The organism is Halomonas salsilacus, assembly GCF_051216275.1.
In the GTDB taxonomy this organism is placed as follows: Bacteria; Pseudomonadota; Gammaproteobacteria; order Pseudomonadales; family Halomonadaceae; genus Halomonas.
Map to the genome: position 1 here is coordinate 110851 of NZ_JBPKAQ010000002.1, position 223082 is coordinate 333932.

213 protein-coding genes, 12 tRNA genes and 2 pseudogenes (2 of these 227 only partly in view) are annotated in these 223082 nt (G+C 65.5%); 95 read left to right on the forward strand and 132 right to left on the reverse strand.

Going from position 1 to position 223082, the window contains the following annotated elements; translation table 11 throughout:
* The 3 genes from ACR80S_RS03860 to ACR80S_RS03870 all read right to left on the reverse strand — a co-directional run.
* On the reverse strand, nt 1-604 hold the beginning of the coding sequence (locus tag ACR80S_RS03860; protein WP_435402614.1) for an ABC transporter substrate-binding protein. It extends 617 nt beyond the left edge of the window; only the first 604 of its 1221 coding nucleotides appear in the window; its start codon is at nt 602-604; its stop codon lies off the left edge, out of view.
* 140 nt (nt 605-744) lie between these two features.
* Nucleotides 745-1503, reverse strand: a complete 759-nt coding sequence (locus tag ACR80S_RS03865; protein ID WP_435402615.1) for an ABC transporter ATP-binding protein — start codon at nt 1501-1503, stop codon at nt 745-747.
* On the reverse strand, nt 1500-2270 hold the full coding sequence (locus ACR80S_RS03870; RefSeq protein WP_435402616.1) for an ABC transporter ATP-binding protein: 771 nt from the start codon (nt 2268-2270) through the stop codon (nt 1500-1502). Before ACR80S_RS03870 ends, ACR80S_RS03865 begins: the two co-directional genes overlap by 4 nt.
* Before the next feature lie 769 nt (nt 2271-3039).
* Between ACR80S_RS03870 and ACR80S_RS03875 the strand changes: the two are divergent.
* From ACR80S_RS03875 to ACR80S_RS03885, 3 genes and pseudogenes are all read left to right on the forward strand, one after another.
* Nucleotides 3040-3117, forward strand: a pseudogene (locus ACR80S_RS03875) (helix-turn-helix domain-containing protein); the annotation flags it as partial.
* 10 nt (nt 3118-3127) lie between these two features.
* Entirely contained in the window at nt 3128-3283 is a 156-nt protein-coding gene (locus ACR80S_RS03880; protein ID WP_435402617.1) for a hypothetical protein, read from the forward strand.
* 133 nt (nt 3284-3416) lie between these two features.
* Nucleotides 3417-4073, forward strand: coding sequence for a hypothetical protein (locus ACR80S_RS03885; RefSeq protein WP_435399217.1), 657 nt, complete (start codon nt 3417-3419; stop codon nt 4071-4073).
* 249 nt (nt 4074-4322) lie between these two features.
* Here ACR80S_RS03885 and rpoD read toward each other — a convergent pair whose 3' ends face one another.
* Nucleotides 4323-6158, reverse strand: a complete 1836-nt coding sequence (gene rpoD, locus ACR80S_RS03890; RefSeq protein ID WP_435399218.1) for an RNA polymerase sigma factor RpoD — start codon at nt 6156-6158, stop codon at nt 4323-4325.
* A 25-nt stretch (nt 6159-6183) separates the two neighbouring features.
* On the opposite strand from rpoD, the gene ACR80S_RS03895 reads away from it, so the two are divergent.
* The gene (locus ACR80S_RS03895; RefSeq protein WP_435399219.1) at nt 6184-6402 is read left to right on the forward strand and encodes a hypothetical protein; all 219 of its coding nucleotides are present in this window, start codon (nt 6184-6186) and stop codon (nt 6400-6402) included.
* Nucleotides 6403-6410: 8 nt separating this feature from the next.
* Here ACR80S_RS03895 and dnaG read toward each other — a convergent pair whose 3' ends face one another.
* Together dnaG and rpsU are read right to left on the reverse strand one after the other, a co-directional pair.
* Nucleotides 6411-8267, reverse strand: coding sequence for a DNA primase (gene dnaG / locus ACR80S_RS03900; protein WP_435399220.1), 1857 nt, complete (start codon nt 8265-8267; stop codon nt 6411-6413).
* Between the two features lie 159 nt (nt 8268-8426).
* Nucleotides 8427-8642: a 30S ribosomal protein S21 gene (gene rpsU, locus ACR80S_RS03905; protein ID WP_017430978.1), complete on the reverse strand. Its 216-nt coding sequence runs from the start codon at nt 8640-8642 to the stop codon at nt 8427-8429.
* 261 nt (nt 8643-8903) lie between these two features.
* On the opposite strand from rpsU, the gene tsaD reads away from it, so the two are divergent.
* Nucleotides 8904-9941 (forward strand): tRNA (adenosine(37)-N6)-threonylcarbamoyltransferase complex transferase subunit TsaD, encoded by a 1038-nt coding sequence (tsaD, locus tag ACR80S_RS03910; RefSeq protein WP_435399221.1) that lies wholly within the window; start codon nt 8904-8906, stop codon nt 9939-9941.
* A gap of 57 nt (nt 9942-9998) precedes the next feature.
* Here tsaD and plsY read toward each other — a convergent pair whose 3' ends face one another.
* Nucleotides 9999-10607 carry a glycerol-3-phosphate 1-O-acyltransferase PlsY gene (plsY, locus tag ACR80S_RS03915; protein ID WP_435402618.1) on the reverse strand — a complete coding sequence of 203 codons (609 nt, stop codon included), beginning with the start codon at nt 10605-10607 and terminating at the stop codon, nt 9999-10001.
* Nucleotides 10608-10776: 169 nt separating this feature from the next.
* Between plsY and folB the strand changes: the two genes are divergently transcribed.
* Both folB and folK read left to right on the forward strand, forming a co-directional pair.
* On the forward strand, nt 10777-11142 hold the full coding sequence (folB, locus tag ACR80S_RS03920) for a dihydroneopterin aldolase (RefSeq protein ID WP_435402619.1): 366 nt from the start codon (nt 10777-10779) through the stop codon (nt 11140-11142).
* A complete protein-coding gene (folK, locus tag ACR80S_RS03925; RefSeq protein ID WP_435399224.1) occupies nt 11142-11660 on the forward strand; it encodes a 2-amino-4-hydroxy-6-hydroxymethyldihydropteridine diphosphokinase in 519 nt (172 codons plus the stop codon). Before folB ends, folK begins: the two co-directional genes overlap by 1 nt.
* A gap of 16 nt (nt 11661-11676) precedes the next feature.
* On the opposite strand, the gene ACR80S_RS03930 is transcribed toward folK, so the two are convergent.
* From ACR80S_RS03930 to ACR80S_RS03965, 8 genes are read right to left on the reverse strand one after another with little or no spacing between them, the layout of a single operon-like run.
* Nucleotides 11677-12831, reverse strand: a complete 1155-nt coding sequence (locus ACR80S_RS03930; RefSeq protein WP_435402620.1) for a polynucleotide adenylyltransferase — start codon at nt 12829-12831, stop codon at nt 11677-11679.
* Nucleotides 12832-12834: 3 nt separating this feature from the next.
* A complete protein-coding gene (gene glpE / locus ACR80S_RS03935) occupies nt 12835-13155 on the reverse strand; it encodes a thiosulfate sulfurtransferase GlpE (protein WP_435402621.1) in 321 nt (106 codons plus the stop codon).
* A 46-nt stretch (nt 13156-13201) separates the two neighbouring features.
* Nucleotides 13202-14020, reverse strand: a complete 819-nt coding sequence (locus ACR80S_RS03940; RefSeq protein ID WP_435402622.1) for a symmetrical bis(5'-nucleosyl)-tetraphosphatase — start codon at nt 14018-14020, stop codon at nt 13202-13204.
* Nucleotides 14021-14062: 42 nt separating this feature from the next.
* Nucleotides 14063-14461: a Co2+/Mg2+ efflux protein ApaG gene (gene apaG / locus ACR80S_RS03945; protein ID WP_435399228.1), complete on the reverse strand. Its 399-nt coding sequence runs from the start codon at nt 14459-14461 to the stop codon at nt 14063-14065.
* A complete protein-coding gene (rsmA, locus tag ACR80S_RS03950; RefSeq protein WP_435399229.1) occupies nt 14458-15288 on the reverse strand; it encodes a 16S rRNA (adenine(1518)-N(6)/adenine(1519)-N(6))-dimethyltransferase RsmA in 831 nt (276 codons plus the stop codon). The genes apaG and rsmA overlap by 4 nt, the downstream gene beginning before the upstream one ends.
* Nucleotides 15289-15308: 20 nt before the next feature.
* Complete coding sequence (gene pdxA / locus ACR80S_RS03955; RefSeq protein WP_435402623.1) at nt 15309-16358, reverse strand: 4-hydroxythreonine-4-phosphate dehydrogenase PdxA; 1050 nt, start codon at nt 16356-16358, stop codon at nt 15309-15311.
* Nucleotides 16358-17032 (reverse strand): SurA N-terminal domain-containing protein, encoded by a 675-nt coding sequence (locus ACR80S_RS03960; protein WP_435399231.1) that lies wholly within the window; start codon nt 17030-17032, stop codon nt 16358-16360. Before ACR80S_RS03960 ends, pdxA begins: the two co-directional genes overlap by 1 nt.
* 41 nt (nt 17033-17073) lie before the next feature.
* The gene (locus ACR80S_RS03965) at nt 17074-19506 is read right to left on the reverse strand and encodes an LPS-assembly protein LptD (protein ID WP_435402624.1); all 2433 of its coding nucleotides are present in this window, start codon (nt 19504-19506) and stop codon (nt 17074-17076) included.
* A gap of 159 nt (nt 19507-19665) precedes the next feature.
* On the opposite strand from ACR80S_RS03965, the gene ACR80S_RS03970 reads away from it, so the two are divergent.
* The 3 genes from ACR80S_RS03970 (at nt 19666) to ACR80S_RS03980 (ending at nt 21831) form a co-directional block, all read left to right on the forward strand.
* Nucleotides 19666-20688, forward strand: coding sequence for an aminoglycoside phosphotransferase family protein (locus ACR80S_RS03970; protein ID WP_435402625.1), 1023 nt, complete (start codon nt 19666-19668; stop codon nt 20686-20688).
* On the forward strand, nt 20685-21347 hold the full coding sequence (gene murU / locus ACR80S_RS03975) for an N-acetylmuramate alpha-1-phosphate uridylyltransferase MurU (protein ID WP_435399234.1): 663 nt from the start codon (nt 20685-20687) through the stop codon (nt 21345-21347). The genes ACR80S_RS03970 and murU overlap by 4 nt, the downstream gene beginning before the upstream one ends.
* Before the next feature lie 64 nt (nt 21348-21411).
* Nucleotides 21412-21831, forward strand: coding sequence for an OsmC family protein (locus ACR80S_RS03980; RefSeq protein WP_435399235.1), 420 nt, complete (start codon nt 21412-21414; stop codon nt 21829-21831).
* Between the two features lie 7 nt (nt 21832-21838).
* On the opposite strand, the gene coq7 is transcribed toward ACR80S_RS03980, so the two are convergent.
* From coq7 to phaR, 6 genes are all read right to left on the reverse strand, one after another.
* Nucleotides 21839-22483, reverse strand: coding sequence for a 2-polyprenyl-3-methyl-6-methoxy-1,4-benzoquinone monooxygenase (gene coq7 / locus ACR80S_RS03985; RefSeq protein ID WP_435402626.1), 645 nt, complete (start codon nt 22481-22483; stop codon nt 21839-21841).
* Between the two features lie 169 nt (nt 22484-22652).
* Entirely contained in the window at nt 22653-22994 is a 342-nt protein-coding gene (locus ACR80S_RS03990) for a histidine triad nucleotide-binding protein (protein ID WP_435399237.1), read from the reverse strand.
* A 70-nt stretch (nt 22995-23064) separates the two neighbouring features.
* The gene (locus ACR80S_RS03995) at nt 23065-23937 is read right to left on the reverse strand and encodes a phosphoribulokinase (protein ID WP_435399238.1); all 873 of its coding nucleotides are present in this window, start codon (nt 23935-23937) and stop codon (nt 23065-23067) included.
* On the reverse strand, nt 23937-24377 hold the full coding sequence (locus ACR80S_RS04000; protein ID WP_435399239.1) for an acyl-CoA thioesterase: 441 nt from the start codon (nt 24375-24377) through the stop codon (nt 23937-23939). Before ACR80S_RS04000 ends, ACR80S_RS03995 begins: the two co-directional genes overlap by 1 nt.
* Before the next feature lie 10 nt (nt 24378-24387).
* Complete coding sequence (gene purD, locus ACR80S_RS04005; protein ID WP_435399240.1) at nt 24388-25674, reverse strand: phosphoribosylamine--glycine ligase; 1287 nt, start codon at nt 25672-25674, stop codon at nt 24388-24390.
* Between the two features lie 160 nt (nt 25675-25834).
* Nucleotides 25835-26287 carry a polyhydroxyalkanoate synthesis repressor PhaR gene (gene phaR / locus ACR80S_RS04010; RefSeq protein WP_435399241.1) on the reverse strand — a complete coding sequence of 151 codons (453 nt, stop codon included), beginning with the start codon at nt 26285-26287 and terminating at the stop codon, nt 25835-25837.
* A 100-nt stretch (nt 26288-26387) separates the two neighbouring features.
* Here phaR and ACR80S_RS04015 point away from each other — a divergent pair, with 100 nt between their 5' ends.
* Nucleotides 26388-27101: a 16S rRNA (uracil(1498)-N(3))-methyltransferase gene (locus tag ACR80S_RS04015; protein WP_435399242.1), complete on the forward strand. Its 714-nt coding sequence runs from the start codon at nt 26388-26390 to the stop codon at nt 27099-27101.
* Between the two features lie 17 nt (nt 27102-27118).
* Here ACR80S_RS04015 and rloA3 read toward each other — a convergent pair whose 3' ends face one another.
* The 12 genes from rloA3 to ACR80S_RS04075 form a co-directional block, all read right to left on the reverse strand.
* Entirely contained in the window at nt 27119-27679 is a 561-nt protein-coding gene (rloA3, locus tag ACR80S_RS04020; RefSeq protein WP_435399243.1) for a retropepsin-like aspartic peptidase RloA3, read from the reverse strand.
* A 35-nt stretch (nt 27680-27714) separates the two neighbouring features.
* Entirely contained in the window at nt 27715-28998 is a 1284-nt protein-coding gene (locus ACR80S_RS04025; RefSeq protein ID WP_435399244.1) for a lytic murein transglycosylase, read from the reverse strand.
* Between the two features lie 70 nt (nt 28999-29068).
* Entirely contained in the window at nt 29069-29524 is a 456-nt protein-coding gene (locus ACR80S_RS04030; RefSeq protein WP_435402627.1) for a DUF3429 domain-containing protein, read from the reverse strand.
* The gene (locus ACR80S_RS04035) at nt 29521-30867 is read right to left on the reverse strand and encodes a DASH family cryptochrome (protein ID WP_435402628.1); all 1347 of its coding nucleotides are present in this window, start codon (nt 30865-30867) and stop codon (nt 29521-29523) included. The genes ACR80S_RS04030 and ACR80S_RS04035 overlap by 4 nt, the downstream gene beginning before the upstream one ends.
* Nucleotides 30864-31040, reverse strand: coding sequence for a DUF2256 domain-containing protein (locus tag ACR80S_RS04040; protein WP_435399247.1), 177 nt, complete (start codon nt 31038-31040; stop codon nt 30864-30866). The genes ACR80S_RS04035 and ACR80S_RS04040 overlap by 4 nt, the downstream gene beginning before the upstream one ends.
* A 135-nt stretch (nt 31041-31175) precedes the next feature.
* Nucleotides 31176-31580: a monovalent cation/H(+) antiporter subunit G gene (gene mnhG, locus ACR80S_RS04045; protein WP_435399248.1), complete on the reverse strand. Its 405-nt coding sequence runs from the start codon at nt 31578-31580 to the stop codon at nt 31176-31178.
* Nucleotides 31573-31842 (reverse strand): MrpF/PhaF family protein, encoded by a 270-nt coding sequence (locus tag ACR80S_RS04050; protein WP_290906311.1) that lies wholly within the window; start codon nt 31840-31842, stop codon nt 31573-31575. Before ACR80S_RS04050 ends, mnhG begins: the two co-directional genes overlap by 8 nt.
* Before the next feature lie 21 nt (nt 31843-31863).
* Entirely contained in the window at nt 31864-32337 is a 474-nt protein-coding gene (locus ACR80S_RS04055) for a Na+/H+ antiporter subunit E (RefSeq protein WP_435399249.1), read from the reverse strand.
* The gene (locus tag ACR80S_RS04060; protein ID WP_435399250.1) at nt 32334-33911 is read right to left on the reverse strand and encodes a Na+/H+ antiporter subunit D; all 1578 of its coding nucleotides are present in this window, start codon (nt 33909-33911) and stop codon (nt 32334-32336) included. The genes ACR80S_RS04055 and ACR80S_RS04060 overlap by 4 nt, the downstream gene beginning before the upstream one ends.
* A complete protein-coding gene (locus ACR80S_RS04065) occupies nt 33908-34255 on the reverse strand; it encodes a Na+/H+ antiporter subunit C (RefSeq protein WP_435399251.1) in 348 nt (115 codons plus the stop codon). The genes ACR80S_RS04060 and ACR80S_RS04065 overlap by 4 nt, the downstream gene beginning before the upstream one ends.
* Before the next feature lie 30 nt (nt 34256-34285).
* Nucleotides 34286-34717 carry a Na+/H+ antiporter subunit B gene (locus ACR80S_RS04070; RefSeq protein WP_290906325.1) on the reverse strand — a complete coding sequence of 144 codons (432 nt, stop codon included), beginning with the start codon at nt 34715-34717 and terminating at the stop codon, nt 34286-34288.
* Nucleotides 34710-37040, reverse strand: a complete 2331-nt coding sequence (locus tag ACR80S_RS04075; protein ID WP_435402629.1) for a putative monovalent cation/H+ antiporter subunit A — start codon at nt 37038-37040, stop codon at nt 34710-34712. The genes ACR80S_RS04070 and ACR80S_RS04075 overlap by 8 nt, the downstream gene beginning before the upstream one ends.
* A 394-nt stretch (nt 37041-37434) precedes the next feature.
* Here ACR80S_RS04075 and ACR80S_RS04080 point away from each other — a divergent pair, with 394 nt between their 5' ends.
* Genes ACR80S_RS04080 through ACR80S_RS04105 form a run of 6 tightly spaced genes read left to right on the forward strand, consistent with a single transcriptional unit; the run spans nt 37435 to nt 43332 of the window.
* Nucleotides 37435-40245, forward strand: a complete 2811-nt coding sequence (locus ACR80S_RS04080; RefSeq protein WP_435399253.1) for a monovalent cation/H+ antiporter subunit A — start codon at nt 37435-37437, stop codon at nt 40243-40245.
* Entirely contained in the window at nt 40245-40586 is a 342-nt protein-coding gene (locus ACR80S_RS04085) for a Na+/H+ antiporter subunit C (protein WP_435399254.1), read from the forward strand. The genes ACR80S_RS04080 and ACR80S_RS04085 overlap by 1 nt, the downstream gene beginning before the upstream one ends.
* A complete protein-coding gene (locus ACR80S_RS04090; RefSeq protein WP_435402630.1) occupies nt 40583-42124 on the forward strand; it encodes a monovalent cation/H+ antiporter subunit D in 1542 nt (513 codons plus the stop codon). The genes ACR80S_RS04085 and ACR80S_RS04090 overlap by 4 nt, the downstream gene beginning before the upstream one ends.
* Nucleotides 42121-42618 (forward strand): Na+/H+ antiporter subunit E, encoded by a 498-nt coding sequence (locus ACR80S_RS04095; RefSeq protein ID WP_435399256.1) that lies wholly within the window; start codon nt 42121-42123, stop codon nt 42616-42618. Before ACR80S_RS04090 ends, ACR80S_RS04095 begins: the two co-directional genes overlap by 4 nt.
* Nucleotides 42612-42881, forward strand: coding sequence for a K+/H+ antiporter subunit F (locus tag ACR80S_RS04100; protein ID WP_435399257.1), 270 nt, complete (start codon nt 42612-42614; stop codon nt 42879-42881). The genes ACR80S_RS04095 and ACR80S_RS04100 overlap by 7 nt, the downstream gene beginning before the upstream one ends.
* Before the next feature lie 10 nt (nt 42882-42891).
* Nucleotides 42892-43332: a Na+/H+ antiporter subunit G gene (locus ACR80S_RS04105; RefSeq protein WP_435399258.1), complete on the forward strand. Its 441-nt coding sequence runs from the start codon at nt 42892-42894 to the stop codon at nt 43330-43332.
* 29 nt (nt 43333-43361) lie between these two features.
* Here the strand turns inward: ACR80S_RS04105 and hemH are convergent, their stop codons facing one another.
* A complete protein-coding gene (hemH, locus tag ACR80S_RS04110; protein WP_435399259.1) occupies nt 43362-44462 on the reverse strand; it encodes a ferrochelatase in 1101 nt (366 codons plus the stop codon).
* 136 nt (nt 44463-44598) lie between these two features.
* Between hemH and ACR80S_RS04115 the strand changes: the two genes are divergently transcribed.
* Both ACR80S_RS04115 and ACR80S_RS04120 read left to right on the forward strand, forming a co-directional pair.
* Nucleotides 44599-46194: a cryptochrome/photolyase family protein gene (locus ACR80S_RS04115; RefSeq protein WP_435399260.1), complete on the forward strand. Its 1596-nt coding sequence runs from the start codon at nt 44599-44601 to the stop codon at nt 46192-46194.
* Entirely contained in the window at nt 46191-46601 is a 411-nt protein-coding gene (locus ACR80S_RS04120; RefSeq protein WP_435402631.1) for a thiol-disulfide oxidoreductase DCC family protein, read from the forward strand. The genes ACR80S_RS04115 and ACR80S_RS04120 overlap by 4 nt, the downstream gene beginning before the upstream one ends.
* 76 nt (nt 46602-46677) lie before the next feature.
* Here ACR80S_RS04120 and ACR80S_RS04125 read toward each other — a convergent pair whose 3' ends face one another.
* From ACR80S_RS04125 to rnr, 9 genes are all read right to left on the reverse strand, one after another.
* Complete coding sequence (locus ACR80S_RS04125; RefSeq protein WP_435399262.1) at nt 46678-46980, reverse strand: DUF6482 family protein; 303 nt, start codon at nt 46978-46980, stop codon at nt 46678-46680.
* Nucleotides 46981-47113: 133 nt separating this feature from the next.
* Nucleotides 47114-47407 carry a hypothetical protein gene (locus ACR80S_RS04130; RefSeq protein ID WP_435399263.1) on the reverse strand — a complete coding sequence of 98 codons (294 nt, stop codon included), beginning with the start codon at nt 47405-47407 and terminating at the stop codon, nt 47114-47116.
* 102 nt (nt 47408-47509) lie between these two features.
* Nucleotides 47510-48898, reverse strand: a complete 1389-nt coding sequence (gene dnaB / locus ACR80S_RS04135) for a replicative DNA helicase (protein ID WP_435399264.1) — start codon at nt 48896-48898, stop codon at nt 47510-47512.
* Between the two features lie 143 nt (nt 48899-49041).
* Complete coding sequence (rplI, locus tag ACR80S_RS04140; RefSeq protein WP_435399265.1) at nt 49042-49488, reverse strand: 50S ribosomal protein L9; 447 nt, start codon at nt 49486-49488, stop codon at nt 49042-49044.
* A 15-nt stretch (nt 49489-49503) separates the two neighbouring features.
* Nucleotides 49504-50355 (reverse strand): YybS family protein, encoded by an 852-nt coding sequence (locus ACR80S_RS04145; protein WP_435402632.1) that lies wholly within the window; start codon nt 50353-50355, stop codon nt 49504-49506.
* Nucleotides 50356-50367: 12 nt separating this feature from the next.
* The gene (gene rpsR / locus ACR80S_RS04150; RefSeq protein ID WP_290906381.1) at nt 50368-50595 is read right to left on the reverse strand and encodes a 30S ribosomal protein S18; all 228 of its coding nucleotides are present in this window, start codon (nt 50593-50595) and stop codon (nt 50368-50370) included.
* Nucleotides 50596-50628: 33 nt separating this feature from the next.
* Nucleotides 50629-51066, reverse strand: coding sequence for a 30S ribosomal protein S6 (gene rpsF / locus ACR80S_RS04155; RefSeq protein ID WP_435399267.1), 438 nt, complete (start codon nt 51064-51066; stop codon nt 50629-50631).
* Between the two features lie 150 nt (nt 51067-51216).
* On the reverse strand, nt 51217-52011 hold the full coding sequence (gene rlmB / locus ACR80S_RS04160; RefSeq protein ID WP_435402633.1) for a 23S rRNA (guanosine(2251)-2'-O)-methyltransferase RlmB: 795 nt from the start codon (nt 52009-52011) through the stop codon (nt 51217-51219).
* 32 nt (nt 52012-52043) lie between these two features.
* Nucleotides 52044-54458 carry a ribonuclease R gene (gene rnr / locus ACR80S_RS04165; protein ID WP_435402634.1) on the reverse strand — a complete coding sequence of 805 codons (2415 nt, stop codon included), beginning with the start codon at nt 54456-54458 and terminating at the stop codon, nt 52044-52046.
* Nucleotides 54459-54691: 233 nt separating this feature from the next.
* Between rnr and ACR80S_RS04170 the strand changes: the two genes are divergently transcribed.
* From ACR80S_RS04170 to ACR80S_RS04180, 3 genes are all read left to right on the forward strand, one after another.
* Nucleotides 54692-54778, forward strand: a tRNA-Leu gene (locus tag ACR80S_RS04170).
* 68 nt (nt 54779-54846) lie between these two features.
* Nucleotides 54847-54933, forward strand: a tRNA-Leu gene (locus ACR80S_RS04175).
* Between the two features lie 39 nt (nt 54934-54972).
* Nucleotides 54973-55059, forward strand: a tRNA-Leu gene (locus ACR80S_RS04180).
* A 108-nt stretch (nt 55060-55167) separates the two neighbouring features.
* On the opposite strand, the gene ACR80S_RS04185 is transcribed toward ACR80S_RS04180, so the two are convergent.
* The 3 genes from ACR80S_RS04185 to ACR80S_RS04195 all read right to left on the reverse strand — a co-directional run bounded on the left by ACR80S_RS04185 (nt 55168) and on the right by ACR80S_RS04195 (nt 56978).
* Nucleotides 55168-56034 (reverse strand): DNA/RNA non-specific endonuclease, encoded by an 867-nt coding sequence (locus ACR80S_RS04185; protein ID WP_435399270.1) that lies wholly within the window; start codon nt 56032-56034, stop codon nt 55168-55170.
* Between the two features lie 92 nt (nt 56035-56126).
* Complete coding sequence (locus tag ACR80S_RS04190) at nt 56127-56402, reverse strand: Lrp/AsnC family transcriptional regulator (RefSeq protein WP_290788241.1); 276 nt, start codon at nt 56400-56402, stop codon at nt 56127-56129.
* Between the two features lie 108 nt (nt 56403-56510).
* A complete protein-coding gene (locus ACR80S_RS04195) occupies nt 56511-56978 on the reverse strand; it encodes a methylated-DNA--[protein]-cysteine S-methyltransferase (protein WP_435402635.1) in 468 nt (155 codons plus the stop codon).
* Between the two features lie 197 nt (nt 56979-57175).
* On the opposite strand from ACR80S_RS04195, the gene ACR80S_RS04200 reads away from it, so the two are divergent.
* A complete protein-coding gene (locus ACR80S_RS04200) occupies nt 57176-57490 on the forward strand; it encodes a high-potential iron-sulfur protein (protein WP_435399272.1) in 315 nt (104 codons plus the stop codon).
* Between the two features lie 67 nt (nt 57491-57557).
* Here the strand turns inward: ACR80S_RS04200 and ACR80S_RS04205 are convergent, their stop codons facing one another.
* The 10 genes from ACR80S_RS04205 to ACR80S_RS04250 all read right to left on the reverse strand — a co-directional run bounded on the left by ACR80S_RS04205 (nt 57558) and on the right by ACR80S_RS04250 (nt 66289).
* Nucleotides 57558-59108 carry a SpoVR family protein gene (locus ACR80S_RS04205; RefSeq protein WP_435399273.1) on the reverse strand — a complete coding sequence of 517 codons (1551 nt, stop codon included), beginning with the start codon at nt 59106-59108 and terminating at the stop codon, nt 57558-57560.
* A 28-nt stretch (nt 59109-59136) separates the two neighbouring features.
* Nucleotides 59137-60420 (reverse strand): YeaH/YhbH family protein, encoded by a 1284-nt coding sequence (locus tag ACR80S_RS04210; RefSeq protein ID WP_435402636.1) that lies wholly within the window; start codon nt 60418-60420, stop codon nt 59137-59139.
* Nucleotides 60421-60436: 16 nt separating this feature from the next.
* On the reverse strand, nt 60437-62359 hold the full coding sequence (locus tag ACR80S_RS04215; RefSeq protein WP_435399275.1) for a PrkA family serine protein kinase: 1923 nt from the start codon (nt 62357-62359) through the stop codon (nt 60437-60439).
* Nucleotides 62360-62625: 266 nt separating this feature from the next.
* On the reverse strand, nt 62626-64569 hold the full coding sequence (locus ACR80S_RS04220) for an FAD-dependent oxidoreductase (RefSeq protein WP_435402759.1): 1944 nt from the start codon (nt 64567-64569) through the stop codon (nt 62626-62628).
* Between the two features lie 350 nt (nt 64570-64919).
* A tRNA-Asp gene (locus ACR80S_RS04225) sits at nt 64920-64996 on the reverse strand.
* 3 nt (nt 64997-64999) lie between these two features.
* A tRNA-Val gene (locus ACR80S_RS04230) sits at nt 65000-65076 on the reverse strand.
* 65 nt (nt 65077-65141) lie between these two features.
* A tRNA-Asp gene (locus tag ACR80S_RS04235) sits at nt 65142-65218 on the reverse strand.
* A gap of 31 nt (nt 65219-65249) precedes the next feature.
* A tRNA-Asp gene (locus ACR80S_RS04240) sits at nt 65250-65326 on the reverse strand.
* 50 nt (nt 65327-65376) lie between these two features.
* Nucleotides 65377-65452 (reverse strand) — tRNA-Val (locus ACR80S_RS04245).
* 120 nt (nt 65453-65572) lie between these two features.
* Complete coding sequence (locus ACR80S_RS04250) at nt 65573-66289, reverse strand: alpha/beta family hydrolase (protein ID WP_435399276.1); 717 nt, start codon at nt 66287-66289, stop codon at nt 65573-65575.
* 164 nt (nt 66290-66453) lie between these two features.
* On the opposite strand from ACR80S_RS04250, the gene ccoN reads away from it, so the two are divergent.
* The 11 genes from ccoN to fnr all read left to right on the forward strand — a co-directional run bounded on the left by ccoN (nt 66454) and on the right by fnr (nt 77533).
* The gene (gene ccoN, locus ACR80S_RS04255; protein ID WP_435402637.1) at nt 66454-67878 is read left to right on the forward strand and encodes a cytochrome-c oxidase, cbb3-type subunit I; all 1425 of its coding nucleotides are present in this window, start codon (nt 66454-66456) and stop codon (nt 67876-67878) included.
* Between the two features lie 23 nt (nt 67879-67901).
* A complete protein-coding gene (ccoO, locus tag ACR80S_RS04260) occupies nt 67902-68510 on the forward strand; it encodes a cytochrome-c oxidase, cbb3-type subunit II (RefSeq protein WP_435399278.1) in 609 nt (202 codons plus the stop codon).
* A 2-nt stretch (nt 68511-68512) separates the two neighbouring features.
* A complete protein-coding gene (locus ACR80S_RS04265; protein ID WP_416139689.1) occupies nt 68513-68728 on the forward strand; it encodes a cbb3-type cytochrome oxidase subunit 3 in 216 nt (71 codons plus the stop codon).
* Nucleotides 68725-69654: a cytochrome-c oxidase, cbb3-type subunit III gene (ccoP, locus tag ACR80S_RS04270; protein ID WP_435399279.1), complete on the forward strand. Its 930-nt coding sequence runs from the start codon at nt 68725-68727 to the stop codon at nt 69652-69654. Before ACR80S_RS04265 ends, ccoP begins: the two co-directional genes overlap by 4 nt.
* A gap of 132 nt (nt 69655-69786) precedes the next feature.
* On the forward strand, nt 69787-71226 hold the full coding sequence (gene ccoG, locus ACR80S_RS04275; protein WP_435399280.1) for a cytochrome c oxidase accessory protein CcoG: 1440 nt from the start codon (nt 69787-69789) through the stop codon (nt 71224-71226).
* 1 nt (nt 71227) lies between these two features.
* Entirely contained in the window at nt 71228-71752 is a 525-nt protein-coding gene (locus ACR80S_RS04280; RefSeq protein ID WP_435399281.1) for a FixH family protein, read from the forward strand.
* Between the two features lie 30 nt (nt 71753-71782).
* Nucleotides 71783-74266 (forward strand): heavy metal translocating P-type ATPase, encoded by a 2484-nt coding sequence (locus ACR80S_RS04285; protein ID WP_435402638.1) that lies wholly within the window; start codon nt 71783-71785, stop codon nt 74264-74266.
* The gene (ccoS, locus tag ACR80S_RS04290; protein ID WP_435399283.1) at nt 74263-74493 is read left to right on the forward strand and encodes a cbb3-type cytochrome oxidase assembly protein CcoS; all 231 of its coding nucleotides are present in this window, start codon (nt 74263-74265) and stop codon (nt 74491-74493) included. The genes ACR80S_RS04285 and ccoS overlap by 4 nt, the downstream gene beginning before the upstream one ends.
* A complete protein-coding gene (locus ACR80S_RS04295; RefSeq protein ID WP_435399284.1) occupies nt 74493-75191 on the forward strand; it encodes a sulfite exporter TauE/SafE family protein in 699 nt (232 codons plus the stop codon). The genes ccoS and ACR80S_RS04295 overlap by 1 nt, the downstream gene beginning before the upstream one ends.
* A 183-nt stretch (nt 75192-75374) precedes the next feature.
* Nucleotides 75375-76691: an oxygen-independent coproporphyrinogen III oxidase gene (hemN, locus tag ACR80S_RS04300; RefSeq protein ID WP_435402639.1), complete on the forward strand. Its 1317-nt coding sequence runs from the start codon at nt 75375-75377 to the stop codon at nt 76689-76691.
* Nucleotides 76692-76789: 98 nt separating this feature from the next.
* Nucleotides 76790-77533 (forward strand): fumarate/nitrate reduction transcriptional regulator Fnr, encoded by a 744-nt coding sequence (gene fnr / locus ACR80S_RS04305; protein WP_435399286.1) that lies wholly within the window; start codon nt 76790-76792, stop codon nt 77531-77533.
* Nucleotides 77534-77553: 20 nt separating this feature from the next.
* Here the strand turns inward: fnr and ttcA are convergent, their stop codons facing one another.
* From ttcA to ACR80S_RS04320, 3 genes are all read right to left on the reverse strand, one after another.
* Nucleotides 77554-78483, reverse strand: coding sequence for a tRNA 2-thiocytidine(32) synthetase TtcA (ttcA, locus tag ACR80S_RS04310; protein WP_435402640.1), 930 nt, complete (start codon nt 78481-78483; stop codon nt 77554-77556).
* 87 nt (nt 78484-78570) lie between these two features.
* On the reverse strand, nt 78571-79197 hold the full coding sequence (locus tag ACR80S_RS04315) for a 3'-5' exonuclease (protein ID WP_435402641.1): 627 nt from the start codon (nt 79195-79197) through the stop codon (nt 78571-78573).
* A 69-nt stretch (nt 79198-79266) separates the two neighbouring features.
* On the reverse strand, nt 79267-81084 hold the full coding sequence (locus tag ACR80S_RS04320) for a putative nucleotidyltransferase substrate binding domain-containing protein (RefSeq protein ID WP_435402760.1): 1818 nt from the start codon (nt 81082-81084) through the stop codon (nt 79267-79269).
* A gap of 662 nt (nt 81085-81746) precedes the next feature.
* Here ACR80S_RS04320 and ACR80S_RS04325 point away from each other — a divergent pair.
* The 4 genes from ACR80S_RS04325 to ACR80S_RS04340 all read left to right on the forward strand — a co-directional run bounded on the left by ACR80S_RS04325 (nt 81747) and on the right by ACR80S_RS04340 (nt 88448).
* Nucleotides 81747-82007 (forward strand): DUF4212 domain-containing protein, encoded by a 261-nt coding sequence (locus ACR80S_RS04325; protein ID WP_416139677.1) that lies wholly within the window; start codon nt 81747-81749, stop codon nt 82005-82007.
* A gap of 6 nt (nt 82008-82013) precedes the next feature.
* Nucleotides 82014-83810, forward strand: a complete 1797-nt coding sequence (locus ACR80S_RS04330; protein ID WP_435399289.1) for a sodium:solute symporter family protein — start codon at nt 82014-82016, stop codon at nt 83808-83810.
* A 114-nt stretch (nt 83811-83924) separates the two neighbouring features.
* On the forward strand, nt 83925-84440 hold the full coding sequence (locus ACR80S_RS04335; RefSeq protein WP_435399290.1) for a hypothetical protein: 516 nt from the start codon (nt 83925-83927) through the stop codon (nt 84438-84440).
* A gap of 63 nt (nt 84441-84503) precedes the next feature.
* A complete protein-coding gene (locus ACR80S_RS04340; protein ID WP_435402642.1) occupies nt 84504-88448 on the forward strand; it encodes a hybrid sensor histidine kinase/response regulator in 3945 nt (1314 codons plus the stop codon).
* 78 nt (nt 88449-88526) lie between these two features.
* Here the strand turns inward: ACR80S_RS04340 and ACR80S_RS04345 are convergent, their stop codons facing one another.
* The 3 genes from ACR80S_RS04345 to ACR80S_RS04355 form a co-directional block, all read right to left on the reverse strand.
* A complete protein-coding gene (locus ACR80S_RS04345; RefSeq protein ID WP_290907159.1) occupies nt 88527-89189 on the reverse strand; it encodes a LuxR C-terminal-related transcriptional regulator in 663 nt (220 codons plus the stop codon).
* Nucleotides 89190-89379: 190 nt separating this feature from the next.
* Nucleotides 89380-91329 carry an acetate--CoA ligase gene (gene acs / locus ACR80S_RS04350; RefSeq protein ID WP_435402643.1) on the reverse strand — a complete coding sequence of 650 codons (1950 nt, stop codon included), beginning with the start codon at nt 91327-91329 and terminating at the stop codon, nt 89380-89382.
* A 173-nt stretch (nt 91330-91502) separates the two neighbouring features.
* Nucleotides 91503-92063 carry a SprT family zinc-dependent metalloprotease gene (locus tag ACR80S_RS04355; protein WP_435402644.1) on the reverse strand — a complete coding sequence of 187 codons (561 nt, stop codon included), beginning with the start codon at nt 92061-92063 and terminating at the stop codon, nt 91503-91505.
* Nucleotides 92064-92154: 91 nt separating this feature from the next.
* On the opposite strand from ACR80S_RS04355, the gene ACR80S_RS04360 reads away from it, so the two are divergent.
* From ACR80S_RS04360 to ACR80S_RS04380, 5 genes and pseudogenes are all read left to right on the forward strand, one after another.
* Complete coding sequence (locus ACR80S_RS04360) at nt 92155-92805, forward strand: YecA/YgfB family protein (protein ID WP_435399294.1); 651 nt, start codon at nt 92155-92157, stop codon at nt 92803-92805.
* Nucleotides 92806-92930: 125 nt separating this feature from the next.
* A pseudogene (locus tag ACR80S_RS04365) lies at nt 92931-93089 on the forward strand (IS1380 family transposase); the annotation flags it as partial.
* A 357-nt stretch (nt 93090-93446) separates the two neighbouring features.
* Nucleotides 93447-94850, forward strand: a complete 1404-nt coding sequence (locus tag ACR80S_RS04370; protein WP_435399295.1) for an iron-containing redox enzyme family protein — start codon at nt 93447-93449, stop codon at nt 94848-94850.
* On the forward strand, nt 94847-95776 hold the full coding sequence (locus ACR80S_RS04375) for a methyltransferase (protein ID WP_435399296.1): 930 nt from the start codon (nt 94847-94849) through the stop codon (nt 95774-95776). Before ACR80S_RS04370 ends, ACR80S_RS04375 begins: the two co-directional genes overlap by 4 nt.
* Complete coding sequence (locus tag ACR80S_RS04380) at nt 95773-97626, forward strand: Mur ligase family protein (RefSeq protein ID WP_435402645.1); 1854 nt, start codon at nt 95773-95775, stop codon at nt 97624-97626. Before ACR80S_RS04375 ends, ACR80S_RS04380 begins: the two co-directional genes overlap by 4 nt.
* Nucleotides 97627-98578: 952 nt before the next feature.
* Here ACR80S_RS04380 and ACR80S_RS04385 read toward each other — a convergent pair.
* Complete coding sequence (locus ACR80S_RS04385; protein ID WP_435399298.1) at nt 98579-99382, reverse strand: PRC-barrel domain-containing protein; 804 nt, start codon at nt 99380-99382, stop codon at nt 98579-98581.
* A gap of 514 nt (nt 99383-99896) precedes the next feature.
* Entirely contained in the window at nt 99897-101018 is a 1122-nt protein-coding gene (locus ACR80S_RS04390) for a phospholipase D-like domain-containing protein (protein WP_435399299.1), read from the reverse strand.
* Nucleotides 101019-101113: 95 nt separating this feature from the next.
* On the opposite strand from ACR80S_RS04390, the gene plsB reads away from it, so the two are divergent.
* Nucleotides 101114-103573, forward strand: a complete 2460-nt coding sequence (plsB, locus tag ACR80S_RS04395; RefSeq protein ID WP_435402646.1) for a glycerol-3-phosphate 1-O-acyltransferase PlsB — start codon at nt 101114-101116, stop codon at nt 103571-103573.
* Here the strand turns inward: plsB and ACR80S_RS04400 are convergent, their stop codons facing one another.
* The 6 genes from ACR80S_RS04400 to ampD all read right to left on the reverse strand — a co-directional run bounded on the left by ACR80S_RS04400 (nt 103574) and on the right by ampD (nt 111779).
* Complete coding sequence (locus ACR80S_RS04400; protein WP_435399542.1) at nt 103574-104278, reverse strand: class I SAM-dependent methyltransferase; 705 nt, start codon at nt 104276-104278, stop codon at nt 103574-103576. It lies immediately after the preceding gene.
* 56 nt (nt 104279-104334) lie between these two features.
* On the reverse strand, nt 104335-105039 hold the full coding sequence (tsaB, locus tag ACR80S_RS04405) for a tRNA (adenosine(37)-N6)-threonylcarbamoyltransferase complex dimerization subunit type 1 TsaB (protein WP_435402647.1): 705 nt from the start codon (nt 105037-105039) through the stop codon (nt 104335-104337).
* A 144-nt stretch (nt 105040-105183) separates the two neighbouring features.
* Nucleotides 105184-105840 carry an adenylate kinase gene (adk, locus tag ACR80S_RS04410; protein WP_435399302.1) on the reverse strand — a complete coding sequence of 219 codons (657 nt, stop codon included), beginning with the start codon at nt 105838-105840 and terminating at the stop codon, nt 105184-105186.
* Nucleotides 105841-106109: 269 nt separating this feature from the next.
* Entirely contained in the window at nt 106110-108143 is a 2034-nt protein-coding gene (gene aceF / locus ACR80S_RS04415) for a pyruvate dehydrogenase complex dihydrolipoyllysine-residue acetyltransferase (protein ID WP_435402648.1), read from the reverse strand.
* Between the two features lie 56 nt (nt 108144-108199).
* Nucleotides 108200-110872, reverse strand: coding sequence for a pyruvate dehydrogenase (acetyl-transferring), homodimeric type (aceE, locus tag ACR80S_RS04420; RefSeq protein ID WP_435399304.1), 2673 nt, complete (start codon nt 110870-110872; stop codon nt 108200-108202).
* A 325-nt stretch (nt 110873-111197) separates the two neighbouring features.
* Nucleotides 111198-111779: a 1,6-anhydro-N-acetylmuramyl-L-alanine amidase AmpD gene (ampD, locus tag ACR80S_RS04425; protein ID WP_435402649.1), complete on the reverse strand. Its 582-nt coding sequence runs from the start codon at nt 111777-111779 to the stop codon at nt 111198-111200.
* A 97-nt stretch (nt 111780-111876) separates the two neighbouring features.
* On the opposite strand from ampD, the gene nadC reads away from it, so the two are divergent.
* On the forward strand, nt 111877-112737 hold the full coding sequence (gene nadC, locus ACR80S_RS04430) for a carboxylating nicotinate-nucleotide diphosphorylase (RefSeq protein ID WP_435399306.1): 861 nt from the start codon (nt 111877-111879) through the stop codon (nt 112735-112737).
* 22 nt (nt 112738-112759) lie between these two features.
* Here nadC and ACR80S_RS04435 read toward each other — a convergent pair whose 3' ends face one another.
* Nucleotides 112760-113299, reverse strand: coding sequence for a GNAT family N-acetyltransferase (locus ACR80S_RS04435; RefSeq protein WP_435399307.1), 540 nt, complete (start codon nt 113297-113299; stop codon nt 112760-112762).
* Between the two features lie 99 nt (nt 113300-113398).
* On the opposite strand from ACR80S_RS04435, the gene tsaA reads away from it, so the two are divergent.
* The gene (gene tsaA / locus ACR80S_RS04440; protein ID WP_435399308.1) at nt 113399-114139 is read left to right on the forward strand and encodes a tRNA (N6-threonylcarbamoyladenosine(37)-N6)-methyltransferase TrmO; all 741 of its coding nucleotides are present in this window, start codon (nt 113399-113401) and stop codon (nt 114137-114139) included.
* Nucleotides 114140-114209: 70 nt separating this feature from the next.
* Here the strand turns inward: tsaA and purC are convergent, their stop codons facing one another.
* From purC to dapA, 4 genes are all read right to left on the reverse strand, one after another.
* Nucleotides 114210-114923 carry a phosphoribosylaminoimidazolesuccinocarboxamide synthase gene (purC, locus tag ACR80S_RS04445; RefSeq protein ID WP_435402650.1) on the reverse strand — a complete coding sequence of 238 codons (714 nt, stop codon included), beginning with the start codon at nt 114921-114923 and terminating at the stop codon, nt 114210-114212.
* A gap of 68 nt (nt 114924-114991) precedes the next feature.
* A complete protein-coding gene (locus ACR80S_RS04450) occupies nt 114992-115792 on the reverse strand; it encodes an MBL fold metallo-hydrolase (RefSeq protein ID WP_435399310.1) in 801 nt (266 codons plus the stop codon).
* Nucleotides 115792-116757 carry a lipoprotein, NlpB gene (locus tag ACR80S_RS04455; protein WP_435399311.1) on the reverse strand — a complete coding sequence of 322 codons (966 nt, stop codon included), beginning with the start codon at nt 116755-116757 and terminating at the stop codon, nt 115792-115794. Before ACR80S_RS04455 ends, ACR80S_RS04450 begins: the two co-directional genes overlap by 1 nt.
* Nucleotides 116758-116802: 45 nt before the next feature.
* On the reverse strand, nt 116803-117687 hold the full coding sequence (dapA, locus tag ACR80S_RS04460; protein WP_435399312.1) for a 4-hydroxy-tetrahydrodipicolinate synthase: 885 nt from the start codon (nt 117685-117687) through the stop codon (nt 116803-116805).
* Nucleotides 117688-117912: 225 nt separating this feature from the next.
* Here dapA and ACR80S_RS04465 point away from each other — a divergent pair, with 225 nt between their 5' ends.
* Nucleotides 117913-118386 carry a peroxiredoxin gene (locus tag ACR80S_RS04465; protein WP_435399313.1) on the forward strand — a complete coding sequence of 158 codons (474 nt, stop codon included), beginning with the start codon at nt 117913-117915 and terminating at the stop codon, nt 118384-118386.
* Nucleotides 118387-118445: 59 nt separating this feature from the next.
* Here ACR80S_RS04465 and ACR80S_RS04470 read toward each other — a convergent pair whose 3' ends face one another.
* Together ACR80S_RS04470 and ACR80S_RS04475 are read right to left on the reverse strand one after the other, a co-directional pair.
* Complete coding sequence (locus tag ACR80S_RS04470; RefSeq protein WP_435399314.1) at nt 118446-119546, reverse strand: AI-2E family transporter; 1101 nt, start codon at nt 119544-119546, stop codon at nt 118446-118448.
* Nucleotides 119543-119791, reverse strand: coding sequence for a sulfurtransferase TusA family protein (locus ACR80S_RS04475; protein ID WP_435399315.1), 249 nt, complete (start codon nt 119789-119791; stop codon nt 119543-119545). The genes ACR80S_RS04470 and ACR80S_RS04475 overlap by 4 nt, the downstream gene beginning before the upstream one ends.
* Nucleotides 119792-119940: 149 nt before the next feature.
* Between ACR80S_RS04475 and ACR80S_RS04480 the strand changes: the two genes are divergently transcribed.
* On the forward strand, nt 119941-121404 hold the full coding sequence (locus tag ACR80S_RS04480; RefSeq protein ID WP_435399316.1) for a M48 family metalloprotease: 1464 nt from the start codon (nt 119941-119943) through the stop codon (nt 121402-121404).
* A gap of 26 nt (nt 121405-121430) precedes the next feature.
* Here the strand turns inward: ACR80S_RS04480 and nadA are convergent, their stop codons facing one another.
* The 3 genes from nadA to ACR80S_RS04495 all read right to left on the reverse strand — a co-directional run bounded on the left by nadA (nt 121431) and on the right by ACR80S_RS04495 (nt 124530).
* On the reverse strand, nt 121431-122459 hold the full coding sequence (gene nadA / locus ACR80S_RS04485; RefSeq protein WP_435399317.1) for a quinolinate synthase NadA: 1029 nt from the start codon (nt 122457-122459) through the stop codon (nt 121431-121433).
* A 375-nt stretch (nt 122460-122834) separates the two neighbouring features.
* Nucleotides 122835-123017, reverse strand: a complete 183-nt coding sequence (locus ACR80S_RS04490; RefSeq protein WP_435399318.1) for a CsbD family protein — start codon at nt 123015-123017, stop codon at nt 122835-122837.
* Between the two features lie 247 nt (nt 123018-123264).
* Nucleotides 123265-124530, reverse strand: a complete 1266-nt coding sequence (locus ACR80S_RS04495; RefSeq protein WP_435402651.1) for a phospholipase D-like domain-containing protein — start codon at nt 124528-124530, stop codon at nt 123265-123267.
* 558 nt (nt 124531-125088) lie between these two features.
* Here ACR80S_RS04495 and ACR80S_RS04500 point away from each other — a divergent pair.
* Nucleotides 125089-127482 carry a catalase gene (locus tag ACR80S_RS04500; protein WP_435402652.1) on the forward strand — a complete coding sequence of 798 codons (2394 nt, stop codon included), beginning with the start codon at nt 125089-125091 and terminating at the stop codon, nt 127480-127482.
* A gap of 30 nt (nt 127483-127512) precedes the next feature.
* Nucleotides 127513-128055: a DUF421 domain-containing protein gene (locus ACR80S_RS04505; RefSeq protein ID WP_435402653.1), complete on the forward strand. Its 543-nt coding sequence runs from the start codon at nt 127513-127515 to the stop codon at nt 128053-128055.
* A 29-nt stretch (nt 128056-128084) separates the two neighbouring features.
* Here ACR80S_RS04505 and ACR80S_RS04510 read toward each other — a convergent pair whose 3' ends face one another.
* On the reverse strand, nt 128085-128354 hold the full coding sequence (locus ACR80S_RS04510; protein ID WP_435399322.1) for a GlsB/YeaQ/YmgE family stress response membrane protein: 270 nt from the start codon (nt 128352-128354) through the stop codon (nt 128085-128087).
* A 297-nt stretch (nt 128355-128651) separates the two neighbouring features.
* On the opposite strand from ACR80S_RS04510, the gene ACR80S_RS04515 reads away from it, so the two are divergent.
* The 5 genes from ACR80S_RS04515 to ACR80S_RS04535 all read left to right on the forward strand — a co-directional run bounded on the left by ACR80S_RS04515 (nt 128652) and on the right by ACR80S_RS04535 (nt 133488).
* Nucleotides 128652-129272, forward strand: coding sequence for a DUF892 family protein (locus ACR80S_RS04515; protein WP_435399323.1), 621 nt, complete (start codon nt 128652-128654; stop codon nt 129270-129272).
* Between the two features lie 161 nt (nt 129273-129433).
* Nucleotides 129434-129592 carry a YqaE/Pmp3 family membrane protein gene (locus ACR80S_RS04520; protein ID WP_435399324.1) on the forward strand — a complete coding sequence of 53 codons (159 nt, stop codon included), beginning with the start codon at nt 129434-129436 and terminating at the stop codon, nt 129590-129592.
* Nucleotides 129589-129969, forward strand: a complete 381-nt coding sequence (locus tag ACR80S_RS04525) for a DUF4112 domain-containing protein (protein ID WP_435399325.1) — start codon at nt 129589-129591, stop codon at nt 129967-129969. Before ACR80S_RS04520 ends, ACR80S_RS04525 begins: the two co-directional genes overlap by 4 nt.
* A 300-nt stretch (nt 129970-130269) precedes the next feature.
* Nucleotides 130270-130869, forward strand: coding sequence for a PAS domain S-box protein (locus ACR80S_RS04530; RefSeq protein WP_435399543.1), 600 nt, complete (start codon nt 130270-130272; stop codon nt 130867-130869).
* Nucleotides 130870-130881: 12 nt separating this feature from the next.
* Entirely contained in the window at nt 130882-133488 is a 2607-nt protein-coding gene (locus ACR80S_RS04535; protein WP_435402654.1) for a chemotaxis protein CheB, read from the forward strand.
* A gap of 106 nt (nt 133489-133594) precedes the next feature.
* Here the strand turns inward: ACR80S_RS04535 and ACR80S_RS04540 are convergent, their stop codons facing one another.
* From ACR80S_RS04540 to ACR80S_RS04550, 3 genes are all read right to left on the reverse strand, one after another.
* Entirely contained in the window at nt 133595-133810 is a 216-nt protein-coding gene (locus ACR80S_RS04540) for a DUF3185 family protein (RefSeq protein WP_435402655.1), read from the reverse strand.
* A gap of 220 nt (nt 133811-134030) precedes the next feature.
* Nucleotides 134031-134423, reverse strand: a complete 393-nt coding sequence (locus tag ACR80S_RS04545) for a PRC-barrel domain-containing protein (protein ID WP_435402656.1) — start codon at nt 134421-134423, stop codon at nt 134031-134033.
* Entirely contained in the window at nt 134420-134581 is a 162-nt protein-coding gene (locus tag ACR80S_RS04550; RefSeq protein WP_435402657.1) for a hypothetical protein, read from the reverse strand. Before ACR80S_RS04550 ends, ACR80S_RS04545 begins: the two co-directional genes overlap by 4 nt.
* Before the next feature lie 300 nt (nt 134582-134881).
* Here ACR80S_RS04550 and ACR80S_RS04555 point away from each other — a divergent pair, with 300 nt between their 5' ends.
* From ACR80S_RS04555 to ACR80S_RS04570, 4 genes are all read left to right on the forward strand, one after another.
* Nucleotides 134882-135340 (forward strand): PRC-barrel domain-containing protein, encoded by a 459-nt coding sequence (locus ACR80S_RS04555; protein ID WP_435402658.1) that lies wholly within the window; start codon nt 134882-134884, stop codon nt 135338-135340.
* A 167-nt stretch (nt 135341-135507) separates the two neighbouring features.
* Nucleotides 135508-136671 (forward strand): AI-2E family transporter, encoded by a 1164-nt coding sequence (locus ACR80S_RS04560; RefSeq protein ID WP_435399331.1) that lies wholly within the window; start codon nt 135508-135510, stop codon nt 136669-136671.
* A gap of 46 nt (nt 136672-136717) precedes the next feature.
* The gene (locus tag ACR80S_RS04565; protein WP_435402659.1) at nt 136718-136999 is read left to right on the forward strand and encodes an ElaB/YgaM/YqjD family protein; all 282 of its coding nucleotides are present in this window, start codon (nt 136718-136720) and stop codon (nt 136997-136999) included.
* A 551-nt stretch (nt 137000-137550) separates the two neighbouring features.
* Entirely contained in the window at nt 137551-138057 is a 507-nt protein-coding gene (locus tag ACR80S_RS04570) for a PRC-barrel domain-containing protein (protein ID WP_435402660.1), read from the forward strand.
* A gap of 178 nt (nt 138058-138235) precedes the next feature.
* Here the strand turns inward: ACR80S_RS04570 and ACR80S_RS04575 are convergent, their stop codons facing one another.
* Both ACR80S_RS04575 and ACR80S_RS04580 read right to left on the reverse strand, forming a co-directional pair.
* On the reverse strand, nt 138236-138958 hold the full coding sequence (locus ACR80S_RS04575; RefSeq protein WP_435399334.1) for a Crp/Fnr family transcriptional regulator: 723 nt from the start codon (nt 138956-138958) through the stop codon (nt 138236-138238).
* A gap of 179 nt (nt 138959-139137) precedes the next feature.
* A complete protein-coding gene (locus ACR80S_RS04580; protein ID WP_435399335.1) occupies nt 139138-139896 on the reverse strand; it encodes a Crp/Fnr family transcriptional regulator in 759 nt (252 codons plus the stop codon).
* A 551-nt stretch (nt 139897-140447) separates the two neighbouring features.
* Between ACR80S_RS04580 and ACR80S_RS04585 the strand changes: the two genes are divergently transcribed.
* The 3 genes from ACR80S_RS04585 to ACR80S_RS04595 all read left to right on the forward strand — a co-directional run bounded on the left by ACR80S_RS04585 (nt 140448) and on the right by ACR80S_RS04595 (nt 143214).
* Entirely contained in the window at nt 140448-141554 is a 1107-nt protein-coding gene (locus ACR80S_RS04585) for a diguanylate cyclase domain-containing protein (protein ID WP_435399336.1), read from the forward strand.
* 91 nt (nt 141555-141645) lie between these two features.
* Nucleotides 141646-141807 carry a hypothetical protein gene (locus tag ACR80S_RS04590; protein ID WP_435399337.1) on the forward strand — a complete coding sequence of 54 codons (162 nt, stop codon included), beginning with the start codon at nt 141646-141648 and terminating at the stop codon, nt 141805-141807.
* A gap of 93 nt (nt 141808-141900) precedes the next feature.
* Nucleotides 141901-143214 carry a peptidoglycan-binding protein gene (locus ACR80S_RS04595; protein ID WP_435399338.1) on the forward strand — a complete coding sequence of 438 codons (1314 nt, stop codon included), beginning with the start codon at nt 141901-141903 and terminating at the stop codon, nt 143212-143214.
* A gap of 178 nt (nt 143215-143392) precedes the next feature.
* On the opposite strand, the gene ACR80S_RS04600 is transcribed toward ACR80S_RS04595, so the two are convergent.
* The 6 genes from ACR80S_RS04600 to ACR80S_RS04625 all read right to left on the reverse strand — a co-directional run bounded on the left by ACR80S_RS04600 (nt 143393) and on the right by ACR80S_RS04625 (nt 148338).
* Nucleotides 143393-143468 (reverse strand) — tRNA-Lys (locus tag ACR80S_RS04600).
* A 30-nt stretch (nt 143469-143498) separates the two neighbouring features.
* Nucleotides 143499-143574, reverse strand: a tRNA-Lys gene (locus ACR80S_RS04605).
* A 74-nt stretch (nt 143575-143648) separates the two neighbouring features.
* Nucleotides 143649-144506, reverse strand: a complete 858-nt coding sequence (rluB, locus tag ACR80S_RS04610; protein ID WP_435399339.1) for a 23S rRNA pseudouridine(2605) synthase RluB — start codon at nt 144504-144506, stop codon at nt 143649-143651.
* The gene (gene scpB / locus ACR80S_RS04615; RefSeq protein WP_435402661.1) at nt 144503-145417 is read right to left on the reverse strand and encodes an SMC-Scp complex subunit ScpB; all 915 of its coding nucleotides are present in this window, start codon (nt 145415-145417) and stop codon (nt 144503-144505) included. Before scpB ends, rluB begins: the two co-directional genes overlap by 4 nt.
* Entirely contained in the window at nt 145414-146337 is a 924-nt protein-coding gene (locus ACR80S_RS04620; RefSeq protein WP_435399341.1) for a segregation and condensation protein A, read from the reverse strand. Before ACR80S_RS04620 ends, scpB begins: the two co-directional genes overlap by 4 nt.
* A 108-nt stretch (nt 146338-146445) precedes the next feature.
* Nucleotides 146446-148338, reverse strand: a complete 1893-nt coding sequence (locus ACR80S_RS04625; protein WP_435402662.1) for a DEAD/DEAH box helicase family protein — start codon at nt 148336-148338, stop codon at nt 146446-146448.
* Between the two features lie 255 nt (nt 148339-148593).
* Here ACR80S_RS04625 and ACR80S_RS04630 point away from each other — a divergent pair, with 255 nt between their 5' ends.
* Nucleotides 148594-149130, forward strand: a complete 537-nt coding sequence (locus tag ACR80S_RS04630; protein WP_435402663.1) for a hypothetical protein — start codon at nt 148594-148596, stop codon at nt 149128-149130.
* Nucleotides 149131-149189: 59 nt separating this feature from the next.
* On the opposite strand, the gene purL is transcribed toward ACR80S_RS04630, so the two are convergent.
* A complete protein-coding gene (gene purL / locus ACR80S_RS04635; protein WP_435402664.1) occupies nt 149190-153164 on the reverse strand; it encodes a phosphoribosylformylglycinamidine synthase in 3975 nt (1324 codons plus the stop codon).
* A 175-nt stretch (nt 153165-153339) separates the two neighbouring features.
* Between purL and mltF (ACR80S_RS04640) the strand changes: the two genes are divergently transcribed.
* Nucleotides 153340-154812 carry a membrane-bound lytic murein transglycosylase MltF gene (gene mltF, locus ACR80S_RS04640; RefSeq protein ID WP_435402665.1) on the forward strand — a complete coding sequence of 491 codons (1473 nt, stop codon included), beginning with the start codon at nt 153340-153342 and terminating at the stop codon, nt 154810-154812.
* On the forward strand, nt 154778-156766 hold the full coding sequence (locus tag ACR80S_RS04645) for a GGDEF domain-containing protein (RefSeq protein ID WP_435399346.1): 1989 nt from the start codon (nt 154778-154780) through the stop codon (nt 156764-156766). The genes mltF (ACR80S_RS04640) and ACR80S_RS04645 overlap by 35 nt, the downstream gene beginning before the upstream one ends.
* 1 nt (nt 156767) lies before the next feature.
* On the opposite strand, the gene tadA is transcribed toward ACR80S_RS04645, so the two are convergent.
* A complete protein-coding gene (gene tadA / locus ACR80S_RS04650; RefSeq protein ID WP_435402666.1) occupies nt 156768-157226 on the reverse strand; it encodes a tRNA adenosine(34) deaminase TadA in 459 nt (152 codons plus the stop codon).
* Nucleotides 157227-157309: 83 nt separating this feature from the next.
* On the opposite strand from tadA, the gene ACR80S_RS04655 reads away from it, so the two are divergent.
* The 3 genes from ACR80S_RS04655 to ACR80S_RS04665 all read left to right on the forward strand — a co-directional run bounded on the left by ACR80S_RS04655 (nt 157310) and on the right by ACR80S_RS04665 (nt 158824).
* Nucleotides 157310-158134 carry an acyl-CoA thioesterase gene (locus tag ACR80S_RS04655; RefSeq protein WP_435399348.1) on the forward strand — a complete coding sequence of 275 codons (825 nt, stop codon included), beginning with the start codon at nt 157310-157312 and terminating at the stop codon, nt 158132-158134.
* Nucleotides 158135-158170: 36 nt separating this feature from the next.
* Nucleotides 158171-158246: transfer RNA gene (locus ACR80S_RS04660), tRNA-Thr, on the forward strand.
* A 212-nt stretch (nt 158247-158458) separates the two neighbouring features.
* A complete protein-coding gene (locus ACR80S_RS04665; RefSeq protein WP_435399349.1) occupies nt 158459-158824 on the forward strand; it encodes a hypothetical protein in 366 nt (121 codons plus the stop codon).
* Nucleotides 158825-158980: 156 nt separating this feature from the next.
* On the opposite strand, the gene ACR80S_RS04670 is transcribed toward ACR80S_RS04665, so the two are convergent.
* The 6 genes from ACR80S_RS04670 to ACR80S_RS04695 form a co-directional block, all read right to left on the reverse strand.
* Nucleotides 158981-159934 carry a hypothetical protein gene (locus ACR80S_RS04670; RefSeq protein ID WP_435399350.1) on the reverse strand — a complete coding sequence of 318 codons (954 nt, stop codon included), beginning with the start codon at nt 159932-159934 and terminating at the stop codon, nt 158981-158983.
* Nucleotides 159935-160047: 113 nt separating this feature from the next.
* Nucleotides 160048-160533: a hypothetical protein gene (locus tag ACR80S_RS04675; protein WP_435399351.1), complete on the reverse strand. Its 486-nt coding sequence runs from the start codon at nt 160531-160533 to the stop codon at nt 160048-160050.
* Between the two features lie 295 nt (nt 160534-160828).
* The gene (locus ACR80S_RS04680) at nt 160829-161665 is read right to left on the reverse strand and encodes a CsgG/HfaB family protein (RefSeq protein ID WP_435402667.1); all 837 of its coding nucleotides are present in this window, start codon (nt 161663-161665) and stop codon (nt 160829-160831) included.
* A gap of 30 nt (nt 161666-161695) precedes the next feature.
* Nucleotides 161696-162121: a curli assembly protein CsgF gene (locus tag ACR80S_RS04685; protein WP_435399353.1), complete on the reverse strand. Its 426-nt coding sequence runs from the start codon at nt 162119-162121 to the stop codon at nt 161696-161698.
* 27 nt (nt 162122-162148) lie between these two features.
* Nucleotides 162149-162589: a CsgE family curli-type amyloid fiber assembly protein gene (locus ACR80S_RS04690; protein WP_435399354.1), complete on the reverse strand. Its 441-nt coding sequence runs from the start codon at nt 162587-162589 to the stop codon at nt 162149-162151.
* 86 nt (nt 162590-162675) lie between these two features.
* Nucleotides 162676-163377, reverse strand: a complete 702-nt coding sequence (locus ACR80S_RS04695) for a LuxR C-terminal-related transcriptional regulator (protein WP_435402668.1) — start codon at nt 163375-163377, stop codon at nt 162676-162678.
* 1437 nt (nt 163378-164814) lie between these two features.
* Here ACR80S_RS04695 and ACR80S_RS04700 point away from each other — a divergent pair.
* Both ACR80S_RS04700 and ACR80S_RS04705 read left to right on the forward strand, forming a co-directional pair.
* On the forward strand, nt 164815-165606 hold the full coding sequence (locus ACR80S_RS04700) for a Crp/Fnr family transcriptional regulator (RefSeq protein WP_435399356.1): 792 nt from the start codon (nt 164815-164817) through the stop codon (nt 165604-165606).
* Nucleotides 165607-166619: 1013 nt separating this feature from the next.
* Nucleotides 166620-166814, forward strand: coding sequence for a hypothetical protein (locus ACR80S_RS04705; protein ID WP_435402669.1), 195 nt, complete (start codon nt 166620-166622; stop codon nt 166812-166814).
* Here the strand turns inward: ACR80S_RS04705 and ACR80S_RS04710 are convergent.
* The 4 genes from ACR80S_RS04710 to ACR80S_RS04725 all read right to left on the reverse strand — a co-directional run bounded on the left by ACR80S_RS04710 (nt 166783) and on the right by ACR80S_RS04725 (nt 170697).
* Nucleotides 166783-167727, reverse strand: a complete 945-nt coding sequence (locus tag ACR80S_RS04710) for a DUF808 domain-containing protein (RefSeq protein WP_435399544.1) — start codon at nt 167725-167727, stop codon at nt 166783-166785. The genes ACR80S_RS04705 and ACR80S_RS04710 overlap by 32 nt on opposite strands.
* Before the next feature lie 253 nt (nt 167728-167980).
* Entirely contained in the window at nt 167981-168859 is an 879-nt protein-coding gene (locus tag ACR80S_RS04715) for a bifunctional nuclease family protein (RefSeq protein WP_435402670.1), read from the reverse strand.
* Nucleotides 168860-168964: 105 nt separating this feature from the next.
* Entirely contained in the window at nt 168965-170242 is a 1278-nt protein-coding gene (locus ACR80S_RS04720) for a Y-family DNA polymerase (RefSeq protein ID WP_435402671.1), read from the reverse strand.
* Entirely contained in the window at nt 170239-170697 is a 459-nt protein-coding gene (locus ACR80S_RS04725) for a LexA family protein (RefSeq protein WP_435402672.1), read from the reverse strand. Before ACR80S_RS04725 ends, ACR80S_RS04720 begins: the two co-directional genes overlap by 4 nt.
* A 188-nt stretch (nt 170698-170885) precedes the next feature.
* Between ACR80S_RS04725 and ACR80S_RS04730 the strand changes: the two genes are divergently transcribed.
* Nucleotides 170886-172868: an acyl CoA:acetate/3-ketoacid CoA transferase gene (locus ACR80S_RS04730; RefSeq protein WP_435402673.1), complete on the forward strand. Its 1983-nt coding sequence runs from the start codon at nt 170886-170888 to the stop codon at nt 172866-172868.
* A 21-nt stretch (nt 172869-172889) separates the two neighbouring features.
* On the opposite strand, the gene ACR80S_RS04735 is transcribed toward ACR80S_RS04730, so the two are convergent.
* On the reverse strand, nt 172890-175982 hold the full coding sequence (locus ACR80S_RS04735) for an EAL domain-containing protein (RefSeq protein ID WP_435402674.1): 3093 nt from the start codon (nt 175980-175982) through the stop codon (nt 172890-172892).
* Between the two features lie 197 nt (nt 175983-176179).
* Between ACR80S_RS04735 and ACR80S_RS04740 the strand changes: the two genes are divergently transcribed.
* Nucleotides 176180-176479, forward strand: a complete 300-nt coding sequence (locus ACR80S_RS04740) for a hypothetical protein (protein WP_435402675.1) — start codon at nt 176180-176182, stop codon at nt 176477-176479.
* 48 nt (nt 176480-176527) lie between these two features.
* Here the strand turns inward: ACR80S_RS04740 and ACR80S_RS04745 are convergent, their stop codons facing one another.
* From ACR80S_RS04745 to ACR80S_RS04755, 3 genes are all read right to left on the reverse strand, one after another.
* Nucleotides 176528-176749 carry a hypothetical protein gene (locus tag ACR80S_RS04745; protein WP_435399364.1) on the reverse strand — a complete coding sequence of 74 codons (222 nt, stop codon included), beginning with the start codon at nt 176747-176749 and terminating at the stop codon, nt 176528-176530.
* A 104-nt stretch (nt 176750-176853) separates the two neighbouring features.
* Entirely contained in the window at nt 176854-178746 is a 1893-nt protein-coding gene (locus ACR80S_RS04750; protein WP_435399365.1) for an ABC transporter ATP-binding protein, read from the reverse strand.
* A gap of 109 nt (nt 178747-178855) precedes the next feature.
* On the reverse strand, nt 178856-180046 hold the full coding sequence (locus ACR80S_RS04755) for a M24 family metallopeptidase (RefSeq protein WP_435399366.1): 1191 nt from the start codon (nt 180044-180046) through the stop codon (nt 178856-178858).
* A 194-nt stretch (nt 180047-180240) separates the two neighbouring features.
* Between ACR80S_RS04755 and ACR80S_RS04760 the strand changes: the two genes are divergently transcribed.
* Nucleotides 180241-180960, forward strand: a complete 720-nt coding sequence (locus ACR80S_RS04760) for a YebC/PmpR family DNA-binding transcriptional regulator (RefSeq protein ID WP_435399367.1) — start codon at nt 180241-180243, stop codon at nt 180958-180960.
* 83 nt (nt 180961-181043) lie between these two features.
* Here the strand turns inward: ACR80S_RS04760 and ACR80S_RS04765 are convergent, their stop codons facing one another.
* Nucleotides 181044-181517, reverse strand: a complete 474-nt coding sequence (locus tag ACR80S_RS04765; RefSeq protein WP_435399368.1) for a hypothetical protein — start codon at nt 181515-181517, stop codon at nt 181044-181046.
* A gap of 380 nt (nt 181518-181897) precedes the next feature.
* Entirely contained in the window at nt 181898-182797 is a 900-nt protein-coding gene (menA, locus tag ACR80S_RS04770) for a 1,4-dihydroxy-2-naphthoate octaprenyltransferase (protein ID WP_435402676.1), read from the reverse strand.
* Nucleotides 182798-182879: 82 nt separating this feature from the next.
* Between menA and ACR80S_RS04775 the strand changes: the two genes are divergently transcribed.
* Nucleotides 182880-183773 (forward strand): bile acid:sodium symporter family protein, encoded by an 894-nt coding sequence (locus ACR80S_RS04775; RefSeq protein ID WP_435399370.1) that lies wholly within the window; start codon nt 182880-182882, stop codon nt 183771-183773.
* Between the two features lie 23 nt (nt 183774-183796).
* Here the strand turns inward: ACR80S_RS04775 and ACR80S_RS04780 are convergent, their stop codons facing one another.
* The 4 genes from ACR80S_RS04780 to dbpA all read right to left on the reverse strand — a co-directional run bounded on the left by ACR80S_RS04780 (nt 183797) and on the right by dbpA (nt 187566).
* On the reverse strand, nt 183797-184237 hold the full coding sequence (locus ACR80S_RS04780) for a DUF4399 domain-containing protein (RefSeq protein WP_435399371.1): 441 nt from the start codon (nt 184235-184237) through the stop codon (nt 183797-183799).
* A gap of 130 nt (nt 184238-184367) precedes the next feature.
* Nucleotides 184368-185114, reverse strand: coding sequence for a creatininase family protein (locus ACR80S_RS04785; RefSeq protein ID WP_435399372.1), 747 nt, complete (start codon nt 185112-185114; stop codon nt 184368-184370).
* A gap of 117 nt (nt 185115-185231) precedes the next feature.
* The gene (locus ACR80S_RS04790) at nt 185232-186134 is read right to left on the reverse strand and encodes a PA4780 family RIO1-like protein kinase (RefSeq protein WP_435399373.1); all 903 of its coding nucleotides are present in this window, start codon (nt 186132-186134) and stop codon (nt 185232-185234) included.
* Nucleotides 186135-186162: 28 nt separating this feature from the next.
* On the reverse strand, nt 186163-187566 hold the full coding sequence (gene dbpA / locus ACR80S_RS04795) for an ATP-dependent RNA helicase DbpA (protein ID WP_435402677.1): 1404 nt from the start codon (nt 187564-187566) through the stop codon (nt 186163-186165).
* Nucleotides 187567-187878: 312 nt separating this feature from the next.
* Between dbpA and ACR80S_RS04800 the strand changes: the two genes are divergently transcribed.
* The 4 genes from ACR80S_RS04800 (at nt 187879) to mltF (ACR80S_RS04815) (ending at nt 192230) form a co-directional block, all read left to right on the forward strand.
* Nucleotides 187879-189345 (forward strand): dihydrolipoyl dehydrogenase, encoded by a 1467-nt coding sequence (locus ACR80S_RS04800; protein WP_435402678.1) that lies wholly within the window; start codon nt 187879-187881, stop codon nt 189343-189345.
* 16 nt (nt 189346-189361) lie between these two features.
* Nucleotides 189362-190324, forward strand: a complete 963-nt coding sequence (locus ACR80S_RS04805; RefSeq protein WP_435402679.1) for a patatin-like phospholipase family protein — start codon at nt 189362-189364, stop codon at nt 190322-190324.
* 57 nt (nt 190325-190381) lie between these two features.
* Nucleotides 190382-190726 (forward strand): hypothetical protein, encoded by a 345-nt coding sequence (locus tag ACR80S_RS04810; RefSeq protein WP_435399377.1) that lies wholly within the window; start codon nt 190382-190384, stop codon nt 190724-190726.
* Nucleotides 190727-190862: 136 nt separating this feature from the next.
* Complete coding sequence (gene mltF, locus ACR80S_RS04815) at nt 190863-192230, forward strand: membrane-bound lytic murein transglycosylase MltF (protein WP_435402680.1); 1368 nt, start codon at nt 190863-190865, stop codon at nt 192228-192230.
* A gap of 14 nt (nt 192231-192244) precedes the next feature.
* On the opposite strand, the gene ACR80S_RS04820 is transcribed toward mltF (ACR80S_RS04815), so the two are convergent.
* From ACR80S_RS04820 to ACR80S_RS04830, 3 genes are all read right to left on the reverse strand, one after another.
* The gene (locus ACR80S_RS04820; protein ID WP_435399379.1) at nt 192245-193288 is read right to left on the reverse strand and encodes a patatin-like phospholipase family protein; all 1044 of its coding nucleotides are present in this window, start codon (nt 193286-193288) and stop codon (nt 192245-192247) included.
* Nucleotides 193289-193565: 277 nt separating this feature from the next.
* Complete coding sequence (locus ACR80S_RS04825; protein ID WP_435399545.1) at nt 193566-194204, reverse strand: transglycosylase SLT domain-containing protein; 639 nt, start codon at nt 194202-194204, stop codon at nt 193566-193568.
* A 46-nt stretch (nt 194205-194250) separates the two neighbouring features.
* The gene (locus ACR80S_RS04830) at nt 194251-194643 is read right to left on the reverse strand and encodes an HIT family protein (protein ID WP_435399380.1); all 393 of its coding nucleotides are present in this window, start codon (nt 194641-194643) and stop codon (nt 194251-194253) included.
* Nucleotides 194644-194789: 146 nt separating this feature from the next.
* Here ACR80S_RS04830 and ACR80S_RS04835 point away from each other — a divergent pair, with 146 nt between their 5' ends.
* From ACR80S_RS04835 to ACR80S_RS04845, 3 genes are all read left to right on the forward strand, one after another.
* On the forward strand, nt 194790-195107 hold the full coding sequence (locus tag ACR80S_RS04835; RefSeq protein WP_435399381.1) for a hypothetical protein: 318 nt from the start codon (nt 194790-194792) through the stop codon (nt 195105-195107).
* 158 nt (nt 195108-195265) lie between these two features.
* A complete protein-coding gene (locus tag ACR80S_RS04840; RefSeq protein ID WP_435399382.1) occupies nt 195266-196147 on the forward strand; it encodes a S66 peptidase family protein in 882 nt (293 codons plus the stop codon).
* A gap of 274 nt (nt 196148-196421) precedes the next feature.
* The gene (locus tag ACR80S_RS04845) at nt 196422-196727 is read left to right on the forward strand and encodes a septal ring lytic transglycosylase RlpA family protein (RefSeq protein WP_435399546.1); all 306 of its coding nucleotides are present in this window, start codon (nt 196422-196424) and stop codon (nt 196725-196727) included.
* 14 nt (nt 196728-196741) lie between these two features.
* Here ACR80S_RS04845 and ACR80S_RS04850 read toward each other — a convergent pair whose 3' ends face one another.
* The 13 genes from ACR80S_RS04850 to ACR80S_RS04910 form a co-directional block, all read right to left on the reverse strand.
* The gene (locus ACR80S_RS04850; protein ID WP_435399383.1) at nt 196742-197386 is read right to left on the reverse strand and encodes an alternative oxidase; all 645 of its coding nucleotides are present in this window, start codon (nt 197384-197386) and stop codon (nt 196742-196744) included.
* A 126-nt stretch (nt 197387-197512) separates the two neighbouring features.
* Nucleotides 197513-198388: a glutathione-dependent disulfide-bond oxidoreductase gene (yghU, locus tag ACR80S_RS04855; RefSeq protein WP_435402681.1), complete on the reverse strand. Its 876-nt coding sequence runs from the start codon at nt 198386-198388 to the stop codon at nt 197513-197515.
* 1753 nt (nt 198389-200141) lie between these two features.
* Nucleotides 200142-200609 carry a hypothetical protein gene (locus tag ACR80S_RS04860; RefSeq protein ID WP_435402682.1) on the reverse strand — a complete coding sequence of 156 codons (468 nt, stop codon included), beginning with the start codon at nt 200607-200609 and terminating at the stop codon, nt 200142-200144.
* 277 nt (nt 200610-200886) lie between these two features.
* Nucleotides 200887-201081 carry a ribbon-helix-helix domain-containing protein gene (locus tag ACR80S_RS04865; RefSeq protein ID WP_435402683.1) on the reverse strand — a complete coding sequence of 65 codons (195 nt, stop codon included), beginning with the start codon at nt 201079-201081 and terminating at the stop codon, nt 200887-200889.
* The gene (locus ACR80S_RS04870) at nt 201078-201287 is read right to left on the reverse strand and encodes a hypothetical protein (protein ID WP_435402684.1); all 210 of its coding nucleotides are present in this window, start codon (nt 201285-201287) and stop codon (nt 201078-201080) included. The genes ACR80S_RS04865 and ACR80S_RS04870 overlap by 4 nt, the downstream gene beginning before the upstream one ends.
* On the reverse strand, nt 201284-201847 hold the full coding sequence (locus ACR80S_RS04875; protein WP_435402685.1) for a hypothetical protein: 564 nt from the start codon (nt 201845-201847) through the stop codon (nt 201284-201286). The genes ACR80S_RS04870 and ACR80S_RS04875 overlap by 4 nt, the downstream gene beginning before the upstream one ends.
* 110 nt (nt 201848-201957) lie before the next feature.
* Nucleotides 201958-203889: a DUF927 domain-containing protein gene (locus ACR80S_RS04880; RefSeq protein WP_435402686.1), complete on the reverse strand. Its 1932-nt coding sequence runs from the start codon at nt 203887-203889 to the stop codon at nt 201958-201960.
* A complete protein-coding gene (locus ACR80S_RS04885; protein ID WP_435402687.1) occupies nt 203879-204739 on the reverse strand; it encodes a toprim domain-containing protein in 861 nt (286 codons plus the stop codon). Before ACR80S_RS04885 ends, ACR80S_RS04880 begins: the two co-directional genes overlap by 11 nt.
* Nucleotides 204740-204928: 189 nt before the next feature.
* Nucleotides 204929-205330, reverse strand: a complete 402-nt coding sequence (locus ACR80S_RS04890) for a hypothetical protein (protein ID WP_435402688.1) — start codon at nt 205328-205330, stop codon at nt 204929-204931.
* On the reverse strand, nt 205327-205587 hold the full coding sequence (locus ACR80S_RS04895) for a helix-turn-helix transcriptional regulator (protein WP_435402689.1): 261 nt from the start codon (nt 205585-205587) through the stop codon (nt 205327-205329). Before ACR80S_RS04895 ends, ACR80S_RS04890 begins: the two co-directional genes overlap by 4 nt.
* 114 nt (nt 205588-205701) lie before the next feature.
* The gene (locus ACR80S_RS04900) at nt 205702-206358 is read right to left on the reverse strand and encodes a hypothetical protein (RefSeq protein ID WP_435402690.1); all 657 of its coding nucleotides are present in this window, start codon (nt 206356-206358) and stop codon (nt 205702-205704) included.
* Between the two features lie 93 nt (nt 206359-206451).
* On the reverse strand, nt 206452-207729 hold the full coding sequence (locus ACR80S_RS04905) for a tyrosine-type recombinase/integrase (RefSeq protein WP_435402691.1): 1278 nt from the start codon (nt 207727-207729) through the stop codon (nt 206452-206454).
* Between the two features lie 99 nt (nt 207730-207828).
* Nucleotides 207829-207915, reverse strand: a tRNA-Leu gene (locus ACR80S_RS04910).
* Between the two features lie 114 nt (nt 207916-208029).
* Between ACR80S_RS04910 and queA the strand changes: the two genes are divergently transcribed.
* The 5 genes from queA to secF all read left to right on the forward strand — a co-directional run bounded on the left by queA (nt 208030) and on the right by secF (nt 213678).
* On the forward strand, nt 208030-209070 hold the full coding sequence (gene queA / locus ACR80S_RS04915; protein ID WP_435399385.1) for a tRNA preQ1(34) S-adenosylmethionine ribosyltransferase-isomerase QueA: 1041 nt from the start codon (nt 208030-208032) through the stop codon (nt 209068-209070).
* Between the two features lie 30 nt (nt 209071-209100).
* On the forward strand, nt 209101-210306 hold the full coding sequence (gene tgt, locus ACR80S_RS04920) for a tRNA guanosine(34) transglycosylase Tgt (protein ID WP_435402692.1): 1206 nt from the start codon (nt 209101-209103) through the stop codon (nt 210304-210306).
* Between the two features lie 102 nt (nt 210307-210408).
* Nucleotides 210409-210741, forward strand: coding sequence for a preprotein translocase subunit YajC (yajC, locus tag ACR80S_RS04925; RefSeq protein ID WP_435399387.1), 333 nt, complete (start codon nt 210409-210411; stop codon nt 210739-210741).
* A 150-nt stretch (nt 210742-210891) separates the two neighbouring features.
* The gene (gene secD / locus ACR80S_RS04930) at nt 210892-212742 is read left to right on the forward strand and encodes a protein translocase subunit SecD (RefSeq protein WP_435402693.1); all 1851 of its coding nucleotides are present in this window, start codon (nt 210892-210894) and stop codon (nt 212740-212742) included.
* 9 nt (nt 212743-212751) lie between these two features.
* Nucleotides 212752-213678 (forward strand): protein translocase subunit SecF, encoded by a 927-nt coding sequence (gene secF / locus ACR80S_RS04935; protein WP_435399389.1) that lies wholly within the window; start codon nt 212752-212754, stop codon nt 213676-213678.
* 119 nt (nt 213679-213797) lie between these two features.
* Here secF and hmpA read toward each other — a convergent pair whose 3' ends face one another.
* Together hmpA and ACR80S_RS04945 are read right to left on the reverse strand one after the other, a co-directional pair.
* Nucleotides 213798-214997 carry an NO-inducible flavohemoprotein gene (gene hmpA, locus ACR80S_RS04940; RefSeq protein ID WP_435402694.1) on the reverse strand — a complete coding sequence of 400 codons (1200 nt, stop codon included), beginning with the start codon at nt 214995-214997 and terminating at the stop codon, nt 213798-213800.
* 362 nt (nt 214998-215359) lie between these two features.
* Nucleotides 215360-216154, reverse strand: coding sequence for an inositol monophosphatase family protein (locus tag ACR80S_RS04945; protein WP_435399391.1), 795 nt, complete (start codon nt 216152-216154; stop codon nt 215360-215362).
* 167 nt (nt 216155-216321) lie between these two features.
* On the opposite strand from ACR80S_RS04945, the gene trmJ reads away from it, so the two are divergent.
* From trmJ to ACR80S_RS04990, 9 genes are all read left to right on the forward strand, one after another.
* On the forward strand, nt 216322-217071 hold the full coding sequence (gene trmJ, locus ACR80S_RS04950) for a tRNA (cytosine(32)/uridine(32)-2'-O)-methyltransferase TrmJ (protein ID WP_435402695.1): 750 nt from the start codon (nt 216322-216324) through the stop codon (nt 217069-217071).
* A 102-nt stretch (nt 217072-217173) separates the two neighbouring features.
* Nucleotides 217174-218043: a serine O-acetyltransferase gene (gene cysE, locus ACR80S_RS04955; RefSeq protein ID WP_435399393.1), complete on the forward strand. Its 870-nt coding sequence runs from the start codon at nt 217174-217176 to the stop codon at nt 218041-218043.
* Nucleotides 218044-218140: 97 nt separating this feature from the next.
* Nucleotides 218141-218611 (forward strand): Fe-S cluster assembly transcriptional regulator IscR, encoded by a 471-nt coding sequence (iscR, locus tag ACR80S_RS04960; protein ID WP_435399394.1) that lies wholly within the window; start codon nt 218141-218143, stop codon nt 218609-218611.
* Between the two features lie 47 nt (nt 218612-218658).
* Entirely contained in the window at nt 218659-219816 is a 1158-nt protein-coding gene (locus tag ACR80S_RS04965; protein WP_435399395.1) for an aminotransferase class V-fold PLP-dependent enzyme, read from the forward strand.
* Nucleotides 219817-219891: 75 nt separating this feature from the next.
* Nucleotides 219892-220218 (forward strand): HesB/IscA family protein, encoded by a 327-nt coding sequence (locus tag ACR80S_RS04970; protein WP_435399396.1) that lies wholly within the window; start codon nt 219892-219894, stop codon nt 220216-220218.
* Between the two features lie 216 nt (nt 220219-220434).
* Nucleotides 220435-220860 carry a nucleoside-diphosphate kinase gene (gene ndk / locus ACR80S_RS04975; protein WP_435399397.1) on the forward strand — a complete coding sequence of 142 codons (426 nt, stop codon included), beginning with the start codon at nt 220435-220437 and terminating at the stop codon, nt 220858-220860.
* A 72-nt stretch (nt 220861-220932) separates the two neighbouring features.
* The gene (gene rlmN / locus ACR80S_RS04980; protein WP_435402696.1) at nt 220933-222060 is read left to right on the forward strand and encodes a dual-specificity RNA methyltransferase RlmN; all 1128 of its coding nucleotides are present in this window, start codon (nt 220933-220935) and stop codon (nt 222058-222060) included.
* 120 nt (nt 222061-222180) lie between these two features.
* On the forward strand, nt 222181-222933 hold the full coding sequence (gene pilW, locus ACR80S_RS04985; protein ID WP_435399399.1) for a type IV pilus biogenesis/stability protein PilW: 753 nt from the start codon (nt 222181-222183) through the stop codon (nt 222931-222933).
* Between the two features lie 30 nt (nt 222934-222963).
* Nucleotides 222964-223082: the beginning of a RodZ domain-containing protein gene (locus tag ACR80S_RS04990; protein ID WP_435399400.1), read on the forward strand. It continues 847 nt past the right edge of the window; 119 of the gene's 966 nt are visible here — the first part of the coding sequence; it begins with the start codon at nt 222964-222966; the stop codon falls past the right edge of the window.

The following is a 223082-nucleotide window of genomic DNA, read 5'->3' on the forward strand; positions in this document are numbered from 1 at the left end:
CGCCGACGATCTCGCCGCCGCTCTCCTCCACCACCCGGGTCACGTCACCTTCGAGGGCATGGCCAAAGGCGTAGTCGGCGGTGAGCATGAACCAGGTGTCGCCGCCCTGGTCGACGATCGCCTTGGCGGTGCCGTTGGCCAGCGGGTAGGTGTCATAGACCCAGTGGATATGATTGGGGGTGCAGTGCTCGTTAGTGATGCTGGAAGCGGCGGAGCCGGAGATGATGCCCAGGCCGTTGTTCTCCTCGATCACTCGGGTGGCCGCGATGACCACCGAGGAAGCCACCATGCCGGAGACCAGGTCGACGTTGCGGGTGTCGAACCATTCCCGCACGGTGTTGGCGCCCACATCGGCGCTGTTGCGGTCGTCGGCGCTGAAGACCTGGATCGGCGCGCCGTTGATGCTGCCGCCCATGTCCTCCACGGCCATGTTGAGGGCTTCCAGCCCACCGGGGCCGGCCAGGTCGCGGTAGGTACCGGACATGTCGGCCAGGTAGCCGATGCGGATCTCGCCGTCGCTGATCTCGGCCTGGACGGTGGTGGCCATGGCGGCGGTGGCGGCCAGGGCGACGGCGGTGGTAAGGCTCTTCTTGATGAAGGTCATGTGGCTCTCCTCTGCCCCGAAGCGGGGCTCTTGTTGTTGTTGCGACTGATGTTGCGTCTGTTGTGGCAACGATGATTGTGGCTGTTGCTGCGACGTCTGTAGCGTTTATTTGCGTTGTAAAGGCCTGCCGCGGCGCCGGTTCACACGCCCAGCAAGGTATGCAGGTGCTCGCGCTTGCCGGGCAGCTCCGCCGCCGAGATCTCCTCGACGATCAGACCGTGGTCCATCACGAAGTGGCGGTCGGCCAGCGGGGCCGCGAAGCGGAAGTTCTGCTCCACCAGCACGATGGTCATGCCGCGCTCCTTGAGCTTCACCAGCACCTGGCCCAGCGCCTGGACGATGACCGGCGCCAGCCCCTCGGTGATCTCGTCGAGCAGCAACAGCCGCGCCCCGGTGCGCAGGATCCGCGCCATGGCCAGCATCTGCTGCTCGCCCCCGGAGAGCCGCATGCCCGGGCTGCGCCGCCGCTCGTAGAGGTTGGGGAACATCGCGTAGATTTCGTCGATCGACATCCCGCCGGAGCGCACCGTGGGCGGCAACAACAGGTTCTCCTCGACGTCGAGGCTGGCGAAGATGCCGCGCTCCTCGGGGCAGTAGCCGATGCCCAGCCGCGGGATGCGGTGGGGCTTCATGTCGAGGGTCTCGTTGCCGTTGATCATGATCGAGCCGGTGCGACGGCCGACCATGTTCATGATCGCCTTGAGGGTGGTGCTGCGACCGGCGCCATTGCGCCCGAGCAGGGTGACCAGTTCGCCGCGCTTCACGTTGAAGTCGACGCCGTGGAGGATGTGGGACTCGCCGTAGAAGGCGTGCAGGTCACTGACCCGCAGCATCTCGGCGCCATCGTGGTTCGGGGACTCGAGCGCGCGCTCGTCGCGCGCCGCCGTTGCCTGGTTCATGCGCTGGCCTCCTCTTCCGCTTCGCTGCCCATGTAGGCCTCCTTGACCCGCGGGTCGGCGGAGACCGTGGCGTAGTCGCCCTCGGCCAGCACCGCGCCGCGGGCCAGCACGGTGATGCGGTCGCACAGCCGGCTGACCACGCTGAGGTTGTGCTCCACCATCAGCACGGTGCGCCCCTTGGCGACCCGGCGGATCAACTCGACGATGCGGTCGACGTCCTCGGCGCCCATGCCCTGGGTCGGCTCGTCGAGCAGCATCATGGTGGGGTCCATGGCCAGGGTGGTGGCGACCTCCAGGGCGCGCTTGCGGCCGTAGGGCATCTCCACGGTGAGCACGTCGGCGTACTCGCGCAGGCCCACCTCCTCGAGCAGTTCGATGGCGCGGTCGTTGAGGTGATCGAGGCTGCGTTCGGACTTCCAGAAGTGGAAGGAGGTGCCCATCGGGCGCTGCAGCGCCACGCGCACGTTCTCCATGGCGGTCATGTGGGCGAACACCGCCGAGATCTGGAAGGAGCGCACCAGCCCCAGGCGGGCGATCTCGTTGGCCTTCATGCCGGTGATCGGCTTGCCGCGGTAGAGGATCTCGCCGCGGGTGGGCGGCAGGAACTTGGTGAGCAGGTTGAAGACCGTGGTCTTGCCGGCCCCGTTGGGGCCGATCAGGGCGTGGATGTGCCCCTCCTGAACCTGCAGGTTGACATCGTCCACGGCGGTGAAGCCGCGGAATTCCTTGGTCAACCCCCGAGTTTCCAGAATGAAGTTCTGGGTCATGTGACGTCCTCTCAGGATCGCGTGAGCGATCCGCCGTTGGTGCTGTCGTCGTTGTTGTATGCCGTTGTCGTTGTTCTGGCCATCTCGGCATCGGACTGGCCGGGCACCCATGCTTGCGAGGCTAACCGGCACTTTACGTTAACGTAAGGTAGAGGACTCGGCGCGGCTCGGCAATAGCCCGAAGGGCCTGACTCGACCAATGGCGTAGGACTCGACTTTTCAATAGCTTGGTAACAAATAATTTGCCCGGGCAAGGTGCCGTGCCCAGCACGGAACACTGGGTACGACGCACTTCCGATGAGCAGGAAGGGACGCTGCACGTATGAGCGGCTGACGAGGTGTTGACGACTGCGACGCAGGTCACTGTAGTCCAATAAATGAATGGTTATTCATGATTAATGAGCAGGCGTTCACTTTTGGTGCCGAGAGCAGAGGCCTGAACAACATCTGCGGCTCATGCTCACATCCACTGAAAGAGGACTCCACATGCTTCCCAGGCCTTGCAGCACCACGCCGCCGCCATCACCCGGCATCGCCACCCGCATAAGAGGGGCCGTCACGCTGACGGACAGGGCCCTTGAAGGGGGAGAGTGAATCATGCACTCCGTCCTGGTGGCGGCTCCGGTGAGCGCCTCAGTGGCAGTGCTCTTCGCCGGTGCGCCGCTGCTGCCCACCTATACGCTGGTGTTCATGCCTGCCCTGGGCAGATTCATCGTCGCAGCCAATCTCGTGCTGAGCCACTGGGTGCTCCCGGCAATGGACTTCAGCTATCTGGAGACCGACCGAGGCAGGCGTCTCCGTGGGACTGATCTACCGCTACTTCGGCAACAAGCTGGACCTCGTCCAGGCGGTGATCGTTGACGTGCTCGACGACGTCGCGTCGCGTCTTGGCCGTCGCCTTCGAGGCCTACTGCCGGATCATCGACGAGCGCAGGGATGCCACCGCGCTCTCCGGAATCATCGTCCCGGAGCATCGTGCCAAATACGCCGACCTGCTGGATGGGCTCGCCTGAGCGGACGGCAGCCTTGAAAAACAACGAATGTCACAAAATGACGGGCGAGGCCGCCGGCCAGGCTAGAGCTCGGGCAGGCAGACGGGTAGAATGACATGCATAGCTGCATGTTCATCCTGAAATCGAGTCGCCCATGCCCCCACTTCCGCCTCCCGGCCACCCCTGGCCGATCAGCTTCACCGCGACCTGCATACGCGCCACGCTCTATATCCTGTTCATTGCGGGCCTGGCCCAGGGCGCCTTCATCGAGGCGCTGCACTACCCGGAGGTGCGCTTCTCCGAGTACGGCTTCACCGAACTCGCCCAGAGTGCCGTACTGCTCAGCGCTTCGCTGCTGCTGCTCTATACCCGCCAGGTGCTCAAGGTACTGCCCACGGTTACCCTGCTGATGTTCGGATTCGTGTTCGCCTCTCTGATCCGCGAGCAGGACTACTTTCTGGACACCTGGGTGGCGCGCCACACCTGGAAGGTGCTGGTCACTCTGGTGATTGTGCCGGTGCTGTTCTGGGTGATCCGCGAACGCAGGCGCTTCGTCGAAGAGTTCGCGAGCTACGCCAACAGCTTCTCCTTCGGCTTCTTCGCCGCCGGGGTGCTGGTGACCTACGTCTTCTCGCGCCTCTACGGCCGCGGCGACTTCTGGGAAGCCGTGCTTCAGGAGCACTACGTGCGCACCTTCAAGGACGCCGCGGAAGAAGTGGTGGAGCTGCTCGGCTATGCGCTGATCCTGATCGCGGTGATCGAGCTGACCCTGCTGGCCCGCCGCTGGGCCCGGGCGCGACGCGCCGGCTGAGCCAGCCGGGCGTCGCTCACCCGCGTTTATCGCCCAGCAAAAAGCCCCCGCAGGCAGTGCTGAACGTTCGGGGTGCAGTTCAGCAGCCTGCGGGGGCTATTCATTTTCCCGAACCGATGCTCGACTCGGGGCTGCTCGCCGTGACTATTCGTCCAGGGACTACTCGTCGTCCAGGGGCTACTAGACGCCCAGGGGCTACTAGACGTCCAGGGGCTACTAGACGTCCAGGGGCTACTAGACGTCCAGGGGCTACTCGTCCAGGAAGGAGCGCAGCGGCTCGGAGCGGCTAGGATGGCGCAGCTTGCGCAGCGCCTTGGCCTCGATCTGACGGATCCGCTCGCGGGTGACATCGAACTGCTTGCCGACCTCCTCGAGGGTGTGGTCGGTGTTCATGTCGATGCCGAAGCGCATGCGCAGCACCTTGGCTTCACGGGCGGTGAGACCGCCGAGCACGTTGCGTGTCGCCTCGATCAGCCCCTCGCCGGTGGCGGAATCAATGGGCAGGATCATGGTGCCGTCCTCGATGAAGTCACCCAGGTGCGAGTCGTCGTCGTCACCGATGGGGGTCTCCATGGAGATCGGCTCCTTGGCGATCTTGAGCACCTTGCGCACCTTGTCCTCGGGCATCTCGAGACGCTCGCCCAGCTCCTCGGGGGTGGGCTCGCGGCCCATCTCCTGAAGCATCTGCCGGGAAACCCGGTTGAGCTTGTTGATGGTCTCGATCATGTGCACCGGAATACGGATGGTGCGCGCCTGGTCGGCGATGGAGCGGGTGATCGCCTGACGGATCCACCAGGTGGCGTAGGTGGAGAACTTGTAGCCACGGCGATATTCGAACTTGTCCACCGCCTTCATCAGGCCGATGTTGCCCTCCTGGATCAGATCCAGGAACTGCAGGCCACGGTTGGTGTACTTCTTGGCGATGGAGATCACCAGGCGCAGGTTGGCCTCGACCATCTCCTTCTTGGCGCGGCGTGCCTTGGCCTCGCCAATGGAGAGGCGGCGATTGACCTCCTTGATCTCCTGCACCGGCAGGCGAACCATCGCCTCCTCGAAGGCGATCTTGCGCTGGGCACGCTGGATATCCGTGCGCAGCGGTGCCAGGCGGTCGACGTACTTCGGGAACTCCTTGCCGAAGGCGTCGAGCCACTCGGGGTCGGCCTCGCTGCCCGGGAAGGCCTTGATGAAGGTCTTACGGGGAATCCGCGCCTTCTTGACGCACAGCTGCATGACCGCCTTTTCCTGGGCGCGCACCTGCTCGACGCTGATGCGCACCTGGTTCACCAGGCGCTCGAAGTGCTTGGGCACCAGCTTGATCGGCGAGAACAGCTCGGCCAGCCGCGCCAGCTCCTCCTGGGCCTCCTTGGCATGTCGGCCATGAGCCTCGATAGCGGCCTGAACGACGGCGTTCTGCTCACGAATCTGCTCGAAGCGGGCGCGGGCCTCCTCGGGATCTGGGCCGCCGGTGGTCTCCTCCTCGGCCTCGCCATCCTCATCGTCATCATCGCTCTCGTCGTGGGGCTCCTCCTCGGGAACCTCCGCCTCGGCCACGCCGGGAATGCCTTCGTCGGGGTCGATGAAGCCGGAGAAGAGATCGGACAGGCGGCCAGGAGCCTCCTCGTCCTGGGTGGTGTCGTAGGCATCGAGGATCGATTCGACCGCGCCGGGCAGATAGGCCAGCGCGGACATCACCTCGCGGGTCCCCTCCTCGATGCGCTTGGCGATCAGGATCTCACCCTCGCGGGTCAGCAGCTCCACGGTCCCCATCTCGCGCATGTACATGCGCACCGGGTCGGTGGTTCGGCCCACGTCGCTCTCCACCGCCGCCAGCGCCGCCACGGCCTCCTCGGCGGCGGACTCGTCGGTGGAGTGATCCGACATCATCAGGGTATCTTCATCGGGAGCTTCCTCGACGACGCTAATACCCATGTCGTTGATCATGCCGATGATGTCTTCCACCTGATCGGGGTCGGCGATATCCTCGGGTAGATGATCGTTGACCTCGGCATAGGTCAGGTAGCCCTGTTCCTTGCCGCGCGCGATCAACTCCTTCAGACGTGACTGCTGCTGCGCATTTCCAGCCATAGAAACCCTATCTCGACGAAGAAGAATGAAGCACCTGAAGCGCTCGGTGGAGAAAACTCGTGAAGCCGAGCAGTATAGCGCCAAAACGCCACTTTCTGCCAGTTTGCTCTATTTGCGCGGTCAATCAGGTGTGTTAGGTTGTCAGGTTGCGCCATTTTTTGGGCGGTCTCTCCTATGTGGTGATGGTAGGAGAAAAATCAACCCCTGCGCCAACCGGAATGATGGTGTAAATAATGGTAGTTGACCTTGCGGTCAGCCATGCAGTTCAGTGAGCAGGGCCATCAGCCGCTGCTTCTCTTCCCGTGACAATCGCTCGCCGACCCGCTCTCTGGCCAACAACGCATCGATCTCCTCCTGGGGAGACCGCCGCTGCCGGGTACGGCGAAAGTGCGCGACCAGCCCCTCCAGTTCAGCGCCGCGCGCTTCCTTCGGAATCAGCAGCTCGCGGCGGGCCAGACCCGCCAGACGCTCGCCCTCGGCGCTGCCATGGAAGTGGGCCAGCAGCACCTGGGCGCTGCGGTAGCGCCCCGCTCTCAGCAGACGGATCACCTCGCGGCACAGGCGCCCGTCGGGGTCGTCCTCCGGGCACCAACCATCCTCCTCAGGCAGCTGCCCCACCAGCGCCGGCTCATGCACCAGCAGCTGCAGGGCTCGGGCCGCCAGGCTCAGCGCGCCCCCGGAGCGGGCCGCCGGCGCCGCGCGTTCTCCCAGTGGCGGTGCCGTCTGGGGCATGTCGGCGGACTGAGCCGCCCCGTCGCTGCCGGCCATGTCCCGGCCAGGCGCGAATTCGACAGCGGCCGACCGGGCCCGCGCCAGCAGGGCGCTGAAGTCTGCCGTCTCGACGCCGGTGCGTCGCGAGAGCTCACTGAGCATCAGCGACTTCAGCACGCCCTCCGGCAGCCGACCCAGCGCCGCCAGCACCTGGCTGGCGAAGCGCTCGCGATCCTCGATGCGCGCCAAATCGCGCCCCGCGGCCGCCTGATCGAAGAGAAACTCCGACAGCGGATTGGCGCAGGTGATGCGGTCCTGAAAGGCCTCAGCCCCCTCGCGACGCACCAGGGTGTCCGGATCCTCGCCCTCGGGCAGGAACAGGAAACGCACCTGGCGACCGTCGATCATCAGCGGCAGCACCGTCTCCAGGGCGCGTGACGCCGCCTGGCGCCCGGCGCGGTCGCCATCGAAGCAGAACACCACCTCGCTCACCACGCGGAACAGCCGTGTCAGGTGCTCCTCGCTGGTCGAGGTGCCCAGGGTGGCCACCGCATTGCGGATGCCGAACTGGGCCAGGGCCACGACGTCCGTGTAGCCCTCGACGATCACCACCCGCTCCAGGCGATGGTCCGCCTGGCGGGCTTCAAAGAGGCCGTAGAGCTCGCGGCCCTTGTGGAACACCGGGGTCTCGGGCGAGTTGAGGTACTTGGGCTTGGCATCACCCAGCACCCGGCCGCCGAAGGCGATGGTGCGCCCCTTGACGTCGCGAATCGGAAAAATCACCCGGTCGCGGAAGCGATCGTAGGTGCGCCCGCTCTCCTCGCGGTGCACCAGCAGGCCATACTCCACCTGCACTGCCTCGCCGATGCCGCGCTCGGTGAGGTGACACTTGAGCGCCTCCCAGTCATTCGGGGCGTAGCCGATGCCGAAGGTCTGCTGCACCTCCGGGGCGAGGCCGCGACGCTCCAGATACTCCCGGGCACCCTGCCCCTCGGGCATCTTCAGCCGCTCGCGGAAGAAGCTGGCGGCCAGCTCGAGGAGATTGACTCCCTCCTTGCGCTTGCGTTCCCGGGCCTGGGCCCGCGGGTCATCGGCGCCCTCGCGCGGCACCTCAAGACCCAGCCGCCCGGCCAGCTGCTCCACCGCCTCGGGGAAACGCAGCTTGTCGTACTCCATCAGGAAGCCAAGGGCGTTGCCGTGGGCGTTGCAACCGAAGCAGTGGTAGAACTGCTTGTCGGCGCTGACGGTGAACGAGGGCGTCTTCTCCTGATGGAAGGGGCACAGCCCGGAATAGTTGCGACCGGCCTTCTTCAGCTTGACCCGTTCGCCCACCACCTCGACTACGTCGATGCGGGCCAGCAGGTCATCGAGGAAGCGCTGGGGAATCTGTCCTGCCATGGAATCGGATCACCTCGACGAGCCGCGATGCGATCGCTGCAGGGTGCAGGCACCGGTGGGATGCCGACGCCCCGGAAAAACAAGCGGCCACCGGATGGCGGCCGCTTGGCATCCTCCTGAGACGGCCGGGGCCGAAGCCCCGACTATCTCCAGCACGGATCAATAGAGCCGTTCGAAGCGCTTGCGCTCACGCTGAAGCTTCTTGGCGTGACGCTTGACGGCAGCCGCCGCCTTGCGCTTGCGCTCTGCAGTGGGCTTCTCGTAGGACTCGCGACGACGTACTTCGGAGAGAACACCAGCTTTTTCGCAAGAACGCTTGAAGCGACGCAGGGCGACGTCAAACGGCTCGTTATCACGTACTTTGACAGAAGGCATTAAGCACTCACCTACCTTAGGTAACTAGAGTTCGGTTAGTACGCACACCCCTGTGGGTGGCAGCTTTCGCGACGAAAAAGACGCCCGGAACGCAGCAAGGCGAGCCGGAAGGCAGAGACGGTCGCAGGAGTTCGCCACCTGGGTGCACGACCCAGTATTGCAGCGCACAGTAGTCTAGTCGCGCCCCTTATCCTTTGCAAATGCTTTCCCCCCCCAAACCACGTAGAATACCGGCCTGTTCTGCACAACCGAGCCGACACCATGCGCGTACTGGGCATCGAGACCTCCTGCGACGAAACCGGCGTCGCCCTCTTCGACACCGAGCGCGGCCTCGTGGCCGACGCCCTCTACAGCCAGATCGCCATGCACGCCGAATACGGCGGGGTGGTGCCGGAGCTGGCCTCCCGGGACCACACCCGTCGCCTGCTGCCGCTGATCCAGCAGGTGCTCGACGAGGCCGGACTGTCCCGCGCAGCGCTCGACGCCATCGCCTACACCGCGGGGCCCGGCCTGGTGGGTGCCCTCATGGTGGGCGCCGCCACCGCCCACGGCATGGCTCGCGCCCTGGGCATTCCGGTCCTCGGCGTCCACCACATGGAGGGCCACCTGCTGGCCCCCATGCTGGAGGAGGAGCGCCCCGACTTTCCCTTCGTGGCCCTGCTGGTCTCCGGCGGCCACACCCAACTGGTCGAGGTGCGCGGCCTGGGGCACTACACCCTGCTCGGCGAATCCGTGGACGACGCCGCCGGCGAGGCCTTCGACAAGGCTGCCAAGATGCTCGGCCTGGACTACCCGGGAGGCCCCCATGTGGCAAAGCTCGCCGGGAGCGGTGATCCGACGCGCTTCCGCTTTCCGCGGCCGATGACCGACCGTCCGGGGCTCGACTTCAGCTTCTCCGGCCTCAAGACCCACACCCTCACCGCCATCCGAGCCCTGGAGACGCAGGGCGCCCTGGACGATCGGGCCCGCGCCGACGTAGCCCGGGCCTTCGAGGAGGCGGTGGTGGATAGCCTGGTGATCAAATGCCGCCGCGCCCTGGACCAGACCGGCCTCAAGCGCCTGGTGGTGGCCGGCGGAGTCAGCGCCAACGTGCGCCTGCGCGAGCGGCTCGAGCGCGAGTGCGCCAAGCGCGACACCCGGGCCTATTACCCTCGAGGGCGCTTCTGCACCGACAACGGTGCGATGATCGCCTATGTGGGCGCCCAGCGCCTGCTGGCCGGCGAACAGGACGAAATCGGCGTGATGAAGGCGGTGCCACGCTGGCCAATGGATACCCTGGAGGCGCCGAATCAAGGCTGAGCCGGCCCCCTGCTTCGTTGTCCGGCCTCGCCTGCTCTCTTACTGACAGCTCACAAGCTACAGCCCCGGCTCATCGCCGCAGCCAAGGCGCTGGATATTGAACACGTGGCGCACCAGCACCAGCAGCGTGAAGGCGATCACCACGAGGACATAGTCCGGGGCGAGCCACAGGCTGGCCAGGGGCGCGGCGGCGGCGCTGGCCAGCGAGGCCACGGCGGCGGTGCGCACCCGCCAGGCGAGCAGCGCCCAGAGCAGGGCACACACCAGCGCCACCCCGGGGGTCAGCACCAGCATCACCCCGAAGGCGCTGGCCACCGCCTTGCCGCCGCGAAAGCGGTGCCAGGCCGGGTAGCTGTGGCCCAGCAGCACCGCCAGGCCCACAAGCCCCTGGGCCCAGGGCGGCAGCCCCAGCCGGATCGCCAGCACCAGCACGGGCATGCCCTTGGCGGCATCCACCAGCAGGGTGGCCAGCGCCAGGCGACGCCCGTGGAGTCTGAGCACGTTGGAGAAACCGGGATTGAAGGAGCCTGCCAGACGCGGGTCGCCGACGCCGGCCAGCCGACAGACGGTCAGGGCACCCAGCCAACTGCCGCTGAGATAGCCCAGCGCCACCAGCGGTGGCAACAGGGCCACCAGCGGCAGCAACAGGGTAGATGGCGCCTCCATGACCGGCCTCCCGAAAAGCAACAGGCCCCATTCTGCCAGGCGCACCGAAGCGCGCCCAGCGCCGGCGGTGTTCGCCGGACGGTGGCTGGCGTACAATCCCGCCACGCCTGTCCCGGCCGGTTCGACGGCTGCGGCACTCACTCTCTGACTGCGGAAGAACCCTCACACCATGGATCTCGTGCTGATCGAGTCCCTCGGCGTCGACACCGTCATCGGGGTCTACGACTGGGAGCGCACCATCACCCAGCGCCTGGTGCTCGACCTGGCGCTGGCCACCGACGTCCGCCCGGCGGCGGCCGACGACGACATCGCCCTGACGCTGGACTATGCCGACATCAGCGAGCGCATCGAGGCCTTCGCCGCCGCCCACGACTTCGCCCTGGTGGAGACCTTCGCCGAGCGGCTGGCCGACACCCTGCGCGAGGAGTTCGGTATTGCCTGGCTGCGACTGACCGTGCGCAAGCCCGGTGCGGTGCCCGCGGCGGCGGCCGTTGGCGTGCAGATCGAGCGCGGCGCCCGCCCGGGAGCGGCGTGATGGCCCTGGTCACGGTGAGCATCGGCAGCAACATCGAGCGCGACCGCCATGTGCGCGCCTGCCTGGACGGCCTGGCGGACACCTTTGGGACGCTTCTGATCTCGCGGGTGTTCGAGAGCGAGCCGGTGGGCTTCGAGGATGGGCGCAACTTCTACAACCTGGTGACCGCCTTCGAGAGCGACTGGTCGGTAGGCGAGCTGCAGGCCTGGTGCAAGGCACTGGAGTTCGCCAACGGCCGACGCAAGGACAGCCCCAAGTTCAGCCCGCGCACCCTGGACATCGACCTGCTGACCGTGGGCGAGCGCACCGGGGAGCACGACGGCGTCGCCCTGCCCCGGGACGAGATTCATCATCACGCCTTCGTGCTCCAGCCCATGGCCGAACTGCTGCCCGATGGCCGCCACCCCGAGAGCGGCGAGACCTATGCGGCGCTGTGGGCCGACTTCGACTCCGGTGGCCAGCGCCTCTGGGCGGTGGACTTCACCTGGGCCGGGCGGGTGATCTCCCGGGCCGACTGAATCGACTCGACACGCCTCAGGGTGCCGGGGGCGCCAGCGCCGCCTCGATGACCTCGCACCGTCGCCGAGCCAGCTCCTCGCCCAGTTCGCGCCCCTGGAACCCCTCCCCCACCAGCGTCTTCGGCAGCACCTGGGCGGCGAGCCGCCAGGCCAGCGCCAGGTCGTCGGCCAGGGCCGGCGCCTCCAGGCTCACCAGGCTCACCAGCGGCGCCACCCGCTCGCTGCGGCGCCAGGCATCGATGCCGTCCAGCCAGGCCAGGAGCCGCTCGGCCGTCAGCTTCCCTGCCCCGGCTTCCCGGCACAGCTGGCGGGTCAGGGCCGCCTGCCGGGCCAGGGCGGCATGGGCCCTGGGCAGCCGCAGCCGCTCCGCCAGGGCGGCCCGCGGCGCCTCGTCCAGATGCTCCACCAGCCGCGCCCAGCGCCAGCGCACCCGCGCCTCGCCGTCGAGCTCTTCCGGCAGGCAGTGCAGCCGGCCCAGGGCCTCGTCCAGGGCCTCGGGATCGGCGGCCAGCTCCGGCATCAATACCGCCAGGGCGCCGCAGTCGGCCAGGGTCTGGAAGTAGACCTCCGGCCAGGGCTCGCCGAGCGCCTTCTCGGTTTCGGTCCAGACGCGCTCGGCCACCAGGTGGCCGATCTCGCCGCTCACCACCAGTTCGTGCATCAGCGCCCGGGTCTCCACGGCGATAGTGAAGCCGAGACCGGCGTAGCGGGCCAGGAAGCGCGCGGCGCGCAACACCCGCAGCGGGTCCTCGACGAAGGCCGACGAGACATGGCGCAGCACCCGCACCTCCAGGTCGGCCAGGCCGCCATAGGGGTCGATCAGTTCGCCCTCGGGGGTCTCGGCCATGGCGTTGAGGGTCAGGTCGCGGCGCGCCAGGTCCTCCTCCAGGGTCACCTCGGGGCTGGCGTGCACCACGAAACCGGTGTAGCCATGGCCTGCCTTGCGCTCGGTGCGGGCCAGGGCGTACTCCTCGTGGCTCTCGGGATGCAGAAAGACCGGGAAGTCGCGCCCCACCGGCTTGAAGCCGCGACGGCGCATTTCTTCGGGCGTGGCCCCCACGACCACCCAGTCGTGGTCGTAGACCGGCCAGCCCAGCCGCGCATCGCGTACCGCCCCACCCACGCAGTAGACCTTCAGGCCCTCCACGGCGGGATCCCGTGTCGCGCTCACGGGTCAGGCCTCCACGCGATCGGGGTGGCGTCGCTGCCACTCGGTGAAGCCGCCGTCGAGGCTGTAGACCTCGACCAGACCCTGCCCCGCCAGCCAGGCAGCGGCCTGCTGGCTGGAGTGGCCGTGATAGCAGACCACCACCACCGGCCGCTCGACCGGCGTCTCGTCGAGGAAGGTACCGACGCTGTCGTTGTCGAGACGCCGGCTGCCGGGGATCCGGCCCTGGGCATAGCTCATGGGGTCGCGGATATCGACCAGGGCCGCCTCGCGGCCCTCATCGAGCCAGGCCTGAAGGGTCGGGATGTCGAGGTGCTGAAAACTCATGGTGGCCTCTCGCGTCAGGGAATTCGTGGCCGGGAAGTGGTCGCCGTCAGCGCCGGTGGCTGGGAACGCTTGTGCGCTGGCCGCTCTCGAGGGCCAGCGCGGTGAGCGTGCCGCCCCACACGCAGCCGGTATCCAGGGCCTGGGCGTTGACGCGACTGTCCGGGGTCGCCCCCTGCAGGGCCGCCCAGTGGCCGAACAGCAGCCGGGCGTCGTCGGCGCGAGGGTACTGGAACCAGGGAGCGAAACCCGGCGGCGCGCTGTCGAGCCCCTCCTTGGCGGCGAAGTCGAGGCGACCCTCCGCGTCGATGAAGCGCATCCGGGTAAAGACGTTGACGATGGCACGCAGCCGGTCGATGCCGTCGAGATCGTCGCTCCACAACATGGGCGCGTTCCCGTACATCCGCTCCAGGAAGGTGCCGGCACGCTCGCTGCCGAGCACCGCCTCGACCTCGCCGGCAAGCCGGGCGGCCTGGTCCAGCGACCACCGGGGCAGCAGGCCGGCATGGGTCATCAGGGTGTCGTGGCCCAGCGTCTCGCGCACCAGCAGCGGCTGCGACTGCAGCCAGTCCAGCAGCGCCTCGCGATCCGGGGCGACGAGAATGGTGCCCAGGGTGTCCTTGCGGTTCAGCGCCGCACCGCCACGGGCCACCGCCAGCAGGTGCAGGTCGTGGTTGCCAAGCACCGTCACCGCGGCAGCGCCCAGCGCCTTGACCTCGCGCAGGCACTCCAGCGACCCCGGGCCGCGATTGACCAGGTCGCCGGCCAGCCACAGCCGGTCCCGGCGAGGGTCGAAGTCGAGGGCCTCGAGCAGCTCGACGAACTCGGCGTGGCAGCCCTGGAGGTCGCCGATGGCGTAGGTGGTCATGGGCTCTCCTGGTTTCTGTGTCTGACTTCGAGCAAAGGGAATTCAGTGCACCTGGTTGGGGCCGGCCAGGCGGAAGGGGGCGATGGCCACCTCGAAGGGACGCTGGGAGGCGGTGTCCACGCAGGTGTAGTCGCCCTCCATCACCCCCACCGGGCCATCAAGAATCGCCCGGCTGGTGTAGCGGAACTGCTGCCCCGGCCCGATCATCGGCTGCTGCCCCACCACCCCCTTGCCACGCACCTCCTGCACCTTGCCGCTGCCCTGGGTGATCTTCCAGTGGCGGGCCATCAGCTGGATGCTGTGGCGGGAGGCGTTGTGCACCGTCACCGTGTAGCTGAACACGTAGCGGTCCTCGGTCGGCGCGGACTCCTCCTCGCGGAATTCGGGTTCGACCTCGACCCTGACCTGGCCCTGCAGGGCCTCCGGCAGCATGGGGCTCATTGCGACATCTCCTCACCATCTCGGTCGCCGCTGGCGGCCAGGTGGTTGGCGATATGCACGAACTCCTCCACCGTGAGGGTCTGGGGGCGGCGGGCGGGATCGATGCCCAGCGTCTCGAGCTCGTCTGCCGCGATGCGCCCCTTGAGGTTGTTGCGCAGGGTCTTGCGGCGCTGGCCGAAGGCCTCGCGCACAAGGGTGAAGAGCAGCGTCTCATCGACTGCCGGGTGCGGCAGCACGGCGTGGGGCGTCAAGCGCACGATGGCGGAATCCACCTTGGGCTGTGGCACGAAGGCCTCCGGCGGCACCATGAACAGCGACTCCACTTGGCAGCGGTACTGGGCCATCACCGACAGCCGCCCCCAGTCGGGGCCGCCCGGCGCAGCGGCCAGGCGCTCCACCACCTCCTTCTGCAGCATGAAGTGCATGTCGGCGATGGCGTCGCCCGCCTGGAGCAGGTGGGCAATCAGCGGGGTGGAGATGTTGTAGGGCAGGTTGCCCACCACCCGCAGCGGCTCGCCCTCGCCGCGCAGGGCGCGAAAGTCGAACTTGAGGGCGTCGCCCTCGTGGATCACGAAGTTGGGAAAGTTGAAGAACTGCACCCGTAGCCCTGGGATGAGATCCCGGTCGAGCTCGATCACCTCGAGATGCCCGTCGGAGGCCTCCAGCAACGGCTCGGTGAGTGCGCCCTGGCCGGGGCCGATCTCGACCAGGCGCTCGCCGGGACGCGGCCCGATGGCGCGCACGATACGCGAGATGATGCCGCGGTCACGCAGGAAGTTCTGGCCGAAGCGCTTGCGAGCCCGGTGAGCCGGGGGTCGAGATGACATTCAGGGGTGTCCTTCTATCGCTATTTGATGATGCTGCGGCTGGCCATCTGGGCGGCCAGGGCCACGGCGACCCGCAGGCTACCGGGGTCGGCGCGGCCGCTGCCGGCCAGGTCCAGGGCGGTGCCGTGGTCCACCGAGGTGCGCACGAAGGGCAACCCCAGGGTGATATTGGCCGCGCTGCCGAAGCCGGCGTACTTGAGCACCGGCAGGCCCTGGTCATGATACATGGCCAGCACGGCATCGACCCCCTCGAGGTGACGCGGCGTGAACAGGGTATCGGCGGGCAGTGGGCCATCAAGCCGCAGGCCCTCGGCGCGCAGCGCCGCCAGCGCCGGCTCGATCACCTCGAGTTCCTCGCGGCCCAGGTGGCCGCCCTCCCCGGCGTGGGGGTTGAGCCCGCACACGGCGATGCGCGGCGCGGCCAGGCCATACCATCGTTTCAGGTCGCCCGCAAGGATGCGCAGCACCCGCGTCAGGCGCTCGCCGGTGATGGCGTCGGCCACCTCGCGCAGCGGCAGGTGGGTGGTGGCCAACGCCACCCGCAGCGCCGGCGAACCCCGCCAGCCGGGGCGGGAGGCGTGCAGGGCGCAATCGGTGGCGAGCATCATCACCACCTCCTCCACGCCGCAGGCGTCGCGCAGGTACTCCGTGTGCCCCGTGAAGCCCGCGTGCCCCGCGTCGAGGATCACCCCCTTGTGCAGCGGCGCGGTGACCATGCCGGCGGCGTAGCCGGCACGGCTGGCGGCGATCGCCACGTCGAGGGTCTCGAGCACGTAGTCGGCGTTGGCCGCGGCAAGCACGCCGGTGCGAGACGGCGCACGCAGCGCCACCGGCCACACTGGCAGGCGCCCGGGGGTGGCGTCGGGCACCACCTGGCCGGGCGAGCGCTCGACCAGTTCGAGGTCGATGCCCAGGTCGGCGGCTCGCTGGGCCAGCAGCCCGGGATCGCCCACCGCGACGATCCGCACGCCCGCCACCGGTGCCATCGCCAGCATGGCGACGAGCTCCGGCCCGATGCCGGCGGGCTCACCGGTGGTGAGCGCCAGCAGCGGGGGCTCGGCGTCAGACATCAGCGGCCGTCGAGCCGGTTGTCGACGAAGGCCTCGGAGCGGATCTCCTGCAGCCAGACCTCCAGCTCCTCGTTGGCCCGCCGCTGGAACAGCGTCTGCTGGGCCTGCTGGCGGCTGGCACCCTCCTGCTCCATGAAGCGCTCCACCTCCCGCTCAGGGAGGTTCACCCGGCTGCCCACGCGGTTCTGCTGCAACTGACGCAGCACCAGCTCGCGGCGGATCTCCTCGCGCACGGTGGACAGCGCCAGACCGTCGGCCTCCAGGGCATCGGCGAACTGCTCCAGACTCATGCCGTTGCTCTCGGCGATGGCTCGCACCTGGCGGTTGAGCTCGGTGTCATCGATGGAGAGCCCGGCCTCCCGGGCCATCTGCAACTGGATCTCCTCCAGGATCATCTGCTCGAGAAGCTGCTCGCGCAGTACCCGATCCGTTGGGAGGTCGATCTGCTGGGCGGTGAGCTGGCTGCGGGTCTGGATCACCCGCTCCTCCAGTTCGCTCGCCATGATGGCGTCCTGATTGACCACGGCCACGATGCGATCCAGCGCCTGGCGCTGCACGGACTGGAACTGCTGGGCCTGGACGCTCAGCGGCACGGCGGCGAGGCCCAGCGCCAGGGCCAGGCCGGCGGCCATCAGGTGAGTGCGCCGGCGGCTGACTGTCTGCTTGTGTTTCATCTTTCCTCTCTGGAAGTTGGCAACGGCGGGAAGACGCCGGCTCAGAAGGCGGTGGAGCGATAGCCCGGGATGGCCTCCTCGAAATAGCTGTCTGCCTCGCGGCCCACGCCGCCGAGGCCCTTGAACACGAAGCGCAGGAAGATACCGCGATCGGTGAAGTCGTCCTCCACCCGGGCCGTGTCGTTGTCGTCGATCCACTCCCGCCAGACCAGCTGCAGACCATAGCAGCAGTCGTTCCACTGCACACCCGCCAGCTGCTCCAGGGAGCGGTCGTTGGTGTTGTCGTAGAGGAACCGGCCGATCAGGTCGACGCGGCGGTTGGCCTTCCAGGCCAACGACAGGTCGAACTCCTCGCGGTTGAAGTCCCGGAACTCATCGTCTCCCGGCTCCACCGAGGGATCGAAGCCTTGGAGCTCCCAGCGGTAGCCGAGGTTCAACGCGTGACCCGCCGGGGAACGGTACTGCAGGTCCAGGGAGGTGCGCTCGGTCTGCTCGAGGTTGTCGTCGTAGAGCCACTGCCAGCGGGTGCGCCAGCGGTCCGTGACCTGCCAGTCGGCGCGGGCCACCAGGGGAGAGCGGTTGCGGGTGGCCCGATACCAGCCCGGGAAGTCGCGGTCGCGATCGGGTATCACATCGGGATCGCCCGCCATGTCGATGGAGCGATCCTCGAAGTAGTAGGCCTGGCCAAGGCCCACGGCGAGGCGCTGGCGGCCCCGCGCGTCCTCCAGCAGCCGCGAATCGACGCCCAGGGAGAGGCGGTTGAGGTCGCCGACCCGGTCGCTGCCCGAGAAGCGGTACGGCGACCACAGCTGGCCCCAGGAGAAGGCGCGCTCGCTGGTATCGAAGTCGGGGAAGTCGCTCTGATCCCGTGCCGGCACGTAGGCATAGTTGGCACGGGGCTCCAGGGTCTGGCGGTAGCCGCGCCCGCCGAGTGCCAGCTCGCGCTCGAAGACCAGGCCGCCGTCGAGGGAGGCCACCGGCACCTCGCGGGTCAGGGAGGTGTCGCGGTCGGTGTCACGGTCGCCGTAGTCGAGCTCGTAGGCGGTGGCCTGCCACTCAAGGCGCGGCTCCAGGTGGCCCCAGCTCTCGTCGAAGCGCCAGCCCACCGCCGGGGAGAGATGCAGCCGCGAGCCCACTGCAGACTCGCGCAGCGGCACCCGGTTCTCGTCCACGTCGCGCCAGAAGTAGCTGTAGTTGGAGCCCCACTGCTGGTAGAGGCCGCCCTGGTTCCAGCGCGCAGTGGCGGAGAGACTCGGCAACCGGTAGAAGGGCTTGTCGCGGTCGGCCAGGGGGTCGTCGAGCCTCTGGAAGCCCTGGGCCCGGGCATCGAGGCGCCAGACATCGCCTCGGTAGTCGATCTGGGCCAGGCGCGGCATGGCGGCGGTGTTCTGCTCGGCGAAGTCGCTGCCGAAGTCGTCGAAGTAGCGCCCGTCGCTGGCCGCCCCGTAGCGCAGCTGGTAGCGGCTGCGCGGGTTGAGGGTGCCGGCGTGGCGGTAGTCGACATACCAGCGATCCTCCCCCTCGAAGCGCCGGGCGACATCGTTGGGGTTGTCGCTGGAACCGCCGTCGTCGCTCTCCAGGAAGGCCCCCTCGATCTGGCCGGCGTCGCTGGGCAGCAGATAGCGATACTCGCCGCCCAGCAGCAGGCCGCGGTCGGTGATCCAGCGCGGGGTGAGGGTGGCGTCCTGGTCGGGGGCAATGTTCCAGTAGAAGGGCTGGGCGTAGTCCAGGGCGTCGCTGGAGAGCCCCACGGCCGGCCACAGGAAGCCGGTGTGGCGGCGGTCGTCGATGGGAAAGCGCACCCAGGGCCAGTAGAAGACGGGCACCGGGCCCACCTCGAGCCGCGCATGGCGGGCAGTGCCGAACCCGCTCTCGCGGTCGAGCACCACGTCGCCCCCCACCAGCCGCCAGAGATTGTCGCCCGGATCGCAGGTGGTGAAGCTCGCCGAGGTGAGCCGGTAACGACCGTCCTCCAGGCGCTCGAGCTGCACGGCATCGCCGCGCAGGTGGCGGTCGTGGACCACGTAGTGGGCGTTGTCGATGCGCGCGGCATCGCTGACCAGCGAGAGCTCGGCGGCGTCGCCGCGCACCAGCAGGTTCTGGTCGCGCAGCGCCAGGGGACCCTCGGCGAAGGCACGCTCGCGTGAGCCGGGCACCCGCACCTTGGGGGTCTCGAGTTGGGCGGTGTCGCGGCGCAGGACCACCTCGCCGAGCAGGATCGTCTCGCCATCCTCGCCGTAGCGGGCGCTGTCCGACTCGCTGGCCACCCGCCCCGGAGACGGCTCGGCAAGGCGATAGTCGGGCATCACGTAGATGCCGCGGCACAGGGCGCCGGCGGGACGGTCGTCGCCCCAGGGGCGGAAGTCCAGCGACACGGCGGGCAGGGAAGCGGGCGAGGCCGCCGCATAGTGAGCGCTGGCCAGGCTCAGGGTCGCCAGGCCGGCCAGGGCCGTCCATGAGAATCGCTTGCCCATGTTCCTCGATGTCCTTGGCGGGGTGAATCGGTATTATACAGGCCGCACCGCGCCTGTGCTGCCGGCGGGCCACGAAGCGCTCAGCATGCGGCGCGCCCCGGCGGCCGTCAACCGAGGTGCCGCCGGAACCTTTCACACCACTCAGGGAGCCAGCCCACCATGTCCGACGCCGCCCCTTCGCGCCTCGACCTGCTCCGCCAGTGGGTCGCCGAGCGCCACGGCCTACCCTGCCAGGCGGTCGACCTGCGCCTGGCCGCCGGCGACGCCAGCTTTCGGCGCTACTACCGCCTGCGGCTGCCAAGCGGCGACACCCGTATGCTGATGGACGCACCGCCGGCGCAGGAGGACAGCTGTCCCTTCGTGACCATCGCCCGGCGCTGGGCCGCCGCCGGCCTGCCGGTGCCGGCTCTCCACGGGGTGGACCTGGCCCAGGGGTTCCTGGAGCTCGACGACCTGGGCGATATCCCCCTGCAGAGCTGCTTCGGCCGCGAGGGCGACGGCACCACCCTGGACTGGCACGAGCGCGCCATCGCCCTGATCCATGAGCTTCAGAATCGCGCCGGCCCCGTCGAGCTCCCCCCCTTCGATGCCGACCTGCTGGGCCGCGAGCTCGACCTCTTCCCCGAGTGGTGTCTGGGCGAGTGGCTGGAGATGGACACACCACCGGGCTGGGAAGCCCTGCGCGAGGCGCTGATCGTCTCGGCCCTGGAGCAGCCGGTGGTCACCGTGCACCGCGACTTTGACGCCATGAACTTGATGGTGCAGGAGGGCACCCTGCACCTGATCGACTTTCAGGACGCCGTGGCCGGCCCGATCAGCTACGACCTGATCTCGCTGCTGCGCGGGCGCTACTGCCGCTTCGACGCCACCCGCTTCGCGGCCTGGGTGGAGGCCTTCCGAGCGCGCGCCCAGGCCGAGGGGCGCCTGCCCGCCAGGGTGGACGCGGCCGGCTTCCTGGCCCAGGCCCAGGCCATGGCCGCCCAACGCTCGCTGAAGGTGCTGGGGATCTTCTGCCGGCTGACCCTGCGCGACGCCAAATCAGGCTACTTGGCGCGCTTGCCCCACTTCCTCGCCCACCTGGAGGAGAGCCTGGCGGGACTTCCCGGCCACGAGGCCTTCGAAGCGTGGCTGACCGGGACCCTGCGCCCGGCCCTGCTGGCACGGCTGGGAGAGACGCCATGAGGGCGATGATCCTTGCCGCGGGACTCGGCACCCGCATGCGCCCACTGACCGATCGCTGTCCCAAACCGCTGCTGCCGGTGGCCGGCCAGCCGCTGATCGTCCACCACCTGGCGCGGCTGCACCAGGCCGGCATCACGGAGGTGGTGATAAACGTCAGCTACCGGGCCGAACAGATCATCGCCGCCCTGGGTGACGGGGCCGACTACGGGGTACGCATCGCCTGGAGCCGTGAAGAGACGCCGCTGGAGACCGGCGGCGGCATGCGCCAGGCGTTGGGGCTCCTGGGCGGGGCGCCCTTCCTGCTGATCAACGGCGATGTCTGGTGCGACCTGGACCCGACCCGTCTGGCGCTTGGCGACGGCGACCTGGCGCAGCTCGCGCTGGTAGACAACCCCGACCACCACCCGGTCGGCGACTTCCACCTGGCCCATGACGGCCGGGTCCATGCCGAGGGCGAGCCCCGTCTCACCTTTGCCGGCATCAGCCTGGTCGACCCGGCGCTGGTGGCCGCTGAACCCCAAGGCGCCTTCGCCCTGGCGCCGCTGCTGCGCCGTGCCATGAAGGATGGCCGCGTGGGCGGCCACCACCACCGCGGCCAGTGGGTCGATGTGGGCACCCCCGAGCGGCTGGCCGAGCTCGACCGACGCCTGCGGGACTGAGGCCCCTCAACGGGAGTGCTATGCTGCCCGCCATTGACCCCCATCAGAGAAGGAACCCCGCATCATGAAAGCCACTGTGAAATGGACCGACGGTCGTCAGTTCGTCACCGAGAGCGGCAGCGGCCACAGCGTGGTGATCGACGGCCCGCCCGACCACGGCGGGCGCAACACCGGCCCGCGTCCCATGGAGATGATGCTGATGGGCCTGGGCGCCTGCACTTCCTTCGACGTATTGGAGATTCTCGAGAAGTCCCGGGCCCCGATAACCGACTGCGTGGCCAGCCTCGAGGCGGAGCGCGCAGACAGCACCCCCAGCGTGTTCACAAAGATCCACGTGCACTTCACCGTGACCGGCAAGGGGCTGAAGGAGAAGCAAGTGGCGCGGGCCGTGGAGCTCTCCGCGGAGAAGTACTGCAGCGCCTCGATCATGCTGGTGAAGGGCGGCGTCGACATCACCCACTCCTTCACCATCGTCGAGGAATAAGGGGGGCTCAGACCCGGTAGACGCTACTGGTCATCACCTTGGACATCAGCCTCATGCCGAACTTGACCGGGGCGGGGAAACGGGCCCCGCCGGCCTCCAGCGCCAGCTGGGCGTGGTGGGCCTCGTCGATGGCCATCTGGCGCAGCACCGCCCGGGAGCGCCGATCCCCGGCCGGCAGCTTGGCCAGATGATCCTCCAGGTGGCGACCCACCTGCTCCTCCGTGGCGGCCACGAAGCCGAGGCTCATGCGGTCGCCCACGGCACCGGCCACGGCACCGATGCCGAAGGAGGCGGCGTAGAAAAGCGGGTTGAGCAGGCTTGGCCGGTCGTGCAACTCCTCGAGGCGCTCGTCACACCAGGCCAGGTGATCGATCTCCTCCTGGGCCGCCTCCTCCATCTGGCCGCGCACATCGGGCAGCTTCGCGGTCAGCCCCTGGCCCTGGTAGAGCGCCTGGGCACACACCTCACCGGTGTGGTTGATGCGCATCAGCCCGGCCGAATGGCGGCGCTCCTCCGCCTCCATGGGTTCATCGTGAACCTCGGGCGTGGCCGGGGACGGTCGCGACGCCTGGGCGGCATGGGGCACCAGGGTGCGCAGCACGGTATCGAACTGGTGGATCAAGTTGTCGCTTCGGGAGAGATTGCGGCTCATGTCGACCTCGTCGCGCCTCGGTCCAAAATGGATGGCCCATTGTAGACGAGGGCCCTTATTACCAGAAGCGTCACCCGAAACGAGCGACGCCACCTTGCGGTGGCGTCGGAAGAAACTGCACCCGATGCGTCGAGCGCTTGAGCTCGCGCGGTTGCCCGCAAGGAGACGGCTAGCCAGCCGGCCAAGTGAAGCGTCGACCGCCCATCAGGTGCATATGGATATGGTAGACCGTCTGGCCGCCATCGTCATTGCAGTTCATCACCACCCGGTAGCCCTCCTCGGCGAAGCCGCGCTCACGGGCTAGCCTGGCGGCCAGGATGGGCAGTCGACCGACCAGGGCCCGATCGCTCTCCTCGAGGTCGTTGAGGGTCGCGACATGGCGCTTGGGGATGACCAGCAGATGGATCGGCGCCTGGGGAGCGATGTCCTCGAAGGCCAGCACCTCGTCGTCCTCATAGACGATCTCGGCCGGGATCTCGTGGTTGATGATCTGGCAGAACAGGCAAGCCATGGGGTCTCTCCTTGGTCGGGGCTCGACGTTTTCGGGGCTCGACGTTTTCCGTGCTTATGGTCTTCGAGGCCTAGCGGAAGCGCCGCTGGGCCAGCAAATGGCGCACCAGCGGTGCGAGGATCAGTTCCATGGCCAGCGACACCCGCGACCCTGGCACCACCAGGGTATGAGGCCGGCTCATGAAGGCATCCGGGATCATCGCCAGCAGGTAGGGAAAGTCCACGGTGGCCGGTTCCCGGAAGCGGATCACCGCGAAGGATTCGGCGTCAGAGGGGATGTCCTGCACCTCGAAGGGGTTGGAGGTATCTACCGTGGGCACCCGCTGGAAGTTGATGTGGGTGCGCGAGAACTGCGGCTGTATGTAACGCACATAGTCGTCCATGCGCCCGAGGATGGTGTCGATCACCGCCTCCTGGGAGTGGCCGCGCAGCTTGGTGTCGCGCACGATCTTCTGGATCCACTCCAGATTGATGGTGGGCGCCACCCCCACCAACAGGTCCACGTGGCGGGCGATGTCGTGCTCGGGTGTTACCAGGCCACCGTGCAGACCCTCGTAGAAGAGCAGGTCGGTGCCGTAGGGCAGCGGCTGCCACTCGGTGAAGGTGCCGACTCGATAGCCGGCCTCGATCATCTGCTTGTCCTCGGCGTGGATGTAGTGACGATAGGTGCCACTGCCCTGCTCGCCGTACTCCAGGAACAGCGCCTCGAGTTCATCGAGCAGGTTGGCCTCCACGGCGAAGTGGGAGAGCTCATCCTTGCGCTCCGGCTCCTCGCGGAAGATCCGCGCCAGCTCCTCCCGGGTGTAGCGGTGAAAGGCGTCGCCGTCGACGAGGGCGGCGTGTACGTCCTCGCGGGCGAACATGCGCTCGAAGCTACGCTTGACCGTGGTGGTGCCGGCGCCGGAGGAGCCGGTCACGGCGATGATCGGATACTCGCGGGACATCAGGCGCCCCCTGCTCCGGCAAGCGCCGCCGCCACGGCCTCGGGTACCGCCACCGTGCGCCCGGCCGCCGGGTCGATCAGCACCACGTTCAGCCGGGCGGTGGCCACGGGCCGACCGCCCTCGGCGTGGCAGACGCGGTGGTAGACGGTGATCGAGCGCCCCCCGGGAGCCGGAATCGCCGTCTCCACCACCAGGGCATCGGGCCAGCGTGCCTCAGACTGGTACTGCACGGCGAGATCCGCCACCACGCTGGGGTAGCCGCCCAGGTCCCACTCGGTGAGCCCCAGGGCACCGAAGGCCTGGATGCGCGCCTCATGAAGCAGCGACACCAGGGTGTCATGGCCCAGGTGGCGGCCGTAGTTCATATCGGTGACGCGCACCGTCAACGGATGGCGGTGCACGATATCCGCCTCGGGAAACTCGAGCCTGACACGTTCCATGCTTGACTCCTTAAACACGCTCCCGGGCGATGGCCCGGTAGGCGATATCGCGACGACACAGCACGCCTTCCCAGTGGATGGCGTCGACGCCCCGATAGGCCTGCTCGGCGGCGGCCGCGACGCCCTCGCCCAGGGCGGTGACGCAGAGCACGCGCCCACCGGCGGTGACCAGCTGACGGCCTTGATCGACTGTGCCGGCATGGAACACCTTGCACCCGGTGGCCTCGGCGGCCTCGATGCCCTCGATGGGGTCATGCTTGCGGTAGCTGCCGGGATAGCCGCCGGCAGCCAGCACCACGCCCACCGCGGCGCGCGGATCCCAGTCGCAGGTCTTGTCCGCGAGCTTGCCGGTGGCGCCGGCCAGGCAGAGCTCGGCCAGGTCGGAGGTGAGGCGCAGCATGATCGGCTGGGTCTCGGGGTCGCCGAAGCGGCAGTTGTACTCGATTACCCTGGGGTTGCCCTCGGCGTCGATCATCAGGCCGGCGTAGAGGAAGCCGGTGTAGGGGTGGCCCTCCTCGGCCATGCCACGCACCGTGGGCAGGATGACCCGCTCCATGATCCGGGCGTGCACCTCGTCGGTGACCACCGGCGCCGGGGAGTAGGCGCCCATGCCGCCGGTGTTGGGACCGGTATCGCCCTCGCCCACCCGCTTGTGGTCCTGGCTGGTGGCCATGGGCAGTACGGTCTCGCCATCCACCATGACGATGAAGCTGGCCTCCTCGCCGTCGAGGAACTCCTCGATGACCACCCGGGCGCCGGCGTCGCCGAAGGCGTTGGCCTCGAGCATGTCGCGCACCCCCGCCTCGGCCTGGTCGAGGGTCATGGCCACGATCACACCCTTGCCGGCGGCCAGGCCGTCGGCCTTGATCACGATGGGGGGGCCCTGCTCAGCGAGATACTCGAGGGCCGGGGCCACCTCGGTGAAGGTACGATAATCGCCGGTGGGAATGGCGTGGCGGGCGAGGAAGTCCTTGGTGAAGGACTTGGAGCCCTCCAGCTGGGCGGCGCCGGCGGAGGGGCCGAAGATCGCCAGGCCCGCCGCGCGAAAGCGGTCCACCACGCCGGCCACCAGCGGCGCCTCCGGGCCGACGATGGTCAGGTCGATGCCCTCGTCGTGGGCGAAGGCCACCAGGCCGTCGAGGTCATCCACCGCGATATCGACGTTGGCCAGGCCCGGCTCCCGGGCGGTGCCGGCATTGCCGGGTGCCACGAAGACCTGCGCCACCAGGGGCGACTGGGCGACCTTCCAGGCCAGGGCATGTTCGCGGCCACCGCCGCCGATGATCAACACCTTCATCCATTACACCTTGTTCAACAAACCGGAAGCGGGCGATTCGGGACGATGGCCGACGGCGGCCCCGCCCGATACCCGACGGCGATCTCCCGTCGGGCCACGCGAAAATGTCGCGGGATTATGTCAGAAAGCGGTGAGCCCCGCCCTCCCCCTGCCGGTCGCTTCACGACTTATCGTCGTCGTCCGGGCTGCCGGCCTGGCCGATGGTCTTCTGCCAGAACTTCATGTTCTCTTCGGCCAGCTCGCGCATCAGCTCTATCGGGGTGTGGCGCATGGCCTGCTGCCACTGATCCTTCACGCGCTTCTGCTGCTCCAGCATCAGCTGGGTACCCTGCTCCAGATAGCGCGCCAGGGGCAGCGGCTGGGTCATGTCGTAGACGCGGATGAACTGTGCCAGCAGGTCGTTGGAAAACACCTCCGCATCGCCGTCGGCCTGCTCCTGCTCGATGATGATCGACAGCAGGATGGTGCGCGTCAGGTCCTCACCGCTCTTGGCGTCCTCGACCCGGAACGGCACCTCGTCGAGGATCAGCTTGCGCAGATCCTCGAGGGTCACATAGCGACTCTGTTCGGTATCATAGAGCCTGCGGTTGGCATACTTGCGAATCACGCGCACGGCGCTGCTCCTCGGTCGATGTGGGGGCATCTGCCCCTGTACGGCTATTGTGCACCGCGACACCATCCATGCAAGGCATAGTCGCCAACGCGAGGCCCCGATGAACCTGATCCTGCTTGCTCCGGAGGATATCGAGCACCACCGCCTGGCCCGAGTGACCGACTCGCGCCGGCTGCGTCACCTGCGCGAGGTGCACCGCGCCGCACCCGGTGACCGCCTCACCCTTGGTGTCATGGGCAGCGGCATCGGCCAGGGGACCCTGCTCACCCTGGACGACCGGGAGGCCACCTTCGCGCTGGAAGCGCTCGACCAGCCGCCGCCCCCGGCTCTGCCGGTCCACCTGGTGCTGGCCCTGCCACGACCGCGCATGCTGGCGAGAAGCCTGGAGCATGTCACCGCCCAGGGCGTGAAGTCGATCACCCTGCTGCACACCCGCCGAGTTGAGAAGAGCTACTGGCAGTCGCCGGAGCTTGATGCGGAGAAGATCCATCAGCACCTGGTGCTGGGCCTGGAGCAGGCCCGCGACACCCTGCTGCCGACGGTCACCCTGGAGAAGGGCTTCCGGCCCTTCGTGGAGGACCGCCTGTCCGACCTGCTCGCGGGCCGGCGAGGCCTGCTGGCCCATCCGGGCATGACCAACGCCTGTCCGCGGGGGATTGATGACCCCACCCTGTTGCTGGTGGGGCCGGAGGGGGGCTTCATTCCCTGGGAAGTGGAGAAGCTGCTCGAGGCGGGCTGCGAGGGGATACACCTGGGGCCGCGAATCCTGCGGGTGGAGACCGCGGTCACCGCCCTGCTGGCGCGGCTGTTCTGAGACGGGGCGCCTACGACTCAGCCGTCGTGGCCCTCGCTCAACTCGTCTGGCTCATGTTCACGAAGCCGTGACGCCTCGTTGCACTCCGGTTGCTGCAGGAAGGTCTCGCGCACGTCCAGCAGCCCAAGGTGGGAGAGAGTGCGCCGGCCCAGCAGCAGCGGATAGTTCATCTCCTCGCGATCACGCAGGCTGAACTGCTCCTCATAGACGGTATCGCCCAGGCAGACCTTCATCAGTACCACCGGGCGCTCATCGCGGCCTCCCGCCCCGCGCACGCGCAGATCGCGATAGAGCGGCAGCTCGAGCTTCTCGGAGAAGGACTCGCCGCTGGCGGTGTCCTCCAGCTTGAGACGGAAGCGCACCCACTCCTCACCCTCATGCTCGAAGGACTCGATATCCCGGGCATCCAGCGACGAGGTGAGCGCCCCGCTGTCCAGCTTGGCCTTGACCGCCACGCCCCAGGGCTCGATGGTGGCGCGCTCCACCCAGCCGAACACCTTGTCGGCGAGCGCGGTGGGGGCGGCGCCGACCAGCAGGAACCCCGCCAACAGCATCAATGGACCAGCAGCTCGTTTCATCTTCTTTCTCCCTTGGGTAAGCCCTTGAAGGAACCTCACCGGGTCAGGCGCTCCAGCAGGCTCAGCGTCGCGAAGCCATCAGGCGCCGTACCGATGGAGCGCTGGTAGTCACGCAGGCCACGGCGGGTGTTGGGACCCATGATGCCGTCCGGGGTTCCCACCTCAAAGCCGCGGGCGTTGAGCGAGCGCTGCATCTCGCGCACCTGGGCCCGGCTGAGCGGCTGCTCGTCCCGGGGCCAGTCGCCGCGAATGCCCCCGCGGCCGGCGATCTCGTTGGCCAGGGTGCCCACCGCCAGGGCATAGCTGGTGGCATTGTTGTAGCGCAGGATCGACCGATAGTTGGGGCCCACCAGAAAGGCCGGCCCGCGGGCACCCGCCGGAACGATTACCGAGGCGGCGTCGAAGTCGGGCAACGGGCCGCCGCCGAGGGGACGCACACCCAACTCGCCCCACTCCCGCGCACTGCGCCGGGTGGCGAGCTCCGCCTGGGCGTAGTCGAAGCCGTCGGGAATCACGACCTCCACGCCCCAGGGCTCGCCGGCGCGCCAGTTGGCCTTGGCCAGGTAGTTGGCGGTGGACGCCATGACGTCCGGAATGCTGCCCCATATGTCGCGGCGCCCGTCGCCGTCACCGTCAACGGCGTAGGCCTCGAAGCTCGAGGGGATGAACTGGGTATGGCCCATGGCGCCGGCCCAGGAGCCGATCATGCGATCCGGGGCGATGTCACCCGCCTCGATGATGCGCAGGGCGGCGAGCAGTTCGCCGCGGGCGAAATCGCTACGGCGGCCCTCGAAGGCCAGGGTCGCCAGCGCCTCCAGGGTGGAGAAGCTGCCGAAATTGCCGCCGTAGTTGCTCTCGATGCCCCAGATCGCTACCACCACCTCGGCGGGTACCCCGTAGCGCTGCTCCATGCGGCGCGCGGTGTCGCGGTGCTCGGCCAGCTTGGCGCGCCCCTGGGTGACTCGCTGGGCGGAGACGGCGCTATCCAGGTACTGCCAGATGGGGCGCACGAACTCCGGCTGGGAGCGGTCGAGCTCGATCACCCGCGGGCGATAGCGAACGTCGTCCAGTGCGCGGGCCAGGGTCGCCTCGGAGATTCCCTCGCGGCGCGCATCCCGGCGGAACTGGGCCAGCCAGGCGTCGAAATTGGCGGGGGGGGCCGGTTCGGCCGCGGCGGCGCTGGTACCGGCCGGGGAGGTCGCCGCCGTCTGGCTCGGCTCCGTGGCGGGTTCATCCGCCGCCCTGGCGTCTTGGGACGGGCCGCTCTGGCAGCCGGCCAGCAGGCCCAGCAGCAGGCCGAGGGTTAGGGTCCGTTTCATCACTCTTGCGCGCTCCTTGGCGGGTGTCAGAGGGGATCATCGCGCAGAATCGGCGGCACCACCAGCCCCGCTACCCGCCGGCGAGGCGCCAGATCACCAGGGCATGGCAGGCCACCACCACCACCGTCAACAGGGTACGCAGCGACTGATACCAGCCCGGCAGCAGCTCACGGCTCGCCTTGCCGCACTCGTACAGCCGCACCAGCAGGAAGCCGGCGATCAATACCCAGGCCCCGATGACAGGATGCAACAACAGCGCCGGCCAGGCGAACAGGCTGGGCACCATGCTGAGGGCCAGCCGGGCCCGGAAGCCGGGGCTGTCGTCCGACTCCAGAGACATCGCCACGCCCCACTGCACCCCGCCCAGGAAGGAGAGGATCACCGCGCTGTAATAGAGGAAGGCCGGGATGGCGATGACCTGCCAGGCCACCGGTGCCAGCCAGGCCGCCCCCGCCAGCGCCAGGAACGGAGTCAGGCCGGCGAGACCGAGGCCCCAGGGCAGTCGAGCAAGGGAAGCGGCCGTCATGGCGTCTCCTGGTGGTGTTCTTTAACCACCGACCAGGGTCGGTGGCGAGCGCTCCCGGGGGGCAGCTTGGCGAGGTGGGGGAGCCAGTGCGACACGTAGCTCCCCTCGGGGTCGTAGCGCTCGGCCTGCCACAGCACATCGAAGCGGTGCCCTCGGGGGTCACGACCGACGCCGGCCACATAGCGCCAGTTGCCCCAGTTGCTGGCCACATCAAAATCGAGCAGCGCGTGCTCGAACCAGGCCGCCCCCAGCCGCCAGTCACCCCCCAGTTCATGCACCAGGTAGCTCGCCACGTTCTGGCGAGCCCGGTTGGAGAGCCAGCCGGTGGCGGCGAGCTCCCGCATCGCCGCGTCGATGAAGGGCAGGCCGGTGCGTCCCTCGCACCAGGCCCGGAAGGGCTCGTCGGCTGGCACAAGCCGTCGCGCGCCGAACAGCGCCGCCCCCTCCTGGCGCGCCGCCCAGTGGAAGTAGTCACGCCACAGCAGTTCGAAGATGACCCAGTCGCTAGACTCACTGGCACCGTGCTCGGCCTCCCAGGCGCGCACCGCATCGTGCACCTGGCGTGCCGACAGGCAGCCATGGGCCAGCCAGGGCGAGAACCGGGTGGAGAAGTCGGCGCCTAGCAGGCCGTTGCGGGTCTGCTTGTAGCGCGCAACGGCGCCGGTCTGCCACAGGTAGTGCTCGAGACGGGCAAGCCCCTGGGCCTCGCCGCCGGCAAAGCGGAAACTGGCGCGATCATCGCACGCCCAGCGGGCCGCCAGGCTGCAAACCTTGCCCAGGGCCGGAAACCCGCGGGGGGCGGCCTCGGGCCAGGGCGGCAGGGTCACTGGCGCCGGCGTGGCCCCAGGCACCACGGCGTCACGCTCCACCCTGCGACGAAAGGCCGAGAAGCTTCTCGGCAAGGCGGCCACCGACATCGGCAGGCGGGCCTCGTCGTACAGCAGTCCGCCATCGGATTGCCACAGCTCCACCCCCTCCCCCAGCCGTTCGGCCAGCCGCGCCGAGGCCTGGGCCTCGTCCCAGCCGGCCTCGCGACGCACCCGCACCTGGCTCGCCCCATGGCGGGCGGCGAGGTCGGCGACCACCGTTACCGGGTCACCGACCCGCACCAGCAGATCGCTGCCGCGCCGGAGCAGCTCACCGCGCAGGGTGATCAGACTCTCCCACAGGAAACGAAGCCGGGCGGGGCCGATGCGCGGGACGTCGAGCCCGGGCAGTGGCGACAGCCAGGCGCGATCGAGCACATGAACGCAGAGCAGATGCTCGGGCGGGGACTCGAACTGGAACATCGGGTTATCGGCCAGGCGCAGGTCGTGGCGCAGCCAGAGGAGCGTCAGGCTCATGGGGCGCTCTCCCGGCACTGGGTATCGCAACGGGCTTCGCGACGGGCCTCGCGTCGGCAGCGCTCGCTGCAGTAGCGCACCTCATCCCAGCAGCGCGCCCACTTGCGCCGCCAGGCAAAGGGTCGTTGGCAGTGGCCGCAGGGCTTGCTGGGCAGGTGAGGTTTGAGATGCACGGTGTCGCCCCGATATCATGGACAGATCATGATTATCGTACAATAAATGTATAACTTAAAGCTCCGATGCTTACCGCCCCATCACGGCAGAAGGCCGCCCGGAGGCGGCCTTCAACGGACAGATGACACGAGGGGTCAGGAGGGGTCGGTCTCCTTCGGCTCGCGCCGGGCGTTGGCCTCGGTCTCGTGACCGCTCTTGAGCTCATGGGTGAGTGGATCATAGTTGGGTCGCAGCTCATCCTTGACCGTTCCGCTCCACAGCTTGGAGCCCACGAAGTAGCCGGCCCGACCGATCACATGGGCCGCCACCGGAGCCGTCATCAGGATGAACACGATGATGGCGAAGGCACGCGCCGCTACCCCCACCTCGGCGAAGTGCATCGCCACCGCCAGCATGATCAGGATCACCCCGAGGGCCGCGGCCTTGGTGGTCGCATGCATGCGGGTCAGCAGGTCCGGCAGGCGCAGGATACCCAGCGACGCCAGCAGCATCAGCAGCGCACCAAAAATGACCAGGGTGCCCTTGATGAACTCAATCATCGCGCGGTCCTCCACGTTCCAGGAAGCGGGCGAAACCGATGGCGGCCAGGAACCCCATCAGGGCGATGACGATGGCGGCATCGATGAAGCTCGAGACGTCGGACTTGATGGCATAGACCCCCACCAGGCCCACCACGATGCTGGCGAAGAGCTCCAGGGCCACCACCCGGTCGGGCAGGCTCGGCCCGCGCACCACGCGCACGAAGCACAGGATCAGCGCCAGGCTCATGATGACCTGGCTGATCAGGATCACGGTATCCATGTCGGCACCTCACGGCCAGGCTCAGCGAAACAGTTCCAGGGCACGGTGTTCCATTTCCTTGAGGTTGCGGCGCAGTTCCTCCTCATCGTCGAGGAACATGGCGTGAATGTAGAGCACCTTGCGGTCATCGGAGACGTCCAGGCTCAGGGTGCCGGGGGTCAGGGAGATCAGGTTGGCGACCATGGTGATTTCCAGCTCGGTTCGCGCCTCCAGAGGCATGGCGATCACTCCGGGCTTCATGTGCCAGGGCGGTGTGAGGATGTCGAAGCCCACCTTGAGGTTGGCCATCAGCAGCTCCTTGATGAAGAAGCCGATGAAACCCAGGATCCGCGGAATACGCCCCGGATAGCCCTTGAGGGACTCCACCTGGGGCTCAATCAGCAGCAGGGCGATGTAGCCGAACACCAGCCCCACCACCAGGTTGAGCCCGGTGAAGTCGCCGCTGAGCACGACCCAGGCCAGGGCCAGCAGCAGGTTCCAGATGGCTCCGGTCATGGGCTTGTCTCCTCGCTTGCCGGCGCCTCGATGAGGGCCTCGATGACATCCACGTTGCCGCCGAGCACGGCGTCGATGTAGCCCTGCGGGTTCATCAGCTGATCGCCGATGGTGTTCATCACCACCATCAGCGGCTCGGCGAAGACGCCGATCAACAGCGACAGCGCCGCCAGCACCCCCACCGGCAGGGTCATCAACCACATGGTGGGCTTGACCATGCGGCCATCATCGCCCACCACGGTCTCCCGCTCGGGCACCAGGTTACCTTCGGGCAGCGCCTTCCAGAACACCTCATTCCAGATCTTGACCATGGAGTAGAGCGTCATGAAGCCCACCGCCAGAGCGATGCCGGTGACCACGTAGGCCTCGGCCTCGATGCCGGCGCGCACGATCACGAACTTGGCGAAGAAGCCCGACAGCGGCGGGATGCCGGCCAGGGAGAAGGCGGAGAGGAAGAAGGCCACGGCGAGCCAGGGGCGCTCCTTGTAGAGCCCGCCCATTTTCTTGAGCTGGTAGGTGCCCTGCAGGTGCCGGGTGATGCCGCTGATCAGGAACAGGTTGGTCTTGACCACAATGTTGTGCATCACCGCAAAGACGCCGCCGGCGATCGCCAGGGGCGTGTAGAGCGCCAGCCCCAGGATCATGTAGCCGATCTGGCTGACGATATGAAACGACAGGATGCGGCGAAACTCGTACTGGGCCGCCGCGCCCAGCACCCCGGTGACCATGGTCAGGGCCGCCCCCCAGATCAGCAGGTCCTGGGTGTAGTCCATCGTCTGGTCGAACATCAGGGTGAAGACCCGGAACAGCGAGTAGACCCCCACCTTGGTGAGCAGGCCGGCGAACAGTGCCGACACCGCCACCGGCGGCGTGTGGTAGGAGGCCGGCAGCCAGAAGAACAGCGGGAAGGCCGCTGCCTTGATGCCGAAGGCCACCATGAACATCACGGCCAGCACCTCCACCATGCCCTGGTGTTCCGCCGCGTGGAGGCGCAGGGCGATGTCGGCCATGTTGAGGGTGCCCACCATGCCGTAGAGCAGGCCGATAGCGGTGAGGAAGATCACCGAGGCCAGCAGGTTGAGGGTCACGTACTTGATGGCCCCCTCCATCTGCGCCTTCTCGCCACCGAGGATCAACAGCGCGAAGCTGGCCACCAGCATCACCTCGAACCAGACGTAGAGGTTGAAGATGTCGCCGGTAAGGAAGGCGCCTGCCACCCCGGCCAGCAGCAGGTGCATGAGCGGGTAGTAGCCGAACTTCTCGTGGTCCGGCCCGGTGGAGGCCAGCGAGTAGATGGCAAGCGCCAGGCCGATCAGCGCGGTGAGCACGATCATCACCGCGCTGAGCATGTCGGCCACCAGGGTGATGCCGTAGGGGGCCTCCCAGCCGCCCATCTGGATGGTCACGTAGCCATCCTGATGCACCGAGGTGAACAGCCACAGCGCCACCACCAGCAGCGCCAGGTTGCCGGCCACAGCGGTGAAGCGCTGCATGAGCCGCGAACGCCAGAAGAGCAGCGAGATGGCGCCGGACAGCAGCGGCAGGAGGACGGGGAGTGCGACTTCAGGCCTCACGTGTCGGTATCCTTCATCTTGTCCAGGTCATCGGCCTTGACGATCTCGTAGGCCCGGCGAATCAGCACCACGGCGAAGGCCAGCACGCCGAAGGCGATCACGATGGCGGTCAGCACCACCGCCTGGGGCAAGGGGTCTGCCACCACCCCCTCCGGGGCCAGCATGCCCTCGGGTATCAGCGGCGGCGCCCCGCGAGTCATCCCCGCCGAGGTAAAGATCAGCAGGTTGGCGGCGTTGGTCAGCAGCATCAAGCCGATCACCAGCTTGACGATGGAGCGGCGCAGCATCAGGAAGATCGCCCCGGCATACAGCATGCCGATGGCGATGGCCATCAAGGGTTCCATGGGGCATCTCCTGTCCGGTGGGCGACGTTCTCAGGGCTCATCCTTGTCCACCTCCATCAGGGTCATCACCATGGTCAGCACCGAGCCCAGCACCGCCAGGTAGACGCCGATATCGAAGATCAGCGGCGTCGAGGCCTTGAAATCGATGCCGGGAATCTCCCACCACTGGGCGGTGAGAAAGGCCTCGCCGACGAACCAGGCCGGCACCACCGAGATCATGCCCAGCAGCAGCCCCATGCCGATCAGGTCCCGGGGGTCGAGCATGCGAAGCACCTCCTTGGTGGCGCTGACCCCGAAGGCGAACAGGTAGAGGGTGAAGGCGCCGGCGGCCACGAGGCCGGCGATGAAGCCGCCACCGGGCTCGTCGTGGCCGCGCAGCAGCAGGAAGATCGAGAACAACAGCTGCAGCGGCATCAGCAGCCGCGCCGCCGTGTTGAGGATGATGGTGCCGGACTTAACCATCGGCGTTCTCCTTGGCCGGGGCGCTCTTCTTGGGCTTCTCCGGGGCGCGCAGCTTGAGCATGGCGAAGACCCCGATGGCGGCCAGGGCCAGCACGAAGATCTCGCCCAGGGTATCCAGGGCGCGGTAGTCCACCAGGATCACGTTGACGATGTTGCGACCGTGGGCCAGCGTCGCGCTGTTGGCGATCATGTAGTCGGAGATCGGCACGAACTGATCGATGCTCCAGGAGGTGAGCACCAGCAGGGTAATCAGCCCGCCCAGGCTGCCGGCCACCGCCACGTCGCGCACCCGCTCCAGGGGAGTGGAGAGGCTCGAGAAGCGCGGCAGGCGGAACAGCACGAGCACCAGCAGGATCACCGTCAGGGTCTCCACCAGCAACTGGGTGATGCCCAGGTCGGGGGCGCTGAACAGGATGAAGATCAGCGCGATAGAGAACCCCATGATGCCCACCGAGACCACGGCCCCGAGCCGTGAGCGGGAGATGGTGGCGAAGAGAGCCCCCATCACCATGGTGCCGACCACGACGGCCTCATGGAACTGGACGTCCAGGGCGATATGGAACTGGGGCGCGTGGCGCAGCAGCAGCGAGTTGCCGACCAGGGCGATCAGGGTAACGATCATCACCAGGATGTAGTTGCGCATGTAGCCGTTCTGCAGCACTCGAGTCTGCCACTCGGAGACCACCACCACGCCGTCCATCAAGCTGTCATAGCCGGCTTCCGGGCCGCGTGAGAGCAGCGGGTCGAGGCGCGCCAGCCTCGCTCGGACGCGATCCCAGCGCTTAAACAACAGGTAGCCCAGCGCCAGGCTGACCAGCGACATCAGCAGCGGCAGATTGATGCCGTGCCACAGCGAGAGCCGGACCTCTACCGGCGTACCGGCCACCGCCGTGGCCGCCGCGGTGAGCAGCCCGGTGCCGGCCAGCCACGGCAGCAGGCCCAGCAGCAACGAGAGCGTGGCCAGCACCGCCGGCCCCAGCAGCATGGAGGCCGACGCTTCGTGGGCCACCCGCGGGGTCTGGCGGCGCTGCCCGAAGAAGGGTCGCAGGGCGATGATGGCCGCCACGGCGATGGTCAGGATCGCGGCGCTAAAGGCCAAGAGCACAACCAGCCACCCCCAGGCGCTGGCCTCGAGCACCGATTCGAACATCAGCTCCTTGCCGATGAAACCGAACAGCGGCGGCACCCCGGCCAGGGAGAGGGCCGCCACCATGGCCACCGCGGCGGTGATCGGCATCAGCGGGCGCAACCCGCCCATGGCGGTGACGTCCTTGGTGCCGGTCTCGTGGTCGATGATGCCGGCCACCATGAACAGCGAGCCCTTGTAGAGCGAGTGGGCCAGCAGGAAGGTGACGAAGGCGATCATCGCCCCCTCGGTGCCGATGCCCAGCAGCATGGTCAGGGTGCCCAGGGCCATGATCGTGGAATAGGCCAGCAGTTTCTTGATGTTGGTGTGGCGAATGGCCAGGAAGGCGCCGGTGAACATGGTCAGCGCCCCCACCACCGAGAGCGTCACCGTCCACATCTCCGTACCACCCAGGCTGGGCTGCAGGCGCGCCAGCAGGTAGATGCCGGCCTTCACCATGGTGGCCGAGTGCAGGTAGGCGGAGACCGGGGTCGGCGCCGCCATGGCGTTGGGTAGCCAGAAGTGGAAGGGGAACTGGGCCGACTTGGTGAAGGCGCCGAGCAGCAGGCAGATCAAAAGCGGGGTATAAAGGTCATGGTCGCGCAGCACGTCGCCCATGGCATTGAGCTCGGAGAGCGACCAGCTCTCTCCAGCCACCCCCAGCATCGTCAGCCCCGCCATCAGCGCAAGCCCCCCGGCCACGGTGACGAATAGCCCCTGACGGGCCGACTTGCGGGCCTCGAGGTCGGTGTGATTGAAGCCGATCAGCAGGTAGGAAGTGATGCTGGTCAGCTCCCAGAATACGAACAGGGTGAAGAGGCCATCGGCCAGCACCAGCCCCAGCATGGAGACCATGAAGGCCAGGATCGCCAGATGAAAGCGCATCAGGTCCGGGTGCCCCTTCAGGTAGCCCCCGGCGTAGATCAGCACGAAGGTGCCGATGCCGGTGACCAGCAGCGCGAACAGCATCGACAGACCGTCGACCACGAAGGTCAGGCTCATGCCCAGCGAGGGCACCCATTCCATGGCGAACACCAAGGTCTCGCCGGCCATCACCGCCGGCAACTGACTCAGGAACCACAGCGCCAGGAGGCCGGGAAAGGCGGCCAGAAAATAACTGGCGCGATCGCCGAACCAGCGATGGAAGAGCGGCGCCAGCGCGGCCAGCAGGAATCCCGATAGCACGGCGAATTGCATCAAGGTAGCTCTCCTGGTCGGGTTCGTCCGAGTGTCCAAGGGCGCAGGGTGAGGGACCCAGACCCGGGTCAGGCATTCGCCTAATAGATGATGCAGTGCAACACCCAAGCCCTGTTATTCGATAGTGAAAGCCTATAGACTCTCGCCGGCAAGTGGCAAGGAATGGCGTTTCCGCACCTTAAACGAAAGCCGGAAATTTATCATTAGTAAATGATTATCCTGCCGTTTCCGAGGCGTCCTTCCTTTCTGCACGCTAGCGACTCGACGGTCCACTTCCCCGTCGAGCAACGACGAGCCAGGCGGTGACGTAACTGCCTGGGCCACAGCGCACCCTGTCGCCCCGGTGCCCGGCCTGGCCAATTGCGCATCCGCCATTGCGTGGACGAGCAGATCGATGGCCCTGATGTGGATCCCCCTCCTCACCCTGTTCGGCGCCCTGGTGCCGGTTTTCACTTCTCGCCACGGTCGACGCGCCTGTACCCTCGCCACCCTGATCGCCCCGCTGCTCGCGCTGACCCTGGTGCTGTTCCAGGCCCCGGCGGTACTGAGCGGCGAGGTGATCCGCTTCTCGCTGACCTGGATGCCCCAGCTGGGGCTCGACCTCGCGCTACGCATCGACGGCCTGACACTGCTCTTCGCCCTGCTCATCCTGGGCATCGGCAGCCTGATCCTTTACTACGCCGGCCATTATCTGAGTGCCGACGAGGACGACGGCCGCTTTCTCTCCTACATGATGCTGTTCATGACCGCCATGATCGGTATCGCCATGGCCGACAACCTGCTGCTGCTGTGGCTATTCTGGGAGCTGACCAGCATCACCTCCTTCCTGCTGATCGGCTTCTGGGGCCATCGCAGCGACGCCCGCCGCGGGGCGCGCATGGCGCTGACGGTGACCGGGGCCGGCGGCCTGGCGCTGCTGGCTGGACTGCTGCTGATCGGTCAGACGGTGGGCAGCTTCGACATGAGCGAGGTGCTGGCCGCCGGCGACCTGATCCGCGCCTCGGATCACTACCCCCTGATCCTGGCCCTGGTGCTGTTCGGCGCCTTCACCAAGTCGGCCCAGTTCCCCTTCCACTTCTGGCTGCCCCATGCCATGGCCGCCCCCACCCCGGTATCGGCCTTCCTGCACTCGGCCACCATGGTCAAGGCCGGCGTTTTCCTGATGGCCCGCTTCACCCCGGCGCTGGGCGATAGCCAGCTATGGGCAGTATCACTCTCCCTGGTCGGCCTCGCCACCATGCTCTATGCCGCCTGGTTTGCCCTGCTGGAGCGCGACCTCAAGGGCATCCTGGCCTTCTCCACGGTGAGTCACCTGGGCCTGATCACCCTGCTGCTGGGCCTGGGCAGCCCGCTGGCCATCGTCGCCGCGGTGTTCCACATCCTCAACCATGCCACCTTCAAGGCGGCGCTGTTCATGAGCGTGGGCATCATCGACCACGAGACCGGCACCCGTGACATCGATCGCCTGGGGGCCCTGTGGTCGACGATGCCGCTCACCGGCACCATGGTCATCCTGGCGGGCTCCGCCATGGCGGGCTTTCCGCCCTTCAACGGCTTTCTCTCCAAAGAGATGCTGTTCGAGCAGAGCCTGCTCAACAACGTGCTGGGGGCACTGAGCGCGCTGATCCCGCTGCTGGTGCTGGTGGCCGCCACCCTCTCGGTGGCCTACTCGCTGCGCCTGATCTGGAGCCTGTTCTTCGCCGCCCCCAAACTGACCCGCGAGCAGAAGGCCCAGCCGCCCCTCAAGGTCCATGACCCGGCCCGCGGCATGCTGGCACCGGGGCTCTTCCTGGCGGCGACGAGCCTCGCGTTAGGCCTGTTCCCCATGGCCCTGGCCGGGCCCCTGGTCAATGCCGCCAGCCTCGCCGTGCAAGGCGACACCACCCCGCTGTTCACCCTCGCCCTGTGGCACGGCCTCAACCTGCCGCTGGCCATGAGCCTGGTGGCGGTGGCCGCCGGGGTGCTGGTGCTGCGCCAGCACCGGCGCCTGACTGGCATCGCGGCCCTGTTCCACCCCCGTGACGCCGAACGACTCTTCGAGGCCGCCATGCTGCGGGTGATCAAGGCGGCGCTGTGGCTCACCCAGCGCCTGGAAAACGGCTCCCTGCAGCGCTACCAGGCGCTGCTCCTGCTCTGCGCCCTGGCCATGGTCGCGGTGGGCCTGGCCAACCTCGATGCCCTGACCGGCCCGCTGGGCCTGCAGCCGGTGGACGGCATGTTGGTACTGGGGGCGGCATTGATGGTGTTCGGCGCCATCGGCAGCGCCCTGAGCCACCGCTGGCGGCTGGTCTCACTGCTGATGCTGTCGGTGGTTGGCCTGACGGTATCGCTGACCTTCGTGCGCTTCTCCGCCCCGGACCTCGCGCTGACCCAGCTCTCGGTGGAGGTGGTGTCGATGATCCTGTTCATCCTGGCGCTGTTCTTCCTGCCCCAGCGCCCACCGCTGCTGGTCTCCAGCCGACGTATCCTGCGCGACCTGCTGCTCGCCGCCTCGCTGGGCCTGGTGGTAGCGATGCTCAACTATGCGCTGCTGACCCGGGAGACGATCTCGATTGCCGACTACTTCCTGCGCGAGGCAGTGCCCGGCGGGGGCGGCACCAACGTGGTCAACGTCATCCTGGTGGACTTCCGAGGCTTCGATACCCTGGGCGAGATCACCGTGCTGACCCTGGCGGGCCTGGCGACCTTCAAACTGCTCAACCGCATGAAGCTGTTCATGCCGGCGGGCAACGTGGAGGGCATCCGCTGGTCACGGCATCGCCACCCGATGATCCTCGCGGTGGCGGCGCAGATCTTGCTGCCGCTCGCGCTGCTGGTGTCGGTATACATCTTCCTGCGCGGCCACAACCAGCCCGGCGGCGGCTTCATCGCCGGCCTGATCACCGCGGTGGCGCTGATCCTGCAGTACATGGCTCGCGGCTACGACTGGACCCGCGAACGGCTGCCGCTCTCCTACCCGGTGGTAGCGGTCTCCGGCCTGGCCATCGCCGTGGCCACCGGGATGGCCAGTTGGCTGTTCGGCTACCCCTTCCTGACCTCGACCTTCGGCTATGTGACCCTGCCGATCATCGGCACCTTCGAATTGGCATCGGCCATGCTCTTCGATGTGGGCGTCTATTTGGCCGTGGTCGGTGCCACCCTGATGATCCTGATCAACCTGGGCCGGGTCACCACGATCCATCGCCCTCGCCTGGAGGAACGCTGATGGAAGCCCTCTTCTCGCTGGTGGTCGGCGTGCTTACCGCCAGTGGCATCTACCTGCTGCTACGCGGGCGCACCTTTCCAGTCATCGTCGGCCTCGCCCTGCTGGGCTATGCGGTGAACCTCTTCTTGTTTTCCAGCGGCGGCCTGCACACCCACGCCGCGGCAGTGATCGGCGAGTCCATCAGCCCGGCCGATCCGCTACCCCAGGCGCTGGTGCTCACCGCCATCGTCATCGGCTTCGCCATGACCGCCTTCGTGGTGATCCTGGCGATTCGCGCGCGCAGCGAACTGGGCAGCGACCACGTGGACGGCCAGCAAGGTGAAGCGGGAGACGCGAAATGATCCAGCACCTGATCACCTTGCCGGTGCTGGTTCCGATGATCGGCGCCCTGGTCCTGGTGCTGGGCAGCCAGGCCAGCGACACTCGCCGGCGCCAGCTGAGCGTCGCACTGTGCGTGGCCCAGGTGCTGATCAGTGCCTGGCTGCTGTCTCGTGCGGCCGGCGGTGAGCTGCTCTTCTATGCTCTGGGCAACTGGCAGGCGCCCTTCGGCATCGTGCTGATGCTCGACCGCCTGTCGGCACTGATGCTCACCCTTACCGCGGTGCTGGCGCTGGGCTGCGTGCTGTTCGCCAGCGCCGGCGAGGACGCCCGGGGCAGCCACTTCCACGGCCTCTTCCAGCTGCAGCTGATGGGCCTCAACGGCGCCTTCCTCACCGGCGACCTGTTCAACCTCTTCGTGTTCTTCGAGATCCTGCTGCTGGCCTCCTACTCCCTGCTGATGCACGGCGGCGGCAAGGAGCGCATCGGCGCCGGGCTGCACTACGTGATCCTCAACCTGGCAGGCTCGGCGCTCTTCCTGGTGGCACTGGGCGTGCTCTACGGCGCCACTGGCACCCTCAACATGGCCGACATGGCGCGTCGGGTCGCGGAGATGTCCGGCGACCAGGCGGCACTGGTGACCGCCGGCGCCCTACTGCTGATCGTCGTCTTCAGCCTCAAGGCCGCCCTGCTGCCGCTCTATTTCTGGCTGCCGCGCACCTACGCCGCCGCTCCGGCACCGGTGGCCGCGCTGTTCGCCATCATGACCAAGGTGGGGCTCTACGCCATCCTGCGCGTGCAGTCGCTGATCTTCGTCGATACCCCCGCCGCGGAGGCGATCACCGCCTGGCTTTGGTGGGCGGGTCTGGCGACCATCACCCTGGCGGGCATCGGCGTGCTGGCGTCCCGCGACCTGCGGACCCTGGTGGCCTACCTGGTACTGGTTTCGGTGGGCACCCTGCTGGCCGGCCAGGCGTTGGGCACCATCGATGCCATCGGCGCCCTGCTCTACTACCTGCCCCACACCACCCTGGCGTGCGGCGCCCTCTACCTGATCGCCGAGCTGATCAGCCAACAGCGCGGCAAGGCGGGCACGCGTCTGGTGCGCGGCCGCCGCCTCCAGCAGCGTCACCTGCTGGGCGGCATGTTCCTGGTCGCCGCGGTGGCCGTGGCCGGCCTGCCACCGCTGGCCGGGGCCCTGGGCAAGCTGCTGCTGATGCAAGCCGCCGAGGGAACCGCTCGGCTGTGGCTGTGGCCGCTGTTGCTGCTGGCCGGGCTCTGCGCGCTGATCGCCATGTCCCGGGCCGGTTCGGTGTTCTTCTGGGCCAGCTACAAGGGCCAGATGGAGAGCGGACGGGTCACGCGGCCGCAGCTGGCCGGAGTGCTCTGGCTGCTGGCCAGCGTGCCGCTTCTCGTGGGCTTCGCCGGCCCGGTCAGCGACTACGCCCGCGACACCGCCGAACAGCTGGCCGAGCCACAGGTCGTGGTCTCCAGGCTGCTCGGCGAATCGCCGGCCCTGCAGTTCGGCCGGCTCACCATTGACGAGGGAGAGTCACCATGAAAAGCCAGGGGCGCCTGCTGCCCACCCCCACCCTGTCGCTGGTGCTGCTGGTGGTCTGGCTGCTGCTGGTACGCAGTATCGCCCCCGGCCAGCTGATCCTCGGCGCCTTCCTGGCGGTGGGCATCCCACTGCTGACCAAGGGCTTCTGGGAACCACTGCCCCAAGTCAAGCATCCTCTCAAGCTGGCCTGGTTCGTGCTAAAGGTGCTGGGTGACATCGTCACGGCCAACATCCAGGTGAGCCTGCTGATCCTGTCGCCGAAGCGCGAGCCTCACCCTGGGTTCATCGAGTACCCCCTGCAGGTGAAGGATCCACTGACCATCACCCTGCTGGCCAACACCATCACCATGACGCCTGGGACCGTCTCATCCAACATTCGCCTGGACCGCTCATCGCTGCTGATCCATGTGCTCAACATGGAGGATGAGCAGACGCTGGTGCGCGAGATACATGAACGCTATGAGCGCCCGCTCAAGGAGATCTTCGAATGCTAGCTATCGCGTTGATGATCAGCCTTGGTCTGATCGTGGCGGCCATGGCCATGAACATCCTGCGTCTGGCCAAGGGACCCGACGTTCCCGACCGCCTGCTGGCCCTGGACACCCTCTACGTCAACTCCATCGCGCTGATCGTGCTGCTGGGGCTATGGCTCAACACCAAGACCTACTTCGAGGCGGCGATCCTGATCGCCATGCTGGGCTTCGTGGGTACCATGGCCATCTGCCGCTACCTGCTGCGCGGCGACATCATCGAGTGAGGAGGCACACATGACCTTCACCCTGTTGGCCGAAGGCATCGTCGCCTTCCTGCTGGTGGCTGGCGGCATGTTCGCCTTCACCGGCTCGCTGGGCATGCTGCAGTTCAAGGACTTCTTCATGCGCCTGCACGGCCCCACCAAGGGGACCACCCTGGGGATCGGCTGCATGCTGATGGCCTCGATGCTCTACTTCACGGTGACCCAGCGGGAGTTCCACGTGCAGGAGCTGCTGATCACCCTGTTCCTGTTCCTCACCGCCCCGGTGACCGGCCACATGCTGGCCAAGACCGGCCTGCACATGCACCTGCGCTTCATCACCGGCACCCGCGGCTCGCTGCCGGAGCTGCGCGACGAGGATGTGGGACAGAGCCGGGTGGCGCGTCCCGCCAAGGCTCGCCATCCCTGGCGCACACGCCGCCGGTTAAGCCAGAAGCCCCGCCTGCCCCGCTGACGCCGGGGTCAGGAGTGGCAGCGTAGCCGTCAGGCCCCGGGAGCCACCCAGCCTGCTAATTCGTTCTCGATGATGGCCAGCAGTGCGGCGATATGGTCGTCGCGCTCATTGAGGCAGGGCACGTAGGTGAAGGTCTCGCCACCGGCCTCGAGGAAGGCATCGCGTATCTCCTCTTCGATCTCCTCCAGGGTCTCGACACAGTCGGAGGAGAAGGCCGGCGAGATCACCGCGATATGCTTCCTGCCCTGGCGGGCCAGTTCGGCCACGTGCTCCACGGTGGCAGGCCCCACCCACTCCTCGGGACCAAACTTGGACTGGAAGGCGGTCTGGATCTCTTTCTTCTCCCAGCCCAGCGCCTCGCGCAGCAGCCGCGTGGTCTTCTGGCACTGGCAGTGGTAGGGGTCGCCCTCCATCAGGTAACGCTTCGGCACGCCATGGTAGGACGCCACCAGCACCTCGGGCGGCGTCGCAGCGGCGGTGTAGGCCTCGCGCACCGTGTTGGCCAGCGCCTCGATGTACCGAAAATGCTCGAAGTAGGCGGGCACGGTGCGAAAGGCCGGCTGCCACTTGAGGGTCATCAGGGTGCGGAACGCCTGGTCGTTGGCGGTGGCGGTGGTCGGCGAGGCGTACTGGGGGTAGAGCGGGAAGAACAGGATCTTCTCGCAGCCCGCCGCTTGCATCCGCTTGAGCACGCTGTCGGTGGAGGGGTTGCCGTAACGCATGCAGAAGTCGACCATCACCTGGTCGCCGAACATCGCCTCCAGTCCCTCGGCTACCTTGCGGGTCTGTTCCCGGGTGGTGGTCAGCAGCGGACTCTCGTCCTTCTCGGTGTTCCAGATGCTCCGATAGGCCTCGCCGGACTTGAAGGGCCGCCGCGACAGGATGATCAGTTGCAGCAGCGGCTGCCATTTCCAGTCCGGGTAGTCGACCACCCGCTTGTCGGAGAGGAACTCGCTCAGGTAGCGGCGCATCGACCGGTAGTCGGTGGCATCCGGTGTGCCCAGATTGGCCAGCAGCACGCCCACCCTGGCCCGCGGTACCGGCGGGTGGTCGCCCGGCGCATGGGCCAGGCGGCCGCCGCCGGGGCGATCCATGTCGGGATTGGCCGAATCCTGGGACGTGTGGGTCATGGGGGGGCTCCTTGGTCGATGCGCCGGGTGGTAAAGGCTGGCTGCCGATGAGAATGGCGCTAGTGTATCAGGCCCCTCGCGGCGACGGCGATCAGGTTGTACTATGAGTCAGTCTTGTACAACCCGAGGTCAATTCATGTCCCGCCCCCTGGTGCTGGTACTCGGCGACCAGCTCAGTCTCGAGCTGGCCAGCCTGCGCGACCTGCCCGATGATGCCGTGGTGGCACTCTGCGAGGTGGCCGCTGAGGGTACCTATGTGCCCCACCATCCCCAGAAGATCGCCCTGATCCTTGCCGCCATGCGCCACTTTGCGGCCGAGCTGCGCAGCCACGGCCTTCGGGTTCACTACAGCGCCCTGGACGACCCCGACAATGCCCAGGCGCTGGTCGCCGAAGCACAGCGCCTGGCGGCCCTGTATGGCTGCGACGAGATCCGCGCCGTGCGGCCCGGCGAATGGCGACTGTGGCATGACATCCAGGCTCGCGCCGAGGCCGCCCTGCCCTGGCGTCTGCTCGAAGACGACCGCTTCTTCACCACGCCCGACGACTTCGCCGCCTGGGCGCGCGACCGCAAGTCGCTACGCCTGGAATACTTCTATCGCGAGCAGCGTCGCCGCACGGGGCTGCTGATGGAGGATGACGCGCCCGCCGGCGGCAAGTGGAACTATGATCACGACAACCGCGAGCCACTGCCCGCCAACCTGGCGGTTCCCGAGCCCCCACGCCATGGCCGCGACACCGTCACCGAGGCGGTGCTGGCGCTGGTGGCCGAGCACTTCGGCGACCACTTCGGCACCCTGGAGGGCTTCCACTGGCCAGTAACGCGGCGCCAGGCGCTGGTCGACCTTCGCCACTTTCTCGACCAGCTGCTGCCGGACTTTGGCCGCTACCAGGACGCCATCAGCGACGACGAGCCCTTCCTGTTCCACTCGCGGCTCGCCGCGACGCTCAACCTGGGGCTGCTCTCGCCCCGGGAGCTTTGCGAGGGCGCCGAGCGCGAGTATCTCGAAGGGCGCGCCCCGCTCAATGCGGTGGAGGGCTTTATCCGCCAGATCCTGGGCTGGCGGGAGTATGTGCGCGGCCTCTACTGGACGCGGATGCCGGACTACAAGCGCGGCAACACCCTGGGCGCCAGTCAAGCGCTGCCCGCCTGCTACTGGAACGGCGACACCGAGCTGCGCTGCCTGCGACGCGCCATCGAGATGACCCGCGACAACGCCTACGCCCATCATATCCAGCGACTGATGGTCACCGGCAACTTCGCCCTGCTCTGCGACGTGGCCCCGGAGGCGCTGGGGGACTGGTACCTGGCCGTCTACGCCGACGCCTGCGAATGGGTGGAACTGCCCAACGTGCTGGGAATGGTGCTGCACGCCGACGGGGGGCTGATGGGCTCAAAGCCTTACTGTGCCTCGGGCAAATACATCGACCGCATGTCAGACCACTGCCGCCACTGCCGCTTCGACCCTAAGCAGGTCACCGGCGAGCGCGCCTGCCCGCTCAACAGCCTCTACTGGCATTTCCTGGAGCGACACGCCGAAACGCTCTCGGCCAACCCGCGCATGAAGCTGATCTACGGCTCCCTCGCCAGGATGAGCGAGGAGAAACGCGCCGCCATCCGCGACCAGGCCGACCGCTTCCTGGCCAACCTGCCGCGCACGACGGCCTGGCACGATGAGGCCAAAGGAGCGCGCGGCGTCCACCTGGCCGGCTACCGTGCGGAGACCCCATGAGCCGACTTAACGCCTTCGACACCCGCCCCCCGGTGACCCTCTACCACGATGGCCACTGTCCGCTGTGCCAGCGGGAAGTGGCCTGGCTTTCGCGCCATCGGCGACGTGAGCAGGTACGGCTGGTGGATATCCAGGCGGCAGGCTTCGACGCCGAGGCGCTGGGCACCAGCTTTCCAGAGATGATGGGCAGGCTCCACCTGCAGGACGCCGAGGGGCAATGGTTCATCGGCATGGACGCCAGCCGTGCGCTTTATGCCGTGCTCGGCTATCGCCGACTGGTTTGGCTGAGCTGCCTGCCGGGGATCGCCCCGCTGATGGATGCGGGGTATCGCTGGTTTGCCCGCCGCCGGGTACGCCTGGGACATTGGCTTTCGGGGCGGCGGGAGTCGTCGCGGGAGCGAGAATGATGACGTTGCGGAGTCAAGGGATACCGCGTTGGTGAGCCAGGAGGGCGGCGCCGGAGCGGCGCGAGCCGAGGCCGTTTCAGAAGACCAGCGGCATACGCGAGGTCAGCGGATCGTGGTAGTGGGCCTCGCGGCCGATCATCTCGTCGTGGGGCACCTGCTGCACCAGATAGGCCCGGTGGATACCGGCACGCTTGAGTTCCAGGTAGACATCATCCAGCGAGCGGAACAGCACCGGCTTGCCCTGTCGGCTCAGCATATGACGCTGCCCCTCGATGTCTTCAAGTTCGACCTGATAGAAGCGGCTACCGGCATGGCCGATGACGCGAATCTCGTAGTTGTCGTGATGGGCCGCAAAGGCCTTGAGATCCTTGAATTCCATGGTTCCCTCCAGGGTTTCTTGTGGTGGCAATGCGCCACAGTCTGGCGACGCCAGATGACGCCGCGGTGACGACTGGGTGTCGAGAGTGTGACCCTCGACACCCCGGAGGGTTCAGCAAGTGACTGATTAATGGCTATTGGTAGCTGGAGGGATCGATGGCCTTGCCCAGGGAATTGCGGTCGATCCACTTGCCCGCCCTGGTCTCCTTGTAGCGAAACACTACCTGGTCGCCCACTTGCACCGGCAGCTCGGCCTCCTCGGTCTGGTAGCTATAGCTCTCGCCTTCCACCATCATCTGGTAGCGATAGAGGTCGGGCATGCCCAGCCACTCCTTGAAGGGGCCTTCCCGCTCCAGGGACTGGAGCTCACCGCGCGCCTGAAGCTTGGGGGTGCGCTGCCGATTGCCGCGCCGAAATCCGCCTGCCATGCTGCCTCCTCTGATCTGTTCTCTCTGCCCTGCTCCCGGGGGTGGGCATTATACGGCCCTGCCCGCCGAGCTCAAGCCGGGCGGTTCGCCGAAGGCTGCGCCCTACTCGCCGAAGGTGTCGCCGTAGCTGTCCGGCGCCAGGTCCTCGAAGCGGGTGTACTTGCCGATGAAGGCCATGTGGACCGTGCCGATGGGGCCGTTACGCTGCTTGCCGATGATCAGCTCCGCCAGCCCCTGGTTGTCGGGGTTGTCCGGATTGTAGACCTCGTCGCGGTAAACGAAGGCGATCACATCGGCATCCTGCTCGATGGCGCCCGATTCGCGCAGGTCCGACATCACCGGGCGCTTGTTGGGACGCTGCTCCAGGGAGCGGTTGAGCTGGGAGAGACAGACCACCGGACAGCCGAACTCCTTGGCCAGCCCCTTCATCGAACGAGAGATCTCCGAGATCTCGCCGGTGCGGTTCTCGGAGAAGCCGGGGATCTGCATCAGCTGCAGGTAATCGATCATGATCAGGCCGACGTTGCCGTGCTCGCGCACCAGCCGCCGAATCCGCGAACGCATCTCGTTGGGCGACAGCGCCGCGGTATCGTCGATGAAGAGCTGCTTGTCCTTTAGCAGGTTGACCGCCGAGGTAAGCCGCGGCCAGTCCTCATCCTCCAGCTGACCGGTGCGCACCCGGGTCTGGTCGATGCGCCCCAGCGACGAGAGCATTCGCAGCATCAAAGCATCGGCGGGCATCTCCATCGAGAAGACGATTACCGGCTTTTCACTGGAGATCACCGCATGTTCCACGACGTTCATAGCGAAGGTGGTCTTGCCCATCGATGGACGTCCCGCGATGATCACCAGGTCCGACGGCTGCAGGCCGGTGGTCATCTCGTCCAGGTCGCGGAATCCGGTGGAGAGGCCGGTCATCTGGCCCTGCATGTTGAACAACTCGTCGATGCGGTCCACCGCCTTGGCCAGCAGTTCGCTCATGCCGATGGGCCCGCCCGACTTGGGGCGCTCCTCGCTGATCTGGAACACCAGGCGCTCGGCCTCATCCACCAGTTCGTCGGCTGGCCGCCCCTGGGGACTGAAGGCACCGTCGGCGATCTGGCTGGCGGCACGGATCAGCTTGCGCAGGGTAGCCCGCTCGCGAACGATGTCGGCGTAGGCGCGAATATTACTGGCGGAAGGCGTATTGCGAGCCAGCTCGGCCAGATAGGCCAGGCCGCCCACGGTATCGAGCTGGTCGCGGCCCTCCAGCGCCTCGGAGAGGGTCACCACGTCCAGCGGGCGGGACGCCTCGGCCAGCCCCGCCATGACGTTGAAGATCAGCCGATGCTCGTAGCGGTAGAAGTCGTCGGCCACCAGGCGGTCGGCGACGTGGTCCCACGCCTGGTTGTCGAGCATCAGGCCGCCCAGCACCGACTGCTCCGCCTCCAGCGAGTGTGGCGGCACCTTGAGGGCGGCGGTTTCCTTGTCGTGCACGAGCATGTCTGGCATCGCGATGGTTCACCCAGGTCTTGGCGGGGTGGCCATTCTACCCCAGACGAGCGGCGGGCCCCATGCCTGGCTCACCGTCGTCCAAACGCGACGAGGGGCGCGGGGATCTCTCCCCGCGCCCCTCGTCGGGCGGTGACCAGGACTTACTCGGCCACTACCACCACGCGGACGGTGGCGTCGACTTCCGGGTGCAGCTGCAGATGGATGTCGTATTCGCCGGTGGCACGGATCGGGCCTTCCGGCATCTTCACCTCGCTCTTGGCCACATCGAAGCCCGCGGAGGCGATGGCCTCGGCCAGGTCGCGGGGACCGATGGAGCCGAACAGCTTGCCCTCGTCGCCGGCCTTGGAGACCAGGGAGAGTTCGATCTCGTTGAGCTGGACGGCACGAGCCTCGGCCTCGGCCTTGCGCTCGGCGGCCTGGGCCTCGAGCTCGGCGCGCTGGGCCTGGAAGGCCTCGATGTTTTCCTTGGATGCCGGTACGGCAAGGCCGTAGGGCATCAGGTAGTTACGGCCGTAGCCGGGCTTGACGGTCACCTGGTCACCCAGGCCGCCGAGCTTGCCGATATTGTCGAGCAGAATGACTTCCATCTCGTTAACCTCTAGTCAGTTGCGACTGGCCACACGTCCGCGGATGTCCGCGAAGACGTCGATAAAGGCCAGCAGCAGCACAATCAGAATCATGGGCCAGGTGGTGATCAGCAGCACGTAGAAGACGACCAGCCACAGCCCGTTCATCCCTTTCAATCCAACATAACCATGCACCAGCGCGATGCCGGCGACCAGCAGCGGGATCCACAGCAGCATGCCGAGAGACACGAGGCCGAGCACCGCGCCGATCACCCCAATGACCAACAGCACGGCGAGCTCGCGGGGCGTCAGGCGCAGGGCGTGAAACTCCTCGCGGAAGCCGCCGGGGTTGTAGAGCCCCGCCTGCCAGCTGCGCGCAAGCGCGAGGCAGGCGACCGCGGCGATCAGCACGACCAGCCCGGTAATGCCTCCGATCAGCACACCGGCCAGCTGCTCGGTATCGAGCCCCTGGCTGGTCAGCTCGCTGAGCAGCCGCTCCACCTCGGGCGAGCCCTGGCGCAGCTGTTCCAGCATGGGGCCAGCCCCACCCGGCGGCAGGAAGACACCCAGCTGGATCATGCCGGCGCCGACCAGGGCGCCGATGATCAGCGCTTCGGTCCAGCGCATGCGGGAGCGCAGCACGATCGCCATCAGGGTGACCAGCAATACGCTGGTCAACGGGATGACATCGCCCTGAGCCCACCACCAGCCGGCCGGGACCCCAGCCGCCACGATCACCGGCAGCGCCGAGGCGAGGCCATGGCGCAGGGTGACCAGTGCCGCGATGGCGGCCCCCAGCCAGAACAGCCAGGGAATGAGCGTTGCGAGGGCGGCCCCGCCGACGGCGTAGGGTGTGCCCCGCATCATCCAGCGGGCAATCGCGAGCATCACGCCAGGCGCTTACTGGTGGCTATCGGTGAAGGGCAGCAGGGCCAGGTAGCGGGCGCGCTTGACGGCGGTCGCCAGCTGGCGCTGATAGCGAGCCTTGGTGCCGGTGATGCGGCTGGGAACGATCTTGCCGGTCTCGGTGATATAGGCCTTGAGGGTGTCCAGATCCTTGTAATCGATCTGCTTCACGCCCTCGGCGGTGAAACGGCAAAACTTGCGGCGACGGAAAAAGCGTGCCATGTGAAGACTCCTTCAGCGGTGCGATGGGTGAGATCAGGCGGTTGCGGCGCGGGGCTTCTCGTCGCGGGACCTATCGTCGCGGGACCTATCGTCGCGGGACCTATCGTCGCGGGGCTTCTCGTCACGATCGTCGCGACGCGCGCGCTTCTCTTCCACCGGCTTCATCATCGGGGACGCCTCGGTAATCGCTTCCTTGCAGCGCACCACCAGGCTACGAATGATGGCGTCGTTGAAGCGGAAGATGTTCTCGATCTCGTCGAGAGTCTCGCCTTCGCACTCGACGTTCATAAGCACGTAGTGAGCCTTGTGGATCTTGTTGATCGGGTAGGCCAGGTGACGACGGCCCCAATCCTCGAGACGATGCACGGTACCGCCGTTTTCGGTGACGAGGCTGGTGTAGCGCTCGACCATGGCCGGGACCTGCTCGCTCTGGTCCGGGTGGACCATGAACACGATTTCGTAATGACGCATGGAATCTCCTTGCGGTTTGGCAGCTTCCGCGGGGGCCTGGGCTCCGGGGAAGCAAGGAGTGATATCGGAAAAACACGAGTGCCCGCTCGACGAACGAACGGGCGCACGAATTGTAAAGAGTGGCAATGGTGATGGCAAGCGCCGGTCGCTTCAGCCTCGTCGCTGACGCACCGCCTCGAACAGGCAAATACCCGTGGCCACGGAGACATTGAGGCTCGGCACGTTGCCGGCCATGGGCAGCTTGACCAGCAGATCACAGGCCTCACGGGTCAGGCGGCGCATCCCCTTGCCCTCGGCCCCCATCACCAGGGCGGTGGGGCCGGTGAGGGCCGCCGCGTAGACGAGCGCCTCGGCTTCCCCGGCGGTGCCGGTGATCCACACCCCCAGCTCCTTGAGCCTGGCCAGGGCACGGGCCAGGTTGGTCACCTGGTAGACCGGCACGCTCTCGGCGGCCCCGCAGGCCACCTTGCGTACCGTGGCATTGAGCGGCGCCGACTTGTCCTTGGGCACGATCACGCCGTGGACGCCGGCGGCATCGGCGCTGCGCAGGCAAGCGCCGAAGTTGTGCACGTCAGTGACGCCGTCGAGCACCAGCAGCAGCGGCGGCGATTCGTGGGGCCAGGCCTCCAGCTTGAACCACAGGGACGCCTCGCTCTCGAAGGCCAGCGGCGCGGCAAAGGCTACCACTCCCTGGTGGGCGGCCCCCTGGGCGATCCGGTCGAGCTCGTCGCGGGAGCGGGTCTGGAGGCGAGCACCGCGACTGCCTGCCGACTCCACCAGTTCGGCGAGGCGACTGCCTGCGCTGCCCTCCTGCACCCAGAGCTCCCGCGGCGTCTCGCCGCGCTCGAGCAGGGCGCGCACCGCATGCACACCGAACACCGCCTCCAGGCCGCCGGGTACCGCCGGCTGGCCACCGGCTGGCCGACGGGGTCGCTTCTGCTTCATGGCCATCCTTACGTCTGTGGCGGAGACAGCACTCAGCGCCGCGAGCGGCGGCGACGGCCGCCACCGCGCTTCTTGCCGTCGCCCTCATCGGCCTTGGTCGCCGGGGTGGCCTCGGCTTTGGGCGGCTTGCCACCGGCACGCGCACGTCCCTTGTCGGGGGCGTCATCCCCCCCGCGGCGGCGGCGCGGCGCCCGCTTGGGGCGCGGCTTGTCATCGGCCAGGGCGAAGTCGATCTTGCGGTCGTTGAGGTCGACCCGGGCCACCTGCACGGTGACGCCATCGCCCAGCCGGTAGCTCATGCCGCTGCGCTCGCCCTTGAGGCGGTGCTTCTCCGGTTCGTAGTGGTAGTAGTCGGAGGGCAGCGAGGTGACGTGCACGAGGCCTTCGACATAGACCGCGTCGAGGCGAACGAAGATGCCGAACTGGGTGACCGAGGCGATGGTACCGTCGAACACATCGCCGAGCTTGTCGGACATGAACTCGCACTTGAGCCAGTCCTCGACGTCACGGGTGGCGTCGTCGGCGCGGCGCTCGGTCATGGAGCAGTGCTCGCCGAGTTCGAGCATCTGTTCGAAGGTATAGGGCGCCCACTTGCTCGGCGGCTCCACCTTGGCGCCGTCGGCACGCAGTACCGTGGCGGTCTGACGCGGGCCACGGACCACAGAACGGATGGCGCGGTGCACCAGCAGGTCCGGGTAGCGGCGGATCGGCGAGGTGAAGTGGGCGTAGGCCGGGTAGGCCAGGCCGAAGTGGCCGTCGTTCTGGGGCGAGTAGACCGCACGGCTCATGGAACGCAGCATCACCGTCTGGATGACGTCGGTGTCGGGGCGATCCTTGATGACCTCGGCCAATTCCCGATAGTCCTGCGGACTGGGATCGTCGCCGCCCCCCAGCGACAGCCCCAACTCGTTGAGAAACAGGCGCAGCTTGTCGAGGCGCTCCGGCGAGGGCTTCTCGTGGATACGATAGAGCGCCGGCAGGTCATGCTTGTCGAGGAAGCGCGCCGTGGCCACGTTGGCCGCCAGCATGCACTCTTCGATGATCTTGTGGGCATCGTTGCGGCTGCGCGGGACAATCTTCTCGATCTTGCGCTCGTCGTTGAAGACGATGGCCGTCTCGGTGGTCTCGAAGTCGATGGCGCCGCGGGCCACGCGGGCCTCGCGCAGCACTCGGTAGAGGCCGTGCAGGTTCTTCAGCGACGGCACCAGCTCGCGGTGCTCCTCGCGCAGGGCATCGCCCGCCGAGTCCTCCTCGTCGAGGATCGCCGCCACCTTGTTGTAGGTGAGGCGCGCGTGGGACTGGAACACCGCCTCGTAGAAGCGATAGCGGCTGATGGCGCCGCTCTGGGAGATGTTCATCTCGCAGACCAGGGCCAGCCGATCGACGGCCGGGTTGAGCGAGCAGAGCCCGTTGGAGAGCAGCTCGGGCAGCATGGGCACCACCTGCCCGGGGAAGTAGACCGAGTTGCCGCGGCGAATCGCCTCCTGGTCCAGGGCACTGCCCGGACGCACGTAGTGGGAGACGTCGGCGATGGCTACCAGCAACTTCCAGCTGCCGGACTTGGTCTTCCAGGCACAGACGGCGTCGTCGAAATCCTTGGCGGTTTCGTCGTCGATGGTCACCAGTGGCACGTCGCGCAGGTCGATGCGGTGCTGCTTGTCCCCATCGGCCACCTCGGCGGACATGCTGGCGATCTGGTCGTGGACCTCCGGAGGGAACTCGGCGGGGATCTCGTAACTGCGGATGGCGATGTCGATCTCCATCCCCGGATCCATCCGCTCACCGAGCACCTCGATCACCTCGCCCACTGGCTGCACCCGGGTCTCGGGCTGCTGGACGATCTTCGCCGAGACCACCTGGCCATCCTTCGCCCCGCCACACGCGCTGTGCGGGATGATCACCTCCTGAGTGATGCGCGGGTTCTCGGGAATCAGCACCCCGAACTCGGAGGTGTTCTGGCGGTAGACCCCGACGATGGTCTGGGTATTGTGGGAGAGCACCTCGGCGATTGTCGCCTCGTCGCGGCCGCGGCGATCGCGCCCGCTGACGCGGGCCAGCACGTAGTCCCCGTGGAAGGAGCGACGCATCTGCCGGGGCGGCAGCACCAGATCAGGCTTCTTGCCGTCCTCGCGGAGCAGGAAACCGAAGCCGTCGCGGTGGCCCAGCACCTTGCCGCGGATCAGGTCGAGCTTGTCGATCAGCGCATAGGCACCGGCGCGGTTGCGCAGCACCTGGCCATCACGCTCCATGGCGGCCAGGCGTCGACGCACCGCCTCCTGCAGGTCTTCATCATCGAGGCCCAACAGGCGGCTCATCGTCTCGTGGGTGATCGGCTTGCCCACCTCCTCGAGCCGGGCGAGCAGGTACTCGCGGCTGGGGGCAGGATTGTCGTACTTGTGGGCCTCGCGGCTGGCGTGCGGGTCGTCGCTGAGCGTCCAGTGGGTCATGCGTTGAGCATCCTTGGCAGGGTCGATGACGGCATGAGTGAGAGGGCGCGCAGGCGCCGCGGGCATGAGGTCTGGGATATCGTTTGGATTGTCATGGGCGCAGTATAGCGCCGCGTCGTCCACCACCCAACCATGGTGACCCTCGCCGCCACGGCGAAAAGCGAGAAAAGTGCGCCCCGAGGCCCTTCCGACGCTTGCATTGGCGAGGGAATGGGGTATCATGCGCCTCGCCTGCCCAGATGGCGGAATTGGTAGACGCGCTAGCTTCAGGTGCTAGTGTCCGTAAGGACGTGGAGGTTCAAGTCCTCTTCTGGGCACCATCGCTCCCTCGGGAACGGTGATCGGGAGTTCGCTCCCCGCTCTTTGTCAGCTCGAATCGATCGTGTTCGCCCAGGTGGCGGAATTGGTAGACGCGCTAGCTTCAGGTGCTAGTGTCCGTAAGGACGTGGAGGTTCAAGTCCTCTCCTGGGCACCATCCTTCGGGATACCGCGAACACGACGAGATGCATGATGCGCCCAGGTGGCGGAATTGGTAGACGCGCTAGCTTCAGGTGCTAGTGTCCGTAAGGACGTGGAGGTTCAAGTCCTCTCCTGGGCACCACTCTTACCATCGCATCGTGCCGCATGAACCCGACAAGAGCGCTACAGCAATAGCATCACAGCAGGAACAGCACACAAGGCCGCGACGTGGATCGCGGTTTTTTTGTGCTTATTGAAAGCGCCCGGGGCGGCGAGCCACCTCCTCCAGCGCCCAGCCCCGCGTCTGCACCTCCCCCTCCAGCACCTCGGCCACCTCCTCTGGCAGGCGCGGGAAGAAGTTGAGCCCTGTGCGCGCCTCGATCTCGTCGACGCTGACCAGGTAGTCGTCCAGGGGCTCATCGCCGCGCACCTCCTGGGGCATGATGAAGGCCAGCACGCGCGCCTCCCCTTCCGGTACCGCAATGATCTTGTAGAAGGCCTCGGGAATCTCCACCAGCCCCACCCGGTTGAAGACATTGTCGCGGAAGCGCTCGGGAAATATCGGGCCGGTGATCACCTGCACTTCATTGAAACGCGGCACGAAATGGTCGATCACCACCTCCTCGAGGCGCTGCCACAGCCGTCGATTGAGATCTGGACGTTGGGGCGACATGTTGCTCATGTAGAAGGTGTCGATCTGCGCCTCCCGCCCGTGCACCGCCGCGATGGCATAGTTGGGCGCCATATGGCCGCGGTCAAAGCCGCTGCCGGCGTAGTGGTCGGTACCGATGGGCCAGAGGGTTCGCCAGTCCTGGCGAAAGCCGGGCCGCGGACCGGCGCCGGGGTCCTCCACTGCCTGCAGCCGATAGCTGACCCACAGCGGATTGACCCGCACGTCGGACCAGCCCACCAGGAAACCCTCGTTACGCAGTACTCTATGCAGGCTGGTAGGCGTCAGGCTCTGCCACTCGGGCACGCCCATCCACACCAGCTGGTCGCGAACCTGGCGCTCCTGGCCGTACCAGAGGCCGGAGGTGACCAGCACGAAGAGCAGGGTGATACCGAAGCGACGCGTCTGGCGGCGCCAGCGCGGGACGGGGGAACGACGTCGACTCATCCTTGAAACGGCTTCCAACAGAGGGGAAAGAAAGGGTGGCCATGCCGACCGGGCGCTCGGGGCAACCCGGCCAGTGGTTCTGGCCCGGGGCGCTACCAGCCCAGCGAGAACATGGTCTCGAGGTCGTGGCGAGAGTGCACCTGCATGGCGTTGAGGGTCTCGGTGTCGCGGACCCCCTCCACGGCGTTGAGCCGCTCGGTGACCAGTTCGGCCAGGCTCTCGAAATCGCGGGTGCGGGCGATGGCCACCAGGTCATAGCGTCCGCAGGTGGAATAGACCTCGCTGATTCCCTCCACGTCGGCGAGGCGCTCGGCCACCGCCTTTACCTGGCCCTTCTCGGCATTGATCAGGATCACGGCATTCTGCATCGGGCACTCTCCCTGCTGCGGGCCCCTCTGGGCTCGGTGGCTATCCGGCCGATGGCGGCCGGCGATGGCACGAGTATACCAGCGCCGGTAGCCCGGCAGAATCGCGGCTCAGCCGAGCAGGCTGCCTTCCAGCTCGAGAAGCCGGCGCTTGAGCGCCAACCCGCCGCTGTAGCCGCCCAGGCCGCCGGCGGCCACCACCCGGTGGCAGGGAATCAGCAGCGGCAGCGGGTTGGCACCGTTGGCGGTGCCGATGGCCCGTGCAGCACCCTCGCGACCGAGCCTGCGCGCCAGCTCTCCGTAGGTGCGGGTCTCACCCCAGGGGATGCGCAACAGGGCGGCCCAGACCTGGCGCTGAAAGTCGCTGCCGCCGGGCGTCAGCGCCAGGCTGAAGCTGCGCCGCCGGCCGGCCAGGTAGGCCAGCAGCTGGTCACGGGCCTCGGCCAGGGCGTCGTCGTCCTGGCGGGCCGCCTCGGGGTCGGGCCGTCCCTCGGCGGCCAGGGTCAGCTGCCGCAGGCCCTCGGACTCTGCGCACAGCAGGATCTCGCCAAGGGGGGAGGCAAAGCGGGTGAAGATCATCGGCCCTCCTGGGCTCCGGCATGCCGCGCGACGTATTGCCGCACGGCCAATGGCTGGTTCGCATCGCTACGGTCACTCTACTACCATGGAGCAGCGAACTCCCCGGGGCAGCCCCTGTCGGAGCAAGAGGTGGCTGACCACCCGCAAGAAACGAAGAACAGGAATCTTTCCTGCAACCGTGACGAAAAGGAGATCCCATGGCCAATCATAGCCGTCGTGACTTCATGCGCAACAGCCTGCTGGGCCTCGCCGCCCTGCCGCTGGGCGCGGGCATTCTCTCCAGGACCGCCTTCGCTGACACTCTGCCGCGGCTGGATCCAGCCAGCGACCAGGCCCAGGCCCTGAACTACGTCGAGGTTGCCGAGGACGCCGCCGATCACCCGGCCTACGAGGAGGGTGAAGTCTGCGACAACTGCATGTTCTGGCAGGCCGACAGTGAAGGCTGTCAGCTCTTCCCGCAGAACAGCGTCGAGCCCAAGGGGTGGTGTCAGTCCTGGACCGCCCAGGCCTGATCGCTCTCCACGACACGCTTGAAAAAACCCGCGCCCTGGCGCGGGTTTCGTCGTTTCCGGGCCGGCCTCAGGCCCGAGCCGCCTCCTCGGGCAGGGGCCACTGGTAGCGGCGCACCACCTCGTCGCCCGCCAGTGACTCCAGTCGCACGGGGAATCCCCACAGCTGATGCAGATGACGCAACACCGGATAGACGCTGCGCGCCAGGGGGCGGCGGCTGTCCTCGACGTGGCGCAGGGTCAGCGAGCGATCACCGCGGATATCCGCCGAAAAGACCTGGATGTTGGGCTCGCGCAGCGACAGGGCGTACTGGGTGGCAAGCGCCTCGCGAACTCGCCGGTAACCACGCTCATCGTGGATCGCCGAGACCTCGAGCATCTCCTCCTGGTCATCGTCCACCACCATGAACAGCTTGAGGTCGCGGATGACCTTGGGCGACAGGAACTGCTGGATGAAGGATTCATCCTTGAAGTTCTTCATGGCGAACTCCAGGGTCTCCCGCCAGTCGCCGCCGGCGGCATCGGGGAACCACTGGCGATCCTCCTCCGTCGGGTGCTCGCACAGGCGCCTGAGGTCACTGAAGATGGCAAAGCCCAGCGCATAGGGGTTGATGCCGCTGTACCACTGGCTGTCGAAGGCAGGCTGATGCACCACCGCCGTGTGCGACTGCAGGAACTCCAGCATCAGCCCCTCATCCACCAGACCCTCCTCATAGAGCCGGTTCATCAGGGTGTAGTGCCAGAAGGTCGCCCAACCCTCATTCATCACCTGGGTCTGGCGCTGGGGATAGAAGTACTGGGCCAGCTTGCGCACGATGCGCACCACCTCACGCTGCCAGGGCGCCAGCAGCGGCGCGTTCTTCTCGATGAAATAGAGCAGGTTCTCCTGGGGCTCGGCGGGGTAGCGCCCCCCCGCATGCAGCCCCAGCGGATCCTCCTCGTCGTGTCTGCCGGCCAGCACGTCTGCGGGAGCCCGCTCGGGGATGGTGCTCCACAGGGTATTGACCTGAGACTGCAGATACGCCTCACGTTCCTTCTGGCGGCGCACCTCCTCGGCGGCGGAAATCGGCGAGGGGCGCTTGTAGCGGTCAACGCCGTAGTTCTGCAGGGCATGGCAGGCGTCCAGCAACTGCTCCACCGCCGCCACGCCATGGCGCTCCTCGCACTCGGCCACATATTTCCTGGCGAACATCAGGTAGTCGATGATTGAGCTGGCATCGGTCCAGGCGCGGAACAGATAGTTGCCCTTGAAGAAGGAATTATGGCCATAGCAGGCGTGGGCCATCACCAGCACCTGCATCATCAGGGTGTTCTCCTCCATCAGGTAGGCGATGCAGGGGTCGGAATTGATCACCAGCTCATAGGCCAGGCCCATCTGGCCGCGCCGATAGGCCTGCTCCACCGCCAGGAACTGCTTGCCGAAGGACCAGTGATGGTAACCCACCGGCATGCCGACACTGGCGTAGGCGTCCATCATCTGCTCGGTGGTGATCACCTCGATCTGGTTGGGGTAGGTATCGAGGCGATACTCGTCCGCCAGCCGGGCAATCTCGCGCTCGAACTCGGTCAGGATCTCGAAGTTCCAGTCGGAGCCGGTGGCAATGGGCTTGCGTCGTGTCATGGTTTCTCCTCGGCGCCGCGTCGGGCGCTCAACCGCCGACGGCGCGTCGCTTGAACAGCTCACGGAACACCGAATAGATATCTCCGGCCTCGACGATCTGGCGCATAGCGAAGCGCGCAGGAAACTCGGCGGCCACCGTCTCGTACTCTTCCCACAGTGCCTGGTGGGCGTGGGGAGTGATCTCCACGTAGGTGAAGTACTGCAGGCGAGGCATCAGCTTCTTGATCAGCAGGTCTCGACAGGCGACGGAGTCATCATCCCAGTTGTCGCCGTCCGAGGCCTGGGCCACGTAGAGATTCCACTGCCCCGGCGGATAGCGCTTGGCGATGATCTCGTCGACCAGGGTCAGGGCGCTGGAGACGATGGTGCCGCCGGTCTCCCGGGAGTAGAAGAACTCCTCCTCGTCCACCTCCTTGGCGGCGGTGTGGTGGCGCACGAAGACCAGTTCGACCTTCTCGTAGCTGCGCTCCAGGAACAGGTAAAGCAGCAGGAAGAAGCGCTTGGCGATGTCCTTGTGGGCCTGGGTCATGGAGCCGGAGACGTCCATCACGCAGAACATCACCGCCTTGCTGGAGGGCATCGGCTGGTTGACCAGGTTGTTGTAGCGCAGGTCGTAGGTATCGATGAAGGGCACCGCCTCGAGGCGTTTCTCGAGACGCTCGACCTCCGCCCTGAGCTCGTTGATCCGCGCCGGGTTGCGCAGCACCGGGTCCTTGGCCTCCTCAAGCGCCAGTGCCTCCCGCGCTTCGCGCAGGGCGCGACGAATGGGCCCCCGCATGGCGATGCGTCGCGCATGAGCCTCGCGCATGGAGCGCACGATATTGATCCGCGCCGGCACACCGTGGCGGGACACGCCCGCCCGGACCGGGCGCACCTCGTTGAGGTCCACCAGCGCCTTGCGCTCCAGGTGAGGAAGTTCCAGGCCGTCGAAGACGAAATCGAGGAACTCTTCACGGCTCAGGGTGAAGGCAAACTCGTCCATGCCCTCCCCCTGATCCGAGGCGCTGCCCTCCCCGGCCCCGCCGCCGCCTGCGCCGCCCGGGCGGCGCAGGCGATCCCCCTGGATGAACTCCCGGTTGCCCGGGGCGACAATCGAACGTTTCCCGCCCGGGCCATGCTGAAACACCGGCTCTGAGATATCGCGACCCGGGATCGAGACCTTTTCGCCACGCTCCATGTCGGTGATGGAGCGGCGGTTCACCGCCTCCTCCACCGAGCGCTTGATATGGGTGCGGTAGCGATCGAGGAAGCGCTGTCGGTTGACCGCGCTCTTGTGCTTGGCGTTGGCCCGTCGATCGATGAAATAGGTCATGGATGACCTCCTCGGCCTACTGCGACTTGCGCACCCGCAGGTACCACTCGGAGAGCAGGCGCACCTGCTTCTCGGTGTAACCTCGCTCCACCATCCTGGCCACGAAGTCCTCGTGTTTCTTCTGGTCCGCCTGGGAGGCCTTGGCGTTGAAGGAGATCACCGGCAGCAGCTCCTCGGTGTTGGCGAACATCTTCTGCTCGATCACCCCTCGCAGCTTCTCGTAGGACTGCCAGCTGGGGTTCATGCCATTGTTATGGGCACGGGCCCGCAGCACGAAGTTAACCACTTCGTGGCGGAAGTCCTTGGGGTTGGAGATGCCGGCCGGCTTCTCGATCTTCTCGAGCTCCTCGTTGAGGGACTGACGGTTGAACAGCTCGCCGGTCTCAGGGTCCCGATACTCCTGATCCTGGATCCAGAAATCGGCGTAGGTGACGTAGCGGTCGAAGATGTTCTGGCCATACTCGGAATAGGACTCGAGATAGGCGGTCTGGATCTCCTTGCCGATGAAGTCCACATAGCGCGGCGCCAGATACTCCTTGATATAGCGCAGGTAGCGCTCGAAGGTCTCCCGGGGCAGCTGTTCCTGCTCGAGGCGCTTCTCCAGCACGTAGAGCAGATGCACCGGGTTGGCCGCCACCTCCTGGCTGTCGAAGTTGAACACCTTGGAGAGGATCTTGAAGGCGAAGCGGGTGGAGAGCCCGTCCATGCCCTCGTCGACCCCGGCGGCATCCCGGTACTCCTGGATCGACTTGGCCTTGGGGTCGGTATCCTTGAGGTTCTCGCCGTCATAGACCCGCATCTTGGAGTAGACGCTGGAGTTTTCCGGCTCCTTGAGTCGCGAGAGCACCGTGAACTGAGCCAGCATGCGCAGGGTATCCGGCGCGCAGGGTGCCTGGTTGAGAGAAGAGTGCTCGAGCAGCTTGCGGTAGATCTTGACCTCCTCGGAGGCCCGCAGGCAGTAGGGCACCTTGACGATATAGACGCGGTCCAGGAAGGCCTCGTTGTTGCGGTTGTTGCGGAAGGCCTGCCACTCGCTCTCGTTGGAGTGGGCCAGCACGACGCCCTCGAAGGGAATCGCCCCCATGCCCTCAGTGGGGTTGTAGTTGCCCTCCTGGGTGGCGGTCAGCAGCGGATGCAGCACCTTGATCGGCGCCTTGAACATCTCCACGAACTCCATCAGCCCCTGGTTGGCGCGACACAGTCCACCAGAGAAGCTGTAGGCGTCGGGGTCATCCTGGGAATACATCTCCAGCTGGCGGATATCCACCTTGCCCACCAGCGAGGAAATGTCCTGGTTGTTCTCGTCACCGGGCTCGGTCTTGGAGATCGCGATCTGGTTGAGCCGCGAGGGGTAAAGGCGCACCACCCGGAACTGCGAGATATCGCCGCCGTACTCCTTGAGACGTTTGGCCGCCCAGGGCGACATCACGCTCTTCAGGTAGCGCTGCGGGATGCCGTACTCCTTCTCGAGCAGCTCACCGTCCTCCTCGGGAGAGAACAGGCCCAGCGGCGACTCGTAGACCGGCGAGCCCTTGATGGCATAGAAGGGGACCTTCTCCATCAGCAGCTTCAGCCGCTCGGCAAGCGACGACTTGCCGCCCCCCACGGGGCCGAGCAGGTAGAGGATCTGCTTGCGCTCCTCGAGGCCCTGGGCGGCGTGGCGGAAGAAGGAGACGATCTGCTCGATCGCCTCCTCCATACCGTAGAATTCGGCAAATGCCGGATAGCGGCGAATGACCTTGTTGGAGAAGATCCGAGACAGCCGTGGATCCTTGGCCGTGTCGATCACCTCGGGCTCGCCGATGGCCTCGAGCATCCGCTCGGCGGCCGACGCAAAGGTCGTCGGCTCCCGATGACAGAGCTCCAGGTACTCCTGCAGGGTCAGCTCCTCCTGCTGGACGCGCTCGTAGCGGTTCTGCACATGGTCGAAGATGCTCATCGATGTCTCCTTAAAGCCCGATGATTCAGCGCCTGGTGCATCAGCGGCGCTCCGGATCGTGGCAGTTTCAGCGTAGGACAGTCCGGCACAGCATTAGCGGACATCGAATCAACGCTGGACCTTAACTCCTGAGAGCCTGATGTCGAGCAAGGGTTCGTTGGCAACCGTGGAGTTTTGCCAACGCAACGCGTCCGGGGCCCGCCGAGAAGACTCGGCGGGCCCCGAAGGAAACCCCGCAGGAGAGCGGCGCCAGGCTCGGCAGAAGATTACAGAGCCGCCGCCACCCGTGTGCCCTGATCGATGGCGCGCTTGGCATCCAGCTCGGCGGCCTCCTCGGCGCCACCAATCAGGTGCACTTCCATGCCCGCGGCGCGCAGCGGCTCGAGCAGCTCGCGCACCGGCTCCTGGCCGGCGCAGACCACCACGGTATCCACCTCGAGCAGGCGTTCTTCTTCCCCCACCCGCAGGTGAAGTCCGGCCTCGTCGATGCCCAGGTACTCGCAGCCGGCCAGCGTCTCGACGCCGCGGCGCTTGAGCGAGGCGCGATGCACCCAGCCGGTGGTCTTGCCGAGGCCGCGACCCGGCTTGGAGGCCTTGCGCTGCAGCAGGAAGACCCGACGAGGCACCTCGGGGCGGCGCGGCGCCTTGAGGCCGCCGGGTGTCGCGACAGACAGGTCCACGCCCCACTCGTCGCACCAGGCGTCCCGGTCCAGGGGCAACTGATCGCCATGGGTAAGCAGCTCCGCCACGTCGAAGCCGATGCCGCCGGCGCCGATGATTGCCACCCGCCGCCCGACCCGTTCCGGATGCAGGATCGCCGCGGGATAGCTCATCACCTTCGGATGCACACTGCCGGGCAGCTCCAGACGGCGCGGGCGCACCCCGCTGGCCAGCACCACCGCATCGAAATCGCGCAGCGCCTGGAGATCCGCCTCGCAGTCGAGGCGCACCCCCACACCGTGCTTGTCCAGCATCACCCGGAAGTAGCGCAGGGTCTCATCGAACTCTTCCTTTCCCGGGATGCGCCGTGCGTAGTTGAACTGACCGCCCAGTTCGGGGCCACGTTCGAACAGGGTCACCGCATGACCCCGCTGGGCCGCGGTGAGCGCCGCCGCCAGACCCGCCGGGCCTCCGCCCACCACGGCGATGCGCCTGGGCGTCTCGGCAGGCGCGATAAGCAGTTCGGTCTCGTGGCCGGCCCGCGGGTTCACTAGACAGGATGTCGCCTTGCCCGCGAAGGTGTGGTCCAGGCAGGCCTGGTTGCAGGCGATGCAGGTGTTGATCTCCTCGACCCGGCCCTCGGCGGCCTTGCTCACCCAGGCCGGGTCGGCCAGGAAGGGGCGCGCCATGGAGACCATGTCCGCGTGGCCCTCGGCGAGCACCCGCTCGGCCACCTCCGGCATATTGATGCGGTTGGTGGTGACCAGCGGCACCGATAGCGCCGCCTTCATGCGTCGAGTCACTTCGGTGAAGGCCGCCCGCGGCACGCTGGTGACGATGGTCGGCACCCGGGCCTCGTGCCAGCCGATACCGGTATTGATCAGGCCGGCGCCGGCGGCCTCGACCGCCCGCCCCAGGGCCACCACCTCGTCATGGGTGCTGCCCTCCTCCACCAGGTCGATCATGGAGAGCCGGAAGATGATCAGGAAGTCGTCGCCCACCGCCTCGCGCATGCGCCGCACGATCTCCACCGGGAAGCGGAGGCGGTTCTCGAAGGCTCCACCCCAGGCGTCGTCACGGTGGTTGGTGCGACGGCAGACGAACTGGTTGATCAGATAACCCTCCGAGCCCATCACCTCCACCCCGTCATAACCGGCCTGCCTGGCGAGCCTCGCGCAGCGCACGTAGTCGGCGATCTGCTGCTCTACCTCGTCACCGCTCAGCGCACGGGGCGTGAAGGGGTTGATCGGCGCCTGGATGGCCGAGGGGGCGACCAGCGCCGGGCCGTAGGCGTAGCGTCCGGCATGCAGGATCTGCAAGCAGATGCGCCCGCCCTCGGCATGCACCGCCTCCACCACGCGGTGATGGTCGGGCAGCTGCGTCTCATGCTCCAGGGTGGCGGCCCCGTCGAAGACGGCACCTTCGGGGTTGGGGGCGATGCCGCCGGTAACGATCAGCGCCACCCCTTCCCGGGCCCGCTCGGCATAGAAGGTCGCCAGGCGCTCGAAGCCGCCGGGCGTCTCCTCCAGGTTGGTGTGCATGGAGCCCATCAGTACCCGATTGGGCAGCGTCAGGTGGCCCACCGACAGGGGGCGAAACAGATGGGGATAGGGGGTCACGGCGCACTCCTGATGATGCTTCCCGAGAATCAAACAACTGTATGATAGTTTTTCCGGCGTTGCAAAACCGATGCGCTCGGTCGAGCCGCCTTCGCCGGAGCATCGCCCGGAGTAGGCGGCACGGGGAAGCGAGAGGGGCGGGGGCAGGCAGGATTGACACTACGAAAGGGAGAGAGGGGTCGTACAGAGTGGCAGCAGGCGCGGGGCCCATCAATGAAAAAACCCCGAGCGGTGGGGCTCGAGGCTTTCGAGATTCGTGTACAGCGAAGCACCTGCAGAATTGGCGGACCGGACGGGACTCGAACCCGCGACCTCCGGCGTGACAGGCCGGCATTCTAACCAACTGAACTACCGGTCCGCGTGGTGGGTGATACCGGATTCGAACCAGTGACCCCCAGCATGTGAGGCTGGTGCTCTAACCAACTGAGCTAATCACCCACGAGAACTGCAAAGCGTGCTGTATCTTTTTACTGCGACCTGCTGGTGCTGTCAGGCCATCATCGTGGCGGACCGGACGGGACTCGAACCCGCGACCTCCGGCGTGACAGGCCGGCATTCTAACCAACTGAACTACCGGTCCGCAAGATGATACCTGGCTGGCGAAGACACGTTGGCGGACCGGACGGGACTCGAACCCGCGACCTCCGGCGTGACAGGCCGGCATTCTAACCAACTGAACTACCGGTCCGCTGCGTGCTTCTCATGTTCAGGCACTGCTCTGGCACTGCTCTGTAGCAGTGGTGGGTGGTACAGGGTTCGAACCTGTGACCCCCAGCTTGTAAGGCTGGTGCTCTCCCAGCTGAGCTAACCACCCCTGGACACGTGGCGCTGAATTCTACAGGGGACGGGATCAATGTCAACGCTTTTTGCCCGACACGACCCGAGACACCAATACCCGACATTTCATCAACTTGCCCACTGCCCCGGGGGGGGCTCAGGCATGCTCGGCCATGAACACGGCGATGACCTCGGCTGCCTCATCGATCAGCGACGCCTGGGTGCGCCCGCTGGCCCGTCGCGGACGCCAGTCATGATCGCCATCCTCGAGCAGGTGAACGCGGGCGGCGCCCAGGTCATAGCTTGCGATCTCGGCGCGGTTGCCGAAGGGGTCGCGGCTGCCCTGAAGCACCAGGGTAGGACAGGCGATCAGCGGCCAGTGGGAGAGACGCAGCGACTCGGGCTTGGCCGACGGGTGGAAGGGATAGCCACACAGGATCAGGCCGGCGGCGCCGTCCCGGGCCGCCAGCAGGCTCGCCACTCGCCCACCCATGGACTTGCCACCGAGCCAAAGCGGTGGCAGCGAAGAATGCGTCAGAGTGTCGCACCAGCGCATCAATTCCTCGACCAGGCGATCGATTCGAGGAGGCGGTCGACGCCGCGCCTCACGGCGCATCTGCTGCAGGAAGGCGAACTCGATGGCCAGGGTCTGGACACCGCGCTCGGCCAGGGCGTCGCGACAGTGCTCCAGAAATGTGGAATCCTGGCCGGAACCCGCGCCATGGGCCATCAGCAGGCGGCCGATGCGGGCCTCGCCGCGCACCTCCAGGGGACCGTCGGGCAGCCACCAGCGACCACGTTCGCCCGCTACCAAACGGTCGCGACACCGGGCTGGGGTAATGGGCTCATAATCCTGAGCGGCAAAATGTGACAAGGGATCTCCTCGTGAGTTCTCCGACTACACCGATTGGCGTGTTCAGGATTGAGACGGGCTGCGATACAATCCTTAACGTCTTGACCTGCATCATCCTCGGGGCGCTGGGTCCGTGGCAAACTGACGCAGCTTCAACCCGCTACCGCGTTCGATGGGAACCTGACATGAGCACAGCACTTGAACACCCGACCTACAACTACAAGGTAGTTCGGCAGTTCGCGATCATGACAGTTGTGTGGGGCATCGTGGGCATGCTCCTCGGTGTCATCCTCGCCGCACAACTGGTATGGCCGCAACTCAACCTCGATCTACCCTGGACAAGCTTCGGCCGCCTGCGGCCGCTGCACACCAACGCCGTGATCTTCGCCTTCGGGGGTTCTGCGCTGTTTGCCACCTCCTACTACGTGGTGCAGCGGACCTGTCAGACCCGGCTCTGGTCTGACAAGCTGGCCGCCTTCACCTTCTGGGGCTGGCAGGCGGTGATCCTGTCGGCGGTGATCACCCTGCCGCTGGGCTACACCACCACCAAGGAGTACGCCGAGCTGGAGTGGCCGATCAACATCCTGATCGCCGTGGTGTGGGTCACCTATGCCCTCGTCTTCCTGATGACGGTCAAGCAGCGCAAGACCTCCCATATCTACGTGGCCAACTGGTTCTTCGCCGCCTTCATCCTGACCGTCGCGGTGCTGCATATCGTCAACAATGCCGCCATCCCGGTCACCGCCATGTACTCCGTCTCCGTCTACGCCGGCGCCATCGACGCCATGGTGCAGTGGTGGTACGGCCACAACGCGGTGGGCTTCTTCCTGACCGCCGGCTTCCTGGGCATGATGTACTATTTCGTGCCCAAGCAGGCCGAACGCCCGGTCTACTCCTATCGCCTCTCCATCGTGCACTTCTGGTCGCTGATCATGGTCTACATGTGGGCCGGCCCGCACCACCTCCACTACACCGCCCTGCCCAACTGGGCCCAGTCGCTGGGCATGGTCATGTCGATCATCCTGCTGGCGCCCTCCTGGGGCGGCATGATCAACGGCATGATGACCCTCTCGGGCGCCTGGCATAAGCTGCGCACCGACCCGACCCTGCGCTTCCTGGTAGTGGCCCTCTCCTTCTACGGCATGTCCACCTTCGAAGGCCCGATGATGGCGGTGAAGACCGTCAACGCCCTGTCCCACTACACCGACTGGACCATCGGTCACGTCCACGCCGGTGCCCTGGGCTGGGTGGCGATGATCACCATCGGCTCCATGTACCACCTGATTCCGCGCCTGTTCGGCCGCACCGAGATGCACTCCGTGGGCCTGATCGGCGTACATTTCTGGCTGGCGACCATCGGCACTGTGCTCTACATCGCCTCCATGTGGGTCAACGGCATCCTGCAGGGCCTGATGTGGCGCGCCATCAACCCCGACGGCACCCTGATGTACACCTTCATCGAGTCCGTCGAAGCCAGTGGTCCCGGCTACATCGTGCGCCTGATCGGCGGCCTGTGCTGGGTCGTGGGCATGCTGATCATGGCCTACAACGTCACCATGACCGTCAAGCGCGGCGAAGGCGCCCGTCAGCCGCTTCCGCAGACTGCCTGAGCCAACCGGGGATACCGACACCAATGAAACACGAGATTGTCGAAAAGAACGTTGGCCTGCTCGCCGTGCTGATCCTGGTGGTCATCAGCTTCGGCGGCCTGGCCGAGGTCGTGCCGCTGTTCTTCCAGAAGCAGACCACGGAGCCGGTGGACGGGCTGCGCCCGCTCTCCGCCCTGGAACTGGAAGGCCGCGACATCTATCGCCGCGAGGGCTGCGTCGGCTGCCATTCGCAGATGATCCGCCCGTTCCGCGCCGAGACCGAGCGCTACGGCCACTACAGCGTGGCCGGCGAGTCGGTCTACGACCACAACTTCCTGTGGGGCTCCAAGCGCACCGGCCCGGACCTGGCCCGCGTGGGCGGCCGCTACAGCGATGACTGGCACCGCGCCCACATGTACAACCCGCGCGACGTGGTGCCCGAGTCGATCATGCCCTCCTACCCGTGGCTCTTCGAGCGCACCCTGGACGGCAGCGACACGCCGAAGAAGATGGAGGCGCTGCGCATGGTGGGCGTGCCCTACACCGACGAGGACATCGCCAACGCCACCCGCGAGGTGCGCGGCCAGCAGGAGATCACCGCGCTGATCGCCTACCTTCAGCAGCTGGGCACGGTGCTCGAGGGAACCCGCTGAGCATGGATACCGGGACTTTCCGCGGCATCATCACCGGCCTGCTGATTCTGGCCTTCATCGGCATCACCGTGTGGGCCTACTCGAAGCGTCGCAAGCCGGACTTCGACGAGGCGGCCCACCTGCCCTTCGCCGATGATGATGAGCAACCGCATCGTGACAGGAGCGCCTCGCCGAACGGGGCCGATTCCCGCAAGAGCAAGGGAGACAGGAACACATGAACAATCTCTGGGGTGACTCCCTTTCCGGGTTCTGGAGCGCCTGGATCATCGTCATCACGCTGGGCTCCATCGGCTTTGCCTTCTGGCTGCTTTACGCCAACCGCAAGACCGACAAGACCCCCGACGCCGATGGCAACATCGAGACCACTGGGCACGCCGCCGATGGCATCGAGGAGTACGACAACCCGCTGCCGCGCTGGTGGTTCCAGCTCTACGTGGCCACCGTGATCTTCTCGCTGGGTTACCTGGTGCTCTACCCTGGCCTTGGCAACTTCGCCGGCGTACTGGGCTGGACCCAGGAAGGCCAGTGGGAGGAGGAGGTGGCCCGCGCCGAGGAGCGTTTCACGCCGATCTTCGCCCAGTACGAGGAGATCCCGATCCCCGACCTGGCCCAGGACAGTGATGCCATGCAGGTGGCCGAGCGCATCTACCTCAACAACTGCGCGGTGTGTCATGGCTCCAACGCCCAGGGCGGCTACGGCTTCCCCAACCTGACCAACGACGACTGGCTCTACGGCGGCGAGCCCGAGCATATCGTCACCAGCCTGGTCCGCGGGCGCAACGGCCTGATGCCGTCCTGGCAGCAACTGGGCGAGCAGAACATCGAGAACGTCACCCAGCACGTCCTGGCGCTGTCCGATCTCGAACATGACGCCGAGCGCGCCGAGCGCGGCGCCGCCACCTACGCATCGGTGTGCGCCGCCTGCCACATGCCCGACGGCACCGGCAACCAGGCCCTGGGGGCCCCCAACCTGACCAACGACATCTGGCTCTACCAGGCCCCCGGCCAGAGCGTGGCAGATTCCGTGCGTCAGACCCTGCGCAACGGCCGCAATGGCCACATGCCGGCCCAGGCCGCTTATATCGGCGAGGAGCGCGTCCACCTGGTCGCCGCCTATGTCTACAGCCTGCGCTTCCGGGACTGACACGGCTCCCAGGCGCTGACCGATGGGTGCGGCCTCAGGTCGCACCCTTTCTCGTTGGCTCGCGGTCTCGATACAATGGCGGCACCTCGCACGCCCGCGTTGATCTCCTCCCCCTCCTGCCGTGAGCCTGCCATGAGCGACAAGATACCCACACGCGATGTCACGCCGTCACCAGTCGAGCAGCATATGCCGGGCTCGACGGTGCAGCAGGAGATGTATGCCAAGCGTCGCCACATCTACGTGCGGGAGATCCAGGGGCTCTTCCAGCGCGTGAGGCGCGGCACCAACTGGCTGCTGATGCTGGCCTTCTTCGCGATACCCTGGGTGCCCTGGGGCGACCGCCCGGCGATCTGGTTCGACCTGCCCGGTCGGGAGTTCCATATCTTCGCCACCACCTTCTATCCTCAGGAATTCGTGCTGCTCTCCTGGCTGCTGATCATCTGCGCCTTCGGACTGTTCTTCATCACGGTGTTCGCCGGGCGGGTATGGTGCGGCTACACCTGCCCACAGAGCGTCTGGACCTTCCTGTTCATCTGGTTCGAGCATCGCCTGGAGGGGAGCCGGAACCGCCGGATCAAGCTGGATCGTCAGGAGATGAACGCCGACAAGCTGTGGCGCAAGTTGACCAAGCACGCCATCTGGCTGGTCATCGCGCTGGCGACCGGAGTGACCTTCGTCGGCTACTTCACCCCGATCCGCCAACTGGTCGTCGAACTGCCGACCCTGCAGGCCCACGGCTGGTCCTACTTTTGGACCGGCTTCTTCCTGGTCTTCACCTACCTCAACGCCGGCTGGCTGCGGGAGCAGGTGTGCATCTACATGTGCCCCTATGCGCGCTTTCAGGGCGTGATGTTCGACCGCGACACCCTGATCGTTTCCTACGACGCGGATCGCGGCGAGCCCCGTGGCGCCCGCAAGAAGACACTCAGCCACGCCGAGGCCAGGGAGGCCGGCTACGGCGACTGCATTGACTGCGACCTCTGCGTGCAGGTTTGCCCCACCGGCATCGATATTCGCGATGGGCTGCAGTATGAATGCATCACCTGCGCGGCCTGCATCGATGCCTGCGACAGCGTCATGGACAAGATGGGCTACCCCCGCGGCCTGGTCCGTTACACCACGGAGAATGCCCTCGAGGGCAAGCCCACCCACATCCTGCGTCCGCGCCTGATGGGCTACCTGGCGGCACTGATCCTGATGATCGGAGTCTTTGCCTGGGCGGTGGCCGACCGCACCCCGCTGGGCTTCGAGGTGGAGCGCGAGCGCACCGAGCTCTACCAGCTCACCCGCGACGGCCGTCTTAGCAACGTCTATGTGCTGATGGTGCGCAACCTTGACGGTCAGGAGCACAGCTATCGCCTCGAGGCCTCCGGCCTGCCGGGGCTGGTCCTGGATACCGACCGCATCACGGTACCCGCCGGCGACAGCCGCCGCGCCGTGGTATCGATCACCGTCGACCCCGAGGTGATCGAACGCCCCAGCCACCCGATCACCCTGCGCATCGAGGCCGATGAGCACCCAAGCATCGCGCTGGAGCGTGAGACCCGCTTCATCGGCGAACTCCGGAGATAACATGCCCCTCCCCGTGACCCCCTGGTACAAGCAGTTCTGGCCCTGGTTCCTCCTCGGCCTGCTGATGCTCTCGATCATCGTCAGCTCGACCTTCGCCTACCTGGCCGTGAAGAGCGCCGACGGTATGGTACAGGAGGACTACTACGAGCACGGCCGCGCCATCAACATGGTGCTGGCCAAACAGGAGCGCGCCGCCGAACTGGGGATCGAGGCCAGCCTGCGCATCGATCCGCTAACCAGCGACGTGATCCTCGATCTGGAGGGCGGCGAAAGCTTCCCCGAGAAGCTCGACTTCGAGCTGATCTTCCCCACCCAGGACGACCGCGACATCGAGCTGACCCTCGAGCACGTGCGCGATGGCCGCTACCTGGGCCAGGCGCCCGACAACCTGCGCTACCGCTGGTACCTGCAGCTCCAGCCCCAGGGCGAAGAGCCCGAGTGGCGCCTGGTCGGTGAGGGTCGCTTCCCGAACGAGGAGGCCGTGCGCCTGACTCCCGGGCGCGCAGCACCCGCCGACGACTCCTGACATGCTTGATCGGCGAGGAGCCCTGAGCCCATGAGTGAGGCCGTCGCTGCCGGCTCGAAGGAGTGCTACCACTGCGGCAGCCGAGTCCCCCCCGGCGCGACCTGGTCGATCACCCTCGACGATCTCCGCCGGCCGCTCTGCTGCCCCGGCTGCGAGGCGGTGGCCCACGCCATCGTAGACGGCGGCCTGGAAAGCTACTACCGCTTTCGCACCGAGCTCCCGGAACGCCCGGACGAGCGAGAATCCGTGCGTGCCGAGACCTGGGCGGTATTCGACGACCCGGGCCTGCAGGACAGGTTCGTGCATGCGGAAGCCGACGACAGCGGTCGAGTTCACGCCACCCTGGCGGTGGACGGCATCACCTGCGCCGCCTGCGCCTGGTTGATCGAGCACCGCCTCAACGCTCTGGCGGGGGTCGGCTCCAGCGCCGTCAACCTCACTCACCATCGCGTGCGGGTGAGCTGGGATCCCGAGACGGTCAAGCTGTCGCGGATCCTCGCCGAAATGGCGGCCATCGGCTACCAGGCCCAGCCCTACGAGCCCGACGAGGCCCAGGTGCGCTTGCAGCACGAGGAGCGCATGAACGTGCGCCGGCTGATCATCGCCGCGGTGGGCATGGCCCAGGTGATGATGTTCTCCATCCCCATCTACGTGGCCGGCCCCGAGGGGATCAGCGAGGATTTCCTTGCCCTCTTCCACTGGCTCTCCTTCGCCCTGACCACCCCGGTGGTGTTCTTCTCGGCGGCGCCCTTCTTCCGCAACGCCCTGCGCGACCTGCGCACCCGGGTGCTGGGCATGGACGTGCCGGTCTCCCTGGCCATCGGCTTCGCCTATACCGCCAGTGGCTACGCGGTGGTCACCGGCAAGGGCGAGGTCTACTTTGACTCGGCGGCGATGTTCACCTTCTTCCTGCTCTTCGGGCGCTACGTGGAGGCCCGTGCCCGACGCCGCAGCGGCCACAGCGGCAACGCCATGGCCGGCGCCCTGCCGCTCTCGGCGATTCGCCTCACCGAGGCGGGGGAGGAGCGCATCCTGCCGGCCGGCGAGCTCACCGCCGGCGACCGGGTGCTGGTCAAGCCAGGCCATGGGGTGCCCGCCGACGGCGTGATCGAGGACGGCGAGTCAAGCCTCGACGAATCCATGCTCACCGGGGAGTACCTGCCGGTTACCCGGCGCCTCGGCGAGACCGTCACCGGCGGCAGCCAGAACATCGAGAGCCCCCTGGTGGTGCGGGTGACCCACGCCGGGCGCGACGCCCGGGTGGCCGGCATCGTCGACCTCACCGACCGGGCCTTCGCCAGCCGTCCGCGTCTGGCCCAGATGGCGGCACGCATGGCGCATCTCTTCGTGCTGCGCCTGCTGGTGGTCACCGCGGTGGTCACCCTCGCCTGGTGGTTCATCGATCCGGCACGGATGCCCTGGATCATGCTCTCCGTGCTGGTGGTCACCTGCCCCTGCGCCCTGGCGCTCGCCACCCCGACGGCGCTTACCGCCGGCCACGGCCAGCTGCGCCGCCGCGGGGTGCTGGTGACCCGCGCCGATGCCATCGAGTCGCTCTCCCAGCTCGACCGAGTGATCCTCGACAAGACCGGCACCCTGACCAGCGGCCAGATGACGCTGGTGGAGAGTCGACCGCTGGGCGGGCTCGACGCCGAGCGCGCCCGCACCCTGGCCGCCGCCCTGGAGGCGCGCTCCGAACACCCCATCGCCAGGGCCTTCCACCCCTACCGGCTGGCCACGGTGCGCGCCTCCGAGGTGGCCAGCCGCACCGGCCAGGGGCTGGAGGGCATCCTGGGAGAGCGCCGCTGGCGGCTCGGCAAGCCCGAATTCGCCGCCCCGGAGCATGCCCTCGAGGCGCCCGGCGAGGGGCAGTGGCTGCTGCTCGCCGAGGAGGGCGAGCCCCGCGCCTGGTTCGCCCTGCAGGACCGGGTGCGCGACGATGCCGCCAACACCGTGGCGGCGCTCAAGGCACTGGGCCTCGAGGTGGAACTGCTCTCCGGCGACACCCCCGCTGCAGCGGGTGATCTGGCCAGGCGGCTGGAGATCCCTACCTGGCGCGGCGGCGCCAGCCCCGAAGATAAGCTCGCGCGCATCCGCGAGTGCCAGGCGGTCGGCGAGACGGTCGCCATGGTCGGCGACGGCATCAACGACATCCCGGTGCTCGCCGGTGCCGACGTGGCCATCGCCATGAACGGTGCCACCGACCTGGCCCGGACCAGCGCCGACGCCATCCTGCTCAGCCCGCGCCTGTCACGCATCGTCGAGGCGATCGAGATCAGCCGAGCCACCCGTCGGGTGATGCGCCAGAACATGATCTGGTCGGTGTGCTACAACTTCACCGCCATGCCCATCGCCGCCATGGGCTTCGTGCCGCCCTGGCTTGCCGCCATGGGCATGTCGGCGAGCTCCCTGGTGGTGGTGGGCAATGCCCTGCGCCTCAACCGCTTTCGCAGCCGGGCCATGCCCGCAGCGACGCCCCTGCCTTCCCCTGAACCGAGCCGGGTGACCTCATGAGCATTCTCTATCTGCTGATCCCCCTGTCGTTGATCCTGCTGGGCCTGGCCGTCTGGGCCTTCTTCTGGGCGGTCAAGAACGACCAGTTCGAGGACCTTGAAGGCCCCGCACACCGCATCCTCTTCGACGAGGACGAGAACGACCTGCCCCCCGATGAGCGTCAGCGCCGCCAGGAGGCTCGAGAGCGTGCCGCTCAGGAGCGCCGCAACACCGACCCGGAGCCCTGATGGATCCCACCGGACTCGGCCTGCCACCGCTACTGGCGGCCTTCGTCTTCGGCCTGCTCGGCGGCGCCCACTGCATCGGCATGTGCGGCGGCATCATGAGCGCACTGACCTTCGCCGTGCCGCCCAGCATGCGCTCGAAGGCGCGCCTCACGGGCCTGCTGCTGGCCTACAACCTGGGACGCATCGCCAGCTACATGCTCGCCGGCGGCCTGGTCGCCCTGCTCGGCACCCTGGTGGCCATCACCCCGACCGCTCGCCTGGTGCTACAGCTCCTGGCGGCGCTGATGCTGATCCTGATGGCGCTTTATATCGCCGACTGGTGGAAGGGACTGCTTCGGGTCGAGGCGGTCGGCAAGCGCCTGTGGCGTCACCTGGAGCCGGTGGGTCGGCGGCTGATGCCGGTCGTGGAAATCCCCCAGGCGGTGGCGCTGGGCGCCGTGTGGGGCTGGTTGCCCTGCGGGCTGGTCTACTCGATGCTGGCCTGGAGCCTGGCCACCGCCGACCCGCTCAGAGGGGCCGCGCTGATGGGCGCCTTCGGCCTCGGCACCCTGCCGGCGCTGCTCGCCACCGGCCTGGCGGCGCGCCAGCTGGGCGGGCTGATCCGCCATTCGGCTACACGCACGCTGGCGGCGCTATCGATCATCGCCTTCGCGCTGTGGCAGCTGTGGTTGATTCTCCCCGCAGTAAGCCACGGGTAGTGCGGGACTGGCTCGTTCGACCTATTCCACGCGGGCTTGACGCAGCTCAACGCCCCCAGCGCCAAACCGCCCTAGCATGAGATCACATCCACATCCACAGCCCGGAGCGCCGTCATGCCCGTTCAGGCGAAACGCTACGATCTTCGCGTCGGGCCATCCTGGGCGGCCGGAGGCAGGCGCTCGATGCCATTCCACGATCACGACGGATCGCACTACCTCACCTATCCCGCTCGCCTCGACGCGGGAGACGGTGCCGCTGCGCTAACCCAGGCCCTGGCCGAGCGCCCCCCCGGGTCACCGTTGGCGCTTCACGTGCACCTGCCCTTCTGCCGGCAGGCGTGCCGCTTCTGTGCCTCCCAGCGGGTGCCGTCCCGGGACAGCCGTCAGGCCGAGCCCTACCTCACCCGTCTCGACCGCGAAATGGTGCTGGTCAGCCGCCTGCTGGATGACCTCCCTGCCGTGCAGCGCCTGCACTGGGGTGGCGGCGCCCCGGCCTTCCTGTCCCTGGACCAGATGGGCGACCTCTTCGATCGCCTCGACGCCCGCTTCGGGCTCTCCAGTGCCCGGGAACGCGACTTCAGCATCGAGATCGACCCCCGCGAGGCCAACGTCTTCACCCTGCGCCACCTCCAGGCACTGGGCTTCAACCGCCTGAGCCTGGGCGTCCAGGAGCTTGACCTGAGAGTGCAGAGGGCGATCAACCGGATCCAACCCCGGGTACTGACCGAGTCCCTGGTGGATGAGGCCGAGCGCCTCGGCTTCCACTCCCTCAACCTGGACCTGATCGTGGGTCTGCCGCTGCAGACCCCCGAGGGCTTCGGGGAGACCCTCGAACAGGTGATCGCCATGGCCCCGGCGCGCATCACCCTGCGCCGCTACGCTCACCTCCCGCAGCGCTACCTGCCCCAGCGCGAGATCCACGCCGCGGATCTGCCCGACGCCCCCACCCGCCTGGCGATCATGGACGAGGCCCGCCACCGTCTGGATGACGCCGGCTATGTGCATATCGGGCTCGGTCAGTTTGCCCGCACCGATGACAGCCTGGCATGGGCCCTCGGGGAGGGCCGCCTGGCGCGCGACCTGCACGGCTACACCCACACCCCACCCGGTGACCAGCTCGGCCTCGGGGTCGCCGCCATCAGCCATGTCGGCGACACCCTTACCCGCAACGCCATGAGCCTGGGCGACTATGAGGCGGCGCTGGACACGAGCCGCCTGCCCGCCACCGCCGGCCACCGGCTGAACGCCGTCGAGCGCCTGCGACGCGACGCCATCGAGGCGCTCGCCTGCCGCCGCGAGCTGAACATGGTCGCCCTGTCGAAGGTCCATGGACACGACGCCACCCTGGTTCTGGCCGATGCCCTCAGGCGCCTGGCCCGGCTCTGCCAGGCGGGACTGCTGGAGCGCCACGGCGAGTCCCTGAGGGTGACGCCCGACGGGGTCTGGGGCCTGACCCACCTGCTCGCCGCCTTCGATCCCGAGGCCACCTCCATGGCCTGAGCCGCCGGCTGCCGGGCCTACCTCCTTGGAGGTGGTTTGCCCTGCTCGCAGAATCCTCCATAATGGTTGGAATGCTCATGATCAAGGAGGACGCGTCCATGCCCGACAGCCTGACAGGACTACGGCGCTCTGTGCTGCACGAAACTCGCTGCCAGACCTGCAGCCTGAGTTCGCTTTGCCTGCCGCTGGCGCTGGAAGTTCAGGACATGGATCAGTTCGACGCCATCATCCGCCGGCGCGCACCTCTCAAGAAGGGCGAGACCCTGTTTCGCCAGGAGAGCCCCTTCACCAGCGTCTACGCGGTGCGCTCGGGCAGCCTCAAGCAGGTGACCACCGAGGGCAGTGGCGACGACCAGCTCACCAACTTCTACCTGCCCAGCGAACTGGTGGGCCTGGATGGCATCGACGAGGAGCAGTATCCGGGGACCGTGGTGGCGCTGGAGACCACCACCGTCTGCGAGATTCCCTTCGACCGCCTGGATCAGCTGTCGGAATCGCTACCCGAACTGCGCGGCCAGCTCTACCGCAGCATGAGCAAGGAGCTGCGCGACGACCGCCGCATGATGCGCCTGCTATCGCGCAAGACCGCCGACCAGCGCCTGGCCAGTTTCTTCACCAGCCTCTCCGACCGCTTCCGCCGCCGCGGTTACTCCCCCTACAGCTTCCGCCTGTCCATGTCGCGGGCCGACATCGGCAACTACCTGGGTCTGGCCGTCGAGACCGTCAGCCGTATCCTCGGTCGCTTCCAGAGCCAGGGTCTGGTGGAAGTATCGGGCCGCGAGGTGCATATCCTCGACCTGGCGTCCCTGACCCTGGTCGCCGAGGAGGAAGGGGCGAAATAGCCCTTTGGAAATAGCCCCCCCTACTCGTTGAGCAGATCGATCCGGCTGGCCAGCCGTCGCGCCTGCTTCTCCTCCAGCCCGGCGAAGTCGAACAGTTCGCGATCGCCCAGTTGTGACGGCGCCACGTTGGTCACTGCCTTGAACATGCTCTCCAGGCGACCGGGATGGGTCTTCTCCCACTCGGCGAGCATCTCCTTGACCACCTGACGTTGCAGGTTGGGCTGGGAACCGCACAGGTTGCAGGGGATGATCGGGAACGCCATCAGTCGCGCATACTCGGCGATATCGGCCTCGCGGCAGTAGGCCAGCGGACGGATGAGGATGTTCTTGCCGTCGTCGGCGAGCAGCTTGGGCGGCATGGCCTTGAGGCTGCCGCCGAAGAAGAGGTTGAGGAACAGCGTCTCGAGGATGTCCTCGCGATGGTGGCCCAAGGCCACCTTGGTGGCGCCGATCTCCTCGGCGAAGCCGTACAGGGAGCCGCGTCGCAGCCGGGAGCATAGCGCACAGGTGGTCTTGCCCTCCGGCGTCTTCTCCTTGACCACCGAGTAGGTGTCCCGCTCGAGGATGTGGTGCTCGACGCCGATGGACGCCAGGTACTCGGGCAGCACCTGCTCGGGAAAACCCGGCTGCTTCTGGTCGAGGTTCACCGCCACCAGCGAGAAGTCGATCGGGGCGTTGCGCTGCAGGTTGCGCAGGATCGACAGCAAGGTGTAGCTGTCCTTCCCGCCGGACAGGCACACCATCACCCGGTCGCCCTCGTGAATCATGCCATAGTCGATGATGGCGTTACCCACCTGGCGTCGCAGGCGCTTCTGCAGCTTGTTGAACTCCCGCCGCCCGCGGGCATCCAGGGCGTCGAGGGTCGGCGAGGGGGCTTCCTGAATAGGGGAGGCCGCCACGGAGGGAGCCTCCTGGCGATCGCGGGGGTCGAAGATCAGGGCGTCTTGCATGGTCGGTAAGCGCTGCCAGTGCGGGCGAAAATGACGGGCGCCCATCCTACCATCGCCGGCGCCATCAGGCGACGCCGCCCCCGATCTTCAGGAGTAGCGCCCAACGGAGCTGACCTGGTGTTCCAGGCGCAGGAAAATCAGCGCCGTGGTCACCGCATTGCCCAGGGCGGTGTGGCGCCCCATCAGCGGCACGTCCAGCAACTCGGCCACCTTCTCGAAGCGCGGCGCGGACTCCACCTCAGGATGGCGGCGGCGCAGACGGCGCAGATAGCTCTGCGCCACGTCGATGGTGGCATTGGGCAGGTCGAAACCGAAGCGGGGTCGCAGTTCGCGATTGAGGATCGCCAGATCGTAGCCCAGGTGCCACCCCAGCAGGGGGCGGTTGCCGACGAAATCGATCAGGCGCTCCAGGGCATCCTGCACGGGCAGGCCGCCCTCCAGATCGATGCCGCGCAGGCCGTGGATGCGGATTGACTCGCCGGAGAGGCTGGCGGGGGGCGCCAGGCGCAGGTCCAGGGATTCGCTGGTCAGCACCCGATCGCCGCGCACCTTGACGGCGGCGATGGAGACCAGCTCGGCGCTGCGGCTATCCAACCCGGTGGTCTCGGTATCAATGACGACCATCTCGTCACCCGTGTAAGGGTGAAACAGCCAGGCATAGTCACCGTTGGCGTTCCGTCGTCGATCGGCAGCGCGCCGCAAGACCTTGATCATGATGGGGCTCCTTGTTGCGTCATTGTTTTCTCTTCGCGCGTCGTCGTTCCCTGGGGCATCAGCCAGACGTCACGAATATTCCAGATGAAACCGGTGCGAGAGGCGCTGCTTGAAGTCCTTGACGATATGCAGCGCCTCTCGCAGCAGATCGCGCTCCAGCGACGATAGCTCCTGAACCACCACGCGGTCGGGCTTGCGCTCGCCGCCGCTGTCCAGGTGTTCGAGCTGCTGCTTGAGGCGAATTTCGGTGAACAGCGACAGGGCCTCGCCCAGGTCCTCCGCGAAGCGCGGCTCCAACCGGCCGTCCGTCGCCAGGGCATCCAGCCGCTCCAGGGTGGAGGTCGGACGGATGCGACGCTCCAGGGCCATCACCCGCACCCCATGGACGATGGGGAAGATGCCACCCTTCTTGATATCGATGCCGTGCTGGGGGCGCTTGAGCGAGCCAAACAGGGTCAGCGGGGTCGAGAAACGCAGGATGGTGCGGGCGAAGTAGGAGAGCAGCAGTTCGTCGCCGGCGCAGCGCTCGAACAGCTCGTCGCGCACGCGGTCGAGCAGCGCCGGGTTGCCGGCCACCGCGTGGGAGTCAAGCATGATGGCCAGCTTCATCAGGCTGTCGCCGTCACGCTTGCTGGCCCAACTGGCGATGCGCTCACGCCACTGGGTCACGGTACCGACCCACTCGGGGTTGGAGACCATGATGTTGCCCGGGCAGGGCGGGTAACCCAGTTCTATCAGGGTCTCGGTGAGGCGCTGCATCTGCTCGCCACAGTCGGGCCACTCGAGGCCGTCCGCCAGGATCAGCCCGTTGTCCTGATCCGTCTTGAGGATCTGCTCGCCGCGCCCTTCGCTGCCCATGACCATCAGGCAGCTGTCGCGGTAGTAGCGCTCGTCGACCAGAAAGCCCCAGGCCTTGCTCATGATCCGCCCGTTGAGCGCCGCCAGCAGGCCCATGGCGAAGCGCAGCTTGACCCCCTGGGCCATCAGCGCCTTGACCAGCTCCGGCGTGCGGCGGCTGGCGGCAGCCAGCGCCTCGAGGCTCTCGGCCTGCTCCACCTGCAGGCTGACCACGTAGCTGCGGCTCGAGAAGAAGCTGAGCACGTCGGTCAGCTCCACCACGCCAATTGCCGCCTCCTTCTCCAGCACCACCACCCGCTCCACCTTGTGGCGGGTCATCACCACCAGCGCCTCGAACAGATACTGCCCCGGGCCCACCGTAATCAGCTCGTAACGACCCAAGCCTTCCAGGGCGCTGTCTCGGTCGCGCCCCTCCACCACCAGGGCGTTGAGCAGGTCGGTCTTGGTGATCATGCCGGGGCCTGGGTCACCCTCCACCAGCAGGCTGTCGGCATGGCGCTCGTTGATGGTGGTCACGGCCTCGGCGATGGTGGTGGTGGCCGGCACCATCAACGGTTCACGCATGCACTCATCGACCCGGGCCAGCATGAAGCCGGCCATGGTGACCCCGCCTTCGGCGCGCTGCTCCGTCAGCAGGCGCGCCTTGTGGGCCAGGGTCTGACGGAAGAACTCGGAGAAGGGCGGGTAGTCGTCGCAGAGCTCGAGGAACAGTGCCCTGGGCAGCAGGTAGCAGAGGCTCTCCTGCTCGGCCCGGAAGCGGTAGCGGCTCTTGCCGTTGAGGATGCTGATGGCGCCGAACAGGTCGCCGCGGGTGTAGTGGCCGATGCGTGAACGGGCGGCCGGCAGGGTCGGGTCGACTTCCGCCACTTCGCCCTTCTGGATGAGGAAAAGGTTCTCGCCGGCCTGCCCCGTCTCGAGGATGATCTCGTCGCGGTCGAAGTAGGCCAGGTCAACGCCCTGGCGAACCCGCTCTCGGCCGGCCTCGTCGAGCAGGCTGAACGGCGGTTGGGAAAGATCGACCTCGACCATGGCGCTGACCTCGCAGGCGGCTTTCCGACCATGGCCCATTGGATCTCCTACACCCCGTGCGGGGCCGATGACTGGAGGCAGGGACGGTGCGGGAACGGCGTTACTGGCCGCCACCTGATTGTAGTTGGATGCGAGCCTGCCGCGGCGGCAGGCCCGGGTGTCCTGCCTGATGGGAGGACTCAAGGAAGGATAGCAGCCACGCCATTGCCCTTATAAGCTAGACGAACGTCGCTCCTCCCGATGCCTTAGACGATCGTCCAAGCCCGTGTTGACAGAGTGAAAGCCGGCCACGCCGCCCCCTATACAATCGTCCTAATCCGGCTTCCCCCTCCTCTGTAATCTGCCGAAAACATGCCCCCAAGCCATTGATAAAAAAGAGAGACGCCATCGCCTATTAAATCGTATTTTTCTCATGATACGAAAGTCTGGGATTCATTTTTCCCCCTCATTGCCCACTATCCACACTGCATCATGCAGGGCAATCACACGACAACGATGTATCCCGATACCGGCGCAGCCTGCCACACGGGCCTCCTCCCTGCCGGGATGAGCCCCCAGGGCTCGCAAGGGTCGGGCAACAGGCATGAGATTGCCCTGGTGACCCGCAAACATCAGACCACCCAATTTCCCAACCCCACCAATAACAAGTGGAGAACGCGACAATGGCGGAAGAGAAAACCGATTCCTCCGGCTACTGGAAGGCGAACGTACGCCTGATCACCGGATGCCTGATCGTCTGGGCCTTCGTTTCCTACGGATGCGCCATCCTGTTTCGGCCGCTGCTCTCCGGCATTCCCGTGGGCGGCACCGACCTGGGCTTCTGGTTCGCCCAGCAGGGCTCCATCCTCACCTTCATCGTGCTGATCTTCTTCTACGCCTGGAAGATGAACAAGCTCGATCAAAAATACGGTCTGGGGGAGTAAGCCAGCATGAGTCAATTTGCTATCAACCTGCTGTTCGTAGGGGCCTCATTTGCCCTCTACATCGGCATCGCCATCTGGGCCCGAGCGGGCTCCACCAAGGACTTCTACGTGGCGGGCGGCGGCGTCCACCCGATCACCAACGGCATGGCCACCGCCGCTGACTGGATGTCCGCAGCGTCCTTCATCTCCATGGCCGGCCTGCTGGCCTCCGGCGGCTACGCCAACTCCACCTTCCTGATGGGCTGGACAGGCGGTTACGTGATCCTGGCCATGCTGCTGGCCCCCTACCTGCGCAAGTTCGGCAAGTTCACCGTGCCGGACTTCATCGGTGACCGCTTCTACAGCAATGCGGCCCGCCTGGTGGCCGTCATCTGCCTGATCGTGGCCTCCGTGACCTACGTCATTGGCCAGATGACCGGCGCCGGGGTGGCCTTCTCGCGCTTCCTCGAGGTCTCCAACACCTGGGGCATCTGGATCGCGGCCTTCATCGTGTTCCTCTATGCGGTATTCGGCGGCATGAAGGGCATCACCTACACCCAGGTGGCCCAGTACGTGGTGTTGATCATCGCCTACACCATCCCGGCGGTCTTCATCGCCATGCAGCTGACCGGTAACCCGATTCCGATGTTCGGCATGTTCAGCACCCACACCGAATCCGGTGTGCCGTTGCTGACCAAGTTGGATGACGTCGTGTCGGCGCTCGGCTTCCGTGACTACACCGCCGACGTGGACAACAAGCTCAACATGGTGCTGTTCACCCTGTCGTTGATGGTCGGTACCGCCGGCCTGCCCCACGTCATCATCCGCTTCTTCACCGTGCCGAAGGTGGCCGATGCACGCTGGTCTGCCGGCTGGGCCCTGGTGTTCATCGCCCTGCTCTACCTGACCGCACCGGCTGTGGGCTCCATGGCGCGCCTCAACCTGATGACCACCGTCTATCCGGAGATGACCGGCCAGGTCGAGGACTACGAGGCCGCCGCTGCCGAGCCGATCCTCTATGAAGACCGTCCGGACTGGGTGCGCACCTGGGAGGAGACCGGCCTGATCACCTTCAACGACCTCAACAACGACGGGCGCATCCAGCTCTACAACGATGCCAACCCCGAGTTTGCCGAGACCGCCGAAGCGCGCGGCTGGGCAGGCAACGAGCTGACCGTCAACAACGACATCCTGGTACTGGCCAACCCCGAGATCGCCAACCTGCCCGGCTGGGTCATCGGCCTGATCGCCGCCGGCGGCATCGCGGCCGCACTCTCCACCGCTGCGGGTCTGTTGCTGGCCATCTCCTCGGCCATCAGTCACGACCTGATCAAGACCATGATCAACCCCAAGATCTCCGAGAAGGGCGAGATGCTGGCGGCGCGGATCTCCATGGGCGGGGCCATCCTGCTGGCCACCTACCTGGGCCTCAACCCTCCGGGCTTCGCCGCCCAGACGGTGGCCCTGGCCTTCGGTATCGCCGGCGCCTCGCTGTTCCCGGCGCTGATGATGGGGATCTTCTCCAAGCGGATTAACGACAAGGGCGCGGTTGCGGGCATGCTGACTGGCCTGCTTCTGACTCTGCTCTATATCTTCACCTACCTGGGCTGGTTCTTCGTGCCGGGCACCAACATGCTGCCCAACACGCCGGACAACTGGATCCTGGGCATCTCCCCGCTCTCCTTCGGCGCAGTGGGTGCGATCTTCAACTTCGCGGTTGCCTTCGCGGTTTCCAGTGCAACAGAGGAGCCTCCGCAGGAGATCCAGGACCTGGTGGAGAGCGTGCGCTATCCCAAGGGTGCTGGCACCGCCATCGACCACTAACTCCTCGGGTCTATCTGGGCCATACTGGCCCCCTGGCCCGGCTCGCCGGGCCAGTCAATCCCCACCGATCGGGCTTCCCTAGGGAAGCCCGATCGCTTTGAGTAAGGACCTTTCATGATTTGGCACTTGATCGCGGCGGTCTTCGCCGGTCTCGGCGCCGCCGGCATCGGCATGCTGCTGCGCATGGCCAGCGGCAAGCGGCTACCAAAATGGATCATCCCGGTATTCGCTGGACTGGGCATGCTCGGCTACCAGATCAACGTCGAGTACTCCTGGTACGAGCACAAGCGGCAACTGCTGCCCGAGTCGGCCCAGGTGGTACAGGTCGAGCACGACGCCATGTTCTGGCGCCCCTGGACCTATCTCTTCCCCATGGCCACCGCCTTCAGCGTGGTCGATGAGCAGAGCATGGCGATTCAGGAGCAGGCGGGTGAACGGCGGGTCGAGTTCCTGCTCTACCACTTCGAAAAGCAGGTCCAGGACCGCGTCACGACCCAGACCTGGCTGATGGACTGCACCACCCGCGAGATGCTGCCTCTGGAAGCGGATACTCGCCGGCCCCTTATCGAGCACAGCCGCCGGCTGACCGATGACGCCCCGCTCTACCTGGCGGTCTGCGAACAACGCTGAGCGGCGCTGCCCAGCATCGGCGCATTGCCCTAGAATAGGCGCAAACCGTGGGGGAGAAAGGGCATGTTCTCAGGCTGGCTGCTGGTTGCCATATCGCTGCTCTACATCGCCATCCTGTTCGGTATCGCCTGGCGAGGCGACCGTCATGCCCGCCGGCATGGCGCCAGCCGGCGACGGCCGATCATCTACAGCCTGGCACTGGCCATCTACTGCACCTCCTGGACCTTCTACGGCGCGGTGGGGCAGGCGGCCACCGGCGGCTGGTCCTTCGCCAGCATCTACATCGGCCCGATCCTGACCTTCCTGCTGTTCTGGCCGGTGCTGGCCAAGATGATCCGCGTGGCAAAGCACCAGAACGTCACCTCCATCGCCGACTTCATCGCATCGCGCTACGGCAAGGCCCAGTCCCTGGCCGCCTTCGCCAGCCTGGTCGCCCTGATCGGCACCCTGCCCTACATCGCCCTGCAGTTGAAGGCAGTCTCCACCTCCTTCAGCGTGCTCACCGCTTCCGGTGACGCTACCGACACCCCGCTGTTCGCCGACACCGCCTTCTACGTCGCGGTGGTGATGGCGGCCTTCGCGATCCTGTTCGGCACTCGCCACACCGATGCCACGGAGCACCACGAGGGGCTGATCCACGCCGTGGCCTTCGAATCGCTGGTCAAGCTGGTCGCCTTTCTGGTGCTCGGTGCCTACGTCACCTGGGGCATGTTCGGCGGTCTGGGGGAGCTGTTCGCCCAGGCGGAGGTCCAGCTGGAGTTGCAGCGCCAGCTGTCCCAGCAGGACTTCGGTCAGAGCTTCTGGGCCCAGACCCTGCTGGCGATGCTGGCGATCCTCTGCCTGCCGCGCCAGTTCCACGTGGCGGTGGTCGAGAACACCCACCCCGACGATGCCGCCAAGGCGCGCTGGCTCTTCCCGCTCTACCTGGCCGCCTTCGCCTTCTTCGTGCTGCCCCTGGCCGCCGCCGGCCTGACCCTGTTCGCCGACAGCGGTATCGAGCCGGATACCTACGTGCTGGCGCTGCCCATGGCGGCGGACAGCCAGTGGCTGACCCTGCTGACCTTCATCGGCGGCTTCTCGGCGGCCACCGGCATGGTGATCATGGCCGCGGTAGCGGTATCGATCATGATCTCCAACGAGATCGTCATCCCAGCGCTGTTCCGCTTGCGCTGGTTCGACACCAAGGCCCGCGACTACGGCCGCCTGGTGCTGCGCGCCCGACGCATCACCATCGCCGCGGTGCTGGCCATGGCCTACGGCTTCTATCAGTTGATCGGCGAGTTCGCGTCGCTCGCCTCCATCGGCATGCTGTCGTTTGCCGCGGCGGCACAGTTCGCCCCCGCACTGATCGGCGGGCTCTACTGGAAGCGGGGGAATCGCCTGGGGGTGGTCGTCGGCATGAACGCCGGCTTCGCCATCTGGGCCTACAGCCTGCTCATGCCGGCGATGATCTCCGCAGGGGTGCTGCCGGGCCACTGGCTCGACGGCGGCCCGCTGGGGTTGGCCTGGCTGGCGCCCACCTCGCTGTTTGGGCTGAATGTCGGCGACAGCTTTACCCACGGCGTCATGCTGTCGCTGGGGGTGAACCTGTTCTGCTATATCTTCGTTTCCCAGGTCACCTCCCAGCGGGTGGTGGAACGCATCCAGGCCTCGCTATTCGTGGACAGCGTCGAGACCCGCCAGACCTCGGTGAACCGCCCCTGGACCGGCGCCACCACCGTGGGCGACCTCAAGGTACTGTGCGAGCGCTTCCTCGGTGCCGGCCAGGTGAGCCGCGCCTTCCACGATTATGCGCGGCGCAGCGGCTCGACACTGGAGGACGGCGCCCGCGCCTCCATCGACGTGATCCAGTTCACCGAGCGCTTCCTGGCCTCGGTGCTGGGAGCCTCTTCGGCACGCATCGTGGTCAACTCTGCGCTGCAGGGCCGCGGCATCGGCATTTCCGACGTGATCTCCATCGTCGATGAGGCCTCCCAGGTGCTGGAGTTCAACCGCGCCCTGCTCCAGGCCACCATCGAGAACATCAACCAGGGCATCAGCGTCGTGGACCAGAACCTGCGACTGGTGGTGTGGAACCAGCGTTACCTGGAGCTGTTCCGCTTCCCCGACCACCTGATCCGCGTCGGCGCGCCGATGGACAAGATCTTCCGCTACAACGCCCACAACGGCGAGTACGGACCCGGCGACCCCGAGGAGCACGTCCAGTTGCTCCTCGACAATATCCGCGAGGGCCAGCCCCACCGCTATGTTCGCTACCGCCAGGACGGCAGCGTGCTGGAGGTGCAGGGCAACCCCATGCCCGGCGGCGGCTTCGTCTACACCTACCAGGACATCACCCAGCAGAAGCGCATCGAGGAGGCGCTGATCCGCTCGGAGAACAACATCCGCATCTATACGGACAACGTCCCCGCGCTAATCGCCTACTTCGACAAGGAATGCCGCTACCTCTTCACCAACCGCGCTTACGAGCAGGCCTTCGGCATCGACCGCAACGCGGTGATCGGCAGGCGGGTTCAGGACGTGGTCTCACCGGAGATGGCCCGCGAGCGGGCTCCCTGGATCGACCGGGCGCTGGCCGGCGAGCGGGTAAGCTTCGAGGTCTCGCTCAGGCTGCCCGAGGGGCGCCGCTACATGCTGGTCACCTACACGCCCCACTTCGGCGACAGCGGAACTATCCTCGGCTTCTTCGCCCTCTACCAGGACATCACCGAGCGGCGCCAGGCGGAGATCGCCCTCAAGGAGACCAACGAGACCCTGGAGGAGCGCGTGCGCGAGCGCACCCAGGCGCTCTCCGAGGCCAACGCCGCCCTGCGCCAGGAGAACCGGGTACGCGCCGAGGCCGAACTGGCGCTGCGCCAGGCCAAGCAGCTGGCCGAGGACGCCAACGCCTCCAAGACCCGTTTCCTGGCCGCCGCCAGCCACGACCTGCTGCAGCCGCTCAACGCCGCGCGGCTGTTCACTTCGGCGCTCTCCCAGGAGATGGCGCCCGCCAACATGAAGCGCACCATCGGCCATATCGACAACTCGCTGCAGGCCGCCGAGGAACTGCTCGGCACCCTGCTCGACATCTCCAAGCTCGACGCCGGCGCCCTCACCCCTCGGCGCAGCCACTTCGCGCTGGCCGACATCATCCGCCCACTGCGTGCCGAGTTCGAGGTGATGGCCGAGGATCGCGGCCTCGACCTGGAGGTGGTGCCGACCCGAGCCTGGGTCGACAGCGATGCCCAGATGCTGCGCCGTATCATCCAGAACTTCCTCTCCAACGCCATTCGCTATACCCAGGAGGGCCGGGTGCTGCTCGGCTGCCGTCGCCACGACGACCGCCTCTCCATCCAGGTATGGGACTCGGGTCCCGGCATTCCCGACTCTAAGCAGGCCGAGATCTTCCAGGAGTTCCGCCGGCTCGACCAGGCCTCGCGCCACAAGGAGAGCGAGAAGGGGCTGGGGCTGGGGCTCTCCATCGCCGACCGCATGAGCCGCGTGCTCGACCACCCCATCACGGTGCGATCGAAGGAGGGCTCGGGCACCATGTTCGCGGTCAGCGTCCCGGTGGTGGAGGCGCGCAGCGAGGCACAGCAGGCCGAGGAGGCCGCCTCCCCCAAGCGCGCCGGCAACAAGCTCGTCGGCATCCGCGTGCTGTGCATCGACAACGAGAGCCTGATCCTGGAGGGCATGAAGGCGATGCTCTCGGGGTGGGGTTGCGAGGTCTTCACCGCCACCACCATCGGTGGCGCCAAGTCGGTGCTGCGCCACCTCGATGGCGACCCCGACGCGATACTCGCCGACTACCATCTGGACAACGAGGTGACCGGCCTGATGGCGCTCGAGGCCCTGAGCGAGCGGCTGGAGGGGGCGGTGCCCGGCATCGTGATCACCGCCGACCGCACCGAGGAGGTCGCCGAGGAGGTCCGGCGCGCCGGCTACCAGCTGCTGCTCAAGCCGGTGCGCCCCGCCGCCCTGCGCGCCCTGCTCACCCGCACCCTGCAGGCCAGCCGCGCAGCACAGTAGTGCCAAGCGGCAAGCTCATCATGCAAAAACCCACCTGCCGGTGGGTTTTTATTTTTCTGTACGCTCGTTGCTTGTCGCTCAGGATTCGACCTTCGGCGGCTCGACCTCGAGCTTCTGGGCGGCGATCACCGCCTGGGTGCGTGAGTGCACGCCCAACTTGCGCAGGATGGCGGTGACATGGGCCTTGATGGTCGCCTCGGAGACGCTCAGCTCGTAGGCAATCTGCTTGTTGAGCAACCCCTCGGTGAGCATGTTGAGCACGCGGAACTGCTGCGGGGTCAGAGAGGCGATCGCCTCGGCGAACTTGGTCTCTTCCTCGTTGGCCTCGCCCATGGCCGCGGCCAGCTCTGCCGGCAGCCACACCTCGCCGTCGAGGATCTCCCCCACCGCCTCGGCGATCAGCTGCAGCGAGGAGGACTTGGGAATGAAGCCGGAGGCACCGTAGTCGATGGCGCGACGCACCACATAGGGCTCGTCACTGCCCGAGACCACTGCCACCGGGATATCAGGCGTCTGGCCGCGCAGCTGGATCAGGCCGGAGAAGCCGTGTGCCCCGGGCATGTGCAGGTCGAGCAGGATCAGGTCGGCGTCCGGGTGGCGATTCACCACCTCGGCGGTGGCCTGCATGGTGTCGGACTCCACGATCTCGGCCTGGGGCGCCAGCTGGCGCAGCGCCTGGGTGAGGGCTGCGCGGAACAGCGGATGGTCATCGGCGACGATGAATTTCTGGGCAAAGGCCATGGATTCTCCTCCGGTTCCTCTGGCAGCGGGCGTGGACCGCCACTCGGGGTCTTCATATGACTGTGAGGCATGTTACCCCATGGCAGAGGCGATTCCCAAGCGCTCCGACATCATTGTCGACAATATTGTTCTGCAGGCGCAAAAAGCCGGCCACGAAGGCCGGCTCTGAGAGGGAGTCGCGCCGAGCGACTCAGCGGACGGCGCGGTTCTCGATCAGCTCATCGACCACGCCCGGATCGGCCAGGGTGCTGGTATCGCCCAGCCCGTCGCACTCGTTGGCAGCGATCTTGCGCAGGATGCGGCGCATGATCTTGCCGGAGCGGGTCTTGGGCAGGCCCGGGGCCCACTGGATGACGTCCGGCGAGGCGATCGGACCGATGTCCTTGCGCACCCACTGGGTCAGCTCCTTCTTGAGCTCGTCGGTGGGCTCCACGTCGCCGTTCAGGGTCACGTAGATGTAGATGCCCTGGCCCTTGATGTCATGGGGGAAGCCCACCACGGCGGCTTCGGCCACGGCCGAGTGGGCCACCAGGGAGGACTCGATCTCGGCTGTCCCCATGCGGTGGCCGGAGACGTTGATCACGTCGTCGACGCGGCCGGTGATCCAGTAGTAGCCGTCCTCGTCGCGACGGCAGCCATCCCCGGTGAAGTAGACGCCCTTGTAGGTGGAAAAGTAGGTCTGGGTGAAGCGCTCATGGTCACCCCAGATCGAGCGTGCCTGGCCCGGCCAGGAGTCGGTGAGCACCAGGTTGCCCTCCACGGCGCCTTCGAGGGTGTTGCCCTCGCTGTCGAACAGCGCTGGCTGCACGCCGAAGAACGGCAGGGTGGCGGAACCCGGCTTGAGATCCGTGGCACCGGGCAGCGGCACGATCATGATGCCGCCGGTCTCGGTCTGCCACCAGGTGTCGACGATGGGGCACTTGGAGTTGCCGATCACCCGATAGAACCAGTCCCAGGCCTCAGGGTTGATGGGCTCACCCACCGACCCGAGGATGCGCAGCGAGTCGCGCTGGCTGGAGTCCATCACGCTGTCGCCGTGGGCCATCAGGGCACGGATGGCGGTGGGCGCGGTGTAGAGGATGTTGACCTTGTGCTTGTCGACGATCTCGCCCATGCGGCCATGGGTCGGATAGCTGGGCACGCCCTCGAACATAAGGGTGGTGCCCCCATTGGCCAGGGGGCCGTAGACGATGTAGCTGTGGCCGGTGACCCAGCCCACGTCGGCGGTACACCAGTAAATCTCACCGTCCTGATAGTCAAACACGTACTGGTGGGTCAGGCCGGCAAAGACCAGGTAGCCGCCGGTGGTGTGCTTGAGGCCCTTGGGCGCACCGGTGGAGCCGGAGGTGTAGAGGATGAACAGCGGATCCTCGGCGTTCATCTCCTCGGCCGGGCAATCAGCGGACTGCTTGTCGACCACGTCGCCATACCACACGTCGCGGCCTTCCTTCCACTCGATCTCACCGCCGGTGCGCTTGACCACCAGCACCTTCTCGCAGATCTCGGTGCCGTCGCGGGTCAGGGCCGCATCGACGTTATCCTTGAGCGGCACATGTTTGCCGCCGCGCACGGACTCATCGGCAGTGATCACCAGCTTGGAATTGGCGCCCACCACGCGTTGGGCCAGGGCATCGGGGGAGAAACCGCCGAACACCACGGAGTGCACTGCACCGATGCGGGCACAGGCCAGCATGGCGACGGCGGCCTCGGGGATCATCGGCATGTAGAGAGTGACCACGTCACCCTTGCCGATGCCCAGCTCTTTCAGGCCGTTGGCCAGCTGGCAGGTCTGGGCATGCAGCTCGCGATAGGTGATGTGCTTGGAATCGTTGGGATCATCGCCTTCCCAGATGATCGCGGTCTGATCGCCGCGCTGTTCGAGGTGGCGATCGAGGCAGTTGGCGCTGGCGTTGAGGGTGCCGTCCTCGAACCAGCGGATGTCCACGTTATGCGTATCGAAGCTGGTGTGCTTGATCTTGGTGGGAGCCTTGATCCAGTCGATACGCTTGGCCTGCTCGGCCCAGAAGGTGTCTGGATCATCCACGGACTGCTGGTACATCGCCTGATAGGTTGCCTTGTCTGCCCAGGCCTTGGCGGCGATGTCGTCGCGCACCGGGTAGATAGTTTGTTGATCGCTCATGGAAGTGCCTCTGTCCTTGGGATGGCCCCGTCAGATGAGTGTAGCCGGCCAACCTCGATTTCGAATTGGGTGGGGACGACAGACGTCATTTAAGGTGGGCTCAGCATACCCCCGCCCGCCCCTACTTCATCTTAGACATTGGTATGAACAAATTTTCTATAAATAACAATAGGTTAAATAGCACTTTCAAACACCTCAAAACCAAGATAGACCAAGGTCTGAGCGCAGTGACGGCAACGGTAACGCTGCCCCTGCCGCGCCAGTGCATGGCGTCGGGCGCTGAAGGCGTGCTCGCGGCAATCGCAGGCATAGCGGTGGGGGGAAGGGCTGGCACGACCGGTATCGAACCGGTGGGTGGTACAAGGCACCAGGCCGAACAGCCCCCGCATCACCGTCTGCCACTCACGGCCGTGGGGGCGAACCCGGCAGCCATCTTCCAGGTGATGAACCAGCCAGTGGGCCATCTCGTGGGGCACCACCTCGACCTGGAAGGCGAGACGATTCTCGGCGTAGAGCACCGGGTTGAAGCGTAGCCCACCGCGCCCGAAATGGGCCTGACCGGCGCACTTGCCGCGAAGGTCGCACCACACCCGGGGCCGAGGAAGCCCCGGATGCTCCTCGTGGCAGAGTCGCCAGGCGGCCTCCACCCGTTCATGCAGGGTGGCAAGAAGTGCCTCGCCCTCGAGGGAAGCGAGGCGTTCGAGGTCGGGAGCGGGCAGCGCGGGTCGGTTCATGGGGTGCTAGAATGGCCTCTCGTCCGCCAGGCGTAAAGCACCGACCCGGCCCCCGGCGAAAATGCTAAAGTGCGAAAGTGCGAGAGAGACGATGTCAGATACCCCCCAGCCCGAACCCCTGCTCGATGACGACCAGCTCGACCGCCTCGACGACTTTCTGGCCTCCGACCGGGCCGGCGAGGACGCCCTGGACCTGATTGGCAGCCACGGTCTCCTGGTCGCCCTGGCAGTAGCACCCAGCGAGGCGGAGCCGGCCACCTGGGTGGCGGAACTCTTCCAGGGCGAGCCGGATTTTCATGATGACCGCGAGCGCGAGGAGATCCTCGGACTGCTCGACCAGCTGCGCCGCAACGCCATCGCCGCCCTGGAGCAGGGGCAACTGCCGGAGCTGCCCTTCGAGCTCACCCTGGACGACTTGCCCGCGGAAGAGACGCCCATCGGCGACTGGTGCGCCGGCTTCATGGAGGGGGTGTTCCTGGACGAGACCACCTGGTTCGAGGAGGACGAGGACGCCGCCGCCACCCTGCTGCTGCCCTTCATGGCGCTCTCGGGGCTCTTCGATGACGAGCCCGACATGGCCGAGTTCGTCGGCGACGGCACACGCCTGGAGGCGTTGGTGCGCCAGCTGCCTGAACTGGTGCTGGATCTCTACCTGCACTACCGCGTGCCGCCGGAGACCCCCAAGCCAATGCCGCGCAAGAAGAAGCCTGCCGGGCGTGCTGGCAAGGAACGCAATCAATAAGGCCCGAGCATTGGATTAAGACCGGAAAATTCATGAGGCAGAGCTGAAAACGAAGATAGCGGATGGTGGCTTCTAAAAAAATCAGTCAGTTACGGAAAGAACACGACTCCATGAGGCTATCCGCTATGGGTGAGATCGTAGCTCCCTGGACTCCCTCCTGCAATGGCTCTGTCCGCGTCGCGATGAGCGGCCAGCGCACCACCAGCGAAAGCGGTGCTCTCCTGCTGGGCGAAGCGCTCGTCAGTAGCGAAGTCGTTGACGCGTTGGAGGATCATCTGGTCGATTGGCTCGCTTACGCCAATAAGCCGTCGATGTGTGCGAGAACGAACAGATGTGGCCGATGGAGCAGCATATGATAAGGAAATTATGTTGGCGTTTTACCAAATTGGATCCCATAGCGACCGTCCCAGTAAAGCCGCATGTAAAAGCCGATATTATGTGGATCTTAACTTCCCGCCGATTGCGTTAAGAAAATCTTACCCTGCCAACTAAAAATCTTACCCTGCCAACTAATAGCATATTGGCGAGCAAGAAGGTAAAAGGGCGTAGAAATGGTGTATTCATTACCAACTGACATTTCGCCGGCGACACCCCCATATATAGCACCTCAACAAGAAGGCATCAGGAAACTTTACGTTACGATGTTAAACGAACGTGGGGGCAAAGCGGGCCAGATCAACGAATCATCACTTTCCAAATCACGATCTTTTCTGCTATCCCAACTTAACGCGGCGTCTTCGATTGACACAGACTTTCCCAGCGAAATACGGTCCTTGCCGAGGGTGCTGCGCAACTCCCATAAACAGGTAGCGCAGGATTACCGACGCTACCTCGACGGACGGCAAGCTGGCTCGCCGAGGCGCTACTTCAGCTGCCGCTCCCACGCGATGTACTTTCTTCGCACGGTTGCGCCCACGAAGCTTGTAGACGGCGCCTGGCTCTATGGCTTGCTGCAGCACTGTCAGGATCCGCGGCTCGCTCCACTTATCCAAACCTATCTCGAAGAGCTCGGCTGTGGCAATGTAGAACAGAACCATGTTCTGCTCTACAAGAAATTGCTCGCCCGGTATGGTTGCGATAACTGGCAGGACGCCCCGGACGAGCACTTCACTCAGGGTGCCGTCCAACTAGCTCTGGCCCACCACACCCATGAATTTTTACCAGAAGTAATCGGGTTCAATCTCGGCTACGAGCAGTTGCCGCTACACTTGCTCATTACCGCCTACGAACTGAACGAACTCGATATTGATCCGTACTACTTCAGCTTGCACGTGACGATTGACAATGCCTCAATCGGGCACGCGCGCAAGGCCTTGCAATGTGTGCTTGATTGCATGCCGATAATCGGAAATACCGCGGAGTTTCATCGTCGAGTCGGTAACGGCTACCGCTTGAATTTCGTTGGCATGGGCACGCAACAGGCGATCGCTTCTTTCGATATTGAGCAGGAACTTCAACGGATTTTGGCCGACAAGGCCTTGATCGGATCAAAACTGCATTCTGACTATTGCCTCGTCGGGGGTCGGTCGGTGAGCGACTGGCTTTCTTCACCTGGTGAAATAGGAAATTTGCTGACAACGTTGCAATCCGCTGGATGGATTCGGCGCGGCGAGAGCCCGGAGAAAAGCCGTTTCTGGCGCCTATTAACTGATGAGCAAGCTCCCATGTTCGGCGTCTTCGACGGCTACGAGCAACAGCTGCTACGGGACTGGATTCTAGCCGATACCGGGAATACGCCGACGACGCCAGCTATCAACCGGTTTCGCAGGCGTCCTACCGCAGGGCCTGGCGAAAACTCAGCCGCAGTGTTGTCAAGTGGAAGTACAATCGAACAAATCATCGCCCGTCACGCCGATGAGATGCCAAGACTCGGCAGCTGCGCAGACGTTGATGCTCTTTTCCACCAGTTGGCCGGGGTCGCTACCAAGGCGGAGGCGTTCGCTGTGTTAGAAGGAATGCTCTCGCCAGCAAACCACCCGACGCCTGCGGGGCTAGCAGCAACGAGGCTCTATGCCGACCTTTTTCACCAAGTAACGGAACCATGATCAACGACTATCTCCTGCGTCTCGCGATGGAGCTCAAAGCTACCGGGTATTCATTCACCACCGTCACACCGGCGACCCACGCTCGTGTCAATTCACGGTTGAAGAATGCATGGGCGCGCAATGCAACAGACATCTTCGGTTGGAGTCGACCCTTCAAGGAAGGTATTATAACGCCTAAACTTTTCGAGGCGATGCGCAAAGCGGATGTGTTGGATACATATGGTGCGGGGTGGATTTCGCGAGTACGTGCGTCTACGCTACGCGGTCAACTTTTTCTGCACTCGGCTTATCCGACAACGGCCTCTGACGCAATTTTCTTCGGACCCGACACTTACCGCTTTGCGAACGCCATCGCACAATGTCTGTCCGGTGATGTGTGCGTCCGGCGTGCCGTCGATATTGGCTGCGGCGCCGGCCCTGGCGCCGTGGTTGTTGCCCTAGAACGGCCACAGGCCGCCGTGTTTGCTGTTGACATCAACGACATGGCTCTACGGTATACCGCCGTCAATGCCCGGCTCGCGGGCACCACGCGCGTGGTCGCTCAACATTCGGATCTTCTTGACGGCGTTGATGGAGACTTTGATTTAATCATCGCCAATCCTCCTTACCTGCTCGATGCGCAGGAGCGCACCTACCGGCACGGTGGCGGCAGCTTTGGCGAAGGACTTTCCCTTGCGATTGCTGGCCTGGCGAAAACCAGGCTGGCCCCCGGCGGCACGCTTCTGCTGTATACAGGCACGGCCATCACCGCCGGCACGGACAGGTTCATCGCTTCGGTCGCGCAGATTTTCGACGATTCCCTGCTGGAATGGCACTACCAGGAACTCGACCCTGATGTATTCGGCGAAGAACTGGACGAGCCAGCCTATGCAGAAACCGATCGCATCGCAGCGGTTTTACTCACCGCTCGCAGGGCCAGATCGTGAAGATTCTCGATAGCCGGTTCCTGCGTGGCCCCAACATCTATCGTATGGGGCCGTGCTTCGTTTCGCTGCTTGACCTCCAAGGCGACCGGAAGATCGAGGCCGAAGAGTTACAGGCCGGAGCCGCCCTGTTACAAACGCTCATGCCGGGTCGCTCCCCTCCAGAGTTCATCGACATAAACGAAACGGCTCAGCTTCTCGTTAGGCTGATGTTCGCGACGCAGGTCTGGGCGGGCTTTCCGCCGACCTTTTGTGACATGGTGAAACTCTCGCCTCCCGCGCCGGAACGGTATCGTTTGCTATGCGACTATCATCATGAAGCTGTGGCCGATGAAGCGCTGCGACTGTCGATAGAGTGCGTCACGGCGATACTGAACCAGCAGCCGTTAGACTTCAAAGCGCGACTAGCCAAGCTACGAGAACTTGCAGACGCCCGCGCCATAGCACCCGCAGCCCAGGTGGTCTTGCGGGCAGCGCGCCAACGCGATATCCCAATATTGCGACTCGAAGAGGACGGTCCTTACTTCGCGCTCGGATGGGGCGTCAACCAGCAGCATTACCAGGCCTGGCCGACTGGGTGCAATGATCGAGCCCTTGCGCTCTCCGCCATGTTTGCCGAGAACAATGACGGCCGTATTCCTGTTGTGGCCGTAACTGGCACCAATGGGAAGACGACCACGACTCTGCTCATCTCACATGTCCTTCGCGGCTGCGGGGCGCGCACGGGCACGACGACGACGCAGGGCATCTATATCGACGGACAGTGCGTGGAAAGAGGCGACTGCTCAGGCTACTGGTCGGCGCGCAGGGTGCTTACCGACCGCTCAGTGGAGGTGGCGACGCTTGAAACAGCGAGAGGCGGAATCCTGAAGCGCGGCCTCGCGTTCGACCGCTGTGACGTGGGGGTGGTTTTGAATGTCAGCAGCGATCACCTCGGGCTTGATGGCGTCGAGACGCTAAACGACTTGGCCCACGTCAAAGGGCTGGTGGCGCGTTGCGCCCGATACACCGCTGTTCTGAACGCAGACGATCCCCTATGCGTATTGATGCGAGACACGCTTTCACCCGATTGCAAACCGGTATTTTTCGCCATGGACCCGCGCAATCAAGTGCTTCTCGACCATTTTCGGGGTGGCGCCGCCGGCGCCTACCTAAACGACGAGGGCTGGCTCATCTGGTGTCGTGGGTCCAAATGTACGAAGGTGGTAAGAGCAAAAGATCTTCCTTTTACCATGCAGGGCCATGCCCGCCACAACACAGCCAATGCGCTCGCCGCGCTCGCTGTACTTTGCTGCCTTGGCTTTGAGACAGCCGAGATTGCAAGATCTTTGACAGGCTTCGTCTCCGATGCCCAGACCAACCCGTTACGCGGCAACCTGTTCGAAGTCGATGGGGTCAAACTCATCGTTGACTATGCGCACAATGTGGTCGCTTACCGCGCTGTGTGCGAGATGGCGCGGTCGATGCAAAAGGGTACAGCGCGACTCCTTGGCGTTGTCACTTCTCCGGGAGACCGCCGGTACGAAGACTTGTACGAAATGGGCCAAGTGTGCGGCAGAACCTTCGACGAACTTGTGGTTTACGAACAAGATCCGCGCGGCCGCTGTGCGGGCACTATTACTCACGAAATCCTACGAGGGGCGAGCAGTGTAGCCCCCGGTAAGCTGCTGCACAACGAACCGAGCATCCGACATGCTCTGTGGCGAGGCCTGACTGCGGCAAACTCCGGTGACCTGCTCGTCTTTACCTGTGCCGGAACCTTCGAAGACCTTGTAGAAGGTATCCGGCTCAAGAATCCAGCCGAAGCTGAACGAATCGCGCGTGAGGTTTCCACGTTACACAGCGCGACCTAAGATCGAAGGAATGATGGGAAAAGAGTCCAGGAATGCTATAGACAACCCGAGCTCCGGTCACCTTGTCATCGTGTAGTGGTCAAGTTTTTTTGCCACCATGTTTTGAGAATTCCAGTAGTTCTTTTCTTCTCCATTAGGCGGCAATGAATCGCTATACTTGTGCGTTGTAAGGCTGCTTTAGTAACCGATAATATAATAAGTAACAGATTTCTTCGCTGACGCAACATTAGAATAGCCAATCTGTGGCATCCATTCCGTTTTCAGACTGATGAAGAAGCGCTCTGTCGGGGCATTTTCCCAGCAATTGCCACGGCGATTGAGACTCTGCGTCCTCCGGTAGCGACAGAGCACCTGTCGGAATGCCAGGCTGGTGAACTGACAAACCTGGACGGCATGCACCTCGACAACCTGATCCAACAGCTTCAGCTCAGTCTCTCGCTCGGTTATCGAGAATTGCTCAGGGAGTCCGACATCAAGAGAGCGGTAGCCTTTATTAATATTTCCTTCTCTTCCTCCACCCGCCGCAGCTTGCGCGTCAGTTCCTGAATCTCACGCTGTTCCGGCGTCAGAGTCTCACCTTTCGGCGGTGCCTTGCCTGCTCGCTCAGCCCGTCGCCTGCGTACCCGATACTCCATGGTGGATTTGCCAATTCCCATGGCCTTACACGCCGCCTTCAGCGTTTAACCCTGATCGACCACGAGCTGGGCCGCCTACAAGCGAAATTCCGGTCTGAACGTTCTCTTCTTCGTCATCATCTGCACCTGACTGTCTCTGTGAGCAATCATACACTCAAAATCAGGTGGCCAGATTCACTATGCCACTACAGATTCACTATGCCACTACAACGTCAGCATACCCTGGCATCGTCCAGCCATCACAAAGAAGCGCGGCCGAAGCCGCGCCATTCACCATATGGCCGTTCAAGCCATGTTTAAGTCACGTAAGCGCAATGTTAGTTGCCTTGCCCCTGACTCCTCTGCATGGAATCCATGAAGGTCTGGTTGTCGTCGAGATCCTCGTATTGGTCGCTGCTATAGTCACCGGAAACACCGTCATCGCCTGAACGTACCACGAGCTCTTCATCGCCACGAAGCTCAACATTGTCCAACTTGTAGCCAAACTCGTCCTTGCCGAAACCGAGGAAGCCTCCTTTGGTCACCACAACGTAGATATCATTACTCTGTGTGTCACGAACCACGCGATCGACGTCACCGATCTCTTCACCGTCTTCTTGGCTATAGATGGTATAGCCTTGGATATCGCCGACATTCAGGCTCATCAGGTCATTGCCCTGCGAGTCCCCATCACGAGAAGTCTGATCACGAGAGGTCTGATCACGTTCCTGCTGGGCTTGGTCCTGTTGATCCGAGTCACGCATCTGGGCGTCGACCTCTTGAGCGCGCTCTACCTCGACGCTGGCTTCACCCGTCTCCTCGACGGTAACATTGGGGTCGGCCTGTTCGACGCTGACATTGGGGTCCGGCTGCTCAATGGTGACTTGAGGCGCCTGTTGCTCAACGGTCACGTTCGGCGGCTGTTGCTCAACTTGGATTTCTGCCGGCTCCTGCTCGACGGTGACGTCAGCTGCTTCTCCCTCGACGCGCACCTCGGCTCCCTGGGCTTGCGAGCCCTGGACACCTTCCTGGGTCATCTGCTGCTGTTCATTCCGCTCTGCATCGACGTCCTGGGCAAGTACGCCTTGGGCAAGCCCGATACTCAGAGCACCCACTGCGATGGAAATGGCTGTCCTTTTCATATCTTTTCTCCTTCTCTCCAATGATTTTAATTGGAGAACAATGTTTATGTAAGACAATCCCTGTGAGGTAGCCGACATAGCAGGACAGCACAGACATCAAACTCTCAAACTTCCTGCAGTTGGCTGTCAGGGCCCTCTATGGCGGTGGCGCCGCACTCCCTACGACGCGGTTTGCGACATGCGAACTCAGGCATTTCCCTTGCCACTAACAAATTGAGCGTAGGAGATAAGCGGAGCGCTTTCTGTGCGGTAGCAAACACAACCCAAACATCCATCCGGCATCCAGAATCCCGCAGATAACTGACTGAACTCACGAGCAAGAGTCAACCGGGATAGCAACATGAAAAGAAAACAAGGGCGGAGATCGCTCCGCCACGGCATAAAAAATGGGGCACCTTGTCACCGGAAAATTGATCCAGATACGACCCATCATGATTCCAAAAAAAGTGAAGAGCTAACCGACGACTTGCCCAGCAGGCCTGACACCGGTGCTGGTGAACTATCCGGGGTAGCGCTATCGAAGACGCGTCAGCATTCCGTCCAGGCTGCCGAACAGCCACTCCTTGAGACGCTGCCAGCGCGGGCGGCGAGACCAGACCTTGAGGTCGAGCTCGTGGCTGGCGGCAAAGTTGCGCTCGAACAGCTCGGCCACCTCGGCCGCCAGGCGGCGATCGGCCACCTCCTGGTTGGCCTCCAGGTTCCAGTGCAGGCTCCAATGGTCGAAGTTGCAGGAACCCAGGCTGACCCAGTCATCGGCCAGCGAGAACTTGGCATGGATGAAGGTGGGCTGGAACTCGTGGATGCGCACCCCGGCCTTGAGCAACCGGCCATAGAAGCGCTGGCCGGCATAGCGCACCCCGGGGTGGTCGTGGGCGTCGCCCGGCAGCAGCAGCCGCACGTCCACGCCGCGGCGGGCGGCCCGGGCCAGGCGCAAGCGCAGGCTGAAGGTGGGCACGAAGTAGGGGGTGCAGATCCAGATGCGCTGGCGGGCGCCGGAGACCTGGCGATGCAGGGAGTGGCGAATGGCCTGGTAGCGATAGCCCTGGCCCCACACCACCCGCCCGGCCATGCCGCGGTAGCCCTCGGCCCCGCGGGTCTCGGTTGCGAGCCCGCGGACCAGCCCCAAGGCCCCGCTGCCGCGGGTCAGCGGCGAGTCCCACAGCCGGCAGAACAGCCGCACCCAGTCGGCCACCACCGGTCCCTCGATGCGCAGGGCCACCTCGTACCAGGCGTCGAGGAACTCGTCCACGGCGCCGAAACCGCCGGTGAAGGCGACACAGCCATCCACCACCACCAGCTTGCGATGGTCCCGGGTCAGGTTACGGGCCAGGGAGTGGAAGCCCAGCGGATTGAAAAAGCGCAGCGCCACGCCGCCCGCTTCCAGTCGCTCTCGATCCTCGGCCCCGAGGCCCATGGCGCCGTAGCCGTCGAGCATCAGCATCACCGTGACGCCGCGCTCCACGGCATTCACCAGGGCACCGATCAGCGCCGAGGCCAGGCGCCCCGACTCCATCAGATAGAGCTCGACCAGGATCGACGACTCGGCGCTCTCCAGCGCCTCGAACATGGCCGGCAGGAAGCGGCTCGCCTCGGGCAGCAGCTCGAAGTGGTTGCCGTCTCTCCAGATCCCGTGCATGGCAGACTCCCTGTCCTGGGCAGCAGGCCTGACCCGAGGCCATCCCCGAGACTATACTGGCCTTTCCTTTCCCTTTCCTGCGTCGGGGCAAACGGATGGCCTTTCGGCACCTCCTCACCACTCCGCTGCGCGCGCTGATGACCCGGCTGATCGCCGCCTGGGTGCGGCCGCGGTTGATCGAGCCCGCCCCGGAGGCGCTGGTGCTCGAACCGAGCCTGCCGGTGCTCTACGTGCTGCCGCGCCCGGCCATCAGCGACGCCCTCCTGCTGGCCTCGCTGACCCGCCATCACGGCCTGCCCCTGGCGGGTGGCCGGCGACGAATCGGCCAGCTGACGCTACCGGCCTGCCTCGCCCTGCCGGCACCGCGCCGCCGGCTGTGGAAGCGCGGCGCCCATCCCGAGGCCCCCTTCCTGCCGTTGATCGAGCAGCGCCTGGCCGAGGCCGGTCGCGAGGTCCAACTGGTGCCGGTGAGCATCTTCTGGGGGCGCGCTCCCGGCAAGCGCTTCGGCTTCTGGCGAATGGTCGCCGCCGACAGCTGGCAGCTCACCGGTCGGCTGCGCCGCCTGCTCTCGGTGCTGGTCAACCGCCGCAGCGTGGAGGTGCACTTCGGTGCCCCGCTGCGCCTTGGCGATCTCCCCGGCGCCGCAGACGCGGACGCCAGGCTGACCAACCGCAAGGCCGCACGGCTGCTGCGGGTACACTTCCGCCGCGTGCGGTCCCGGGTGTTGGGCCCCGACCTCTCCCACCGCCGCACCCTCATCGAGGGGGTGGCCAGAAGCCCCGAGGTGCGCGAGGTGATCGCGACCATGGCCGCCGAGGGGCGCCCCTCGGCGGAACGCCTGCAGCATCGCGCCCTGCGCTACGGCCGAGAGATCGCCTCCAACATGACCTACCCGGTGCTGCGTTTCATGGACGGCCTGCTTCGCCGACTGTGGAACCGGCTCTACGATGGGGTCGACGTGCGCGGCCTGGAGCGGGTCAAGGCGCTGGCCGGCGACCACACCCTCGTCTACGTGCCCTGCCACCGCAGCCACGTCGACTACCTGCTGCTCTCCTATGTGCTCTATCACGATGGCCTGATGCCACCCCATGTAGCCGCCGGACGCAACCTGAACATGCCGCTGATCGGCCCGCTGCTGCGCCGTGGCGGCGCCTTCTTCCTGCGCCGCACCTTCCGTGACAACCGCCTCTATACGGCGGTGTTCAATGCCTACCTGCACCGACTGATCTCGCGGGGTCACCCGCTGGAGTATTTCATCGAGGGGGGACGCTCACGCAGCGGGCGCATGCTGCCAGCACGCCCCGGCATGCTGGCCATGACCCTGCGCTCCTTCCTGCGCAGCGCCGCCGCCGGCCACCACCAGCCGCTGGCCTTCATTCCGGTCCATATCGGCTACGAACGCATCATCGAGAACGCCAGCTACCAGCGCGAGCTTCGCGGCGGCAAGAAGCGCAAGGAGAGCCCGCTGGCCCTGCTGCGGATGCTGGGCCGGTTGCGCCAGCCCTTCGGCCGGGTCTCGGTCAACGTCGGCGAGCCTCTGCTGATGGCCGACTTCCTCGACGGCGAGGTGGGCGGTGGCTGGCGGGAGGCCCGGGAGGCGCGCCCAGTCTGGCTCGACGAGGTGGTGCCGCGCCTCGGCGAGGCCCTGTGCCGGCGCATCAACGCCGCCGCCGCCCTCAACCCGATCAACCTGGTGGCCCTGGCGCTGCTGGCCACCCCCCACCACGCCATCGAGGCGCGCCTGCTGGAGCGCCAGCTCGACCTGCTCGCCGAGCTGCAGCGCCGCCTGCCCGGGGCCGCCCACGCCAGCCTGCCGCCGGGCACACCGGCGGAGTGGGTCGACCAGGCCCTGGCGTTGGGCATGGTGCAGCGCCGCGCGCATCCGCTGGGCGATATCGTGCTGGCCGACGCTTCCCAAGCCGCCCTGCTGGGCTGGTACCGCAACAACGTCCTGCACCTCTTCGCCCTGGCCGGGCTCACCGCCTTCGCCTTCCGCCACCAGCCGGCCCACGATCTCGACACCCTGGAGGGGCTGCTTGCCCCGGGCTGGCCGATCCTCGCCCGGGAGCTGATGGTGGCGCCACCCGCCTCCCTGCGCGAGGTGCTCTCCGCCATGCTGGGGGTGCTCACCGAACTGGGGCTGCTGGCGCGCAGCGAGACGGGATGGCAGCGCCGCGAGGAACCGCTGGACGCCGGCGAGTGCCTCGACCTGCTGGGCCAGCTGATGCAGCCTTCTCTGGAGCGCGGCTACCTGCTGCTGGCCGTGCTGCTCGACGCCGGCCCTGGCCGTCTCACTGCCGAGGCGCTGGCCGACCAGGGGCGCCAGCTGGCCGAGCGCCTGGCACTGCTCTCCGGGCGTGACGCCCCGGAGTTCTTCGATACCCGGCTGTTCGTCAGCCTGGTGGAGAGCCTGGAGCAGGAGGGCTGGCTGTGGCGCAGCGCCGAGGAGCAGCTACTGTTCAACGACCGGCTCTGCGACGCCGCCAGTCATTCGCGACGGCTGTTCGACCCCTTGCTGCGCCACCGCCTGCAGCTGGTCACCCGCCAGGCCTGATCAATCCGCCTTGAGCGCCCGGTGCACGTAGAGGTCGTAGCGGCTGGTCTTGCCCTCGATCACATGGCGCGGCGCCGGCCCCTCAATGGGCGGCGCCTTGCGGGGGCGCTTGACCACCACCCGGTGGGTGGCCACCGCCAGGGCCGCCTCCAGCAACCGCGGAGCGTCCTCGTCGTCGCCGGCCAGGGCGCGGAACAGTCGCATCTCCTTCTTGACCAGCGCCGACTTGTCGCGGTGGGGAAACATGGGATCCAGGTGGATCACCTGGGGCGGAAAGTCGGCCGCCGCCACCAGGGCCTCGAGCCGGACGGCGGCGTCGCCGTGCACCAGGCGCATGCGGGCGGCGATCTCGGCGGTCTCCCCTTCCCGCAGGGCGCGGGCCAGACCGTCTTCGAGCAAGGCGAAGATCGCCGCCACCCGCTCCACAAGCAGCACCGGTGCACCCAGGCTGGCCAGCACGAAGGCGTCGCGTCCCAGGCCCGCCGTGGCATCCACGATGGCGGGCGTCACTCCCTGGGCCAGGCCGCAGGCCCGCGCGATGAGCTGACCGCGCCCGCCCCCGAAGCGACGCCGATGGGCCGCGCGGCCAGAGGCGAACTCCACCGCCAGCGGGTGGCCGTAGCGCTTCTCGTCGCCGGCCAGCACCAGGCGGCCATCGCGACGCTCGAGGAGGAGTTCGGCATCGCCCCCGAGGGTAAGCCCCAGGCGCTCGGCCAGGGCACTCAGCGCCTCCCCGCGTACCGCCACCGGCGGCAGCCCACTCACTTCGCCTTCTTCCAGGCCACCTCGTTGCGCAGATAGACCGGCTGCACCAGATGCGCCGGCTGGCCACCGCCCGCGTCGAGCTCGGCCATGGCCAGCAGCGCCATATCGGCGGCGTCTGCCTCTGCCTCCGGCAGGCGCTGGCTCATCCCCGCCTGAACCTCGAGGGGCATCTGTTCCCACAGAGCCCAGCCGGAACCGATCCCCACCCAATCGTGGTCGTCATGGCCGGCAGGCAGGCGCAGGCGCTCGGGGGACATCACGGCCTCCTCGAGGAGCGGCTCCGGCAGGCCATCGCGGCACTGCCAGGCGGCGACGTAGATCTCGCCCATGCGCGCATCCAGGGCGGTGACCATCCAGCGGAAATGGTGGCGACGATGGGCACCCGAAGCCAGGGCCGCCAGGGTGGAGACCCCGAGCAGCGGGCGGTCGAGCCCGTAGGCCAGCCCCTGGGCGGCGCCGGCGGCGATGCGCAGGCCGGTGAAGGAGCCGGGACCGCGGCCGTAGGCCACGGCGTCGAGCTCGGCGGGGCACACGCCGGCCTCAGCCAGCACCTCGTCGACCATGGGTAGCAGCCGTCGTGTATGGGCCCGCGGCGCCATCTCGAAGCGCGAGAGCAGTTCATCGTCGGCGCCCGCGCGTCGCCGCAGCAGGGCGGCGGAGCAGGCACTCGAGGAGGCATCCAGGGCCAGCAGGATCGACATGGCACAACCATCGCAGGAGGAACGGGATAGCCATTATACGTGGCAGGTACACAAACGACGATGGCCCGCCAAGGCGGGCCATCGAGTCGAAGGCTGGCTGCAACGCCAAGGGGCGCCGGGAAAGCCCCGACCCGTATGGAGCGGTTAGCCCTCCAGCGCCTTGAGCACCTGGGCCTTGATATCGTCGACGCTGCCAACGCCTTCCACGCGGTGGTAGGTCGGGGCGGCGTCCGGATCCTGCTCGGCCCAGGCCTGGTAGTAGTCGACCAGCGGCGCGGTCTGCTCGTGGTAGACCGCCAGGCGGTTGCGCACGGTGGACTCGCGGTCGTCATCGCGATGGACCAACGCCTCGCCGGTGACGTCATCCTTGCCGGCTTCCCTGGGCGGATTGTACTCGACGTGATAGACGCGCCCGGAACCCGGGTGCACGCGGCGGCCAGCCAGGCGCTTGACGATCTCCTCGTCCTCCACGGCGATCTCCAGCACGTGGTCGAGCTTGACGCCGGCATCCTTCATGGCATCTGCCTGGGGAATGGTGCGCGGGAAGCCATCGAACAGGAAACCGCTCTCACAGTCGGGCTGGCTGATGCGCTCCTTGACCAGGCCGATGATGATGTCATCGGACACCAGGCCACCGCTGGTCATGATCTCCTTGGCCTTGACCCCCAGCTCGCTGCCCTCCTTGACGGCGGCACGCAGCATGTCGCCGGTGGAGATCTGCGGGATATTGAAGCGCTCGCAGATGAACTGGGCCTGGGTGCCCTTGCCGGCACCCGGCGCGCCCAACAGGATCAATCGCATGTTCTTGTCCTCAAGTACAAGTGGCTGTCATTAGTGAAGAAATGGTTAAAAAGGAACGATAACCGCGGCCCGGGTCGGGCACAAGCGCCGCTCCTCCTCGCCGCCGTCCCTCGCGCTAAAAAGGCCTTGTATATCAATTGACTTGAGGCCGAATAACACTTTGGTCTGGCGACCATAGCGCTAGGCCCGCCAACAAAAACGACGGCGCCCGAGGGCGCCGTCGTGTGGTTGCCAGAACGGTTGTCAGAACCGCCGGCAGGGCCGCGGGATCAGAGCAGCAAGCGACGAATATCGCTCAGCAGCTGGGCCAGCAGCGCGGTGAAGCGCGCCGCATCGGCCCCGTTGACCGCCCGGTGGTCGTAGGACAGGCACAGCGGCATCATCAGCCGCGGCTCGAAGGCCTTGCCGTCCCACACCGGCTTCATCGACGCCTTGGAGACGCCGAGGATGGCGACCTCCGGGGCGTTGACGATGGGGGTGAAGGCGGTACCGCCGATGGAGCCCAGACTGGAGATGGTGAAGCAGCCCCCGGTCATCTCCTCGCGCTTGAGCTTCTTGGTCTGCGCCTTCTTGGCCAGTTCCACGGACTCCTTGGCGATGTCGATCAGCGACTTCTTGTCCGCATCGCGGATCACCGGGACCATCAGGCCGTCCGGGCTGTCCACGGCGATGCCGATATGGACGTACTTCTTCCATACCACCGACTCGCCGTCGGGCCTCAAACTGACGTTGAACTGCGGGTACTGGCGCAGGGCATAGGCACACGCCTTGATCATGAAGGGCAGCGGCGTGAGCTTGGCGCCCTGGGCCTCCGCCTCGGCCTTCATGGACTTGCGGAAGATTTCCAGCTCGGTGATATCGGCTTCATCGAACTGCGTGACGTGGGGCAGGTTGACCCAGCTGCGGTGCAGGTTGGTAGCGCCCATCTTCATCAGGCGGCCCATGGGCTTCTCTTCCACCTCGCCAAACTGGCTGAAGTCCTGGTCCGGGATGGGCGGAATGCCGGAGCCCGCGGCCGCCGGGGCGCCGGCCGATGCCTGGGCCTTGCCCTGGTTGGCCATCACCTGCTTGACGTAGGCGTTGACATCCTCCTTGAGCACCCGCTCCTTCGGTCCGCTGGGCTTGACCAGCCCCAGGTCGACGCCCAGCTCTCGGGCCAGCAGGCGCACCGCCGGGCCGGCGTGTACCAGCTTGCCATCGCGGGGCTTGTGGGCCGCCATCTCGGCCTCGGGGCTCGGCCTGCCGCTCGGGGTCGGGGCCGGCTTGTCGGCCTTCGGGGCGTCAGCCTTGGGGGCCTGGGCCTTCGACTGGGAGGGCTTCGCCGCGGACGTCGGCTTGGCCGCGCCGGCGACTTCCATGTAGCCGATCAGATCACCCTCGGAGACGGTATCTCCCTCCTTGACGGTGAGTTCGAGCAGCTTGCCCTTGAAGGGGCTCGGCACGTCCATGGAGGCCTTGTCGGACTCCAGGGTAATCAGCGGATCTTCCTCGTTGATCTCGTCACCGGCGGCCACGCCAATCTCGATGATCGGCACATCGGAGGAACCGGAGAGGTCCGGCACGCGGATTTCGCGACGCTCGGGCTCGCCGGCGCCGGCCTCCTCCGGCTCTTCTTCCGCCGGCTCGGGCGCGGTGGCTTCGGGCTCGGACGCGGCAGGTGCCGGCTCGGCGTCGCCGCCGCCAGTACCCGCGTCGTCGATCTCCATGGTGCCGATCACATCGCCCTCGGAGACGGTATCGCCCTCCTTCACCGTCAGCGAGACCAGCTTGCCCGCGTGGGGGCTCGGCACGTCCATGGAGGCCTTGTCGGACTCCAGGGTAATCAGAGTGTCCTCGGCGGCCACCTCGTCACCCTCTGCCACAGCCACCTCGATGATCTCCACATCGCTGGAGCCACCCAGGTCCGGCACCTTGATCTCCACGGTGCGCTTGCCGCCACCGGCCTTGGCCGCCGGCTTCTCGGTGGCAGGCTTTTCGGTGGCCTTTTCCGGAGCAGGCCCGGACCTGGCCGGCGCCTCGCTCTCGTCGGGCTGCTCGCCGTCGCCGGTCTCGCCACCGCCGGCACCCTCGGCCTCCAGCTCGACGATATCGTCGCCCTCGGAAACGGTATCGCCCTCCTTCACCAGCACCTTGATGACCTTGCCCCCCTTGGGCGAAGGCACATCCATGCTGGCCTTGTCGGACTCCAGGGTGATCAGGGTGTCCTCGGCGGAGATCACGTCACCTTCGGACACCGCGATCTCGATGATTTCGACATCCTCGCTGCCGCCGATGTCGGGAACTTTGATGATTTCGCTACTCAAGGTCGCGCTCCTTCAAACTCGTACCTGGGGCGGGCACCAGGCCCGCCGCTCGCGGATCAGTCGGTCAGCGGATTGGGTTTGGTCGGGTCGATGCCGTACTTCTCGAGGGCCTCGCCTACTACCTTGCGATCCAGTTCGCCACGCTCGGCCAGGGCCTTGAGGGCGGCAACGGTCACGAAGAAGCGATCGACCTCGAAGAAGTGACGCAGCTTCTCGCGGGTATCGGAGCGGCCATAGCCGTCGGTGCCCAGCACGTGGAACTCGGTGGGGACCCAGGCGCGCACCTGGTCGGCAAACAGCCGCATGTAGTCGGTAGAGGCGATGGCCGGCCCCTCGCGGCCCTCGAGGCAGCGGGTCAGGTGGGGCTTGCCCGGCTCCGCCTCGGGGTTGAGGAAGGCCTCCCGGTCCAGGGCCAAGGCCTCGCGACGCAGCTCATTGAAGCTGGTCACGCTCCAGATGTCGGCGCCCACGCCCCAGTCCTCGCTCAGCAGTTCGGCGGCCGCCTCGACCTCGCGCAGGATGGTGCCGGAGCCCATCAGCTGGACGCGGCCCTTCTTGCCCTGGGTCTCGCGCAGCAGGTACATGCCCTTGACGATGTCCTCGGCGGGAATCTCGGCGATCTCGGGCTGCTCGTAGTTCTCATTCATCACGGTCAGGTAGTAGAAGCAGTTCTCCTTGTCGGCGAACATGCGCTTCAGGCCGTCCTGGATGATCACTGCCACCTCGTGGGCGTAGGTGGGGTCGTAGCTGCGGCAGTTGGGGATGGTGGAGGCCTGCAAATGGCTGTGGCCATCCTGGTGCTGCAGACCCTCGCCGTTGAGCGTGGTCCGCCCCGCGGTGCCGCCGACCAGGAAGCCGCGCGCCTGCAGGTCACCGGCCGCCCAGGCCAGGTCACCGATGCGCTGGAAGCCGAACATCGAGTAGTAGACGTAGAACGGCAGCAGCGGCAGATTGTGGTTGCTGTAGGAGGTGGCGGCGGCGATCCACGCGGACATGGCGCCGGCTTCGGAAATGCCCTCCTCGAGGATCTGGCCCTGCTTGTCCTCGCGATAGAACATTATCTGGCCCTTGTCCATGGGCTCGTACTTCTGACCTTCGGAGGTATAGATGCCGAGCTGGCGGAACATCCCCTCCATGCCGAAGGTACGCGCCTCGTCGGGCACGATGGGCACCACCTGCTTGCCGATCTGCTTGTCCTTGACCAGGCCGTTGAGGATGCGCACGAAGGACATGGTGGTGGAGACTTCACGCCCCTTCGAGCCGCCCAGTTGGGAAGCAAAGGTCTTGTCTTCGAGATCCGGGATCTGCAACGCCTCGAAGTCGCTTTGACGCTGGGGCAGATAGCCGCCCAGGCGCTCCCGCTGCAGGTGCATGTACCTGAGCTCGGGAGAGTCATCCGCGGGCTTGTAGAAGGGCACGTCCTTGAGCTGCTCATCGGTGAGCGGAATGCCGAAGCGGTCGCGGAATTTCTTCAGCGCGTCCAGCTCCATGCTCTTGACCTGGTGGGCCTCGTTGGCCGCTTCACCGTCGCCGCTGCCCATGCCGTAGCCCTTGACGGTGTGCGCCAGGATCACGGTGGGACGTCCGTTGGCGTTGTTGGTCGCCTGGTGATAGGCCGCGTAGACCTTGAACGGGTCGTGGCCGCCGCGGTTGAGCTTCCAGATGTCCTCGTCGGACATGTCCTTGACCATCTCGGCGGTCTCGGGGTACTTGCCGAAGAAGTGCTTGCGGGTATAGGCGCCATCGTTGGCCTTGTAGTTCTGATACTCGCCGTCCACCGACTCGTCCATGATTTTCTGCAGCGCACCCTTCTTGTCCTTCTCGAAGAGCGGGTCCCACAGGCGGCCCCAGACCACCTTGAGCACGTTCCAGCCGGCGCCGCGGAACACGCCCTCAAGCTCGTCCATGATGCGGCCATTGCCGCGTACCGGGCCATCGAGACGCTGAAGGTTGCAGTTGATGACGAAGATCAGGTTGTCGAGCTTTTCGCGCCCGGCCAGCGAAATCGCGCCCAGGGATTCCGGCTCGTCGCACTCGCCGTCGCCCATGAAGCACCAGATCTTGCGATCGTGCATGTCCTTCATTTCACGTGAGTGCAGGTACTTCATCACGTGGGCCTGATAGATGGCCTGGATTGGGCCGAGGCCCATGGAGACGGTGGGGAACTGCCAGAAGTCCGGCATCAGCCAGGGGTGCGGATAGGACGAGAGACCGTTGCCATCCACCTCCTGGCGGTAGCTGTCCATCTGCTCCTCGGACAGGCGCCCTTCGAGGTAGGCGCGGGCGTAGATGCCCGGCGCGACGTGGCCCTGGATATAGACCAGGTCGCCCCCGAAATCGCCGTTAGGGGCACGGAAGAAGTGGTTGAAGCCGACGTCATAGAGGGTCGCCGCCGACATGAAGCTGGCGATGTGACCGCCGAGCCCCGGATTGGCGCGGTTGTTGCGGATCACCTGGGCGATGGCGTTGTAGCGGATCAGGGAGCGGATCTTGCGCTCCATGAACAGATCGCCCGGCATCGGCGCCTCGCGGTGCACCGGAATGGTGTTGCGATGCGGAGTGGTCACCGAGAAGGGAGCCTGGGTCCCGTCACGGCGCAGGCGATCCGCCAGGCGGGTCAGCAGGAACCGGGCGCGCTCCTCGCCCTCGCGATCCAGAACCGATTCCAGGGATTCCAACCACTCCGTGGTCTCGACCGGATCGAGATCCTCTCTTGCCTCCAGACTCATATGACGTCTCTCCGAATAACATGGTATTGCGTGTACCCGCGTGTGCGGGCCTCTGGGCGTGCTCTCGTCAGCGAGAGTCACGCCGTTTGACGGCGTGTAGTTTTCTTACATGACAGCGCGAAAGAAGCAGCCGTTGGTGGATGGAAGATACCGCAAAGAGGCGGAACTGCCAATTCAAGCTTTTATGGGAAACATTTCCCATTAATGATTATTGCACCGCAACACAAGGGGTTAGCCGGCGGCCAACAGAAGTAACTCGACCAAGGTCAAGCAGTTGTAAGTAAACTACCGTATGAAGCAAGCGAACGACCAGAACGGGATGGCGTCAGGCCAGTGGCCGATTGAGCACGGCCTCGCCGGCCAGCCGCTGCCGGAAGAAGGCCCAGTCGAAGGCGGGGCCAGGGTCGGATTTTCTCAGCGGCGCCACCCGCGCGTGGCCGGTAATGCGCGCCTCGTCCAACCCAGGGTAGGTCGCCAGGAGGTCGGCGGTCGCTCGCGACAGGGCACCATACTGGGCCAGGCGATAGGGCGAGACCTCATCGCCCTCGAGCTCGATACCGATGGCGAAGTCGTTGAGCGCGGCACGCTGCCGCTCGCCGTCGCGCCAGCGGGAGCGACCGGCGTGCCAGGCACGGCGGTGAAAGGGCACGAACTGCACGCATTCGCCGTCGCGGCGGATCAGCAGGTGGGCGGAGACCCGCAGATGAGCGATCTCGCCGAAGAAGGGGTGGGCATCGGGGTCCAGACGATTGGTGAACAGCCGCTCGATGTGTTCCCCGCCGAACTCGCCGGGCGGCAGGCTGATGGAATGCAGCAGCAGCAGCGAGACCTCGCCATCGGGCCGGTCATCGCAGTTGGGTGATGGCACCCGCCGCGCCCCCGCCAGCCACCCCTGTGTGATCGGCATTGCTCTCCCCTGACGTGATCCGCATGGATTCCCTATAATGAACGCCCCCGATCACCTCGGCCACCCCGCGCCGGCTTCACCCCCAAGAGTGCCCCGCATGGACTACCAGGATGCCCTGCCCTACCACGACAAGCTCAGCGAAGAGATCCGCGACGCCGCCGCTCGCCTGCTGGCCGAGGATCTGGGGCCGGGCGATATCACCGCCCAGCTGATCCCCATGGATGCCACCGCCCGTGCCCGAGTCATCACCCGCGAGGCCTGTGTGCTGTGCGGCGTCGCCTGGGTCGACGAGCTGTTCCGACGCCTCGACGTCACGGTGACCCTGCGCTGGCACGCCGACGACGGCGACCGCCTCGAGGCTGACCAGGTCTTCCTGGAGCTCGAGGGCCCCGCCCGTAGCCTGCTCACCGGGGAGCGCGCGGCGCTGAACATGCTCCAGACCCTCTCGGCCACCGCCACCCGCACCCGCCACTACGTGGACCTGATCCATGACACCGGCGTGCGCCTGCTGGACACCCGCAAGACCCTGCCGGGAATGCGCCTCGCCCAGAAGTACGCGGTGACCTGCGGCGGCGGCCACAACCACCGCATCGGCCTGTGGGACGCCTTCCTGATCAAGGAGAATCATATCGCCGCCTGTGGCGGCATCGAGGCGGCGGTGTTGGCGGCGCGCAGGATCGCCCGGGATGTGCCGGTGGAGGTGGAGGTGGAGACCTTCGGGGAACTGGATCAGGCCCTGGCGGCGGGGGCCGACATCATCATGCTGGACAACTTCGGCCTCGATGACATGCGCGAGGCGGTCAAGCGCACCGCCGGCCAGGCGACCCTGGAGGCCTCGGGCAACGTCGATGAGAGCACCCTGCGCGCCATCGCCGAGACCGGAGTGGACTGCATCTCCAGCGGCGCCCTGACCAAGGACATCAAGGCCATCGACCTCTCCATGCGGATCATCGACTGACGAAACGCGGGCGATGAGGGGATCAGGTCTCCACGGCGGCGAGGCGCTTCGCCAACCGCTTGCGACACAGCCGCTCGCCGCCGCGTTCCACCCACTCCTCGCCCACTTCCTGCCAGCCGCGCCGCACCAGGCGCTCCGCCAGCACCAGGCTGGCCTCGATGTGGGCCCAGTCATGCCCCTGCTCCATCAGCAGCCGCTCGGCATGAATCAGCAGGGTGGAGCCGATTCCCCGCCGCGACAGCGACGGCCAGACGTAGAGCGTCGCGATCCGCCCGCGGGGGATATCCAGCTCGAGGAAGCCGACGCAGCGCCCGTCGCAATCGGCCACCAGGGTGGTGAAGAGCGCATGGCGCGCCGCCCAGGCGGTGGCGTCCCGGGGCAGGGCCGATGCCCAGGCCTCCCGCTCGACGACGCTGTAGTGGGACATGGCCCCCTGCATCACCGCGTGGTGGAAGACCTCGGCCTGATCGGCGGCGTCCCGAGCCCGCGCCTGGCGATAGTAGATTCGTGCGCCTCCGGGTCGCCGGGCCTCGGCGCCGGCCGGCGTCAGCGTCTCGTTCATAAATGTTCCGTGGCTGTGAGCGTTGCTAAAAGACTACACAAGCACAACCGCCGGGCCAATCCCCTCGCCGCCAGGCCCTGCGCCGGGCATAATCCGCCCATGATCGATGCCCCTCCCTCCCTCACCTTCACGCTGTCGCCCATCGGCGTCATCGAAAGCGACTACCCCGACAAGTTCGGCATTCCGCGCCAGCCCGGCCTGGCATCGGCGGCCCGCGCCAGCCTAGTGCTCCTGCCCCCGTTCGACGACGCGCTGGCGGTGCGGGGCCTGGAGGATTTCAGCCACCTGTGGCTGACCTTCGTCTTCCACCTGAGCCCCGACCAGGCCGATTCGCGACGCTGGACACCGCTGGTGCGCCCACCGCGGCTGGGCGGCAACGCCAGGGTCGGCGTGTTCGCCAGCCGCAGCACCCACCGCCCCAACCGCCTGGGACTGTCTCTGGTGGAGCTCGTCGAGGTCGACACCCGCTGCGGCGTCCGCCTGATACTGCGCGGCGCCGATCTGGTCAGCGGCACCCCGGTGCTCGATATCAAGCCCTACCTGCCCTGGGCCGAGTCGCGCCCCGAGGCCCGCGCCGGCTTCGCCCCCCAGGCACCGCCGCGGCTCGCGGTGGCCTTCAGCGCCGCGGCGACGGCCATCCTGGCCGACCGCCCCGACGGCGACTCCCTGGGCGAGCTGATCCAGCAGGTGCTGGCCCAGGATCCGCGCCCCGCCTATCGCCGGGGCGCAGAGGCGCGCACCTATGGCGTACGCCTGCGCGACGTGGACGTGCGTTTCCGGATTCAGGACGACGACGCCGGGGAGGTGCGGGTGCAGGTGGTCGAGATCGTGCCCGCCTGAGCCAGATCGACACGACGAAGGGCCCCACGGGCCCTTCGCACTCTGACTTGTCCTGCTCGGTACGCCAGCTTCAGGCGAATTCCACTCCGATGCGGCGCCCCACCTCCTCGTAGGCCTCGATCACGCCGCCCAGGCCCTGGCGGAAGCGGTCCTTGTCGAGCTTCTCGCGGGTCTTGGCGTCCCACAGCCGGCAGCCGTCCGGTGAAAACTCGTCGCCTAGCACGATCCCGCCCTCGAACAGGCCGAACTCCAGCTTGTAATCCACCAGCAGCAGGCCGCCGTCGGCGAACAGGGACTTGAGCACCTCGTTGACCTTGAAGGTCAGCGCCTTCATCTCGGCCAGCTGCGCAGGCGCGGCCCAGCCAAAGGTCTCAGCCAGCGACTCATTGATCATCGGATCGTGCAGGGCGTCGTTCTTGAGGAACAGCTCGAAGGTCGGCGGGGTGAGCACCTGACCCTCGGTGACGCCCAGGCGCTTGACCAGGCCGCCGGCGGCGATGTTGCGCACCACGCACTCCACCGGGATCATCTCGAGTCGCTTGACCAGGCTCTCGGTCGCGGAGAGACGCGTCTCGAAGTGGGTCGGCACCCCCGCCGCCGCCAGCGTCTCCATGATGAAGGCGTTGAAGCAGTTGTTGACCATGCCCTTGCGGGCCAGCGACTCCATGCGCTCGCCGTCGAAGGCACTGGTGTCGTCGCGGAATTGCAGGATCACGCGGGACGGATCATCGGTGGCGAAGACCGACTTGGCCTTGCCGGCATAGAGTTCTTGACGCTTTTCCATGGAAGCCTCCAGAGGCTGCGAGCCGCGAAAACAGGAAGGTTGAAGGGAGATGATGAGCGTTCGAGGGGTCAGCCGATGGCCTGCCACGTCATGCCCGCCGCCTGGCTGGAGACCCTCAACCGGAAGTCGTCGCCATCGAGCAGCGGCACCAGGGCCTCCCGGGCCAGCTCGGGCCGATTGTTGTGTTCCGACAGGTGCGAGCAGACGATGTGCTGCAGACGATCCAGGCCGAGCCGCGGCAGCAGCGCGGCGGCCTGGGCGTTGGCCAGGTGCCCCCAGTCGCCTCCTACCCGGCGCTTGAGGCGCGGCGGATAGGGTCCCTCGGCGAGCATCCGGACGTCATGGTTGCACTCCAGCACCAGGGCATCGCAGCCGGCGAAGGCCTCGGCCACGTGGTCGGTGGGGTGCCCCAGGTCGGTGAGCACGCCGAGGCTGCGCTCGCTGCCCTGGACGCGAAACTGCACCGGCTCCCGGGCGTCGTGGGGGACGGTCACCGGGTCGATGGTCAATCCCTTGACGACGAAGCGCTGCTGCGGGGTGACCCAGTGCCGGTCGGGCAGCTCGCCGAGCCGGCCCGTGCCCCAGGTGCCCGGGGTCAGATAGACAGCCACGCCGTAGCGGCGAGCCAGAGGACCCACCCCGCGGATGTGGTCACCGTGCTCGTGAGTCACCAGCACCGCATCGAGCTGGCGCGGATGCAGTCCGAAGCGCGCCAGGCGGCGCTCGGTCTCTCCCAGGCCGAAGCCGCAGTCCACCAGCAGGTGGGTCTCGCCGTCGCTGACCAGGGTCGCATTGCCCTTGCTGCCGCTGCCCAGGGAAGCAAACTGCAGCCGCCCGCGGCGCGGTGCCGTGGCCTCCGGCTCCGCCATCAGCGCAGCAGACCCGCTACCCGCTCGAGAAGCTCGCGCTGATCCTCGGGGCTGAAGTCACGCTCGCTGGCATTGACCGCACGCAGCACAGTCTGCCGGGGCCCTTCGGACTCCAGCACCAGCCGGATCTGCTGGTGCATCTGGCGCACGTCGGGGCTGAAGACGATCTGCAGCGGGTTACGGTTGCGTTCACTGACCGTCATGTAGCTGATCAGGAACTCGCGGCCCGCCGGGTCGCTCTCCAGCAGCTCGCGACGCTCCTCCACGGTGAAATCCTGGCTCAGCTGGTGGTCCAGCTCGGCCCAGGTGCGATCGATCTCCAGCGGGATCTCGACGAGCCACTCGTCGCCGCGCTGCTCGATGTTCAGCCGCGACTCGCCGGCGAGGCGCTGCGCCGCGAGGGACGAGGCACTGGCGGTGGCGCTGAGCACCCCGAAGTACTCTTCGAGGGCATCGAGACAGGCGCCTTCCGGGGCCCCGCCCTGGTCGCAGCGCACCTCGCTGTCTCCGGCACGCAGCCCCTGGCGAACGCTGAGCCGCGCCTGGCCGGTCTCGATCACGCCCCGCGAGGAGTCGCTGGCCTGGATACTCAAGCCGCGAGTCCGGGCGAAGTCCTCGAGCTGGGGCCAGACGGCCCCCGGGTCGGCGCCCACCACCAGCCAGGCATCACGACCGATGGCGCGACGCTCGACGAAGTCGCGCTCCATGGCACGCCCCGCCCCCAGCGCCTGGGGGCTGGGGGCCCGGAAGCGGCCGTCGGCGGCACGGAAATCACCGGCCGCCTGGGGCACCGGCATGGCATCGCGATAGCGTTGAGGGTCCCTGCTCTCGGGCAGGGTCAGCGCCGGGGCGGTGCGTGCCTCGGCGTAGTCGACGTTGCGGTCGTGGTAGTAACCCGAGTCGCGGGCACAGCCCGCCAGGGCCACGGCCGCCACCAGAGGAAGCCATTTCAGCGCTGAGTTCATGCATCTACCTTGCATCCAGTTCTCCAGGTTCCGGCGCAGCGCCGATCAGTCCTCGATCACGCCGGCCAGTTGCAGGGCCTCGCTGATCGTGGAGTGGTACTTCTCCGAGAGCCAGGTAAGCGGCAGGCGGATGCCCGGCTCGATCAGCCCCATGCGGTAGAGCGCCCACTTGACCGGGATCGGATTGGATTCGATGCCCAGGTTGGTGTGCAGCGGCATCAGCCGGGTGTTGAGCTGGTGGGCATGGTCGGCGTCGCCGGCCACCGCCGCGGCGCAGAGGTCGTGCATGGCCCTGGGGGCCACGTTGGCGGTCACCGAGATATCACCGTGGCCGCCCATCAACATGAAGTCGCAGGCGGTGCCGTCGTCGCCGGAGTAGAGCATGAAGCCGCTGCCCTTGAGCCGTGCAATGAGATCCTCGGCCCGCTCCAGGTTGCCGGTGGCGTCCTTCAGGCCGATGATGTTGTCCACCTCGGCCAGGCGCAGCACGGTCTCATTGTAGAGATCGCAGGCGGTGCGGCCCGGCACGTTGTAGAGGATCACCGGCAGCTTGCTGCCCTGGGCCACCGCCTTGAAGTGGCGGTAGAGCCCCTCCTGGGTGGGCTTGTTGTAGTAGGGGCAGACCGACAGGCAGTAGTCGGCCCCTACCTCGCCGGCGTAGCGGGCCAGTTCCACCGCCTCGGAGGTGGCGTTGGCCCCGGTGCCGGCGATGACGGGAATGCGGCCGTTGACCTCCTCCACCACGGTGCGGATCACGTCGAAGTGCTCGGCGAACGACATGGTGGTGGGCTCGCCGGTGGTGCCGGCGGCGACGATGCCATCGGTGCCGTTGTCGAGGTGGAAGTTCACCAGGCGACGCAGCGCTTCCCAGTCGATGTCGCCATTGACCTTCATCGGCGTCGCCAGGGCGACGATACTGCCAGTGATCATCCTCATCTATCCTCTCGATTCGACAGCTGCGCCTCTGCCCGGTAGCCACCGGGTCAGGAAGGGGCGGGGCCCATGGCCCGCATCAGGGATCAAATGGTACTCAGCCGGCCAGAGCCTGTACAGCGAGGCGCCTCACTTTGACCGCGCCACGGCGGCTGGAACTTTGACAGGACCGCGGCGCTTGCGTGTAATCAAGCTCCCCCAACCAACGTGCAGGAGACGCCCATGAGCGTGAGTATCGGCCAGCCGGTCCCCGACTTCATCGCTACCGCCACCGGTGATACCACCCTGTCCCTCTCCGAGTTCAAGGGCCGGCAGGTGGTGGTCTACTTCTACCCCAAGGCCAGCACCCCGGGTTGCACCACCGAGGGCGGCGACTTCCGCGACCGCAAGGCGGAGTTCGACGCCGCCAACACCGTAATCCTCGGCGTCTCCCGGGACGGCCTCCGCGCCCAGGAGAACTTCAAGGCCAAGCAGGGCTTCAACTTCGACCTGGTCTCCGACAAGGACGAGACGGTATGCGGGATATTCGACGTCATCAAGCTCAAGAAGCTGTATGGCAAGGAGCATCTGGGCATCGAACGCAGCACCTTCCTGATCGACGCCGAGGGCAGGCTGGCCAGTGAGTGGCGCGGGGTCAAGGTCCCGGGCCACGCCCAAGAGGTACTGGAGGCCGCCCAGGCGCTGCACAACGGCTGAGCCCCGCCGGAGGCCGCCCCGAGGGCGGCCCCCACCGCTCACTCCTCCTCTCACTTCTCTCACTCCTTGGCCATGACCTCGGCCGCCCCCTCGCGCTTGTGACGCTGAATCCCCCGGGGCCAGGCATAGACCAGCGCCTTGAGCAGGGTCGCCAGCGGAATGGCGAAGAAGATCCCCCAGAAGCCCCAGATCCCGCCGAAAAACAGCACCGCCACGATGATCGACACCGGGTGCAGGTTGACCGCTTCGGAGAACAGGATCGGCACCAGCACGTTGCCGTCCAGGGCCTGGATGATACCGTAGGCGATCACCACGTAGGCGAATTCGCTGGTCATGCCGAAGTGGAAGCCCGCTACCGCCGCCACCGGCAGCGTGGCCACCGCCGCGCCGATGTAGGGCACCAGCACCGAGAAGCCTACCAGCACCGCCAGCAGCGCCGAATAGGGCAGCCCGAAGTAGGCAAAGGTGAGAAAGGAGATGGTGCCCACGATGATGATCTCGATGAACTTGCCACGCACGTAGTTGGCGATCTGGACGTCCATCTCCTGCCAGATGCGGGTCATCAGGGCGCGCTTGTGGGGCAGCAGCGAGAGGGTAAAGCCCACCAGCCTGTCGCGATCCTTGAGCAGGAAGAACACCAGGATCGGCACCAGCACCAGGTAGATGATCAGCGCCAGCACGTTGCCCAGCGAGGCCAGCGACAGGGTCAGGGCGCGCTGGCCAAACTGGGTCATCTCGCGCCCGGCCACGGCGACCCAGTTCTGGATCTGGTCGGGGGTAATCAGCTGCGGGTAGCGATCCTGCAGGTCGTCGAGCAGCTGCTGGCCGCTGGCGAACATGCGCGGCGTCTCTTGCACCAGCCCCACCAGCTGGTTCCAGATCAGCGGCATCAGGATGAAGGCCAGCGCCAGCAGCAGGCCGATGAAACCCAGGAAGACCAGGATCACCGCGAGCAGGTGGGGCACGTGCCGGTGCTGCAGCCAGCTCACCGCCCCCTGCAGCAGGAAGGCGATCACCAGGGCGGTGAGGAAGGGCGCCAGCATGCGCCCGAGGAAGATCACTGCGGCGAAGCCGAGCACCAGCAGCACCAACAGGATGACCGCCTCCTCGTCGGAGAAGTAGTGATCGATCCAGCCCTTGAAGACCGTCCGCAGGGTCATGAAGTGCCCTCCCCACCCTTGCGGATCCAGTAGTGGTAGACGTCGCCTCGCGCCTCGCGCTCCAGCATGACATGGTGACTCTGGGCGGTGAAAGTCTCGAAGTCCTGCCAGGAGCCGGCATCGGTGGCCATCACCTCGAGCAGCTGGCCCGGGGCCAGGCGCGCCAGCGCCTGCTTCGCCTTGAGCAACGGCAGCGGGCAGGGAAGGCCACGGGCATCGAGCAGGTCGTCGGGTTGCAGGGCCATGATCTCTCCCGGAACATTGAAGGGGTGGGGTGCGCAAGCCTGCGCCGGATGTCGCCGCGGCATGGAAACCCCAGGGATTTAAAGGCACTTTACCGATTGAATCAATGTCAGACCATGGCCACCCCGGCCCAACACTGGAGATCCTGAGCATGCCGCGCCGTTTTCCCCGACTCGCCCTCGGCGCCCTGTGCCTGGTGCTGGCCCTGCCCGCCACCGCCCAGTGGACCCAGCCCCAGTGGGACAGCGCCGCTGGGCTGCCGAGTCTGGCCAGCGGCGATAGCCAGGCCGCCAGCGGCGAGGAGTTTCGGCTCGGCCGGGCCTGGCTGCGGCAGTTCCGGGCCCGCGCACCCCAATGGCAGGACCCCATCGCCCAGCACTACATGGAGTCGATGGTCACCCGCCTGCTGCCCCACAGCGGGCTAGGCGGCAGCCAGCCGCTGGTGACCCTGGTCGACAGCCGCCAGCTCAATGCCTTCGCCGTGCCGGGGGGCATCATCGGCGTGAATGCCGGCCTGTTCGCCTTCGCCGAGGAGGAGGCGGCTCTGGTCTCGGTGCTGGCCCATGAGCTGGGCCACCTCTCCCAGCGTCACTACGCCCGCGGCCAGGCCCGCGCCGAGCAGACCCAGGTGCCCGCCATGGCCGCCATGCTGGCCGGCATGCTGATCGCCGCCGCCGGCGGGGGAGAGGCCGGCATCGGCGTGGCCATGGGCTCCCAGGCCGCCTTCATTCAGGACCAGTTGGCCTACTCGCGGCGCTTCGAGCAGGAGGCCGACCGCATCGGCCTGCAGGCCATGGCCCAGGCCGGCTACGACCCCGAGGCCATGGTGCGCATGTTCCGCGCCATGCAGCGCATGGCCAGCCTGCAGGGCGGCAATCCGCCGGAGTTCCTGCTCACCCACCCGGTGACCGCAACGCGGATCAGCGACACCCAGGACCGGGCCGGACAGCTCACGGTCCCCTCCCCTCGTGACGACGACCTCCAGTACCACCTGGTGCGCGCCCGTGCCCTGATGACCATCCATGAGCACGACCCCCAGCAGGCCGTCACCCGGCTCAGCCAGGACGACGTGCCCGCGGCCACCCGGCGCTATCTGGACGCCCTGGTTGAGGCCCGCCGGGGCAACCCCAGCGGTGCCCTCGCGACCCTCGACGCCCTGGCCCGTCAGGAGCCCGACCTCGGCCTGCTGCCCGCCTCGGCCGCCCTGGTGGCCTTCGATGCCGGCCGCTATGACGACGCCATCGAGCGCAGCCGCCGCCTGCTGAGGCTGATGCCGGGGCATCTGCCTGCCACCCTGGTGCTGGGTGAGGCGTTGCTGCAGCGCGACCCGGACGAGGCGTGGCGGGTGCTTCGTGAGCTCTCCGAGCGGCGCCATGAGGACCCGCAGGTGTTCACCCTGCTGGCCCAGGCCGCCGGCCGCAGCGGCCGCGAGGCCTGGGGCCACCTGGCCAGGGCCGAGCAGCTGCAGCTGAACGGACGCATCAGTGAGGCTATCCGCCAGCTGGACGTGGCCCGGCAAGTGGCCGAGCGGGAAGGAGACACCACGGCGGCTGCTCGCATCGAGCAGCGCCGTGAGGCGTTCATCGGCTACCGGGAAACGCTGGAGAAGTTCTAAGAAGTTCTAGCGCTGGACGTTGCGCCTCAGCGCTGGAAATTCAGCATCCGCTCCAGCGGCTTGAGGGCGGCCAGGCGCAGCGCGTCATCGACGAAGATCTCGCCGGAGCCGTGTCGCAGGGCGTCGGCCAGGTTGTCGAGCGCATTCATCGCCATCCACGGGCAGTGGGCGCAGCTCCTGCAGGTGGCACCCTTGCCGGCGGTGGGCGCCTCGAACAGGGTCTTTTCGGGCACCGCCTGCTGCATCTTGAAGAAGATGCCGCGATCGGTGGCCACAATCAGCTTGTCGTTGGGCAGTTCCTTCGCCGCCTTGATCAGCTGAGAGGTGGACCCCGCCACGTCGGCCAGCTCCACCACCGCGGCCGGCGACTCCGGGTGCACCAGCACCGCGGCCTCCGGATAGAGCGCCTTGAGGTCCTCGACCCCCTTCGCCTTGAACTCCTCGTGGACGATGCAGGCACCGTCCCAGAGCAGCATGTCGGCGCCGGTCTTCTTCTGGATGTAGCCGCCGAGATGCTTGTCCGGCGCCCACAGGATCTTCTCGCCGCGGGCCTGGAGCTCCTCGATCACCTCGACGGCGATCGATGAGGTCACCACCCAGTCGGCGCGGGCCTTCACCGCCGCGGAGGTGTTGGCATAGACCACCACGGTGCGGTCGGGGTGCTGGTCGCAGAAAGCGCTGAACGCGTCGGCCGGACAACCCAGATCCAGGGAGCAGGTCGCCTCCAGGGTGGGCATCAGCACGCGCTTCTCCGGCGAGAGGATCTTGGCGGTCTCGCCCATGAAGCGCACCCCAGCCACCACCAGGGTGTCGGCCTCGTGGCGGGCGCCGAAGCGCGCCATCTCCAGGGAGTCGGCCACGCAGCCGCCGGTCTCCTCGGCGAGTTGCTGGATGGCATCGTCGGTGTAGTAGTGGGCCACCAGGACGGCGTTGTTGACCTCGAGGAGCCGCTTGATCTCCTCGATGTGCGCCTCGTCCTCGGCGGGAATCCGGGTGGGGCAATAGGCGCGGGTCAGGTACTCGTGTACCTCCGCACGGGAAGTCATGATCGTCATCGTGTCTACCACTGTGACTGGCAGGGGCTCCCCCTGCATGATCGGGTACATCGTGGTTCGCGCGCTCCGCGCGGACGATGCGCCTGGGGCCAACCCTTGCGTCTTTCGCCGTGGTCGACCCGCACCTCTATTCTAGTCGAGAACGGTGGCGTATTGACCAGTCCCGACCAGAAAAGCGGCGTGTGGAGGATATGGGGGCGCCACCAAGCTGGATCAAGGGGGGGGGTGGCTCGTGACGGATCCGACGAGGAACTGGACGGGCCAGCCAAATATCACGACGAACGCCCGGCCTGATAGCATCAAGCCGGGCATCAACACTTTTTCGATTACATCATGTTTCGATTACTTTTTGTTTCAACTACATCGTGGAACAGTTTATTTTTTTGACGCCTTCTTGGCATCGCTCTTGATATCTCCGTACTTGGCCTCAGCCTTGCCGCCCTGCTTTTCGGCCTTCCCCTTGTACTCCGTCTCCTTGTTGCCGGTCACCTTGCCGACAGTCTCCTTGACCTTGCCCTTGGCTTCCTTCCCACGACCTTCTGCTTGATTCTTGTTCATTAGCCGATCTCCAAGTGACTGATCCATTCGGGTTCTGCCTCTCGCCATGAAGTGTTACAAATCCAAGGGGGAGACTCCCAATCACAAAGTAGTCGATACTCGCCGCACGGTCTGTGCGTCGCCTAACTTAGGTGGGATGATTTGTTCAGACACGCCCTCAGCAAAGAACACCACAGTATGCGTCGCTGCCAAGGTTGAATTCTCGCCTCGATGGGGGGGGGGTAAAGGCCAGTAAGACACTCCTACATCAAAGCTGGGATCTGATAGGCAGCAAGATCTTCTCGGACAATTTTTCTCGCAACGGACGGCTCTTCCATTGGGCAAGCGAATACAGCTCAGCCGACTGAAGATCGGCATCGAACACCGCGGTCATCTGAGTAGCAAAGTCGCTGTTGTAGATATTCAGACTCGCTTCGTCATTGAGTTGAATCGAACGCATGTCGAAATTGGTTGAGCCCACCGAAACAAACTCGGCATCGATGACCAGCAGCTTGGTATGCAGCATGGTCGGCTGATAGACATGGATCTCGGCCCCGGCCTGCAGCAGCTTGCCCCAATCAGCCTTGGAGGCAATCTTGACGGTAACCGCATCGAGGTAGGGGCCAGGCAGCAGAATGCGAACGCGGACATCGCGATCGCGGGCAGCGACCAGCGCCTCGACCAACAGCCTGTCAGGCACAAAGTAGGACGCCGCCAGGTCGATCGTCTCCCCGGCTGCTGCGATGGCAAGCAGATACATCAGATGCATGCTCTCGCTTCCGCCTGAAGGCGAGGCAACGAACACGTGCGCCTCCATCTCGCCCGCTTCCCGGAGGGCAGGAAAGTAGCTGGGCCCGTTCAGCACCTCGCCCGTGGCCTTGATCCAGTTGTCGTTGAAGGCCGCCTGCAGCTGCGCCACGACGGGCCCTTCATTCCGAAAGTGAGTATCTCGCCAGTGATCCGGATCGCCACCGTCGCCAGTCCACTGATCCGCGATGCCTACCCCGCCGGTGAAGCCGATGCGGCCATCGACCACCAGCAGCTTGCGATGGGTGCGTTTGTTCATCCGGCCAATGTTGTACCAGTGCAGCGGCCGATACCGATGGACCTGCACACCGGCGTCCTGCAGGGCGTCCAGCAGCGACTGCTCTATCTTGGTGCTGCCCACCCAATCGATGATCACGCTGACCGGCACGCCCGCGCGAGCCCGCTCGGAAAGCGCCTGAGTAAATGCTTCCCCGATGTCACCCGACCAGTAAATGAACGTCTCGAAGGTAATCGATGTCTGCGCCGAACGAATGGCCGATAGCATCGCAGGAAAGATCTCATTGCCATTTTGTAGTGCCGTCACCTGATTGCCGCCCACTATCGACGGGCCCAGCAGGACAGACATCTCGCGCCGAAACTGCGGATCGGAAGCAACGTGGCGATGCTCGACCTTGCGCTCCACCGCCTCCTCAGACGACATGAGGTTGTGCAACGCCACCAGAATCAAGCTGGTGGCAAGCACAGTGGTACTGATTACCCAGAACATGGATTTGCCACTCCCGGTCAATGGCGTTCCAAACGTGCGGAGGTGAACAGCGCTGTCAATGGATGCGGACGGCATCGGATCTGCGCACGCAGCAAACCGGCGCCAAGCATGCCGTAGGTGATGCCAATGCTCCCAAAGGCCAACGCGAACAGGTCCCGCGGTTTGTTATGGGCATGTGAACCAGACAGCGGCAGACCATTGATGGTTATAGCGAACATGTCTGCCCAGGGCAAAAGCCGGTTGCCTCTATTATGAGTATGAGGCAACAAGCGGGAGGCCGGCGACCATACACTGCGAGGTGGCCGCGGTGCGCTCGTCCAAGCGAATCCGACGCACCGGACGCTCACGGCACCACCCGCTAATATCACCCGGCTGTCATTGCCGCGTCGGTGCGTTACCGCACCGAGCCAAGAAGAGGGCCTCCGGATGGCTGTGGCAGGTCAAGCTCTGCGCGTGCGCTGTCGAACAGACAGATCACAACGGCAATACAAAAATGGAGGGTAGCTCCCGCTTTCAGCGGCATCGCGCTAGTCCACAGTTCCACCCAGGAGAAGCCTCATGGCAACGAATAACAACAAACCGCCCAAGCCATCGCCAGTAAAAAGCAAAGGCGACAAGTCGGAAACGCAAGCGCAGGGGCATGATGGCGTGCTCAGGACAAACGACATCGTCGCCGAGCAAGCCAACGCAAGCGACGCCTTCGTGGCCGCGATGCCCTACAACAGCATCAAGGAACTCGAGTACGGTCACGACAATGGCGTGGCACCGCCGGCGGGTGTGACGACAAGGCCGGGCTCCAGCGCGTTGACCGCGAGCACGACGACCGAGGAAACCGGTACCGCGAAAACCGGTGGGGCGGCGCCCCTCGGAACGAACGCCAACGTCGAATCGCTGGACAGGGTCAGAGTCGATGCCAGTGATCGACCCTTGACGACCAATCAAGGCGTTCCCGTTGGCGACAATCAGAACACCCTGAAAGCCGGACTTCGTGGGCCATCGTTGCTCGAAGACTTCATCCTGCGCGAAAAGATCACGCATTTTGATCACGAGCGCATCCCCGAGCGAATCGTCCATGCCCGCGGCTCAGCGGCCCACGGCTACTTCGAAGCCTACGATGCGCAGACCAAGATCACGCGCGCGGCGCCGTTTGCCGAGAAGGGCAAGATCACACCCGTGTTCGTGCGTTTTTCCACGGTGCTCGGCGAACGCGGTTCAAAAGATACCGCCCGCGATGCGCGCGGCTTCGCTGTGAAATTCTATACCGACGAAGGCAACTGGGACCTGGTCGGCAACAACATCCCGGTCTTCTTCATTCAGGATGCGATGAAGTTTCCCGACCTGGTCCATGCCGCCAAGCCCGAACCCCATCACGGCATGCCCCAAGCGGGATCCGCCCATGACACCTTCTGGGATTTCGTCTCACTGATGCCGGAGTCCACCCATATGCTGATGTGGGTGCTGTCGGATCGTGGCATCCCCCGCAGCTATCGTATGATGCAGGGCTTTGGCGTGCATACGTTTCGTCTGATCAACGACCAGGGAGCGTCCGTCTTCTGCAAGTTCCACTGGAAGCCGCTCCAGGGAACCCACTCACTCCTGTGGGACGAAGCCGTGAAGATCTCGGGCGCGAACCCCGATTACCATCGCGCTGATCTTTGGGAGGCCATCGAATCGGGAGAATTCCCGGAATGGGAACTTGGCCTGCAGATCTTCACCGAAGAGCAGGCCGAAGGCTTCAGCTTCGACGTGCTCGACTCGACCAAGCTAATACCGGAAGAGCTCGTGCCGCTTACGCCCGTCGGGCGCATGGTGCTGAATCGCAACCCCGATAACTTCTTCGCGGAAACCGAACAGGTCGCGTTCTGCACGGCGCACATCATACCGGGCATCGATTTCTCCAACGACCCGCTGCTCGCCGGCCGCATTCATTCCTATGCGGATACGCAGATCACGCGACTCGGCGGGCCCAATTTCCACGAGATCCCGATCAATTCGTCGCTTGCCCAAGTTCAGAACAACCAGCGCGACGGCATGCACCGCCAGTCACTGCATCGCGGGCGCGTTGCCTACGAGCCCAACTCATTGGCGGGTGGTTGCCCCTTCCAGGCAGGCACCACCGGATTCGTCTCCTTCCCCGAGGCCATTACCGGCGATAAGGTCCGCGGAAAGCCGGAAAAGTTTGCCGAGCACTATGCCCAGGCAACCTTGTTCTTCGATAGTCAGACCGCTGTCGAGAAGGCCCATATTGCCGCCGCATTTCGTTTCGAGCTGAGCAAGGTGGGTGTCCCCGCAATTCGTGAGCGGATGGTCTCCTCGCTGGTAAACGTGTCAAGGGAACTCGCCGACGACGTCGCCGCCGGGCTGGGCATGGACGTTCCCGATGCCATGCCGAAAGCCATCGCCGATCCCAAGCCGCCGGAGGTAGCCCTGTCACCTGCGCTGTCGTTGATGGCCCTGCCGGGCGAATGCGGTGTCCGCACACGCCAGATCGCCGTGCTGGTCGCGGATGGCGTCCACCATGCCTCGCTCGTCGCCCTTCATGGTGCCCTGACCGACGCAGGAGCGGTCGTGCATTTCGTGGGTCCACGCGTCGGCATGTTCGTCGGCAACGGCGGTGAGAAGATCGAAGCGAACAAGTCGATGGAGAATTCTCCGGGATTCCTGTTCGATGCGCTGGTACTACCAGACGGAGACGAGGCGGTGAAGTCCCTGTCGGGCAACGGGCATACGATGGAGTTTGTCATCGATCAGTTCAGGCACTGCAAGACGATTCTGGCGTTGGGCGCCGGACGGGAGCTACTGGAAATGGCCGGCATAGGATCCCTCATGGATGACGACGAGGGCATCCTGCTGGGGAACGCCGTCGATGCGGCCGACATCGCACCGGCATTCATCGAGGCGGTCGCCGCTCACCGTTATCTCGCTCGCGACAGCGATCCCCCCATCAAATGACGCGGCCCACCAGGCGTCAGGAGTCAACGGATGCTCTTTAGTGGATGGGACAGTCTGCTCCGCACCCTCATCGTCGGGGTGCTGGCCTACGTTGCTCTGATCATGTTCCTTCGCGTCTCGGGGAAACGGACCCTCTCCAAGATGAACGCCTTCGACCTGATCGTAACCGTCGCCCTCGGCTCGACCCTGGCGACGGTCCTGCTGGCCAAGGAGGTCGCCCTGGCCGAAGGCGTCCTGGCCTTCGCCCTGCTCATCGGCCTGCAGTTCGTGGTCACCTGGACCAGCGTCCGAGTACGTTGGGTCCGGCGCCTGGCGACGGGGGAGCCGAGGATGCTGCTTTATGAGGGGAAATTACTGCCAGCGGCCTTGCTGACATCGCGAGTGACCGAAGACGAAATACGGGCGGCGATCCGCTCCGCCGGGTTCGACTCATTGCAACAGGTTCGAGCCGTCGTCCTGGAGACCGACGGCTCGTTCAGCATCGTCCAGGGGAGCCCGGATGGAAACGGCTCCAGCCTCGTCGGCGTCAACGGACCCCGGGAATACCCGGAGTCCGCCGAACGCCAATCCTGAATCCTCTCATCTGTTGGTGAACCACTGGTTTATCCGCGCTTCCTGCCACGCTGGAACAGACTCAGGATGGCGAGCAGAATGATAGCGCCTATCAATGACACGATGAAGCTCATGATAGTGATGCCGTCGTTGATGGAGCCGGCACCGAGTAGCGGCCCGATCAGAAATCCGCCGATCATCGCACCTACGATGCCGACCACGACGTTCAGAATGATGCCCTGCTGGCCGCTGGTCCCCATGATCATGCTCGCGATCCAGCCGACCAGGCCGCCCATGATAAGCCATACAATGATGCCCATGATGTCATCCTCCAGGTTATTTTTTTGACGCACAGTACGCCAACTCTCAGAGCCTACGACTGGCCTACCGCGATCACCGTGCGCTATCGCACTCTCGAATCGCAGAACGTTAAGACGGTACCGCCGACTTCCCCCTCCGAGGAGAAGACAGGCTATGTGCGCAACTGCACCGACTCGGATGCCTTCGTTACCTATCATTTAAGTCTTAACTGGGTGGTCTCAATCGCCTCGTTGAGCCCAGCCAAACAACGCCGCCCACCTGCGGGTGTGCAGCGCAGCGATACTGAGGAGAAATCGATGAAAAAGACTCCCTATATCAAGAAGCAGTTGCATGAGCTGCTGTATCAGGCCCTCGAGACGGAGCGCGGTGGTAAAAAGATCTACGAGACCGCACTGTCCTGTGCACAGAACGAGGACCTGAAAGGTGAATGGGAAGAGTACCTCGAGCAGACCCTCACCCACGAGAAGCTGCTGCTCCAGGTGTTCGAGGTACTGGGGCTGAACCCCGATACCACCACACCCGGCCGTGAAGTTGTCGCACACCTGGGTGATTCTCTGGTCACCGCGATGGAAATGGCGAAGGCGAAAGGCAGTGCCGCGGCTGCTCAACTCGTGGCCGGCGAGTGCGTGGTGCTTGCGGAAACCAAGGATCTGCAGAACTGGCAGTTGATCGGGCATCTGGCCGAGCACGGCGAGGGGAAAGGAACCAGCGCACTCAAGACAGCGTTCGACGCGGTGGGGCAGGAAGAGGAGCATCACCTCCATCACACCAAGGGGTTCCTCCGAGAGCTATGGATCGATTCGCTCGGCTTGCCTGCGGTGCTGCCGCCCCCCGAGGAAGTGAAAAAGGTCGAAACCGCGATTGGCGCCGCCCGGGCGGAGAAACAGCGCGACGAGATGCTGAAGTCAAAGCGCTGAGAAACCCAGCGCGGTGTCGAGCTGCACGGCAGTAGTGTCAGCCGAATCTGGGATGGCGCAAGGAATCTCCGGTTCTGGCGGGTCAAGATGCGGCGTGTCTCGACTCGCTCGGGGAGGACAGCCGCCAGAACGCCATCATATCGCACTCAGGAGCACGGCCAATGGACCTGTTACGCATTATCGTGGCGATTCTCTTGCCACCGCTCGGTGTCTTCCTGCAGGAAGGGCTAGGCAAGCACTTCTGGATCAACATCCTGCTCACGCTGCTCGGCTATATTCCCGGCATCGTTCACGCCGTGTGGATCATCGCCAGGCGATGATCGACGCGATGCCGCTCCCGGACGCGCCCCAGCGCCGCGTTGCCGAGGCTCGCAGGCGCGTGCACCGGCTGGCCCGCCTGATGGACAGTTTTATCCGTCTGCCCGGAGGTTACCGTATCGGAATCGACGGGCTCATCGGGCTATTACCGGTGGCCGGTGATATCGCGGCGGCGGGGGTGTCGTTCTACATTATCTCGCAGACGGCGCGCGCCGGTGTGCCCGCCAGTGTGCGCAGGAGAATGGTCCTGAACGTCATCCTGGATACTCTGGTTGGCTCGTTCCCGCTGTTCGGTGACCTGTTCGATTTCGCGTTCAAGGCCAATCTGCGCAACGCCCGGCTGATGGATGCCTATCTGGATCGCAGTACACCCGGCTGATCAAGATCGTCCGACAGTTGACCTTTGCTGGGATTAGCAAGCGTTCGACCCCCATGGAAAAAAGGGTTAATTCGGGAGCGTCCTGCTCGTGGAAAATGTTAATTTAACAACGGGTACAGTGGATAACAAGTGCAGATCCTGCAGTGAGTATATATAACTCTCCGTTCAACACGGACATTTCAAACAGAAAGTACGGATCTCCTGAATCGCAAAAAAACTCTCATACCCTTCCCAGTCGAAATACGCTACAATGAAAGCCATATATGAATGATAAGCTAGGTGCTTTATATGCCCACGACAATGAATGAACCCAGTGTCTATACACAACTGCGAGACAAGGCCGAAGAGCAACTGCTGACAGGCTCAACTTCGTCACCGAGCCAATGGTCGGTTGGTGTTGACGCCCTTCGCCTTCTGCACCGGCTCTCCAGCGATCCCGACAATGCGGACGACGCCCTCAAGTTGCTCCATGAATTGCAGGTTCACCAGGTGGAGCTTGACCTGCAGATCGAGGAAATCACCAACAATGAACGAGCAGTTGCCGAAGAATTGAGTCTTTATAGAAAGCTTTTTGATTTCGCCCCCCTTGGTTATCTTCTCGTCGATGTCGAGGGCAACATTATTCAAGGTAATCTTGCCGCCGCGGAACTGCTTGGCGTTGAACCTGACGATCTTGAGGGACACCCCATCGCTACGTTCCTGCCCGTCCGGAGCCGGCCGCTGCTGCTTGGCCTGCTGGAACGTATCGCACAGAGCGGCGATCGGGATGGCTGCCTGGCCGAGGCGGGGAGAGGCGCACAGGGCTCCCGACACGTGCAGTTCCTGGCATCACTGCCCCCCGGGGGGGAGCATATTTTGCTGGCCTGCTGCGAGAGCGGCAATGCAGATATCTCAGGTTAGACGCTCCATATCATGACTAGCTTGACCCCTGACAACACGCCGATGCCACCCGGGGAAGCGTTTCGCATCCTGGGTATTGGCGCATCCGCTGGGGGGCTGGCGCCGCTGGAAGAGTTCCTTGCCAAGATCCCGCCCAACAGCCACATGGCCTATATCGTGGTGCAGCATCTCGATCCCACCCATAAGGCGTTATTACCGGAACTGCTCCAGCGAGTCACCCCGATGTCGGTACGGCAGGCGACCCATGGCATGCCCATCGAGCCAGACTGCGTCTATGTGATTCCGCCGAATACGGAACTCAGCGTTGTCGACGGCTTGCTGAACCTGGCAAAACCCATGGAACCCAGGGGCATGCGTCTGCCTATCAACGTGTTGCTCTCTTCCCTGGCCCGCGCCCAGGGAGATCGCGCCATCGGGGTGGTACTCTCCGGCATGGGCGCCGACGGTACCCTGGGCCTGCAAGCAATCAAGACCGTAGGCGGTCTCACGGCGGTGCAGCAACCCGACACTGCACAGTTCGATGCCATGCCCAAAAGCGCCATCGCCGCAAACTGCGCCGATATCATTGCTCCTCCTGGCGACTTGCCTGCCCGCATCCTGACCTGCCTCGCCCAGGCCCCCTCCCCGGCCGTCTCCAACGGCGGTTCGGCAGAGCCAGCGACCGAGCCCGAGCCCGAGCCCGAGCTGGAATCGACGCCCTTGCAGCGCATTTTCCGACGGCTTCAAGAGCGAACCCGGCACGATTTCTCCCTCTACAAGCACAGCACCCTGCACCGACGCATCGAGCGGCGCATGGCGATACATGAAATTGCCACCTTGAACCTTTACGCCGATTTTCTGGAGCATAACCCCCAGGAGATCGATCTCTTGTTCAAGGAAGTGCTCATCGGAGTGACCAGTTTTTTCCGTGATGCGCAAGTCTGGGTGCATCTCGCGGAGAGCACCCTGCCGGAGCTGCTGGCGAGGCAGAACAGCGAGCACCACCTGCGGGCTTGGGTAGTCGGCTGCTCGACCGGTGAAGAGGCTTATTCCCTGGCCATGATCTTCATGGAGACATTGGACACGCTGCCACGCCCCCATGACTTCACCCTGCAGATCTTCGCCTCCGACCTGAGTCCGGATGCCATTGCCACGGCTCGCCGCGGACATTATGCTGCCGACATCGGCAGCAATGTCTCGGCAGAGCGCCTGGCCCGCTTTTTCACTGTTCATGGTGACGGCTACCAGCTCAACCGAAATATCCGCGACCTGGTATTGTTTGCCCAGCAGGATGTGGTGCTTGACCCCCCCTTTACTCGCCTCGACCTTATTTCCTGTCGCAACTTGCTGATCTATTTCGACCAGAGCCTGCAACGCAAACTGATCCCCCTTTTTCACTACAGCCTGCGCGCCGGGGGGATACTGTTATTGGGGAGTTCCGAGACAGTAGGACGCTATGCTCAGCTATTTTCGCCTATCCAATCCAAGCTGAGGCTTTACCAACGCCAGGATAATGCCCAGAATCGTGACATCCGCTTACCGGTAAAGTCATTCCCCCCCCTGGCCAGGATAGCCAAGGAGATTCCCGTGTCACCCAGTAACACATCCTCCCACAAGCATGACAATCTGCAAGCGGCAGCCGATCAGGTGTTACTTCAGGTCTATGCTCCCGCCGCAGTAGTGATCAACGAAGAGGGTGATATCGTCTATATCAGCGGTCGCACGGGAAAGTACCTGGAACCTGCCGCCGGCAAGGCCAACTGGAATTTTTACGCCATGGTGCGAGAAGGCCTGCGGACACCCATCGCCAGTGCCCTGCGCCAGACAGCAAACCAGAGCGAGCCGGCGCACTTGCAAGGCCTGCAGGTGCAACTGCCCGGCGGAGGCACGCAGCATGTAGATGTTACCGTACAGACGCTGCGAGAACCTACCGCCCTGCGGGACATGAAGATGATCGTGTTCCGCGACATCGCCCCGGCCCATGCCGACTCGGCAGACAAGAACACATCGAAAACAGACCCGAAACAGTCTCGTGCCACGGAGCTGCAACAATACCAGGATGAGATACAGACGCTAAGAGAGGAAAATCGCGCATCTCAGGAGGAGTTACAGTCAGCCAACGAGGAGTTGCAGTCTACCAATGAGGAATTGCAGTCAACCAACGAGGAGCTGACCACGTCGAAAGAGGAAATGCAGTCCATGAACGAGGAGCTGCAGACCATCAACGCGGAAATGCAGACCAAACTCGACGATCTGGCCCTCGCCCAGAGCGATATGAAAAACCTGCTCAACAGCATCGAGATAGCCATTCTGTTTCTTGACCAGAATCTGAACGTCCGCCGCTACACCGAAAGGGCAGCAAAGATCATCAACATCCGGGAAAGCGATGTCGGCCGCCCTCTCAGCGATCTCACCACTACCCTGCTGTATCCGGAACTCAACGACGATGCCCATGCCACCCTGAGCACCCTGGAATTTTCAGAGAAACAGATCCTCGCCACCGACGGTCGCTGGTTTACGGTACGGATCATGCCCTATCGCCGGCTGGATAACGTGATTGACGGAGTGGTGATCACCCTGGTCGATATCACCGCGACCAAGGAATTGGAACAGACTCTGCGCAAGGATCTAAAATCATGATGGATAGGCCATATCCCCAAGCCTAATAAACACCCAACAAACCCTCGGCCTGCTGCTGAGTTCACCAAGGAACACCAGATATCATGCAACACAGCGAATTCATGAATTACCTGCCTGAGGATTTACCAAATAATAACAATCCAATACCGGCCACCGCAAACGCTGCGCCCAGGATAATGTACCAGATGGTGGCATCAGTGAAACGGCCAGTCACGGCCTCGGTCACCTGATCGCCAAGGCTCTGGGATGACTGATATGCAAAGAAGAGGAGGATGGCTCCCACAACGATCAGCACAAAGGCCAGAATTCGGTTAGTCGCCATTTCAATTTTCCTGTTGCTTCTGAACTCAATTATTACTTTTCAGGGTAACTTTTTCCAAGGGCATTTTATTAGGCTATCCTTATAAATAAGTTACTCTTCAGGCTAACATGGAAACGATTATAAATAATATTTTTCAATGTGACATGGCCATGCAGGCATGACTGGCCCGGACACCCAATACTGTCCAGGCCATCCACGCTCAGCATACTGAGCGATTCCATCACCTGGCGTAGAAAGTCTCGACGGTCGAGTTCCAGCTGGTGTCAGCCATATTCGGCCATTGTTCCTTGTCGAATCCCGGGGCATCCTTCAATCGCTCGGCGTCGACGTCAAGAATGAAACGTTTATTCGCTTCGTCGTGCTTCAAGGCTTTCCAGGGAACAGCAAACAGACGGTCTCCCATACCCATGAAACCGCCCGACGCCAGGACTGCGTAACGTATCTTTCCCTCAGTCACATCGAGCATAACGTCCTGAATCTTGCCCAGCTCTTGATCTTGAAGGTTATAAACATTATCACCCGTTATGGTGGATGCACTCAACAACATGGCACCAACCTGCCTGTCATCGGTGGCGACGTAACTATCACTCTGCTGAATATTTGATTCGTTCATTTCTTATCCTTCCTGGCATTATCGTTAATATCTTTCAACACGGCCCCATCCTTTTCGCCATGTTTCTCGGTGCCACCCTTCTTTTCCGTGTGATGGCCATCGGCACCTTTTTTGGCCTTATTATCACCCGCACTCTTTTCGACCGGATTCTTGTTCACGAGCTGATCTCCAGTTGACTGTTGACTTGGTCTTTCCCTCTCACCAATATTTCAGGTAAATTCAGGGAATGATTTCAAGTTAGCGGTAGCTGAAAGCCAGGTCTGTGCGGTGCCGTACCTACAGGGAATCATTTTCAGGCGAACCTCCAAGGCGCCAGTGTCACAGTGAGGAGACTGTGTGTGGTAGCGCACCGAAAGATCTTCCTCTTGTGCCTACGCTGAAATGACACATCTATTAATCAAAGACTTTTCTCGAAAACCAGAAAATTAGTTTTAATTTATCTAATAAAGGATAAAACAATGAAAAAGAAGCTAATATCATGCCTCTTTTCCGCTATAATTGTACCGACGTTAGCACTTGGCACAGCCGTCATAGCGGATGACCGAGACGATGTAGATCCCTTCAGCGAGCATCGCACCGGTGGACAGCCTACCGGTGATCAGCATATCGAAGAGCAGCGTGCCGGGATGGTAGGCAGGCCTGCGGGTGCGTTCTACATCGACAATGTCATCGGAAAGACCCTCAAGCACCGCGAGTCAGATGAGGACGTTGGCGAGATCGAGGATCTACTAATCGGCGAAGACGGCCGCATCATTGGCATCGTGGTGACGACCGGTACCTTCCTGGGTCTCGGCGGACAGGACGTTGGATTGAGCTGGGATCGCATCGTGCACATCCTGGAAGATGACGAGCCGGTGTTCTATACGGATGTTGATGAGGAAAGCCTTCGAAACTCACCTGAATTTGTACGCGATTGATACAACCTTAGCGAGCGAATGCAAGGCGCTTCTCCCGCTGAATCAACAACTGTGATGTGAAATTTACGCAACGGGGTGCCTCGGTGATCGGAGCTTCCGCACACACCCCAACATCCACGGAGGAATAAACGCCTGACAGGTCCGTACATAGAGGTCAACGAAACTCCATGAGCTCAGAGAAGAGAACCTACATCGACTTTGCACCCGGCGAGAAACGGCTGCTTCGCTTCACCATCGTCGCTCTCAGCGCCGTCACCCTTCTCAGCACTGTCGGATTGATTATCTGGGTTCTTGGACAAATCCTCGGCGCCCTGCATGCCCTGGTCTTCCCCCTGGCCATCGCGGGCGTGCTTGCACTGGTACTATTCCCGGTTGTGGAGCTGTTCGAGCGTCACTTGCGAATGAATCGGCTTGGCGCCGTAATTACCCTCTTTGTCATCCTGTTTGGCCTGTTTTTCTCGCTGATGATGCTGGTTGTTCCCGCAGCCATCAATCAAGGCAGTCAGTTCTTCAACTCAGTGCCTGAGATGGCCGAGCGCGGCCACGACAGTCTTTCGTATAGCTTCCCGAAAGCGTTTCCGGTAATGGAAGACGCTATTTCACGCATGGAGCTCCATTCGATTCTTCCGGACGCCGAGGAAGCCGCCGACCGCACAATGACCTACCTCGGCTTCATGGTAGGTCTCTTTTTTGTCCCTCTTTACCTTTTCTTTGCGCTGCTCTCCGGCGACAGAATGAAGAAGAGCGCCAAGGGCATGCTGTTTGTGTTCACGCAAAAGAGACAGAACGAGGTGCTGTATCTGGTTCAGCTCTTTATCGATTACGTCACCGCCTTTTTCCGAGGGCAGCTGACCATCGCGCTGATCATGGGCGTCATGATGGCGGTTGGCTTTACCTTCGCCGGGCTCCAGGCGGCGATTTACTTCGGCATTGCCCTGGGGCTGCTGAATATCGTGCCTTACCTGGGCTTCATCGTCGGCACCGTTACGGTAGTGCCGATTGCCTATTTTCAGCCCGACGGCGGCAGCCAGCTCGTCATGCTCGTGCTGGCGGTCATCGCTGTCACTCAGCTGGTGGAGAGCTTCCTGCTTACACCCAAGATCATGGCCGACCGCTCGGGCCTGCACCCGGCTCTGGTCGTGATGTCAATCCTGTTCTGGGGGACTGCTCTGGGTGGTGTCATCGGCATGATCCTCGCCGTCCCCCTGACGGCGTTCCTCGTCGCCCTCGGGAAGCATGTGAAAAGCCAGCTACCCACCACGATATGGACTGATGAACCCGAACGGCTGATACTCACCGATACTTTTGGCGACGATGATCGCCAAACATGACGGAGCATCTTTGCCCGTCTAAATGGCAACAACAGAGGCTACGATCATGATGAAATCAAGCGAGCACGAAATCACAGACCAAGTTGCTGGAAAGGCTCACGAAGCGTTGAACCGAGCCGCCCAGACCGCCGGCACGGCCGAGGAATACACTCGAGAGCACATATCCCACGCCGATGAGCGTGTACGAGAGGCAGCAACCCATGGGCGTGAGCGAGCCGATGATGTCCTGGAACGTGTCAATACCTATGTTCGCGACAAGCCGCTGACCTCCATTGGCCTCGCGTTTGTCGCTGGCGTGCTGTACAAGACACTGACGCGCCGCCGTTAACTTTTGTTGCCCATAACGCCGATAATGGCGCTTCGTGGCGACAATCAAGAGGCGACAATCAAGAGCAGGAGCAGGCGTAAAAACACGCTTGTAGCAATAAGATATCAACGGGTGGCAGCGTGTTGGTCGACGTTACCGCCCTGTTGTATTATTACGCTACAGCTATCGTTATTTCGTTTAGCATATTATTATATTTTATCAATTACTTGGTACGGAAAAACAGTGTAAAAACCATGTCAGCAGGATTTACCATATCATCATATCTGCACGTGAATTCCTATGCTATCGATTCCCCCTTGTTATTATTCGCATGCTTCTTTTATCGCACACTATTAATCTCAGAAATTTACTATTAATAACATGAACACTACCTTGTTCTTGATATCTTCCTCCATTTTCTTCATTTTTAAATACTTTCATGGATTTGTGCGCCATCGCACCGACGAGCCACTATTTTATAACCAGAATGAAGTGGCATTCTCGCGAAACGGGAACTGCTCTCTAGATCCAGAAGGATCCGGAAAACAGACATAAATCTGTGGAGAAACATCATGAAGAAGCTAACAATTTTTATACTTTCCGCCGTTTTTGTCCCGGCTTTGGCCCTCAGCACCGCGGCAATTGCAGACAAGCATGACACCGTGAAGGCAGACGGCGAACAGCGTACCGGCGAGCAAGGCATGTCCGGCCAGCAAGGCATGTCCGGCCAGCAAGGCATGTCCGGCCAGCAGGGCATGTCCGGCCAGCAGGGCATGTCCGGCGAGCAGATGAGCGGTAAGCCCGCGGGTGCCTTCTATGCCGACGACATCATCGGCAAGAACATCAAGCATCGCGCTTCAGATGAGGACATTGGCGAGATTGAGGACCTGGTCATCGGCGAAGATGGCCGCATCGTCGGCGTCGTGGTCAAGACCGGTACCTTCCTGGGCCTCGGCGGACAGGACGTTGGCCTGAGCTGGGACCAGATCGACCATGTCGTGGAAGATGACGAATCCGTGTTCTACACCGATGTGGACGAGGACTCCCTGCGCGACTCGCCCAAGTACGAGCGCGATTGATCCTATCCACAGTCGGGATTGATCCTATCCACAAACGGCATTGATCCAATCCACAGTCAGCGGGGGCACTTGGTGCCCCCGCTGTCTTGGTGTCATTCCTGGCTGTTATTTGCCATTTCCCAGGGGGATGGCTAGCCCTCATCACCCTGAAGGGGACACCCTGGCGTGCCGGCCGATCTCATGAAGCGCCTCCTTCGGTGATGACCCGACGATAGAGGCTTCGGTCGGCGACATAGCAGCCACAGGAGGCCTCGATCAGCCCCTCCCGATCCAGCACCACGATATCCCCGCGGTGATAGCTGATCAGCCGGCGTGCCTGAAGCGCCATGGCGGCCAGGGTGATACCGGAACGACGCACGCCCAGCATCATGGCCAGGAACTCATGGGTAAGATGCAGCCGATCCGAATGCGCACGATCCTGGGTCATCAGCAACCATCGCGCCAGGCGTGCCTCGACCAGATGGTAGTGAGTGCATCCCGCCACCCGGGACAACTGATGCATGACCACATAGAGATAGCGTTTCAGAAGCGCCTGCAGCGCAGGGCTCTGCTCCAGGTGACGGCCGAAGAGATCCGCCGGCATGCGCAGTGCCGTCCCTGCCCCCTGTACCAGGGCGAGCCAGGGTGACTCATCGACACCCAGCATAAGGGGCGTCCCCAACATCCCTTCACTGCCGACCATCGCCACTTCCAGCTGCTTCCCGTCACTCAGGCTGGCAATCTGGGAAATGAAACTGTCGAGTGGAAAATGGACATGCAAAAGTTTACCTCCGTGCTCGGTGATCACGTCGCCGAGCCTCAGCTCGATGGCCTCACAATCGGCAAGTAATGATGCCCTTTCCTGAAACGTCAGGCTGTCAATCAGGTGGTTGGACATCGTGCCGAGGGGTGAAGGCGTCATGTGTACACTCCTGATTGAAAGCATCGGAAATCGACACATGGCAAGCCATCAGAGAATCACCAATAGACCGATGGCCGAACCTTGGCATTTGCACCCTCACGCCGTCGGTGCGCCAGGAGACACACGCAGGTGACGCGCAGCTCGAGCGCCAGGCTCGACAGGAACAGGAGGAGAGGCCTTCAGCCGGGTAGCTTATAGTTAAGCAGCCGGTCGTACTCCTTCTTGACGACCTCGTAGCATTCACAGACCCGCGCTTCCAGCCCGGACCTGTCCAGAATAGTGATATGCCCACGATGGTAGGAGATCAGGTCGGCTTTCTGCAGCTTGCCGGCCGCCGCGGTGACCCCCTCTCGACGGACGCCCAGCATATTGGCGATCAGCTCCTGGGTCATTACCAACTCATTAGTCTGCAAGCGATCCAGGCTCAGCAACAGCCAGCGACACAGCTGCTCATCCAGGCTGTGATGCCGGTTGCAGACCGCCGTCTGTGCCATCTGCGTGATCAGCGCCTGGGTGTAACGCAGCAGCAGTCTCTGCAGGGGACCCGCACGATAGAACTCTTCCTTTATCAGCGGCCCCCGGAGGCGATAGGCGCTGCCGGAACTCTGCACGATGGCTCGGCTCGGCGTGGTTTCTCCGCCCATGAACAGCGAGATGCCAACGATGCCCTCGTTTCCAACAACGGCAATTTCCGTCGAGTTCCCATCTTCCATGACGCACAGTAGCGATACGATGCAATCCAGCGGGAAATAGACATGGCGCATCATCTTTCCCGACTCGACCAGCGAATCCCCGAGTTTCAGATCGACCCATTCGAGGTTGGGCACAAGGCGCTGGTAGTCTTCATCCGGCAGCGCCGCCAGCAGCAGATTTTGACGGGGATCATGCTGCACGTCCGCCAGGGTATGTTTCTGACTAGGTGCATTATGCGGGGACATGATTCGCGCTCCTATCATGGAGAATCTCTGCGACCCTGCGAGACATAGAGAGGACATAACACTGTTGACGGATACTTCTACTCCATACTGACATTAAGGATCTCACCCAGGAGATTCTCAGGACAGGGTCGGCAGACTGCTCCGCATCACTATTCATGGCGCATCTCCTTGCTTTTAAACAGTCAATTAGCTTTGTGCGTCTCTAGTCTCCGGCTGACAACCACCACGCAGCCACCCTCATTTTCCTTGTACTCTAGCGAAGTTTCACACAAACGCTATGTACGCTATCGCACAGATTCGGCGCTGCCACGGGACTAGGCTCTCGGTACACCCTCCTGGTTCCAGGGATTGGGTCATGCTGATCCACGCAGACTCGTACGCAGGCGGAAAGGAGGCCAATTCATGCCAGCACCAACAGCGTATTTTATCATCACGCCCCCTGTCTCGCGGATTCCAGCGCCGCCCCGAGCCTCGCCGCCCCTGGCCATCCTACGGGCGAGCGACCCTTGGGAAATACGTGTTTCCGGGCCTTGGGAATGAGGGACGACTCGATGCTTCAGCCGCGACCTTCCGCTTTTTTTCGCACCGAGCACCCGATCTGGCGTGACTATGCCCAGACGGCTGCCTCGAAACTTGACGTCACGGTAGCTCGGAATTCCAAGGAAGTCTCCCTGAATACCGAGAAGCCCTGGGTTCGGGTGGCCCTCAACGCCGTGGTCGATGCGGTCGTGACCGTCGACCTGCAGGGGTCGATCACCTACATGAACCGAGTGGCCGAAACCCTGACGGGCTGGTCGGAGCCGGAGGCCATCGGAACCCCCCTCTCGCGGGTGCTCAACGTTGTCGATGGCAAGACCCATCAAACCATCATGACGTCCGGACGACGGGCCATCGAGGAGAACCGGGCGGTGGGGCTCTCCCGGGACCGCGCGCTGGTCCGCCAGGATGGCAGCCGGCTCGAGATCGAGGATTCAGCGGTGCCCATCCATGACCCGTATGGTCGCGTCACCGGTGCCGTGATCGTGTTCCGGGATGCGTCCATGTCGCAGGCCATGCTGGAGAGGATGGCCTATCTCGCGCAGCATGATGTCCTCACCGGCCTGCCCAATCGCGCGCTGATGACGGAACGACTCTCCCGCGCCATTGGCCTGGCCCGACGCAACCGGCATCTGGTCGCCCTGCTCTATCTGGATCTTGATGGCTTCAAGCCGATCAATGACAAGCTCGGCCATGCCGTGGGTGACAGCCTGCTTCAGGAGGTTGCGTGTCGTCTTCGAAGCTGCATGCGCGACATCGACACCGTCTGCCGACAGGGTGGCGACGAATTCGTGATCCTGCTTGCCGAGATCAGAAAACGCGAAGATGCCTGCAGCGTTGCGCAAAAACTGCTGGCCGTGCTGGGTAAGCCCTTTCATCTCCAGGGTCATGTGCTTCACATCACGCTGAGCATCGGCATCAGCCTCTACCCGAATGATGCCGACGATGCCGACACCCTCATGCACAACGCCGACATGGCCATGTATCACACCAAACGTAATGGCCGAAACGGCCACCAGTGCTTCACGGCCGACATGAATACCCAGCCCATCCAGCGCAGGCGGACCGAGACAGATCTGCATCACCCCCCCCATCCCTCACAGCGTTTTTTCGACTTCTAGCCGAATGTACGCCAGCGCACAGATGGAGTGTCTGCCAATAGATATCCTGTCATCAGTGGGGCAAGGAATCGCCTGTACAGGGAGTTGCACTATGCGTCGCACGGACTGCGACGCCATCATGTCACCCACCATTCCACCGCTTCCTGAAAAGGGGCGGTTCGCAACAGAGGTACACTTCATGAACAGTATCGTCTATATCGTAGGGGCAGTCGTCATCGTGCTGGTGATTCTCTCCGTTCTCGGCCTTCGTTGATTCAGGTGAGGAGCGGGGCGAGGGGCAAGGCAGTACGGTGAGGTCCTCGGGCTGCACATCTACGATGCCGCCCCCCTCTACTGGAGATGCCCCGTGATCATCATCAACGTACTCATTCCCCTCCTCTTCTTTCTGTTCAGCCACATCGGGCTGGCCCACGCCGATTACGCCGAGGCCATGCGCCACTACGAACGCCAGGAGTACCGCCAGGCCCTCCAGGTATTCGATGCAGCGGCCAGATCCGGCGATGCGGATGCCCAGTACATGCTGGGCCGCCTGCATGAGGCCGGCAGCGGGACACCCCAGGACTTCGTCCAGGCTCACCAGTGGTACAACCTGGCCGCGGCGCGAGGCCATCGCCATGCCACCGAGGCGCGCGATACGCTGACCAGCCGCATGACGGCCGGACAGATCGCCGAGGCGCAGCAGGCGGCACGGGCCTGGCAGCCGGAAGAGGCACCCTCACCGGCGACACCGCCATCGCGGCCCGATATCGAGACCCTGACGGATCGGCAAGGCATCGCCGAGATTCAGCGTGAGCTCAATCGACTCGGCTATGATGCCGGGCCAGTGGATGGCGCCATGGGCAGCCGGACCCGCAACGCCATACGCGAGTACCAGGGCGACATCGACCTGACCCAGGACGGCCACGCCACGTCCGACCTGCTAAGGCGCCTGCGCCAGACCCAGAGGGAGGCGGTAACGGAAACCGCGCCGCCTCCACCCACCCTCTCGCCTCGCATCGCCCTGCACGACGACTTCAGCGACGGTGACTACCGCCGCAACCCTGCCTGGACGGTGCTTGGCGGTGATTTCGAGGTCGACGACAACGGCTTGCGCAGCATCGTGGCGACACAGCGCGGGACCGATCGCGAACCCCGCCGGCTCGGCGCCGACCGACCGGAGGAGATCGGTCTGGCCATGCTGGAGCTGATCCTCGAGCAGACGGGAAGCGTCAGGCGCGAGGAGGTGCCCATCGCCGTGGAGCCGGCGCGCATCTTCGTCAACGCCCCGGTCGACAATGCCTTCAGGATGGACCTGCAGATCGCCTCCCGTCAGCGTCCGGGCAGCCTGGAGTTGGGGCTCTTCCAGGGCAACCGGCCCGACGGCACCGGCTATCGACTGGTCTACTCTCCCGGTGCGAGCCCGGGGCTCAGCCTGGTCAGGCTGACCACCTCAGGCGTCGAGGTGATTGCCCGCCACGAAGGCCAACTCGACCTCGAGGACGGACAATTCCACAGCATCGTCTGGACTCGCGAGGAGAACGGGGAGATGCAGGTCCACGTGGATGATCAGCGCCTTCTGCGGGTGCGGGACGCTGGACTGGGCGACCGCTTCCAGGGCTTCGTGCTGGCCAATCAGGGGGGCGACTACACCCTGGGCCGGGTGCGACTCCAGGATCGCTGAGCGCCCTCGGCAACGCCTGACATCAGGGCTCGGCATCACGCCCTGGGGAAGCCCTCGCTCATGACGAGCCACAGAGCCGAGGGTGGGGGCTGAGCCCAGGCAGAACGCAGAGCGTTTTACGCATAACGAAGAAAAGCGCCGCCGCTTCCAGAGAAGCGGCGGCGCTTTTTTCCATGACTGGTGGGTCGTGTAGGATTCGAACCTACGACCAATTGGTTAAAAGCCAACTGCTCTACCAACTGAGCTAACGACCCGATGCTTGTCAACAAGCCTGCAGGTTCGGATGGTGGGTCGTGTAGGATTCGAACCTACGACCAATTGGTTAAAAGCCAACTGCTCTACCAACTGAGCTAACGACCCCTCGAACGGGAGCAAATATTACTGATTTGCCCCCGGACTGGCAAGGACTTTTTTCCTTTTGACCCAGCCGCCGATCAGTGGCGAGTCCGGGTCTTGGGCTTGCGCATGGCCTGCACCGGCTTGCGCTTGTGCTTGTCGCGATTCCAGCGGTTCTTCTCGTCCGGGGTCAGGTCCGGCACCTTGCGCGAGGCCAGCCCGGCCAACTCGGCCAGGTCATCGATCTCGTCCTGGGAGAGCTCCAGCCACTCGCCCGCCTTGGCTCGCTTGTCGAGGAAGATGTTGCCGTAACGCACTCGCTTGAGGCGGCTGACGGTGAGCCCCTGGGACTCCCACAGGCGGCGCACCTCGCGGTTGCGCCCCTCCTGGATCACCACGTGGAACCAGGTGTTGATGCCCTCGCCGCCGAACTCCTGCACGTCGGTGAAGCTTGCCGGACCGTCATCGAGCATCACGCCCTCGACCATGGCGACGACGTTCTGGCGGGTCACCTGGCCCATGACGCGCACCGCATACTCCCGTTCCACCTGGGTAGAGGGGTGCATCAGTCGGTTGGCCAGCTCACCGTCGGTGGTAAACAGCAAGAGCCCACTGGTGTTGATATCGAGGCGGCCGATGGCGATCCAGCGCTCGCCCTTGAGGCGCGGCAGGCGGTCGAAGACGGTGCGTCGACCCTCCGGGTCCTTGCGGGTACACAGCTCGCCCTCGGGCTTGTTGTACATGATGACCCGGCGCGGCACCTCGTCGGCGCCGCGCAGGGTCACCGGCCGGTTGTCGAAGAGCACCCGGTCGCGCATCTCGATGCGGTCACCCAGGGTGGCCACCTGGCCGTTGACCTTGACCCGGCCGTTGGCGATGGCGGTCTCCATCTCGCGGCGGGAGCCCAACCCGGCGCGGGCCAGGACCTTCTGAAGTTTTTCGCTGGTAGTGCTCATGAATCGCTCTCACTGGGTGTGGATTCCGCCCCCGGGGCAGCGTCATCGTCGACGCGGCTCCGGGCACGTTCGGTCAGGCGAGCCTCGAGTTCGGCGAAGCTCAGCCCTGACCGCTCTGACGCCGTCCCGGCGTGGTGGTCGTCGGCCCTCCCGGCCGTCGTATCCGGGGAGCCGACCGCGGCCCGCTCCTCCGGGGATATCTCGTCTTGTTCCGTGTCACCGGCCGCTTGTCTCGGCGTCATGCCCGACGTTGCTTCTGGCGCTGCTTCTGGCGCCTCTTCCAGCCTTTCTCCCGGCGCCTCGTCGGCCTGGGCCAACAGCTCGTATTGAGGCGGCGGTGGGGCCTCGTCCTCTTCCCTCAACCCCGGCTCCTCGAACGTCTTGAGCTCGTGCATTGGCGGCAGCTCGTCGAGGGTCTTGAGGCCGAAGTCGTCGAGGAAGCTGCGCGTGGTGGCATAGACCGCCGGGCGGCCCGGCACGTCGCGATGACCCACCACGCGGATCCAGCCGCGCTCCAGCAGGGTGCGCATGATCGAGCCGCTCACCGTGACCCCACGCACCTCCTCGATATCGCCGCGGGTCACCGGCTGGCGGTAGGCGATCAGTGCCAGGGTCTCCAGCAGCGCCCGTGAGTAGCGCTGGGGGCGTTCGTCCCACAGCCGCGAGACCCAGGGCGAGAGCCGCGGCCGGATGCGCAGCTGATAGCCCGAGGCGGTCTCGAGCAGCTCCATGGCGCCACGCCCGTGGCGCAGACCCAGGCGCTCCAGCGCCTCGCGCAGGGCCCGCCTGGGCGGGCGCTCGTGATCGTCGAAGAGCCCCTCGAGGCGCTCCAGGGAGAGCGGCTCGCCGGCGGCCAGCAGCGCGGCCTCCAGGATCTCGTCCAGGGCCTCGGGAAATTCCATGGCGGTCATGGCCGCCCTCCCTCGTCATCGTCCGCGAAGGCGCTCTCGCCCTCGGCCTCCAGGTCGTCCAGCTCACCCGCCTCGCCCTCCTCCACCGGGGCGCGAGCGCGCAGATGGATCGGCGAGAGCGGGGCGTTCTGCACGATCTCGATCATCGCCTCCTTGGCCAGTTCGAGGATCGCCATGAAGGTGACGATCACCCCGGCGCGCCCCTCCTCCAGGCGGAACAGCGCCTCGAAGGGGGTGAAGTGCTCATGGCCGAGCCGCGCCATGATCGCCAGCATGCGCTCCCGGGTCGAGAGCACCTCGCGGCTGATCTGGTGGGTCTGGGTGAGCTCGGCCCGGCGCAGGATGCCCGCCAGGGCGCCCAGCAGTTCACTCAGCTCCACCTCGGGGTGAACCACCCGGCTCTCCAGCGGCGGCAGCGCTGCACTGGCCGGGAACCAGTCGCGCCCCAGCCGCGGCAGCTCGGCCAGGCCCTCGGCGGCATTCTTGAGCCGCTCGTACTCCTGCAGGCGACGGATCAGCTCGGCCCGCGGGTCCGCCTCCTCGTCGTCACCGCCCTCCTTTGGGGGGCGCGGCAGCAGGGTTCGCGACTTGATCTCGGCCAGCATCGCCGCCATCAGCAGGTACTCCCCGGCCAGCTCGATCTCCATGGCCTTCATCAGCTCCACGTACTCGATGTACTGGCGGGTGATGGCGGCCACATCGATGGCCAGGATATCGAGGTTCTGACGCCGGATCAGGTAGAGCAGCAGGTCCAGCGGCCCCTCGAAGGCCTCGAGAAACACTCGCAACGCCTCCGGCGGAATATAGAGATCCTCCGGCAGCTCAGTGATCGGCTCGTCGAACAGCCGCCCGAGCACCGCGGCCTGCTGGGCCATGACGACGCTCTGCTCGGGGCTGGCGGTATCGGGGGTGGCGCTCACGCGGCGTGCCTCTCCGGGGACGCGGAATCAACTGGCCAGTCTAGCAAGAGCGCGCCGCGGGAGACAGCCTGGAGACAACGACTCCCGTTACAGGCCAGCCGACAGGCGCTATTCTGCCGCCTCGGCTGCCTTGCGATAACGGCCGACGTAGTCGAAGAGCTTCTCGCGCACCTGGCAGTGGCGGCCCACCTTGCGGCCCACCACGAAGTCGGGGTGGCGCAGGCGGCGCTGCTCGGCGACCACCTCATCCGGCGTGACCGGACGGAACGCCACACCGGGGGCGCGCAGGTGATAGCGCAGGAAGACCGCGGCGAAGGCGCCTCGCTGGGCCGGGGTCTCCAGGGCATACCACTCGCTCAAGGTGGTGCCGTCCTCGTCATGATAGGTCACCTTGAGCCGCGCCATGCCGCGGCCGTTGACGGTGGCCTCGAGCTGCATGCCGGCCACGCGCAGCACCCGGGCATCGCGCAGGCGCAGCGCCTCCTTGAGCTTGTCGTCCGCGTCCACCAGCAGGGTCTCGCAGCCGTGGCAACGCCGGGCGGCGATATCGTTCTCGGCGCCGCAGCCGTCGCAGACCTTGAAGCGAAAGCGGAACGAGCACTGGTGCTTTTTACTAGCGCCCGAAACCGCACCTCTCTTTTGGGCCCCCGAAGCCGCGCCTCGCCGGCTGGTGCCTGCCCCGAAAGAAGGGTCCGGTTCGGTGATCAACCCTTGGCAGCGGCGGCCGAAGTGCTCGATGACGAGGTCGCCGTCGCACCGGCCCCAAAACAGGTTGGCGTGGCCGCAGGCCGGGCATTCGACCTGCACCGGCTCGGTGTCGCCGGCCGGCTTCGGCGAGCCCACCTCCGGGGCGTAGAGGTCCCAGGGATTGCCGGCGTAGTCGAGGATGAGGCAGTCGCCCTTGCCCGGCGAGAGGCGCAGGCCGCGGCCGACGATCTGCTGGTAGAGGCTAACCGACTCGGTGGGGCGCAGGATGGCGATCAGGTCCACGTGGGGCGCATCGAAGCCGGTGGTGAGCACCGCCACGTTGACCAGGTACCTGAGTTCACGGGCCTTGAAGGCATTGATGAGCCGCTCGCGCTCGACGGAGGGCGTCTCGCCGGTGACCAGCGCCGCCTCACCCGCCGGCAGGTAGCCGAGGATCTCCTCGGCGTGGGCGACGCTTGCCGCGAAGAGCATCACCCCCTGGCGGTCGGCGGCGCGCGCCACCACCTCGGCGATGATGCCGGGCGTGGCGCGGTGGCCCGCCACCACTCGGTTGAGCGCCTCCTCGCGGAACAGGCCGCTTGCGGCCGGGCATAGCGAGGAAAAGTCGTAACGTTCAACGGCTGCATCGATACGCACCGGTTGTGCGAGATAGCCCTGCTTGACCATCAGCCGCAGCGGCTGCTCGAAGACGCAGTCGCGAAAGAAGGTGCCTTCATCGCCGCGCACCATGCCGTGATGGTGGCGATGGTAGATGAAGCCTTGCCCCAGCCGGTAGGGCGTGGCGGTCAACCCCAGCACCTTTAGCCGCGGGTTGGCTTCGCGCAGGTGGTCGATCACCTGGCGGTAGCTGGCATCCTCCGCCGGCGACACCCGATGGCACTCGTCGATCACCAGCAGGGTGAAGGGGCCGCGCGGATGGTCGGGCGCGGCGAATCGCTCGAGGTTGCGCACCACCGACTGCACCGAGCCGAACACCACCTGGCGGCCGGCCTCCTTGCGCCCCAGGCCGGCGCTGAAGATGTCGGCCGAAAGGCCGTAGGCCTGGTACTTGGCGTGGTTCTGCTCCACCAGTTCACGCACGTGCGCCAGCACCAGCACCCGCCCCCGGGCCAGGCGCGCCAGTTCGGCGATCACCAGCGACTTGCCGCTGCCAGTGGGCAGCACCACCACGGCGGGGTCGTCCGAGCCGCGAAAGTGCGCTACCACCCGACGCACCGCCTCCTGCTGGTAGGGGCGCAGGCGCGGGGGCGTCGGCACGGCGGAGTGGGGCATGGGGGGGACGGGGCCAAACATGCAGATTCCGGAATGATGGGATGGGGCTCCCATCTTAGCGAGACATCGCATCGTCGTCAGGGCATTCGGGTAAGGGCAGAGGATGGCCCCGGGAGTTGTCGACCGGACGGTCAGGAAACCGACGACATTGCCGACAGGCCGCGTATGTGATCGACGCTTCGCGGACTCACCTCACAGAAACTTGATCCGGGTCATCCCGAACGTGGATGGCCTGCAGGAGTATTCACTTCGCGCCCCCCAGCAGAGGAGTCCGCCATGACGACAATTCCAACAAGCGCTACCCCCCACCTGCTACCCGAGGAGCTCCTGGCCCTCGCCGGCGACCATGAGCATGCAGAACTTGAGCGCTATCGCGACCTCGCTTTCCGTTTTCTGGCCTTCAGCAGCGCCACCAGCCGGCTGATGGCCACCCTGGGCATCGAGTGCGAGATGCGCCTGTCGGGCCTCGCCCGGGCCGCACGCCGCCTGAGCCTGAATCTTGGCCTGGATACCCCCCTCGCCAACGCGGCCGCGCGTCTTGCCGCGCCGGCTGCCACGGCCCCGGGCCTGATCGGCAGCCTGGCCATGGCGCGGGGCGCCCTGTCACAGGCCATGACCGACGCCGCCGCGTCCCAGCGGCTCTATGTCCGGCTCGGCGAGTTGGGTGCGGGCTGCTCCCTGGGCCACGAATTCGTCGCCATTGCCCGCCACAAACAGGCGGAACTGGCCATTCTGCGGGAGCATTGCCTCGTGAGGGGGGGCCAGGCAGCTGGATCGCCGCCGCGCCTGACCGGCATGGCACCAGGACCTTGAACCAAGGGAGGCGGCCCGAAGGCCGCCTCCCGTATCGTCTGTGGTGGGCGTCTCGCGCTTCAGCCCACCCAGGCGCGGGCGTTGCGGAACAGGCGCAGCCAGGCGCCGTCCCGGGTCCACTGTGCCGGGCGCCAGGAGTTGGTCACCGCGCGCACCACCCGCTCCGGATGGGGCATCATGATGGTGGCGCGGCCATCCGGCGTGGTCAAACCGGTGATGCCGGAGGGCGAGCCGTTGGGATTGGCCGGGTAGCGGGTGGTGACCTGGCCGTGGTTGTCCAGGAAGCGCAGCGCCACTTGGCCATTGCCCTGCATGCTGCGCAGGTGGGCGCTGTCGCGGAACTCGGCGCGGCCCTCGCCGTGGGCCACGGCGATGGGCAGGCGCGAGCCCTCCATGCCGGCCAACAGAATCGAGGGGCTCTCCTCCACCTCGACCATGGCGACTCGGGCCTCGAACTGCTCGGACTCATTGCGCACGAAGCGCGGCCAGGCCTCGGCGCCGGGGATCAGCGCCTTGAGCTGGGCCAGCATCTGACAGCCGTTGCAGACCCCCAGCGAGAAGCTCTCCTCGCGGGCGAAGAAGGCCGCGAACTGCTCCCGGGCGCGCTCGTTGAACAGCACGGACTTGGCCCAGCCGCCGCCGGCGCCCAGCACGTCGCCGTAGGAGAAGCCGCCACAGGCCACCAGTCCCTTGAATGATTCAAGGTTGATGCGCCCCTCGAGAATGTCGCTCATATGCACGTCGACGGCCTCGAAACCGGCGCGGTCGAAGGCCCAGGCCATCTCCACCTGGCCATTGACCCCCTGCTCGCGCAGCACCGCCACCGCGGGCCGCGCGGTGTTGATATAGGGAGCCTGAAGGAAAGGCGCGCTGACGTCCTCGTCCACGTCGAAGCTCGGCGTGGCGGTGAGGCCCGGGTCGCGGTCGTCGAGCAGGCCGTCGAACTCACTCTTGGCACACTCGGGGTTGTCGCGCAGCGCCTGCATCCGGTAGCTGGTCTCGCTCCAGGTGCGCTGGGCCAGCAGCCGGGTGGTCTCCAGCAGCGGCTCCTCGAAGAGGGTCACGCGCACCTGGTCATCGTAGCGGGGCCGGGCGATGACGCCGCAGGTCTCGAGGCCAGCGGCGGCAAACTGGGCCAGCACCGCCTCGGTGTCCCGGCGGTTCACCTGGATCACCGCACCGAGCTCCTCGGCGAACAGGGCATTCACCGCCTCGGCGGGCTCGTCGACCAGCCAGTCGAGCTTGATCTCGAGGCCCGCATGGGCGGCGAAGGCCATCTCCAGCAGGGTCATCAGCAGGCCGCCGTCGCTGCGGTCGTGGTAGGCCAGCAGCTTGCCTTCGGCATTGAGCCCCTGGATGACCGCGAAGAAGGCCTTGAGATCCTCCGGGTCCTCCAGGTCAGGGCAGACGTCGCCCACCTGGCCATAGACCTGGGCCAGCGCCGAGCCACCCAGGCGGTTCCTGCCGGCGCCCAGGTCGATCAGGATCAGGTCGGATTCGTCCTGCTCCAGGTTGATCTGGGGCGTCAGGGTGCGCAGGGCATCGGTGACCGGGGCGAAGCCGGTGATCACCAGCGACAGCGGTGAGGTGACGCTCTTCTCCTCGACGTCGCCTTTCGCGTTTTCCCCCTGCCAAGCGGTGCGCATGGACATGGAGTCCTTGCCCACCGGAATAGCGATGCCCAGGGCCGGGCAGAGCGCCATGCCCACGGCGTGGACGGCGTCATACAGCGCCTGGTTCTCGCCGGGGTGGTCGGCCGCGCTCATCCAGTTGGCGGAGAGCTTGATGTCAGCGAGCTTTTCGATGGGGGCCGCGGCCAGATTGGTGATCGCCTCGGCCACCGCCAGGCGGGCACTGGCGGCCGGGTCGATCAGCGCCACCGGGGGGCGCTCGCCCATGGCCATGGCCTCGCCGGCATGGGTGTCGAAGCTCGCCGTGGTCACGGCGACGTCGGCCACCGGCACCTGCCAGGGGCCGACCATCTGGTCGCGCGCCACCTGGCCGGTGATAGAGCGGTCGCCGATGGTGATCAGGAAGCTCTTGGAGGCCACGGCGGGCAGGCGCAGCACCCGGTCCATGGCCTCGCGCAGATCGAGGTTGTCGAGCATGATGCCGGACAGCACGTTGGGCGCACGCTGGAACTCGCGGGTCATCTTCGGCGGCTTGCCGAACAGCACGCTCATCGGCAGGTCGACCGGCAGGCTCTCGAAGTGGTCGTCACGTACGGTCAGGTGGTGCGCTTCGGTCGCTTCGCCGACCACCGCATAGGGGCAGCGCTCGCGCCGGCACAGGGCATCGAAGGTGTCGAGATCCTCGGCTGCCACCGCCAGCACGTAGCGCTCCTGGGCCTCGTTGCACCAGATCTCCAGCGGGCTCATGCCCGGTTCGGCGTTGGGCACCGCGCGCAGGTCGAACAGGCCGCCGCGCTCACCATCCTTGACCAGCTCCGGCAGGGCGTTGGAGAGCCCGCCGGCGCCCACGTCGTGGAAGAAGCGGATGGGGTTGTCCTCGCCCAGCGCCCAGCAGCGGTCGATCACCTCCTGGACGCGGCGCTCGATCTCCGGGTTGCCGCGCTGCACCGAGGCAAAGTCCAGGTCGGCGCTGGAGGTGCCGGAGGCCATGGAGGAGGCTGCGCCACCGCCCAGGCCGATCAGCATGGCCGGCCCGCCCATCACGATCAGCTTGCCGCCCACCGGAATCTCGCCCTTCTGGACGTGGCCATCGCGGATGTTGCCGTAGCCGCCGGCGAGCATGATCGGCTTGTGGAAGCCGCGGCGCTCGATGCCATTGGCGCCCAGGGCGTCCTGCTCGTAGGTGCGGAAGTAGCCGGCTAGATTCGGTCGGCCGAACTCGTTGTTGAAGGCCGCGCCGCCGATGGGCCCCTCGAGCATGATCGCAAGGGCCGAGACGATGCGCTCCGGCTTGCCGTAGTCGAAGGCCTCCCAGGGCTGCACGAACTCGGGGATGCGCAGGTTGGAGACGCTGAAGCCGGTGAGGCCCGCCTTGGGCTTGCCGCCGATGCCGGTGGCGCCCTCGTCGCGGATCTCGCCGCCGGCGCCGGTGGCCGCGCCCGGATGGGGCGCGATGGCCGTGGGGTGGTTGTGGGTCTCCACCTTCATCAGGATCTGGATCGATTCTTCTACGCTGCCATAGACGGCGCGCTCGTCCGCCCCGCCGGTGAGCGGCGCGGCGAAGAAGCGCGACGCCTCACTGCCCCGGATCACCGCGGCGTTGTCACTGTAGGCGGAGAGGATGTCCGCGGGGGAGGCCTGGTAGGTGTTCTTGATCATCTTGAACAGCGAGTGGCTCTGGGCCTCGCCGTCGATCACCCAATCAGCGTTGAAGATCTTGTGGCGGCAGTGCTCGGAGTTGGCCTGGGCGAACATCATCAGCTCGACGTCGGTAGGGTTGCGGCCCAGCTGCTGGAAGGCCCCCACCAGGTAGTCGATCTCGTCCTCGGCCAGCGCCAGGCCCAGCGCGACGTTGGCACCGACCAGCGCCTCGCGGCCGCCCTCGAGGATATCGACACTGCCCAGCGGCGCCGGTTCGTGGTGGGCGAAGAGCTGCGCGGCGTCGGAGGCATCGGCCAGCACCGTCTCGGTCATGCGGTCGTGGAGGGTAGCGCGGATGGCCTCGAAGGCCTTCTCGGAGAGCATGCCCCTGAGCTTGACCCGGTAGGCGATGCCGCGCTCGAGGCGGCGCACCTGGCCGAGGCCGCAGCTGTGCGCGATGTCGGTGGCCTTGGAAGACCAGGGCGACTGGGTGCCGATGCGCGGCACCACCAGGAACAGCCGGCCCTCGGCGCTCCCCTCCGCCGGGCCGCCCGGCAACTGAGCGTCCGGGAGGTGGGTGCCATAGTCAAGCAGCTGCTCCAGAACGGCCAGGTCCTTGCCGGACAGCTCGTCGTCGTGGTCGACGAAGTGCACGTACTCCGCCTGCAGCGACTCGACGTCGGCCGCCGCCTCGCGCAGGGCGGCCAGCAGCTTGGCATGACGGAAAGCGGAGAGGGCGGGGGCGCCACGCAGTTCGAGCATATCCTGGAGCCTCTGGAGATCATCAAATCAAGACGGGGGCCGCAGCCAGCGGCACGGAGCGCACATGATACTGGAAAGCCAGAGGCGGTAGAAATCGGCGGCGAGAAAACGCACGGATGACAGCCGCGCCGCGGCTGGTTATGGTGAGGGGTCGACTCCGCCAGCCGCCTCCCGCATGCCTCCGACCCCGATCGTTTCGCTCCGGCGCCGCCGCCCCGCCCTGCCTGCCTTGGGTCTGGCCGTGGCGCTTGCCCTCGGCCTGTGGCCCGGGCATCCGGGAGCCCCCGACGATCGCTACCTGAAGGAGATCCTGGCCAGGGAATTCCTCCAGATGCACACCCGCAACACCCCCACCACCTACTACGAGGGACGCGAGGGCCCCACCGGCTTCGAGTACGAGCTGGCACGCCGCTTCGCCGCCCACCTGGGGGTAAGCCTGGCGCTGCGCTCGGACCATCACATCGCCAGCGTGCTCGACGCCGTGCGCCGAGAGGGCGACCTGGGGGCCGCCGCCCTGCCGCTGGCTTCGGACCTGGACGGCGTGATCTTCAGCCGGCCGATCCTCGAACTGCAGCCGGTGGTGGTCTATCGGCGCGGCCTGGCGCCGGTGACTGGACCGGACCGGCTGGCGGGCCTTTCTCTGGGCACCTTGGCCGGCGCGGGCACCGACCGGGTGCTGCGCGAGCTCAAGGCGGACTATCCGGCGCTGACCTGGCAGGAGACGGAGGAGCTGGAGGTGGCCGAGCTGCTGCGCCTGATCGAGGATGAGCGCCTCGATGCCGCGGTGATCTTCGAGCACCAGTTCCGCCTCAACCGGATGTTCTTCCCGGGGGTGGAGCGCGGTTTTCCCCTGGGCGAGCCACTGAGCATGGCCTGGGCCTTCCCCGCCAAGGGCGGCCTGGCGCTGGCGGAGGCGGCCAATGGCTTCCTGCAGGCACTGCGCGACGAGGGCGCGCTCGACGCCTTGATCACCCGCTACTTCGGCCACGACGACTATCTGGAGTACGTGGGCGCGCGCACCTTTATCCAGCATGTCCATCACCGCCTGCCGACCTACACCGAGCTGTTCCGCGAGGCCGCACGCCAAAGCGGCTTCGACTGGAAGCTGCTGGCGGCGGTGGGCTATCAGGAATCCCACTGGGACCCCGAGGCCACCTCCCCCACCGGGGTGCGCGGCCTGATGATGCTGACCCTGCCCACCGCCGGCGACCTGGGGGTGAGCGACCGCCTGGACCCCGCCCAGAGCATCGACGGCGGCGCCCGCTACCTGCGCGAGTTAAAGGATCGACTGCCCGAGTCGATAAACGGGGAAGATCGCCTGTTCATGGCCATGGCCGCCTACAATGTGGGGCTCGGCCATCTCTACGATGCCCGCCGCATCACCGAAAGCCGCGGCGGCGACCCGGATCGCTGGGCGGATGTGCGCCAGTCGCTGCCGCTGCTGCAGGAGCGCGAGTGGCACAGTCAGACCCGCCACGGCTATGCTCGGGGCGGGGAGCCGGTGATCTACGTGCGCAACATCCGCCGCTATCACGAGATACTGAGCTACGTGGATCGCAGCCAGCAGCAGTTCTACCTGCTCAACGCCCGGCTGCCCGACCCGGAAGAGAGCCATGACGTCATTCCATCCCCCGCGCCTGACCAGTGAGCGTCCGGTAAGCGCCTGGGCCATCCTGGCCAGCCTGGCGTCGCTGCTGGGGGGGCTGATCGCACTGGTCCTGGCCGCCACGGGCCTGTATGGCTCGCTGCCTGCCGCCGTGCTGCTGGTCATCGCCGCGCTGGGCCAGCTGGCCTGGTATCGCCTGGGGCCCGCCGCCTCCCAGGTCCTGCTGTGGCCGGCCCTGGGGCTTCTGGTGCTGTGCCTCGCCAGCTACCTGCTGCCGGAGCACTGGCTCCCCCATGCCCGCTGGGATCACCTGGCCAACCGGATCGTGGCCGGTAGCCTGTTAGTGGATTGGCGCCCCCCGCTGCTGCTGACCCTGTGCCTGACCGCCCTGCTGATCAGCCTGATGGTTCGCACCCGCGCCAGCCTCGGCGCCCCCATGCTGCTGGGGGTCGCCGGCCTGCTGCTGCTGGCTCAAGCGATCGAGGCGCTGCACGCACCCGGCCTGCTGGCCCTGAGGGGCACCTGGCTCGAACAGGCCATCCTGCTGACCCTGCTGCTGGGCCAGGGGGTCGATGTCACCAGCGCCTGGAGGCAGCAGTCCTTCAGGCTGAGCCGCGCCCTGTTCCCGAGCCTGGGCCTGGCCCTGGTGAGCCTACTTTTCTGGCATCAGCAGAAAACGCTGAGCGAACGCGAGCTCGTGGACCGCATCGGCCAGCAACACGTGCAGATGGCCGAGAGCCTCTCCCGGGAGATCAAAGACCACCTGGCGGCCATGCGCCGCTTTGCCAATGTCTGGCGCCTCACGGCCGGCACACCGGGCTCCACCGACTGGGCCACTCAGGCGGCCCCCTACCAGCGTGACTTCCGCTACTTCCTCAACGTCGCCTTCATCGACAGCGCCAGCCGCATTCAGCTCGTGCACCCTCCCGTGGCGGACAACCTGCAGGTGCTCGGCTCCCGGCTGTTCGATGCACAACCCGCCGGCCGTGAGGCGGTCGCTCGAGCCCTGGGTGAAGGCAGGGAGGGGCGTACCGACATCATCGAACTGCTGCAGGGCGGTCCGGGGGTTATCCACTATCTGCCGATCTTCCTGGCCAATGACCCCCGCCCCTATGGGGCCGTGGCCATGGTGGTCAGCCTTCCCGTCCTTGCCGACACGCTCTTCGCTACCGTCGACCCCGGGGCTCAGCAGATCAGCCTGTCCCATGGCAGCGAGCGTCTCGCCCTCCAGCCCGCCGAGGCTCGACTCGGGCCCTGGCAGCTGGAGGCCGAGCTGGACCTCTCCGGCATCCCCCTGGCGCTGCTCGCCGAACCCACCCTCACTCGCCTGCTGAGCGACCTGCCCCGCCAGCCGGTGGTGAGCCTGACGGTGGGCCTGCTGCTCGCCCAACTGCTCTATCTGGTGCTCTTCTCCCAGCAGCAGATGGTCAATCAGCACCGCGCGGTAAGGCGCTCCAACCGCGAACTGCGCCGCGAGATACGCAAGCGCACCCGGCTTCAGCAGGAGGTCGAGTGGCTGGCCGGTCACGACGAGCTGACCGGCCTGCCCAATCGCCGCGCCTTCCTGCAGGCGCTGCGCGACCACGATCCACACCAGCCCCTCAGCGTGCTGCTCTGCGATATCGACTATTTCAAGAAAATCAACGACCGCCTCGGGCACCAGGAAGGCGACCGCCACCTGAGAGAGATCGGCCGCCTGGGCAGCGAAGTGATCGCATCGGCCGGCGGACTCTTCGCCCGGCTGGGCGGGGAGGAGTTCGTGACCTACCTGCCGGGCCGAGATGAACAGGCGGCCATACGGATCGCCGAGACCCTGCGCGAGGCCATTGCGGCCAGCGGCCTGGCCCACGCCGATGGCACCCCGCTCACGATCAGCATCGGCGTGGCGACAGGTGCCTCCGGCCCCCTGGTGGTCGACGACCTGTTGAATGCCGCCGACGAGGCGCTCTACGGCGCCAAAGCCGCCGGCCGAAATCGGGTGAGGCTGACCGGCTGACTCACTCGCTGCGCCGGGCGGCGAAGAATTCCCTGAGTAGCCGTGAGGCGCGGGAGGCCAGCACGCCGCCGACCACCTCGACGCGGTGGTTGTACCAGGGCTGGGCGAAGAGGTTGGCCTTCGATTCCACCATGCCGGTGCGCGGCTCGGCGGCGCCATAGACCACCCGCGCCAGTCGGGCATGGATGATCGCCCCGGTGCACATCAAGCAGGGCTCCAGGGTCACGTGGAGAGTGCAGCCGTCTAGGCGATAGTTGCCTAGCCTCGCACCGGCATCGCGCAGGGCGCGAATCTCGGCGTGGGCGCTGGGGTCATGGCCGGAAACGGGCGCGTTGTAGCCGACGCCGACGATCTCGCCGCCGGCATCCACCACCACCGCCCCCACCGGCACCTCCCCGGCGGCAAGCCCGAGCCGGGCCTGGTCAAGCGCCCGGTGCATGTAGAACTCATCGCTGCGCAACGCCCTCGACTCCATGTAGACTGGGATAAAACACCCGTATGACTGGCCCGGTGTGGCCAAGGCTGCCTTCGGAGATTGCACCCATGCCCAACTCCCTCGATACCCTGGTAGGGCTGCTGGCCCTCGAGCCCCTGGAGGAGGCCCTGTTCCGCGGCGCCAGCCAGGACCTGGGCCTGCCCCAGCTATTCGGCGGCCAGGTGCTGGGGCAGGCGCTGTCGGCGGCCAGCCAGACCGTAGCGCCAGAGCGCCGCGCCCACTCGCTCCACGGCTACTTCCTGCGCCCGGGGGATCCCCACCACCCGGTAGTCTATCAGGTGGATGCCGTGCGCGACGGCGGCAGCTTCACCACCCGCCGGGTCACCGCCATCCAGAAGGGCCGGCCGATCTTCTTCTGCAGCGCCTCCTTCCACGGCGAGGAGTCGGGCTTCGAGCACCAGACGGCCATGCCAGAGGTGGAATCTCCCGAGCGCCTGGCCGAACAGGGTGCGCGCCTGGTGCGCTTCGACAGCCACCCCATCGAGTTCCTGCTGGCCGGCGAGGAGAGTCAGGCCGGTCAGCCGGCCCACAAACGGGTCTGGTTCCGCCTGGCCGGCGAACTGCCCGACGACCCGGCCCTGCATCGCCACCTGCTGGCCTACAGCTCCGATTTCAACCTGCTGACCACGGCCCTGGTGCCCCACGGCCTCGATTACCGCGACCCCAAGCTGCAGATCGCCAGCCTCGACCACGCGCTGTGGTTTCACCACGATGCCCGGGTCAACGACTGGCTGCTCTACGACATGGACACCCCCTGGGCCGGCGGCGCCCGCGGCTTCACCCGCGGCAGCATCTATGACCGTCACGGCCGCCTGGTGGCATCCTCCGCCCAGGAGGGTCTCACCCGGCTACGCAAGCCCGCCGGGGACTAGGCGAAACGCCGCAGCAACGCTACCATCGTCCCCAGCGCCGCAATAGCTCAGTTGGCAGAGCAGCGCATTCGTAATGCGCAGGTCGGAGGTTCGAATCCTCTTTGCGGCACCAGACCCGATCGTCGCCACACCAGCAACAACGTCGCATGCACTAGATCCCATGAATACCGGGGAGAAGCCCAGCCGAAATCGCCTAACCTCTCTCGCCCGGGCTCGCTTGGACCCGGCGTTGCTCTGAGCGACTAAGGGGTTCCGACCGATAAGGATTCCGATCAATAATGAAAGTACCCGCAGGCAACCCCGGCCTGAGAGGAGGAACAATCGATGAAGCCTACCCTATGGCTTGTCCTGGCCACGCTAGCCGTGATGGTTCCAGATCTATCGTCGGGGATGGCGCGACAGACACAAGTCATTCAACAGGACATAAAGCAGATGATTCAAATCAACATCTCTGGCACGCACGGCACACGCTACAGCGGCAGTCTGACTATCCATAACAATAGTGAGTCAGATACTTACCCGCTGGACGGCTCGGTACCCACACAGCTGGAATATCCCGGGGAGGGAGTGACTCTGGAGATTACTGTGCAGAGCGAAGGCAGCCTCGCACTTGAAGTTCGCCAGGGCGGCAACCTCAGCACCTCACGCGCCGAGGGCGTTGGCAGCGTGATGCAGCTATCCGTGCGCTAAACGCTCCGCCGATAACCACTTCACCTTAGGAAACTTTCGCTACAAGGTTATCCCGAGGCCAGTTATTTTTGTGGTGCGCCATGTTTGGTGCACCAAAAATAACTGGCCTCACCCGAAGGTGAGGCCAGCTTTCATATTGCTCTTGCTTTACCAGTATTACTGGACGATACGAGCAGTATTCCCGCCACCATGTTGCTGAGAGGTGGCAACATTTTTGAAGCCTTGCTGGATGTGGGTAGCATTGTTGCTCATCCAGCTCATCGGCCCTGCGGCTGCTTGAGTGATCTTGGAGACGTTGAAAGCCCCCTGCTGATCTACGCTGGCAATATCATTCCAGCCTGACTGGTCGACCTTTGAGTAGTTCTTGGTGCCTTTCTGGCTCACATCGGCATCGTTATTGAAGCCACTCTGCGTAGTCTTGGCAACGTTGGCGAAGCCGGACTGGTCGATTGTGGAGCTATCGTAGTAGCCTGACTGGTTGACAGAGGCATAGTTATAACCTGCGAACCAACCATCACCACTCTGGCTGATGTCAGATGAGTTCTTGCTACCGGACTGGTCCACATCAGCATTTTGATGATGGCCGCGCTGCTCGATATCGGAGCTGTTGCCAAAGTGGCTCTGGGTTACGGTAGCTTGCTGATAGCTGCCACGCTGATCGACCGCAGAGCGGTTCATCATGCCGTTCTGCCAGACGTCGGCATCATTGCGGCTACCATTTTGTGCCACGCTGGAACTGTTGCCAGCACCAAACTGATGAACGGTCGCAGTGTTACGACTGCCTCGCTGGTCACTACTGGACTTATTAAACCAGCCGTCCTGAAAATGATAAGCAGAGTTGCTGGAGCCGCGCTGATCTACCTGGACATCATTGCCTGTACCAAACTGGTCGGTCACCGCGTTGTGACGGTCACCCCGCTGAACAATGTCACTGGTATTCTTGACACCGTCCTGCCAGATATCGGCGTAGTGACGCATGCCGCTTGTTTGATCAACGGATGCATCATTGCCCCAGCCTTTCTGATAGGTAATGGCTTCGTTAACATCCGCCATGGCATAGCCTGAAGACATGGCAATTGCAGCTGCAATCAAAGTCACCTTGAGTTTCATGATCAATCCCCTTCATTTCGGCCTGGCATTACGGTTGTTGTGTCTTGCCAGGTGAGTTGTAGGAAGTCACTCGATTGGTGAATGACTCCGTCGTATCAGGCATCCATGCGTGATTAGTACTGGATTACCTGGATTGCTGCATGGCCGCGGGAAAACTGCGTTACCTCCACCGGGTTCCCGCGAGAATTACCAAGCTGCACAAGATTTACATTTCCCTTTATTCCATGCTGTTTAACACTGGCTTCCTTGCCATAACCCGACTGCAGGATGCTGGCATCATGCCCGATCCCTGCTTGGGTGATTCTGGCGTCAAGACCCAAGCCTGACTGAAGTATTCTGGCGTCGTTACCAATACCGTATTGCGTGCTAAGGGCCTGGTTACTCGAGCCAATCTGAACAGTGGTTGCGTTGTTTCTGGCACCTGACTGAAAGATTCCTGCATCGTTATTCTGGCCCGCCTGGTAGGTACTAGCCTGATTTCCTTTTCCTTGAAACTGGCTGCCGACCACCAGCTCGGACGCCTGATGAATGTCGTAGGCCTGGACACTGGAAGCCAAGGCAATGGCAGCCGTCAGGGTGAGGAGTTTGGTGATCTTCATCGCAAGGCCCTTCCTTGTTAACTATGGTTACATACTAGACACATACAGATACCAATCCATCGTGATTTAGCATGAAATGGTTTCATGGATTTTCTGGTTATTGCTTTGATTCAAGAACTAGATTAGCCCCAACACAGCCCTAACAGATCTAATGATCATGCCTATTAAATCTAATGATTATGCAGTAAAACTTTGATTTTTTGATGGGTGCTAAAAAGCGCCTGCCAGTTGCCTGGCAGGCGCTAGAGGATCAACTCAGCTAAAAGATTTGTTGTTGAATATGAAGCTCTCCGATTTATAGCATCGGAACTTCGGCTTCACGATAGGCGACAAAAACATCATTATCAATATCTTCCGGGTTTTGCAGGTTCCACAGCCCTCTATCGATCCCCTGAGTTATCATGTGAATCACTGCGGACTCGACGGCAGACATGACAGCCATCTGAACCGGCTCATTATGAGTATAACCCGCCTCGGCCTCCAGAAGGCGCCGGAAACTGACGAAGCGATACACGCCGGCACGTACCTCGTGGGAATAGATGGTCTTGCTGGTTGTGACGTTACCGAGTACTTCACCGCTCGCTATATCGACGGCGCGCAGGTTCACGGTAACCTGATCGACCTGGTATTGAGTCGACCCACCAATACCAAAGTATTCGGCACCCACACCACCCGTCTTCATATTGGAATCGTAGGCGATGATCCCACCCTCGAGCAGCACCCGTGCAGCATTCAAGGACGACAGTTCATGTTCCCTGCCCATGCGTTCAAGGTTCGCGCGGATGATACGCCGTTCCGTCAACAGGTTCTGAAGACCTACACGTTCCAGAGGTGTGAACCATCCCGAATCGGCCAGTGCCGAACTCAGCATGGCGGCCCCGCCCTGTGTCACTGCCGTCGAGAACGTGCTGGCCGGTGAAGGACGGTACTGGCCTGTCTGGTCCCGGAAGTCATAAACGGCGGCAAGAATGGGGGCGCTGGGTCTGGGCAAGCTGACCAGATCCGTGTAAGTGCCCGTTCGCGGTGTCAGGGTGGCGGGTGCCCCCTCGAGGTGATCGTAGGAGGTGACCACGCTGGCGCACCCGCTCAACGTCAAGATACCCGCTACACATAGTGTCGTGATCAGCTTCATCATTCTGCTCCCTTTCCCTTGTTCTCGGTGTCAGAACTGTGCCGAAGTCTGCCCGAGGTTGACGGTCGTCTGTTCTCCCGTGCGTCGATCCAGGATGTTCATACGGAACCCCCCTCCACCCAGACTCTCCACTCGCACCCTGAGAGTGGCACTCTCGATCAAACTGGTTCTACCAGGTTCACCTTCGACTGCATCGGTGATAGCGTCACTGACAAGAGTGTTTCTCAAGTCCTGAAGGAACAGGTCAGTCTCGCTGAAGCTACCGAAGTCAGGCATATCAGGATCCTTGTTTGTATCCTGACCCTGGGCTTTGTTTAGCAAGTAGTTTCCGACGAGAGGATCGCCACCGAACGAAGGATTGATTGGGCGGTAAATCAACTCGCCGGCGCTGACATGAGCTGTGGAAACAAGCATGCAGCCAGTTACGGAGATGGCTGTAAATATTTTCTTGTACATATTTCACTCCTTACATAACTCTTGGTTTCAGATTTCTTCATCAGCCAAGTCAGGGTCATTTTCCAGCGCTTGCATGATGGTACGCTGTATGACCAAGTTCTCGACCTGTTCGATGGCGATTTCAACGTAATCATCGATCTCGCTCAATCTCGGGGGCATGGTGGCTTCGAAAATGATTCTGTTACCTTCCGTAATCCATATCTGACTTCCCCAACGAGCCGATGGCCGCTCATGAATAGCCAGGTTGGCATTGCCAATAACGGGCCTATCCAGGCTCAATTGGCTGAATTGCCTGAAGAAGGTTTTTCCGGTCATGGTGATAGTGCGATCCACGATGACCCCGGAAATCCCCGGCTCACCAAGACTGAACTGCCTGCTCAACTCCTCCTCTGCCTGCCCCGGCTCTTCCACGATGCCGCGTTGGTCTGCCACACTTTCCTCGGGAGACTGTTGGTCTTCCACATTCATCCTTGGGGCACTCTCCAACTCCGTGGCCTGGGCGGTGAATACTAGCCCGGCTGTTGGAAGAAGCAGACAGAGCAACGTGGCATTGACTACCGAGCAAGATCGTTGCCACATATTTTTTCTCCCCTACGAAGTTTAGAGTGAAAATGCGGGGGTGGAGCGCCGAGATTCTGCCTTGCCCAATTAACAGCTTGGGTGCGATTGTGAACATCGATCTTCTTGAAGATATTGTAGAGATGGGATTTCACCGTATGCTCACTGACAAATAGACGGTCAGCAATCTGCATGTTGGAAGCTCCCGAGCCTAGCAGCCCGATAATCTCGAGTTCACGCTGAGTCAAACCACAGGCGGGGCGATATGAGTTAAACGACTGCTTACGAAATAACTCTATCAGGCGTGTCATCAGCGACCTAGACATCCATAGATGCCCTTCCAGGAGCCGACCGATCCCCTTGCAGATCATGTCTAGGGAATCAGTGCGGTAGAAAACCCCTGAAAAATGCATGTGCGATAACAGCTCGGCAGCATGTTGCTCATCCCTGATATTCAGTGCCGCAACACAAATCTCGTCGTTGCCGGCAAGCCGCTCCTGCCAGTTCTGCATGCAACTCTCACTCACATGGTCGACATCAATGAGTACTACTGACACGTCATCTCCAATGCTTGCTTCATGATCACTCGGAGACAACAATGAGACATGGCAGTCAATATTATTGTTTATGTAGTCGATGAAAAGCACTGACTGAGGATTATGCTCCGTCACGAACGCCCCCCCATTCCTTAGATTCATAGTCTCCTCCTGACTAACCAGGCTCCAACCAGCGCCTTGTTTGCTGTTGCTGAAATTGGAAGAAAGCATGAGCCGGAATCTGGTTTTTGTAAAGGTTTGTTACCGTATGTATTTTATGGTCACACAAAGCATTAGAAAACCACAACTCAAATTATTATATTAAAATCAATATCTTATGAAGAAATCAAAATTTCTATTGCTGCCAATTCCTTTTTTGGGCGCGCCGGACTCCCTGTCAGCCTGACGCCGATGAAGATCCGTTCCGAGCTTGGATGACCTATCAGGTGGTCCGAAGAATGGGGTCCACTTCACCCATGGGTCAGGAACTGGCCATCAGGCCTACGGGGCGGCTCCGGGCCAGAGGGGCCTGGGGCCTGGGGCCTGGGGCCTGGGGCCTGGGGCCTGGGGCCTGGGGCCTGGGGCCTGGGGCCTGGGGCCTGGGGCCTGGGGCCTGGGGCCTGGGGCCTGGGGCCTGGGGCCTGGGGCCTGGGGCCTGGGGCCTGGGGCCTGGGGCCTGGGGCCTGGGGCCTGGGGCCTGGGGCCTGGGGCCTGGGGCCTGGGGCCTGGGGCCTGGGGCCTGGGGCCTGGGGCCTGGGGCCTGGGGCCTGGGGCCTGGGGCCTGGGGCCTGGGGCCTGGGGCCTGGGGCCTGGGGCCTGGGGCCTGGGGCCTGGGGCCTGGGGCCTGGGGCCTGGGGCCTGGGGCCTGGGGCCTGGGGCCTGGGGCCTGGGGCCTGGGGCCTGGGGCCTGGGGCCTGGGGCCTGGGGCCTGGGGCCTGGGGCCTGGGGCCTGGGGCCTGGGGCCTGGGGCCTGGGGCCTGGGGCCTGGGGCCTGGGGCCTGGGGCCTGGGGCCTGGGGCCTGGGGCCTGGGGCCTGGGGCCTGGGGCCTGGGGCCTGGGGCCTGGGGCCTGGGGCCTGGGGCCTGGGGCCTGGGGCCTGGGGCCTGGGGCCTGGGGCCTGGGGCCTGGGGCCTGGGGCCTGGGGCCTGGGGCCTGGGGCCTGGGGCCTGGGGCCTGGGGCCTGGGGCCTGGGGCCTGGGGCCTGGGGCCTGGGGCCTGGGGCCTGGGGCCTGGGGCCTGGGGCCTGGGGCCTGGGGCCTGGGGCCTGGGGCCTGGGGCCTGGGGCCTGGGGCCTGGGGCCTGGGGCCTGGGGCCTGGGGCCTGGGGCCTGGGGCCTGGGGCCTGGGGCCTGGGGCCTGGGGCCTGGGGCCTGGGGCCTGGGGCCTGGGGCCTGGGGCCTGGGGCCTGGGGCCTGGGAGGGATGCTATGTGCGCTACCGAACAGATGCTGCGTATCTCTGTGCCTAGGATAGATGAGAAAAAAAGCCTAGGATAAATGAGAAAAAACCAACGCCGGGTCAATCAAGTGCCCAGCGACAACATGTAGTTGTCCATCCTTTGGGCTGCATGCCTATCAATTTTTTCAGGATTTCTCTCATCCATGAGCCCATCTTCTGATCCGCGTGAGAATCTCATTCTAGCTGCCTTGCCGTTAGACGAATACCAGCGACTGGAGCCTCTCCTCGAGCAGGTCAATTCGAAGCTGGGGGATACGCTGTCCGAATCGGGCGAGCTGATGCACTACGTCTATTTTCCGACGGACTCCATCGTATCGCTACTCTGCGAAATGGAAGATGGAGATCAGACAGAGGTAGCCGTCGTCGGTGCCGAGGGTGTCATCGGCGTCTCGCTGTTCATGGGCGGCGACACCACACCGAGCCGTGCCATCGTGCGCAATGCCGGCAGCACCTATCGCCTCAAAGCGGCACTGCTGAAGTCCGAGTTCGATCGTGCGGGCCCCCTTCAGGATCTGCTGCTGCGTTACACCCAGTCATTACTCACTCAAATGTCGCAAATTTCGGTGTGCAATCGGCATCACGGCCTGGATCAGCAACTGTGTCGCTGGCTGTTGCTGAGCCTGGATCGCATGCCAACCGACGAGTTGATCATGACTCATGAGCTCATCGCCAACTTGATTGGCGTGCGTCGTGAAAGCATCACCATATCAGCCGGCAAGCTGCAGAAGGCCGGCCTTATTTCCTGCAGCCGCGGGCGTATCAACTTTCTGGACAGGCCCGGCCTGGAAGAGAGGTGCTGTGAGTGCTACGAGGCTATCGCGGAGGAGTATCAGCGTCTGATGTCCTATCGTCGCCCCCCTCGGGACAAGGGGATCGGTGATGAGACTCCTCCCCACGCTACTCCTTCTCACGCGGCATCTCCCAACATGGCATGATCGAACCTGGTGACAGTACCCAGGGAACAATGAAAACGGCCACCTCGGCGAATCGCCGCGGTGGCCGTTTTTTCATTGTCGACCTTACAGGCTCCATCCAGATTCCAACATCAGGAAGTCGTCAGCCAGTGTCGATCACTGAACTCGCCCAGCCTGGGTTTGCCCAGTTTTGCGTTTTCCCAGCGTAAGGTACCAGGATGATTTCGGCTCACCTCCAGTAGCCCCCGGGCTCAGCGCGACCGCGCATAGCGCCAGGCCCACGCAAGCAAGGAAGATTCGCGCGCCAGGCGAATCCTGGGCTGTAATCGCCAGGAACAAGACTATCGTTCCAAGCACAAGGGCAAAGATGGATTTCATAACACTTCCTGATGACACATGTCGGTCAACTATCACGTCGGCCCGAGACTCTACCGACTCAGGACAACACCCGGCCACCAAACAGCTGGCCATTTGAATTCGATTTCTTCACAGCTACCATTGTTCGAGTGCGATATCTCTTGGAATCAACACCTCGCCACTATCAAAAATTGTTCTTCCTGATACATCATAAGTGCCTTACATCAATAGACAAACGACTACTAATGCAACTGAAAAAATCAGTCAAGATAGGCAGCAATTGCGCGTATACAAGACAGTTGAATTCGCGCTCGCTCGCCCCAGAACTCAAGGACTTCAGCATCAAATGAATTAGATTTAAGCATCGTGATTTTCATTAACATTACTCTTTATAGGGTTGCATCATCACACCTTTTTACCAGGGCGCTACGTCCTGATCCAAAGGCATGTCAGTTGTCATGCTTGCGCTGATAGTGAACCTTAATGCACGCCCTCACTGTGCGCTGGCAAACGAAACGTTACGAAATCGCCAGAAGTCCAGGCTACGATCGTGAGCTCAAGGCGTGCAGCCCTTTACCCAGGCACTGGACGACGTGCGCAAGAACCAGCGCCGCGAGAAAGGCCATCCCAACGCCCTGCGCTAGGCGGTGCTGAAGAACCCGGATAACGGTAACCTGATGGCCAAGCTGCTGGCCGCCCTGCAAGAACGGGTCCCCGATCAGCGCGCTACCGCCGATGTCTGGGTGATCAAGGAGAAGCTGCGGTGGATTCAGAAAGCGCCGACGCCGCGTGCGGCCCGATGGCGCATGACGAACTACCTCAAGGTGATGCGGGAAGCGGTCAGTCGCGACTCGGCCACCAGCCCTGCTTGAGGCTAGTCAAGGCCTTGACTACGCCGACCACCACCAGCCCTGCCATGATGCCGATCGCGGCATTGAGCGCGGTGGTGCTGAGAGGACCGAGGATCACGCCGGCACTGGGCAGGTCGGCGGCGAAGTGGGCCAGCGCCTCGACACCGTGATCCACGACGGGCAGCCCATGCACGAGTATGCCGCCGCCGACCATGAACATCGCCGCGGTCCCAACCACCGACAGCGTCTTCATCAGGTAGGGAGCGGCGTACACGATTCCCTTTCCCACGGCCTGGCCCAGCGCCGAGCGCTGCGCGCTGAGATAGAGGCCAAGATCGTCGAGCTTGACGATGCCGGCGACCAGGCCGTAGACGCCAATGGTCATGATCAGCGCGATCCCGGCGACCACCAGCACCTGTTGGATGAAGTCGGCCCCCGCCACGGTGCCCAGCGTGATGGCGATGATCTCTGCAGAAAGGATGAAGTCTGTACGCACGGCACCTTTGATCTTGGCTTGCTCGAACGCCACCATGTCCACGTTCGGGTCGGCCAGTGCCTTTGCGTACTGTTCATGGCTGGCTGTGTCTTGCGGGGCATCGTGGAAGAAGATGTGCAGCAGCTTTTCCGCTCCCTCGAAGCACAGGAAGGCCCCGCCCACCATCAGCAAGGGGGTCACCGCCCAGGGGGCGATCACGCTGATCAGCAGCGCCGCCGGCACCAGGATCAACTTGTTGCGAAACGATCCCTTGGCCACCGCCCAGACCACCGGCAGCTCGCGGTTGGCCTTGACGCCGGTGACCTGCTGCGCGTTCAGCGCCAGGTCGTCACCCAATACCCCGGCCGTTTTTTTGGCGGCCACCTTGGTCATCAACGAGACGTCATCGAGTATCGAGGCGATATCATCGATCAGGGCCAGTAAGCTTGCGCCTGCCACGGCTGTTCTTCCTTGTGAGGTTGCGTCGTTTGACGGCCAGCCACAGAGTGACCGAGTCTGTCTCAGCTTGGCACAGCTTGATAGCGAGGAGGCGCTGCCGTTGTCGCTTCCCATCGTGACCCCATCCCGCGGTCCCTTACGCTATGTCTCGCCCCCGGTTAAAGGGGGAGATAACCGCCCAGCCATGGATCTGGGAGCTAACCGATGCACGTCCGGAAGACATGAACGGGCCCTGTCAAGCTGCCAAGCCCCCTCAGGCCTCGAGTCCCGGCGCGCGACGGCGCGGAGAGGGCATCGGCACCTCGGTGGAGAGTTCTAGCTCGACGATTTCGCCCCGCTGCCAGGCCCGCAGCCCCGCCGGCTCTCCCTCAGGGGTATCACGCACCAGTTCCAGGAAATGCAGCGGGCTGTCCGGGATCTCGCCGTTCACCTCTAACAGCATCGCCCCTGGGACCAGCCCGGCCTCGGCGGCCTCGCCGCTCACGTCACTGACTAGAACCCCGGCGCGGTCCGGCAGCCCCAGCGCCTCGCGCAGGTCGTCATCCAACGGGGTCACGGTGATGCCCAGGGCCACCACCACCTGGTCGTCGAAGCCCTGGTACTCGATCTGGCGCGCCGCCTCCAGCACCTCGGGGGCCACATGGATGCTGGCGCCGACGGTCAGCGCCAGGGCGATGGCGTCGCTGGGGCGACTGTCGATGCGCAGCGGCGTATCGCGGCCGGGCAGCGTCAGCTCCAGCATACCCAGGAAGGTGCTGTCGGCGAGGGCATCCACATAGACCCGGGCCAGCGCCGCCTCGGTCCCCGCCAGCACATCGCCGAGCAGCTCATGGGTGAGTGGCCGGGACGGCCGTTCACCGGTCAGGGCGCGCAGGATGGCGCGAGCCTCGGTCACGCCGATGTAGATAGGAATCACCTCCCGGGCACCGGGTTCGCGCAGCAGCACCACCGGCACGCCGGCCATGCCCGACATGCCCGACATGCCCGACATGCCCACGGTGGCCACTTCGACCTCAACCATCGCCTCCGGCGGCACGGCCAGTTCCCGAGACTGGGCGGGCAGCGCCCAGGCCAGCAGCAGGGCCAGGCAGGGGACCAGCAGGCGCGCCGACTTCGACCGTGAATCATTCATATCAGGACTCCTCGACGGTGGCGGCCGCGGCCCGGCCACGGCAGACTGGGTGTCACGTCAGGATGGCAGCCCCGGCGCTCCGCCGCCATCCTGCCAGGGTGCTGCTCAACCCGTCCTGACCCGCATCAGCTCGCTCCAGCGGGTGGTGTAGCGCGGCGTGCGCCGCTCGCAGCGAAGCGCCCAGGCGTTGCCCTGGCGGGGCAGGCCGAAGCGCACCATATCGCGCCCCATCTCGCGGTTGAGCCGGTCCAGGGTGGCCATCAGCCGCTGGCTGCGCCCGCGGCGGGTCTCGTCGTCAGGGGTCTCCAGCAGCGAAGGCTGAAGGCACTCGGCGTCCACCAGGTCGAGCAGCATCACGCCGCACTTCTGGTAGCGATACCCATCGAGGAAGATGGCCGCCAGGGCGCGGCGGGCCGCCGCCAGCAACTCCCGGCTATCGGCGCTGGGGCTGGGCAGTGCCACCAGGGCGGCGTTGCGGTACTGGGGCTCGCCGGCCAGGAAGGGGTGGGTGCGCACGAACACCTGCACCGCCCGGGCCAGGCTGCCCTGGCGACGCAGCTTCTCGCCGGCCCGGGCGGCGTGCTGGCGGATCGCCGCCTCCAGCTCATGGCGCTCGCCGGTGAGCCGGCCGAAGGAGCGCGACACCAGCAGGCGCCGGCGCGGTTCACTCATCTCCTCGAGCACGATGGCCGAGCGGCCGCGCAGCTCCCAGACAAGGCGCTCCATCACCACCGAGAAGCGGCTGCGCACCCAGCGCGGGTCGGCCTGGCGCAGCTCCCAGGCGGTAGTGATACCCATCAGCGCCAGCCGCTCGGCGCTGCGCCGGGCCACGCCCCATAGATCCTCCACCGGGCAGGCGGCCAGCGTCCGACGGGTGGCCTCATCGTCGGCATCCAACCGGCAGACCCCCTCGTAGGCCGACTCGCGCTTGGCCAGGCGATTGGCCAGCTTCGCCAGCACCCGGGTCGGCGCCAGCCCCACCCCCACCGGGATGCCGGTCCATCGCCCCACGGTCTCGCGAAGCCTACGGCAGTGGGCCTCCAGCGCCTCGTCGGGAAAGCCGTCGAAGCCCACGAAGCTCTCATCGATGGAGTAGGGCTCCACGTCCGGCGAGAACTCCGCCAGCACCTGGTTGACCCGTCGCGACATGTCGCCGTAGAGGGCATAGTTGCTGGAGAGCAGCACCGCCTGGCGGCGCACGGCGGGCGGCAGCAGGTGCAGGGGCGCGCCCATGGCCACGCCCAGCGCCTTGAGCTCCTGGGAGCGCGCCACCACACAGCCGTCGTTGTTGGAGAGTACCCCCACCGGCCGCCCCGCCAGACGAGGGTCGAAGGCCCGCTCGCAGCTCACGTAGAAGTTGTTGCCGTCAACCAAGGCGATCATGGTGTGCGCCCCAGCAGGTCATGCACCACATGGGTGACTACGCCCCACACCTCGCACTCGCGCCCGGCCAGGGGAATCGGTGCGAAGTGCGGGTTACTGGCCACCAGCCACACCGCCGCGCCGCGCCGCTCCAGGCGCTTGACGGTGGGCTCCCCCTCCAGGGCGATGACGATCACCCGGCCGGGCAGCGGCTCCAGACTGCGGTCCACCACCAGCAGGTCCCCGTGGTGGATGCCGTCGCCGAGCATGGAATCGCCTTCGGCGCGCACGAAGTAGGTGGCCGCCGGGCGCTTCACCACGTGGGCGTGCAGGTCAATCTCGGCGTCCAGGTGATCGTCGGCGGGGCTGGGAAAGCCGGCCCGCACCCGACAGCCCATGAGCGGGCGCGGCGGCCCGGCCCCCTCGCCGGCGGCCCGACCGATGACACGGACCCTCGTTCGGTGAGAGAGCGGCATGGGCACCTCCGATAGATACTGTTGTTCTATACAGTATCAGGCAGAGAGAAACGCTTGGCAACCGCCTCGTCCCTCGCTCAACGGAACGGCGTGCTAACGTAGCGTCAGGGCGCCAGAGAGCGCCATACACGACAATAACCATCACAACAGCAACGACAATAACAACGCACGCCGAGAGGTCTCCCGCCATGGAACGCCGCACCCATCCGCTGCTTACCGACCGTCCCTTCACCCCCATGGGCAAGGTGGTCTCCGCCCGGGAGGCAGTGGAGCTGATCCGCGATGGCGATGCCGTGGCCACCGGCGGCTTCGTCGGCATCGGCTTCGCCGAGCACCTGGCGGTGGCCCTGGAGGCGCGTTTCCTGGAGAGCGGCGGACCCCGCGACCTGACCCTGATGTATGCCGCCGGCCAGGGCGACGGCAAGACCCGCGGGCTGAATCATTTCGGCCATGAAGGGCTGGTGGCCAAAGTGATCGGTGGCCACTGGGGGCTGGTACCGGCGCTGCAGACGCTGGCCATCGAGGGGCACATCCAGGCGTGGAACCTGCCCCAAGGGGTGATCTCCCACCTGTTCCGCGACATCGCCGCCGGCAAACCCGGCACCCTGACCCGGGTGGGGCTCGGCACCTTCGTCGACCCGCGCCTGGAAGGCGGACGGATCAACGCCATCAGCACCGAGGAGCGGGTGCGGCTGATGACGATCGACGACGAGGAGTACCTCTTCTACCCGGCGCTGCCGCTGCAGGTGGCGCTGCTGCGCGGCACGACCGCCGATACCCTGGGCAACGTGACCATGGAGCGCGAGGCGCTGGTGCTGGAGGCGCTGGCCATCGCCACCGCAGTGCACAACTCCGGGGGCCTGGTGATCGTACAGGTGGAGCGGCTGGCCGAGCCCGGCACCCTGCACCCCAAGGCGGTGCGGATCCCCGGGGTGCTGGTCGACTGCGTGGTGATCTGCGACGAGCCCGAACACCACTGGCAGACCTTCCGCACCCCCTACAACCCGGCCTACTCCGGCGAGATCAGGGCACCCATGGCCGCGCCGGGGCCCATGGCCCTCTCGGCGCGCAAGATCATCGCGCGGCGCGCCGCCTTCGAACTGGCGCCCAACAGCGTGGTGAACCTGGGCATCGGCATGCCGGAGGGGATCGGTGCGGTGGCCAGTGAAGAGCGGGTGCTGGAACTGGTGACGCTGACCGCCGAACCCGGGGTGATCGGCGGCCTGCCCGCGGGTGGGCTGGACTTCGGTGCCGCCCACAACACCCAGGCCATCATCGACCAGCCCGCCCAGTTCGACTTCTACGACGGCGGCGGCCTGGACATCGCCTTCCTGGGCATGGCCCAGGCCGACGCCGCCGGCAACGTCAACGTCTCGCGCTTCGGGACCCGCCTGGCCGGCGCCGGTGGCTTCATCAATATCAGCCAGAACGCCCGCCGCGTGGTATTCATGGGCACCTTCACGGCCTGTCGGGAGGAGCTCGCGGTGATCGACGGCGCCCTGCGCCTGCCCGCGGGCGGCCACCCCAAGTTCGTCGCCGAGGTGGAGCAGCGCACCTTCAGCGGTGAGCTGGCCGCCGCCGACGGCAAGCCGGTGCTCTACGTGACCGAGCGCTGCGTGTTCGAACTGACCCCGGAAGGCCTCGCCCTCGTCGAGATCGCCCCGGGGGTGGAAATCGAGCGCGACATCCTGGCCCAGATGGGCTTCACGCCGCGGATGCCCGAACCGCCGCAGGCGATGGACCCGCGCATCTTCCTCGAGGCGCCCATGGGCCTGCGCGAGACGCTGCTCGAGCGCCCGCTGGCCCGGCGTTTCCATCTGGATGCCGCAGGTGAGGTGCTGTTCATCGACTTCGAAAACCTGCAGATCACCACCCTGGACGACGTCGAGGCCATCGAGCGGGAGGTGGAGGCGCGGCTCGCCTCGCTCGGCCGGCGGATTAGTGCGGTGGTCAACTACGACCACTGCCGCATCGACGACGCGGTGCTGGGCGCCTATACCGCGATGGTGCGCGGCCTGGAGACGCGCTTCTATACCCGGGTGACCCGCTACACCACCAGCGGCTTCATGCGCCGCAAGCTGGGCCATGCCCTGGAGGCGCGGGCCGTGGCCCCGCACATCTACCAGAGCGCCGCCGAGGCCGAGGCCCACCTACACGACGGCGATGGCTGACCCCTCGCCTCAGCCCTCGAGCTAGAGGTCCTCCACCGGCACCGGCCGCCCGAACAGGTAGCCCTGCAGGACCCGGCAGCCATGCGCCACCAGCCAGACTCGCTGCGGCGAACTCTCCACCCCCTCGGCGACCACTTCCAGCTGCAGGCTCTGGGCCAGGGCGAGGGTACTGGCGACGATCGCCTCGCTGGCCTCGTCCTCCAGCAGGTCACGCACGAAGGACTGGTCTATCTTGAGCTGGTCCAGCGGCAGCCGCTTGAGATAGGCCAGCGACGAGTAGCCGGTACCGAAGTCGTCCAGCGCAAAGCGCACGCCCCGCTCGCGGAGCTCCAGCATGCGGCGGCGCGCCTCGTCACGGGCCTCGAGCAGCAGGCTCTCGGTCACCTCAAGCTTGAGGAGGCAGGCCGGGGCGCCGGTCGCTTCGAGAATCTCCAGCACGCGCTTGACGAAATCCGGCTCGCGGAACTGCCGCGGGCTGACGTTGACGGAGAGGCTCAGCGCGGCCCTCGCCGGGTCCTCGGTCCAGGCCGCCAACTGCCGGCAGGCGGTCTCCAGCACCCAGTGGCCGATCGGCACGATCAGCCGGTTCTCCTCGGCCAAGGGGATGAACTCGCCGGGCGAGACCAGGCCACGCACCGGGTGCTGCCAGCGCAGCAGGGCCTCGACCCCGATGACGGCGCCTCGCTCATCCACCTGAGGCTGATAGTGCAGGCGCAATTCACCGTTGGGCAGCGCCTGGCGCAGGTCCGCCTCGAGCCGCGCGCGGGCCTGCAGGCGCACCTGCATCTCGGGGTCGAAGAAGGCCAGGGCGTTGCGACCCGCCGCCTTGGCCTGGAACAGCGCCATGTCGGCCTGCTGCAGGATCTCGTCGAGGGTGGCCTCGTGGCCCCGGTAGAGGGTCAGGCCGATGCTTATCGATACGCTGAGGGACTCCTCGCCCAGTCGCAGCGGCGCCTGCATCACCGCCAGCAGCTTGTTGGCGACCCGCTCGGCGATCACCGCCACCTCCTCCACGTCGCCCCTCAGGTCGTACAGCAGCACGGCGAACTCGTCACTGCCCAGCCGGGCCACCGTATCGGTATCGCGCAGCACCCCCTCGAGCCGATGGGCCACCTCCTGGAGCAACTGATCGCCGGCATGATGACCAAGGGTGTCGTTGACCTGCTTGAAGTGGTCCAGGTCGAGGAACAGCAGCGCGCCAAACTTGCCGCTGCGGTAGCTGTCCTTGAGCGCCACCTCCAGGCGATCGAGCATCAGGCGCCGGTTGGGCAGGCCGGTGAGCGGGTCGAAGAAGGCCAGCTGGTGGATCTCCTTCTCGGCCGCCTTGCGCTCGGTGAGGTCGCTGAAGGTCGCCACGAAGTGGGTCGTCTTCCCGGCGGCATTGCGCACCGCGGAGAGGGTGAGCCACTCCGGGAACACCTCGCCGTTCTTGCGTCGGTTCCAGACCTCCCCCTGCCAGCTGTCGGTGCGCAGCACGCCGCGCCAGAGGCGACGATAGAAGGCCTCGTCATGCAGCCCCGACGACAGCAGCCGCGGATTTCTGCCCACCACCTCGGCCTCGGTATAGCCGGTGATGCGCGTGAAGGTGTCATTGACCTTGAGGATGCGGCTGTCGCGATCGGTGATCAGCATGCCCAGATGCGTCTCGAAGGCCGTGGCGGCGATGCGCAGCTGGGCCTCGGTGGCGCGCTCCTCGGTGACGTCGCGCACCACCGCCAGGGCACCGCCGGGCGCCTCCCCCTGAGCCTCCTCTTGTGCCTCGCCCGGGACCAGCAGCGGGCTCAGCACCGAATGGTACTGGCGCGGTTTCCCGCCGATGTGAAGCGTGTAGTCATACTCCACCGGCTTGCCGCTCTGACGCAGCGTCTGGAAGGCCTCATCGAGCTGGGCGGCCATGGCGGGCGGCAGCACCTCGCAGTAGGGGCGCTGCAGGGCCGTGGCGGCATCGGCCAGCAGCTCGTCGGGGTCGGGGGCGTGGATATAGGTGAAGCGCCCCTCGCCATCGAAGACGAAGATCATGTCCCGGATCGAGCCCACCAGTGTCTGCAGCCGCGCTTCGCCGGCTCGGGCGTCGCGTCGAGCCAGCTCGCGCTCCCGGACCTGCTGACGGACCTCCTCCTCCAGGCGCAGTCGATTGAGGTAATGGCGCAGCGCCAGCCAGCCGAGCCCCATGACCGCAAGCCCGATCAGGATCCGGACCCACAGGCGATACATCCAGCCGCCGAGCAGGATCGACGCCTTCTCGCCCACCACCACCACGAAGGGAAGACCATTGATTCGCCGCAGGGTGTAGATCCGCTCGTCGCCATCCAGCGGCGAGGCGGTGCGCAGATGTACCCGGGCCTCACCGCTCTCGATGAAGGCCTCGGTCTGGGGCTCGTCGATCGTCACCCCGAGGGCCGCCAGGGGCTCGTCATCGTCGAGACGAGGGTGCCGGGCAATCAGGTGCATCTCGGTGTCGATGATGGCGATGCTCTGCCCTCGCGCCAGGCTCAGCCGCTCCAGGGCCTGGCCGAACACGCCGGGGTCGAGCTCCACCATGGCCAGCCCCTGGCCGTCGGGCAGCCGTCGGGCATGCACCACGAGATGGCGAGCCGCCAGGGCCGACCAGAATAGCGGTGTCACCCACCCGGAGAGCTCAGGCCGCGATTCAAAGGCGCTGTGGAACGGCAGGCCCGACATGTCGAAGCCCTGGGGATAGAGCGAACTGGAAGAGGCGAGAATGCGTCCCTCGGGACCGACGAGATTGACCTCGTCGACCAGGTCCAGGCGCTGGCGATGCTGGATCAGGAAGTCTTCTACCATTGCCGGGTCCAGCGGCTCACCGAACAGGCGCTGCCGCCAGGGCGGCTGCAGCTGCTCGGATACGTCCGACAGGAGGAAATCGCTGGCAGAGAAGGTGCTGCCGACCCATTCGGCGACCAGGTCGGCCCGCGCCGCGGTCCGCTCACGGGCGGCCTGCATGTCACGCTGGTATTGATCGAACATGAAGCCGGCCAGCGAGCCGAACAGCACCAGCATGCCCACCACGTAGAGGGCAATGGCGACCCGGCGATCCTTCCGAACGCGGCGGCCAGCCAACTCGTCGCCGGGGGTGACAGGCTCTGGCTTCAATCGGCATTCCTTTCGAATTGGAGCAGGATTTTGCGGGCATTGTAACGGTTAGGCGGAACCTGTGCTGATTTGGCAACAGCTAAATTCACGCTGCCTCAAGGAGGCTGACTACCGGGCGGGGAATACCCCATGGCAATCGCCTCGCGCACCGTCCACCCTGAGAGAACCAGCTGACAGCGCCGCCGGGACCTGCTGACATGGACGACGTCTCCAGCCAGTTCATCGCCGCCAACCAGACCGCCATCCAGCTCGCGGTGGCGCTGCTGCTGGGCGCGCTGATCGGCATCGAGCGGGGCTGGGTGGCGCGTGAGCAGAAGTCCGGCGAGCGCATCGATGCCGCCACCGCGGTGCTGGGTATCGTCATCGCCGCGGCGGTAAACAACCTGGTGAAGGCCGGCCTGGCGGCCGGCTTCGGCACACCGCGGACGGCCTGGCGGTTGGGGATGCCGATGCTGGCGTCCCTGGCTGCGGGGCTGGCACTGGCCTGGCTGGCATGAGCCGAGGGACCCGCAGCGTCTGCTCGGGCTCTCCTCGGCCTTCTTCCTCTACGAGTCCTCGTAGGGACGCGCCAGGATCTCGTCAGGCTCATGGCGGCCGAGGATCTCCTCGACCTCTGGCTTTGAGGTATCGGGCACGATCACCTTGACCTCGTTGGTGTCCTTGTCAAAGTAGAGCTTCTCCCGGGGATACCCCTCCGAGATCAGCTCGTCATAGGCGTTGATCGCCTTGTCGGCACTGCCATAGGCGGCCGTGACTGTCTGTGTCATGACACCCTCCTGAACTGGGGATAGAGTCACCGGCGCTACCAGGCACCGGGAAGCGGCAAGGGAAGCCCCCACCTGATCACAGTGTAGTCATAGCTCCTCGCGAATCACTGACCTTGCCGGCGGCGGGCGACAACAACGCCATCGATATCCACACCAATGAAGCCGCCGGACTGTCGGTGCCAAAGGGCGGCATAGAGGCCATCGCGAGCCAGGAGCTCTCGGTGGGTCCCACTCTCGACGATGCGCCCCTCGTCAATTACCACCAGGCGGTCGAGCATGGCGATGGTGGAGAGCCGGTGGGCGATGGCGATCACCGTCTTGCCCGCCATCAGCGCGTAGAGCTGCTCCTGGATTGCCGCCTCCACCTCGGAGTCGAGCGCCGAGGTGGCCTCGTCGAGCACCAGGATGGGCGCGTTCTTGAGCAGCACCCGGGCGATGGCGATGCGCTGGCGCTGGCCACCGGAGAGCTTGACCCCACGCTCGCCGACGTGGGCATCCAGGCCGCGACGCCCCTGCAGGTCGATCAGGTCATCGATGAAGGCGTCGGCGTGGGCGCGGCGCACCGCCTCGCGAATGGCCTCCTCACTGGCATCAACGCTGCCGTAGCGAATGTTGTCGCGCACCGAGCGGTGCAGCAGGGAGGTGTCCTGGGTGACCATGCCGATCCGGCGGCGCAGCGACTCCTGGGTAACGCCGGCGATGTCCTGGCCGTCGATCAGGATGCGCCCTCCTTCCAGGTCGTAGAAGCGCAGCAGCAGGTTGGCGAGCGTCGACTTGCCGGCGCCGGAGCGGCCGATCAGCCCCACCTTCTCGCCCGGGGCGATGGTCAGGTCCAGGCCGTCGAAGATGCGCTTTTCCTCGCCATCGGGACGCCCATAGCCGAAGCGCAGCGCCTCGAAGCGGATCTCGCCGCGGGGTACAGCGAGGGCCCCGGCATCGGGGGCGTCGGTCACCGCCGGCTCCCGGGCGATGGTGTTGATGCCGTCCTGCACCGTGCCGATATTCTCGAACAGGCTCGCGACCTCCCAGAGGATCCAGTTGGACATGAAGCGGATGCGCATCACCAGGGCAATGGCCACGGCGATGGCGCCCAGCGAGATCGCCTCGAAGTACCAGGCGCCGATGGCCATGGCCGCCACGCCGGCCAGCAGCAGCGAGTTGAGCAGGGTCAGGCTCACGGTGAGGCCGGTAGCCAGGCGCATCTGGCGATGCACTGTGGTCATGAACGGCTCCATGGCATCGCGGGCGTAGGCCTGCTCGCGGCGGGTGTCGGCGAACAGCTTGATGGTCTGGATGTTGCTGTAGCTATCGACGATGCGCCCGGTCATCACCGCCCGGGCATCGGCCTGGGCCATGGAGACCCGGCGCAGGCGCGGCACGAAGACCCACATGATGGCGATATAGCCGGCAAGCCACACCACCAGCGGCAGCATCAGCCAGGGTTCGGCCATGCCCATCAGCAGCATGGCACCGACAAAGTAGACGATCACATAGACCATCAGGTCCATCAGTTTCATCACCGTCTCGCGCACTGCCAGCGCCGTCTGCATCACCTTCTGGGAGACCCGTCCCGCGAACTCGTCCTGATAGAAGGCCAGGCTCTGGCCCAGCATGTGACGGTGCGCCAGCCAGCGCCCGATCATCGGGTAGTTGCCGAAGATGCTCTGGTGGGTCACCAGCGCCTGCAGCAGGGTCAGCAGCGGCAGGACGATGACCACCAGCGCGGCCATGCCGGCCAGCCGCCAGCCGTACTCGGCGAAGAAGCCCGCGCGCTCGGCACTCGACAGCCAGTCCACCAACTCACCCAGGTAGCCGAAAAAGACCACCTCCGCCGCCGAGACCAGGGCGGTGAGCAGCGACATGGCGATGAGCAGGGGCAGCACCGGGCGCGAGAAATGCAGGATGAAGGCGAAGAGCCCCCTGGGCGGCGTACCGCGAACATCCTCCGGATAGGGGTCCACCAGGGTCTCGAAGTAGCGCAGCAGCGGGCGAAACATGGCGATCTCGGCTGAGTGTGATCGGCCCATGATACGCCGGCAACTGCCTCGGCGCTGCCGGCGCGGTAGCCGGGCGTATCACTCGGGTCAGCCAGGTCTAACCGGACGCTCAGGCCAGCCGCTCGGCCAACTGCCAGTCGTTGTCGGTGATCGGCACGCCGCCCTGGGGGGTGACCCTGACGGTATCGCTCAGGCCGATGCCCCACTCCCCCGGCAGTCGCAGGCAGAGCGGCAGGTGAAAGACCATGTCGGCGGCGAATTCCCGCTGCTGGCCGCGAGCGATGTAGCCGGTGCCCTCGACCCAGCTGGGCGGAAATTGGGCCCCCACCGCGTAACCGAAAACCCCCGAGAAGAACAGCCGCTCGGCATGGGGGGCGAGCACCGTCTCGGCGGCCCGGGCGGCATCATCGAAGGTGCGCCCCGGGCGCATTTCGGCCAGCAATGCCTCGAAGATCCCCCGGCAGAGGTCGCGGACCTGCTGCATCTCGCGGCTGGCCCGGCCCGCCACGGCGGTCCGCATCATCGGCGCGGTATAGCGCTGGAAGGCAGAGCCGAACTCCAGGAACACCGGTTCGTCCCGCCCGATAGGGATGCGCTTGTGGTTGACGTGGATGATGCTGATGCGCCGTCCGGCGGTAACGATGGGCTGCAGGCTCATGAACTCGCTGCCCGCCGCCAGCATGGCCCGGGCGCCCTCGGCGGCGACCTCGTTGTCGGTGACGCCTGGGGCGATCATCGCCTCGGCGGCACGCAGGCCCACGGAGGTGATCCGCGCGCTCTCGCGCAGGCAGTCGAGCTCCGCCGGCGTCTTGACGAGGCGAATGGCGTCAAGCAGCGCCCCGCCATCGTCGCGAAAGCGATCGGCGCCGAGCCGCGCCTGCAGATCGCGAATCACCCCAAAACGCAGCCCGGCCCCGAAGAGGTCGAGACCGATATGGCGATAGGGGGCCAGCGTCTCCGCCAGAGGCGCGATCACCTCGTCGATGCCCTCCCAGCGATAGCCCAGTATCTCGTCCACCGCGGCGGTGACCACCGCCGGGCCGGTCTCGATGGAGGGCACCTGCAGCACAAGCCGCTCGGCGCAAACCACCAGGGCCGTGTGCACCGAGACCTCGAAGGTGTGGTAGCCGGTCAGGTAAAAGATGTCGGCGGGGTCGGTCAGCAGCAGCGCCTCGAGGCCGGCATCGCGCATCGCGGCTCGCACCCGGGCGAGGCGGGACGCGAACTCCTCCCGGGCGAAGGGCTGCTCGGTTCGCTCGAGGTGTTCGGCCAGGGCATGACGGTAGGCGTGGTGATCCATGGGCACTCTCCATGTGGTGGGCGGGTGGCGGGGCGGTGGTGGTCGAGTCAGGGGTCGAACGCCGAAGTTCGGGGCTACCGGCAGTGTAGCCCCGGCCCGGCGCTGGCCGCGGCAAGGGCACGAAAATATCCCTGTTCGCCTCCGGCCCGGTTTCGTAGAATTCCGCCACATGTTGAACGCCACAGGACAACGATATGGGTAGGGCCTTCCAGAACCGCAAGGAATCCATGGCCAAGACGGCCAACGCCAAGACCAAGGTCTACAGCAAGTACGGCCGCGAGATCTACGTGGTCGCCAAGCAGGGCGGCACCGACCCCGCCGGCAACCTGAGCCTGCGTGGCCTGATCGAGCGCGCCAAGAAGGACCAGGTGCCCTCTCACGTCATCGACAAGGCGCTGGACAAGGCCAGCGGCGTGGGTGGCGAGGACTTCTCTCCGGCACGCTATGAGGGCTTCGGGCCGGGCAACGTGATGGTCATCGTCGATTGCCTGACCGACAACCCCAACCGCACCTTCGGCGACGTGCGCGCCTGCTTCACCAAGACCAAGAGCAAGATCGGCACCCCGGGCACCGTGAGCCACACGTTCGACCACTGCGCCATCCTGGCCTTCAAGGGCGACGACGAGGAGGCCACTCTGGAGGCGCTGATGGAGGCTGATGTCGACGTCACCGACATCGAGAACGAGGAGGGTCTCATCACCGTCTTCGCACCCCACACCGAGTACGCCAAGGCCAAGCAAGCGCTGATCGATGCCTTCGGTGAGCTCGACTTCGAAGTCGACGAAATCCAGTTCGTCCCCCAGACCACCGCGCTCATCGAGGGCGACGACGTGACGATGTTCGAGAAGTTTCTCGACATGCTCAACGAGCTGGACGACGTGCAGAACGTCTTCCACAACGCCGAGCTCCCCTGACCCTTACCCCACCCCTCGACTCAGATGGCCGGCCATGTGACCGGCCATCTGAGTCGAGGGGTGGGTAGCACCGTCTGCCGGAGTCACTCGCGGGCGCCGACAGGAATCATCAGGTGCTGATAGTCGGTGCCCTTCCACATCAGATAGGGTCCCCCGTTATGCGGATCGGTGGGGAAGGCGTCGAGCAACCCGGCAGGTGCAATGAGCATCAGGTGGGGCCCCTCCTTGATCCACTCGTTGTCTTCCGTGGGGCCTTCGGCGTAGGGGTCGACGTTGCTGGCCCCCTCGTCACCGGCCAGCATGTAGGCGATGCCGATGGAATCGGCCTCGAACGGCTCCCGGTTCTGCCAGGCCATGCCCCACTCCATCCAGACCGGGTCGAGACACATCGGCGCCGTACCCACCATGGTCGGCGGCGTCGCCATGCAGGTGTAGCCGTTGTCACCTTCCTTCAGCGTGGTGCCTTCCCAATCGAGGACCTTCGCCCCCTCGACCATCCCTGGCCAGGCGGCCTCCAGGGCATCGTTCTGGGCCTGGGTGTCGGCCAGCAGAGGCATCGTCCCTGCTACCGATAACAAAAGCCCGGCCAGGCCAGCCACGGAAGGGCAACGTCTCAACCGTCCGCCCGCTCTTCCGGCACCTTTCACACCATAGTGAATTTCCACAGGACTCCCCTCCGTTCAGGAGGGTCGGCCGTCTTCGCTTCACGCGACACGTTCCCTGACGGTCGAACCTCGTCTACCGACAGCACTGCCTGCCGCGAAACACCTCGGCATCATCTGAAGTCAAGTCGATGATGACGCATTCCACAAAGGTCGTCGGGGAAAATCAGTCGAGGTAAGGATGGGTTCCACACGCGGGGATGAGGCAATCACCACCGACACATGGCGTAAGCGCAGCTGCACGCTCCTCGGGTCATGGATCGTAGTCGCCAGGCTCAGGCACCGGCCACCCCCAGGCGCAGCCAGAGCCAGAAGGCCATCGCCAGTGAGTAGAGCGCCGTCAGGCCCAGCAATGCATTGAGCGCCGCGCCGTCACGACGCTGCATCTCCCGCACCAGGCCCAGCGCCGCCAGGCCAGTGATTCCCCATGCCCCCCAGGCCCAGACCGGCATCCAAAGCGGCAGTGTGACCGCCAAGGGACCCGCCGTCAGGAGTCCAAACAATCGGCGAGTTGCGCTCGGGCCCATGCGAACCGCCAGGGTGATCTTGCCGGCCCGGGCATCGGTATGACGATCGCGCAGGTTGTTGACCACCAGGATGGCGGCCACCGGCAGGCCCACCAGCACGCCGGCCGCCACCGCCTGCGGAGTGATCGGGCTGTGCTGGGCAAGCTGGCCGCCGAGCACCGCCACCGGGCCGAAGAAGAGCCATACTGCGACTTCACCCAGCCCCAGGTTGGCGTAGGGTCGCCGCCCGCCGCTATAGCCGAGCACGCCGAGCAGCGCCAGGCCGCCCGGCACCCACAGCAGCCAGTGGCCAAACAGCACGAGCCACAGCCCCGTCACCACGGCAACGCCCAGGGTCACGGCGAGACCAGCACGCAGCTCCCTGGCACTGAGCCACCCCGCCTGCAGGGCACGGGTGGGTCCCAGGCGGTCGGGCTGGTCGACACCGGAGAGGCCATCGAAGAGATCATTGGCCAGGTTCACCGCCAGCTGCAGCGACAGCGCGCAGAGTAGACAGAGCAGCGCCGTGAGCCAGGCGAAGTATCCCGGCACCACCAGCGCCTGGCCCAGCAGCACCGGCCCTACCGCCGCCGGAAGCGTTCGCGGGCGCAGCGTCTGCCCCCAGATGGACGCCTTGCGGCTTACCGCCGTGGTCACTGTCTTCTTCACCGAAAGTGCTACCTCCCTTCGCCGCAACCCATGACTTGGGGCATACTCTGTGATGTATCCCCTTTGCCTGCAAGGAGAAAGGATGTCCGAAGCGTGGTTGTCCCAGGTGGCCCTGCCTTGGGTGCTGGCCAGTGTGATGATGGCCATGGGCCTCAGCCTGACCAGGGCCGATTTCGCCCGCACCTGGCGCCACCCTCGCCGGGTGCTGCTCGGTACCGGCCTGCAGATGCTGGCACTGCCGCTGCTGGCCTGGGCGCTGGCACTGCTGCTGCCCCTGCCGCCGCTGGCGGCGGCAGGTCTGCTGCTGGTGGCCCTGGTGCCGGGCGGGGCCACCTCCAACATGTTCAGCTATCTGGTCCAGGGCGACCTGGCCCTGTCGGTCACCCTGACCGCCATCGCCGCCGTGCTGGCCCCCTTTACCCTGCCACTGGTCATGGGCTGGCACCTCGAACTGCTGGGCCTCACCGCCGGCGGGCTCGCGCTGCCCTACTGGCAGACCGTCGGTCAGCTGCTGCTGGTCACCCTGCTGCCGGTGTTGGCCGGCATGCTGCTGCGCCAGGCACTCCCGGCGCGTTGGCTCATGACAGTACTGCCCGGCGTCAAGGTATTCACAGGGGTGGCGATGATCTCGGTGGTGGTGGCGCTCTTCGCAAGCCATGCCGCACGGCTGCCGGCTCTGGTCAGCCTCGAGACCCTCGCCGTGCTGCTGCTCTGTCTCTCGAGCATGCTGCTGGGACACGGCGTCGCCCGACTGCTGCACCTGCCCCACGACAGCGTGCGCGCCATCACCGTGGAGGTGGGCGTTCAGAATGCCGGCGTGGCGATGATGGTGGCCTTCGTGCTGCTGCAGCAGCCGGCCATTGGCCTGGTGCCGCTGCTCTACGGCCTGCTGATGAACGTGCCGGTGTTCCTGTGGATGTTCGCCTGCCTGTGGCGGGATCGCCACCCGGCGGCCGCGGTCACGCAGAGGCGCTGACCGCGGCGCCAGACGGCCCTCCCCTACTCCACCGTGATGGTGATGGCGTCGGAGGTAAGCGGCGGGTCGAAGCTGACGTGGCGGTAATCCATGAACAGCAGCTGCAGGCGGTACTCGCCCGGCTTGAGCTCCAGGCTGCCCTCGGTCTGGCCGCCCCCGAAGTGGCGGGTATGGTCGGTGAAAGGCAGCGGAGCGCCCAGATCCACCTCCTCCAACGGCATGTTCACCAGCAAGTGGTGGTGACCGGTGTCGGGGAAGTTGGCCCCCGCCGGCGCCACTCCCATGCCCCTGAGTCCCATGCGAACGGTGACCGGACCGGAGAGGGTCGCCCCGTCCTCCGGCGCGATGAAGTAGACCTCGGCGCCCTCGGCCGCCTCCACTCGCTCCAGTTCCGCCATGGCCGGGGACGCCAGCAGCGCGCTGCCGGCAAGCCCCAGCGCCAGGGCACAGATCCGCTTGTTCATGGTTCTCTCCTTTGCCATCCCGCGATGGCATGCAGGGCGGCATCCGCCGCCGGTTGGCACGATCGGGCTGACCACAGGCCACTCCCGCCCTCCAAGACTAGTCGAGCACGGCGGGGTTGGCAGGCGATGCTCAGCCGCCGGCGACGAACGCCTGGTAGGCCTCCCAGGCGTCCTCGACGCCCGCCTCCAGGAAGCGCGCGCCGTGCTCGGCGCTGGCCAGGGAGGGGTCGGAGCCCATGCGCCCGTCGGGAAAGCGCTGGCGGAAGGTGTGGGCGTCACACTGGGCGCTGCCGGTGGGAGCGAGGCGTGGCGACATGGCCACGTTTCTGACCGTCTCGGGAGCGGCGTGCCAGGCCAGCGACACCTCGGAGGCAGTGGCATGGTTGCCCTCGGCCTCGCCGTAGAGGGAGTCCGCCAGTTCGCGACCGCGACGGCCGGCGAACCAGTTGAACAGCCGCAGGTGGAGCTCGCCGGCCGGCCGGGGCTGCAGGCTGCGCTCGCTGAACACCTCGGCGAAGGCCGCGTTGACGGTGGCCACGTTGCCGCCGTGGCCGTTGAGGAAGAACACCCGGGTGAAGCCGTGATGCGCCAGCGACTCGATGATGTCGCGCAGCACCGCGACCAGGGTGCTGGGCCGCAGGGTGAGGCTGCCGGGAAAGGCCAGGTGGTGCTGCGCCATGCCGATCGCCTGGGTCGGGGCGATCAGTACTCCCTCGCGCTCGCCCAGCGCCCAGGCGATCGCCTCGGGGCACAGGGCATCGGTACCGATCGGGCCGTTGGGGCCATGCTGCTCGGTGGAGCCGATGGGCACGATGATGCTCGTCGAGCGTTCCAGATAGGCCTCTATTTCCTGCCAGGTGGCGTGCTGCAGTCGCATCGGTGTTCTCCCGGGCCGTGGTTCATGACGCCATGATGGCAGATCCTACGCGGCGCGGCTCCCCTTGCCAGAACCGCACCACAATGCCACCGCGACACAGCCGAGACCAAGCCCGGCTCAACGCTCCCGATGGGTCTCCCGCCACTCCTCGGCGGCCTCCTCGACCCCGGGCTCCTCGCCACGGTTGAGGGCCGCCTGGCGGTAGGTCTCCTCGTCGCGGACATCGTCGATCACCGTCATCAGGTCGTCGACATCCACGGCTGCAGTGTCGTGCACGAAGCAACCGGTCAGCTCGCTCTCCGGGTGCAGTTCGCCCGCCTCGTAGAGGGCCCAGATCTCCTTGCCGAAGTCGGTGGTCAGCAGCTCCGGGGCAAAGCGGCCGAAGTAGCGGCGCATGTTGTCCACGTCGCGCTCGAACATCCACTCGGCGCTGTTGTTGCCGGCGGCATCCACCGCCTGGGGCAGGTCGATGATCACCGGGCCATCGACGGCCAGCAGTACGTTGAACTCGGAGAGATCGCCGTGCACCAGGCCGGCGCACAGCATCTTGACCACGTCACGGATGATCTTGGTGTAGTACTCCCGGGCCTGCTCGGCGCTCAGGGTCACCTCGTCCAGGCGCGGGGCGGTCAGGCCCTCGGCGTCGGAAATCATCTCCATCAGCAGCACGCCGTCGATGAAGCCGTACGGCTTGGGCACTCGCACGTCCGCCGCGGCCAGCCGGTAGAGGGCATCGACCTCGGCGTTGAGCCAGGCCTGCTCCTGCTCCTTCTGGCCGAAGCGGGTCTTCTTGGCCATGGCCCGCGAGCGGCGGCTGTTGCGTTCACGTCGGCCCTCCTGGTATTGCACGGCCTGCTTGAAGCTGCGCTGCTTCGCCTCCTTGAAGATCTTGGCGCAGCGCCGCTCCCCGTGGGAGAGCACCACATAGACCTGGGCCTCTTTTCCGCTCATCAGCTGGCTTTCGACCGCCTCGATCAGGCCGTCGTCCACCAGCGGCTGCAATCGCTTGGGTATCTTCATCTGTCCCTCTGGGGTTCGCCGATGCGCCTCAGTGGCTGACGCGCCGGGCGCGGAAACTGCGCCCCTTGATTCTGCCGTTGATCAGTCGCTCAAGGGCCTGGGCGGCCACCTCGCGCTGCACGGCCACGTAGGCGCTGTTGGCCAGCACCTTGATCTTTCCCACCTGATCGCCGTCCAGCCCCGCCTCGCCGGTCAGGGCGCCGAGGATATCCCCGGGACGCACCTTCTGCTTCTTGCCACCACCAATCTGCAGGGTCGCCATGGGCGGCGCCAGGGGCTCGCGGGAAAGCACCGCGCGGGACGGCAACGTGGCCTCCTCGAGGGACTCGCCGAGGAAATCGGTCAGCCGCGCCAGGCGATAGTCCTCGGACGCGCCGACCAGGGTACAGGCGATGCCCGCACTGCCGGCCCTGCCGGTGCGACCGACCCGGTGCACGTGCACCTCCAGGTCCCGGGCGATCTGATAGTTGAATACCGCGTCCAGCTCGGCGATGTCGAGTCCCCGGGCCGCCACGTCGGTCGCCACCAGGATCGAGGCGCTGCGGTTGGCGAACAGCACCAGCAGCCGATCGCGATCGGCCTGCTCCAGGTCACCGTGCAGCGCCAGGGCGCTGAAGCCCACCGCACTGAGCGCCTGAGCAACCTCGTCGGTCTCGCGCTTGGTGTTGCAGAACACCACGCTGGACACGGGGTGGAAGTGCAGCAGCAGCCGGCACAGCCCCTCCAGGCGCGCCTCGTCGCCGTCGGCGACGCGATAGATCCGCTCATGGATGCTGCTGGCATCGTGGGTCTCGGCCACCGCCACGGTCACCGGGTCGCGCATCAGCGCCTCGGCCACGGGTCTCACGGCGTCGGAAAAGGTCGCGCTGAACAGCAGCGTCTGGCGGAGGACCGGGGTCTCGGCGACGATCGCCTCGAGGCTCGACTGGAAGCCCATGTCGAGCATGCGGTCGGCCTCGTCCAGCACCAGGGTCTCGAGCCGGTCCAGCGCCAGCGAGCCCTTGCGCAGATGCTCCTCGACCCGCCCCGGGGTGCCCACCACCAGATGGGCACCGTGGGCCAGGGAGGAGAGCTGCGGGCCGAAGGGGGCGCCGCCGCACAGGGTCAACACCTTGACGTTGGGCAGGCCACGGGCCAGCCGCCGCAGCTCACCGGCCACCTGATCGGCCAGTTCCCGGGTCGGGCAGAGCACCAGCCCCTGGACCGCGAAGCTCGACAGGGTCAGCCGCGAGAGCAGGCCCAGGCCGAAGGCCGCGGTCTTGCCGGAGCCAGTCTTCGCCTGGGCGATCACGTCGCGACCGGCCAGGATCGGCGGCAGGCCCTCGGCCTGGATCGGCGTCATGGCGGCGAAACCCAGCGACGCAAGGGTGTCCAACAGTTCCGGCGCCAGCGGCAGCGAGTCGAAGGCGGCATCGGGGAAGGAATGAGACAAGGGAACATCCTGCAGACGAATGAGGAGCAGCCGGGACCGGCGAGTGAGCCGGGGTCGATAACGAACGGTGGCGAAGACCGAGCGGCATGGCCGGGGAGGCGCAAAAAAAGAAGGCCTGCAGGATAGCAGAAAGGTGAACGACGCGCTGCAGATACCGATTGTCCAGCGAGACCCCGTCGTGAGGAGCGCCCCATCCCGCCCTGCCTGGCAGGCGGTCAGGAGAGCGGCGTAGACGGCGTCCCGGCGGCACACCCCCACCCTGTGCCATAGTGGATGGACCGAGAGGATAGATGACGCAGAGAGGAAAGCCCGATGCCGCAACGTGAGGTCGATATCGCCATCATCGGCGCCGGCACTGCCGGCCTCAGCGCCTGGCACGCCGCCCGCAAGCACAGCGACAGGGTAGTGCTGATCGAGGGGGGCGAGTACGGCACCACCTGTGCCCGAGTGGGCTGCATGCCCTCCAAGCTCCTGATTGCCGCGGCCGAGGCCGCTCACCTGGCCCGCGACGCCGGGGGCTTCGGCATCAAGGTGAGCGGCGTCGAGGTAGATGGCGCCGCGGTCATGGCGCGACTCAAGCAGGAGCGCGATGGCTTCGTGGGTCAGGTCCTCAAGTCGATGCAGCGCATCCCCGAGCAAGACCGTATTACCGGCCACGCCCGCTTCGAGGATCCCCACACCCTGGCGGTGGGTGACCACACCCGGGTCACGGCCCACACTATCATCATCGCCACCGGCTCGCGCCCCACCTGGCCCGACATGTTCGATGTCGCCGGCGACCGGCTGGTGACCAACGATGACGTCTTCGAGTGGGATAACCTGCCCAGGTCGGTCGCGGTGTTCGGCCCCGGGGTAGTCGGCCTGGAGCTGGGCCAGGCGCTGCATCGCCTGGGCGTGCGGCTGCGGGTGTTCGGCGTGGGCGGCGCCCTGGGGCCCTTCAAGGACGTGGCCGTGCGCGACAATGCCGAGGCCACCTTCAACGAGGAGTTCTACATCGACCCGGACGCCAAGGTGGAACGCATCGAGCACGACGGCGACGCCGTATTGGTCACCTTCGTCGAGCGCGGTAGCGAGCGCACCTTCACCGAGCGCTTCGACTATCTGCTGGCCGCCACCGGACGACGCCCCAACGTCGATCGGCTGGGCCTGGAGAACGCCGGCCTCGCTCTTGACGACGAGGGCGTGCCGCGCTTCAACCGCTTCACCCTGCAGTGCCGCAATGCCGACGACGACCCCAGCCATGTGTTCATCGCCGGCGACGCCAACCAGGAGCTGCCGCTGCTCCACGAGGCCAACAGCGAAGGGCGCATCGCCGGCGACAACGCCGGGCGCTTCCCCGAGCTTCGCGCCGGGCGGCGCAACGTACCGCTGGCCATCGTCTTCACCGAGCCGCAGATGGCCACCGTGGGTGACGGCTACGCCGAGTTGGAGAAGCATCTGGGCGGCTGCGACTGCCTGGCCGTGGGCGAGGCCTCCTTCGAGGACCAGGGGCGCGCGGTGGTGATGCGCCAGAACCGCGGCCTGATGCGGCTCTATGGCGAGCACGGTTCCGGCCAGTTCCTGGGCGCCGAGCTGTTCGGCCCGCGGGTGGAGCACATGGCGCACCTGCTGGCCTGGGCCCTGGAGCAGAAGCTCACGGTCGGACAGATGCTCGCCATGCCCTGGTACCACCCGGTGCTGGAGGAAGGCCTGCGCAGCGGCCTGCGCGACCTCAACGCCAGCCTGCAGCTGGGTCCGGCAATCACCGAGCGCTGCATGGAGTGTGGGCCGGGCGACTGAGCCGGCGGAGATCACCATGGTTACTTCCACGGCGCCCCACGCCATAGGCACAAGAGTGCGGCCGCTGGTCGCCTGGCTGCTGTGCCTTGCTCTGCTGCTGCCCGTGCCGCTGGCGGCCGACGAGCGGCCGCTGCGCCCCACCCTCGGCCTGGCGCTGGGCTCCGGGGGGGCCAGCGGCCTGGCCCATATCGCCGTGCTGCAGGTCTTCGACGACCTCGAGATCGTCCCTGACCGCATCGTCGGTACCAGCATCGGCGCGGTGATCGGCGGGCTCTATGCGGCGGGGCTCTCCGCCGACGAGATCCTCGACATCTTCGACGACGTGGCGGGCTCGCCACTGGATGCCCTCTCGGGACTGGCCAGCCTGGACCTGGACCTGGTCGACGTGATGCACATCGGCCTCAGCGACGGCGGGCTGCTGGACTCCGGCGGCTTCCTGCGCTTTCTGGCCGAACATACCCGGGCGCGCACCTTCGATGACCTGGCGATCCCGCTCTCGGTGGTGGCCACCGACTACTGGAGCGGCGACAGCGTGGAGATCGAGGAGGGCCGGCTCTTCCCGGCCATCGAGGCCAGCATGGCGGTGCCGGGCCTGTTCTCGCCGGTGCCCCGCGGCGAGCTGCTGCTGATCGACGGCGGCACCTCCAATCCGCTGCCCTTCGACCTGCTGCTCGACGACATGGATCTGGTGATCGCGGTAGATGTCTCTGGCGGCCGCCAGCCGACGGAGGACGCCCCCCCCGGGGTCACGGACATCCTGTTCAACAGCTTCAAGATCATGCAACAGTCGCTGATCCGCCAGACGCTGGATCACCGGCGACCGCACCTCTACCTGAAGACGGAGGTCGAGGGGATCCGCCTGCTGCACTTCAACCGCATCCACGAGATCCTCGCCCAGGCCGAGCCGGTGGTCGGGGAGCTGCGCGACCAGCTGACGATCTGGCTGGCGATCCAGGCCGATGCCGATGCCCTCCCCTGAGCCGCTTGGGACTATGCTCAAGGGGCCAACCACGAACGACCCTCAGGAGGGCTCGCGATGGCCGACACCACGTCACGGCTGACATCCCTCAAGGCACGGATCATTGAGCTCGCCGACATGGCCGGCAGCGACAGGAAGGGAGAGGCCCTCGCCCTGGCCACTGAGCTCTCCACCGAGCTCGATCGGCTCCTGGCAGAGACCCCGGCGCGGCCCGCCAGTGACCCAGGTCAGCACCGCGCGGCTCCCCGGGCCCCGCGCGACGAGGTCGAGCGCTGCCCGGTCTGCTCGCTGCGCAGCTTCCACTTCCAGAAGGGCTCGATCCGCGAGTGCACCGATGGCGGCTTCGAGGCGTTCTATCGCTGCGGCAGCTGCGCCCATGAGGGATGGCGGGAGATCACGTGACCGCGGCTGTCCCCGGCCGGCGACGACAGGGGCCTCAGCCCAGCGGATCGCGGCACGCCTCGCCGAGGGGCCGCGTTGAAGCACGCTGCCCGCGGGCTGGCAGGGTGGATCTAATAAGTCAGCAGGAGACTTGCCCATGTGCTATGCCAGGACGACCCTGACCGCCCTGCTGCCCACCCTCGGCCTGGCCGGCCTGCTGCTCGCCGGCTGCGGTCAGGGTCAGGAGAGCCCCCAGCTCGCCACTCCCGAGGAGAGCGGCATCCTGAAGGTGGTCACCCGCAACGCGGCCACGACCTGGTACCTGGATCGCGACGAGGCCCCCGCCGGCCCCGAGCACGATCTGGTCAGCCGCTTCGCCGAATCACGCGGCTGGCGGGTCGAGTGGACGGTGCATGATGCCGTCGCCGAGGTCCTCCAGGCCCTGGAGGACGGCGAGGTCCACATGGCCGGCGCCGGCCTGACCCACCTGCCCTCCCGCGACGAGCGCTTCCTGCCGGGGCCGACGCACACCATGATCGTCGAGCAACTGGTCTGCCACCGCGAGGCGCGCCCGCTGCCGCGCAGCCTGGCCCAGATGGCCGAGGTGGAGATCCGCGTCACGGCGGACTCCAGCTATGCCGACAAGCTTGCCTCGCTGGTCAACGATCACAGCGGCATCACCTTCGAGGAGGATCCGCGCGCGACAGAATTGCTGCTGGCCGCCGTGGCCGAGCAGCAGGTCGGCTGCACCCTGGCCGATTCCAACATCGTGCAGGTGGTCCGACGCCACTACCCCGCCCTAGAGGTCGCCTTGAACCTGACCAGTGGCGATTGGCTGGGCTGGTACCTGGCCCCGGACCAGAATGCCTTGGCCGATCAGGCCCACGACTGGCGCGACACCCCCGAGGCGGAGACGGCCATCGAGGCGGTGGAGAACCGCTACTACGGCTACATCGGCGAGTTCGATTTCGTCGACCTCCGGGCGCTCAACCGGAGCATCGACGAGCGGCTGCCCGACTTCCTGGACTCCTTCCTGAGGGCGGAGTACACCACCGGCATCCCCGCCGACCTGCTGGCGGCGCTTTCCTACCAGGAGTCCCACTGGGACCCCCAGGCGGTCTCGCCCACCGGCGTTCGAGGCATCATGATGCTGACCCTCAACACTGCCGAGTCGCTGGGAGTATCGGACCGCCTGGACCCGACCCAGGCGATCGACGCCGGGGCGCGCTACCTGGCCGACCGCCACCAGCGGCTGCCCGAGGAGATTCCCGAGCCAGACCGCACCTACCTGGCCCTGGCCAGCTACAACATCGGCCGCGGCCACGTGCTGGACGCCCGCGAGCTGGCTCGGAAACTCGGCAAGAACCCGGACTCCTGGGACGATATGCAGGAGGTGCTGCCGCTCAAGGCCGACAAGCGCTACTACCCCGGGACCCGCTACGGCTACGCACGCGGCTACGAGCCGGTGCACTTCGTGCAGCGCATCCGCAACTACCGTGACGTGATCAGTGCCTCGCTCGACTGATGTGGCTGTCGTCCCTACCCCTGGTGCTGGGCGCCAATGCCCTGGAACATCTGACGAAGATCCACCGTCGAGCGCTCGCCGATGGCGGCAAAATTCTCATCCAGCCAGCGTGTGGCGGTGTCACGGCCGAGATCGCGCAGCTTGGTCAGAAACTTCCATTCGGTATTCATCTTCGATGAAGCGCCCAGCGGTTTTAGCTCTGCCTCATTTTCCACGACGTGCACCCGCACCTGACGGTATTCGTCGGCCGAGAGTTTGCCCTGGCGGATCAGCCGATCGACGAAGTCGATCCCGCGCAGTTCCTTGAGCAGGCTGCTGTTGAAACTGATCTCGCTCATCCGGTTCTGTATATCCTGAGGATTCTTCGGCGCGCCCTTGCGCTCGATCGGATTGATCTGGATCACCACGATATCGTTGGTATCGTTCTCGTCATGAAAGGGAAACAGTGCTGGATTACCCATGTAGCCGCCATCCCAATAGGGCACGCCGTCGATCTCGACCGCCTGATAGAGATGCGGTAGGCAGGCCGAGGCCATCAACATGTCCACCGTCAACTCCTTGCGGGGGAAGATCTTGACGTTGCCGCTCTCCACGTTCGTGGCCGAGATGAACAGCTTGAATGCCGAACACTTACGCACCATCTCGAAATCGATGCATTTTTCCACCATATCGCGCAAAGGGTTGATTTTCATGGGATTTAGCTGATAGGGCGACGCCACACGGGAAAGCGCATCCATAGCGTGATACACAGGATTGTTCTGCAGTCCCCAGTTGCCCGTCAGAACGTCGTAAGGCGTGCGTTTCAATGGGCTTTTCTTCGCGCCGTCGCCCATGCATCGCCAGAAGTGTTCGAGGGCCACCCGTCCGCCTTCGGGGCCATCTCGGGTGAAGCCATCGGCCATCGCCACCGCATTCATCGCCCCCGCCGACGTGCCCGATACCCCGGCGATCTGCAGTCGCCCATCCTCGAGAATCCGATCCAGCACCCCCCAGGTGAAGGCGCCATGCGCCCCTCCGCCCTGGAGGGCGAGGTTAATGGGCTTAGGTTTCAGTGCCATATAATCGATCCTGTTGGGTGGTGGATGGCCCGGGCATCGAGGCCGACAGGAAAGTCCTGGAAATGGCCAGACACATGAGCAATCGCAGCATAAAGACAGGACGTACGCCTTATCTGTTCGGTGTCGTACACAGCCGAGCGCGGCTACGACCAGGTGCACTTCGTGCAGCGCATCCGCTACGACCGTGACATGATCGGCATGGCGCTCTCGGCCACCGAGGTGCTGCCCCGGCGCCGGGAGGAAGTGGGAGGGGTGCAGTGGTGTCCTGGCCGGCTCGTCAGGCCCCGCAAAAGGGCCCGAACTGATAGAAGCGCCGGCACTGGAACTCCGCCTCGCAGCTGGCCAGCTGCGCCTGGTAGCGGTCGGCGCGGGAGGCTACCTGGCTGGCCGCCCGCTGTACGGCGGGTTTGCCGCGGTAGCTGCCGCGCTGGTAGCCGCCGGCCCCCTCGTGATAGGCCAGATAGAGGTGTTGCGAATTGTGGAGCGAGATACCGGCCTGCCGCTGGCTGCGTGCGTTGTACCAGCCGATGAAGTCGGTGGCGTGCTTCATGTGGGACCGTCGGGCCAACGTGCCGCCGGCCTCGTCGCGATACTCGCCCCACACCGGATCCAGGGCCTGGGCATAGCCCCGGGCCGAGGAGGGCCTGGGCCCGGGGATGAACCCCAGGTAGCGCTTGCGCGACGGACGCACGTGGCTCTGGAAGGAGGACTCCTGCTGGATGAAGGCCATCTGGGTGGCCACGGGCGTGCCCCAGCGCTCCTGCGAGTCCCGGGCGTAGTCGTACCAGCGCGGCTGCTCGCGGAAGATCTCGCAGAGATTGCTCTGGTCCGGCGGCGGCGAGGGGGCCAGCGCCGCACAGCCGCCGAGCAAACCGAGGACCCCCACGGTCAGGCCGGCGCGGATCAGTCGACGCAGCCCCCTCTCGGCTGCGTCAGGCCCTCGCCAACCCAGCCCGCGCCTGTCAGGCCAGGGCCGCACGAATCTTCTCGGCGGCAGCTGCCAGCTTCTCCGCGGGCGCCATGTCCAGCCCCAGCACCCGGAGATCTTCCATTGCATCAAGGGGCGTCAGATGGATATGCACGTGGGGTACCTCAAGGCCGACGATCAGCAGCCCCACCCGCTCGCAGGGGAAGGCGCGCTTGATCGCCCTGGTCACTCGCTTTGACACCGCCATCAGGTGCGCGGTCAGGTCGGCCGGCAGGTCATCCCAGTGGTCGATCTCCTCCCGGGGGATCACCAGCACATGGCCGGGCTTCATCGGCTGAATGGTCATGATCACCACGCACTGGTCGTCCTCATGAACGAAATGGCCGGGGATCTCTCCTTGCATGATACGAGTGAAGACGCTTGCCATGGGCGCTCTCCTGGCAGTGTGGACGCGAGGCCACCTGCAGAAACTGCAGTGGCGGCGCGAAACCGGTATGCTGAGGGCGCAATACCCCTCAGTACGGAGCAGAATACACGATCGATCATTCATTCCAAGCCAGCACGGAGGTTCACATGAAGGTCTACAAACCTGAATGGCGGTGCACGTTTAGCGTAAACGAAGGCGCGGATGAATCGGCCAGCTGGAAGGAACGAATTGCCTGGCAGCTGCGCGAGTTCGCCAACCGGCTCGACGGCGGCAGCAGAACCCTGAAGATCGACTGCGACGTCTCTCCCGCCGTGAGCCGAGAAGAGATCGATACCTGCATGGGCAAGGGCTTTGCCGTGACCCAGACCCTGCTCACCCAGCTGGCCCAACAGGCCGCCTGTGAGGATGTCATGCGCAACGCCAAGGCCGAACTGTTTGCGGAAGAGGAATACCAACGGCACTGACACGCGCCGTCCCAGCCTTGTTACATCCCCACGCCCCATCCGGTTTACCGGATGGGGCGTTTTCATGAGTGCCCTGCCGGATTGCAGGTCTCCCGGATGCACCCGGCCACCCGGCATGCCATCCTTGGGGCCTTCGCTCGCCACCGGGTCATGTTGCCATGCCGCTTGCCATCAGCCTGATTGCCCCCTCCTCCTTCACCCCGGAAGATGCCATCGAGCGCGGCGTGCGAGGACTCGAGTCGCTGGGGGTGACGGTGCGCCGACCTGCCCCCCTGCAGCAACGCATCCGCTACCTGGCGGGCGATCGCGAGTGGCGCCTGGCCCAGCTCCACGCCGCCTACGCCGACGCCGAGACCCAGGCGGTATGGGCGGTACGCGGCGGCTTCGGCTGCGCCCAGCTGGTGGCCGGCATCGACTGGGCCCTGTTGGCCCGTCACCCCAAGCCGCTGATCGGCTTCTCCGACCTCACCGCCCTGCTTCACCAGTGCCATCTACAGGGCCTGCCGGCGATCCACGGTCCGGTGGTCAAGGCCGCCGGCCAGCTGCTCGACGGCCCTGAACAGGAGCGCACCATCATTCGCACCCAGTTCGAGGAGACCATCGCCCTGATCCGCGGCCCGGCACGCCTCGACTACCCGCTGGCCCCTTGGGGCGACGCCCCGGCGCGACGGGAGGGCCCGCTGGTGGGCGGCAATCTCGTCACCCTGGCCAGCCTTGCCGGCACCCCGCTGGCCTTCCGCGCCCCGCCCGGCGCCCTGGTGATCCTCGAGGACGTGGGCGAGCCCTACTACCGCCTGGAGCGCGCCCTCTGGCAGCTGGTTCAGGCCGGCGCCCTGGATGAGGCCGCCGCCGTCTGCCTGGGCACCTTCGAGGGGTGTCGCGCCTTTGATTCCACCCCGCTGGAGGCGATCATCGCCGAGACCCTGGCTCCCCTGGGTGTACCGCTCTACCACGGCCTGCCGGTGGGCCACGGGCTGCACAATCGTCCCTGGCGGTATGGCGCCATCGGCGTCATCGAGGGGGCTTACCTGAGGCTATGAGGTGAATGAGGGAGCTCTTCGGGGCCTCGCAACGGGACCGTTAACGCTCCATTGGACGATTATCGTCATCTTGCGCCGATCGTCGGCGATCTTCAGCCAGGGGTTGCTGCTTACTTCGGGGGCGGTTACCATGCAAGCCTTGTGGCACGTTATTGCAATGCAGCATACGCGTCCCGCACCACGAGAACCCTGAGGTAACCCCATGGGAACCCGATCGAAACTGTTCCTCGCCTGCTGCCTGACAGGCGCATTGACCCTCGGTACCCAGGCGGTCATGGCCCATGAGGCCGAGACCCAGGAAGGCATCGCCTCCTTCTATCACGACAAGTTTCATGGCCGAACCACAGCCAGCGGCGAGCCCTTCGACCAGAACCAGATGACCGCCGCTCACCCCGATCTGCCCTTCGGCACCGAGGTGGTAGTGACCCGCCCGGACACCGGGCGCGAGGTCACGGTGGTGATCAACGATCGCGGCCCCTTCGTGAAGGGGCGCGTCATCGACCTTTCCAAGCGCGCCGCCCGTGAGCTGGGCATCCTCAGCCGCGGACTGGCCCCGGTGATCATCACCGCCATCAACTGAGACGGCGGCTCCTGTCAGCGGCCGCCGGCAATCTGGTTGGCGAAATCGTGGTTGACGTCGCGATGCTCGGCCTCGTCGGCCCGCACCGCAACGACCACCTCACGTAGTCTCGCATCCGCCGGCAGCTTCCAGTAGTCGATGGCTATCTGCGGCGCCGGGATGTTCTCGTACTTGCCGCTATCGATGCCCTCGAGATACTCGGTATAGCTGACCACCGCCTCCTCCTCGAGATAGCCCACCACCCGGTGAGCCGTCTTGTTTGAACACAGGTAGAGCAAGAAGAAGAGGTTGTAGAACGCCCCCTGGGCCAGCACGATCAGGCCCCGCTCCAGCCGGGTGGGTCGCGCCACCTCGATGAAGGTCATCAGATGCATGCGCTCGTTCTCGGCCTCGTCGAGCAGGGTGCGAATCCAGCCATCATCGCCCTTCAGCTTCCGCAACGCGCGCAGGTGCTGCAGCGCACCACCGACCATCCCCGGCACGGCCGCCACCGTCTCCAGCACCACGGCGCGGTGGCCGTAGCGCCCGGCGAAGAACAGGTCGGCGAAGACGCGCATGAAACGCACCAGTCGATAGGCGAACCAGTCGGAGAGGCCCTTGGGGCGATGATGGCGGCGAAGGGGCGTTTCAGCGGATGAGGACGCGTCACTGGATCTCATTCAATACTCTCCTTGGATCGATGGGAGGCCGGTCTCGATGACCAGACCATCCCCACGGACTGATGCCCTGCGGGGTGGTACCCTTCGCCGGTGCGAGACACGAAGCGCACCGGCGATCCCGGACTGTCAGCTCCCGGCCTCGAGCTGGTCCTGGGTCCGGGTCTCGAAATCGCCGGCGTCGTGACGCTCGTGGAGCTGCATCTCCGGCTCACCGAAGGTGCGGTTGACCATGCGCCCTCGCTGTACCGCCGGCCGGGCATCGATCTCCTCGGCCCAGCGCCGAACGTTCCGGTACTCCTGCACCTGCAGGAACTCACCGGCGTCATAGAGCCGCCCCAGCGCCAATTGGCCGTACCAGGCCCAGTTGGCGATATCGGCAATGGTGTATGCCTCTCCTCCCAGATAGCGGCTCTTGGCCAGGCGGCGATCCAGAACATCGAGCTGACGCTTGGCCTCCATGGCGAAGCGGTTGATGGGGTACTCGAGCTTCTCCGGCGCATAAGCATAGAAATGGCCGAAGCCGCCCCCCAGGTAGGGCGCGCTGCCCATTTGCCAGAACAGCCAGTTGAGGGCCTCGATGCGGGCAGTATGCTCGCTCGGCAGGAGTTCGCCGAACTTTTCGGCCAGATAGAGCAGGATCGCACCGGATTCGAACACCCGAGTGGGCGAGTGGGTGGTATGATCCATCAATGCCGGAATCTTCGAGTTGGGGTTCACCTCAACAAAGCCACTGCCGAACTGGTCCCCATCGCCGATGCGGATCAGCCAGGCATCGTACTCGGCGTCGGTGTGCCCCAGCGCCAGCAGCTCCTCCAGCATCACCGTGACCTTGACCCCATTGGGGGTGCCCATGGAATAGAGCTGCAGCGGGTGCCTGCCCACCGGCAGTGCCTGGTCGTGGGTGGGCCCGGCGATGGGCCGGTTGATGCTGGCGAACTTGCCGCCGCTGGGCTGCTCCCACCGCCAGACCCGGGGCGGAACGTAGGCGTCGTGATCGCTCATGGTGGCTCCTCGCCGAATGAATGCACAGCAAGCACCATACCCCGCCGCGCCGGGCGCTTCGAGTCCCGATGATTCAGCCGGCCTTCTCATTGGAAGGCCGGAAACGAAGACAGCCGCCCGAGGGCGGCTGTCTTCGATCAGATGTCAGGTTGGTACCGGCGGTCGGACTCGAACCGACAAGGGCTTGCACCCGGCGGATTTTGAATCCGATGCTATCTCTTAAAAATCATCGTCTTGAAGCCGTAAAAATCATTTTACCAACATACCTACCAACATCTTGCAATGCGCTTGGCTGCCCTGCATTGCGACAGTATGCCACGCCCATCGCCGCGCTTTCTCGCTGCCATCTGCCCGGCATCGGGTGGCCATTGCCGGCTGCCCGGTGCGGATCGCCTGGGGCTGCCCTGCCAGGGGGTAGGGGGCCAGGTGCGGCTGGCGCCTGGGCATGATGCTGGCCACCAGCCGCGCAGCCGGAAAAACTGGGTTAGCGATTCAGGAAAGGGGCCGCCCCGGTCGCTGGCGCCAGCGGCTCAAAAATCAGCCAGCCCCCTGCCCTGCCGGCGGATCGCCTACCGGAAAAAATCTCTTATTTCGCAGGCATGAAAGTCTGACGGAGCCGGCGGTGTCCGGCCCTGGGGGCTCCAGGGATTGCACCGCCCCCGCCCTGCCGGTGCGCTCGCCCTCGCCTGTTTTGCCCTGCAACCAGGGCGGCCAATCGCTCGCGGCTTGCAGGTTTTCGCAGGTCACGGATTGTCACGGTACGCGCTGCCGGGTGCGTACCTATGGTGCGAACCAACCGCGCGAACCAGCGCCAGCACCTCAACAAAACTCAACATCAAACCAGCAGCGTCGGCACCTCGCAGCCGTTCAACCATGCGGGTTTGGGCCAGGTGGTGGTGGCGACCATGCGATGCTGAAAAAATGCCGGCAGCCAGGCACTCGGCGCCCCGTGGCATAGGGCGGGTACCACCTCAGGGACCCGCGACTTATTGGCAACATTCACTACACTGACAAGCCACAAGCGTCAGGGGGTGGGCATGAGAACGAGAGAGCAACGCGAGCAACGCGCACTTGGATGGTCAGCCGTGGCCGGTGCCGTATGCACGTTCGCAGTGGGCCACTGGCTCAGCTGGGCACTGCCTTGGTGGGCTTGGGTAATCTCATTCGCCGTGTTGACTGGCGCCGCCTTCAATGGCTGGCAGCGAAGCGCGGCACAATCAGCGATTCTTGACGAACAAGCCAGACGAGAGCAAGACGACGCCAGGCGCGACTGAAAGCTAGCCGTCTGTGCAGCCTGTCAGCCAGCGCCTTGGCATTTCGCTGGCGCCCAGTCGGCAGGCTATCCAGTTCCGGTTTTCAAATCGGCACCAGCCCCGCAACGACGGGCCTTCGCACTAGCAGCCAACCGGAAACGGAAGCGAAGCGAAACGGCCGTAAATAACGCGCGCCTGGGACTCGGCGGCCCCTCAGGTACAGGGTAGGGGGTGGAGTACCTTTTTTGTCGGCAATCTCCTACAGCATCCCGCCGCACCTTGGTCGATGCTCAGGCTGGCGCCTTCGGTATGCGGCTCATCAGTCGCCTTAGGCTTGCGCCCTTTGGATAGCTGCCAGATTGCAGCCCGGCCACGGATGGCCCGCCCAGCAGCCCGCTCGGCGGTAGTAGTGGCTACCGTCTTCGTCCATGAGAGCAGGACATGTCAGGCTCTCGGGAAAAAAGCCTTGCGCAAGGGCCGGGAGCTGGCAATAGCTAAGGCTACTGCTGGAGCTGGAGCACCCGCCGCTGGAGGTCGGCGGAGGCTTGCATCAACTGCATCATCTCGTTGAGATCATCTTGATGCCGTTCCAACAGATAGACAGCTGCAGGGTTCTCGGCGATGCGTGTCATATTCTCGGCAGACTCCTTGAGTCTGGGGCCTAGTTCCTCTGTGAAGCGCTGCAAAAATTGCTCACAACCTCCTGGCGCCTCATCCTTACAGCGCTGGTAACTCAAGTAGGTGCGTTCTATAGCCTGCGCTGTCTTGAAGGCCATTTCATAGGCGGGATCAGGGTATATGCGGTTCTCTGTCGTGGAGATGTCTTGTTCCTGCGAGTCATCGAGCGCAGTGCCTGGCGGGCAAGGATCAGACTGCCATGTCAGATGGCCTTTGATAATGCACTTATTGACCGCTAGGACGGGGGTTGCCAGCGCGAGCAGGGCCGCCGCCAGAATCATATGCTTCATGTAGCCTCCCTCTTCAATTCCCTGAGAACAGAGTAGACGACTGGAGCCCAAGGATGAATTTGCACCTTCATGGCGTTAGCGGCTCGCCCTGAAGCTAACATTTGCGAACATGTCCAGCGCCCAGCAGCAGGCGCCAGTTTCAATTTTTTTCAGGTCGCTGGCCACAGCCACGCGCGCGTATGGGCCGGAAAATCATCAGACGGCCATACGGCAAAGGCGCCCAGCATGGGGCACCCTTGATATATCTTGATTGTTTTTCAACAAGTCGCCGCCCTTTTTACGGGCTCGGGTAATCATCAGACTGGCACCGCGCCAACTCTCGCTCGACGGCCAGGCGCACAAACTCGCCACGGTTGCGGTGGCCATGGTGACGCCCCTGGGTCATCAGTCGGTCGATAGCCTTTACCACCTCAGCCTCGACGCTCACTATCAGACGCACGGGCTTGGCAAACCGTCGCGGATTCTTGCTCATGGTGTCGGCTCCTCTCCGGTGTCGGGGTCTAGCGCCACCTCTGGCAGCGCCAGGTCTAGCTGGGGCGGGCTGTCCAGGTCGATGGCCGGCAGCGTCTCCAGATCAATGCCGCCCTTTTCTAGTCGGGAAGAATCATCAGTCATCAGGCGCCGGTAGGCGTCACAGGCGGCCTTTGACGGGCGGCCCTTGGGGTTGCTTCGTCTCATGGTGTCGCCCCTCTCAGCATGGCGTTAGCGGCTCGCCTGCCGGCATTGGCGCAGCGGTGGGCCTGGGGCTCGGCATCAGCGCCAGTCGCCCAAGCCTCGACATAGCGCCGGGCCAGTTGCATGGCCTCAGCCTCGGACCTTAGGGACAGGTGGCGTATCACGTAACGGGTATCATCCGGCGCCAGCTCACAGTGGCGCTCGATGTAGGCCAGCCAGGGCGGCTCAACGTGACTCGCTGCTGGCGCTTCGGTGGGGGCCGGTGGCTCAGGGTAGGCCGGCCAAACGGCCTTGGCCGCCTCCAGCGCCTGAGCATTTCTGAGCATCAGGTGGCCTTGCCGCCGGGCGGCCTCAAGATCCGGTGCCACCTCGAAGGCGTCGTCTATCACCGCGACCAGCTCAGATCGTACCCGCCGGCACAGGGGCGCCAGCGTCTTGCTAAGGTGATACGCCAGCTCCGGCCCAAGGTCGCGGCCTGCATCAGCCAGGGCGGCCAGCAGCGTCTCGACCTCATGCGCCGGGCCGGCCTTTTCCTGCCCTGCCTGCTTTTCGTGGTGTCCCACGTGTCCCACGTGTCCCAACGGCTCAACCATGCGGGTTTGCGGTGGGACAGGTGCGGGACAGGTGGCCGGGGCAGGTGTCCCAGCGAAGGCGCGAAAAACATCATCCAGGCTCATGCCTCGCCCTCCTCGCCCTCAACTGGGCGGATCGCGTAGACGCGGGGGCGGGTGCCATTGATCCGCACGCGAACGGACCGGGCGCCGGTATCTCGCTCAACTATCCAGCCGGCCACCTCCAGGGCTTCGGTGCCGCGCTTCAGGTCAAAGCCGCCCAGCGCCTCGACCAGCCCTTCGCCGTTGAATAGGTAGGTACGGCCCCCGGCATCATCACGCCACCAGCCGGCCCGGTTGTGGACCGTGTGGCCGCTGCCGCTGTGCAGGTCGCTGAAACGGGCATCGCCGTGTCGCTCGATGAAACCGGATACGTTGGCCAATATCTGCTCATGCTCGGACCTCACGCCTCCTTGGCCGCCGGACCATGCTTGGAAGGCGTCAACAGCAGCGGCCATGGCCTCGCCCTCCTCCCAGCCAACCAGCCCATACTCGGCAGCCAGCTCGCCGGCCAGCCCTATCAGCGCCAGCACCTTGGCGGCCCGGCCTTGCAGCGCGCGGGACGTGGCGAAGCCCGGTAACTGGGCGAAGCGGTCTACCTCGGCAGCCAGATCGCGCTCCTCGCGCACCAACCGCTCGATGAACGCCGGCCCAAGGTGGCCATGGTGGCGCGTCACTTCACTTTTCAGGTGATCCGCAAAGGCACGCCCATCGGCCAGGTGGTGCAGATGGTCGAAGGCGCCATATTGGCGCTTGGCCGGTATGTCCAGCAGACGGACCGCCTGTCCGGCATGTGGACTCTTGCCGGCCTCCCTCATGTGGGCGGCCAGGGTGCGCTCGCCGCTGCTCAACACCGCGATGCGCCAGCGGTGCGAACGCCGGGCGGTGCCGTTGCGGCTGGCGCGGGTCTTGCCGGTGCCGTTGCCCAAGGCGTAGACCGTGGCGCCCACCTCGCGGCCATCAGCCTCGCCTATCTCATCCAGCACCAACGCCGTGTCGCTCAGGGCGGCGGCCACGCCCTCCAGGCCGTTGCCCGTGGCGCGCCAGGTGCGCTTGAAGTCGGGACCGCCCCACACGCTCGCCGCTACCTCCAATAGCGTGGTCTTGCCGTTGGATGAATCGCCCACCAGATGGATACCGGCGGTTTGTCGGTGGCAGAGAAACAGCAGGGGGCCGGCCAGGGCGGTGGACACAGCCAGGACCATTAGCAGGTTGCCGCTGCATAGCCGGCCAATGTGATCGCGCCAACTCTCCAGGGTGCCGGCGGCGGCGTAGTCGTCTTGCCCGGCAAACTCGCTTTGAAAGGTGATCCGGTGCGCCAGCTCGCCCTGGGCGATGGTGCGCCGGGGCATGACGAACGCCCGGCTCTCCTCCAGTTGGTGCCAGCCGACGCGGGTAGCGGCCACCACCACCTCATCGGGCGCCTGCCTCGCTGCCCATTGATTCAGCTCCTTGAAGGCGTCGGGCTCGATGCGAACGCCCATATCCAGCAGCTCGCCGCGCATCTCCTCGCCGCTGCCCTTCAGCAGCCGCAGGGGCATTGCCCATTGGCGCCATGGACCATACAGCGGCTTGAACCGCAGCAGCAGCCCGTGGTTTTCGCCCCGCTCGTCATGGGTGGCGGCCAGACACTCGACGGGGGTGGATACGCGCTTGTCGAAAGGCTCGGGGTCGCCGTCGCCCTTGGGCTGGCGCTGCCCGTGGTAGAACAGCCCCGGCGGCCCGTATTGGCTGGGGGCCAGGTAGCAGGCGAAGGTGGGGCGCCTGGGCTCCTTCACCTTGGTTGGCGCCGCCTTGCTGGGGTCCACCTCACGGGCGATGGGACACGTTGGGACAGGTGGTGTCCCGCTGGTGTCCCGGCTGGAAGCCCCGTCATTACTGGGCTGGGACACGTGGGACAGGTGGGACACGTCTAACGGGGTATGGGCCGGCTCAGGTGCAGGCGGCTGGCCGAACATGTCGCCGGTATCAGGGTCGCGGTACTCAGTCACCATGGACACCTCCCAGCCGGCAAAGGCGCACATCGGCAAAATCGGTGCAGCCCTCGCAGCCCTCGCAAAAGGACGGCATCAGCAGCTCGGCACCAACGGCAAGGGCAGCATGGCGGGCTTCAACCGCGCCCTTGTTGGCCAGCCCTTGGGCCGGCAGGTGGCGGTCATCGTCACCGCAGATGGTCATGGCCACCTCAGCCGGTAGCCGTTGGCGAAGGCGCCGCGCCACGGGGGCCAGGTTGTCGGCATTGCGGGCCACCACCACAGGCGCGCCCATGGCTTCATGCAAGGCGGCGGCGGTACTCCAGCCCTCGGCCACCAGAACGTGCTTAGCGCCAGCCAGGCGACCTATCAGGCTGGCCACGCCCTTGACGCGCCCGCCCTTCAGGGGGCGTTTGCTGCCATCGGGAAAGATGCGCTCCAGATTCACCAGCTCGCCCTCGAAGTACAGCGGCACCAGCAGCACCTCGCCGCGCTGGCGCAGGTTGTAGGGCGGTAGCCGCTTGCGGGCCAGCCAGGCTTGGGTCGGATCGCCGGGGCCGGCCTCTGCCCACCAGCGTCGGGCCTTGCCGGCAGTCTTGGCCGCTTGCTGCTGGCGCTCTCGCTCTTGGCGGTCACGCTCTCGCATGGCGTCCAGTCGGGCCTGGGCGGCGGCCTCGGGGTCGCTGGCGCCGTGAAGCGTCACCACCTCGGCCACGTCCAAATGAAAGATGCCGTAGGTGGCGGCCAGCGGGGAATGGATGCGATACCAGCCGTTTTGCTTGCCGGGCTTGTCAGGCGTAGCGAATCGCTCGAAGCGGCCTGACGCCCTAGGGGTCAGCGTCACGCCATGGGCGGCAAGGGCTTCGGCCAATACGGCCTCGATGCTGCTATGCTTGGGGGGCGCTTTCGGCGGCGCATCAATATGGGTCCGGCCCCTGACGGGGGGACGGGCCTTTTGCGTTTCGGGTGTCATGCCTCGCCCTCCTTGCGTCTACCGCGTCCACCTTGTCCGCCTTGGCCAGTGATCCAGCGCCAGGCGCGGGCCAGCAGGTGCGAAAGCTCAAACATGGCTGGCGCCCTCCTCGGCTTGCTCTTGCAAGAACTCGGATCGCTCGCCCAAGGTGGCGCCCACAAGGTCCACAGCCGTCAGCAGCCCGTGGTAACGGGCCGGGGGCATGTCGTGGTCGCGTAGCACGTCCACCAGCGCCGTATGGGCTTGGTCCAGGGTGCGGATATTGCCGACACGCTCAGCGCCGGCCAGGTTGGCGACATCCTCGAAACTCAGGCGGCCCGGTACGGTGATCGCGCCCACCAGGGCATCATTCACGCGCACGGGCCTTTCATAGCCGGCAGGGGGTAAGGCGGCCTCGCCTTCGGTATCGAATCGCTCGGCCACGGCTTGCAGGTAGCGGGCCAGGTCGCTGGCGCTCTCGCCGTGTAACGTCAGGTCGATGGTGGTCATACCGTCGCCCCCCGCTGGGCTTGCTCCCAGCTCTCAACGTCGCTTAGCGACCAGCGGGTAAGGTTGCCGGCCAGCTTAACCGGCTGGACAAAACGCCCCTCTCTTGTCCAACGCCATATGGTGGCCTCATGGGTGCCGTAGCGGGTGGCCAGTTGCTTGACGGACAGCCAGGCGCGCCAGGCATTGCTGGCGCCTTGCTTGTCCGGTGCGGGGGTGTCGTGGCCGCCGGTAGTGGCGGCGCGGGTGGGGTCTGCCATGTGGTACTGCCTCGCGTTGTGGATTCACGGGCAGCATGGCGTGGCGAAATAGCGAATTGTCCCAAATGGAAAGGGGTGGCGTTCCTTATAGGTTCGAGATAGGGGTAAATCGAATCATCGCCGCTCGCTGGCACGCTCCTCGCGGGCGGCGTGTATCTCCTTAACGGTGTCAGCAATTGGGTCTTTGTCCAATTTCAGCCCATGTTGCTCCAGAATGCTTTGCAGTGTGGCGGCTGCCTTGTAAGGCTCGGCGGGTATCTCACCGTCCAGCGCCTTAAGCGCCAGCGCCTCAATCAATGTTAGATAGGTCTGCCGGCGGCGAGGGTGAAGCGGTTTGTCTTGCGATGCGGTTGGCGCCTGGGGCTTGGGCATGACGCGAAGTGCCTCGGGTATGTCATCGTCGGCAATGCCTGACGCCTTCAGCCAACGGTAAACTTCGGCACGCTCGAAGGTCAGGCGCACCGCATCAGCGTCATAACCAAACGTCCAAATCATGTTTTCGGGGTCACAGGGCGCCCAATAACGCTTAATTGTCATCTCGCGCTCAACCGGGTCGGGCTCGGCTTCTTCTTCCAACACTTCAACAGCTAAAGGGGCTAGCTCTCCACGCTGGGATGCCTCAACAATCACACGATTCCATGCTCTGTACTCTTGAATCTCGTGATCACCTATCAAACCAGCTCTGGCGGCAGAAATATCGAAACCAGTTAGAAGGCTCGCCACATCATCGCAGCTCAGCCGACTAGCAACGTGCCACGGTGTAAGTGCCATGCGCTACTCCTCGCGCTCGCTCCAGTGAAGGTTGGCCGACGGGCGCGGTGGAGTCGCCGCGCTTTCGGGAGCTACCCTAGCCGGCCAAATCGGTTATTCGGTGGATGCCTTGCGAATCGCCGTCACCTTGTCGCTGGCGCCGGCAGGTGTGGCCAGGAAAGCGGCCCATTGCTTCATCACGCGGGCACGCTTGGGCAGCAGATCGCCCCGGCGGTAGGCGGCTTCGGCTTGGTTGCCGATAGCGTGGGCCAGCACCATCTCGGCCACGTCATGCGGGGTCGCGGTGCGCTCGGCCATCCAATCGCGCAGGCTGCTACGGAAGCCGTGAACGGTTGCCCTCTCCTTCTCGCCCATGGTGGCCAGCAGGTCAGTCATTGCCCGGTCGGCCAGCTTGCGCCCGCCGTTGCGGGTGAATACCAGCCCCTCCTCGGCCTGGGGCAGTGATCGCAGCAGCTCGACGGCAGCAGGCGCCAGCGGTACGCGATGCTCGCGGCGGCCTTTCATCCTGTCCGGCGGTATCGTCCAAACCGCCCCGGCCAGGTCGATCTCCTCCCAGCGGGCGCCCAGCGCCTCGCCGGAACGGCTGCCCGTCAGGATGGTGAAGGCAAGTGCCTTGGCCGGCATATCGTCACGCTCGCACAGCCGCGCCCAGAAAGCCGGCATGTCATCAATCGGCATGGCGCGGTGGTGTGCCTTCTTCTTTATCTTGGCTGGCGCCGGCAGCGCCGCGTCTAGGTTGCCTTTCCAAGTCGCAGGGTTGGGGCCGGCGCGGTGCCCATGGGCGGTTGCCCACGCCATCACGCTCTCGATGCGCTGGCGCACGCGGGCGGCGGTAGTGGGCTTGGTGGTCCAGATGGGCTCAAGGGCTTGCTTGACGTGGACCAGCTCAATATCGGCCACGCTCATGGCGCCCAATGTTGGTAAGGCGTATGCCTCCAGGCTTTGGCGCCATTGGGCAGCGTGCTTCGGGTTGCTGGCCTCGGCTTGCTTCACCTTTATTACAGCCTCGGCTGCCTCAGCAAACGTCAGGCGCGCCAGCTCAGCAGCCAGGCGCGCTTGCTTGGCTGCCTTCTTTTGGCTCAAGGGGTCGATGCCTTCGGCCAGCAGCTCGCGGACCTTGCGGGCCTTGTCGCGGGCCATGGCCAGGGACGTATCGGGGTAGCCGCCCAAGCCGTGATCCCGACGCACCTTATAAGGCTTGCCGCTCTTGGCCAGGCGAGTCTCGCCAGTGGTGTATCGCAGAATCCACGAACGGGCGCTGCTCTTATCGACGCGCAGCAGCAGGCCGGCAACGTCGCCCACAGCATGGTAGCCGGGGGTGGTGAGTCGCTTCACCTCAAGGGCAGATAGGGGGCGGGCTTTCTTGGGCATGGCTGCTTACCAACATCCTTACCAACATACGCTGTGTTATTGGATGCTAATCTATGCCACGCTGGGCTACAAGGAAGGAAGGTAAGTAGCTGTTTTGCTTGGTACCGGCGGTCGGACTCGAACCGACAAGGGCTTGCACCCGGCGGATTTTGAATCCGCTGCGTCTACCAATTCCGCCACGCCGGCAGTGCGCAAGCATTATACGTGGGCCTGTAGGCAGGTCAATCGCGGGCCTGACTTCGCGCCATCGAGCCGTTATCCTAGGCGGCTTGCCCAGAACCACCGGATCCCGATACCGCCATGCAGCGCGCCGACTTTCACTTCGAGCTTCCCGACGAGCTGATCGCCCGATACCCCGCCGAGCAGCGCACCGACTGCCGCCTGCTCTGCGTCGACGGTCCCACTGGCGGGTTGACCCACCGTCGCTTTCCGGACCTGCTCGCGCTGCTCGAGCCCGGCGACCTGCTGGTATTCAACGACACCCGGGTGATCCCGGCGCGGCTGCACGGCCACAAGGCCAGCGGCGGCCGGGTGGAGATGCTACTGGAGCGCCCGCTGGATGCCCACCGCGGCATGGCCCACCTGCGCTCCAGCAAGTCGCCCAAACCCGGCACCGAGCTGATCTTCGAGGGCGATGTGCGCGCCGTGGTGGAGGGGCGCCGCGACGCCCTGTTCGAGCTGCGTTTCCTCGGCGAGACGCCGCTGATCGAACTGCTGGAGCAGCACGGCCATATGCCGCTGCCCCCCTATATCGACCGTGACGACGAACTGGCCGACCGCGACCGCTACCAGACCGTCTATGCCCGCCGCGACGGCGCCGTGGCCGCGCCCACCGCCGGGCTGCACTTCGACGAACCGCTGCTCGAGCGGCTTGCCGAGAAGGGCGTGGAGCGCGCCTTCGTCACCCTCCACGTGGGCGCCGGGACCTTCCAGCCGGTGCGTGCCGACGACATCCGCGAGCACGTCATGCACAGCGAGTGGCTGGAGGTGGACGAGTCGGCCTGCGCGAAGGTGCGCGCCGCCCGGACAGCCGGCCGCCGGGTGATCGCCGTGGGCACCACCAGCGTGCGCTGCCTGGAGAGCGCCTGCGCCAACGCCCCCGACGGCGAGATCGCCCCCTACCGCGGCGAAACCGACATCTTCATCTATCCGGGCTACGCGTGGCGCTGCGTCGATGCCCTCATCACCAACTTCCACCTGCCGGAGTCCACCCTGCTGATGCTGGTGGCTTCCTTCGCCGGCTTCGATACCACCCTTGCGGCCTACCGCGAGGCGGTGGCCGAGCGCTACGCCTTCTTCAGCTATGGCGATGCGATGTTCCTGACTCACCAGCGTTCCTGATTCGAGACTTTCATGCGTAATGAATGCTTCATGACCTTTGAGCGACTGGCCAGCGATGGCCGGGCGCGCCGTGGCAGACTGACTTTTCCCAGGGGAACGGTCGAAACACCCGCCTTTATGCCGGTGGGCACCTACGGCACCGTCAAGGGAATGACCCCGGTGTCCGTGGAGGAGATCGGTGCCGAGATCATCCTCGGCAACACCTTCCACCTGTGGCTGCGGCCGGGCATGGAGGTGATCGAGGCCCACGGCGATCTACACGACTTCGCCCAGTGGCACAAGCCGATCCTCACCGACTCCGGTGGCTTCCAGGTCTTCTCGCTGGGCGAGATGCGCAGGATCACCGAGCAGGGCGTGCACTTCCGCTCGCCGGTGGATGGCGCCAAGGTGTTCATGGGGCCCGAGGAATCCATGGCGGTGCAGCGCTCGCTGGGCTCCGACGTGGTGATGATCTTCGACGAGTGCACCCCCTACCCGGCCACCGAGAAGGAGGCACGCCTCTCCATGGAGCGCTCGCTGGGCTCCGATGTGGGGATGATCTTCGACGACTGCACCCCCTACCCGCCCACCGAGAAGGAGGCACGCCTCTCCATGGAGCGCTCGCTGCGCTGGGCCCAGCGCTCCCGCGACGCCCACGGTGATTCGCCCTCGGCGCTGTTCGGCATCGTCCAGGGGGGCATGTACCCCCAGCTGCGCGAGGCCTCGCTGGCGGGTCTCATGGAGATCGGCTTCGACGGCCTGGCCATCGGCGGCCTCTCGGTGGGCGAGCCCAAGGAGGAGATGATTCAGGTGCTGGACACCCTGCCCACCTGGATGCCGGAGGAGACGCCTCGCTACCTGATGGGGGTGGGCAAGCCCGAGGACCTGGTGGAAGGGGTGCGCCGAGGCATCGACATGTTCGACTGCGTGATGCCCACCCGCAACGCCAGGAACGGCCACCTGTTCACCTTTGATGGCACGGTGAAGATCCGCAATGCCAAGCACCGCCGCGATACCGACCCACTGGAGGCCGGGTGCGACTGCTACACCTGCCAGCACTTCTCCCGGGCCTACCTGCACCATCTGGATCGCTGCAACGAAATGCTCGGCTCGATGCTCAACACCATCCACAACCTGCGCCACTATCAGCGCCTGATGGCCGGTTTGCGCGGTGCCATCGAAGCGGGTACATTGGCGAACTTCGTGGAAGGCTTCTATGCACGGCGCGGCCTGCCGGTGCCTCCCACCCCGAATTGATAACGTCCGGCAGCGCTCCCCGAGGGGTCGATGCCAGACGCCACTGCCCCGCCCTTGGCGGGGCAGTCAACCTTACTCATCCCAACCAGGAGACACCCACCCATGCTGGATTTCTTCATCGCTCCGGCCTACGCCCAGGATGCCGCTGCCGGCAGCGGCATGGCCCAGATCGTCATGCTGGTCGGCTTCGTTGCCATCTTCTACTTCCTGCTGTGGCGCCCCCAGGCCAAGCGGGCCAAGCAGCACAAGCAGCTGATCGGCGGACTCGCCAAGGGTGACGAGATCGTCATCGGCGGTGGTGTGCTGGGCCGCATCACCAAGGTGAGCGACGACAGCGAGTTCCTGACCCTGGAGATCGCCGAGGGCACCCAGATCAACGTGCAGAAGAACGCCGTGGCGGCGGTGTTGCCCAAGGGCACCATCAAGGCCATCTGAAGCGTGACCTTCCGGCCCCGCCCCTCGGCGGGGCCGCTTTCGATCGCCGCGGCATCCCCGTGGCGATCATGACGTTTAGACGTCATCTTCCCAACGTCCGCAACGCACGTTGTCAGCAAACGTTGTCAGCAACCTGAGGGCAGGGCTCGCATGCTCAACCGTTACCCAATGTGGAAGTATCTGCTGATACTGATCGTTCTCGCCGTCGGCCTGGTTTACTCGCTGCCCAACCTCTATCCCGAAGATCCGGCGGTACAGATAAGCAGCGGTCGAGGCGATGCCACCCTCGATCAGCGCCAGCTCGAACGCGTTCAGGACTCCCTGCGCGAGGCAGGCATTACCATCAAGTCCGTGGAGAGCAGCGAGAGCAGCGTACTGATCCGCCTCGGTGACGCCGACGAGCAGCTCCAGGCCCGCGACCGCATCGCCGCCATGCTCGACGAGGACCTCGTGGTGGCACTGAACCTCGCCGAGTCCACCCCGGGCTGGCTGCAGGCCCTCTCCGCCTCGCCCATGACCCTGGGCCTCGACCTGCGCGGCGGCGTGCACTTCCTGCTCGAGGTGGACATGGACGCCGCGGTGACCCAACGCCTGGAGGTCAACGCCAGCGCCATGCGCGAGCAGCTGCGCAGCGAACGCATTCGCTACCGCGGCACCGAGATCGAGGAGCGCACCCTGACGCTGACCTTCACCAGCGAGGAGGACCGCGACGCGGCCAGGCGCCTGATCAGCCGCGAGTTCCGCGACTTCGACTACCAGAACGTGGGCGACGGCCGCGGCGCGGCACTGGTCATGACCCTCACCGACCAGGCGGTCAACGAGATCCAGGACTACGCGGTCAACCAGAACCTCACCACCCTGCGCAACCGGGTGGACGAGTTGGGCGTGGCCGAGCCGATGGTGCAGCGCCAGGGCCCCGATCGCATCGTGGTAGAGCTGCCCGGCGTGCAGGACACCGTAGCCGCCAAGCGGGTGGTAGGCGCCACCGCCAACCTGGAGTTCCGCCTCGAGGCGCGCCCGGACACTCCGGACGCAGAGACCGAGACTCTCGCGTTTCGCAACGATGAGGCGCGCAGCGCCGACCTGATGCGTGACGTGATCATCACCGGCGACAGCGTCTCCAGCGCCAGCCGCAGCTTCGACGAAAGCGGGCGCCCACAGGTCAACATCAACCTGGACGGCACCGGCGGCACCCTGATGAACCGCGCCACCCGCACCAACATCGGCCGCAACATGGCGGTGCTGTTCATCGAGCATAAGACCCGCGACAGCGTGGAGATGGTCGACGGCGAGGAGGTCATCGTCCGCGAGCCCTACACCGAGCGCGGCCTGATCAGCCTGGCCACCATCCAGAGCGCGCTGGGCAACAGCTTCCGCATTACCGGGCTCGATTCGCCCACGGAGGCGGCTGAGCTCGCCCTGCTGCTGCGCTCGGGCTCGCTGGCCGCGCCCATCTACTTCGTGCAGGAGCGCACCATCGGCCCGAGCCTCGGCGCCGAGAACATCAAGCGCGGCGTGATGTCGGTGCAGATCGGTCTGCTGCTGGTGGTGCTGTTCATGCTGATCCGCTACAAGGTGTTCGGCGTCATCGCCAACGTGGCCCTGGCACTGAACCTGACCCTGCTGATGGCGGCCATGTCGATGCTCGGCGCCACCCTCACCCTGCCCGGCATCGCTGGCATCGTGCTGACACTGGGCATGGCGGTGGACGCCAACGTCCTGATATTCGAACGCATACGCGAGGAGCTGCGCGGCGGGCTCTCGGTGCAGCAGGCGATCCATGCCGGCTACGAGCGCGCCTTCACCTCCATCGTTGACGCCAATATCACCACTCTGCTGGTGGCGGTGATCCTGTTCTCGATCGGCACCGGGCCGGTCAAAGGCTTCGCGGTGACCCTGTCGCTGGGGATCATCACCTCGCTGTTCACCGCCCTGCTGGTGACCCGCGCGATGGTGAACCTCGTCTACGGCGGCAAGCCGGTCAAGAAGCTCTGGATATAAGAGGTGGCAATGAAAACCCTCATCAACCGACAGTTCGACTTCATGGGCAAGCGCCGGCTCGCTTTCGCGATCTCCGGCCTGCTGATCCTGGTGTCGATCGTCTCGCTGCTGTTCCAGCAGCTTAACCTGGGGCTGGACTTCACCGGCGGCACCCTGGTGGAGGTGCGCTACGCCGCAGCACCTTCCCTCGAGGCCGTCCGCCAGACCCTGGAGGGCGCCGAGTTCCGGGACGTCTCGGTGCAGACCTTCGGCGCCTCTACCGAGGTACTGATTCGCCTGCAGCAGGCCTTCGATGCGGACGTGGGCGATCGCGTGGTGGCCCTGCTGCGCGACGGCGGCGAGAGCGTCGAGCTGGTGCGCGCCGAGTTCGTCGGCGCTCAGGTGGGCGAGCAGCTGCGCGATCAGAGCGGCCTGGGCCTGCTGGTGGCGCTGGGCATCGTGATGCTCTACGTGGCCTTCCGCTTCCAGTACAAGTTCGCCATCGGCGCCCTGCTGGCGCTGATGCACGACGTGATCATCGTGGTCGGCATCTTCTCGCTGTTCCAGCTCGACTTCAATCTCACCGTGCTGGCGGCCCTGCTGGCAGTGATCGGCTATTCGCTCAACGACACCATCGTGGTCTACGACCGCATCCGCGAGACGATCCGAAAGTCGCGCCTCGACGACATGCCGGCGATCTTCAACGAGGCGATCAACATGACCCTTTCGCGCACGCTGGCGACGTCAGGCACTACCCTCCTGGTGCTGATGGCGCTGCTGCTGCTGGGCGGGGACATGATCCACCACTTCTCGATCGCCCTGATCATCGGCGTGGTGGTCGGCACCTTCTCCTCCATCTATGTGGCCGCGGCCCTGCTGCTGGCGGTACACCTCCAGCGCGAGGATCTTATTCCTGCCAAGAAGGAAGATCCCGAGGCCGAGGAGGAGCTGCCCTGAGGGCGACGCCTCTGCCTGAGCTGCGCCGCCCGCAGATGACGCTCATGCGAAGACGCCACCCGGCAAGCCGGGTGGCGTCTTCGTTTCAGGCTCGACAGCGGTCAGAAGTTTCGCTGGTGTCATGGGACCCCGCTGAAGCGGATACGTGGCCCGAAGATCTCGTAATGGAGCTGATCGTCGCCATAGCCCATCCGCTTGAGCAGAATGTTCAGACCCGACATGAAGGGCGTCGGACCGCAGAAATAGACGTCGCCGCGACCCTCGAAGGGCAGCCACTTCTCGAGGATAGCCGTATCCAGGTAGCCGAGATAGTCGGCCCCCTCGCCCTGCTCGTAGGCCACATGATACTTGAAGCCCTTATGCGCGCTCAGTGCGCGAAGCTCATCGTGCATGACGTGGTGTGAACGGTCGCGACAGCAGTGAATGAATACCAGAAGCTCGAGCTCCCAGCCTTGCGTTACGGCATTGAGCAGCATACTGATCAGCGGCGTGATGCCGATGCCCCCGCCGATCAGCACCGGCCTCTCGGAACGTTTCTCGACGACAAAATCGCCGGTGGGGGGGCGCAGCCAGACCCTGTCGCCGACACTGGCAGCATGCAGAAAGTTGGAGACCTGGCCCGGGACCGAGGTCCCGGAGGCCTCCGCCTTGACAGTAATGCGATAGCAAGGCTCACCGGGGGCACTGGAAAGCGAGTACTGGCGAATCTCGTCGAACGGCGAGGACGGCGGCTGGGTCTTGACCCCCACATACTGGCCGGGCCGGAAGTCGGCGATCGGCTGGTCGTCTTCCGGCCGCAGGTAGAAGGACTTGACCTCGTCGGTCTCGCGCTCGATCCGGTCGATGATGAAGGCGCGATCGCCACGCCAGCCACCCCGCGTGGCCTCGTTCGCCTGATAGATCCCCTCCTCGGTCTGGATGAAGATCGCCGCCAGGGCCTCATAGGCCTCTGCCCACGCCGTCAGCACGGGATCGTCGTCGTGCAGTTTGAGGTGGTCGCGAATCGCTTCCAGCAGATATTTGCCGACGATGGGGTAGTGCTCCGGAGCTACCTGCAGGCTGGCATGCTTGTGGGCGATGCGCGTCACCGCCGGCCCCAGGGCCTCCAGCTGGTCGATATGGCTGGCATAGGCGAAGACCGAATCGGCCAGTGCCCGCGCCTGCTCGCCCTTCGCCTGGTTGGCCATGTTGAAGATGTGCTTGAGCTCGGGGTGATGGCTGAACAGCTTGTCATAGAAGAGGCGGGTGATCCTTTCCCCTTCACTCCCGAGTAACGGGGCGGTGCTCTTGACCGTTTCGATAGTGGACTGAGACAGCATGCAAACCTCCGGGATGACGTGCTAGCTTTAAGTGGTATGTATAATACCTTTTATAGCCTGATCGAGGGGGAGGCGCCTCCCCCGTTATTCGATTGCCCGGTCTCGTGGGGCTTGGTCGGCTCGCTTCACCGCCGAGCACACAAGGCCTCAACCCTGCTGCTGCGCCTGCAGCCTGACCGCATGGACCCGACTCTGCAGGAAGGAGAGACGCCGAGGCCGAGGAGTAGCTGCCCTGAAGGCCGAGAGCTAAGAGCTAAGAGCTAAGAGCTAAGAGCTAAGAGCCAGGCTCCAACCGAAAGCGCCCCCCGCAGCAAGGCTGCGGGGGGCGCTTTTCTTATCTCATCAGTCCTGGCGATTCGGGCTCAGAAGTGCGGCTTGAGCTGCTGCACCAGGGCCTTGTAGAGCCTCGGGCCCGCGGCCATCAGCTGGCCTTCCACCTCGACCTTGGGCTGGCCGTCCGGAGTGCCCATCAGGGCCCCGGCCTCCTTGAGCAGCAGGCTGCCGACGTGCATATCCTGCTCCTCGAGGCCGAGTACGAAGGCGGCATCTGCCCGGCCGGTGGCCAGTTCGGCCAGGTCCAGCAGGCCGCTGCCCGAGGCGCGCTGCACCTCGATGACCGGGCCGAGCTGCTGCACCAGGGTCAGGTAGGCCGGCAAGTGGCGGTTGCGCAACCAGGTCTCGGGCAGCCCCATGGCAATGCGGGCACCGCCCACCGCCAGGGTCTTGGGCACGCGGATGCGCTTACCGTTGTGCTGGGCACCGCGGCCACGGCTGGTCAGGTACTCATCGTCGCTGAAGGGGCAGATCACCACCGCATGCTCCGGACGGCCCTTGACCAGGCAGACCACCGACAGGGCAAAGCCCGAGGCAGCCACGCCGAGGTTCGAGTAGCCGTGGAAGGGTTCGATCTTCCACAGGGTGTCAACGCCTTCCCCCTCGCCGGCGCGATGGGGGGTGAAGCGCCCGACGACGCCATGCTGGGGGTAGCCACGGGAGAGCTGACGGACGATCAGCGTCTCGGCGTTGCGGGCGGCGTCCTCGAGCAGGCGGTCGAGATTGCTCTCTTCGTGGGCATTCTCGATACGCTCGCGAATGCGCAGGAACTGTTCGCCGGCGCTGCGCGCGGCGCGCAGCGCATATTGGACCATCGGATGCATGATCGGGCCTTGAGGAGTCGGTGGTGTTAAAGAACGGGGGGGTTCGTTGTAACAGACGGCGCGCATCCTAGCAGACCCCGACACTTTTCGCCATGCCCTTGGCCCTTGGCCCTTGGCAACATGCTAGACTCCCTCTCTTTTGTTTCCACCTGCCTAACGGTTTTCCCATGCTCGACCGCATCCGTATTGTCCTGATCGGCACCAGCCACCCCGGCAACATCGGCGGCACCGCCCGCGCCATGCACAACATGGGGCTCACCGACCTCGCCCTGGTGGCGCCACGCTGCACGCCCGTCACAGCGGACAGCGTCTCGCGGGCCTCCGGGGCCGATCACCTGGTCAACGCCGCCCCGGTCGTGGATACCCTGGAGCAGGCCGTGGCCGACTGCACCCTGGTGGTGGGCGCCAGCGCCCGCTCGCGCACGCTGCCCTGGCCGATGATTACCCCGCGGGGACTGGGCGAGCAGCTACCGGGGGAGTTGGCCACCTCCGAGGCACGTGTCGCCCTGGTCTTCGGCCGCGAGGACAGCGGCCTGACCAACGCCGAACTGCAGCGCTGCCATGCCCACGTGCATATCCCCACCAACCCCGACTTCAGTTCGCTGAACCTGGCCGCCGCCGTGCAGGTGCTGGCCTACGAGTGTCGATTGGCCTGGCTGGCCAGACGGGAGGCTCAAAGCGAAGAACCCACGCCACCGCTCGCCACCCATGCTGAGCTGGAACACTACTTCGCCCACCTGGAGCGCACCCTGATCGCCATCGGCTTCCACGACCCGGACATGCCGCGCCAGCTGATGGCCCGCCTGCGCCGCTTCACCCTCAGGGCGCGTCCGGAGCGCATGGAGCTGAATATCCTGCGCGGCATCCTCTCCGATACCGAGAAGCTCGTGCCGCATCGCGACGACGGCCCCGCCTGAGCCGGTGCGCCTTGAAGGGACAGCGGCACGCCCCCACACTGTCTCAATCACCTGTGGCGGTCGCCGCCCCACCCTTCTGCTATCCCAGCCAAGGACCGCTGAATGTTTCAACGCCTGCGCGAGGACATCAACAGCGTTTTCGACCGTGACCCGGCTGCCCGCAACTTCCTGGAAGTGCTGACCAACTACCCGGGGCTGCATGCCCTGCTGATCCATCGGCTGAGTCACTGGCTGTGGCGCAGGAACCTCAAGTGGCTGGCGCGCACGCTCTCGAGCTTCTCGCGCTGGATGACCGGTGTGGAGATCCATCCCGGGGCCATCATCGGTCGGCGCTTCTTCATCGACCACGGCATGGGGGTGGTGATCGGCGAGACCGCCGAGGTGGGCGACGACGTCACCCTCTACCAAGGCGTGACTTTGGGCGGCACCAGCTGGAACAAGGGCAAGCGCCACCCTACCCTGGAGGATGGCGTGATCGTCGGTGCCGGCGCCAAGATTCTCGGCCCCTTCCACGTGGGCGCCGGGGCCAAGATCGGCTCCAACGCCGTGGTCACCAGGGAGGTGCCCGCCGGCGCCACCGTGGTGGGCATCCCAGGCAAGATCGTCAAGCGCACCGAGCCGGACGCCGCCGAGGCGCTGGAGGTGGACCCCGAGCGCCGCGAAGCCATGCGCCGCAAGTTCGGCTTCGACGCCTACGGCATCAGCGAGGACATGCCCGACCCGGTGGCACGCTCCATCCAGGCGATGCTCGACCACATGCACGCCGTGGACGAGCGCATCGAGGAGATGTGCCGTACCCTGCGCAAGGTCGATGCCAGCTACCGCGACGGTCGCCTGCCGGCGCTGCGTGACGAGGACTTCGCCGATGTCCTCGACGACGCCGACGCCTGCGCCATGCCGGAGAAGACCCCGGCACCCAGGACCGAGCCCGCCGCAGGCGCCGATGACGACGACCGCGGGCCTAATGGTTGACCGCCACGCTAGGTCTTTACCATAATGCCTGTCTGATCGCGCTTCCCTGCGGAGCGCCCGTTCACCGACCGCCGACCCGCTCGGCGCCGAGGTCGCAATGCGCCTGACCACCAAGGGACGCTACGCCGTCACCGCCATGCTCGATCTGGCCATGCATGGCCAGTCGGGACCGATCTGCCTGGCCGACATCTCGAAGCGCCAGGAGATTTCGCTCTCCTACCTGGAGCAGCTCTTTGCGCGGTTGCGCCGGGCGGAGCTGGTGGAGAGCGTGCGCGGCCCCGGTGGCGGCTACCTGCTGGCCCGGGCGCCGGAAACCATCTCGGTGGCACGGGTGATCGACGCAGTGGACGAGTCGGTGGATGCGACCCGCTGCGGCGGCCTCTCCGACTGCCAGCAGGGCGACACCTGCCTGACCCACCACCTGTGGTGCGAGCTCTCCGAGCAGATTCACGGCTTCCTGGAGGGCATTACCCTCGGCCAGCTCGCCGCCCGCCAGGAGGTCCAGCAGATCGCCGTCCGCCAGCGCGACCGCCTGGACGGCAGCGACGTCTTCGCCTCGGCCCCCTGATCCTGCGCCCCGATGGCACCCAACCGAGCCCCACGATACCCGAGTCCATGAGCACACCCGTCTATCTCGACTATGCCGCTACCACGCCCGTCGACCCCCGCGTCGCCGAGCTGATGGGCCGCCACCTGACCCTCGACGGCATCTTCGCCAACCCGGCGTCGCGCAGCCATATGCTGGGCTGGCAGGCCGAGCAGGCGGTGGAGAACGCCCGCCGTCAGGTCGCCGACCTGATCCATGCCGACCCCCGCGAGATCGTCTGGACCAGCGGTGCCACCGAGGCCGACAACCTGGCGCTGATCGGCTATCTGCGCGCCAACCGCCAACGTGGCCGCCACCTGGTGACCTCCATCGTCGAGCACAAGGCCGTGGTGGACACCGCCATGGCGCTGGAGGCCGAAGGCTTCAAGGTCACCTGGCTCGCCCCCGGCCCCGACGGTCGCGTAACGCCCGAGCAGTTGCGCGAGGCCATGCGCGAGGACACCGTGCTGGTGTCGCTGATGGCGGTGAACAACGAACTGGGCGTGATCCACGACCTTGCGGCGCTCTCCGAGGTGGCCCACGCCGGCGGCGCGCTGTTCCACGCGGATGCCGCCCAGGCGGTGGGCCGCCTGGACCTGGACGTCACGCGGCTGGGCATCGACCTGATGTCGCTCTCCGGCCACAAGGCCTACGGCCCCAAGGGCATCGGCGCGCTCTTCGTGAAGCGCCATCCGGACATCCGCCTGGAGGCGCTGATCCACGGCGGCGGCCACGAGCGCGGCATGCGCTCCGGCACCCTGGCCACCCATCAGATCGTCGGCATGGGGGAGGCCTTCGCCCTGGCCGGCGCCGAGGGTGAGGCGGACCAGGCGCACATCGCGACGCTGCGCGACCGGCTGCTCGACGGCCTGTCCGATCTCGGCGGCATCCATCGCAATACGGATATCACGGTGTCAGTGCCTAACATCCTCAACCTCGCCTTCGAGGGGGTCGACGGCGAATCTCTGCTGATGGCGCTGCGCGACCTGGCCCTCTCCACCGGCTCCGCCTGCAACTCGGCGAGCGTCGAGCCGTCCTATGTCTTGAAGGCCATCGGCCTGCCGCGGGCCCTGGCGCTGGCCTCGCTGCGCTTCAGCTTCGGGCGTTTCACCACCGAGGCCGATATCGACACGGCGCTTTCCGCCCTGCGCCACGCCCTCACCGGGCTGCGCCGCCAGGCGATCTGAACCAGCAAGCCCCGACCACCGATGACAGGCCCATTCGGCGAACCGGGGCCCACCCACCGAACCAAGGAGAGACCCATGGCGCATTTGACCATCACCACCGCCGCCGCCGACCAGATCCGCCGTGTGCTCGACGAGCGAGGCGCAGGCCTGGGCCTGCGCGTCTCGGTCAAGCCCAGCGGCTGCTCCGGCTACAGCTACGTGCTCGACTTCGCCGACCAGCCCGCCGCCGACGATGTCCGCTTCGAGGAGCACGGCGTGCAGGTCTTCGTCGCCCCCGAGGCACTGGAGATGCTCGACGGCAGCGAGGTCGACTACGTCAACGAGGGGCTCAACCGCTTCTTCCGCTTCAACAACCCCAACGTCAAGGACCAGTGCGGCTGCGGCGAGAGCTTTACGGTCTAACACTCAAGGGGCGCTGCCTCGCGACCAGCGACGATTGTTCAACGCCGCCCCGGAGCGGTATAATCCGCGCCCAGTCGACGCATTCAGCCGAGCCCCCGGTTCGCCGGACCGCCTGATTCGCTTCACCGCGCCGCCCTCGCTTCCAACCCGGGAGCCCAAGGGCGGCGCGGCGCTATTCACGCACACTTCTCACCCCACCCTACTGGAGACATGCCCATGGCTACCCAGCGCACCCTGTCCATCATCAAGCCCGACGCCGTCGCCAAGAACGCCATCGGCGAGATCATCGCGCGCTTCGAGAAGGCCGGCCTCCAGGTCGTCGCCGCCAAGATGTTCAAGCTCGACAACGACAAGGCCGGCGGCTTCTACGCCGAGCACAAGGAGCGCCCCTTCTTCAAGGATCTGGTCGGCTTCATGACCTCCGGCCCGGTGGTCGTGCAGGTGCTGGAGGGCGAGGATGCCATCGCCAAGAACCGTGAGCTGATGGGCGCCACCAACCCCAAGGAAGCCGCGCCGGGCACCATCCGCGCCGACTTCGCCGAGACCATCGACGCCAACGCCGTGCATGGCTCCGACTCCCCCGAGTCTGCCGAGCGCGAGATCGCCTACTTCTTCGGCGCCGACGAGATCTGCCCGCGCTGATCGCGTCTCCCCCAGGCGGGGGGTTCACCCCCCGCCTGCCCTGCTCCTCCCTTTCCCGACCCGCTGACTGCCATGACCGCTGATACCGCACCCCAGAAGACCAACCTGCTCGGCATGTCCCGCCAGGAGGTGGAAGCCTACTTCCTCTCCATCGGCGAGAAGAAGTTCCGTGCCGCCCAGGTGATGAAGTGGATCCACCACGAGGGCTGTGACGACTTCGCGGCCATGACCAACCTCGCCAAGGCGCTGCGCGCCAAGCTCGCCGAGGTGGCCGAGATCCGCGGTCCCGGCGTGGTCTACGAGGGCACCTCCAGCGACGGCACCCGCAAGTGGGTGCTGGAGGTCGAGGATGGCAGCTACGTCGAGACGGTGCTGATCCCGGCCGACAACGGCAAGCGCCGCACTCTGTGCGTCTCTTCCCAGGTGGGCTGCTCGCTGGACTGCAGCTTCTGTTCCACCGGCAAGCAGGGGTTCCAGCGCAACCTCACCGCCGCCGAGATCATCGGCCAGGTATGGGTCGCCCAGCGCAGCGTGGGGCCGCGCAAGGACACCGCCAACCGCCCGGTCACCAACGTGGTGATGATGGGCATGGGCGAGCCACTGATGAACTACGACAACGTCGTGCCGGCCATGAAGCTGATGCTCGACGATGACGGCTACGGGCTCTCCAAGCGCCGCGTCACCCTCTCCACCTCCGGGGTGGTGCCGATGATCGACAAGCTCGGTGACGAGATCGACGTGAGCCTGGCCATCTCGCTGCATGCCGCCAACGACGAGTTGCGCAGCACGCTGGTGCCGCTCAACCGCAAGTACAATATTCGCGCCCTGCTGGACGCCTGCCACCGCTACCTGGCCAAGTGCGACGACACCCGCATGGTCACCGTGGAGTACACGGTAATCAAGGACGTCAACGACCAGCAGGAGCACGCCCAGGAGCTCGCCGAGCTGCTACGAGAGCTGCCGTGCAAGATCAACCTGATCCCGTTCAATCCTTTCCCCCATTCGGGTTACGAGAAGCCATCGCGCAACCAGTGCGTGCGGTTCCAGCAGTGGCTCTATGAGCTGGGCTACACGGCGCCGATCCGCACCACCCGCGGCGACGACATCGACGCCGCCTGCGGCCAGCTGGTGGGCAGGGTCAAGGATCGTACCAAGCGCAACGAGCGCTATATCCAGTCGATCCAGATCGACGCCGACTGAGCGGGTGGGCGCCTTGACTTCAACCGGGCACGACGCTTTGATGGTCAGGCTCTTGATCGCCCCGGCTCGCCTGGCAGTGGCATGCCGCCGGGGCTTCGTGTTGACCGTGGGGAGAACACCATGACGCGCCGTATCCGCCAGACCGGCACCTCGCGACTGCCCACCCTGACCCTGCTGCTGGGTAGCCTGTGGCTTGCCGGCTGCGCGACCCAGCCCCAGGGCCTCGGCAGCGGCGAGCGCGAGGCGAGCCCGGCGGACGCCTATACCCAGTTGGGCATGGCCTACCTGGAACGCAACAGCCTGCAACGCGCCATGGGCGCCCTGGATCGGGCGCTGTCGATTGATCCCAACGACCCCGAGGCGCTGCAGGCCATGGCCATGATCTACCAGCGACAGGGCGAGCGCTCGCTGGCCGACGATGCCTTCCAGCGCGCCCTGTCGGCGGATCGCGGCTTCACCCGGGGACGCAACAATTACGCGGCCTTCCTCTATGACCAGGGGCGTATCCGCGAGGCTTGCGAACAGCTCGAACAGGCCTCGAGTGACGCCCAGTATCCGGCCCGGTCCCAGTTGTTTGCCAACCTGGGGCAATGTCAGCGTGAGTTGGGCGATCTCACGGCAGCCCGACAGAGCCTGGAGCGGGCCCAGAACATCGACCCGCGCAATCCGCGCAGCTACTACGCCCGGGCCGAACTGGAGCACGCCGCCGGCAACCACGATCTCGCCCAACAGCAGATCGACACCTTCATCCGCCTGGCCGGGGCCAGCCCCGAGGCACTGCGCCTGGCCCGGCAGATCGCCGAGGCGAGGGGTGACCGGGCCACCGCAGCCTTCTATTCCGAACAACTGGACGGCCGCCCCGGCACGCCCTGATCCAAGACTCTTGACGAAGGATGCTCAGCCATGAGCGACACCCAGACACCGGACCCCGCGGATACCGCCTTCACGGCCTCACCGGGCGAGCAGCTCAGGAACGAGCGGGAGACCCAGGGCCTCTCCGTCACCGAGGTGGCCGGTGGGCT

Excerpts from the sequence above, each read along its gene's own strand:
- ACR80S_RS03865 (WP_435402615.1), bottom strand. The coding sequence starts at position 1,503 with ATGAACCAGGCAACGGCGGCGCGCGACGAGCGCGCGCTCGAGTCCCCG.
- ACR80S_RS03870 (WP_435402616.1), bottom strand. The coding sequence starts at position 2,270 with ATGACCCAGAACTTCATTCTGGAAACTCGGGGGTTGACCAAGGAATTC.
- ACR80S_RS03885 (WP_435399217.1), top strand. The coding sequence starts at position 3,417 with ATGCCCCCACTTCCGCCTCCCGGCCACCCCTGGCCGATCAGCTTCACC.
- rpoD (WP_435399218.1), bottom strand. The coding sequence starts at position 6,158 with ATGGCTGGAAATGCGCAGCAGCAGTCACGTCTGAAGGAGTTGATCGCG.
- ACR80S_RS03895 (WP_435399219.1), top strand. The coding sequence starts at position 6,184 with ATGAAGCACCTGAAGCGCTCGGTGGAGAAAACTCGTGAAGCCGAGCAG.
- dnaG (WP_435399220.1), bottom strand. The coding sequence starts at position 8,267 with ATGGCAGGACAGATTCCCCAGCGCTTCCTCGATGACCTGCTGGCCCGC.
- rpsU (WP_017430978.1), bottom strand. The coding sequence starts at position 8,642 with ATGCCTTCTGTCAAAGTACGTGATAACGAGCCGTTTGACGTCGCCCTG.
- tsaD (WP_435399221.1), top strand. The coding sequence starts at position 8,904 with ATGCGCGTACTGGGCATCGAGACCTCCTGCGACGAAACCGGCGTCGCC.
- plsY (WP_435402618.1), bottom strand. The coding sequence starts at position 10,607 with ATGGAGGCGCCATCTACCCTGTTGCTGCCGCTGGTGGCCCTGTTGCCA.
- folB (WP_435402619.1), top strand. The coding sequence starts at position 10,777 with ATGGATCTCGTGCTGATCGAGTCCCTCGGCGTCGACACCGTCATCGGG.
- folK (WP_435399224.1), top strand. The coding sequence starts at position 11,142 with ATGGCCCTGGTCACGGTGAGCATCGGCAGCAACATCGAGCGCGACCGC.
- glpE (WP_435402621.1), bottom strand. The coding sequence starts at position 13,155 with ATGAGTTTTCAGCACCTCGACATCCCGACCCTTCAGGCCTGGCTCGAT.
- ACR80S_RS03940 (WP_435402622.1), bottom strand. The coding sequence starts at position 14,020 with ATGACCACCTACGCCATCGGCGACCTCCAGGGCTGCCACGCCGAGTTC.
- apaG (WP_435399228.1), bottom strand. The coding sequence starts at position 14,461 with ATGAGCCCCATGCTGCCGGAGGCCCTGCAGGGCCAGGTCAGGGTCGAG.
- rsmA (WP_435399229.1), bottom strand. The coding sequence starts at position 15,288 with ATGTCATCTCGACCCCCGGCTCACCGGGCTCGCAAGCGCTTCGGCCAG.
- pdxA (WP_435402623.1), bottom strand. The coding sequence starts at position 16,358 with ATGTCTGACGCCGAGCCCCCGCTGCTGGCGCTCACCACCGGTGAGCCC.
- ACR80S_RS03960 (WP_435399231.1), bottom strand. The coding sequence starts at position 17,032 with ATGAAACACAAGCAGACAGTCAGCCGCCGGCGCACTCACCTGATGGCC.
- ACR80S_RS03965 (WP_435402624.1), bottom strand. The coding sequence starts at position 19,506 with ATGGGCAAGCGATTCTCATGGACGGCCCTGGCCGGCCTGGCGACCCTG.
- ACR80S_RS03970 (WP_435402625.1), top strand. The coding sequence starts at position 19,666 with ATGTCCGACGCCGCCCCTTCGCGCCTCGACCTGCTCCGCCAGTGGGTC.
- murU (WP_435399234.1), top strand. The coding sequence starts at position 20,685 with ATGAGGGCGATGATCCTTGCCGCGGGACTCGGCACCCGCATGCGCCCA.
- ACR80S_RS03980 (WP_435399235.1), top strand. The coding sequence starts at position 21,412 with ATGAAAGCCACTGTGAAATGGACCGACGGTCGTCAGTTCGTCACCGAG.
- coq7 (WP_435402626.1), bottom strand. The coding sequence starts at position 22,483 with ATGAGCCGCAATCTCTCCCGAAGCGACAACTTGATCCACCAGTTCGAT.
- ACR80S_RS03990 (WP_435399237.1), bottom strand. The coding sequence starts at position 22,994 with ATGGCTTGCCTGTTCTGCCAGATCATCAACCACGAGATCCCGGCCGAG.
- ACR80S_RS03995 (WP_435399238.1), bottom strand. The coding sequence starts at position 23,937 with ATGTCCCGCGAGTATCCGATCATCGCCGTGACCGGCTCCTCCGGCGCC.
- ACR80S_RS04000 (WP_435399239.1), bottom strand. The coding sequence starts at position 24,377 with ATGGAACGTGTCAGGCTCGAGTTTCCCGAGGCGGATATCGTGCACCGC.
- purD (WP_435399240.1), bottom strand. The coding sequence starts at position 25,674 with ATGAAGGTGTTGATCATCGGCGGCGGTGGCCGCGAACATGCCCTGGCC.
- ACR80S_RS04015 (WP_435399242.1), top strand. The coding sequence starts at position 26,388 with ATGAACCTGATCCTGCTTGCTCCGGAGGATATCGAGCACCACCGCCTG.
- rloA3 (WP_435399243.1), bottom strand. The coding sequence starts at position 27,679 with ATGAAACGAGCTGCTGGTCCATTGATGCTGTTGGCGGGGTTCCTGCTG.
- ACR80S_RS04025 (WP_435399244.1), bottom strand. The coding sequence starts at position 28,998 with ATGAAACGGACCCTAACCCTCGGCCTGCTGCTGGGCCTGCTGGCCGGC.
- ACR80S_RS04030 (WP_435402627.1), bottom strand. The coding sequence starts at position 29,524 with ATGACGGCCGCTTCCCTTGCTCGACTGCCCTGGGGCCTCGGTCTCGCC.
- ACR80S_RS04035 (WP_435402628.1), bottom strand. The coding sequence starts at position 30,867 with ATGAGCCTGACGCTCCTCTGGCTGCGCCACGACCTGCGCCTGGCCGAT.
- mnhG (WP_435399248.1), bottom strand. The coding sequence starts at position 31,580 with ATGATTGAGTTCATCAAGGGCACCCTGGTCATTTTTGGTGCGCTGCTG.
- ACR80S_RS04050 (WP_290906311.1), bottom strand. The coding sequence starts at position 31,842 with ATGGATACCGTGATCCTGATCAGCCAGGTCATCATGAGCCTGGCGCTG.
- ACR80S_RS04055 (WP_435399249.1), bottom strand. The coding sequence starts at position 32,337 with ATGACCGGAGCCATCTGGAACCTGCTGCTGGCCCTGGCCTGGGTCGTG.
- ACR80S_RS04065 (WP_435399251.1), bottom strand. The coding sequence starts at position 34,255 with ATGGAACCCTTGATGGCCATCGCCATCGGCATGCTGTATGCCGGGGCG.
- ACR80S_RS04070 (WP_290906325.1), bottom strand. The coding sequence starts at position 34,717 with ATGGTTAAGTCCGGCACCATCATCCTCAACACGGCGGCGCGGCTGCTG.
- ACR80S_RS04075 (WP_435402629.1), bottom strand. The coding sequence starts at position 37,040 with ATGCAATTCGCCGTGCTATCGGGATTCCTGCTGGCCGCGCTGGCGCCG.
- ACR80S_RS04080 (WP_435399253.1), top strand. The coding sequence starts at position 37,435 with ATGGCCCTGATGTGGATCCCCCTCCTCACCCTGTTCGGCGCCCTGGTG.
- ACR80S_RS04085 (WP_435399254.1), top strand. The coding sequence starts at position 40,245 with ATGGAAGCCCTCTTCTCGCTGGTGGTCGGCGTGCTTACCGCCAGTGGC.
- ACR80S_RS04090 (WP_435402630.1), top strand. The coding sequence starts at position 40,583 with ATGATCCAGCACCTGATCACCTTGCCGGTGCTGGTTCCGATGATCGGC.
- ACR80S_RS04095 (WP_435399256.1), top strand. The coding sequence starts at position 42,121 with ATGAAAAGCCAGGGGCGCCTGCTGCCCACCCCCACCCTGTCGCTGGTG.
- ACR80S_RS04100 (WP_435399257.1), top strand. The coding sequence starts at position 42,612 with ATGCTAGCTATCGCGTTGATGATCAGCCTTGGTCTGATCGTGGCGGCC.
- ACR80S_RS04105 (WP_435399258.1), top strand. The coding sequence starts at position 42,892 with ATGACCTTCACCCTGTTGGCCGAAGGCATCGTCGCCTTCCTGCTGGTG.
- hemH (WP_435399259.1), bottom strand. The coding sequence starts at position 44,462 with ATGACCCACACGTCCCAGGATTCGGCCAATCCCGACATGGATCGCCCC.
- ACR80S_RS04115 (WP_435399260.1), top strand. The coding sequence starts at position 44,599 with ATGTCCCGCCCCCTGGTGCTGGTACTCGGCGACCAGCTCAGTCTCGAG.
- ACR80S_RS04120 (WP_435402631.1), top strand. The coding sequence starts at position 46,191 with ATGAGCCGACTTAACGCCTTCGACACCCGCCCCCCGGTGACCCTCTAC.
- ACR80S_RS04125 (WP_435399262.1), bottom strand. The coding sequence starts at position 46,980 with ATGGAATTCAAGGATCTCAAGGCCTTTGCGGCCCATCACGACAACTAC.
- ACR80S_RS04130 (WP_435399263.1), bottom strand. The coding sequence starts at position 47,407 with ATGGCAGGCGGATTTCGGCGCGGCAATCGGCAGCGCACCCCCAAGCTT.
- dnaB (WP_435399264.1), bottom strand. The coding sequence starts at position 48,898 with ATGCCAGACATGCTCGTGCACGACAAGGAAACCGCCGCCCTCAAGGTG.
- rplI (WP_435399265.1), bottom strand. The coding sequence starts at position 49,488 with ATGGAAGTCATTCTGCTCGACAATATCGGCAAGCTCGGCGGCCTGGGT.
- ACR80S_RS04145 (WP_435402632.1), bottom strand. The coding sequence starts at position 50,355 with ATGCTCGCGATTGCCCGCTGGATGATGCGGGGCACACCCTACGCCGTC.
- rpsR (WP_290906381.1), bottom strand. The coding sequence starts at position 50,595 with ATGGCACGCTTTTTCCGTCGCCGCAAGTTTTGCCGTTTCACCGCCGAG.
- rpsF (WP_435399267.1), bottom strand. The coding sequence starts at position 51,066 with ATGCGTCATTACGAAATCGTGTTCATGGTCCACCCGGACCAGAGCGAG.
- rlmB (WP_435402633.1), bottom strand. The coding sequence starts at position 52,011 with ATGAAGCAGAAGCGACCCCGTCGGCCAGCCGGTGGCCAGCCGGCGGTA.
- rnr (WP_435402634.1), bottom strand. The coding sequence starts at position 54,458 with ATGACCCACTGGACGCTCAGCGACGACCCGCACGCCAGCCGCGAGGCC.
- ACR80S_RS04185 (WP_435399270.1), bottom strand. The coding sequence starts at position 56,034 with ATGAGTCGACGTCGTTCCCCCGTCCCGCGCTGGCGCCGCCAGACGCGT.
- ACR80S_RS04190 (WP_290788241.1), bottom strand. The coding sequence starts at position 56,402 with ATGCAGAATGCCGTGATCCTGATCAATGCCGAGAAGGGCCAGGTAAAG.
- ACR80S_RS04195 (WP_435402635.1), bottom strand. The coding sequence starts at position 56,978 with ATGATCTTCACCCGCTTTGCCTCCCCCCTTGGCGAGATCCTGCTGTGC.
- ACR80S_RS04200 (WP_435399272.1), top strand. The coding sequence starts at position 57,176 with ATGGCCAATCATAGCCGTCGTGACTTCATGCGCAACAGCCTGCTGGGC.
- ACR80S_RS04205 (WP_435399273.1), bottom strand. The coding sequence starts at position 59,108 with ATGACACGACGCAAGCCCATTGCCACCGGCTCCGACTGGAACTTCGAG.
- ACR80S_RS04210 (WP_435402636.1), bottom strand. The coding sequence starts at position 60,420 with ATGACCTATTTCATCGATCGACGGGCCAACGCCAAGCACAAGAGCGCG.
- ACR80S_RS04215 (WP_435399275.1), bottom strand. The coding sequence starts at position 62,359 with ATGAGCATCTTCGACCATGTGCAGAACCGCTACGAGCGCGTCCAGCAG.
- ACR80S_RS04220 (WP_435402759.1), bottom strand. The coding sequence starts at position 64,569 with ATGGGCTCCATGCACACCAACCTGGAGGAGACGCCCGGCGGCTTCGAG.
- ccoN (WP_435402637.1), top strand. The coding sequence starts at position 66,454 with ATGAGCACAGCACTTGAACACCCGACCTACAACTACAAGGTAGTTCGG.
- ccoO (WP_435399278.1), top strand. The coding sequence starts at position 67,902 with ATGAAACACGAGATTGTCGAAAAGAACGTTGGCCTGCTCGCCGTGCTG.
- ACR80S_RS04265 (WP_416139689.1), top strand. The coding sequence starts at position 68,513 with ATGGATACCGGGACTTTCCGCGGCATCATCACCGGCCTGCTGATTCTG.
- ccoP (WP_435399279.1), top strand. The coding sequence starts at position 68,725 with ATGAACAATCTCTGGGGTGACTCCCTTTCCGGGTTCTGGAGCGCCTGG.
- ccoG (WP_435399280.1), top strand. The coding sequence starts at position 69,787 with ATGAGCGACAAGATACCCACACGCGATGTCACGCCGTCACCAGTCGAG.
- ACR80S_RS04280 (WP_435399281.1), top strand. The coding sequence starts at position 71,228 with ATGCCCCTCCCCGTGACCCCCTGGTACAAGCAGTTCTGGCCCTGGTTC.
- ACR80S_RS04285 (WP_435402638.1), top strand. The coding sequence starts at position 71,783 with ATGAGTGAGGCCGTCGCTGCCGGCTCGAAGGAGTGCTACCACTGCGGC.
- ccoS (WP_435399283.1), top strand. The coding sequence starts at position 74,263 with ATGAGCATTCTCTATCTGCTGATCCCCCTGTCGTTGATCCTGCTGGGC.
- ACR80S_RS04295 (WP_435399284.1), top strand. The coding sequence starts at position 74,493 with ATGGATCCCACCGGACTCGGCCTGCCACCGCTACTGGCGGCCTTCGTC.
- hemN (WP_435402639.1), top strand. The coding sequence starts at position 75,375 with ATGCCATTCCACGATCACGACGGATCGCACTACCTCACCTATCCCGCT.
- fnr (WP_435399286.1), top strand. The coding sequence starts at position 76,790 with ATGCCCGACAGCCTGACAGGACTACGGCGCTCTGTGCTGCACGAAACT.
- ttcA (WP_435402640.1), bottom strand. The coding sequence starts at position 78,483 with ATGCAAGACGCCCTGATCTTCGACCCCCGCGATCGCCAGGAGGCTCCC.
- ACR80S_RS04315 (WP_435402641.1), bottom strand. The coding sequence starts at position 79,197 with ATGATCAAGGTCTTGCGGCGCGCTGCCGATCGACGACGGAACGCCAAC.
- ACR80S_RS04320 (WP_435402760.1), bottom strand. The coding sequence starts at position 81,084 with ATGGTCGAGGTCGATCTTTCCCAACCGCCGTTCAGCCTGCTCGACGAG.
- ACR80S_RS04325 (WP_416139677.1), top strand. The coding sequence starts at position 81,747 with ATGGCGGAAGAGAAAACCGATTCCTCCGGCTACTGGAAGGCGAACGTA.
- ACR80S_RS04330 (WP_435399289.1), top strand. The coding sequence starts at position 82,014 with ATGAGTCAATTTGCTATCAACCTGCTGTTCGTAGGGGCCTCATTTGCC.
- ACR80S_RS04335 (WP_435399290.1), top strand. The coding sequence starts at position 83,925 with ATGATTTGGCACTTGATCGCGGCGGTCTTCGCCGGTCTCGGCGCCGCC.
- ACR80S_RS04340 (WP_435402642.1), top strand. The coding sequence starts at position 84,504 with ATGTTCTCAGGCTGGCTGCTGGTTGCCATATCGCTGCTCTACATCGCC.
- ACR80S_RS04345 (WP_290907159.1), bottom strand. The coding sequence starts at position 89,189 with ATGGCCTTTGCCCAGAAATTCATCGTCGCCGATGACCATCCGCTGTTC.
- acs (WP_435402643.1), bottom strand. The coding sequence starts at position 91,329 with ATGAGCGATCAACAAACTATCTACCCGGTGCGCGACGACATCGCCGCC.
- ACR80S_RS04355 (WP_435402644.1), bottom strand. The coding sequence starts at position 92,063 with ATGAACCGACCCGCGCTGCCCGCTCCCGACCTCGAACGCCTCGCTTCC.
- ACR80S_RS04360 (WP_435399294.1), top strand. The coding sequence starts at position 92,155 with ATGTCAGATACCCCCCAGCCCGAACCCCTGCTCGATGACGACCAGCTC.
- ACR80S_RS04370 (WP_435399295.1), top strand. The coding sequence starts at position 93,447 with ATGTTAAACGAACGTGGGGGCAAAGCGGGCCAGATCAACGAATCATCA.
- ACR80S_RS04375 (WP_435399296.1), top strand. The coding sequence starts at position 94,847 with ATGATCAACGACTATCTCCTGCGTCTCGCGATGGAGCTCAAAGCTACC.
- ACR80S_RS04385 (WP_435399298.1), bottom strand. The coding sequence starts at position 99,382 with ATGAAAAGGACAGCCATTTCCATCGCAGTGGGTGCTCTGAGTATCGGG.
- ACR80S_RS04390 (WP_435399299.1), bottom strand. The coding sequence starts at position 101,018 with ATGCACGGGATCTGGAGAGACGGCAACCACTTCGAGCTGCTGCCCGAG.
- plsB (WP_435402646.1), top strand. The coding sequence starts at position 101,114 with ATGGCCTTTCGGCACCTCCTCACCACTCCGCTGCGCGCGCTGATGACC.
- tsaB (WP_435402647.1), bottom strand. The coding sequence starts at position 105,039 with ATGTCGATCCTGCTGGCCCTGGATGCCTCCTCGAGTGCCTGCTCCGCC.
- adk (WP_435399302.1), bottom strand. The coding sequence starts at position 105,840 with ATGCGATTGATCCTGTTGGGCGCGCCGGGTGCCGGCAAGGGCACCCAG.
- aceE (WP_435399304.1), bottom strand. The coding sequence starts at position 110,872 with ATGAGTCTGGAGGCAAGAGAGGATCTCGATCCGGTCGAGACCACGGAG.
- ampD (WP_435402649.1), bottom strand. The coding sequence starts at position 111,779 with ATGCCGATCACACAGGGGTGGCTGGCGGGGGCGCGGCGGGTGCCATCA.
- nadC (WP_435399306.1), top strand. The coding sequence starts at position 111,877 with ATGGACTACCAGGATGCCCTGCCCTACCACGACAAGCTCAGCGAAGAG.
- ACR80S_RS04435 (WP_435399307.1), bottom strand. The coding sequence starts at position 113,299 with ATGAACGAGACGCTGACGCCGGCCGGCGCCGAGGCCCGGCGACCCGGA.
- tsaA (WP_435399308.1), top strand. The coding sequence starts at position 113,399 with ATGATCGATGCCCCTCCCTCCCTCACCTTCACGCTGTCGCCCATCGGC.
- purC (WP_435402650.1), bottom strand. The coding sequence starts at position 114,923 with ATGGAAAAGCGTCAAGAACTCTATGCCGGCAAGGCCAAGTCGGTCTTC.
- ACR80S_RS04450 (WP_435399310.1), bottom strand. The coding sequence starts at position 115,792 with ATGGCGGAGCCGGAGGCCACGGCACCGCGCCGCGGGCGGCTGCAGTTT.
- ACR80S_RS04455 (WP_435399311.1), bottom strand. The coding sequence starts at position 116,757 with ATGAACTCAGCGCTGAAATGGCTTCCTCTGGTGGCGGCCGTGGCCCTG.
- dapA (WP_435399312.1), bottom strand. The coding sequence starts at position 117,687 with ATGATCACTGGCAGTATCGTCGCCCTGGCGACGCCGATGAAGGTCAAT.
- ACR80S_RS04465 (WP_435399313.1), top strand. The coding sequence starts at position 117,913 with ATGAGCGTGAGTATCGGCCAGCCGGTCCCCGACTTCATCGCTACCGCC.
- ACR80S_RS04470 (WP_435399314.1), bottom strand. The coding sequence starts at position 119,546 with ATGACCCTGCGGACGGTCTTCAAGGGCTGGATCGATCACTACTTCTCC.
- ACR80S_RS04475 (WP_435399315.1), bottom strand. The coding sequence starts at position 119,791 with ATGGCCCTGCAACCCGACGACCTGCTCGATGCCCGTGGCCTTCCCTGC.
- ACR80S_RS04480 (WP_435399316.1), top strand. The coding sequence starts at position 119,941 with ATGCCGCGCCGTTTTCCCCGACTCGCCCTCGGCGCCCTGTGCCTGGTG.
- nadA (WP_435399317.1), bottom strand. The coding sequence starts at position 122,459 with ATGACGATCATGACTTCCCGTGCGGAGGTACACGAGTACCTGACCCGC.
- ACR80S_RS04490 (WP_435399318.1), bottom strand. The coding sequence starts at position 123,017 with ATGAACAAGAATCAAGCAGAAGGTCGTGGGAAGGAAGCCAAGGGCAAG.
- ACR80S_RS04495 (WP_435402651.1), bottom strand. The coding sequence starts at position 124,530 with ATGTTCTGGGTAATCAGTACCACTGTGCTTGCCACCAGCTTGATTCTG.
- ACR80S_RS04500 (WP_435402652.1), top strand. The coding sequence starts at position 125,089 with ATGGCAACGAATAACAACAAACCGCCCAAGCCATCGCCAGTAAAAAGC.
- ACR80S_RS04505 (WP_435402653.1), top strand. The coding sequence starts at position 127,513 with ATGCTCTTTAGTGGATGGGACAGTCTGCTCCGCACCCTCATCGTCGGG.
- ACR80S_RS04510 (WP_435399322.1), bottom strand. The coding sequence starts at position 128,354 with ATGGGCATCATTGTATGGCTTATCATGGGCGGCCTGGTCGGCTGGATC.
- ACR80S_RS04515 (WP_435399323.1), top strand. The coding sequence starts at position 128,652 with ATGAAAAAGACTCCCTATATCAAGAAGCAGTTGCATGAGCTGCTGTAT.
- ACR80S_RS04520 (WP_435399324.1), top strand. The coding sequence starts at position 129,434 with ATGGACCTGTTACGCATTATCGTGGCGATTCTCTTGCCACCGCTCGGT.
- ACR80S_RS04525 (WP_435399325.1), top strand. The coding sequence starts at position 129,589 with ATGATCGACGCGATGCCGCTCCCGGACGCGCCCCAGCGCCGCGTTGCC.
- ACR80S_RS04530 (WP_435399543.1), top strand. The coding sequence starts at position 130,270 with ATGAATGAACCCAGTGTCTATACACAACTGCGAGACAAGGCCGAAGAG.
- ACR80S_RS04535 (WP_435402654.1), top strand. The coding sequence starts at position 130,882 with ATGACTAGCTTGACCCCTGACAACACGCCGATGCCACCCGGGGAAGCG.
- ACR80S_RS04540 (WP_435402655.1), bottom strand. The coding sequence starts at position 133,810 with ATGGCGACTAACCGAATTCTGGCCTTTGTGCTGATCGTTGTGGGAGCC.
- ACR80S_RS04545 (WP_435402656.1), bottom strand. The coding sequence starts at position 134,423 with ATGAACGAATCAAATATTCAGCAGAGTGATAGTTACGTCGCCACCGAT.
- ACR80S_RS04555 (WP_435402658.1), top strand. The coding sequence starts at position 134,882 with ATGAAAAAGAAGCTAATATCATGCCTCTTTTCCGCTATAATTGTACCG.
- ACR80S_RS04560 (WP_435399331.1), top strand. The coding sequence starts at position 135,508 with ATGAGCTCAGAGAAGAGAACCTACATCGACTTTGCACCCGGCGAGAAA.
- ACR80S_RS04565 (WP_435402659.1), top strand. The coding sequence starts at position 136,718 with ATGATGAAATCAAGCGAGCACGAAATCACAGACCAAGTTGCTGGAAAG.
- ACR80S_RS04570 (WP_435402660.1), top strand. The coding sequence starts at position 137,551 with ATGAAGAAGCTAACAATTTTTATACTTTCCGCCGTTTTTGTCCCGGCT.
- ACR80S_RS04575 (WP_435399334.1), bottom strand. The coding sequence starts at position 138,958 with ATGACGCCTTCACCCCTCGGCACGATGTCCAACCACCTGATTGACAGC.
- ACR80S_RS04580 (WP_435399335.1), bottom strand. The coding sequence starts at position 139,896 with ATGTCCCCGCATAATGCACCTAGTCAGAAACATACCCTGGCGGACGTG.
- ACR80S_RS04585 (WP_435399336.1), top strand. The coding sequence starts at position 140,448 with ATGCTTCAGCCGCGACCTTCCGCTTTTTTTCGCACCGAGCACCCGATC.
- ACR80S_RS04590 (WP_435399337.1), top strand. The coding sequence starts at position 141,646 with ATGCGTCGCACGGACTGCGACGCCATCATGTCACCCACCATTCCACCG.
- rluB (WP_435399339.1), bottom strand. The coding sequence starts at position 144,506 with ATGAGCACTACCAGCGAAAAACTTCAGAAGGTCCTGGCCCGCGCCGGG.
- scpB (WP_435402661.1), bottom strand. The coding sequence starts at position 145,417 with ATGACCGCCATGGAATTTCCCGAGGCCCTGGACGAGATCCTGGAGGCC.
- ACR80S_RS04625 (WP_435402662.1), bottom strand. The coding sequence starts at position 148,338 with ATGTTTGGCCCCGTCCCCCCCATGCCCCACTCCGCCGTGCCGACGCCC.
- ACR80S_RS04630 (WP_435402663.1), top strand. The coding sequence starts at position 148,594 with ATGACGACAATTCCAACAAGCGCTACCCCCCACCTGCTACCCGAGGAG.
- purL (WP_435402664.1), bottom strand. The coding sequence starts at position 153,164 with ATGCTCGAACTGCGTGGCGCCCCCGCCCTCTCCGCTTTCCGTCATGCC.
- mltF (WP_435402665.1), top strand. The coding sequence starts at position 153,340 with ATGCCTCCGACCCCGATCGTTTCGCTCCGGCGCCGCCGCCCCGCCCTG.
- ACR80S_RS04645 (WP_435399346.1), top strand. The coding sequence starts at position 154,778 with ATGACGTCATTCCATCCCCCGCGCCTGACCAGTGAGCGTCCGGTAAGC.
- ACR80S_RS04655 (WP_435399348.1), top strand. The coding sequence starts at position 157,310 with ATGCCCAACTCCCTCGATACCCTGGTAGGGCTGCTGGCCCTCGAGCCC.
- ACR80S_RS04665 (WP_435399349.1), top strand. The coding sequence starts at position 158,459 with ATGAAGCCTACCCTATGGCTTGTCCTGGCCACGCTAGCCGTGATGGTT.
- ACR80S_RS04670 (WP_435399350.1), bottom strand. The coding sequence starts at position 159,934 with ATGAAACTCAAGGTGACTTTGATTGCAGCTGCAATTGCCATGTCTTCA.
- ACR80S_RS04675 (WP_435399351.1), bottom strand. The coding sequence starts at position 160,533 with ATGAAGATCACCAAACTCCTCACCCTGACGGCTGCCATTGCCTTGGCT.
- ACR80S_RS04680 (WP_435402667.1), bottom strand. The coding sequence starts at position 161,665 with ATGAAGCTGATCACGACACTATGTGTAGCGGGTATCTTGACGTTGAGC.
- ACR80S_RS04685 (WP_435399353.1), bottom strand. The coding sequence starts at position 162,121 with ATGTACAAGAAAATATTTACAGCCATCTCCGTAACTGGCTGCATGCTT.
- ACR80S_RS04690 (WP_435399354.1), bottom strand. The coding sequence starts at position 162,589 with ATGAATGTGGAAGACCAACAGTCTCCCGAGGAAAGTGTGGCAGACCAA.
- ACR80S_RS04695 (WP_435402668.1), bottom strand. The coding sequence starts at position 163,377 with ATGAATCTAAGGAATGGGGGGGCGTTCGTGACGGAGCATAATCCTCAG.
- ACR80S_RS04700 (WP_435399356.1), top strand. The coding sequence starts at position 164,815 with ATGAGCCCATCTTCTGATCCGCGTGAGAATCTCATTCTAGCTGCCTTG.
- ACR80S_RS04705 (WP_435402669.1), top strand. The coding sequence starts at position 166,620 with ATGGCCAAGCTGCTGGCCGCCCTGCAAGAACGGGTCCCCGATCAGCGC.
- ACR80S_RS04715 (WP_435402670.1), bottom strand. The coding sequence starts at position 168,859 with ATGAATGATTCACGGTCGAAGTCGGCGCGCCTGCTGGTCCCCTGCCTG.
- ACR80S_RS04720 (WP_435402671.1), bottom strand. The coding sequence starts at position 170,242 with ATGATCGCCTTGGTTGACGGCAACAACTTCTACGTGAGCTGCGAGCGG.
- ACR80S_RS04725 (WP_435402672.1), bottom strand. The coding sequence starts at position 170,697 with ATGCCGCTCTCTCACCGAACGAGGGTCCGTGTCATCGGTCGGGCCGCC.
- ACR80S_RS04730 (WP_435402673.1), top strand. The coding sequence starts at position 170,886 with ATGGAACGCCGCACCCATCCGCTGCTTACCGACCGTCCCTTCACCCCC.
- ACR80S_RS04740 (WP_435402675.1), top strand. The coding sequence starts at position 176,180 with ATGGACGACGTCTCCAGCCAGTTCATCGCCGCCAACCAGACCGCCATC.
- ACR80S_RS04745 (WP_435399364.1), bottom strand. The coding sequence starts at position 176,749 with ATGACACAGACAGTCACGGCCGCCTATGGCAGTGCCGACAAGGCGATC.
- ACR80S_RS04750 (WP_435399365.1), bottom strand. The coding sequence starts at position 178,746 with ATGTTTCGCCCGCTGCTGCGCTACTTCGAGACCCTGGTGGACCCCTAT.
- ACR80S_RS04755 (WP_435399366.1), bottom strand. The coding sequence starts at position 180,046 with ATGGATCACCACGCCTACCGTCATGCCCTGGCCGAACACCTCGAGCGA.
- ACR80S_RS04760 (WP_435399367.1), top strand. The coding sequence starts at position 180,241 with ATGGGTAGGGCCTTCCAGAACCGCAAGGAATCCATGGCCAAGACGGCC.
- ACR80S_RS04765 (WP_435399368.1), bottom strand. The coding sequence starts at position 181,517 with ATGCCTCTGCTGGCCGACACCCAGGCCCAGAACGATGCCCTGGAGGCC.
- ACR80S_RS04775 (WP_435399370.1), top strand. The coding sequence starts at position 182,880 with ATGTCCGAAGCGTGGTTGTCCCAGGTGGCCCTGCCTTGGGTGCTGGCC.
- ACR80S_RS04780 (WP_435399371.1), bottom strand. The coding sequence starts at position 184,237 with ATGAACAAGCGGATCTGTGCCCTGGCGCTGGGGCTTGCCGGCAGCGCG.
- ACR80S_RS04785 (WP_435399372.1), bottom strand. The coding sequence starts at position 185,114 with ATGCGACTGCAGCACGCCACCTGGCAGGAAATAGAGGCCTATCTGGAA.
- ACR80S_RS04790 (WP_435399373.1), bottom strand. The coding sequence starts at position 186,134 with ATGAAGATACCCAAGCGATTGCAGCCGCTGGTGGACGACGGCCTGATC.
- ACR80S_RS04800 (WP_435402678.1), top strand. The coding sequence starts at position 187,879 with ATGCCGCAACGTGAGGTCGATATCGCCATCATCGGCGCCGGCACTGCC.
- ACR80S_RS04805 (WP_435402679.1), top strand. The coding sequence starts at position 189,362 with ATGGTTACTTCCACGGCGCCCCACGCCATAGGCACAAGAGTGCGGCCG.
- ACR80S_RS04810 (WP_435399377.1), top strand. The coding sequence starts at position 190,382 with ATGGCCGACACCACGTCACGGCTGACATCCCTCAAGGCACGGATCATT.
- mltF (WP_435402680.1), top strand. The coding sequence starts at position 190,863 with ATGTGCTATGCCAGGACGACCCTGACCGCCCTGCTGCCCACCCTCGGC.
- ACR80S_RS04820 (WP_435399379.1), bottom strand. The coding sequence starts at position 193,288 with ATGGCACTGAAACCTAAGCCCATTAACCTCGCCCTCCAGGGCGGAGGG.
- ACR80S_RS04830 (WP_435399380.1), bottom strand. The coding sequence starts at position 194,643 with ATGGCAAGCGTCTTCACTCGTATCATGCAAGGAGAGATCCCCGGCCAT.
- ACR80S_RS04835 (WP_435399381.1), top strand. The coding sequence starts at position 194,790 with ATGAAGGTCTACAAACCTGAATGGCGGTGCACGTTTAGCGTAAACGAA.
- ACR80S_RS04840 (WP_435399382.1), top strand. The coding sequence starts at position 195,266 with ATGCCGCTTGCCATCAGCCTGATTGCCCCCTCCTCCTTCACCCCGGAA.
- ACR80S_RS04845 (WP_435399546.1), top strand. The coding sequence starts at position 196,422 with ATGGCCCATGAGGCCGAGACCCAGGAAGGCATCGCCTCCTTCTATCAC.
- ACR80S_RS04850 (WP_435399383.1), bottom strand. The coding sequence starts at position 197,386 with ATGAGATCCAGTGACGCGTCCTCATCCGCTGAAACGCCCCTTCGCCGC.
- yghU (WP_435402681.1), bottom strand. The coding sequence starts at position 198,388 with ATGAGCGATCACGACGCCTACGTTCCGCCCCGGGTCTGGCGGTGGGAG.
- ACR80S_RS04860 (WP_435402682.1), bottom strand. The coding sequence starts at position 200,609 with ATGAAGCATATGATTCTGGCGGCGGCCCTGCTCGCGCTGGCAACCCCC.
- ACR80S_RS04865 (WP_435402683.1), bottom strand. The coding sequence starts at position 201,081 with ATGAGCAAGAATCCGCGACGGTTTGCCAAGCCCGTGCGTCTGATAGTG.
- ACR80S_RS04870 (WP_435402684.1), bottom strand. The coding sequence starts at position 201,287 with ATGAGACGAAGCAACCCCAAGGGCCGCCCGTCAAAGGCCGCCTGTGAC.
- ACR80S_RS04880 (WP_435402686.1), bottom strand. The coding sequence starts at position 203,889 with ATGGTGACTGAGTACCGCGACCCTGATACCGGCGACATGTTCGGCCAG.
- ACR80S_RS04890 (WP_435402688.1), bottom strand. The coding sequence starts at position 205,330 with ATGACCACCATCGACCTGACGTTACACGGCGAGAGCGCCAGCGACCTG.
- ACR80S_RS04895 (WP_435402689.1), bottom strand. The coding sequence starts at position 205,587 with ATGGCAGACCCCACCCGCGCCGCCACTACCGGCGGCCACGACACCCCC.
- ACR80S_RS04900 (WP_435402690.1), bottom strand. The coding sequence starts at position 206,358 with ATGGCACTTACACCGTGGCACGTTGCTAGTCGGCTGAGCTGCGATGAT.
- ACR80S_RS04905 (WP_435402691.1), bottom strand. The coding sequence starts at position 207,729 with ATGCCCAAGAAAGCCCGCCCCCTATCTGCCCTTGAGGTGAAGCGACTC.
- queA (WP_435399385.1), top strand. The coding sequence starts at position 208,030 with ATGCAGCGCGCCGACTTTCACTTCGAGCTTCCCGACGAGCTGATCGCC.
- tgt (WP_435402692.1), top strand. The coding sequence starts at position 209,101 with ATGACCTTTGAGCGACTGGCCAGCGATGGCCGGGCGCGCCGTGGCAGA.
- yajC (WP_435399387.1), top strand. The coding sequence starts at position 210,409 with ATGCTGGATTTCTTCATCGCTCCGGCCTACGCCCAGGATGCCGCTGCC.
- secD (WP_435402693.1), top strand. The coding sequence starts at position 210,892 with ATGCTCAACCGTTACCCAATGTGGAAGTATCTGCTGATACTGATCGTT.
- secF (WP_435399389.1), top strand. The coding sequence starts at position 212,752 with ATGAAAACCCTCATCAACCGACAGTTCGACTTCATGGGCAAGCGCCGG.
- hmpA (WP_435402694.1), bottom strand. The coding sequence starts at position 214,997 with ATGCTGTCTCAGTCCACTATCGAAACGGTCAAGAGCACCGCCCCGTTA.
- ACR80S_RS04945 (WP_435399391.1), bottom strand. The coding sequence starts at position 216,154 with ATGCATCCGATGGTCCAATATGCGCTGCGCGCCGCGCGCAGCGCCGGC.
- trmJ (WP_435402695.1), top strand. The coding sequence starts at position 216,322 with ATGCTCGACCGCATCCGTATTGTCCTGATCGGCACCAGCCACCCCGGC.
- cysE (WP_435399393.1), top strand. The coding sequence starts at position 217,174 with ATGTTTCAACGCCTGCGCGAGGACATCAACAGCGTTTTCGACCGTGAC.
- iscR (WP_435399394.1), top strand. The coding sequence starts at position 218,141 with ATGCGCCTGACCACCAAGGGACGCTACGCCGTCACCGCCATGCTCGAT.
- ACR80S_RS04965 (WP_435399395.1), top strand. The coding sequence starts at position 218,659 with ATGAGCACACCCGTCTATCTCGACTATGCCGCTACCACGCCCGTCGAC.
- ACR80S_RS04970 (WP_435399396.1), top strand. The coding sequence starts at position 219,892 with ATGGCGCATTTGACCATCACCACCGCCGCCGCCGACCAGATCCGCCGT.
- ndk (WP_435399397.1), top strand. The coding sequence starts at position 220,435 with ATGGCTACCCAGCGCACCCTGTCCATCATCAAGCCCGACGCCGTCGCC.
- rlmN (WP_435402696.1), top strand. The coding sequence starts at position 220,933 with ATGACCGCTGATACCGCACCCCAGAAGACCAACCTGCTCGGCATGTCC.
- pilW (WP_435399399.1), top strand. The coding sequence starts at position 222,181 with ATGACGCGCCGTATCCGCCAGACCGGCACCTCGCGACTGCCCACCCTG.